This is a genomic window from Flavihumibacter petaseus NBRC 106054 (genome assembly GCF_000974785.1).
GTDB classification, from domain to species: domain Bacteria; phylum Bacteroidota; class Bacteroidia; order Chitinophagales; family Chitinophagaceae; genus Flavihumibacter; species Flavihumibacter petaseus.
In genome coordinates, this window is record NZ_BBWV01000002.1 from 1 (window position 1) to 230,686 (window position 230,686).

199 protein-coding genes, 1 tRNA gene and 2 pseudogenes are annotated in these 230,686 nt (G+C 50.5%); 119 read left to right on the forward strand and 83 right to left on the reverse strand.

The window, feature by feature from the left end:
* From FPE01S_RS09775 to FPE01S_RS09800, 6 genes are all read left to right on the forward strand, one after another.
* On the forward strand, positions 1-1,318 hold a 1,318-nt coding region (locus FPE01S_RS09775; RefSeq protein WP_046368869.1), incomplete at its 5' end, for a transketolase C-terminal domain-containing protein.
* A gap of 104 nt (positions 1,319-1,422) precedes the next feature.
* Positions 1,423-2,004: a helix-turn-helix domain-containing protein gene (locus FPE01S_RS09780; RefSeq protein WP_046368870.1), complete on the forward strand. Its 582-nt coding sequence runs from the start codon at positions 1,423-1,425 to the stop codon at positions 2,002-2,004.
* 321 nt (positions 2,005-2,325) lie between these two features.
* Positions 2,326-5,466: a SusC/RagA family TonB-linked outer membrane protein gene (locus tag FPE01S_RS09785; RefSeq protein WP_046368871.1), complete on the forward strand. Its 3,141-nt coding sequence runs from the start codon at positions 2,326-2,328 to the stop codon at positions 5,464-5,466.
* Positions 5,467-5,481: 15 nt separating this feature from the next.
* The gene (locus tag FPE01S_RS09790) at positions 5,482-6,972 is read left to right on the forward strand and encodes a SusD/RagB family nutrient-binding outer membrane lipoprotein (protein ID WP_046368872.1); all 1,491 of its coding nucleotides are present in this window, start codon (positions 5,482-5,484) and stop codon (positions 6,970-6,972) included.
* Between the two features lie 19 nt (positions 6,973-6,991).
* Positions 6,992-7,633 carry an immunoglobulin-like domain-containing protein gene (locus FPE01S_RS09795; protein WP_046368873.1) on the forward strand — a complete coding sequence of 214 codons (642 nt, stop codon included), beginning with the start codon at positions 6,992-6,994 and terminating at the stop codon, positions 7,631-7,633.
* A gap of 128 nt (positions 7,634-7,761) precedes the next feature.
* Positions 7,762-8,412 carry a hypothetical protein gene (locus FPE01S_RS09800; protein WP_046368874.1) on the forward strand — a complete coding sequence of 217 codons (651 nt, stop codon included), beginning with the start codon at positions 7,762-7,764 and terminating at the stop codon, positions 8,410-8,412.
* A gap of 41 nt (positions 8,413-8,453) precedes the next feature.
* Here FPE01S_RS09800 and dinB read toward each other — a convergent pair whose 3' ends face one another.
* The 9 genes from dinB to FPE01S_RS09845 all read right to left on the reverse strand — a co-directional run bounded on the left by dinB (position 8,454) and on the right by FPE01S_RS09845 (position 17,099).
* Positions 8,454-9,638 carry a DNA polymerase IV gene (dinB, locus tag FPE01S_RS09805; protein WP_046368875.1) on the reverse strand — a complete coding sequence of 395 codons (1,185 nt, stop codon included), beginning with the start codon at positions 9,636-9,638 and terminating at the stop codon, positions 8,454-8,456.
* A 3-nt stretch (positions 9,639-9,641) separates the two neighbouring features.
* The gene (locus FPE01S_RS09810) at positions 9,642-12,623 is read right to left on the reverse strand and encodes a DNA polymerase III subunit alpha (RefSeq protein WP_046368876.1); all 2,982 of its coding nucleotides are present in this window, start codon (positions 12,621-12,623) and stop codon (positions 9,642-9,644) included.
* Between the two features lie 47 nt (positions 12,624-12,670).
* Entirely contained in the window at positions 12,671-12,946 is a 276-nt protein-coding gene (locus FPE01S_RS09815) for a hypothetical protein (RefSeq protein WP_046368877.1), read from the reverse strand.
* Positions 12,947-12,962: 16 nt separating this feature from the next.
* Positions 12,963-13,568 carry a class I SAM-dependent methyltransferase gene (locus tag FPE01S_RS09820; protein ID WP_046368878.1) on the reverse strand — a complete coding sequence of 202 codons (606 nt, stop codon included), beginning with the start codon at positions 13,566-13,568 and terminating at the stop codon, positions 12,963-12,965.
* Between the two features lie 24 nt (positions 13,569-13,592).
* Complete coding sequence (gene zwf / locus FPE01S_RS09825; protein ID WP_046368879.1) at positions 13,593-15,086, reverse strand: glucose-6-phosphate dehydrogenase; 1,494 nt, start codon at positions 15,084-15,086, stop codon at positions 13,593-13,595.
* A gap of 30 nt (positions 15,087-15,116) precedes the next feature.
* Positions 15,117-15,890 (reverse strand): oxygenase MpaB family protein, encoded by a 774-nt coding sequence (locus FPE01S_RS09830; RefSeq protein ID WP_046368880.1) that lies wholly within the window; start codon positions 15,888-15,890, stop codon positions 15,117-15,119.
* Positions 15,883-16,392: a hypothetical protein gene (locus FPE01S_RS09835; RefSeq protein WP_046369765.1), complete on the reverse strand. Its 510-nt coding sequence runs from the start codon at positions 16,390-16,392 to the stop codon at positions 15,883-15,885. Before FPE01S_RS09835 ends, FPE01S_RS09830 begins: the two co-directional genes overlap by 8 nt.
* A gap of 219 nt (positions 16,393-16,611) precedes the next feature.
* On the reverse strand, positions 16,612-16,845 hold the full coding sequence (locus FPE01S_RS09840; protein WP_046368881.1) for a hypothetical protein: 234 nt from the start codon (positions 16,843-16,845) through the stop codon (positions 16,612-16,614).
* A gap of 177 nt (positions 16,846-17,022) precedes the next feature.
* Positions 17,023-17,099 (reverse strand) — tRNA-Met (locus tag FPE01S_RS09845).
* Between the two features lie 83 nt (positions 17,100-17,182).
* On the opposite strand from FPE01S_RS09845, the gene FPE01S_RS09850 reads away from it, so the two are divergent.
* The 3 genes from FPE01S_RS09850 to FPE01S_RS09860 all read left to right on the forward strand — a co-directional run bounded on the left by FPE01S_RS09850 (position 17,183) and on the right by FPE01S_RS09860 (position 19,995).
* Complete coding sequence (locus FPE01S_RS09850) at positions 17,183-18,202, forward strand: GntR family transcriptional regulator (protein ID WP_046368882.1); 1,020 nt, start codon at positions 17,183-17,185, stop codon at positions 18,200-18,202.
* Entirely contained in the window at positions 18,199-19,137 is a 939-nt protein-coding gene (locus FPE01S_RS09855; protein WP_046368883.1) for a helix-turn-helix domain-containing protein, read from the forward strand. The genes FPE01S_RS09850 and FPE01S_RS09855 overlap by 4 nt, the downstream gene beginning before the upstream one ends.
* Before the next feature lie 93 nt (positions 19,138-19,230).
* Positions 19,231-19,995: an SDR family NAD(P)-dependent oxidoreductase gene (locus FPE01S_RS09860; protein WP_046369766.1), complete on the forward strand. Its 765-nt coding sequence runs from the start codon at positions 19,231-19,233 to the stop codon at positions 19,993-19,995.
* A gap of 289 nt (positions 19,996-20,284) precedes the next feature.
* On the opposite strand, the gene FPE01S_RS09865 is transcribed toward FPE01S_RS09860, so the two are convergent.
* Positions 20,285-21,475 (reverse strand): pyridoxal phosphate-dependent aminotransferase, encoded by a 1,191-nt coding sequence (locus tag FPE01S_RS09865; RefSeq protein WP_046368884.1) that lies wholly within the window; start codon positions 21,473-21,475, stop codon positions 20,285-20,287.
* Between the two features lie 68 nt (positions 21,476-21,543).
* On the opposite strand from FPE01S_RS09865, the gene FPE01S_RS09870 reads away from it, so the two are divergent.
* Positions 21,544-22,884: an anaerobic C4-dicarboxylate transporter gene (locus tag FPE01S_RS09870; protein WP_046368885.1), complete on the forward strand. Its 1,341-nt coding sequence runs from the start codon at positions 21,544-21,546 to the stop codon at positions 22,882-22,884.
* Here the strand turns inward: FPE01S_RS09870 and FPE01S_RS09875 are convergent.
* The 3 genes from FPE01S_RS09875 to FPE01S_RS09885 are packed head-to-tail and all read right to left on the reverse strand — an operon-like array spanning position 22,861 to position 24,781.
* Positions 22,861-23,775, reverse strand: coding sequence for a polyphosphate kinase 2 family protein (locus FPE01S_RS09875; protein ID WP_083990225.1), 915 nt, complete (start codon positions 23,773-23,775; stop codon positions 22,861-22,863). The two genes, FPE01S_RS09870 and FPE01S_RS09875, sit on opposite strands and share 24 nt — an antisense overlap.
* A 58-nt stretch (positions 23,776-23,833) precedes the next feature.
* Positions 23,834-24,307, reverse strand: a complete 474-nt coding sequence (locus tag FPE01S_RS09880; RefSeq protein ID WP_052955688.1) for a DUF1573 domain-containing protein — start codon at positions 24,305-24,307, stop codon at positions 23,834-23,836.
* A gap of 18 nt (positions 24,308-24,325) precedes the next feature.
* Entirely contained in the window at positions 24,326-24,781 is a 456-nt protein-coding gene (locus FPE01S_RS09885) for a DUF1573 domain-containing protein (protein WP_157473981.1), read from the reverse strand.
* Between the two features lie 109 nt (positions 24,782-24,890).
* Between FPE01S_RS09885 and FPE01S_RS09890 the strand changes: the two genes are divergently transcribed.
* Positions 24,891-27,284 carry an alpha-ketoacid dehydrogenase subunit alpha/beta gene (locus tag FPE01S_RS09890; protein WP_046368886.1) on the forward strand — a complete coding sequence of 798 codons (2,394 nt, stop codon included), beginning with the start codon at positions 24,891-24,893 and terminating at the stop codon, positions 27,282-27,284.
* A 17-nt stretch (positions 27,285-27,301) separates the two neighbouring features.
* Here FPE01S_RS09890 and FPE01S_RS09895 read toward each other — a convergent pair whose 3' ends face one another.
* From FPE01S_RS09895 to FPE01S_RS09905, 3 genes are all read right to left on the reverse strand, one after another.
* Positions 27,302-28,129, reverse strand: a complete 828-nt coding sequence (locus FPE01S_RS09895) for a hypothetical protein (RefSeq protein ID WP_157473982.1) — start codon at positions 28,127-28,129, stop codon at positions 27,302-27,304.
* A 69-nt stretch (positions 28,130-28,198) separates the two neighbouring features.
* A complete protein-coding gene (locus tag FPE01S_RS09900) occupies positions 28,199-28,921 on the reverse strand; it encodes a YebC/PmpR family DNA-binding transcriptional regulator (protein WP_046368888.1) in 723 nt (240 codons plus the stop codon).
* A gap of 117 nt (positions 28,922-29,038) precedes the next feature.
* Positions 29,039-30,664, reverse strand: a complete 1,626-nt coding sequence (locus FPE01S_RS09905) for an amino acid permease (RefSeq protein WP_046368889.1) — start codon at positions 30,662-30,664, stop codon at positions 29,039-29,041.
* Positions 30,665-30,794: 130 nt separating this feature from the next.
* Here FPE01S_RS09905 and FPE01S_RS09910 point away from each other — a divergent pair, with 130 nt between their 5' ends.
* From FPE01S_RS09910 to FPE01S_RS09925, 4 genes are read left to right on the forward strand one after another with little or no spacing between them, the layout of a single operon-like run.
* On the forward strand, positions 30,795-32,030 hold the full coding sequence (locus tag FPE01S_RS09910; protein ID WP_046368890.1) for a dicarboxylate/amino acid:cation symporter: 1,236 nt from the start codon (positions 30,795-30,797) through the stop codon (positions 32,028-32,030).
* Between the two features lie 10 nt (positions 32,031-32,040).
* Complete coding sequence (locus FPE01S_RS09915; protein WP_245623983.1) at positions 32,041-33,021, forward strand: DedA family protein; 981 nt, start codon at positions 32,041-32,043, stop codon at positions 33,019-33,021.
* Positions 33,018-34,250 (forward strand): MFS transporter, encoded by a 1,233-nt coding sequence (locus FPE01S_RS09920; RefSeq protein ID WP_046368891.1) that lies wholly within the window; start codon positions 33,018-33,020, stop codon positions 34,248-34,250. Before FPE01S_RS09915 ends, FPE01S_RS09920 begins: the two co-directional genes overlap by 4 nt.
* The gene (locus FPE01S_RS09925; RefSeq protein ID WP_046368892.1) at positions 34,247-35,254 is read left to right on the forward strand and encodes a glycosyltransferase family 9 protein; all 1,008 of its coding nucleotides are present in this window, start codon (positions 34,247-34,249) and stop codon (positions 35,252-35,254) included. Before FPE01S_RS09920 ends, FPE01S_RS09925 begins: the two co-directional genes overlap by 4 nt.
* Here the strand turns inward: FPE01S_RS09925 and FPE01S_RS09930 are convergent, their stop codons facing one another.
* The 3 genes from FPE01S_RS09930 to FPE01S_RS09940 form a co-directional block, all read right to left on the reverse strand.
* On the reverse strand, positions 35,255-35,830 hold the full coding sequence (locus FPE01S_RS09930; protein WP_052955690.1) for a hypothetical protein: 576 nt from the start codon (positions 35,828-35,830) through the stop codon (positions 35,255-35,257).
* Between the two features lie 224 nt (positions 35,831-36,054).
* A complete protein-coding gene (locus FPE01S_RS09935) occupies positions 36,055-36,984 on the reverse strand; it encodes a malate dehydrogenase (RefSeq protein WP_046368893.1) in 930 nt (309 codons plus the stop codon).
* Between the two features lie 47 nt (positions 36,985-37,031).
* A complete protein-coding gene (locus FPE01S_RS09940; RefSeq protein WP_046368894.1) occupies positions 37,032-37,556 on the reverse strand; it encodes a TlpA family protein disulfide reductase in 525 nt (174 codons plus the stop codon).
* Between the two features lie 110 nt (positions 37,557-37,666).
* On the opposite strand from FPE01S_RS09940, the gene FPE01S_RS09945 reads away from it, so the two are divergent.
* The 6 genes from FPE01S_RS09945 (at position 37,667) to FPE01S_RS09970 (ending at position 42,961) form a co-directional block, all read left to right on the forward strand.
* A complete protein-coding gene (locus FPE01S_RS09945) occupies positions 37,667-38,035 on the forward strand; it encodes a BlaI/MecI/CopY family transcriptional regulator (RefSeq protein WP_046368895.1) in 369 nt (122 codons plus the stop codon).
* Between the two features lie 2 nt (positions 38,036-38,037).
* Positions 38,038-39,717 carry a M56 family metallopeptidase gene (locus FPE01S_RS24825; protein ID WP_052955691.1) on the forward strand — a complete coding sequence of 560 codons (1,680 nt, stop codon included), beginning with the start codon at positions 38,038-38,040 and terminating at the stop codon, positions 39,715-39,717.
* Positions 39,718-39,822: 105 nt separating this feature from the next.
* Positions 39,823-40,389: an elongation factor P gene (efp, locus tag FPE01S_RS09955; RefSeq protein WP_046368896.1), complete on the forward strand. Its 567-nt coding sequence runs from the start codon at positions 39,823-39,825 to the stop codon at positions 40,387-40,389.
* A 113-nt stretch (positions 40,390-40,502) separates the two neighbouring features.
* Positions 40,503-40,994, forward strand: a complete 492-nt coding sequence (accB, locus tag FPE01S_RS09960) for an acetyl-CoA carboxylase biotin carboxyl carrier protein (protein ID WP_046368897.1) — start codon at positions 40,503-40,505, stop codon at positions 40,992-40,994.
* A 25-nt stretch (positions 40,995-41,019) separates the two neighbouring features.
* Positions 41,020-42,357 carry an acetyl-CoA carboxylase biotin carboxylase subunit gene (gene accC, locus FPE01S_RS09965; protein ID WP_046368898.1) on the forward strand — a complete coding sequence of 446 codons (1,338 nt, stop codon included), beginning with the start codon at positions 41,020-41,022 and terminating at the stop codon, positions 42,355-42,357.
* Between the two features lie 91 nt (positions 42,358-42,448).
* On the forward strand, positions 42,449-42,961 hold the full coding sequence (locus tag FPE01S_RS09970; RefSeq protein WP_046368899.1) for an acyl-CoA thioesterase: 513 nt from the start codon (positions 42,449-42,451) through the stop codon (positions 42,959-42,961).
* A gap of 5 nt (positions 42,962-42,966) precedes the next feature.
* On the opposite strand, the gene FPE01S_RS09975 is transcribed toward FPE01S_RS09970, so the two are convergent.
* The gene (locus FPE01S_RS09975; protein ID WP_046369773.1) at positions 42,967-43,755 is read right to left on the reverse strand and encodes a lysophospholipid acyltransferase family protein; all 789 of its coding nucleotides are present in this window, start codon (positions 43,753-43,755) and stop codon (positions 42,967-42,969) included.
* 61 nt (positions 43,756-43,816) lie between these two features.
* Between FPE01S_RS09975 and hxpB the strand changes: the two genes are divergently transcribed.
* On the forward strand, positions 43,817-44,479 hold the full coding sequence (gene hxpB / locus FPE01S_RS09980) for a hexitol phosphatase HxpB (RefSeq protein ID WP_046368900.1): 663 nt from the start codon (positions 43,817-43,819) through the stop codon (positions 44,477-44,479).
* On the opposite strand, the gene FPE01S_RS09985 is transcribed toward hxpB, so the two are convergent.
* Entirely contained in the window at positions 44,480-45,589 is a 1,110-nt protein-coding gene (locus tag FPE01S_RS09985) for a mandelate racemase/muconate lactonizing enzyme family protein (RefSeq protein WP_046368901.1), read from the reverse strand. It lies immediately after the preceding gene.
* A 93-nt stretch (positions 45,590-45,682) separates the two neighbouring features.
* On the opposite strand from FPE01S_RS09985, the gene FPE01S_RS09990 reads away from it, so the two are divergent.
* Positions 45,683-46,909, forward strand: coding sequence for a proline dehydrogenase family protein (locus FPE01S_RS09990; protein WP_046368902.1), 1,227 nt, complete (start codon positions 45,683-45,685; stop codon positions 46,907-46,909).
* Between the two features lie 3 nt (positions 46,910-46,912).
* Here the strand turns inward: FPE01S_RS09990 and FPE01S_RS09995 are convergent, their stop codons facing one another.
* On the reverse strand, positions 46,913-47,389 hold the full coding sequence (locus tag FPE01S_RS09995) for a free L-methionine (R)-S-oxide reductase MsrC (protein ID WP_046369774.1): 477 nt from the start codon (positions 47,387-47,389) through the stop codon (positions 46,913-46,915).
* Positions 47,390-47,416: 27 nt separating this feature from the next.
* Here FPE01S_RS09995 and FPE01S_RS10000 point away from each other — a divergent pair, with 27 nt between their 5' ends.
* The 9 genes from FPE01S_RS10000 to FPE01S_RS10040 all read left to right on the forward strand — a co-directional run bounded on the left by FPE01S_RS10000 (position 47,417) and on the right by FPE01S_RS10040 (position 56,755).
* The gene (locus tag FPE01S_RS10000; protein ID WP_046368903.1) at positions 47,417-48,211 is read left to right on the forward strand and encodes a thymidylate synthase; all 795 of its coding nucleotides are present in this window, start codon (positions 47,417-47,419) and stop codon (positions 48,209-48,211) included.
* Complete coding sequence (locus FPE01S_RS10005; protein ID WP_046368904.1) at positions 48,208-48,711, forward strand: dihydrofolate reductase; 504 nt, start codon at positions 48,208-48,210, stop codon at positions 48,709-48,711. The genes FPE01S_RS10000 and FPE01S_RS10005 overlap by 4 nt, the downstream gene beginning before the upstream one ends.
* Complete coding sequence (locus tag FPE01S_RS10010) at positions 48,711-49,529, forward strand: O-methyltransferase (protein ID WP_046368905.1); 819 nt, start codon at positions 48,711-48,713, stop codon at positions 49,527-49,529. Before FPE01S_RS10005 ends, FPE01S_RS10010 begins: the two co-directional genes overlap by 1 nt.
* Positions 49,530-49,573: 44 nt before the next feature.
* The gene (locus tag FPE01S_RS10015; RefSeq protein WP_046368906.1) at positions 49,574-50,674 is read left to right on the forward strand and encodes an NAD(P) transhydrogenase subunit alpha; all 1,101 of its coding nucleotides are present in this window, start codon (positions 49,574-49,576) and stop codon (positions 50,672-50,674) included.
* Positions 50,675-50,678: 4 nt separating this feature from the next.
* On the forward strand, positions 50,679-50,993 hold the full coding sequence (locus FPE01S_RS10020; RefSeq protein WP_046368907.1) for an NAD(P) transhydrogenase subunit alpha part 2: 315 nt from the start codon (positions 50,679-50,681) through the stop codon (positions 50,991-50,993).
* 9 nt (positions 50,994-51,002) lie between these two features.
* Positions 51,003-52,448 carry an NAD(P)(+) transhydrogenase (Re/Si-specific) subunit beta gene (locus FPE01S_RS10025; protein WP_046368908.1) on the forward strand — a complete coding sequence of 482 codons (1,446 nt, stop codon included), beginning with the start codon at positions 51,003-51,005 and terminating at the stop codon, positions 52,446-52,448.
* Between the two features lie 28 nt (positions 52,449-52,476).
* Positions 52,477-53,841, forward strand: a complete 1,365-nt coding sequence (locus FPE01S_RS10030) for a methyltransferase RsmF C-terminal domain-like protein (protein ID WP_046368909.1) — start codon at positions 52,477-52,479, stop codon at positions 53,839-53,841.
* A gap of 62 nt (positions 53,842-53,903) precedes the next feature.
* Complete coding sequence (locus FPE01S_RS25875) at positions 53,904-54,890, forward strand: LysM peptidoglycan-binding domain-containing protein (protein WP_046368910.1); 987 nt, start codon at positions 53,904-53,906, stop codon at positions 54,888-54,890.
* Between the two features lie 11 nt (positions 54,891-54,901).
* Entirely contained in the window at positions 54,902-56,755 is a 1,854-nt protein-coding gene (locus tag FPE01S_RS10040; protein ID WP_046368911.1) for a gamma-glutamyltransferase family protein, read from the forward strand.
* Here the strand turns inward: FPE01S_RS10040 and FPE01S_RS10045 are convergent.
* The 5 genes from FPE01S_RS10045 to FPE01S_RS10070 all read right to left on the reverse strand — a co-directional run bounded on the left by FPE01S_RS10045 (position 56,737) and on the right by FPE01S_RS10070 (position 62,021).
* Positions 56,737-57,423 carry a response regulator transcription factor gene (locus tag FPE01S_RS10045; RefSeq protein ID WP_046368912.1) on the reverse strand — a complete coding sequence of 229 codons (687 nt, stop codon included), beginning with the start codon at positions 57,421-57,423 and terminating at the stop codon, positions 56,737-56,739. The genes FPE01S_RS10040 and FPE01S_RS10045 overlap by 19 nt on opposite strands.
* Positions 57,395-58,231: a sensor histidine kinase gene (locus FPE01S_RS10050; protein ID WP_052955692.1), complete on the reverse strand. Its 837-nt coding sequence runs from the start codon at positions 58,229-58,231 to the stop codon at positions 57,395-57,397. Before FPE01S_RS10050 ends, FPE01S_RS10045 begins: the two co-directional genes overlap by 29 nt.
* On the reverse strand, positions 58,228-58,875 hold the full coding sequence (locus FPE01S_RS10055) for a hypothetical protein (RefSeq protein ID WP_046368913.1): 648 nt from the start codon (positions 58,873-58,875) through the stop codon (positions 58,228-58,230). The genes FPE01S_RS10050 and FPE01S_RS10055 overlap by 4 nt, the downstream gene beginning before the upstream one ends.
* Positions 58,876-58,901: 26 nt before the next feature.
* Complete coding sequence (locus FPE01S_RS10060) at positions 58,902-59,303, reverse strand: hypothetical protein (protein WP_046368914.1); 402 nt, start codon at positions 59,301-59,303, stop codon at positions 58,902-58,904.
* Between the two features lie 450 nt (positions 59,304-59,753).
* Positions 59,754-62,021: an aconitate hydratase gene (locus FPE01S_RS10070; RefSeq protein ID WP_046368916.1), complete on the reverse strand. Its 2,268-nt coding sequence runs from the start codon at positions 62,019-62,021 to the stop codon at positions 59,754-59,756.
* Between the two features lie 79 nt (positions 62,022-62,100).
* Between FPE01S_RS10070 and FPE01S_RS10075 the strand changes: the two genes are divergently transcribed.
* Positions 62,101-62,322, forward strand: coding sequence for a PspC domain-containing protein (locus tag FPE01S_RS10075; RefSeq protein ID WP_046368917.1), 222 nt, complete (start codon positions 62,101-62,103; stop codon positions 62,320-62,322).
* Between the two features lie 33 nt (positions 62,323-62,355).
* Here FPE01S_RS10075 and FPE01S_RS10080 read toward each other — a convergent pair whose 3' ends face one another.
* Entirely contained in the window at positions 62,356-62,901 is a 546-nt protein-coding gene (locus tag FPE01S_RS10080; protein WP_046368918.1) for a DUF1572 family protein, read from the reverse strand.
* Positions 62,902-62,910: 9 nt separating this feature from the next.
* On the reverse strand, positions 62,911-64,605 hold the full coding sequence (ggt, locus tag FPE01S_RS10085) for a gamma-glutamyltransferase (RefSeq protein WP_046368919.1): 1,695 nt from the start codon (positions 64,603-64,605) through the stop codon (positions 62,911-62,913).
* A gap of 88 nt (positions 64,606-64,693) precedes the next feature.
* On the opposite strand from ggt, the gene FPE01S_RS10090 reads away from it, so the two are divergent.
* From FPE01S_RS10090 to FPE01S_RS10105, 6 genes are read left to right on the forward strand one after another with little or no spacing between them, the layout of a single operon-like run.
* A complete protein-coding gene (locus FPE01S_RS10090; RefSeq protein ID WP_046368920.1) occupies positions 64,694-67,216 on the forward strand; it encodes a M14 metallopeptidase family protein in 2,523 nt (840 codons plus the stop codon).
* Between the two features lie 12 nt (positions 67,217-67,228).
* Positions 67,229-69,748, forward strand: coding sequence for a PIG-L family deacetylase (locus FPE01S_RS10095; RefSeq protein WP_046368921.1), 2,520 nt, complete (start codon positions 67,229-67,231; stop codon positions 69,746-69,748).
* 1 nt (position 69,749) lies between these two features.
* Positions 69,750-69,908: a hypothetical protein gene (locus FPE01S_RS25995; RefSeq protein ID WP_169749153.1), complete on the forward strand. Its 159-nt coding sequence runs from the start codon at positions 69,750-69,752 to the stop codon at positions 69,906-69,908.
* Positions 69,909-69,918: 10 nt separating this feature from the next.
* On the forward strand, positions 69,919-70,041 hold the full coding sequence (locus FPE01S_RS26320; protein ID WP_281176198.1) for a hypothetical protein: 123 nt from the start codon (positions 69,919-69,921) through the stop codon (positions 70,039-70,041).
* Positions 70,038-71,735 carry a sodium:solute symporter family protein gene (locus tag FPE01S_RS10100; protein ID WP_046368922.1) on the forward strand — a complete coding sequence of 566 codons (1,698 nt, stop codon included), beginning with the start codon at positions 70,038-70,040 and terminating at the stop codon, positions 71,733-71,735. The genes FPE01S_RS26320 and FPE01S_RS10100 overlap by 4 nt, the downstream gene beginning before the upstream one ends.
* A 9-nt stretch (positions 71,736-71,744) precedes the next feature.
* The gene (locus FPE01S_RS10105) at positions 71,745-72,179 is read left to right on the forward strand and encodes a hypothetical protein (protein ID WP_157473985.1); all 435 of its coding nucleotides are present in this window, start codon (positions 71,745-71,747) and stop codon (positions 72,177-72,179) included.
* Between the two features lie 68 nt (positions 72,180-72,247).
* On the opposite strand, the gene FPE01S_RS10110 is transcribed toward FPE01S_RS10105, so the two are convergent.
* Genes FPE01S_RS10110 through FPE01S_RS10120 form a run of 3 tightly spaced genes read right to left on the reverse strand, consistent with a single transcriptional unit; the run spans position 72,248 to position 75,006 of the window.
* Positions 72,248-73,081, reverse strand: a complete 834-nt coding sequence (locus tag FPE01S_RS10110) for a DUF2911 domain-containing protein (protein ID WP_052955693.1) — start codon at positions 73,079-73,081, stop codon at positions 72,248-72,250.
* Positions 73,082-73,112: 31 nt separating this feature from the next.
* Entirely contained in the window at positions 73,113-74,438 is a 1,326-nt protein-coding gene (locus FPE01S_RS10115) for a carboxypeptidase regulatory-like domain-containing protein (RefSeq protein WP_046368924.1), read from the reverse strand.
* Positions 74,422-75,006, reverse strand: a complete 585-nt coding sequence (locus tag FPE01S_RS10120) for an RNA polymerase sigma factor (protein WP_245623984.1) — start codon at positions 75,004-75,006, stop codon at positions 74,422-74,424. The genes FPE01S_RS10115 and FPE01S_RS10120 overlap by 17 nt, the downstream gene beginning before the upstream one ends.
* 79 nt (positions 75,007-75,085) lie before the next feature.
* Here FPE01S_RS10120 and FPE01S_RS10125 point away from each other — a divergent pair, with 79 nt between their 5' ends.
* Complete coding sequence (locus FPE01S_RS10125; RefSeq protein ID WP_083990227.1) at positions 75,086-77,005, forward strand: vWA domain-containing protein; 1,920 nt, start codon at positions 75,086-75,088, stop codon at positions 77,003-77,005.
* A 17-nt stretch (positions 77,006-77,022) separates the two neighbouring features.
* Here the strand turns inward: FPE01S_RS10125 and xerD are convergent, their stop codons facing one another.
* Complete coding sequence (gene xerD, locus FPE01S_RS10130) at positions 77,023-77,925, reverse strand: site-specific tyrosine recombinase XerD (protein ID WP_046368925.1); 903 nt, start codon at positions 77,923-77,925, stop codon at positions 77,023-77,025.
* Between the two features lie 79 nt (positions 77,926-78,004).
* On the opposite strand from xerD, the gene FPE01S_RS10135 reads away from it, so the two are divergent.
* Positions 78,005-78,538 (forward strand): YkgJ family cysteine cluster protein, encoded by a 534-nt coding sequence (locus FPE01S_RS10135; RefSeq protein ID WP_052955694.1) that lies wholly within the window; start codon positions 78,005-78,007, stop codon positions 78,536-78,538.
* Here FPE01S_RS10135 and FPE01S_RS10140 read toward each other — a convergent pair.
* The gene (locus FPE01S_RS10140) at positions 78,535-78,882 is read right to left on the reverse strand and encodes a YraN family protein (RefSeq protein ID WP_046368926.1); all 348 of its coding nucleotides are present in this window, start codon (positions 78,880-78,882) and stop codon (positions 78,535-78,537) included. The two genes, FPE01S_RS10135 and FPE01S_RS10140, sit on opposite strands and share 4 nt — an antisense overlap.
* 31 nt (positions 78,883-78,913) lie before the next feature.
* Between FPE01S_RS10140 and manA the strand changes: the two genes are divergently transcribed.
* Together manA and FPE01S_RS10150 are read left to right on the forward strand one after the other, a co-directional pair.
* Positions 78,914-80,116: a mannose-6-phosphate isomerase, class I gene (manA, locus tag FPE01S_RS10145; protein ID WP_046368927.1), complete on the forward strand. Its 1,203-nt coding sequence runs from the start codon at positions 78,914-78,916 to the stop codon at positions 80,114-80,116.
* A 40-nt stretch (positions 80,117-80,156) separates the two neighbouring features.
* Positions 80,157-80,726, forward strand: coding sequence for a DUF6580 family putative transport protein (locus FPE01S_RS10150; RefSeq protein ID WP_046368928.1), 570 nt, complete (start codon positions 80,157-80,159; stop codon positions 80,724-80,726).
* A 7-nt stretch (positions 80,727-80,733) separates the two neighbouring features.
* On the opposite strand, the gene FPE01S_RS10155 is transcribed toward FPE01S_RS10150, so the two are convergent.
* From FPE01S_RS10155 to FPE01S_RS10185, 7 genes are all read right to left on the reverse strand, one after another.
* A complete protein-coding gene (locus FPE01S_RS10155) occupies positions 80,734-81,387 on the reverse strand; it encodes a phosphoribosylanthranilate isomerase (RefSeq protein ID WP_046369780.1) in 654 nt (217 codons plus the stop codon).
* A 317-nt stretch (positions 81,388-81,704) separates the two neighbouring features.
* Positions 81,705-82,151 carry an SRPBCC domain-containing protein gene (locus FPE01S_RS10160; RefSeq protein WP_046368929.1) on the reverse strand — a complete coding sequence of 149 codons (447 nt, stop codon included), beginning with the start codon at positions 82,149-82,151 and terminating at the stop codon, positions 81,705-81,707.
* A 4-nt stretch (positions 82,152-82,155) separates the two neighbouring features.
* Positions 82,156-83,289 (reverse strand): MFS transporter, encoded by a 1,134-nt coding sequence (locus FPE01S_RS10165; RefSeq protein ID WP_169749154.1) that lies wholly within the window; start codon positions 83,287-83,289, stop codon positions 82,156-82,158.
* Positions 83,290-83,357: 68 nt separating this feature from the next.
* Positions 83,358-83,837: a GNAT family N-acetyltransferase gene (locus FPE01S_RS10170; protein WP_046368931.1), complete on the reverse strand. Its 480-nt coding sequence runs from the start codon at positions 83,835-83,837 to the stop codon at positions 83,358-83,360.
* 3 nt (positions 83,838-83,840) lie between these two features.
* Entirely contained in the window at positions 83,841-84,314 is a 474-nt protein-coding gene (rnhA, locus tag FPE01S_RS10175; protein WP_046368932.1) for a ribonuclease HI, read from the reverse strand.
* The gene (locus FPE01S_RS10180) at positions 84,311-85,093 is read right to left on the reverse strand and encodes a PhzF family phenazine biosynthesis protein (protein ID WP_046368933.1); all 783 of its coding nucleotides are present in this window, start codon (positions 85,091-85,093) and stop codon (positions 84,311-84,313) included. Before FPE01S_RS10180 ends, rnhA begins: the two co-directional genes overlap by 4 nt.
* Positions 85,094-85,104: 11 nt before the next feature.
* Positions 85,105-86,727 (reverse strand): acyl-CoA carboxylase subunit beta, encoded by a 1,623-nt coding sequence (locus tag FPE01S_RS10185; protein WP_046368934.1) that lies wholly within the window; start codon positions 86,725-86,727, stop codon positions 85,105-85,107.
* Positions 86,728-86,817: 90 nt separating this feature from the next.
* Between FPE01S_RS10185 and FPE01S_RS10190 the strand changes: the two genes are divergently transcribed.
* Positions 86,818-87,930 carry a DUF3810 domain-containing protein gene (locus FPE01S_RS10190; protein WP_046368935.1) on the forward strand — a complete coding sequence of 371 codons (1,113 nt, stop codon included), beginning with the start codon at positions 86,818-86,820 and terminating at the stop codon, positions 87,928-87,930.
* 352 nt (positions 87,931-88,282) lie between these two features.
* On the opposite strand, the gene dcd is transcribed toward FPE01S_RS10190, so the two are convergent.
* A complete protein-coding gene (gene dcd, locus FPE01S_RS10195) occupies positions 88,283-88,819 on the reverse strand; it encodes a dCTP deaminase (protein WP_046369781.1) in 537 nt (178 codons plus the stop codon).
* A 77-nt stretch (positions 88,820-88,896) separates the two neighbouring features.
* Between dcd and FPE01S_RS10200 the strand changes: the two genes are divergently transcribed.
* The 3 genes from FPE01S_RS10200 to FPE01S_RS10210 all read left to right on the forward strand — a co-directional run bounded on the left by FPE01S_RS10200 (position 88,897) and on the right by FPE01S_RS10210 (position 91,986).
* A complete protein-coding gene (locus tag FPE01S_RS10200) occupies positions 88,897-89,535 on the forward strand; it encodes a 4'-phosphopantetheinyl transferase family protein (protein WP_046369782.1) in 639 nt (212 codons plus the stop codon).
* 84 nt (positions 89,536-89,619) lie between these two features.
* A complete protein-coding gene (locus tag FPE01S_RS10205; protein WP_046368936.1) occupies positions 89,620-91,272 on the forward strand; it encodes a hypothetical protein in 1,653 nt (550 codons plus the stop codon).
* Between the two features lie 111 nt (positions 91,273-91,383).
* Positions 91,384-91,986 (forward strand): hypothetical protein, encoded by a 603-nt coding sequence (locus FPE01S_RS10210; RefSeq protein ID WP_046368937.1) that lies wholly within the window; start codon positions 91,384-91,386, stop codon positions 91,984-91,986.
* Positions 91,987-92,537: 551 nt separating this feature from the next.
* On the opposite strand, the gene FPE01S_RS10215 is transcribed toward FPE01S_RS10210, so the two are convergent.
* Entirely contained in the window at positions 92,538-92,828 is a 291-nt protein-coding gene (locus FPE01S_RS10215) for a hypothetical protein (protein ID WP_046369783.1), read from the reverse strand.
* A 5-nt stretch (positions 92,829-92,833) separates the two neighbouring features.
* The gene (locus FPE01S_RS10220) at positions 92,834-94,075 is read right to left on the reverse strand and encodes a DUF2130 domain-containing protein (protein WP_046368938.1); all 1,242 of its coding nucleotides are present in this window, start codon (positions 94,073-94,075) and stop codon (positions 92,834-92,836) included.
* 189 nt (positions 94,076-94,264) lie between these two features.
* Here FPE01S_RS10220 and FPE01S_RS10225 point away from each other — a divergent pair, with 189 nt between their 5' ends.
* Both FPE01S_RS10225 and FPE01S_RS10230 read left to right on the forward strand, forming a co-directional pair.
* Positions 94,265-95,125 (forward strand): thiol-disulfide oxidoreductase DCC family protein, encoded by an 861-nt coding sequence (locus tag FPE01S_RS10225; RefSeq protein WP_046368939.1) that lies wholly within the window; start codon positions 94,265-94,267, stop codon positions 95,123-95,125.
* Positions 95,112-96,068, forward strand: coding sequence for a TIGR01777 family oxidoreductase (locus FPE01S_RS10230; protein ID WP_046368940.1), 957 nt, complete (start codon positions 95,112-95,114; stop codon positions 96,066-96,068). Before FPE01S_RS10225 ends, FPE01S_RS10230 begins: the two co-directional genes overlap by 14 nt.
* Positions 96,069-96,140: 72 nt before the next feature.
* On the opposite strand, the gene FPE01S_RS26325 is transcribed toward FPE01S_RS10230, so the two are convergent.
* Positions 96,141-96,272, reverse strand: a complete 132-nt coding sequence (locus tag FPE01S_RS26325; protein ID WP_281176199.1) for a hypothetical protein — start codon at positions 96,270-96,272, stop codon at positions 96,141-96,143.
* Positions 96,273-96,335: 63 nt separating this feature from the next.
* Here FPE01S_RS26325 and FPE01S_RS10235 point away from each other — a divergent pair, with 63 nt between their 5' ends.
* On the forward strand, positions 96,336-97,028 hold the full coding sequence (locus FPE01S_RS10235) for a molybdopterin-dependent oxidoreductase (protein ID WP_046368941.1): 693 nt from the start codon (positions 96,336-96,338) through the stop codon (positions 97,026-97,028).
* Between the two features lie 46 nt (positions 97,029-97,074).
* On the forward strand, positions 97,075-100,125 hold the full coding sequence (locus tag FPE01S_RS10240) for a PVC-type heme-binding CxxCH protein (RefSeq protein WP_046368942.1): 3,051 nt from the start codon (positions 97,075-97,077) through the stop codon (positions 100,123-100,125).
* Between the two features lie 340 nt (positions 100,126-100,465).
* On the opposite strand, the gene FPE01S_RS10245 is transcribed toward FPE01S_RS10240, so the two are convergent.
* From FPE01S_RS10245 to FPE01S_RS10295, 11 genes are all read right to left on the reverse strand, one after another.
* Positions 100,466-100,879, reverse strand: coding sequence for a VOC family protein (locus tag FPE01S_RS10245; protein ID WP_046368943.1), 414 nt, complete (start codon positions 100,877-100,879; stop codon positions 100,466-100,468).
* 29 nt (positions 100,880-100,908) lie between these two features.
* The gene (locus tag FPE01S_RS10250) at positions 100,909-102,018 is read right to left on the reverse strand and encodes a calcium:cation antiporter (protein ID WP_046368944.1); all 1,110 of its coding nucleotides are present in this window, start codon (positions 102,016-102,018) and stop codon (positions 100,909-100,911) included.
* Positions 102,019-102,041: 23 nt separating this feature from the next.
* The gene (locus FPE01S_RS10255) at positions 102,042-103,082 is read right to left on the reverse strand and encodes a DUF6340 family protein (RefSeq protein ID WP_046368945.1); all 1,041 of its coding nucleotides are present in this window, start codon (positions 103,080-103,082) and stop codon (positions 102,042-102,044) included.
* A gap of 47 nt (positions 103,083-103,129) precedes the next feature.
* Positions 103,130-104,830: a hypothetical protein gene (locus FPE01S_RS10260; RefSeq protein ID WP_046368946.1), complete on the reverse strand. Its 1,701-nt coding sequence runs from the start codon at positions 104,828-104,830 to the stop codon at positions 103,130-103,132.
* 2 nt (positions 104,831-104,832) lie between these two features.
* A complete protein-coding gene (locus FPE01S_RS10265) occupies positions 104,833-105,987 on the reverse strand; it encodes a DUF4249 domain-containing protein (RefSeq protein ID WP_046368947.1) in 1,155 nt (384 codons plus the stop codon).
* Complete coding sequence (locus tag FPE01S_RS10270) at positions 105,987-108,773, reverse strand: TonB-dependent receptor (protein ID WP_046368948.1); 2,787 nt, start codon at positions 108,771-108,773, stop codon at positions 105,987-105,989. Before FPE01S_RS10270 ends, FPE01S_RS10265 begins: the two co-directional genes overlap by 1 nt.
* Positions 108,770-109,489 carry a hypothetical protein gene (locus tag FPE01S_RS10275; protein WP_046368949.1) on the reverse strand — a complete coding sequence of 240 codons (720 nt, stop codon included), beginning with the start codon at positions 109,487-109,489 and terminating at the stop codon, positions 108,770-108,772. Before FPE01S_RS10275 ends, FPE01S_RS10270 begins: the two co-directional genes overlap by 4 nt.
* A 133-nt stretch (positions 109,490-109,622) precedes the next feature.
* Positions 109,623-110,132, reverse strand: coding sequence for a hypothetical protein (locus tag FPE01S_RS10280; RefSeq protein ID WP_046368950.1), 510 nt, complete (start codon positions 110,130-110,132; stop codon positions 109,623-109,625).
* A 24-nt stretch (positions 110,133-110,156) separates the two neighbouring features.
* Entirely contained in the window at positions 110,157-110,603 is a 447-nt protein-coding gene (locus FPE01S_RS10285; protein ID WP_046368951.1) for a DUF1569 domain-containing protein, read from the reverse strand.
* A gap of 110 nt (positions 110,604-110,713) precedes the next feature.
* Positions 110,714-111,109: a group III truncated hemoglobin gene (locus FPE01S_RS10290; RefSeq protein WP_046369784.1), complete on the reverse strand. Its 396-nt coding sequence runs from the start codon at positions 111,107-111,109 to the stop codon at positions 110,714-110,716.
* A 9-nt stretch (positions 111,110-111,118) separates the two neighbouring features.
* Positions 111,119-111,550, reverse strand: coding sequence for an RrF2 family transcriptional regulator (locus FPE01S_RS10295; RefSeq protein ID WP_046368952.1), 432 nt, complete (start codon positions 111,548-111,550; stop codon positions 111,119-111,121).
* A gap of 153 nt (positions 111,551-111,703) precedes the next feature.
* On the opposite strand from FPE01S_RS10295, the gene FPE01S_RS10300 reads away from it, so the two are divergent.
* Both FPE01S_RS10300 and FPE01S_RS10305 read left to right on the forward strand, forming a co-directional pair.
* Positions 111,704-113,965: a DUF5703 domain-containing protein gene (locus FPE01S_RS10300; protein ID WP_046368953.1), complete on the forward strand. Its 2,262-nt coding sequence runs from the start codon at positions 111,704-111,706 to the stop codon at positions 113,963-113,965.
* A 61-nt stretch (positions 113,966-114,026) separates the two neighbouring features.
* The gene (locus FPE01S_RS10305; protein WP_046368954.1) at positions 114,027-114,890 is read left to right on the forward strand and encodes a LamG domain-containing protein; all 864 of its coding nucleotides are present in this window, start codon (positions 114,027-114,029) and stop codon (positions 114,888-114,890) included.
* A gap of 12 nt (positions 114,891-114,902) precedes the next feature.
* On the opposite strand, the gene FPE01S_RS10310 is transcribed toward FPE01S_RS10305, so the two are convergent.
* The 3 genes from FPE01S_RS10310 to FPE01S_RS10320 all read right to left on the reverse strand — a co-directional run bounded on the left by FPE01S_RS10310 (position 114,903) and on the right by FPE01S_RS10320 (position 117,164).
* Positions 114,903-115,697 carry an alpha/beta hydrolase family protein gene (locus FPE01S_RS10310; RefSeq protein WP_052955695.1) on the reverse strand — a complete coding sequence of 265 codons (795 nt, stop codon included), beginning with the start codon at positions 115,695-115,697 and terminating at the stop codon, positions 114,903-114,905.
* Positions 115,698-115,881: 184 nt separating this feature from the next.
* The gene (locus FPE01S_RS10315) at positions 115,882-116,289 is read right to left on the reverse strand and encodes a VOC family protein (RefSeq protein WP_217998202.1); all 408 of its coding nucleotides are present in this window, start codon (positions 116,287-116,289) and stop codon (positions 115,882-115,884) included.
* A 5-nt stretch (positions 116,290-116,294) separates the two neighbouring features.
* The gene (locus tag FPE01S_RS10320) at positions 116,295-117,164 is read right to left on the reverse strand and encodes an SGNH/GDSL hydrolase family protein (protein WP_046368956.1); all 870 of its coding nucleotides are present in this window, start codon (positions 117,162-117,164) and stop codon (positions 116,295-116,297) included.
* A gap of 117 nt (positions 117,165-117,281) precedes the next feature.
* On the opposite strand from FPE01S_RS10320, the gene FPE01S_RS10325 reads away from it, so the two are divergent.
* The 3 genes from FPE01S_RS10325 (at position 117,282) to FPE01S_RS10340 (ending at position 119,773) form a co-directional block, all read left to right on the forward strand.
* Positions 117,282-117,659 carry a PKD domain-containing protein gene (locus FPE01S_RS10325; protein WP_046368957.1) on the forward strand — a complete coding sequence of 126 codons (378 nt, stop codon included), beginning with the start codon at positions 117,282-117,284 and terminating at the stop codon, positions 117,657-117,659.
* A 66-nt stretch (positions 117,660-117,725) separates the two neighbouring features.
* Positions 117,726-117,956: a hypothetical protein gene (locus FPE01S_RS10330; RefSeq protein WP_046368958.1), complete on the forward strand. Its 231-nt coding sequence runs from the start codon at positions 117,726-117,728 to the stop codon at positions 117,954-117,956.
* Between the two features lie 692 nt (positions 117,957-118,648).
* The gene (locus FPE01S_RS10340; RefSeq protein WP_046368960.1) at positions 118,649-119,773 is read left to right on the forward strand and encodes a TlpA disulfide reductase family protein; all 1,125 of its coding nucleotides are present in this window, start codon (positions 118,649-118,651) and stop codon (positions 119,771-119,773) included.
* 84 nt (positions 119,774-119,857) lie between these two features.
* On the opposite strand, the gene FPE01S_RS10345 is transcribed toward FPE01S_RS10340, so the two are convergent.
* Complete coding sequence (locus FPE01S_RS10345; protein ID WP_369403727.1) at positions 119,858-120,223, reverse strand: alpha/beta hydrolase; 366 nt, start codon at positions 120,221-120,223, stop codon at positions 119,858-119,860.
* Positions 120,224-120,247: 24 nt separating this feature from the next.
* Here FPE01S_RS10345 and FPE01S_RS26430 point away from each other — a divergent pair, with 24 nt between their 5' ends.
* The 15 genes from FPE01S_RS26430 (at position 120,248) to FPE01S_RS10425 (ending at position 139,966) form a co-directional block, all read left to right on the forward strand.
* Positions 120,248-120,472: a type II toxin-antitoxin system HigB family toxin gene (locus FPE01S_RS26430; RefSeq protein ID WP_217998203.1), complete on the forward strand. Its 225-nt coding sequence runs from the start codon at positions 120,248-120,250 to the stop codon at positions 120,470-120,472.
* A gap of 35 nt (positions 120,473-120,507) precedes the next feature.
* The gene (locus FPE01S_RS10355; RefSeq protein ID WP_052955696.1) at positions 120,508-120,981 is read left to right on the forward strand and encodes a hypothetical protein; all 474 of its coding nucleotides are present in this window, start codon (positions 120,508-120,510) and stop codon (positions 120,979-120,981) included.
* A 225-nt stretch (positions 120,982-121,206) separates the two neighbouring features.
* Positions 121,207-121,812: an RNA polymerase sigma factor gene (locus FPE01S_RS10360; protein ID WP_052955697.1), complete on the forward strand. Its 606-nt coding sequence runs from the start codon at positions 121,207-121,209 to the stop codon at positions 121,810-121,812.
* A gap of 94 nt (positions 121,813-121,906) precedes the next feature.
* Positions 121,907-123,094, forward strand: a complete 1,188-nt coding sequence (locus tag FPE01S_RS10365) for a FecR family protein (RefSeq protein WP_052955698.1) — start codon at positions 121,907-121,909, stop codon at positions 123,092-123,094.
* A 202-nt stretch (positions 123,095-123,296) separates the two neighbouring features.
* Positions 123,297-126,794 (forward strand): TonB-dependent receptor, encoded by a 3,498-nt coding sequence (locus FPE01S_RS10370; RefSeq protein WP_046369789.1) that lies wholly within the window; start codon positions 123,297-123,299, stop codon positions 126,792-126,794.
* An 18-nt stretch (positions 126,795-126,812) separates the two neighbouring features.
* Positions 126,813-128,243, forward strand: coding sequence for a RagB/SusD family nutrient uptake outer membrane protein (locus FPE01S_RS24830; protein ID WP_052955699.1), 1,431 nt, complete (start codon positions 126,813-126,815; stop codon positions 128,241-128,243).
* 114 nt (positions 128,244-128,357) lie between these two features.
* Positions 128,358-129,566 carry a TlpA disulfide reductase family protein gene (locus FPE01S_RS10385; protein ID WP_046368965.1) on the forward strand — a complete coding sequence of 403 codons (1,209 nt, stop codon included), beginning with the start codon at positions 128,358-128,360 and terminating at the stop codon, positions 129,564-129,566.
* A 23-nt stretch (positions 129,567-129,589) separates the two neighbouring features.
* Positions 129,590-130,786, forward strand: a complete 1,197-nt coding sequence (locus tag FPE01S_RS24835) for a TlpA disulfide reductase family protein (protein ID WP_052955700.1) — start codon at positions 129,590-129,592, stop codon at positions 130,784-130,786.
* 21 nt (positions 130,787-130,807) lie between these two features.
* On the forward strand, positions 130,808-132,316 hold the full coding sequence (locus FPE01S_RS10395) for a hypothetical protein (RefSeq protein ID WP_046368966.1): 1,509 nt from the start codon (positions 130,808-130,810) through the stop codon (positions 132,314-132,316).
* On the forward strand, positions 132,316-132,807 hold the full coding sequence (locus FPE01S_RS10400) for a protein-disulfide reductase DsbD domain-containing protein (RefSeq protein WP_046368967.1): 492 nt from the start codon (positions 132,316-132,318) through the stop codon (positions 132,805-132,807). The genes FPE01S_RS10395 and FPE01S_RS10400 overlap by 1 nt, the downstream gene beginning before the upstream one ends.
* A 46-nt stretch (positions 132,808-132,853) precedes the next feature.
* A complete protein-coding gene (locus tag FPE01S_RS10405; protein WP_046368968.1) occupies positions 132,854-133,978 on the forward strand; it encodes a TlpA disulfide reductase family protein in 1,125 nt (374 codons plus the stop codon).
* A gap of 97 nt (positions 133,979-134,075) precedes the next feature.
* Entirely contained in the window at positions 134,076-134,528 is a 453-nt protein-coding gene (locus tag FPE01S_RS10410; protein WP_046368969.1) for a protein-disulfide reductase DsbD domain-containing protein, read from the forward strand.
* Positions 134,529-134,539: 11 nt separating this feature from the next.
* Positions 134,540-134,857 (forward strand): hypothetical protein, encoded by a 318-nt coding sequence (locus FPE01S_RS10415; protein WP_046368970.1) that lies wholly within the window; start codon positions 134,540-134,542, stop codon positions 134,855-134,857.
* Positions 134,858-135,004: 147 nt separating this feature from the next.
* The gene (locus FPE01S_RS10420) at positions 135,005-137,026 is read left to right on the forward strand and encodes a protein-disulfide reductase DsbD family protein (protein WP_046368971.1); all 2,022 of its coding nucleotides are present in this window, start codon (positions 135,005-135,007) and stop codon (positions 137,024-137,026) included.
* Between the two features lie 6 nt (positions 137,027-137,032).
* Positions 137,033-139,966 carry an insulinase family protein gene (locus tag FPE01S_RS10425; RefSeq protein WP_052955701.1) on the forward strand — a complete coding sequence of 978 codons (2,934 nt, stop codon included), beginning with the start codon at positions 137,033-137,035 and terminating at the stop codon, positions 139,964-139,966.
* A gap of 323 nt (positions 139,967-140,289) precedes the next feature.
* Here FPE01S_RS10425 and FPE01S_RS10430 read toward each other — a convergent pair whose 3' ends face one another.
* From FPE01S_RS10430 to FPE01S_RS10465, 8 genes are all read right to left on the reverse strand, one after another.
* Complete coding sequence (locus FPE01S_RS10430; RefSeq protein ID WP_046368972.1) at positions 140,290-140,751, reverse strand: (2Fe-2S)-binding protein; 462 nt, start codon at positions 140,749-140,751, stop codon at positions 140,290-140,292.
* A gap of 29 nt (positions 140,752-140,780) precedes the next feature.
* Complete coding sequence (locus FPE01S_RS10435; RefSeq protein ID WP_046368973.1) at positions 140,781-143,063, reverse strand: xanthine dehydrogenase family protein molybdopterin-binding subunit; 2,283 nt, start codon at positions 143,061-143,063, stop codon at positions 140,781-140,783.
* Positions 143,064-143,107: 44 nt separating this feature from the next.
* On the reverse strand, positions 143,108-144,226 hold the full coding sequence (locus tag FPE01S_RS10440; protein WP_046368974.1) for a carboxymuconolactone decarboxylase family protein: 1,119 nt from the start codon (positions 144,224-144,226) through the stop codon (positions 143,108-143,110).
* An 11-nt stretch (positions 144,227-144,237) separates the two neighbouring features.
* Entirely contained in the window at positions 144,238-145,263 is a 1,026-nt protein-coding gene (locus FPE01S_RS10445) for an alpha/beta hydrolase (RefSeq protein ID WP_245623986.1), read from the reverse strand.
* Positions 145,264-145,327: 64 nt separating this feature from the next.
* On the reverse strand, positions 145,328-145,798 hold the full coding sequence (locus FPE01S_RS10450) for a nuclear transport factor 2 family protein (RefSeq protein ID WP_046368976.1): 471 nt from the start codon (positions 145,796-145,798) through the stop codon (positions 145,328-145,330).
* A 23-nt stretch (positions 145,799-145,821) separates the two neighbouring features.
* A complete protein-coding gene (locus FPE01S_RS10455) occupies positions 145,822-146,895 on the reverse strand; it encodes an alpha/beta hydrolase (RefSeq protein ID WP_052955702.1) in 1,074 nt (357 codons plus the stop codon).
* A 17-nt stretch (positions 146,896-146,912) separates the two neighbouring features.
* Positions 146,913-147,761, reverse strand: coding sequence for an aldo/keto reductase (locus FPE01S_RS10460; protein WP_046368977.1), 849 nt, complete (start codon positions 147,759-147,761; stop codon positions 146,913-146,915).
* A gap of 85 nt (positions 147,762-147,846) precedes the next feature.
* Positions 147,847-149,442 (reverse strand): carboxylesterase/lipase family protein, encoded by a 1,596-nt coding sequence (locus FPE01S_RS10465; RefSeq protein ID WP_046368978.1) that lies wholly within the window; start codon positions 149,440-149,442, stop codon positions 147,847-147,849.
* A 134-nt stretch (positions 149,443-149,576) separates the two neighbouring features.
* Between FPE01S_RS10465 and FPE01S_RS10470 the strand changes: the two genes are divergently transcribed.
* From FPE01S_RS10470 to ppsA, 4 genes are all read left to right on the forward strand, one after another.
* Complete coding sequence (locus tag FPE01S_RS10470; protein WP_046368979.1) at positions 149,577-150,473, forward strand: helix-turn-helix domain-containing protein; 897 nt, start codon at positions 149,577-149,579, stop codon at positions 150,471-150,473.
* 337 nt (positions 150,474-150,810) lie between these two features.
* A complete protein-coding gene (locus FPE01S_RS10475) occupies positions 150,811-151,236 on the forward strand; it encodes a hypothetical protein (protein ID WP_046368980.1) in 426 nt (141 codons plus the stop codon).
* A 243-nt stretch (positions 151,237-151,479) separates the two neighbouring features.
* Positions 151,480-152,520, forward strand: coding sequence for a hypothetical protein (locus tag FPE01S_RS10480; protein ID WP_052955703.1), 1,041 nt, complete (start codon positions 151,480-151,482; stop codon positions 152,518-152,520).
* A 1,535-nt stretch (positions 152,521-154,055) separates the two neighbouring features.
* Positions 154,056-156,500, forward strand: a complete 2,445-nt coding sequence (ppsA, locus tag FPE01S_RS10485) for a phosphoenolpyruvate synthase (protein WP_046368981.1) — start codon at positions 154,056-154,058, stop codon at positions 156,498-156,500.
* Positions 156,501-156,598: 98 nt separating this feature from the next.
* On the opposite strand, the gene FPE01S_RS10490 is transcribed toward ppsA, so the two are convergent.
* Both FPE01S_RS10490 and FPE01S_RS10495 read right to left on the reverse strand, forming a co-directional pair.
* Complete coding sequence (locus FPE01S_RS10490) at positions 156,599-157,720, reverse strand: serine hydrolase domain-containing protein (RefSeq protein ID WP_046368982.1); 1,122 nt, start codon at positions 157,718-157,720, stop codon at positions 156,599-156,601.
* The gene (locus FPE01S_RS10495) at positions 157,720-158,178 is read right to left on the reverse strand and encodes an Lrp/AsnC family transcriptional regulator (protein WP_046369793.1); all 459 of its coding nucleotides are present in this window, start codon (positions 158,176-158,178) and stop codon (positions 157,720-157,722) included. Before FPE01S_RS10495 ends, FPE01S_RS10490 begins: the two co-directional genes overlap by 1 nt.
* Positions 158,179-158,337: 159 nt before the next feature.
* On the opposite strand from FPE01S_RS10495, the gene FPE01S_RS10500 reads away from it, so the two are divergent.
* From FPE01S_RS10500 to FPE01S_RS10525, 5 genes are all read left to right on the forward strand, one after another.
* On the forward strand, positions 158,338-159,477 hold the full coding sequence (locus FPE01S_RS10500) for a cysteine desulfurase family protein (protein ID WP_046368983.1): 1,140 nt from the start codon (positions 158,338-158,340) through the stop codon (positions 159,475-159,477).
* Complete coding sequence (locus tag FPE01S_RS10505) at positions 159,477-160,274, forward strand: sulfite exporter TauE/SafE family protein (RefSeq protein WP_046368984.1); 798 nt, start codon at positions 159,477-159,479, stop codon at positions 160,272-160,274. Before FPE01S_RS10500 ends, FPE01S_RS10505 begins: the two co-directional genes overlap by 1 nt.
* 20 nt (positions 160,275-160,294) lie before the next feature.
* Positions 160,295-161,689 carry an MBL fold metallo-hydrolase gene (locus tag FPE01S_RS10510; RefSeq protein ID WP_046368985.1) on the forward strand — a complete coding sequence of 465 codons (1,395 nt, stop codon included), beginning with the start codon at positions 160,295-160,297 and terminating at the stop codon, positions 161,687-161,689.
* A gap of 27 nt (positions 161,690-161,716) precedes the next feature.
* On the forward strand, positions 161,717-162,697 hold the full coding sequence (trxB, locus tag FPE01S_RS10515) for a thioredoxin-disulfide reductase (protein ID WP_046368986.1): 981 nt from the start codon (positions 161,717-161,719) through the stop codon (positions 162,695-162,697).
* Positions 162,698-163,194: 497 nt separating this feature from the next.
* Positions 163,195-163,650: an HAD domain-containing protein gene (locus FPE01S_RS10525; RefSeq protein WP_046368988.1), complete on the forward strand. Its 456-nt coding sequence runs from the start codon at positions 163,195-163,197 to the stop codon at positions 163,648-163,650.
* Between the two features lie 5 nt (positions 163,651-163,655).
* On the opposite strand, the gene FPE01S_RS10530 is transcribed toward FPE01S_RS10525, so the two are convergent.
* Positions 163,656-167,795, reverse strand: a complete 4,140-nt coding sequence (locus tag FPE01S_RS10530; protein WP_046368989.1) for a hybrid sensor histidine kinase/response regulator transcription factor — start codon at positions 167,793-167,795, stop codon at positions 163,656-163,658.
* A gap of 201 nt (positions 167,796-167,996) precedes the next feature.
* Here FPE01S_RS10530 and FPE01S_RS10540 point away from each other — a divergent pair, with 201 nt between their 5' ends.
* The 4 genes from FPE01S_RS10540 to FPE01S_RS10555 all read left to right on the forward strand — a co-directional run bounded on the left by FPE01S_RS10540 (position 167,997) and on the right by FPE01S_RS10555 (position 176,162).
* Positions 167,997-168,740, forward strand: coding sequence for a hypothetical protein (locus FPE01S_RS10540; protein ID WP_046368991.1), 744 nt, complete (start codon positions 167,997-167,999; stop codon positions 168,738-168,740).
* A gap of 91 nt (positions 168,741-168,831) precedes the next feature.
* Positions 168,832-171,306: a YfhO family protein gene (locus FPE01S_RS10545; RefSeq protein WP_046368992.1), complete on the forward strand. Its 2,475-nt coding sequence runs from the start codon at positions 168,832-168,834 to the stop codon at positions 171,304-171,306.
* 107 nt (positions 171,307-171,413) lie between these two features.
* Entirely contained in the window at positions 171,414-175,109 is a 3,696-nt protein-coding gene (locus FPE01S_RS24840; protein ID WP_052955704.1) for an ATP-binding protein, read from the forward strand.
* Positions 175,110-175,130: 21 nt separating this feature from the next.
* Complete coding sequence (locus FPE01S_RS10555) at positions 175,131-176,162, forward strand: response regulator (RefSeq protein ID WP_046368993.1); 1,032 nt, start codon at positions 175,131-175,133, stop codon at positions 176,160-176,162.
* A 332-nt stretch (positions 176,163-176,494) separates the two neighbouring features.
* On the opposite strand, the gene FPE01S_RS10560 is transcribed toward FPE01S_RS10555, so the two are convergent.
* On the reverse strand, positions 176,495-177,793 hold the full coding sequence (locus FPE01S_RS10560) for an agmatine deiminase family protein (RefSeq protein ID WP_217998204.1): 1,299 nt from the start codon (positions 177,791-177,793) through the stop codon (positions 176,495-176,497).
* A gap of 77 nt (positions 177,794-177,870) precedes the next feature.
* Here FPE01S_RS10560 and FPE01S_RS10565 point away from each other — a divergent pair, with 77 nt between their 5' ends.
* The 14 genes from FPE01S_RS10565 (at position 177,871) to FPE01S_RS10635 (ending at position 188,079) form a co-directional block, all read left to right on the forward strand.
* Complete coding sequence (locus FPE01S_RS10565; RefSeq protein WP_046368994.1) at positions 177,871-179,610, forward strand: tetratricopeptide repeat protein; 1,740 nt, start codon at positions 177,871-177,873, stop codon at positions 179,608-179,610.
* Between the two features lie 25 nt (positions 179,611-179,635).
* On the forward strand, positions 179,636-180,217 hold the full coding sequence (locus tag FPE01S_RS10570) for a Crp/Fnr family transcriptional regulator (RefSeq protein ID WP_046368995.1): 582 nt from the start codon (positions 179,636-179,638) through the stop codon (positions 180,215-180,217).
* A 132-nt stretch (positions 180,218-180,349) separates the two neighbouring features.
* Positions 180,350-181,012, forward strand: coding sequence for an NADPH-dependent F420 reductase (locus tag FPE01S_RS10575; RefSeq protein ID WP_046368996.1), 663 nt, complete (start codon positions 180,350-180,352; stop codon positions 181,010-181,012).
* A gap of 19 nt (positions 181,013-181,031) precedes the next feature.
* On the forward strand, positions 181,032-181,619 hold the full coding sequence (locus tag FPE01S_RS10580) for an ester cyclase (RefSeq protein ID WP_046368997.1): 588 nt from the start codon (positions 181,032-181,034) through the stop codon (positions 181,617-181,619).
* A 63-nt stretch (positions 181,620-181,682) separates the two neighbouring features.
* Positions 181,683-182,516, forward strand: coding sequence for a 4,5-DOPA-extradiol-dioxygenase (gene ygiD / locus FPE01S_RS10585; protein WP_046369796.1), 834 nt, complete (start codon positions 181,683-181,685; stop codon positions 182,514-182,516).
* A gap of 116 nt (positions 182,517-182,632) precedes the next feature.
* Positions 182,633-183,469 (forward strand): ABC transporter ATP-binding protein, encoded by an 837-nt coding sequence (locus FPE01S_RS10590; protein ID WP_046368998.1) that lies wholly within the window; start codon positions 182,633-182,635, stop codon positions 183,467-183,469.
* Positions 183,470-183,475: 6 nt separating this feature from the next.
* On the forward strand, positions 183,476-184,270 hold the full coding sequence (locus FPE01S_RS10595) for a hypothetical protein (RefSeq protein ID WP_046368999.1): 795 nt from the start codon (positions 183,476-183,478) through the stop codon (positions 184,268-184,270).
* Positions 184,271-184,279: 9 nt separating this feature from the next.
* On the forward strand, positions 184,280-184,663 hold the full coding sequence (locus FPE01S_RS10600) for a GntR family transcriptional regulator (RefSeq protein WP_046369000.1): 384 nt from the start codon (positions 184,280-184,282) through the stop codon (positions 184,661-184,663).
* Complete coding sequence (locus FPE01S_RS10605) at positions 184,660-185,433, forward strand: hypothetical protein (protein WP_046369001.1); 774 nt, start codon at positions 184,660-184,662, stop codon at positions 185,431-185,433. Before FPE01S_RS10600 ends, FPE01S_RS10605 begins: the two co-directional genes overlap by 4 nt.
* A gap of 122 nt (positions 185,434-185,555) precedes the next feature.
* Entirely contained in the window at positions 185,556-186,092 is a 537-nt protein-coding gene (locus tag FPE01S_RS10610; RefSeq protein ID WP_046369002.1) for a pyridoxamine 5'-phosphate oxidase family protein, read from the forward strand.
* Positions 186,093-186,145: 53 nt separating this feature from the next.
* Complete coding sequence (locus FPE01S_RS10615; protein ID WP_046369003.1) at positions 186,146-186,355, forward strand: hypothetical protein; 210 nt, start codon at positions 186,146-186,148, stop codon at positions 186,353-186,355.
* Positions 186,355-186,654: a hypothetical protein gene (locus FPE01S_RS10620; RefSeq protein WP_046369004.1), complete on the forward strand. Its 300-nt coding sequence runs from the start codon at positions 186,355-186,357 to the stop codon at positions 186,652-186,654. Before FPE01S_RS10615 ends, FPE01S_RS10620 begins: the two co-directional genes overlap by 1 nt.
* A gap of 210 nt (positions 186,655-186,864) precedes the next feature.
* Positions 186,865-187,242 carry a VOC family protein gene (locus tag FPE01S_RS10625; protein WP_046369005.1) on the forward strand — a complete coding sequence of 126 codons (378 nt, stop codon included), beginning with the start codon at positions 186,865-186,867 and terminating at the stop codon, positions 187,240-187,242.
* A 573-nt stretch (positions 187,243-187,815) separates the two neighbouring features.
* Complete coding sequence (locus tag FPE01S_RS10635; RefSeq protein WP_046369007.1) at positions 187,816-188,079, forward strand: hypothetical protein; 264 nt, start codon at positions 187,816-187,818, stop codon at positions 188,077-188,079.
* 25 nt (positions 188,080-188,104) lie between these two features.
* Here FPE01S_RS10635 and FPE01S_RS10640 read toward each other — a convergent pair whose 3' ends face one another.
* Positions 188,105-189,292 carry a helix-turn-helix domain-containing protein gene (locus FPE01S_RS10640; RefSeq protein ID WP_046369008.1) on the reverse strand — a complete coding sequence of 396 codons (1,188 nt, stop codon included), beginning with the start codon at positions 189,290-189,292 and terminating at the stop codon, positions 188,105-188,107.
* Between the two features lie 173 nt (positions 189,293-189,465).
* On the opposite strand from FPE01S_RS10640, the gene FPE01S_RS10645 reads away from it, so the two are divergent.
* Together FPE01S_RS10645 and FPE01S_RS10650 are read left to right on the forward strand one after the other, a co-directional pair.
* Positions 189,466-190,944: a DUF1254 domain-containing protein gene (locus tag FPE01S_RS10645; RefSeq protein WP_052955705.1), complete on the forward strand. Its 1,479-nt coding sequence runs from the start codon at positions 189,466-189,468 to the stop codon at positions 190,942-190,944.
* Between the two features lie 6 nt (positions 190,945-190,950).
* Entirely contained in the window at positions 190,951-191,715 is a 765-nt protein-coding gene (locus FPE01S_RS10650) for an OmpA family protein (protein WP_083990229.1), read from the forward strand.
* 112 nt (positions 191,716-191,827) lie between these two features.
* Here FPE01S_RS10650 and FPE01S_RS10655 read toward each other — a convergent pair whose 3' ends face one another.
* Positions 191,828-192,091 (reverse strand): SemiSWEET family sugar transporter, encoded by a 264-nt coding sequence (locus FPE01S_RS10655; RefSeq protein ID WP_046369799.1) that lies wholly within the window; start codon positions 192,089-192,091, stop codon positions 191,828-191,830.
* 33 nt (positions 192,092-192,124) lie between these two features.
* Complete coding sequence (locus tag FPE01S_RS10660; RefSeq protein WP_046369009.1) at positions 192,125-192,820, reverse strand: VIT1/CCC1 transporter family protein; 696 nt, start codon at positions 192,818-192,820, stop codon at positions 192,125-192,127.
* A 58-nt stretch (positions 192,821-192,878) separates the two neighbouring features.
* On the opposite strand from FPE01S_RS10660, the gene FPE01S_RS10665 reads away from it, so the two are divergent.
* The 7 genes from FPE01S_RS10665 to FPE01S_RS10695 all read left to right on the forward strand — a co-directional run bounded on the left by FPE01S_RS10665 (position 192,879) and on the right by FPE01S_RS10695 (position 205,148).
* Positions 192,879-193,448, forward strand: a complete 570-nt coding sequence (locus FPE01S_RS10665; RefSeq protein WP_046369010.1) for an RNA polymerase sigma factor — start codon at positions 192,879-192,881, stop codon at positions 193,446-193,448.
* A 72-nt stretch (positions 193,449-193,520) separates the two neighbouring features.
* Positions 193,521-194,717 carry a FecR family protein gene (locus FPE01S_RS10670; protein ID WP_052955707.1) on the forward strand — a complete coding sequence of 399 codons (1,197 nt, stop codon included), beginning with the start codon at positions 193,521-193,523 and terminating at the stop codon, positions 194,715-194,717.
* 198 nt (positions 194,718-194,915) lie between these two features.
* Positions 194,916-198,278: a TonB-dependent receptor gene (locus FPE01S_RS10675; protein ID WP_245624007.1), complete on the forward strand. Its 3,363-nt coding sequence runs from the start codon at positions 194,916-194,918 to the stop codon at positions 198,276-198,278.
* Between the two features lie 21 nt (positions 198,279-198,299).
* The gene (locus FPE01S_RS10680) at positions 198,300-200,135 is read left to right on the forward strand and encodes a RagB/SusD family nutrient uptake outer membrane protein (RefSeq protein WP_046369011.1); all 1,836 of its coding nucleotides are present in this window, start codon (positions 198,300-198,302) and stop codon (positions 200,133-200,135) included.
* 26 nt (positions 200,136-200,161) lie between these two features.
* Entirely contained in the window at positions 200,162-201,475 is a 1,314-nt protein-coding gene (locus tag FPE01S_RS10685) for an IPT/TIG domain-containing protein (RefSeq protein WP_046369012.1), read from the forward strand.
* Positions 201,476-201,492: 17 nt separating this feature from the next.
* Positions 201,493-203,022, forward strand: coding sequence for a right-handed parallel beta-helix repeat-containing protein (locus tag FPE01S_RS10690; RefSeq protein WP_052955708.1), 1,530 nt, complete (start codon positions 201,493-201,495; stop codon positions 203,020-203,022).
* 32 nt (positions 203,023-203,054) lie between these two features.
* Positions 203,055-205,148, forward strand: coding sequence for an alpha-N-acetylglucosaminidase (locus FPE01S_RS10695; RefSeq protein WP_046369013.1), 2,094 nt, complete (start codon positions 203,055-203,057; stop codon positions 205,146-205,148).
* On the opposite strand, the gene FPE01S_RS10700 is transcribed toward FPE01S_RS10695, so the two are convergent.
* Positions 205,145-207,538 (reverse strand): ABC transporter permease, encoded by a 2,394-nt coding sequence (locus tag FPE01S_RS10700; protein WP_046369014.1) that lies wholly within the window; start codon positions 207,536-207,538, stop codon positions 205,145-205,147. The genes FPE01S_RS10695 and FPE01S_RS10700 overlap by 4 nt on opposite strands.
* Before the next feature lie 571 nt (positions 207,539-208,109).
* Between FPE01S_RS10700 and FPE01S_RS10705 the strand changes: the two genes are divergently transcribed.
* Both FPE01S_RS10705 and FPE01S_RS26435 read left to right on the forward strand, forming a co-directional pair.
* Positions 208,110-209,393 (forward strand): hypothetical protein, encoded by a 1,284-nt coding sequence (locus FPE01S_RS10705; protein ID WP_157473987.1) that lies wholly within the window; start codon positions 208,110-208,112, stop codon positions 209,391-209,393.
* Between the two features lie 256 nt (positions 209,394-209,649).
* Positions 209,650-209,811 (forward strand): annotated as a pseudogene (locus FPE01S_RS26435) (DUF6496 domain-containing protein); the annotation flags it as partial.
* 197 nt (positions 209,812-210,008) lie between these two features.
* Here FPE01S_RS26435 and FPE01S_RS26440 read toward each other — a convergent pair.
* Positions 210,009-210,071: pseudogene (locus tag FPE01S_RS26440) on the reverse strand (pentapeptide repeat-containing protein); the annotation flags it as partial.
* A 42-nt stretch (positions 210,072-210,113) separates the two neighbouring features.
* Here FPE01S_RS26440 and FPE01S_RS10715 point away from each other — a divergent pair.
* Together FPE01S_RS10715 and FPE01S_RS10720 are read left to right on the forward strand one after the other, a co-directional pair.
* Positions 210,114-210,767: a DUF6766 family protein gene (locus FPE01S_RS10715; RefSeq protein ID WP_046369016.1), complete on the forward strand. Its 654-nt coding sequence runs from the start codon at positions 210,114-210,116 to the stop codon at positions 210,765-210,767.
* A gap of 11 nt (positions 210,768-210,778) precedes the next feature.
* On the forward strand, positions 210,779-211,294 hold the full coding sequence (locus FPE01S_RS10720) for a CinA family protein (RefSeq protein WP_046369017.1): 516 nt from the start codon (positions 210,779-210,781) through the stop codon (positions 211,292-211,294).
* Here the strand turns inward: FPE01S_RS10720 and FPE01S_RS25450 are convergent.
* The 5 genes from FPE01S_RS25450 to FPE01S_RS10740 form a co-directional block, all read right to left on the reverse strand.
* A complete protein-coding gene (locus tag FPE01S_RS25450; protein ID WP_083990231.1) occupies positions 211,291-211,407 on the reverse strand; it encodes a low affinity iron permease family protein in 117 nt (38 codons plus the stop codon). The two genes, FPE01S_RS10720 and FPE01S_RS25450, sit on opposite strands and share 4 nt — an antisense overlap.
* Before the next feature lie 96 nt (positions 211,408-211,503).
* Positions 211,504-213,054 (reverse strand): FAD-dependent oxidoreductase, encoded by a 1,551-nt coding sequence (locus FPE01S_RS10725; protein ID WP_046369018.1) that lies wholly within the window; start codon positions 213,052-213,054, stop codon positions 211,504-211,506.
* Positions 213,051-213,602: a cupin domain-containing protein gene (locus FPE01S_RS10730; RefSeq protein WP_046369019.1), complete on the reverse strand. Its 552-nt coding sequence runs from the start codon at positions 213,600-213,602 to the stop codon at positions 213,051-213,053. The genes FPE01S_RS10725 and FPE01S_RS10730 overlap by 4 nt, the downstream gene beginning before the upstream one ends.
* Before the next feature lie 2 nt (positions 213,603-213,604).
* Entirely contained in the window at positions 213,605-214,774 is a 1,170-nt protein-coding gene (locus FPE01S_RS10735; protein WP_046369020.1) for a zinc-dependent alcohol dehydrogenase, read from the reverse strand.
* Complete coding sequence (locus tag FPE01S_RS10740; RefSeq protein ID WP_046369021.1) at positions 214,771-215,571, reverse strand: SDR family NAD(P)-dependent oxidoreductase; 801 nt, start codon at positions 215,569-215,571, stop codon at positions 214,771-214,773. Before FPE01S_RS10740 ends, FPE01S_RS10735 begins: the two co-directional genes overlap by 4 nt.
* 213 nt (positions 215,572-215,784) lie before the next feature.
* On the opposite strand from FPE01S_RS10740, the gene FPE01S_RS10745 reads away from it, so the two are divergent.
* The 8 genes from FPE01S_RS10745 (at position 215,785) to FPE01S_RS10780 (ending at position 229,490) form a co-directional block, all read left to right on the forward strand.
* Positions 215,785-217,272, forward strand: coding sequence for an alpha-amylase (locus tag FPE01S_RS10745; RefSeq protein ID WP_046369022.1), 1,488 nt, complete (start codon positions 215,785-215,787; stop codon positions 217,270-217,272).
* Between the two features lie 281 nt (positions 217,273-217,553).
* Positions 217,554-217,754: a hypothetical protein gene (locus FPE01S_RS10750; protein WP_157473988.1), complete on the forward strand. Its 201-nt coding sequence runs from the start codon at positions 217,554-217,556 to the stop codon at positions 217,752-217,754.
* Positions 217,755-217,902: 148 nt separating this feature from the next.
* Entirely contained in the window at positions 217,903-220,026 is a 2,124-nt protein-coding gene (locus FPE01S_RS10755; RefSeq protein WP_046369024.1) for a bifunctional rhamnulose-1-phosphate aldolase/short-chain dehydrogenase, read from the forward strand.
* Between the two features lie 277 nt (positions 220,027-220,303).
* Complete coding sequence (locus tag FPE01S_RS10760; protein WP_174446981.1) at positions 220,304-223,411, forward strand: SusC/RagA family TonB-linked outer membrane protein; 3,108 nt, start codon at positions 220,304-220,306, stop codon at positions 223,409-223,411.
* Between the two features lie 10 nt (positions 223,412-223,421).
* Positions 223,422-225,221: a RagB/SusD family nutrient uptake outer membrane protein gene (locus FPE01S_RS10765; RefSeq protein ID WP_083990232.1), complete on the forward strand. Its 1,800-nt coding sequence runs from the start codon at positions 223,422-223,424 to the stop codon at positions 225,219-225,221.
* Entirely contained in the window at positions 225,212-226,414 is a 1,203-nt protein-coding gene (locus tag FPE01S_RS10770; protein ID WP_046369025.1) for an SGNH/GDSL hydrolase family protein, read from the forward strand. Before FPE01S_RS10765 ends, FPE01S_RS10770 begins: the two co-directional genes overlap by 10 nt.
* 26 nt (positions 226,415-226,440) lie before the next feature.
* Positions 226,441-227,685 carry an alpha/beta hydrolase family protein gene (locus tag FPE01S_RS10775; protein ID WP_046369026.1) on the forward strand — a complete coding sequence of 415 codons (1,245 nt, stop codon included), beginning with the start codon at positions 226,441-226,443 and terminating at the stop codon, positions 227,683-227,685.
* Positions 227,686-227,702: 17 nt separating this feature from the next.
* Positions 227,703-229,490 (forward strand): glycoside hydrolase family 71/99 protein, encoded by a 1,788-nt coding sequence (locus tag FPE01S_RS10780; protein ID WP_217998206.1) that lies wholly within the window; start codon positions 227,703-227,705, stop codon positions 229,488-229,490.
* Positions 229,491-229,567: 77 nt separating this feature from the next.
* On the opposite strand, the gene FPE01S_RS10785 is transcribed toward FPE01S_RS10780, so the two are convergent.
* On the reverse strand, positions 229,568-230,599 hold the full coding sequence (locus FPE01S_RS10785; RefSeq protein ID WP_046369807.1) for a GntR family transcriptional regulator: 1,032 nt from the start codon (positions 230,597-230,599) through the stop codon (positions 229,568-229,570).
* Between the last annotated feature and the right edge of the window lie 87 nt (positions 230,600-230,686).

The following is a 230,686-nucleotide window of genomic DNA, read 5'->3' on the forward strand; positions in this document are numbered from 1 at the left end:
CGTTCCGTTGCTGGGCCATCATACCAGCGGGGTCAGAAAAGAATTTTACCGCTCCGCTTCCGACCTGGCTAACGATGCACTCCGCGACCCGCTTCCTTTGCTGGAACAAAAGCTTATTTCCGGGGGTATCGAACCCTGCACCCTTAAAAAGATCGATACCGAAGTGCAGGAGCAGGTAAAGGCCGCATTCCGGGAAGCCGTTGCAGCGCCGGAACCGGATCCCGCAACGGTAGCGGACCATGTCTTCCTTCCCACCCCCGTCATCCATGAATCCGGCAACCGTGCCGGCAAGGGAACAGAAAAGATCATGATGGTGGATGCGGCGTTGTTTGCCATCCGGGAAATCATGGAGACATGCCCGGAAGCAGTGTTGTACGGGCAGGATGTAGGCAGGACCCTCGGCGGCGTCTTTCGGGAGGCTGCTACACTTGCAGACCGCTTCGGAGACCACCGGGTATTTAATACAGCCATCCAGGAAGCTTATATCATAGGCTCAACAGTGGGCCTCGCAGCGGTGGGGCTGAAGCCGATCGTTGAAGTGCAGTTCGGAGACTATATCTATCCCGGGTTCAACCAGCTGGTCACCGAGATTTCCAAATCCTGCTACCTGAGTGCCGGGAAATTTCCGGTGCAGGTGCTCATCCGCATTCCTGTCGGCGCTTATGGAGGCGGTGGCCCTTACCACAGCGGAAGTATTGAATCTACTTTACTGTCCATCAAAGGCATCAAGGTCATTTTTCCTTCCAATGCCGCAGATATGAAAGGACTCATGAAAGCGGCTTTTCTGGATCCGAATCCTGTGGTGATGCTGGAACACAAAGGCCTTTACTGGAGTCGTGTTCCGGGAACCGATGGCGCCCGCATGCCGGAACCAGGTGCTGATTACATATTGCCGCTGGGAAAAGCGATCATTTTGCAGCACGCTGATGAACAGCTGATCAATAACGGCGAAAGTTGTGTGGTGATCACCTACGGCATGGGTGTTTACTGGACACAGGCTGCTGCCCTTCAATTCCCCGGACAAATAGAGATCATCGACCTGCGATCCCTGTATCCGTTGGATGAAACCTTGCTGGAGGAACGCGTGAAACTGCATGGTAAATGTCTTATCCTGACGGAAGAACAACAGACCAATTCTTTTGCGGAAGCACTTGCCGGAAGAATCGCCAACAGTTGTTTTGCGCAACTTGATGCACCTGTACAGGTGCTCGGCGCAAAAGATCTGCCTGCGGTTCCGATGAACAGAATCCTGGAAGCGGCCATGCTTCCGGATGCAAAAAAAGTGCAGCAGGCACTTGAAAAGTTGCTCCGTTATTAATCAATTTTGACAGGGTCATCATCTTCCTGGTCCATCCAAATAGTATGGCTTGCAGTTTAACATACAGTGATCTATTATTGATGAGATTACATGCACGTTGAGCGATGACCAACAGATTGCTTAAGGGAGCACATCTTTCAGAAAGAAAGTGCAGGGAGATCATTCACCTGTTTCGTGAGGATCTCAACGCGACACAGATCGCGCACGTCACGCATGTCAGCCGCATTACTGTAAACAGCTACCTGAAAAAGATCCGGATGGCGATTGCAGCACACAACCTGCCCGCACAGTTAATCAACTCCCAGGATACAGTCAACGGACAGGAATCTCCACTGTTATATGGCGTTTTCAGAAACTATAAACGGATCCAGATTATTCCACTGCAGGGATATGAAATAGGGGCACTGGAAGAGATTCATCGCCTGTATCCTGAAATGCATGCAGTAATTGACTTCGGCAACTGGCGGTTGCACCGGCTCGACAATAACCTGCACGCCAATGGCAGCCCTGCCATGGATGAAATCAGCGGTTTCTGGGGCTGGATAAAAAGCCGTTTGCAAAAGTTCAGGGGCCTTCACCGCAACACTATTTACCTGCATGTAAAAGAATCGGAGTTCCGCTATAATCATCGGGATGATTCGATGGAAGATCATTTGCAGCGCTTACTCTTCGCAAATGACTATTGAAATTGACCGTTCATCTTTTCTTGCTTCCACCCGTCACAGGATAATTTATCAATTCATGATAAAATGTTTTGCTGATGTGCCATGAAATGCAGTGCCGACAAGGGTTTCGTAAATGATAGAGAACGTCATCTGTATTGTTTTCAATTGCCGGCCATTCATCTTTTCCTGTTACCACTGATAAGCCATTTTCCTAAAGAGGGTTGAAAAGTTGAAAGCAATCACAATCCTCCAAATAATCTTGACCGGTCATCGTGCCCTGTAATAGCATGTTACCACCCTGTATGGTTCGGATAATTTTATCGTGTCAAAATTAACCACGCTATGAAGAAGACGATCAGCATGCTGGTGTTGACCCTTGTCACAACAATTGTTTTTTCGCAGGGAAGAACAGTTTCAGGCCGGGTCACCGATGCGAAGTCCGGCAGTCCGCTTGCAGGTGTTTCTGTTTCCGTAAAGGACGGCACCCAGGCAACGCAAACCAATAATGATGGTGTATATACGCTGACAGGTGTTCCTGAAAATGCAAGACTGATATTCACGTTTATCAGTTACAAAAGTTTTGAGACACGCAATGCCGTCGGCACAAAAATGGATGTGACCCTCGAAGAGGAAGCCAGCCAGATGAATGAGGTAGTGGTCACTGCAAATGCGATCAAACGAGAAGCCCGCAGCCTGGGGTACGCTACCAGCACCATCAAGAATGACGAGCTCACCCGTAGCAAAGACAGAAGTGTATTGAATTCCCTGCAGGGTAAAGTGGCGGGCGTTCAGATTACCGGAAGCAGCGGCGGGGTGGGCAGCAGCACAAGGATCGTGTTCCGTGGCGGTACTTCCATGACAGGCAACAACCAGGCGTTGATGGTTGTAGATGGTATCCCGATCGACAACTCGCAGATTGATGCCGGTGATAATCTGAATAACCAGGTAGATGCCGGTAACCGCGGAAATGACCTCAACCCGGATGATATTGAATCGGTGACAGTATTGAAGGGTCCTGCGGCTGCGGCATTATACGGTAGCCGTGCCTCAAACGGCGCTCTGATCATCACGACCAGGAGTGGTAAACTGAAAGGCGGAAAACGCTCTGAAGTATCAGTCAGCAGCGCCTATAACTTCGACAGTATTCTCCGCCTGCCGGAATTTCAGAATGAATATGGTCAGGGAGGAAAAAAAGAACCGGATTCAAGAGAGAACTTCAGCTGGGGGCCGAAGATGGATGGACAGATGCGGCCATGGGGACAACAGATCGGCGACTCCCAACTCGTGAAGCCCTATGGACCACTGCCAGATAATGTAAAGGAATTTTTCAATACCGGCCATACCTGGACCAATGCAGTAAGTTTCTCGCACAACAGTGATAATGCTGCGTATTTCATATCCTTCAACAACCTCGATCAGAAAGGCATCATGCCCGGAACGGAATACAAACGTACCTCCGTTCGCCTCGGGGTAAGTTCAGACCTCGGCCATAATTTTTACAGCAGCGCCAGCGTCAATTATGTCCGCTCAGTTGGCGATCTCTCTACGCAGGGGCAGGGAAATTCACCCTACGACCAGGTGTTGCAGACGCCGAGAGATATTCCGCTTTTGGAGTTGAAAGATTATCACAATAAATACAACGACCTCTACGGATACTATGGCGCTTACACCGTTAACCCCTATTACTTTCTCGGGGAAGACTCCTACCGCACCACGATGGACAGGCTGCTGGCTAATGTGCAGATCGGTTATAAACCCACAAAATGGCTTGATATCAACTACAGGATTGGTACGGATTTTTCAGCCGATAAGAGAAGGCAGATCGTTTCCAAACGTGTGATAACTGACCCCGACAACCAGAACTATCCCAGGAGGTTTTCAGGCAAGTATGAAGAGACGGCCATCAATATCCGGGAGCTTACTTCAGACCTGATGATCACCGGCAAGAGAAAACTGACCGATGATATTGGCCTGTCTGTATTACTGGGTCATAACGTGCGGCAACGCGATTTCAATTCACAGATCAGCACGGCAAACGGCCTGGTGGTGCCATTCGTATACAACCTGTCCAATTCGCTGAACCGCCCTACCACCAGTAACGAAATCATCAACCGCAGGCTCTGGGGTTTGTACGCCGACATCAACCTGACGTATAAGAATTACCTGTTCCTCGGCATCACTGCCCGCAACGACTGGTCCTCCACTTTGCCCGAAGGCGACAACAGTTTCTTCTACCCAAGTGCCAATGCCTCATTTGTATTCTCTGAACTGATGCCGGATCAGAAGGTACTGACTTATGGTAAACTCAGGGCCAGCATTGCGCAGGTGGGTAACGATGCTCCACCTTATGTGTTGCGCACGGTATTCAAAAGTGGAGAGGTAGAAGATGGTTATGAAAATTCAAAAGTGGTGTTTCCGCTGAATAGTGTTCCGGGATATACGCTCGATGATGTGATCGGAAATCCAAACATCAAACCGGAGATCACCACATCCTTTGAGGTAGGTGTGGATCTGGGGTTCTTCCGTGACCGGCTTGCACTGGAAGCCACTTATTACAGCAATGAAAGCCGCGACCAGATCCTGACGGTTCCGATCGCTGCAACTTCAGGATATACGAGCCAGACGATGAATGCAGGTTCTATCACCAACAAGGGTATTGAACTGTTGCTCCGTGGCACTCCTGTGCGTACCAGGGATTTCAGCTGGGAGATCACGGGCACATTTACCAAAAATACCAGCAAGGTGAAATCACTTTTCCCGGGTGTGGAACAGATTGAACTGGGTGGATTTGTTGGTGCTACGCTCGTGGCCAAAGTGGGTGAACCCTATGGCTCATTCTTTGGTGCAGGATTTCTGCGCGACCCGGATGGAAACATTGTAGTGGATCCGAATACAGGCTACCCGATCACTGACCCCGTGGCAAAAACCCATGGCAATATCCAGCCCGACTTCCTGGCCAGCGTCAATAACAGTTTCAGTTACAAAGGCATCACCCTCAGCTTTTTGTTTGATGCGAAAAAAGGCGGTGTTTTCTATTCCCGCACGAAATCATTGCAGGAGTTTTTGGGTACTGATCCGCGTACCCTGCTGAATGACCGGGAGCCCTTTGTGATTGCCAATAGTGTCGTTCAGACTTCAGACGGAAAATTTGAGCCCAATACCAAAGCGGTGCTTGATGCACAGGATTACTGGACCAACTATGCATCCGACAACGCAGTCGAATCGCTGCTTGATGCCAGCTTTATCAAACTGCGTGAAGTAGCCGTCAGCTACAGGATCCCCAAAGCGTGGATCAAAACATGGCCGGTCAATTATATCCAGGTAGGCCTTTCCGGAAGAAATCTTTTCCTGTGGACGCCTTCCGAGAATACCTATGCCGATCCCGAAACCAGTTCTTACGGTACGTCCAACATCCAGGGATTTGAATATGGTACCATACCCTCTATCAGGAGCTATGGTGCAAATCTTAAAGTTGTCTTTTAACTCAATACCTGAGCTATGAAATATACAATCAGCAAATGGCTAACTGCAGGCTTCCTGGTGGCAGGATTGAATGGTTGCACCAAAGATTATCTCGACATCAATGATGATCCCAATAATCCGACTGAGAGCAGCGTTGAGCTGGCACTCCCGACAGCACTGGGCTACAGCGCCTATAACCTTGGCAATGCTTACCAGATACTTGGCGGGCTTTGGGGCCAGTACTGGACACAGGGTCCGACCGCCAGCCAGTACCGGAGCCTGGATCAGTACTCTGTTACCAGCTCTGACTACGACCGTCAATGGGAAAGCGTTTATTCGGGACCGTTAGCGGACTTTCGTTATATCGTTGATGAAGGCACAAGAACCGGACAGGTGAACTATGTTGCTATCGGCAAGATCATGCAGGCTTACATGTTCCAGGTAATGACTGACCTGCAGGGCGATATACCGTTCAGTGAGTCGCTTAATGGTGCTGCCAATACCAAGCCGAAATTCGATACGCAGGAAGAGATCTACAATGGTCTTATCGTGTTGTTGGATGATGCGTTGGGAATGATCGACGAAGGCGCAGCATCGCCTGGTGATGACGACTATTTCTTTCATGGAGATATGCACCTGTGGACAAAGTTTGCAAACACCCTCAAGTTGAAGATCTATCTCCGGCAGGCCTATGTTCGACCATCCGTGGCAGAGGCTGGCATCCGGGCGATGTATACTGCAGGCAGCGAATTTCTTGATATTGGGGAAGATGCCTACGTGCCTTTCAACAATGAGGTGTTTAACCAGAATCCGTTGTATGCGACCTATGAGGCACTGACCAGCGACAACCTGATCGCGAGCCGTACTATTGTGACATACCTGCAGGCAACTGCTGATCCGCGGATCGGTGTTTATTATGCAAGGGCAACTGCAGCACCGAATACCGGAAACTTTGTGGGTATCATCCAGGGAGAAGGACCAAATCTTCCGGGTGCACAAAATGCGAACAGTTATTCCAAACCGGGGCCTGCTGTCGGCGGGCCGGGCAGCACGGGTAATACTGGTGCCGCTGCACCGGTGTTCTTTATCAGCGCAGCAGAAAGCTATTTCCTCCAGGCAGAAGCTGTGGCGAGAGGATGGGGCGATGGTGATGCACAATCGCTTTACGAGAACGGCATATTTGCTTCCTTTTATTTCTGGGGACTAAGTGAAGATGATTACAATGCATTTATCGGGGAACCGCTTGTAAAATTCCCGGTAAGTGGTGAGGAAGCACAGGTTCAGCAGATTATTACCCAGAAATGGGTAAGCCTTTCCGGCACTGAAAACCTTGAAGGCTGGACGGAATGGCGACGCACGGGTTATCCTTCGTTTTTTACCATCAGTACCACCAGCAGCATCGGCAATTTCTTTCCGGTACGCATACTGTATGCCGATTCGGAAGTGACCCGCAATCCCAATACACCCTCACAGAAGACCGTGAAAGATAAAGTATGGTGGGACGTCAACACGAGCGGTCAGAATTAACGATAAAAACATACCAATCATGATGAAGCCTAAACTTGTCCTGATCGCGCTCACGATCGCCAGCCTGTTTGTTACATCCTGCGAAAAGGACGATACAGCGCATGTTTCCAAAGAAGTGTTGGTGAGTTATCCCGGTATTGCACTCAACGGCGATGAGCTCATCATACTGCCGGTAGGGGGCACCTATACAGAAGAAGGTGCTGTGCTGACAGATGATATAACCGGTGAAACTTCAGCGCTGGCGCCAAGTTCCAGCGATGTCAATACTGCAGAACCCGGACTGTATATCGTGCTTTACACAGCCAGTAATGCCAATGGTTTCGAGACACAGGTATCCAGGAAAGTAGCCGTTACCGATGTGACGAATACAGTAAACCGTGCGGGTGATTACCTGCGACCGGCTACCGGTATCGATATGACTATTGAAAAGGAGGCGGAAGGTGTTTACAAGATCACCAATCCCGGCGGTGCGGGAATCGGCACCGAAACAGTCATCTATATGGTAGAGACTGCTCCCAATGTGTACGTGGCACCTGAACAGCCTACCGATGTTGGAACGATGGCTTTGAGCAACATCGAGTTTGGTGAAGCAGGTGGCGTTACCTGGATCGTACTGAACGTAAATTATGGGCCGGGACCTAGAGCATTTACCAAATTATGACCGCCTAGATTTTAACACGGTTTATCCTCTAATTCTTCCACTGGTGTAGTTTATGTTTTTACTGCACGGGGCTATGCTGATATTTAAGTCCGAATATTTTCGTAAACCATTGAACCAAACCAGTCCGGATGAAAAATAGAATGCTCAAGGGAGCGCATCTATCCGAACGCAAGTGCCGAGAGATTTTAAACCTGTTTTGTGAAGATCTGACTGCGACCCAGATAGCTGCCGTGACCCATGTAAGCCGTGTGACAGTAAACGCCTACCTGAAAATGATCAGGGTTCGGCTCGCCCAGTTTTGCGATGACGCCTTTCCGCTTCACCATTTACCCGGAAACCACCTGCTGCTGAAACATGCAACGGATGGCCTGCCCAAGACTTCATATTTTGGGTTTACGCGGTGGAATGGCCTGGTGTTTTCAACAGGGCTGGCCGACATGTCGAAAGACAGCCTGATTGAATGGCAGACACAAAAAAATCTTGGCATCGACAGCAATATGACAGCCATTCATGCCGTTGCTGATTTTACCAATTGGCGCCTCTATCGGAAAGACATGATGAATGGCAGTGCCGGAAAATATGTTTCCGATGATATTTCCGGGTTCTGGGGACTGACCCGCAGCCGATTGATGAAATTCCGTGGCCTAAACCGCAATACCCTTTACCTGCACATCAAGGAATGTGAGTTCCGGTACAATCACCGTAATGAAGACATGCAGGCTAAACTTTTGGTAATGATCAACCGGCAACCGCTGCATGGCATGTTGTCTACAGCATAAAGTCTTTTTTTTCTCATGTGTGTATACGCGGGTAGTGTCTACTACCTGCTTTTTTTTTCCTCCAACCGTTCAGCAAAACTTCCGCCCGCTCTTTGCAGCAGGTTTTCACCAAACCGGTTCTTGATGCTGTCTACTGCCTGGTAGAGCCTGACCTGAGCTGTGCTGTCATCAAACAGGCTGATCTGTTGATTGCCGGGTATCAGGTGGGTGAACCGGATACCGAGTAACCTTACCAGCAGCCTCCGGTCATACAGCTGTTCAAAAAGTTGTGTTGCCTGCTGCAGCAAGGTATGATCGAGCGCCGTGTAGGCGATCGTGCGTTGTTTTGTGACGGTATCGAAGTTGGCATAGCGCAGCTTGACGGTGATGCAGCCGGTGAGCCGGTTTTGCTTACGCAATTCGAAGCCGATACTTTCAGTCATGCGCACCAGGCGGCTGTGCAGAAACTTCAGGTCGATGGTGTCTGAGGAAAAGGTCTGTTCCGTGGAGATGGACTTCTGATCATGATACGGTATTACGGGACTTTCATCGATGCCGTTGGCTTTCCTCGACAATTCGATGCCTGTCTTTCCCAGGAGGTTGAACATCATCAGCATGGGGATTTCGCTGAGGGTACGCACGGTTTCGACGCCCATGCGCAACAGGAGTTGCCCGGTCTCCTTGCCGATGCCGGGCATTTTCTGAATGGTGAGGGGTGCGAGGAAGCGTTTTTCACCACCTGACGGCACTTCCAGCTGGCCGTTCGGTTTCACCTCGTTGGTGGCCACCTTGCTGATGAGTTTGTTGGTAGCCAGCGCCCAGGAGATGGGCAGACCTGTTTCACCGGTAATCGTCTGTTTCAGCTCGTCTGTGAAGCTGCGGCAACCGAAATGCCGGTCCATCCCGGTCAGGTCGAGATAAAATTCATCGATAGATGCTTTTTCGAAAACGGGCACGCGGTCGGAAATGATTTCGGTCACCAGGCGCGAGTAGTGCGAATAGCTTTCCATGTCGCCGCTGATTACCAGGGCCTCGGGGCAAAGCCGGCGCGCCAGCTTCATCGGCATGGCGCTGTGTACGCCGAACCGACGCGCTTCATAACTCGCGGCAGTCACCACACCGCGGCCCCCGGACCCGCCAACAATCAGCGGCTTTCCGTTCAGCGCAGCATTCTTCAGGCGCTCAACGGAAACAAAAAAAGCGTCCAGGTCAAAATGCGCGATCTGCCTGGTAGTACCGGCTGCCATGTTTTACTGTTTTCTGTCTTTCAATCCGATTTTCGCCATGTGGTGCACTTCAAGGTTGTGCACGCCGAACTCCGCTACAACCCTGCCCGTAAGGCGGTAAAAGCCGTTGGCAGATAAGGGGTGCCGTTTCAGGCTGTCAGGAAAATGTACGGTGTCGAGCCAGTCCAGTTGGGCGTCAAGGAAGGTGCCGAAACACATCGTTTCCCCTTTCACCGTCATCACAGACTTATAAGTGATCAGGTACCCGATCATCGTGACGGTATCACCCACATGGTGTTGCATTTTCGTTACGGGCAGGTATTGCGCCAGGTCATCGTCTGCCATCGGGAAGGGGTTGCGCAGCGGAAACCCGAGCAGCTCGATCTCGTCGTAATACACTTCCAGGGGATACTCCGGGAGGTCAGGTAAAGTGTAGTGCAGGGGCGGTTCCTCAAACAGTGCACCATCCCGGTGCCGGGCTTTGACAGCCGCTGGTCGTGTGAAAAGATTGGCTTCCCACAACAGCTGCTTTTTGGTCATCCCGGTAAAGCGCAGCGCATCGAGCCGGATCAGCATATTAAGCTGCTCCTTTCCGATGCCCGTGCGCTTTACAAAGTCTTCCAGGCTGGTGTAACGCCCGTTTTGTTCACGCTCCGACACGATGGTTTCGGCAATGGTCTGTTCCAGCGATTTTACATGAACAAAACCCGCGTACACCTCCTTGCCAATAATGCAGGTCATCCATTCACTGGTGTTCACGCAGGGCGGATGAATGCGGGCACCTGTTTTCGACAGCTCGTAGAAATACAGTTCCCTGCTGTAAAAGCCGCCGAAATTATTGATCACCGCCACCATGAATTCCATCGGATAATACGTTTTGAGATAGAGGCTCTGGTAGCTTTCTACTGCAAAGGAAGCCGAATGCGCTTTCGAAAAACTGTATCCCCCGAAACTTTCGATCTGCCGCCACACTTCTTTGATGATCGCTTCGTCATAGCCGCGCTCCCGGCAATTGCTGTAAAATTTCTCCCGTAGTCTTTCCATTTCCTGCGAGCCCCGGTATTTGCCGCTCATCGCACGCCGCAGGATATCGGCTTCGCCCATATCAAGGCCCGCAAAATGATGCGCAACCTTGATCACATCTTCCTGGTAAACCATAACGCCATAGGTTTCTTCCAGGAGCTCCTTCATCACCGGATGTATATAGTCGAAAGCATCCGGTGCATGGAACCTTTGGATATACGTTTTCATCATGCCGCTGCTGGCCACTCCGGGCCTGATGATGGAGCTTGCTGCCACCAGGGTGATATAATCGTCACATTCCAGTTTCTTCAGCAGCTGCCGCATCGCCGGACTCTCAATATAGAAGCAGCCGATGGTGTCTACGTCACGTATCTGTTTTTTGAGAAGCGGATCCTTTTTAAAGGCTTCGATGTCGTGGATATTGATGCGGATGCCGCGGTTGCGCCGCACGATTGCCAGTGTTTCCTTGATATGACCCAGACCGCGCTGGCTGAGTATATCAAGTTTGAACAGCCCGATCTTTTCCGCAACAAACATATCAAGCTGTGCCGTCGGAAATCCCTTCGGTGGAAGGAAGACAGGTGTGTACCGGTAGATCGGTTCCTCGCTGATGAGGATCCCACCGGGATGGATGCTCAGGAAGTTGGGGTAGTTGACCATCGCTTCGCCGTACCGGATCATTAATTGCTGGATCCGGTCTTCCGCTTTTTCCGGATGAAATCTCGAATTCCGGGAATAGTAGCCTTTCACGGCAAGGCGGTCAATTTCGTGTTTGGGCAGGCCGAACACTTTTCCGAGTTCACGCATCAGTGCATTGTACTGAAAGGTGGTAACCATGCCCAGCAGGGCGACATGGCTTTTGCCATAACGTTTGAAAATATAGTCGATCACATCGTCCCGGTCCGCCCAGGAAAAGTCAATATCGAAGTCAGGCGGCGACAGCCGGTGGGGGTTGAGAAAGCGCTCGAAGTACAGGTCGAGTTCGATCGGGTCAACATCTGTGATCTGCAGGCAGAAGGCCACTATGGAGTTGGCGCCGCTGCCTCTGCCGACATAGTAGTACCCACGGCTTTGCGCATACCGCACGATATCCCAGGCAATCAGGAAGTAGGCATTGAATCCCATGCGGTCGATGATTCCAAGCTCTTTCCGCACGCGGTCGGGTGCCAGCCTGTTTTTGGCGCCGTAGCGTTGTACGCAGCCGTCCAATGCCAGCTTCTTCAGCAGCACGCGGTCATCAGCGGCGGATGTCGTAAAACATTTCCTGTTCTTGTCGGTCTGCAGCTCCATTTCAATAGCACAGGCGTCGATTACATACTGCGTTTGCTGAAGGATCTGCGGGTATTGCGAGAATGCCTCACGGATCGCTGAAGGGGAGGGAAAGATTTCCGCTTCGCTGCCCTGTTGCCCGGCACCGAGCTTCGACAACAGGGTGTTGTGGTCCACGGCCCGCAGCAGCCGGTGCATGTTGAAATGAAAGCGGTTCAGGAAACTGACTGGTTGCAACACCACCAGGCGGTCGGCCCATGTACCAGGTGTAAAGCTAAATAATTTAGCAACCTGGTCCATGCAAATGCCGATCCTTTCGTTAGCGTGCAAAAAAGCAGGCGGCTTGCCGGTAAAGGGAAAGATCACAAAGCCATCGCCGGCGTCATGAAAGAAAGGCTTGCCGGTGGTTCGTTCAGGAAAGGGCAGGTTGTTTTCGGCGTGCCGGGAAAGCCATTCATTGATCCATTCAAGGCCCCTGGCGTTGGCCGCGAGGAGTACAAAGCAAAGTTGGTCGCCATTGCGGATTTCCGTGCCGAGAATGGGTTTGATGCCTTTCTGCCGGCAGTGGTCGTAAAAGGTCCAGCTGTCCGCCATGCCATTGATGTTGGTCAGGGCAAGCGCAGTAATCCCTGCGGCAACTGCCTCATCCACCAGTGTTTCGGTGGCGATAGTGCCATAGCGGAAGCTGAAATAGGTTTTGCAGTTCAGGTACATAACACGCCGGTAAGGGACAGTAAAGGTACCTGAAAAAACTAAAAATATTAGCTTTTTTGCAGTTGCAGGAGAAGGGCTGTGCAGTAGCGTTGGCCCGCCTGCACGTTTTCCCATTGCAGCGGATCGCCGTCATCCGGCTGATATCGCTGGAGTTCCTGTTCAACACGGTGGAGAAAGCGTAAGGTAATATGGCCATTTACGCGGTGGGTCTGCAGGCCTTTCAGGGCTGCATCCAGATAACGCTTAACCTGCTGCTGGGTATCGCTGTAGGCGATCTTCGAGATCAGTTTACAGCGGTAATCTTCTAAACAGATGGAAGACATAATGTGTGTTTTGCTACTAAACTTTGATCCAGTATTTAAGGTAACCATTGATTTCGGTTTGCACCAAATGAAAATCCGCGGGAATCTCTGTTTCGAGGCTGTGGTAGGTAACCAGTCTTGTTCCCGCAGGCCGGTTTGCCAGTTGTTTGTAGAGGTAGTAGCTGTATCGTTCAAACAATTCCAGTGAGCAAGGCATTTCCTGATCGATCTTTTCTGACTCTGCCAGGTTTTCGTAAAAGGAATTGTAGAAGTAAAAATGATCAAACTGCTTAAAGCAGACGTCTTTGATGTTGGCGGCGAGAAAACGCACATTTTTCAATCCCAGCTTCTGTTGCGCTATCCTGGCATGTTCTACCAGCCAGGGGCGCAGCTCGACGCCGGTGAACTGAACCGTTGGCTCCGCATGGGCTGCCGCCAGGCAGAACTTACCTACTCCGCTGCCGATATCCAGTACCCTGTCTTCTTTGCCAGTGCGCAGAAAGGCTGCGGCTTTTCTCGCAACCCGCAATGGTGTCCAGTGCCGCCTTGCCAGCTGACTGATAACGGCGGGGTAGAGTTCATGAAACGCTACATCATTCGAGAACCAGTTGTCCAGGCATTCCGCAGGGGTGGATAAATGCATGGCTGCAAATGTAACCAATTTTTGTCATTTGAGCGGTGCGGGGGCAGCCCTGGCCAGGGTCTCCGGCAGCAGGATCCAGTCTGACGAGTGGGGGTGCAGCAGGGTTTTTGCCGCCGCCGGGCCCCAGGAGCCGGGAACATAGGCATGGAGCCCGTTCCGCGCCTGCTTCTTCCAGGAATCCAGGATCGGCATCACGGCTTTCCACGCTGCTTCAACCTGGTCTGCGCGCATGAAAAGGGTCGCATCTCCCTTCAATACGTCGAGCAGCAGGGCTTCATAAGCTTCGGGGATCGGCCTGGTGGAATACGACTCATTATACGTGAAATCCATTTCTACAGGCTGCAGTTTCATCTGCAATCCCGGTACCTTGCTTTCAAACAACAGGCTGATCTCCAGCTCAGGCTGAATGCTGATGATCAGGCGGTTGGGTACGATATCGTCCCGGAAGATCTTGTGCGGGGAATCTTTGAACTGTACAATGATAACGGTCGACTGTTTTTCAAGCGACTTGCCGGTGCGCAGGAAAAAGGGAACGCCCTTCCACCGGGCATTGTCAATGAAGATCTTGGCCGCGATAAACGTTTCTGTGGTGGACGCGGAGGATACATGCGCTTCCTGCCTGTAACCTTTGTACTGGCCCCTTACCACCTGCCTGCTGACCTGGGCGGACTTCATCGGCCGGATATCGCGGATCACTTTTGTTTTGGCATTGCGGATCACTTCCGCCTCATAGGCACCTGGGCATTCCATGGCTACAATGCAGAGCAATTGCAGGAGGTGGTTCTGCACCATGTCACGCAACGCACCGGCGCCGTCATAATAGCCGCCGCGTGAACCAACGCTTACTTTTTCTGCCACGCTGATCTGGATGTGATCGATGTATTTTTTATTCCAGAGCGGTTCAAATACATAGTTGGCAAAACGAAAGGCCATGATGTTCTGAACGGTCTCTTTGCCAAGGTAGTGGTCGATCCGGTAGAGTTGTTTTTCAGTAAACCGGGCAAGGAGGTATTTGTTGAGGGTTTTTGCGGAAGCCAGGTCAGTGCCAAATGGTTTCTCGATCACAAGACGGTCGGCGTTATCGCGGTTGGCAAGCTGATCCGTATACAGGCCATGTGCAACGGTTTCGATAAAGCGCGGTGAGATGGCGAAGTAAAACAAACGCGTGCCTCTTTTGCGCACGGATTTCTCGAAACCCGAAATACCTTGCTTCAAAGCGAGGAAGGTGGTGCGTTGCAGGAAGTCGCCGGAGATATAGTCGATGCGTTCGCTGAAGTCGGTCCATTTGTCGGCAGACGGTGCACCGTTCCTGGAAAATTCGGTTATGCCTGTGCGTAATGATTCCCGGAACAGGTTCAGCTCCTGCTGAACATAATCTACACAGAAGATACGGAACAATGGGGGCAGATAACCTTCCACGTACAGGTTGAACAACGCGGGGATCAGCTTGCGGCGGGTGAGATCTCCTCCTGCACCAAAGATGACAATAGAGGCGGGAACTTTCGAATTTGGTACCATGCTAACGGGTTGTTCCGTTAAAGATAGCACCTATCGTTGTTCCATGGCAGCTGCCGGTTGCCGGTAGCGGGCAGGTATCACCAGGTATTGCAGCAGTTTTTCGAAAACAGTTCCCCTGGTGAGGCGGTATAGCGGCATTGCGGGCGTAAGCAGGCTGGTGCTTTTCCATTGCAGCAGGGAACGGACGGTTGCGGGTACAACCAGTTTTTGTGATTCCAGCAGGATGCGGTATCGCCACCATCCCAGGTGTTTGCGGTACTGTTGAAACAGGTCGTGGGTCAATGCACCGTTGGCAAGGTCCTGCAGGAGATGCTGCCGGTAAACTGTTTCCCATTGCCTGTAGCTGTCGGGCAGATCTTCAATCCGCATGCGTTCTCCCATTTTTCTGAACACGGTGTAAATCTCTTCTTTATCCTGTTCTCCCGGTTTTTCGCCAAGCACTGTTGCTGCTGCAATGGAATAGTGGATCAACATGAACAGCACATCGCGATAAGCCCATTGCGGTATCGATGCGCCGCGTTCCGTTTCAACCTTATGGTGAATGCGGGTGATCTGGTCAATGGCTGCATGTGCTGATGCTGTATCTGCGAAGATGATTCGTTGTGCATAGGTTACTGTTGAAAACAGGCGGCCGATCGGGTCGGCGGGAAGTTTGCCCGTAAAATAGAGCCAGTCCACCGCCTTGTTGAGGGCGAACTCTGCTGCGGCCCCGGCGAAGATCAGCAGTATGGCATCTGTGCGGCCCCAGATCCGGCGCAGCAGGTGATGTTGCGGCACATAGGGACTGGCCTGTAGTTCAGGCATGTTGAACAGGTTGAAGCGGAACAGTTGTGAGCGCGGTCCGCTTGCGTTGGCGAATCTTGTTGTACACGATCCATAAAGGTATGGCGCCGAACAGGCCGAACGAGCAGTCGATCAGCTGCCAGTATACAGGGATGTGCCGAACGGATCCCGAGAAAAGTACCTGTACGGGGATCGCAGCACAGGCGATCAGTCCGAACTGGATCACCCATTTGTTCCTGACCGGATCAATCAGCGGGCCGATAAACAGCATGGTGAACAGAACATGCGCAAAGGCAAGCCAGTCGGTTCCGTAGGCCAGGAAAGGATAGTTGCGGTTGGTAGCAGTTACGGCATCACAGGTGGTTTGCAGCCAGCCAGATAGCTTTGTGTTCAGCAGGATCGCGGGCTGGTGACTCACTGCCCGGGAGAGGAGGGTTTCGATGGGGTAGGCGGTCAAGCCGCTCAGCAGGAGGCAGCACATAAAGGCGAGAAGCCAGCAGCGTATGGAAAAGAGGGTAGGCATCTGAAAAAAAGTTTGTTGTAAAAGTGCTTTGAAATTCAAAGTAAAGGTAAGCACTATGCTGTTATCCTTAACAATCCTTTTAAATTTTTCCGGGTAAATGGCACAGAATTTTTAAAGTGGCTCATGGCGCTGCTTGTAACAGGCGGAGGCCATTATTAAGGGAATCCCGGCCGTTCTCGGCTGGGATTTGGTGCACGTGAAAGTGTAGCCCTGGCCGGATTAATTTCTTTCCTGGTGAAGGATAGCATGAAAGATCGCTTTGCGGACTTCGGCAGGAATATCAGCAGGAAAAATGCCGAATTCCCCGGGCTGATTGATGGTTACCCGGATCTCGAACCGGATAGGTTCGTCGAGAGAAAGAATGCCGGTATATCCGGAAACTTCCTTCTCGTCAAATCGCAGGTAAGACAAAAAATATTCCTTCCCCCTGATGATGCAAGTGGTGTGTACCATGTGTTTACATACACGGTTTTTTGCTGAACCCGGTCGATAATTATTAAGGGGGGAGGTTGACCAGGGTGCGTGACAGCCAACCTTCAGAGTCCGTAACCGAATATGGCCACAATTTGCAAAATTTTTCACAATTCGGGCTATAAAAAAACCCGCGGCAAACGCGGGCTTCTAAAGTATTGGTAGCGAGGAGCGGACTTGAACCGCCGACCTTCGGGTTATGAATCCGATGCTCTAACCAGCTGAGCTACCTCGCCAATTGGGTCGCAAAAATAGAGAAATGCGGCCAAATGATCAATATTTTTCTTCCAAGGGTATATTTACATTTCACATCGCCCATATGCAAACCTGGCTTCATATAGAAAATGACCTGAAAACACCGAAATATCTCCAGGTGGTAAAGGCGATTATGGCGGCGCTCCGGAAAGGCAAACTGAAAAAAGGTGACCCTTTGCTGTCCATCAACGAATTAAGTGATGAATTGCTGGTTTCGCGCGATACGATTCAGCGCGCTTATCAATGTCTGCGCGAAAAAGGAGTGATTATTTCTGTCAGGGGAAAGGGTTTTTTTATCCATCGCGCTGATGCCATTTCGCCATACCGTATCCTGCTGCTTTTCAATAAAATCAGCAATTACAAAAAACAGGTTTATACAGCTTTTCTGCAAACTATGGGAGATCGTGCACATGTCGACCTGCAGATCCATCATAGCGATGCCAGGGTTTTTGAACGCCAGGTAAACCATAACCTGAATGATTTCGATTACTATGTAGTCATGCCGCATTTTTATGAGGAACAGGAAATTGCCATCGATGCCCTGAAGCGGATTCCACCGGCAAAACTGGTTTTGCTCGACAAAGACATCTACGGCATCCGGGAACCATATGCTGCGGTCATCCAGGATTTCCGGAACAATATTTATGAGGCACTTGTTTCAGGTAGTGACCTGCTGCAGAAATACCAGCAGATGGTGCTTGTATTCCCCCGGCTGGTTCCCTATCCTGAAGAGATCCTGGCGGGTTTCCGCCTGTTCTGTGCACAACAGAACATGCCCTTTGAAGTGATCGGTGATACCGGCCCGGATATGGCACTTCCGGAGGGGACTGCTTTTGTGGTAATTGAGGAAAACGATCTGGTAAACCTGGTGAAAGCAAGCGGCGTGCAGCATAAAACAATCGGAAAGGATATTGGTATTCTTTCCTACAATGAAACCCCGCTCAAGGAGATCTTGCTGGATGGCATTACAGTGCTCTCTACGGATCATGCAGCAATGGGTGAACATGCTGCCCGGCTGATCCTGGAAAATCGCCGGGAAAAAATTAAAAACCCTTTTCAGTTGATCAGGCGGAAAAGTTTATGAAAAAGATCAGGCAGACATCACTGGATGAATTCTACCAGGAAGCCGCTGTATTCCTGGGAAAGGATATAGATCAGCTTTTGCCTCCCGGCATTACCAAAGAGATCGGGCATTTTAATGTTTTTGATATTGCGGCAACGATCAGAGAGGTGAAAGAAAAAGGGGTGATGCCATACAACCGGCGTGCTTATTACAAGATCAGCCTGATCCGGGGAAAGAACCGCGCGGAATACGCGGATAAAGTAATAGAAATTGACCGGAATGCCCTGTTGTTTGCCACACCAAAAGTGCCCTATCACTGGCTTCCGCAGAAAGGCCCGCAATCAGGATCTTTTTGTGTGTTCACGGAAGACTTCCTGGTGAAAAGCAAAAGTGGTGTTGAACCCGACGAATTGCCTATTTTTCAACCGGGCGGGCTGCCTGTGTTTCAGATCAGTGACAGCGAAGCCAAGGCAGTGAGTGCCATTTTCCGCAAAATGCAGGAAGAAATAAATTCAGCCTATACGTTCAAATATGATCTTATCCGCAATTATGTGATGGAGCTTATTCATTACGGTCAGAAATTGCAACCCATTGCAGCGTCTGCAGCTGCAGTAAATGCTTCTTCCAGGGTAACCGCTTTGTTCATTGAATTGCTGGAAAGGCAGTTTCCCATTGAATCACCGATACAATCACTGGAACTGCGAACCGCGAAAGACTATGCCGACCGGCTGGCGGTACATGTGAATCACCTCAATAAAGTGTTGAAGGAAACAACCGGCAAAACTACTACCAGCATCATCAGCAACAGGGTCCTGCAGGAGGCGAAAATCCTGCTCCGGCAGACCGACTGGAGTGTTTCGGAAATCGCTTACAGTCTCGGCTTTGAAGAAGTTGCACATTTCTCCAATTTCTTCAAGAAACAAACCACATTTGCCCCCGTTGCTTTCCGGTCCTGAACAATGGTTTGAATTTTGCAAACATTGGATTGAATGGCGTAACGGATCTCCTGCGCCGTGAACCGAGCTTTGCTGCATCAAAATGTATTCAAGATGACAGCACAGAACAAAACAGCCTTAATTACCGGCGGAAGTCGCGGCCTGGGTAAGGAAATGGCAATTGCCCTGGCGGAGAAGGGTGTCGACATCGTATTCACTTTTCATCAGAATAAAGCAGCAGCGGATGAAGTGGTAGCATCCATACAGGCCCTTGGCCAGAAAGCGGTTGCACTGCAACTGGACACAGCAAGGGTGAAAACTTTCGATACTTTTTTCGGCGGCTTATCCGACAGGATTGAGGCGGCAACCGGCAGGCGTAAATTTGATTTCCTGGTCAACAACGCGGGTTTCGCACTGTATGCCGGCTTCGCGGAAACCTCGGAAGAGCAGTTTGATGAAATTGTCAATGTTCATTTCAAGGGGGTATACTTTTTTACACAGAAGGCGTTACCATTTTTAAATGATGGAGGCAGGATTATCAACGTGTCATCCGGCCTCGCACGGTTTTCTTTTCCGGGGTCTTCTGCCTACGGTTCAGCGAAAGGTGCCATCGAGGTATTCACCCGGTACCTGGCGAAGGAACTGGGGAGCCGTAAAATTGCAGCCAATGTGGTGGCGCCGGGTGCGATCGCAACGGATTTTGGGGGTGGCCGGGTGCGCGACAATAAAACCATTAACGACCATATCGCAGAACTGACAGCGCTGGGTCGGGTAGGGGAAGCGGGGGATATCGGCGGGGTGGTAGCCTTCCTGTGTACTCCTGAGGCAGGTTGGATCAATGGACAGCGGATTGAAGTGTCTGGAGGAATGAATCTCTGACGCGGTACCAACTTCTAAACAACTAAACTTATAAACACGTAAACAAAAAATAGCCCTCCTGGGAACAGGAGGGCCTCAACGATTGCTTGCCATATAAAAATTCTTCACTAAAGCCTCAACAACCCATCAACAATCAATTAATAATTTTCTCAATGTGTGTCTACAACACAAATATTGGAAAAAAATGGCTGAACTTTAAAGAAACAAATACATATATTTTAAAGTAATTTGACTCTTTTGCTTTAATACTGCCAATTGTTGATGCAATACCGTCAAACTGTTTATATAGTTATTTATTGTTATAAGTTTTTAACGCCGCTTCGAGGCAATCCATCGCCGCATTAATATCAGTCGTGTTCAGTACATAAGCCAGCCTCACTTCCTGCTTTCCAAGTCCCGCCGTTCCATAGAACCCGGTTGCCGGTGCCAGCATCACGGTCTGGTTCCGGAAAGAGAAATCTTCCAGCAGCCACTGGCAGAATTTATCTGCATCATCGATGGGAAGGCGCGCGATGGCATAAAAAGCTCCGCCGGGATTGGGACAAAAAACGCCTTCCATGGCATTCAGCCGTGTTACCAGTGTTTCCCGCCGCTTCCGGTATTCTTCCTTGGTCGCATCAAAGTAATGGGCGGGCAGGTCAATTGCCGCCTCTGCAGCAACCTGGGCCAGTCCCGGCGGACTCAGCCTTGCCTGGGCAAACTTCATAACAGCGTCGAGCACCGCCTGGTTGCGGGTCACAAGGGCGCCGATCCTTGCCCCACAGGCACTGTACCGCTTGGAAATCGTATCCATCAGCACCACATGTTCGTCTACACCTTCCAGCTGCATAGCGCTGAAATGGGTGCCTTCATAACAGAACTCCCGGTAGGCTTCATCGGCAAACAGGTAAAGATTATGCTTCAGGCAGATCGCTTTCAGCGTCTCCATTTCCTCCCTGCTGTACAGGTAACCCGTCGGGTTATTGGGATTGCAGATCACGATCGCTTTGGTGCGCGGGGTGATGGATTGCTCAAAATCTGAAATGGCGGGCAGGGCAAATCCTGTTTCTATATAACTGGTAATGGGCACCACGTGAACCCCGGCCGCAACGGCAAAACCATTATAGTTGGCATAAAACGGCTCGGGAATGATCACTTCGTCACCCGGGTCGAGGCAGGCCATAAATCCAAAAAGGATCGCTTCCGAACCACCTGTGGTGACAATGATCTGCTGGTGGTTAATGGCAATTCCGCATTGCGCGTAATAGTCAACCAGTTTGCGGCGGTAAGATTCGTTTCCCGCACTGTGGCTGTATTCCAGCACTTTGAAATCGATATGCCGCACGGCATCCAGCATGGGTGCAGGTGTTTCGATATCAGGCTGACCGATATTGAGGTGATATACTTTTATGCCTTTTTTCTTGGCTGCTTCCGCAAAGGGAACCAGTTTTCTGATGGGAGACGGGGGCATTTCCTGCCCCCTCTTGCTGATCATTAACATGCGACAAAGATAGCAGCGGGATAATTTTAAATGTATTTTGAAGCGGAATCTGCTAAATAATAAGCATCATGATCTGGATTGAACTGGTGATCCTCCTGGCGGCCATACTTATAGGAGCGCGGTTGAAAGGTATTGGCCTGGGCGTTATGGGCATGCTGGGCATGTTGATTTTCGTATTCGGGTTTCACATGAAGCCGGCAGATCCGCCCGTTGACGTGATGCTGATCATTGTAGCTATTGTGACGACGGCTGCTACCCTTCAGGCAGCAGGGGGGCTGGAATACCTGGTGGGAGTGGCGGAAAAGGTGATCCGCAGCAATCCTTCCCGGATTACGTTTATCGCCCCTTTTACGGTTTACTTTCTTTGCCTTTTTGCCGGAACATCGCATGTGGTGTATTCGCTGTTGCCGATCATCGCTGATGTTGCTGCCAAAAAACGCATCCGGCCCGAGCGGCCGCTTAGTGTTTCGGTGGTAGCCTCCCATGTAGCCCTTACCGGTAGTCCCATGAGTGCCGCTACCGCTGCGCTGGCGGGGATCATGGCCTATAATGGAGCAGCGATCGATATTATGAAGATCTGCATCCCCAGTTGCCTGCTCGGGCTGCTTGCCGGGGCGATTGCTGTGGCCCGGAAAGGCAAGGAACTCAATGATGACCCGGTATTCAGAGAAAAGATGAAGGATCCGGCATTCCGTCACTGGATGGAAGCGCCGCTCGAACAGATCAGGGGAAAAGGAAGTGCCCGGGCCAAACTGGCCGTAGTAATTTTCAGCATTACTATCCTGCTGGTGGTGTGCTGCGGGGCCTTTCCGCAAATGCTGCCGCATTTTGAGCCGGGGAAGGCCAATTTCGGCGTCAATGCCGATGGCAGCCTGAAAATGAATGCCGTGATCGCCATGATCACCCTCGCGGCTTCGGGAATGATGATGTTGCTGACAAAAACAACGCCTGCTGCCGTTGCCGGGGCAGGCCTGTTCAATGCCATGGCAGTGGCTGTTGTCGCCGTATTCGGGGTAGTCTGGATGAGTGCGACTTTTATGCAGCATAACGAACTCGCGTTGACCCATGCTTTGGGGGATATTGTAAAAGCCCATCCCTGGACCTTTGCGCTGGCGGTATTCGTCATGGGAATGTTCATGTTCAGCCAGGCCGCCACCACCAGGGCAATGATGCCGTTGGGGGTAACCCTGGGACTGACCCATCCGGCATTGATTGCCGTTTTTCCTGCTGTTAATGCTGATTTTGTGCTGCCCGGATATCCGACCCTGCTGGCAGCCATCCAGTTTGACCGTACCGGCACCACCCGGATCGGCAAATTCGTGCTCAATCACAGTTTCATGCGCCCCGGACTCGTTGTGCTTACCGTCGCCATTGCACTGGGTTTTCTATTGGGAACCTTCTTTTTCTGACGTGAGTTTTTCCCGGATGGCAACCAGCGCTTCCTTTTCTTTGGCGCTCAGCTCGGGGTAGTTGGGTTCTATCCGCGAGCATTCGCGGTGGATGATCGCAGCGAGGCAAAGCCGGGTGAACCATTTGTCATCTGCGGGCAAAACATACCAGGGAGCATAGTCCTTGCTGGTACGCGAGAGGAGTTCCTCGTAGGCCCGCATGTAGTCGCTCCAGCGTTCTCTTTCAGCAATATCCGCTGAGGCAAATTTCCAGTTCTTGCTGGGGTCGTCAATTCTTTCAAGAAAGCGCTTCTTCTGTTCTTTCTTCGACACGTGCAGAAAGAATTTGATGATCAGCATACCGTTCTGTGAGAGGTTCTTTTCGAAACGGTTGATCTGCTTCATGCGTTTATCCCAGAACTTGTCATCAATATCGGATACACTTTCAATGCCCGGTATATTTTCAGCAAGTATGTATTCCGGATGTACGCGGGTAACCAATACATTCTCATAATGTGACCGGTTGAAAATGCCGATTTGTCCGCGGGGTGGCAGGGCCCGGTAATGCCGCCACAGGTAATCGTGTTCCAGTTCTTCCTTGGATGGTGTTTTGAAACTGGTGACAGTAACTCCCTGGGGATTGAGGCCCGTCATCACATGCTTGATAGCGCTGTCTTTACCGGCGGCGTCCATGGCTTGTAACACGATCAGTACACTGTGCCGGTTCTGCGCGTACAATTTATCCTGGAGGATGGAAAGGTTGGTTATGCCTTCGCGGAGAATACTTTCGCCTTCCTCCTTCGTCATCGTCTTATCATCGTAGTCGGTATGGAAATCCCGTTTCAATACAACCTGCGAATCCTGTTTAACGTGAAGCGTTTCCAGGTACTGGTCAAAGGATAGTTTGTCCATATGCTGAGGGATAAAAAAATCCCCGCTGCGGGCGGGGATTTTTGTCGTATGGGATAAATTATTTTCCGTCTTTCTTGGAGCCTTTTTCTGCTTCGAACTTAGCGTATTGTTCGGCAGTGAGCACTTCACCACTGATCTTCAGCTCAACAGGAAGGGCGATACCGGTTACCGTAACGAAAATGGTTTTTTCGAACGGGCCCACCGCACTGGCATTGAACCCTGCAGTGATCTTGTTGCCTTTTCCTTTTGCAGTAGGTTGTTGCGGCCAGGTAGGTGTTGTGCAGCCACAACTTGCACGGGCGCTTTCGATTACCAGCGGCTGTGCGGAAATATTCGTAAACTCAAACACATGTGTTACGGGAACACCCTGCTTGATCTTTCCGAAATTGTATTTCATTTCAGCAAACCTGATTACCTGGTCTGCCTTGATACCCTGGTCTGCATTAGCTGCATTGGCTCCATTAGTCTTAGTCTGCGCAAAAATCGCAGCACTGATAATTACGGCACAGAGTGTAAGCGCTATTCTTTTCATAATTGGTGATTTGGGGGATTATAATGTTTGTTTTAATAGTAGAACTGATTGATTGAGCGGGGCCGGCGGCTGGGCCTTGTCGACCTTTCCTTTTATAAAGATAGTTTTTGATTGTCCATCATTATACTGTAAGGTGACAGATTTTTCAAACGGACCCTCGTTTGCGGCATTATATCCGACTGTAATGGTGGTCTTGCCGCCCGCAGGTACCGGTTCCGGTGACCACTGGGGGGTGGTGCAGCCGCAGCTGGCGGTCACATTGTTAAGGGTGAGAGGCACTTTTCCGGTGTTAACTACCACAAAATCATAGGTTACCGGGCGACCATGGCGGATTACCCCAAAATCGTGGGAAGTTTCCATTTTGACCGGATCGGCCTGCTGAGGGTTCTGCGCCCGGATGCCCGAAGCGATCGCCAGGAGGGTCAGAAAACAAAACAATTTTTTCAGGTTCATCTGGTAAAAACGTTTCGACAAATGTAGGTATTGTGCCCGAATAGCCTGGTATGGAGGATGTTAAGATCAGGTGTAAACTTGGTCAGGCTAACATTTGTTCGCTTCCGGCCATTTTCCCTAGATTTGCCGCATGGAAAATCTCATGGAAAACGACCTGCTGACGTCCGAAAAGCTCAGTTTTGACCGATTCCGCGATGAAGTACTCCGCGACTACCAACTAGCCTGTGAAAGCCGGGAAGCCAGTTTGATGGGAAGAAAAGAGGTGCTGACCGGAAAAGCCAAATTCGGCATATTCGGAGATGGTAAGGAAGTCGCGCAGATCGCTGCAGCCAAGTTTTTCCGTCCGGGTGATTTCCGGGCCGGTTATTACCGGGACCAAACCTTTGCTTTCGCCACCAGGATAGCCACGATTGAGCAATTTTTTGCACAGTTGTATGCCAACCCGGATGTGCAGTATGACCCGTTCAGCGCCGGCCGGCAGATGAACTCACATTTTGCCACCCCAAATACAGATGCTGATGGCAACTGGCTGCCCCTGGCCCGTCAGAAGAACAGTTCCAGCGATATGGCGCCTACGGCGTCACAGATGCCGCGGGCTGTAGGCCTGGCCTATGCTTCCAAATTGTTCCGCCAGGTTCCCGCGCTCCGGGAACTGACGGACCTCTCGAATAATGGAAATGAAATCTGCTTTTGTACCATCGGGGATGCATCTACCTCAGAAGGACATTTCTGGGAAGCAGTCAATGCTGCCGGCGTGATGCAGATACCGCTGGCGATATTCGTTTGGGATGACGGATACGGCATTTCCGTTCCCAAAAAACTCCAGACCACCAAAGGATCCATCTCTGAACTGCTGAAAGGTTTTCAGCAACGGGAGGGTACGAACGGGCTGGATATTTACCGCCTCAAAGGATGGGATTATGCAGGCATGGTCGAGGTGCTTGAACCGGCAATTTCAAAAATCAGGGAAACGCATATTCCTGCCGTTTTTCATATCGAAGAAATCACGCAGCCGCAGGGGCATAGTACATCGGGCAGCCATGAACGTTATAAGAGCCCGGAGCGACTCGACTGGGAAAGGCAATATGACTGTAACCGGAAGTTCAAGGAATGGATCCTGGAAAATGAACTGGTGAGTGAAGAAGAACTTTCAGAGATCGAACTGGCAGCCAAGGATTCTGTACGCAGCAGCCGGAACAGTGCCTGGGAAACATACCTGGCACCTATCAAATACCAGGTGAGCAGGGTAGAGTCACTCAGCGGAAACATCCTGAATGCTAATCTTCCTGCGGGTGACAGGATCCGGGAAGTGCTGTCAAAATTAACAGCGGAGAAAGAGCCGCTGCGCAGGGATGTGATGAGCACACTTCACCAGATCATCCTGCTGTCGGGTTCACATGACAGCAATTTCTGGCTGAAAGAATATTACGGCGAACTGAAGCAGCAAAATGCTGCTTTGTACAATACGCACCTTTATAATGAGGGGCCCAGAAGCGCATTGAAGGTAGCCGCTGCGCCGGTGCATTATGCAGCTGACGCGCCGATGCTGAATGGTTATGAGATCCTCAACCGCTATTTTGACCAGTTGTTCAGCCACAACAATAAAGTCATTGCATTCGGAGAAGATGTAGGCTATATCGGCGATGTGAACCAGGGCTTTGCCGGCCTCCAGGCAAAATACGGTGATCAGCGGATTTCGGATACCGGTATCCGTGAGCTGACCATCATGGGGCAGGGTATCGGTGCCGCTTTGCGTGGCCTGCGCCCGATTGCCGAGATACAATACCTTGACTACCTGCTATACGGCCTTCAGACACTCAGTGATGACCTTGCCAGTACGCATTACCGCACTTTTGGCATCCAGAGTTGCCCGATGATTGTGCGCACCCGGGGCCATCGCCTGGAAGGCATCTGGCACAGCGGATCGCCGATGGGGCTGATCCTGCATTCCCTGAGGGGCGTGTACGTTTGTGTGCCAAGGAATATGGTGCAGGCTGCCGGTATGTACAACACGCTGCTGGAAAGCAATGATCCGGCGATCATGATCGAGTGCCTGAATGGTTACCGCCTGAAGGAGAGACTTCCTGAAAACCTGCTGGAGTTCAGGGTGCCACTGGGCATTCCCGAAATAGTAAAGCCGGGTAACGACATCACCCTGGTTTCCTACGGATCGACCCTTCGGGTCGTGCAGGATGCAGCCAACCGTTTGCAGGAGTTCGGCGTGGATGCAGAAGTGATCGACGTGCAGACTTTATTACCATTTGATATTCACCACAGTATTGTTGCTTCCCTGAAAAGGACCAGCCGGATCCTCTTTATTGATGAGGACGTTCCCGGGGGTGCAGCGGGCTACATGTACAACCAGGTAATGGAAGTTCAGGGAGGATACCGCTGGCTGGATGCCACACCGCGAACCCTTACAGGAAAAGCACATCGCCCTGCTTACGCCAGTGATGGTGATTATTTCAGCAAACCCAACCTGGAAGATATCATCGATGCAGTTCTTGAAATGATGGCGGAATAAAAATGTTGTCAGCGGAATTATTTCGTGTTGTTGGCATCAATAAAATCCACCAGTTTCCAGACATCACTTCTTACCAGTTTGCGGGTCTGATCGATCTGTGAGCTCAGCCGGATAAAGTCAACATTGTTCGGCATGTTGTTAAAGGCTTCTTCATATTTGGGGTCGATGATGGACCGTGGGTTGTTGAAGAAGTTCGCTGTAACAAAGTCGCTTTCCGCTGTTTCTGAATAGGGAAGGAGCCGTTGGTACAGCCCCCAGTCGGTGAGTGCGCCGAGTTTCATTCTTTCGAGGTGGATGGGGTAGTAGACATCCCGTTCCATCCTGACATATTCTTCGGCCTTGCCCGGAAAAGGTTTCATGTAATCGATCTCCACGTATCTGGAAACCGGTGTCTTTTCATTAATGCCTGCCCGGTGCAGGTAAATTTCCCTTTTCACAACGGAGCGGTAATCATTCAGCTGGTTGCTGTACTGTTGAAACTGCTGCGGAGATGAGCCGGCAAATGTTTTCGCATACATTTCCTTCATCGTAACGGGGTTGTCCACCAGGTCGCCAAAGTTGCGGGAAGTGATCACTGAAACGTAGTCATACGGAGCCTGGTCGCCGGCTGGCATGATCACTTCATAGAAATACCATCCGAGGATATTCTTCTCCCGGAACTGTCCTTCCACAATCTTATGGGCATTGGTTTTGACCAGGCTGGTATAGGCCTCGGCCTTGCCTGGCTTCACTTTGTAGAAAGTAACAGCAATATATACTGGCTGAGCAGGCGCTGACTGGGTATATCCCGATGGAATATACAGGAGCATTGACAGCAAAACGAGCATCCATATTCTGCGTGGCATAAACAAAGATTTTAAGTGAAGAAATCTTTGAAAGCAAGTGCGGAATAAGGGGCGGACTGGTCGGATTACTTATTGCAAGTTATGAAAAACTTTCTGCACGTCTTCGTCCTGCTCTATTTTGTCTACCAGCTTGAGTACGTCCTGTGCCTGTTCTTCTGACAATTCAACAGTATTCTGTGGAATCCATTCCACTTCGGCGCTGATGGGTGTGATACCTTTATCCTCAAGCGCTTTTTGCATGTTGCCGAAATCATTGAAAGCACAACGGATTACCAGCACCTCTTCGCCGTTTTCACCGGTGCCTTCACCCAATTCTTCCAGGCCGGCATCGATCAGTTCCAGCTCGAGATCGTCGGCGGACAAGCCTTCCGGTTTGAGTTTGAAAGTGCCCATTTTCTTGAACTGGAAACTAACGCTGCCACTGTTGCCCAGTGTACCGTTACCCTTGTTGAAAATGGCCTTTACATTGGCTACTGTACGTACATGGTTGTCCGTAGCTGTTTCTACCAGGATGGCAACGCCATGGGGTCCGTAACCTTCATACAGGATCTCTTCGTAGTTCTCCATGTCTTTGCCCTGCGCCCGCTTGATCGCAGCTTCAACACGGTCTTTCGGCATGTTGACAGCCTTGGCGTTCTGGAAACAGCGGCGAAGCGCCGGGTTGGTATTGGGATCAGGGCCGCCGGCTTTTACAGCAATAGCGATCTCTTTTCCGATACGGGTAAACTGTTTAGCCATCCGGTCCCACCGGGCGAACATGGTGGCTTTTCTTACTTCAAAAATACGACCCATAATTCCTGGATTTTCGGACGCAAAATTAACCAAAAAGAACTATCGACGGCAGTTCTGAATGAAAAATGCCACCCGGAAAGGTGGCATTTTTTGAAGATATGTCAATCCGTGGAAGGATTAGTTGAAATCACTTTTTTTTGGGAGGATTTCACCGGGACGGTGACCAGGCTCATTGAGTTTGCTGGTTTTCCGGCTATAGGCAAAATAGATCACCAGGCCAATGATCATCCAGATAAACGCAACTTTAAGTGTCTCTAAATCCAGCGCAATGATCATTCCCGCACAGATCACCACACCCAGGATCGGAACAAGGGGAACCCAGGGCGTGCGGAAAGGCCGCTCGATATTGGGATCGGTACGGCGCATGATCCAGACACCGGCGCTCACGAGCACAAAGGCGAACAGGGTGCCGAAGGAAGTCAGGTCACCGGCAACGCTGCCGGGAACAAAGGCTGCAAACAATCCCACAAATACGAAAAGGATCCAGTTGGCTTTATAGGGTGTTTTGAATTTCGGGTGGAGGTCGCCGAAAGCTTTCGGGATAAGGCCGTCGTTGCTCATGGTGTAGAAGATCCGGCTTTGACCCATCAGCATCACCAGGATCACGGAAGAGAAACCAGCCAGGATAGCCACGGTAACCGCAGTGGCCAGCCAGCCGTAGCCATGCATGTATGTCTGAATGGCGTAAGCAACAGAGGCTTCTTTACCGGAAGTTTTAAATTCCTGCCAGTTGGCTACACCTGTCAGCACGTGACCGAAAAGAATATAGAGGATCGTACAAACGACGAGGGAACCGAGAATGCCGATGGGCATGTCGCGCTTGGGATTTTTTGCTTCCTGGGCGGCCGTACTTACTGCATCAAACCCGATAAAGGCGAAGAATACAATTGCCGCACCGCCAAGAATACCGCCATAACCATGTTTGAAGAAACCTTCGTGGCCGGTTGTGCCTTCAGGGATCAGGTAGGGCGTGTGATTGGCCGGATTGATGAACTGCCAGCCCAAAGCAATAAATAGGAGAACGATCGCGACTTTGATGAATACGATGATGGCATTCACCATCGCTGATTCCTGGGTGCCCTTGATCAGGAGTAATGTAAGGGCCAGGAGGATAATAAGGGCTGGTGCATTGACAATACCGTGTGTTACGGCTACAAGGCTGCTGAGGTTGGCGGGAAGTGCCTCAAACTGCTTCTCCGTCAGAATGAGTGCGCCATCTTTTGCTGTCTTGATGAATTCCGCATTGAACGCTCCGATCTGTGCAATGGCATCCGAGCCTACCACTTTATGTAATGCTTCAAATGGCGAGTGACACCACTGGTATGGTATGGACCCTCCCAGAAGATTGTTCAGGTATTCACTCCAGGCGATGGACACGGTTGCGGCTCCCAACGCATATTCCATGATGAGTGCCCAGCCGATGATCCAGGCTACGAGCTCACCCATGGTGACATAAGAATAGGCATAAGCGCTTCCGGCGATAGGGATCATGGAAGCAAATTCAGCATAACAAAGACCGGCAAAGGCACAGCCGATGGCGGCTACTATAAAGGAAAGGGTTACGCCAGGACCCGAAGCCTCTGCAGCAGCAGCGGCAGTGCGCACAAAAAGTCCGGCGCCGATGATGGCGCCGATACCAAGTGCTACCAGGTTCGTGGCACCCAAAGTTCTCTTCAGTCCCTTCTCCGAATCTGCAGCAGTCTCCAGAAGAGTGGCAAGAGATTTCTTTCTGAATAAACTCATAACGAGATGTGTGTTTTTAGATAAAGCAGTTTAGAAGCCCGTAAAATAGCGGATTTCAGCCGATTATTTTGGCTGGGTCAGGATTTTTTTGAATTTTCGGCCTTCCGTTCCAACACGGTAACCGCATAAGATGGCTAAACAAAACAGGCTTACTGTATACATATTGATTGCAATGGTTCTTGGGGTAATTGTGGGTTATGTGGTACACCGAAATGCTGGCCCGGAATGGACAGACAGTTTTGCCAGGAATATCCGTTTGCTTACCAAGCTCTTCCTCAATCTGGTACAAATGATAATTGCTCCATTGGTGTTCTCCACGTTGGTAGTGGGCATCGCCAAACTGGGTGATCTGAAAACCGTTGGGCGGGTAGGAGGCAAGGCGTTACTGTGGTTCATCTCGGCATCGCTCGCCAGTCTCCTGATCGGAATGGTACTGGTCAATTTCTTTCAGCCCGGCACTGCCATCCAGCTCGGCAATGTGGATACCAGTGGCGCAGAAGACCTGATCGGCAAGACCAAAGCGTTCTCACTTGAAAACTTTGTGGACCATGTCTTCCCGAAAAGCATGATCGAAGCAATGGCGAAGAACGAAGTATTGCAGCTGGTAGTCTTCAGTATCTTTTTTGGTATAGCTGCAACAGCGATGGGAGATGCTGCAAAACCCGTGATCAAAGCACTGGACGCCGTAGCCCATATCATATTAAAAATGGTGAACTATGTAATGGCATTTGCACCACTCGGTGTATTTGGCGCCATTGCAGCGGTGATTGCTTTGAAAGGCCCCGAGGTTTTTAAATTCTACGGCCTTTATTTATTGTATTTCCTGGTGGGCATTGCTGCCCTGTGGGCACTGCTGCTGCTGGTCGGTTTCCTGATCCTCAGGAACCGCGTACCCGAATTGCTGCGCAGGATCGCTCAGCCTTTACTGATAGCTTTCAGCACCACTTCCAGTGAAGCCGTGTTTCCCAAATTAACCGAAGAGCTCGAACGTTTTGGCTGCCGCGATAAAGTCGTGTCTTTCATTCTACCCCTTGGTTACAGCTTTAACCTTGACGGCAGTATGATGTATATGACATTTGCCAGTCTGGCGATCGCACAGGCTTATGGCATTCACCTGCCATTGGGTACACAGCTCACTATGCTGCTGGTACTGATGCTCACCAGCAAAGGGATCGCGGGTGTACCCAGGGCATCACTGGTGGTGGTGACTGCAACCTGCGCAATGTTTAATATTCCGCCTGAAGGCGTTGCCTTAATTTTACCGATAGATCATTTTTGTGATATGTTCCGGAGCATGACCAATGTACTGGGCAATGCCCTGGCCACTACCGTGGTAAGCAAATGGGAAGGAGAACTGGAAGGATAAATTTGTTCAGATGCGCATGATTACAACGTTAAAAGGATTAATGCTGGCCGCGGGTGTTTTGATTTGCGGAATTGTAGCGGGTCAGGAAGAACACCGGATCCAACTGATCAATCAGTACGAATCGGCAGTGGGACAATTCCAGCTGCATGGTCCGGCAGGTATCCGGGATTTTACAACCGACCAGGATGGATTCGTTACTATTCCGATCGATACGGCAGTTGAGTATACTGTGACAGCAGCTGCACACGATACGCTTAAGTTCCGTTACAGTGAACTGGGGGAAGGCAGGAAAGTTAAAATGGTCAAACCATTTTCCTGGAAAGACCTGCTTAACCCGATGTTTTACATCAGTTATGGTGGCCTTTGGCTGTTGCTTATCATCGTATTTGCTGAAACCGGATTGTTTGTCGGCTTTTTTCTCCCGGGCGACAGTCTCCTGTTCGTTGCCGGTATTTACAGTACCAACCTGTCACACGAGTTTTTAAAAACATTCGGACTGGGAGAGTTGCGCAGTGAATGGGTAGACCTGTTGTTGCTGGTGGGGCTGATCTCGTTCGTTGGCATCATTGGCAATACTGTTGGCTTCTGGTTCGGACGGAAGATCGGTCCGACGATGTTCAAATGGAAAGACAACCTCCTCTTCAAACAACGGTACCTGGTGGAAGCGCATGACTTCTATGAGAAACACGGTGGTGGCGCCATCGTGTTCGCACGCTTCCTCCCCATCGTGCGCACCTTTGCACCGATTATCGCAGGTATCGTCGGAATGGATAAAAAGAAATTCGCGTTTTACAATATCGTCGGTTGTGTAGCCTGGGTATTCAGTATGTTGTTTGCAGGGCATTTTTTGCAGAAATGGGTGAAAACACAATTTGGCTTTGACCTGCGCGATCACCTCGAAGTCATTGTCATCGTTATAGTACTGGTCACCACTGCGCCGGTTATCTGGAAACTTGTTACCGGCCGGGACCGTGATAAATCCACTGCATGAACCCCAACGCTGCATCAGCCAAAACATCTGTTTTCAATATTGCCGTCCTGGTAGCCGCTCTCGGCTATTTTGTAGACATCTATGACCTCCTGATGTTCAGCATCATCAGGGTGGAAAGTCTCAAAGACCTTGGCCTTACTCCGGATGGCGTGAAAGACCAGGGGTTGTTTATTATTAATGTACAAATGCTCGGACTGCTGATCGGGGGTATCCTTTGGGGGGTACTCGCCGACAAGAAAGGCCGCCTCAGCGTGTTGTTTGCTTCGATTATCCTGTACTCCCTGGGTAACATTGCCAATGGTTTTGTACAGAACGTACCGCAATATGCCCTGGTCCGTTTTATCTCCGGAATTGGTCTGGCAGGAGAACTCGGTGCAGGCATCACCCTCGTGAGTGAATTATTGCCGAAAGACAGGAGGGGCGTGGGCACTGCCCTTGTTGCCGGCATCGGTTTGTCGGGTGCCGTGGTGGCGTTTTTTGTAAAAGAGACCTTTCACTGGCGCACCTGTTATTTTATTGGTGGCGGACTTGGTTTCTTATTGTTGTTCCTCCGTATTAAGGTCGCTGAATCGGGCATGTTCAACCAGGTGAAAGAAAGCGGCGTCAGCAAAGGGAATTTCCTGATGTTCTTCAATAATGGAAAACGATTCCGTAAATATATTCTTGCTATCCTCATCGGGTTGCCTACCTGGTTTGTGATCGGCATATTGGTGAGTTTCAGCCGGGAGTTCGCAGCGAAAATGAATGTGCAGGGGGAAGTTGATCCCGGTAAGGCGATCATGTATGCTTATGCGGCTATTTCGCTCGGAGATATTGCCGTCGGACTGGTAAGCCAGGTTCTGCGCAGCCGGAAAAAAGCCTTGTACATATTTTACGGGATCACAATAATAGCCATGATCTGGTTCTTCAACCTTCAGGGCGCCAGTACACAGGAACTCTATTGGGCATGTGCATTGCTGGGCTTCGGTACAGGTTTCTGGGCGATATTTGTAACGATGGCCGCTGAACAATTCGGTACAAATCTCCGCGGCACAGCGGCTACTACAGTTCCGAATATGGTAAGGGGATCACTCAACCTGATCAGCCTGCTTTTTACCGGCCTGCAGGTAAAACACGGTTATGTGGGCAGCGGTGTGATCACCGCCATTGTAATCATGGTCATTACACTGATAGCCGCTTTCTTCACGGAAGAAACTTTCGGTAAGGACCTCAATTATGTGGAGGTATGAAAAAGATTCTCGTCATCCGTTTCTCCTCCATCGGGGATATCGTGCTGACCACGCCGGTGCTCCGTTGCATCAAACAGCAGCTACCCGATGCGGAACTGCATTTCCTGGTGAAAAAGAGTTTCGCGCCGGTGCTGATAGCAAACCCTTACATCGACAAACTTCACCTGTTCGAAGATGACCTGACGGTAATTACAGACAGCCTGAAAAAGGAAAATTTTGATTTTATAGTTGACCTGCACCATAACCTGCGAACCCTGCGGGTAAAACGCGCACTCGCTGTAAAAAGTAAAAGCTTCAACAAGCTGAACGTGCAGAAGTGGCTGCTGACCGCGTTGAAGATTAATGTACTGCCCGATAAACATATCGTTGACCGTTATCTTGAGGCAGCTGCGCCGCTGGGTGTGGTCAATGACGGAAAGGGACTCGACTATTTTATTCCGGAGAACGAGAAGATTGCAGATTCAGATCTTCCGGCCGCACACCAGCTGGGGTATATTGGCCTGGTGATTGGTGCTGCACATGCCACGAAACGCATGCCGGTTGAAAAACTCGAGGAGCTGGTCGGCCTGCTGGATCATCCCATTATCCTGCTGGGAGGGCCCGAAGATAAGGCAACAGGAGCCAGGCTCGAGGCGACCGATCCTATCAAAGTGTATAATGCCTGTGGCAAGTTCAGCCTGAACGAATCAGCGGACCTCGTCCGCCGGGCAAAGCTGATCATATCAAATGATACCGGCCTCATGCATATCGCTGCGGCCTTCAGAAAACCCGTGATCTCCCTCTGGGGGAATACCGTTCCCGAATTCGGCATGTATCCTTATTACGGCAAAAGAAGTTTTAACCAGGTATTGCCGTTCGAGATTGTAGAAAGAAAAGGCCTGCGATGCAGGCCTTGTTCAAAGATCGGTTATGATGCATGTCCCAAAGGACATTTCAAATGCATGCGGGAAATACCTGTTCCGGCCATCCGGACACTCGTGCAGCAATGGCTGCTGAAAGCTTGATTATTTCGCATATTCGCCAGTCCACTCTCCGGCGCTGTCAAAGGAATTAAAACCTACCATGGAATCTTCACAGAAGAAAGTACGTGTCCACTCATCCTGCAGGTTGAAATAGTTGTAAGTATTGGAGCTGGTTTTTACCAGGTAACCTTTCCAGGTGCCTTTCTCATCAAAATCAAGGATCACGAACTGGTTGGCGATTACCAGGTAGCCAGACATCTTATTGTCTTTGTTGAACATGTAGTAACCTTTCCAGTTGTCGTTGCTCAGCGGATGCAGGCTGAAAGTGTACATCGGGTTAATACTGTGGTTGGACAACGGGCTGAAGTCTTTATTGAACTTCGGATTGATCATCTTGTTCTTCTCGGGATTGATACCATCATTCATTCCCGGATTAATGTTCCAGTTGTTCTTGGGATTAATCTTGAAATTCTTGGTGGGATTGATCCTGGGATTTGCGTAAGGACTGATCGTCTGATTTTTGAGGGGGTCTCTTTGCGTAGGGAGCTCTGGTTCCTGGGCAGCAATTTGTTGTAATACCAGTGCAGTCAATGCTACGGTAAGCAAGGGCTTGATCATACGTTCTTGTTTGAATAGGTTTCAGAATTAGTGGCCTTCTTCTGGTATTGGTGGGGGTTACCCTGCGGAGAGCTTTAAATAGGCGTTGGAGAGAGATAAGTGACACAAATCTAATAGACAAATGATGGAATCAAAAGCTTTTGCAATTTTTTTTTATACGTATCATGAAAAATGCCGGGAAACCCCGGCATTAGAAAAAATAAAAATATTTGGTTATCAGTGTTTTATGCTGATTTCAAGACCTCGTTCATACTGCGTACAGCATCGGCGCTCTTGCTGAAAAGTGCCTGTTCTGCTTCATTCAGTTCAAAGTCAACGATCCTTTCCCACCCGTCTTTCCCAATAATTACCGGTACGCCCAGGCATATATCCTGTTGTCCGTATTCACCATGAAGGGAAACGGAGCAGGTGATCAGTTTCTTCTCATCGCGGAGAATGCTTTCAACCAGCGCCGTTGTGGCTGCACCAGGTGCATACCAGGCTGATGTACCGATCAGTTTGGTAAGCGTAGCACCGCCCACCATCGTATCTGCAACGATCTGCTCCTGCTCATGAATGCTCAGGTACCTTGTTACAGGAGTTGAATTCCAGGTCGCATGGCGGATTAGCGGGATCATGGTGGTATCCCCGTGTCCACCCACTACCACCGCATTCAGGTCTGCGGGCGAGCAACCCAGTTTCTGGCTCAACTGGTATTTAAAACGGGCACTATCCAGTGCGCCGCCCATTCCGATGATCCTGTTCTTCGGCAACCTGGTTACCTGCATCGCCAGTTGGGTCATGGTATCCATGGGGTTGCTCACGATGATCAGGATGGCTTCCGGAGAGTGTTTGAGGATATTGTCACATACTGTTTTCACGATACCGGCATTGGTACCGATCAGTTCTTCCCTGGTCATTCCCGGCTTGCGTGGAATGCCGGATGTTATCACCACCACATTACTTCCAGCCGTTTTGCTGTAGTCATTGGTGGATCCGACAATCCTGGTATCGAATCCCAGCAATGCGGCAGTCTGCATCATATCCTGGGCTTTTCCTTCGGCCAGCCCTTCCTTGATATCCAATAAAACCAATTCCTGGCAGATCTCCTTACGGGCAATATTATCGGCGCAGGTAGCACCAACGGCACCGGCACCTACAACTGTAACTTTCATGAATAAACAGTTTATTTTATTTTATGATGGCGAACAAATATAGGGGATCAGTGCTTGAAACCGTCGAGCACTTTTTTGATTTCCGTCGTGCCTTCAAAACTGGTCAGCAGCTTTCCCTTGCGGTCGTATAACGCAAGAAAAGGAAGGTTTCCTATCCGGAAATATGGAGGCATAAAAAACTTCTCGTCCCTGCCTATATACAGGTTTTTCCAGGCAGACATCTGGTACTTGTCATAAAATGCCTGCAGTTCTTCAATCGGTTGATAGGTGGCCAGAACGAGATTGTATTTCTCAAATGCGGGCAATTGCTCTTTCAGCCAGTCAACCTGCTGCTGGCAATGGTGACAATCGGGACTGAAAAACATGATCAGCGTCCCGGATCGGTTAGCAAGATTGTCGCGGTTTATTTTTTTACCATCCAATCCAAGCAGTTCAAAAGGCGGAACAGTAGGGTAGCGCTTGAATGGCGGCGGAACGGAATCGGTTTGTGCGAACAGTTTAACAGTGCCTGCGAAAAGAAACAGAAAAAGTAGCGAGAGGGTAAAACGGAGATACGGGTGATTCACTTTCATCGTTTAAAATTACCAACAATGAGCGCATGAAAAGTCCAGCAAATTTTTTTAACGAAATAAATTTGGACTTATCTACGATTAATTCGTAGATTTACGAAAACATCGTAGACATGGATAAGCTAAGTCAGCCTGAGGAGCAGGCTATGCAGGTTTTCTGGGAAGTAGGAGAGGCTAATGTAAAGGCCGTGCTTGAACGCCTTGTAGCGCCGCAGCCGCCTTATACCACGCTGGCATCAACGGTAAAAAACCTTGAAAAGAAAGGATTTCTGAACAGCCGGCTATTGGGGAACATGTATGTATACCAGCCAGCGATATCCGAAGAAAGCTACAAGCGGAATTTCATGGGGGAATTCATTCGCAATTATTTCGATAACTCGTATAAGGAAGTGGTGAATTTCTTTGTCAACGAACAGCAGCTGAGTAAGGAAGAACTGCAGGAAATCATCCGCCTGATTGAAAAAAGCAATAAAGCCAGGTAGTCATGCATATACTACTCACTTACCTGTTAAAGCTCAGCATCAGTCTTGCTGCAGTTTACCTGTTTTACTGGCTGCTGTTGCGCCGGCTCACATTTTACCGCTGGAACCGGTATTACCTGCTGGGATATGCTGCGGCCTGTTTTTTCCTGCCGTTGCTGAACATCTATCAATGGCTGGATCAAAATGACAGCAACAACGCTGTGCTGTTGCAGTTACCGCGGGTGGACCAGATCACAGAAGGGGCAGTGCAGCTGGAAAGCTGGACGGCGGGAACCTGGCTGGTGACGGCATTCATTGCCGGTGTAATCGTGATGTTAGGGCGCATGGCCGTTCAGTATGTTTCCCTTTTCCGCCTGCGCAGCAGGGCTGTTTTGCTGGCAACCGATAACCTGCGTATCTACGAGGTGCAGCAACCGATTATCCCTTTTTCTTTCGGGTCATCGGTGTTTATCAATACCTCCCGCCACCAGGAAGCAGAACTGAAAGAGATCATCAAACACGAAATGGTCCACGTACGCGAACGCCATACCATTGATATGGTATTTGCTGAACTGCTGGTGGCGCTGAACTGGTACAATCCTTTCGCCTGGCTGTTGCGGCACGCTATCCGGCAGAACCTGGAATTTATTGCCGACGAAGGTGTGCTGGCGCATGGCATCGACCGCAGGCAATACCAGTATCTCCTGTTGAAAGTAGTTGGCCAGCAGCAATTCAGTATGGCCAATCACCTGAATATTTCCGCACTAAAAAATCGAATTAACATGATGAACACTATCCGTTCCGCCAGGGTTCACCTGGTGAAGTTTGCCTTCGTGCTGCCAGTGATCGCAGTGTTGTTGCTGGCCTTCCGCCGGGAACCGCAAAAGAACACTACCAAAGAAAACCAGGCACCTGCCATTGTAACCCTTACCGTGGCAGACACGCTGCCGCAACACCGGATGCCGCCTCCGAATGAAAAAGGGTATATCCTGACCATAGCGGATAATATTGGTGAGTGTGTGGTGATCATTAAAGACCGGCAGGGCAAACTTATCCGAGCCCTGACGCTGGAAGACTGGAACAAAGACAGCAATGCTTTTGAATCGCAGTACGGTAAAATTCCACCACCGCCGCCAGCACCCGTTCCGCCGACACCACCGGGAGCACCTGCGCCGGTTGTGGTGCTTGACGGGGTGAGAAATGATAAGTACGTGGTCGTACCGGATCAACCTGCTCAACCGGCACAACCGGCTGGTTTGGCAGCTCCTGTGCAGGAAGTGAGGATTGCACCGGTACCACCCAGGCCACCCCGGCCGGCCAAAGCGCCGAAACTTCCCGCCAATGTCAGCATGATCATCATCAAAGACAATTCCACGGCAACCGTTACCCTGAAAAATGGCAAAAAGGAAAACTATGATTTGTCCAAACCTGATCAGAGAGCGCAGTTCGAAAAGAAATACGGCCGGATTGAAGCGCCGGAACCGGTAGAACTGGCCGAGCCGGTTGTCTCCATCACGGCCAACGCTCCGACAACACCTCTGTATATTATTGACGGCAAAGAGGCAGATGCGGCTACCGTCCGTGCCCTGGATCCCCACTCGATCGATAGAATAGAAGTGTTCAAGGACGCAGAGGCTGCCAAAACCTATGGCGAAAAGGGTAAAAACGGCGTCATAAAACTGACCACCAAAACCATTAATTGATTCAATCTGAATATTTTATCCCGGCCTGACGAGAAATCCGGTTGTATGCCCGAATTGCACTAGCTTTGCCCCCTTACTAAAACTGCAATTAAATAGTATTTCGTTATGGCTAGTACGTCGGATATCAGCCGCGGGCTTATTATCAAACTGGATGGCAGCCTCTATAAAGTGGTTGAATTCGGAGAAAACAAAACTGCCCGTGCCGCAGCAAAGGTTTGGGCAAAACTGAAAGGAGTTGACAATTCCAGGACCATCGAACAAACCTGGAACAGTGGTGACACCATTTACCCGGTTCGTGTTGAACGCAAGAACTTTCAGTACCTGTATAAAGATGACACCGGTTACAATTTCATGGATAATGAAACTTTCGAGCAGGTAGCCGTTCAGGAAACCCTGATCGACGCCCCTCAGTTCCTGAAAGACGGCCAGGAGGTTTCAGTATTGATCAATACCGAAATCGAACAGCCCATGAGTGTGGAATTGCCCGATAAGATCGTATTGCTGGTGACCTACAGTGAGCCGGGAATGCGTGGTGACACGGCTACCCGTACCCTGAAACCGGCAACGGTTGAAACAGGCGCCACCGTTATGGTACCACTGTTTGTAAATGAAGGAGAACTGATCCGCGTCAACACCAAAAATGGTGAATACGTAGAGCGTGTAAAAGAATAAGAAAGGGAGCCCCTGAACAAGGGGCTTTTTTTATGAATGGCTGAGGGAAACCCAAACCGTTTTTCTTCCCTATCTTAGCCGCCTAAAATATCACCAACTGTAAATTCAGTACAATGGATTTCAAACAAATTCAGGAGTTGATCCGCTTGATCAACAAATCGAACATCGGTGAACTGACGATTGAGGAGAAAGGATTTAAGGTGACGATTAAGCAAAAACAAGAAAATATCCAGCAGGTAGTGGCTGCTGCGCCTGTCTATACGGCCCAGGCAGCACCGGCACCCGCAGCCGCACCGGCGGCTGTTCCGCAACCTGCGGCCGCAGCTGCTGCCGATAAGCCAAAAGCTGCAGAAACTGCTGCCAATCTCATTACAATTAAGAGTCCCATGATCGGCACTTTCTACCGCCGGTCATCACCCGATAAACCGGTGCTGGCAGAAATCGGCGACGAAATCACCCCCGGTAAAGTAGTTTGCATCATTGAAGCCATGAAGCTGTTCAATGAGATCGAAAGCGAAGTAAAAGGCAAAATAGTGAAAGTACTGGTGGACGATGCGTCGCCGGTGGAGTACGATCAACCGCTATTCCTGGTTGAACCTGCCTAATTCCTCGTCAAAATCCTCTTGGAAAATGTTTAAAAAAGTATTGATTGCGAACCGGGGTGAAATTGCATTGCGGGTCATTCGCACCTGCCGTGAAATGGGCATCAAAACCGTAGCAGTTTATTCAACTGCCGATAAAGACAGCCTTCACGTCAAATTTGCCGACGAAGCCGTTTGTATCGGTCGCCCCCAGAGCGCAGATTCCTACCTTAATATTCCGCACCTGATGGCTGCAGCGGAAATTACGAATGCAGATGCCATCCACCCGGGATATGGGTTCCTGGCTGAAAACGCCCGGTTTGCCGAGATCTGCGGAGAACACAATATCAAGTTTATTGGCCCCACACCTGACCAGATCAGGTCTATGGGCGACAAGATCACGGCCAAAGAAACCATGATCCGTGCAGGCGTTCCGGTTATCCCGGGAAGTGATGGCCTTCTCGCCAATATTGACCAGGCGTACAGCGTTGCCCGCGACATGGGTTATCCTGTGATCATCAAGGCTACCGCCGGCGGCGGCGGTAAAGGCATGCGGGTGGTCTGGAATGAGCAGGAAATGGAACGCGCCTATAATACCGCCAAGGCAGAAGCTGCTGCCTCATTCAAAAACGACGGTATCTATATGGAGAAGTTCGTGGAAGAACCGCGCCATATTGAAATACAGGTTGCCGGCGACCGTTATGGAAAAGTCTGCCACCTCAGTGAGCGGGATTGTTCCATCCAGCGCCGCCACCAGAAACTCGTGGAAGAATCTCCTTCACCGTTCATGATCCCTGAGCTCCGTTATGCCATGGGGGAGGCTGCTAAAAAAGCCGCTTCAGCCATTGGTTATGAAAGTGTGGGGACGATCGAATTCCTGGTAGACAAACACCGCAACTTCTATTTCATGGAAATGAACACGCGGATACAGGTAGAACACTGCGTTACGGAAGAGGTGATCAATTTCGACCTGATCAAGGAGCAATTGAAGATCGCCATGGGTGAACCCATCAGCGGACGGGATTATGAACCCCAGATGCATGCGATCGAATGCCGGATCAATGCCGAAGATCCTTATAACGATTTTCGCCCTAGTCCGGGCAAAATCACGACACTGCACACTCCGGGTGGACATGGGGTTCGGGTAGACAGTCATGTTTACGCAGGGTATACGATCCCTCCTTATTACGACAGTATGATCGGTAAACTGATCACCATCGCACGAACGCGTGACGAAGCGATCAATACCATGTACCGCGCATTAAGCGAATATGTGATCGAAGGCGTGAAAACAACCATTCCATTCCACCTGCAACTGATGCAGAACGAAGATTTCAGGAACGGTAACTTTACCACCAAGTTCCTCGAAACTTTCAAGTTGAAATAACAGGTTGGAATCGCCAGCAAAGGATAAAAATTTACCGGGCTTTCCAGATGGGAAGCCCGGAATTCTTTCTAACTGAAATTGAATAACAGTCATGGAACCCAGAAAGCCTTCTGAAAGTTTTGTAGTGATGACCGAACTCGTGTTGCCGAACGATACCAATGTATTCGGAAACCTGATGGGTGGCCGGTTGATGTACTGGATGGATATTGCCGCGGCACTGGCTGCAGGCAAACATTGCAATGCACCGGTAGTAACGGCCTCAGTAGACAATATCTCCTTCGAAGCGCCCATCAAACTGGGCAATGTGGTGAATATTCAGGCTAAAGTGACCAGGGCTTTTTCAACCAGCATGGAAGTGCACCTGAGCGTATACGGCGAAGACCTGACGCACCAGTACAAATACAAGAGCAATGAAGCGTATTACACTTTTGTTGCCCTTGATCCCAACCGCAAACCAAGACCTGTGCCACCGCTGGTACCTGAAACTGACACCGAAAAACTGTTGTTTGAGGGAGCGTTGCGCAGAAGACAATTGAGATTGATCCTCGGCGGCAAAATGAAACCGAATGATGCTACTGAACTGAAAGCTTTGTTCCAGCCCTGACCGGATCAGGTCTTTTCCTTTTCCGGCTTGCCGAGGATGGCTTCCGCCAGGTGTGGTACTTTCATCATGTAGGGCCGGCTTTGCTCGATCGCATCCATCACCTGGTCTAGGATGACCTCACCCGGTGCGTCGTAATCTATCGTAAGGGGCGCTTTGAATTCCACCTTAAGCAATGAACCTTTCTTTTTGAACGACAGTCCCTTCTTTCCGAAGGCGCGCCAGAAGCCATTGATCACAACCGGTACTACGATAGGCCTGTTCTTTTTAATGATGAGGGCTGTCCCTTTTCTTCCAGGGGCAAAAGGCCTTGTTGTTCCCTGTGGAAATGTGATCACCCAGCTCCCGGCAAGTGCCCTTTCGATTTTTCGCGTGTCTGAAGGGTCAAGTCCGCGACGCACTTCGGTTGCCCCCGTGCGCCACGTGCGCTTCACCGTCAGTGCGCCGGCAAGAATAAAAAACTTGCTGATCCAGCTGCCCTTCATCGTTTCTTCAGCGGCTACGTAGTAAATGTTGGTATAAGGATTCAGCAGATAGTAGGGGAGTCCGAGCCGGTTTTTTTTGCCCCATTTCACCGCACAGAAGATGTGCAGGAAAGTGATCACGTCTGCGAAATAAGTCTGGTGATTGCTGACAAACAAAACATTGTTGCGGGGCAGTTTTTCGAGATGTTCCGTGCCCTTGATCTTTATCCTGTTGAAGATCGTCAACCCAGGATAGGATACTATTCCCACCACAGCATACACCATTTTCCGTACCAGCCGGATCTGTTTAAGTCTAGAGATCAGTTCTTGCATGCCGAATTCATTAGGGGAAAAACAAGCAATGTCGCAATATACAGATTTATATTTGCGCATCATGAAAACCAAAGCCGTCATATTCGACATGGATGGCCTGCTGATCGACTCAGAACCGTTGTGGCAGGAAGCAGGTATAGAGGCACTCTTACCGCACAATATTCAATTGACTGTTGAACAGTATCATTCCAGTACCGGTTTGCGTACATTGGAATGGGTGGATCACTGGTTCACACATTTTGCAGTGGACAAATCAAATGCTGCAGCAACGGTAACGCGTATTGAAGCCAGCGCAATCGATAAGATCAACCGCCTGGGAAAACCCATGCCCGGTGTTGAACACATCATCAATTTTTTCCTGGAAAGAAATTTTGCAATCGGCATTGCATCATCATCACCGCTGGCATTGATTGATGTCGTAATAAAGAAACTTGGTATTACCCAACATCTCGACGCGATCAGTTCGGCCCAGGGACTTCCGTTTGGCAAACCTCACCCCCAGGTATACCTGAATTGTGCGGAGACTCTTGGCATACCGGCATACCGCTGCATTTGTTTTGAGGATTCTTTCAATGGGATGATTGCAGCCAAGGCGGCAAAAATGGCCTGCGTAGTGGTGCCTGAAGCAGCGCAATATCATTCCCCGCGATGGGGTGCGGCAGATCTCAAACTCGGCTCCCTGGCCAATTTCAACCAGTTGTTGCTGGACAGGTTCCTGCAGTGATCAGACAGTTACCCGATCACACTGCTGTAAGAATGCTTCACTGATATCGGCACCAATGCCTGGTGCGTCGGGGAGTACCACGTAAAAGCCGTCATATGTAACACCGCCTGTTACAGGATCTTCCAGGTGACCCAGCAGGCAGGTGTCCATGTCGTAATAAATGATATTGTCCAGCGCAGTGGCAAGGTGTGCAAATGCACTGAGTGCGAGCCTGCTCTCCAGCATCCCGCCCATCATGCAGGGAATTCCTGCAGCTGAGCAAACCTGGTTGATCAGCAGCGCTTCCTGTATGCCACCGCTTTTGGAAAGTTTTATGTTCACCGAATCACAGGCGTCAGCGCGGATCAGTCTTGCTGCATCCTGATGATGAAATACACTTTCATCCGCCATTACCGGGATCGGCGAAAGCTGCTTCAGACCGGGAAGAAAATGGTCATTGTAACTGCGCATGGGCTGCTCACAGAACTGGATATGATACGGCCCCATACCCATCAGTGCCTGCAGGGCTTCTTCAGGCGACCATCCCTGGTTGGCATCAATCCGGAGACGAATTTCCGGGCCAACAACTTCCCTGATATGCCGGACCCTTTCCATATCGGTCTCCGGATCCTTTCCCAGTTTTATTTTGATGATGGTCACGCCGCGGCGCACAAAGTCTCTCGCCTGTTCCGCCATGTCGCCCGGTGTACCGATGCCGATCGTGAGATCGGTCAGCAGGGGCTTCAGGGCTGTTCCCCCCAGGAACCGATAGAGCGGCTGACCGGCAGCTTTCGCAGCGATATCATACAATGCCATATCAAAGGCGCTTTTAATAGTATTGTTGCCTGCTGTAAAAGCATCCAGTTCCCGCAGCCGTGACGGAATATCGAGTGCGTCTTTTCCTTTCCAGAGCTTTGCGAAATCTGCCGCCATTACCTGGCAGGTATCCTGTGTTTCTCCAACGATCATGGGAAATGCCGAACACTCGCCAACACCATACCAGCCGGAATCAGTGTGTACCCGGATAAAAGTATTCTGCGCAAAATGCATTGTCCCCGTAGCAATCGTGAAGGGGCGCATGGGTATGCTTAACCGGAATATATCGATATGGGAGATTTTTAAGCTGGACATAGCCGAAACTACTGAATTGTGCGTTATGCAAACGATTCTCTGAACGGCTCGGGGTTATTCTTCTTATTTTTGCGCCCACAAAGCTGTTCACACATGGATCCAAGGCCCGAGATTTCATTTGACAATACAAAAAATGCTTTTGCGTATAAGTCTGATGCCGCGTTGAAAAAAGCGGATTTTTTGTTTTCCAGTATGGGACTGTCGCCCCTGGTAAAACTGGGTACCTGGTTTACACCGCTGGCGATCAGGTGGGGTCTGCCTGTAAAGGGTATGATCCGCAACACCATATTTACCCAGTTTGTCGGCGGCGAAACGCTTGAAGAAACGGCAAGGGTGGCGAAGGTACTCGGTGAGCACAAGGTCCAGGTGATCCTTGACTATGGGGTGGAAGGCGGTGATCATGGCGAAGCCGGTCTCGACCATGCCTGTGATGAATTCATCCGTGTGATCGATTATGCCGCCACACAACCGAATATTCCTTTCATGAGCATTAAAGTAACCGGGCTGGCAAGGTTCGGATTGCTGGAAAAGCTCGATGCTGTATCAACCGCCAAAAGCGGTTACCAGGGCAGGGTACATACGGAAGCGCTGACTGCCGACGAACTAAAAGAGTGGGACAGGGTCCTCCTGCGCATGCATCGCATCTGCAAGGATGCAGCAGAGAAAAAAGTGGGCGTGCTGATAGATGCGGAAGAAAGCTGGATCCAGGATCCCGTTGATGCCCTGGCGATGGAAATGATGGCGATCTACAACACCAGTGAAGCGGTGGTGTACAACACCATCCAGCTCTACCGCCATGATCGTTTGCAGTTCCTGAAAGACAGCTACCAGCAGGCGGAAGCCAAAGGCTTTATCCTCGGCGCCAAACTGGTCAGAGGCGCCTATATGGAAAAGGAAAGGAAAAGGGCAGAGGCCATGCAGTATCCCAGCCCCATTCAACCCAATAAAGAGGCAACCGATCGTGATTATAACCAGGGCCTGCGGTTCTGCATAGAGCATCTCGAACGTATCGCCGTAATCGTTGCCTCACACAATGAATACAGTAATCTTCTGGCAACCCAGCTATTGCAGGACAAAGGATTGCCGCTTTCGCACGAACATATTCATTTTTCGCAATTGTACGGGATGAGCGATAACATTACGTTCAACCTCGCGAAGGCCGGCTGCCCGGTAAGCAAGTACCTGCCTTTCGGTCCCATCGCTGAAGTAATTCCCTACCTGATGCGCCGGGCCCAGGAAAACAGCTCGGTAGCCGGACAAACAGGAAGAGAACTCGGCCTGATCAGAAGGGAACTGGCGCGGCGGAAAAAGGAAGTGTAAGAATCAGTCAAAAGAAAACAGCGCTACGATCTCTTCCAGGAATTGCTGATCCGTTTCATCAAACTGATCCAGCAATTCACTATCCACATCCAGCACGGCAACCACCTCACCGTCCTTCCACAAGGGCACTACGATTTCTGAACGGGAAAGACTGCTGCAGGCAATATGACCGGGGAATTTTTCCACATCGGGCACGATAAGCGTTTTACCCTGTGCCCAGCTGCTGCCGCATACGCCTTTGCCTTTCCTGATGCGCGTACACGCCACTGGTCCCTGGAACGGGCCAAGCACCAGTTCACCTGATTTTACCAGGTAAAAACCCACCCAGAACCAGCCAAATTGTTCTTTCAGGGCGGCTGCCACATTCCCGAGGTTGGCAACCAGGTCGTTTTCGCCTTCGAGCAGCCCCCGGAGCTGCGGAAGAAGGGATTGGTACTGTTCTTCTTTGGTACCCGTGAGGATCTTTAAGTCTTCTGCCATATTTGCAAAGATACCTATCTTGCGGGCATGCAACAGTACCTGAAGTTATTGCAATATATCCTCGACAATGGCGTAGAGAAATCTGACCGTACCGGCACCGGTACCATCAGTTGTTTCGGATACCAGATGCGCTTTAACCTGGAAGACGGATTTCCCCTTGTAACCACGAAGAAGCTGCACCTGAGAAGCATCATCCATGAACTGTTGTGGTTTCTGAAAGGCGACACCAATATCGCTTATCTTAAAGAGAACGGTGTAGGCATCTGGGACGAATGGGCAAACGAACAGGGTGATCTCGGACCAGTATACGGAAAGCAATGGCGCAGCTGGGAAGGGAAAGACGGCAAAGTGGTGGACCAGGTAACGGACCTGATCCAGCAGATCAAAAAGAACCCTGACAGCAGGCGCCTGATCGTCAGTGCATGGAATGTGGGCGAGCTGCCTGAAATGGCATTGATGCCCTGTCATACCCTCTTCCAGTTTTATGTTGCTGAAGGTAAACTGAGCTGCCAGCTCTACCAGCGCTCTGCAGATGTATTCCTCGGTGTGCCGTTCAACATTGCTTCCTATGCATTACTCACCATGATGGTGGCGCAGGTTTGCGGACTGAAACCGGGTGATTTCATTCACACCTTCGGTGATGTGCACATTTATTCCAATCACCTGGAGCAGGTAAAACTTCAACTTTCAAGAACACCTTTTCCGCTCCCGGTAATGAAGATCAATCCTGAAGTGAAAGATATCTTTGCCTTCCGGTTTGAGGATTTCGAATTGACGAACTACCAGTTTCATCCTGCCATCAAAGCTCCTGTTGCGGTATGAAAATAAATATGGTTCTCGCAGCCAGTGAAAACAATGTGATCGGCAAGGACAACAAACTGTTGTGGTGCCTGCCGAACGACATGAAGTTTTTCAAAAACACCACCTGGGCGATGCCGGTGATCATGGGACGTAAAACCTATGAAAGCCTGGGTAAGCCCTTGAAAGGACGGATCAATATTGTGATCACTTCCAACCAGGAATGGAAAGCTGATAATGTTATCGTAACCCACAGTCTTGACGCAGCAATAAAAGCCGGAGCTGCAACCGATGTGAAAGAATTGTACATCATCGGGGGCGGTGAGATCTACCGGCAGGCAATGCCCATCGCTGATCGCATTTACCTGACGCGCGTTCACGGAACTTTTGATGGGGACACTTATTTCCCGGAAATGAAAAAGGAAGACTGGTCATTGTTTTCCCGCCTGGATTTTCCGGTGGATAAGGACCATGACTATGCTTACAGCTTTGAAGTGTGGGATCGTGTAAAGCCAGGCATTTAATGGATAGCCGGCCTTATTCCCGATTTCAGCTGGCGAAGAAATATCTCCGGTACTGGCTCCATGCGGATAATGGAAAAGGGCATGGTATTCATTCTCCTTTTGTGTATGCATTTGTGCGCGAGGTACTGATGGAGATTGATTTCTCACAACCACTTGCATCCCGGGAGATAGAAAAGCTGCGCAAAAGGTTGCTGTCGGATAACAGTGTGTTGCAAGTGGAAGATTGGGGTGCAGGAAGCACCCAGCAGGGGCGACAGCGGGAACGCCGCGTGTCGGATATCGCGAAACACGCAGCCAAAAGTTCCCGGTGGGGAGCTTTGCTCCACCGCTCGGTAGCTTACTTTCAACCTAAAGGAATAGTAGAGCTGGGAACTTCCCTGGGATTGTCAGGAGCATATCTCGCAAGCGCGAGGTTTGGTGCACCTTTTTATACAATAGAAGGGTCACCGAAGGTAGCGGAAAGGGCAAGGCAGCATTTTAAGGAATTGGGCATGACTGATGTGGAAGTGGTTACGGGGCAGTTTGATAATTGTCTGCCGCAACTGTTGCCGCAGCTTCCGAAACCTTTTTTCGCGTACGTGGATGGCAATCACCAGGAGGAGCCTACCATTAATTATTTTCACCAGCTGAAGGCAAATGCAGATGCCGATACGGTACTGGTATTCGACGATATCCACTGGAGCGCCGGAATGGAGGCTGCGTGGGAAACGATCAAAAATGATCCGGCAGTTACCTGTACCATCGACCTGTTTTTTGTCGGCTTCGTTTTTTTCAGGCCGGGCATCCGGCCGGCAAGGCATTTTACAATCCGTTACTGATTCTCCGCAATAACTATTAAATTGGGGTAAGCAATCAGGTTAGTATGATTATCGGAGTATTGAAGGAACCTGCAGGGGAGACCCGGGTTTCGCTGCTACCCGAAGCAGTGGCTTCCCTGCAAAAGAAAGGACATGAAATTTGGGTAGAGTCCGGTGCCGGCATTTCCGCATATGCCGACGACGACAGCTATACCGCCGTTGGAGCTAAGATTGTTGAAGGCAGTGCATTCAAAGAGGCACACCTGATGCTGTCCATACATCCGCCCGGATTTCCCCTTGTAGCCGGACAAATCCTGATTGGCAGTTTCCAGCCTTTATCGTATCCCACCTTTGTGCAGAAAATGGTAACTGAAGGGGTGACCTGTTTCAGCCTGGATATGTTGCCCCGTACTACCCGGGCGCAGTCCATGGACGTTCTCAGTTCGCAGGCGAATATTGCAGGATACAAGGCCGTGCTGCTCGCTGCACATACCCATAGCCGTTATTTTCCGATGTTTATGACCGCGGCGGGAAGCATTGCACCCGCCAAGATCCTGATCCTGGGTGCCGGCGTTGCAGGGCTTCAGGCCATTGCCACAGCAAGACGCCTTGGTGCGGTGGTGGAAGTGTTTGATACCAGGCCGGCCGTGAAGGAAGAGGTGGTCAGCCTCGGGGCAAAATTTGTGGAAGTGGAAGGCGCTGCGGATGCGAGCAAAGCTGGCGGCTATGCGGTGGAGCAGGATGAAGCCTTCCGGCTCCGTCAGCAGGAAAAGATCGCTGCGTCCGTTAAAAAAGCAGACATCGTGATCACGACGGCACAGATCCCGGGCAAAAAAGCACCAGTGCTGGTGACATCAGAAATGATCCACTCCATGAAGCCGGGTTCCGTAATTGTTGACCTGGCCGCAGGTACAGGGGGCAATACCACGTTAACACTGGATAAGCAGATGGTGGTGGAAAACGGCGTGCGCATTTTCGGTGATTCCAATCTTGCCGCAGGCATGCCTTCAGATGCCAGCAAGCTATACGGTAAGAATGTCACCAATTTCATCGAATTGATTTCGGGTGCGAACGGACAGGTCAACCTCAACTGGGCAGACGACCTGGTGAAAGGATGCTGTATCACCCATGAACACGCTATTGTACATGACAGACTAAAATCATAAGGATATGTTACCAGTTCTGGATTGGATCGCGCTGCATGAGGACTATATCTATGTAGTCATCCTCATGATCTTCCTGGGTATAGAAGTGATTGGCCGCGTACCGAGCGTACTGCACACCCCGTTGATGAGCGGTGCCAATGCCATCCATGGTGTCGTGATCATCGGCGCCATAATCGTAATGGGCAGGGCGAGTACCGAAAATTACCTTGCCCTGATCCTGGGTTTCCTGGCAGTGATTTTAGGGACACTGAATGTGGTGGGCGGATTTGTGGTGACAGACAGAATGCTGGAGATGTTCCGGCATAAAAAAGAAAAATAAACCGGTACCATGTCGCTATTAACCCTGATATACCTGCTGGCCTCAGTAAGTTTTGTGATCGGCCTGAAACAGTTGTCGCATCCTGCTACGGCCAGGAGGGGGAACCTGCTTGCGGCTGCAGGTATGGCGATTGCCATCTTCGCCACCATATTTCTGTATCGTGATGAACAGGGTGCCGCATTGGGCAATTATGGCTGGATCTTCAGTGGCCTCGTGATCGGCGGTGTGATCGGCACGTATTCCGCAAGAAAGGTACAGATGACGGCCATGCCGGAAATGGTGAGCATCTTTAATGGTATGGGGGGCGCCTGTGCGGCATTGATCTCCATTATAGAATTCAATCGCCTCGCTGATGCGATCCATGGTAAACACGATTCCCTGTCGGCAGTTTTTCCTGCTTCTTCAGCTTACGGACATTGGGTGGGCGAAATGCTGGTGATCGCTGCCGGACTAATCATCGGTTCGGTATCCTTTGCGGGCAGTGTGATCGCCTGGGGAAAACTGAATGGCAGAATTAAGGACTTCTCTTTCCGCGGACAACATTTTGTAAACATTGGCTTGTTACTGGCTGCGGTCATCCTGGCTGCATGGCTGATCGCGGTTCATGAAAATGCGAACCAATCAGTCTTTTATCTTATTCTCCTGTTGTCTCTTTGTTATGGCGTTTTCTTTGTGCTCCCGATCGGCGGCGCAGACATGCCTGTTGTGATATCCCTGCTCAATTCTTTTACCGGCGTGGCTGCCGCCTGCGGTGGCTTCCTGTATCACAACAAAGCAATGCTCACTGGTGGTATCCTGGTGGGCGCAGCGGGTACTTTGCTGACCATCCTGATGTGTAAAGCCATGAACCGCTCGCTCAAGAATGTACTGATCGGTTCTTTTGGCGGAACAGTAACAGCTTCCGGGCACCATGTTACCCAGGGCGCCTATAAGGAGGTGAGTCTTTCCGATGCGGCAGTAGTGTTGTCCTTTGCCAACAAGGTGATGATCGTACCCGGATACGGACTGGCAGTAGCGCAGGCGCAGCATGCCTGCCACGAACTGGAAAAACTGCTTACAGGTAAAGGCGTCGATGTGAAGTATGCCATCCATCCCGTTGCCGGAAGGATGCCCGGCCATATGAATGTATTGCTGGCTGAGGCGGATGTAGCTTATGAACAGTTGCTGGAAATGGAAACCGCCAACGATGAATTTTCAACCGTAGATGTGGTGCTGGTACTGGGAGCGAACGATGTAGTGAACCCCGCTGCCAAAACTGATCCGGCTTCCCCGATATATGGTATGCCGATTCTCGATGTGGAAAGCGCAAAGACCTGTATCGTCAACAAACGCAGCATGAAACCAGGATATGCCGGCATCGAGAACGAACTTTTTTTTCGCCCCAAAACATCCATGCTTTTTGGCGATGCCAAAAAAGTACTACAGGATCTCATTGCCGAGATCAAGAATCTCTGATCGTTATTTTTGCTTTTTAAATTAGTACATGCTTACTGCAACGATGTTGGAGGATTGGCGTCACGCACCGGGATTTGACGAAGCTGCTTTCAGCGAAGTGCACGAAAGCGGTGCACAGGTAGTATCTATCCGGATGAATCCCGCCAAGTGGAAAGACAGTTCAGGATTGTCCTTTCCCCTGGGTGAAAAAGTTCCCTGGAACAGCTATGGATTCTACCTGGAGCAGCGACCGTTTTTCACGTTCGAGCCCTGGCTGCATGCGGGCGTATTTTACGTGCAGGAAGCCAGTAGCATGTTCCTGGAAACAGCCATCCGGCAGACAGTTGATCTTTCGGTGCCCGTTATGGCCCTGGATGGCTGCGCTGCGCCGGGAGGGAAGTCGACTCTGATCCAGTCGCTGCTGCCTCCCAAAAGCGTACTGGTGAGTAATGAAGTGATCCGCAACCGCGCCACTATCCTGGAAGAGAATCTTATCAAATGGGGATCACCCAACAGCATCGTGACGAGTAGTGATCCCCGTGAGTTCGCACCGCTGGGCCCCGTATTCGACCTGCTGGTAGTGGACGCGCCCTGCAGCGGCAGCGGCCTTTTTCGTCGTGACCCGGATGCCGCTGAAGGATGGAGCAGAGACCTGGTGAAACTATGCAGCCAGCGGCAGCAGCGCATCCTGGCCGACTATTGGCAGGCGTTGAAACCGGGCGGCATACTGATCTATTCCACCTGTTCTTATTCTGTGGAAGAAGATGAAGCTATTGCCGATTGGATCATGGAATCCTGGGATGCGGTTTCGCTGCCCCTCGACATTCCGGAACACTGGAATATCGTGACCAGTCAGAGTTCCCGCTTCCATGCCTGGGGCTACCGGTTTTACCCGGACCGGCTGATGGGAGAAGGGCTGTTTCTGGCGGCTTTCAGGAAGGAAGACGGCGAAGGGAAACCGCCCAGACCGGGCAAACCCAAGTGGGAACCCATACCAGCCAGAAAGCAGCAGGGGCTGAAGCGATGGATTGCAGATGACTGGCAAACGAATTTTGTTACGCTGAATCAGTCCGTGATCGCATGGCACAGCGAGCTGGAGGAAATGTTGATGCGGCTGGGTAATGTTTATGTTCGCCAGGCCGGCCTCCTGATGGGTAAGCTGGCAGGAGAGGAGCTAATTCCCGAGACTGCCCTGGCATTAAATCAGCAACGTGCCACAAGCCTGCCACAGCTGTCATTTGACTGGGAACAGGCGCTCCGCTATCTCCGGAAGGAAGAAATACCCTGGTCGGGCAGTGAAAAGGGATGGTACCTGGCAACATTTGCCGGTCAGTCGCTGGGCTGGCTCAAATTACTGGGTAACCGGACCAATAACTATTATCCCAAAGAATGGCGCATCCTGAAATCATCATGACCCCCATTGCCCGCATTTTACGATATTGCGGGATAATTGCACCGGATAAAATTCATTTCCTTATGTTGAAAAGACCTATTCTCAGCATTGTTTTTGTGATCCTGACCTGTGTGGTGCGGGCCCAGGGAACCTTGCAGGTTCAGGGCATAACCCCCGATCTGTATCTGCTTCATAAAGTTCAGCCGAAAGAAACCTGGTACAGCATCGGCAGAACCTATAATCTTCCTCCAAAGGAAATCGGGACCTATAATAAAACGGATATCAACAGCGGGCTGTCTGTTGGCCAGACGGTAAAAATCCCGTTGGTGGGCGGAAACTTTGTACAGACCACGGCCAAAGCAAACGATGAGGCCCTTGTTCCCGTGTATCATACGGTGAAAGAAGGGGAATGGATGTACCGGGTAAGTACCAATCACAACAAGGTGCCGGTTGACCAGCTGGAGAGCTGGAACAATATCAAAAGCAACCAGGTGAAATCAGGCATGAACCTCATCGTGGGTTACCTGAAGGTCAAAAAAGACCAGAGCGCCCTTGCTTCGGGCAATATTCCCGTTGCACCTGTTTCAGCACCTGCGGCAACCTCAGCCGTTCCTGCGGCTTCATCGGTCAGTACAGGAGCGGCAAGCACTGGTGCTTCCGGCGTTGTGACAACAGGCAATTCCAAACCAGCACAGCCATCGCCCGTGGCCACCAATCCGGCGCCTGCACCTGCAACCAGTAACCTGCCTGCTTCACTGGACTACCGGGGCGGATATTTCAAATCACAGTATGAAACCGGATCATCGAAATCTGCAAAGGGCACAGCTGCCACTTTTCGCAGCACCAGTGGCTGGAATGACGGTAAATATTATGCGCTGATGGATGAAGTGCCTGTAGGTACCATTGTGATGGTGACCAATACAGCTTCAGGCAAGGTGATTTATGCAAAAGTGCTGGGCAATCTTTCCGACATCAGGGAGAATGCCGGCCTGGCCATTCGCATCAGTAATGCCGCAGCAACGGAGCTGGGAGCAGGCGAAAATAAATTCAGCGCCGAAGTAAGGTTCTAACTGCTAATCATATGATCAGAAAGCTACTGCCTCTTGCGTTTGTAGCGCTGTCCGCTACGCTGCACGCCCAGCCAACAGAAAAACCCGTTCTTCATGGGAGCCACTGGATGGCGATCACCGGGAAACCCTTGGCTGCCACTGCCGGTGCCAGGATCTTTCAGCAGGGCGGCAATGCCGTTGACGCTGCCTGCGCCATGCTTGCGGCTACCTGCACTATGTGGGACGTGCTGAGCTGGGGAGGTGAAACACAGGCTTTGATCTATCATCCCAAACTGAAAAAAGTAATCGGCATCAATGCACTCGGTGTTGCGCCTACCGGTGCCACGGCAGCATATTTCAAATCAAAAGGAATGAACTTCCCGCCACAGTACGGACCACTGGCTGCGGTAACACCCGGCACACCGGGCGGACTATGCACCATGCTCGCAGAATATGGTACCATGAGTCTCAAACAGGTGCTGGCACCCGCCATGGAACTCAGTGAAGGCTATCCGATCGAAGCGCAAACGGCCAACAGCATGGAACGGGATAAGGAGCGTATCAAAGGCTGGCCATATTCCAAAGCAATATTCCTGACACATCCCGGTGAAAAACGAGAAGCCCCTGAAGCAGGCGAAATCTTCCGCCAGGCCGATCTGCTGCAAACGTTGCAACGTATGGTTGAAGCAGAACAGGCAGCGCTCAAAAAAGGAAAGAACCGGAAGGAAGCGATCTATGCAGCCTACGACCGATTCTACCGCGGCGATATCGCCAAAGAATTCGTACGGGGGTGCCAGGAACAGGGTGGTCTGATTACGATGGAAGACCTGGCCAACTGGAAGGTACTCACAGAAGAACCGCTACATACGAATTACAAAGGCATTGAAGTATATAAATTGTCGCAGTGGACCCAGGGTCCCATGTTGCTGCAAAGCCTGAACATGCTCGAGAAAATGGACCTGAAGGCCATGGGCTTCAATTCTGCCCGTTACATCCACACGCTGTACCAGGTGATGAGCAAGGCATTTGCAGACAGGGATTTTTATTACGGTGACCCTTATTTCCCGCCCGCAGAACCGATCCAGGGCCTTTTGTCGAAAGAATATGCAGCAAAAAGAGCAGCTGAAATCAACTGGGATAAAAATGATCCCCTCGTAAAACCGGGAGATCCTTATCCGTTCGAAGGAAAAGAAAATCCTTACCGCGAACTCCTGCAGCAGTGGCCGGGTAAACCATCCGGAAATAACAGCAACCAGGGAGAACTGGCCATTTCAGAAAAATACCTGGAGAATGTATGGCTCGGAACTACTTCCGTTGAAGCAGCCGATAAGGAAGGCTGGGTGGTTTCCATCACGCCTAGTGGTGGCTGGCTGCCAGCCTGTGTTGCCGGGAAAACCGGTGTGGGCATGAGCCAGCGCATGCAAAGTTTTGTGACGGATACCGCATTGAATCCCTTTAATGTGGTCGAGCCGGGCAAAAGGCCGAGGGTAACATTAACACCGACACTTGCCATGAAAGACGGCAAACCCTACCTGTCTTTTGCCGTACAGGGAGGCGATACACAGGATCAGAACCTGTTACAGTTTTTTCTGAATGTAGTGGAGTTTGGCATGAACGTGCAGGAAGCGGTGGAAGCACCCAATATCAATACCTATCAATACTGGTTGTCGCTGGGAGACGAAGACCGTAAACCGAGACCGGGACAAATCCTGTTGCATGCCTCAACGCCAGCGTATATCCGAAAGGAGCTTTCACGCATGGGTTATCAGCTGAGATTCGAAAACAAAACATCCGGACCAACCAACGCAATCTTTTTCGACTGGAAACACGGAAGCTTCTGGGGTGGTTCGAGCAATTACGGCGAAGATTACGGCATCGGTTGGTGAGGATCAGCTTTCACCCATCCCAGGCGGATCGCATACAGTACCAGGCCAACCCGGCTTTTTACCTGCAGCTTTTCAAACAGCGCTTCGCGGTATCCATCAATGGTCCTTTCACTTAATCCCATACTGATCGCGATCTCCTTATAGGTGAGTTCGGAAGCAGCGTGTTTGATGAATTCCATTTCCCTTTCGGATAATTTCACCGAAGGCAATGGCTGTTTCTCTTCTTTATGGATGGTGTGGATCAGCTTTCCGGTTACATAGTCGGAATAATAAAAACCGCGCTCCAGGATTTCCGTCAGTGCCCGGTGTAATTCACTCTGCGTACAATCTTTCAGCAGGTATCCCCGGCAACCCGAACGGATCATCTGGATCACAGAAGTTTCATCGTCATTCATGCTCAATGCCAGCAGCCGGATAAGGGGAAAGCGGGCACTCAGTTCTTTCGCTGCCTGTACGCCATTCATGACCGGCATATTGATGTCCAGGATAATGATATCAGGCGGATTGGTCTGCTTCGCCAGCCCATCCAGCAGCACCTGCCCATTGGCAGCCACCAGTGTAACCTCAAAACCAGGGATTTCGTTGATCAGGTGAGAAAGGGATTCGGCAACCAGCCGGTGGTCGTCTGCAATGGCTACTTCATATTTTTTTGGTGTCTTGGATGGCATCTTCGTTGTTTTTTGGCAGGTTAATGGTAATACTGGTTCCGGTTCCGGGCACGCTGTTAATGGTGATGCGGGCGCCGACCAGCGCTGCGCGTTTCTGGAGATTCTTCAGGCCGGATCCTGACTCTGATATGCTTCTTTTTTCCGCTTCCCGCGGATCGAATCCTTTTCCGTTATCCATGATCGTGATGCAAAAATTATCTGCCGTGTAGATCATCGACAAATCGATCTCACTGGCTGCTGCATGCTTGAGGATATTGTTGAGAATCTCCTGGATCATCCGGTAAATAACGATTTCTTTTTTTGCATCGATAACAAAATCTTCTCCTTCCGTAATAAACCGGCAGGTGATCATAGCCGATTGTTCAATACGCTGCAACTCGAAACGGATCGACTCCCGTAGTCCGTAGGAAGAAAGCATGTCGCTGTTCATACCTTTCGAAAGCATCCTGATATAGCGGATCACGTCTCCGACAAGATTGTTGGTGTCCTGGATCCGTTTTAGCTGGGAATGGTCCTTTAGTTCGTTTTCCAGGATGTTCAGGTTGATCCGTGCAACGCTCAGAATTTGTCCCATATTGTCGTGGATCTCCTGGCTTACATCCCGCAGGGTCTGATCGCGGCTCTCGATCTGGGTGGTCAGCACTTCCTTTTCATAGCTCTGTTTCAGCAGGTCCTGCTCGATCTTTTGCTTAAGCCTGCGGCGCTGCCCGGAAAGGATAAAATAAAGGATGAAGCCTGACAGGGCGAGCATCATGATCACCGCTGCGGACAGGGTGTAGATGATCTCGAATTCTGAAACACGCTTCATAAACGTTTAGTTGTTGTCGGGCTTTTATGTTGCAACCAGAAATTCAATACAAAGGAACCATAAAAGAGCCACTCGCTGATCACGAGGAAAGGAACAGTCATCCGGTGGCCATCCTGTTTCATCACATTATATATACCCAGGGTCAGAAAGGAAGAGATGCTATGGATGAGAATTCCCAGTGCAATCCATAAGGAGTATTGATAGGCGGTCTCCTGCCAGTTATGATGGTCGAAGAGCTGTGCGATATAAAAAAGGACCTGCAGGATCAGCAGCAGGCAGGTAAGTACGATGATAAGGGTATTGAATGTTTTGTCGGGTGGTTGCAGGTACATGGCATTCAGAAACGCCAGTATTGCCACCACCGGAATAGTGATAAGGAAAGGCTTCCTGAGCCGACCCATTTCATTGGCCAGCGCCAGCGTAAGGAAGGCATAGTACAAAGGCCTGAATACATGATGGTAAACATAGTTGTTGACAAAGATCCTGCCCATCATGAACTCAAGCACTTCGCCGGCAAATGCAACGAGCAGGAACAGCCAAAACATGCGGTTGGCATCCGTCAGGCTTTTGTTCCTGGCAGCGCCAACCGCTATACCGATTCCTATAATTCCAAGTTTGACACAGGTCGCGATAAAAAGATTCATGCAAATGTAGCTTTTGAAGCACAGGGTTAGCCTTTGCCACAGTTTGGCGGGCAGGGATAATAAACAAGGTAAACAGTCTGGGTGGCATTGTCCTGGGTTGCTCCTTTGTACTTCATGGTACCCTCAGCCCCGTAAATGATGAACACGGGTGTTTTGAATTCCGCCTTGCCGTAAAAAATATGCAATTCGGTAACGCCCTGTTGCGCCATGAGGTCTCTCAGCGGTTCCAGGGGGATCATCATCCCTTGTTTGAATTTCGCCCGGATCGATTTGTCATTCACGAAGTTGTCCCGGTAGATCTGAGCGGAGTCAGCCGAGATTTTCCTGAAAGCGAAAGGTTCAGGGGTGGTGTCGGTAAGAATTTTTTTTGAGGGTCCACACGCTGCCAGAAACACAATGACCGATAAGAAAAGCAGTAATTTCTTCATGGCTTTTGGTTTGAGGTGATTGATATTTTAAAGTTAACAATAATGTGTAGAGAAAGCCAGGGGTATACACCCCTGGTTGTTGGATAGGTAAGCGCAGGTTTAATGGTGATTCTTTTTATAATAAAGTATGATCATCATCGTGAGAAAGGCAAAAGCAGCCATTATGCCCACCAGCCAGTAAAAGTGGCGGGCTGCCAGGAGGTCGGGTTCGAACATACCTGAGGTTTTGGAGTGTGATTTATGGAGAGGCCGGTGTGGCTGTGGTGTCTTGCGACCCCCACAACCATGACCGACCGAACCTGATGCTGCTGTGAAATTAGCATAGTGCTCACCGTAGGAAAAGGGGAGAATCCTCTTTATTGACCGGGAAAAACCCCGGTTATGGAGAAATCTGGCCACAAAAAAGGCCGCCCTTGCAGGCGGCCCCATATGAGAATGCTGTAATACAGGTTATTTCGCAAACTGGCGGCGGATAATGTTCAGCGCGGCGCCCTCTTTGAACCACTCGATCTGCTGCTCATTATAGCTGTGATTCGCCAGGATGGTTTCTGACGTACCATCCTTATGATGCAGTACAAGTTCCAGCGGCTTGTTCGGCAGGAAGGTGGTCAGGCCGTCAATATCAATGGAATCGTCTTCACGGATCTTGTCGTAATCAGACTTATCTGCAAAGGTCAGCGCCAGCATACCCTGCTTTTTCAGGTTGGTTTCGTGGATCCTGGCGAAGCTCTTCACCAGGACTGCCCTTACACCAAGATGGCGGGGTTCCATGGCAGCGTGCTCCCGGCTGGAACCTTCACCGTAGTTTTCGTCACCTACCACAATGGTACCCACGCCTGCAGCTTTATAAGCCCGCTGGGTGGCCGGAACGGGACCGTATTCGCCAGTGAGCTGATTCTTTACATTGTCTGTTTTCTCATTGTAAAAATTCACCGCACCGATCAGCAGGTTGTTGGAAATATTGTCGAGGTGACCACGGAATTTCAACCAGGGACCAGCCATGGAAATATGGTCCGTGGTACACTTGCCTTTTGCCTTGATCAGCAATTTGAGGCCTTTGAGATCTGTTCCTTCCCAGGGAGCAAAGGGATCCAGTAACTGCAACCTTTTGCTGGTGGGATCTACGATCACCTTAACGCCACTGCCGTCTTCAGCAGGAGCCTGGTAACCCGGATCATCCACAGAAAATCCTTTCGGAGGCAATTCATCACCCGTCGGAGGATCGAGTTTTACTTTCTCTCCTTTATTGTTGATCAGCGTATCCGTAATCGGGTTGAAGTTGAGATCACCCGCGATCGCCAGGGCAGTCACCAGTTCCGGTGAACCCACAAATGCCAGCGTATTGGGATTGCCGTCAGCTCTTTTGGCAAAGTTCCGGTTGAAAGAATGGACGATAGTGTTCCTTTCCTGCTTTTCCGCACCTACACGTTCCCACATACCGATGCAGGGACCACATGCATTGGCAAAAACAGTCGCTCCGATCTCCTGGAATACATTCAGGAAACCGTCTCTCTCAATCGTATAGCGAACCTGCTCGGAGCCGGGTGTGATGGTAAACTCTGATTTCAGGGTCAATCCCTTGTTGGCCACCTGCTTCGCCAGGCTCACCGAGCGGCTGATGTCTTCGTAGGATGAGTTGGTACAGGAACCGATCAGTCCCACTTCAATCTTGGTAGGCCAGCCATTTTTGGCTGCTTCTTCCTTCATCTTGGAAAGGGGAGTAGCCAGGTCCGGTGTGAAAGGTCCGTTGAGGTGCGGTTCCAGTTCGCTCAGGTTGATCTCAATCACCTGGTCGAAATATTTTTCAGGATCAGCATATACTTCCGGATCGCCATTCAGGTGTTGACGAATGCCATCAGCCAGAGCGGCAACTTCATCACGACCTGTTGCTTTCAGGTAACGGCTCATGGAATCATCATATCCGAAGGTTGACGTGGTTGCGCCGATCTCTGCACCCATATTACAGATAGTGCCTTTACCGGTACAGCTCATTGCAACAGCGCCTTCACCAAAATATTCCACAACAGCCCCGGTTCCGCCTTTCACGGTCAGGATACCGGCAACTTTCAGGATCACATCTTTCGGAGCAGTCCAGCCACTGAGTTTGCCCGTCAGCTTGATACCGATCAGTTTCGGCATTTTCAGTTCCCAGGCAAGGCCGCTCATTACGTCACAGGCGTCAGCGCCACCAACGCCGATGGCAATCATACCCAATCCGCCGGCATTTACCGTATGGGAGTCAGTTCCGATCATCATACCACCGGGGAAAGCGTAGTTTTCCAACACTACCTGGTGAATAATACCGGCTCCGGGTTTCCAGAAGCCAATACCGTATTTATTGGAAACAGATGCAAGGAAGTCATATACCTCGCTGCTTTCATTTACAGCGCGTTGAAGGTCAGTTACACTGTTGTCTTTTGCGACGATCAGGTGGTCGCAATGCACGGTAGAAGGAACGGCTACCTTGTTGCGGCCTGCCTGCATGAATTGCAACAAAGCCATCTGCGCCGTCGCATCCTGCATGGCAACGCGGTCGGGCGCAAAATCAACATAGCTCTTACCCCGCTCAAAAGAGTGGGTTGCATCCCCCTGCCAGAGGTGGGCATATAGTATTTTTTCGGTAAGGGTCAAAGGTCGGCCAACAATTTTCCGGGCAGCTTCCACGCGTCCGGGAAATTGTGCATACACTTTCTTGATCATCTCGAGGTCGAAAACCATAGCGTAATTATTATAAGTTTAACCTGTAGGATTGCGTTCTGGAACCGCGAATTTACCGATAAATGCGTTAATTTGTGTCATGAAGAATATCAAGCACTTTATTGAGTGGCATGTGTTTGGTGTTTGCTCCTACCTTGGTGAAAGAATGGGCATAGCGCCGGCAACGATCCGCCGTTATTTTATGTACATCTCCCTGTTGACAATGGGCTCCCCCATTATCTTTTACATCTTCACTGCATTTTGGATGAATGTAAAACAGTATATGTATGATCGCAGGCGCAATCCGCTTCGTTATTTTTAAATAGTCCCCGCTGTTTTCGGTTGCTCCCGGTAGTTATTCCGGCTTCCTGAATTTTTCTTCCATGGTCTGGTTGAATGCTGCAGAAGCATCCGGTGGGATCGACAGGTATGACCATTGTTCTTTCCGGATAATTTTGGCGAGAAAGACGATCTGCCCCACATGATAGGCATAATGCGCCAGTTGCCGGTTGATGGCATCTATCGCTGTGTGGGGTTCATGCCTTATCGTAACTTTCTTTTCAAGATCGCCTGGTTTCAGTTTCTCCAGGTTGCTGAACAGCACCGACCAGGCGTCCTCCCACCGGATGCGCTCCGCAGCTTCTTCCCATACGGTAACGGTCAGAAACTCGCTGTCACGGTTCCGCCATTCCTTTTCGCCGTCACTGGTGCCGAAATCCGTAAACCGGCTCAGCATGTTTCCGACCATATGGTGTACGATCACAGCAACGCTGTTGGCCCCCGGGGCCGGCTCAACAATCATTTCCTCCGGGGTCAGCTGGGCTATGGCTTTATCCGCCAGGTCCTTGTATCCCCTGAATCGCGACAATACACTCTGAATATAAATTTCCTGTAAGGTCATGTACTGGTATTAATATCCTGCGGCGGTATCGTCTCCCCTGAAATCACCCACCGCTTCGATCTTGCCGTTATCGATCACAATCAACTCTGTTCGACCGATATGCCCGCGGCTGTTCACCTTGTAACCCATCCTTTCCATGGTGGCTTTCAGTGCCTCCGGAAACTCCTTTTCCACATAGAGCGTGTCGGGAAGCCACTGCATGTGGAACTTGGGTTGATTGACAGCATCCAGGGCACTTAGTTTGAAATCTATAAGATTCAGGAGGGTCTGATACAGCGAAGTGGTGATGGTGGTTCCCCCGGGAGTGCCGGTCACATATACCGGTTTTCCAGAACGCAACACGATCACCGGTGTCATTGAACTCAGCATGCGTTTGCCGGGGGCGATGGCATTCGCTTCACCGCCAACAGCACCATACATGTTCGGCACGCCGGGTTTTACACTGAAGTCATCCATCTCGTTGTTCAGCAGGAATCCTGCACCACCCACCACGGTATGCGAGCCATAGCCACCGTTAAGCGTTGTAGTAAGTGAAACAGCATTGCCTTCTTTGTCTGCCACACTCAGGTGGGTAGTTTCTTCAGATTCTTTGGTAACATCTCCGGACGCAATCCGGCGGCTGTCGCCCGCTGTATCTGGCTGGTATAACCGAAGCCGGCTGGTAATATAGTCGTCACTCAGCAGCGTTTTGACCGGAACCGCATAAAAATCAGGATCGCCCAGAAATTTTGCGCGATCTGCATAAGCCAGCCTTTCGATCTCCGTCATCAGTTGTACCGATTTCGGGGTGTGAAATCCGAAACTATCAATCGGGAAACGGGCGGTCATCTTCATCATCATCGGCAGCAGTACGCCACCGCTGCTGGGCAATGGCATGGTCACCACGCGATGCCCTTTATACTCAAATACGGAGGCATCCCGCCATACAGCATCATATTTTTTCAGGTCTTCCAGGCTGATCATTCCTTTTCCCCGGTCCATTTCCGCTACGATCAGCCTTGCGGTTTTCCCTTCATAAAACCCCTTTTTCCCCTGGTCGCGTATACGGATGAGCGTTTCCGCAAGTTCTTTCTGCACCAGGGTATCGCCGGCTTTCCAGGGAATGTCTTTCACAAAGGCAGTGGGACGGGTATTGTTCTTTACAAACAATTCACGGTCATCATTCAAATCAGCTGCTTCAGCACCGGTGATCACAAATCCTTTTGCTGCCAGGTCGATGGCTGGCTGGATCAGTTGTTTGAAAGGCAACCTGGCGTAGGGCATGGCTTTAAAGATCCCCGCTACCGCACCCGGAACGCCGGCCGCCAGGTGGCCGTGCTGGCTTTTGTTGAGGTCGGCGTTGCCATTGGCATCAAGGTACATATCGCGCGATCCTTTCAGGGGTGCTTTTTCCCGGAAATCAAGGGTGAGGTCTTTTCCGCCGGAAAGATGAATGACCATAAATCCGCCTCCGCCAATATTCCCCGCACCCGGATAAACCACTGCCAGCGCAAGTTGTGTGGCGATAGCGGCATCAACGGCATTTCCCCCTTTACGAAGGATCATCACACCCACCTGGCTCGCCAGCGGATGGGCAGCCACCACGGCACCATTAGCCCCGGTAAAATGCTTGCTGATGCTATATTGATAAGGATTGAACTTGTCTTGCGCCGTAACTGCCAGGACCAGGACAAGGAAAAAAGCCGGGGAGATCAGGTATTTCATGCTAACGGATGATTTGCCGATAAATATAGCAATTGTAGAATTCCTTAGCTTCACAGCTTCTTTTTCGAATCAAAGCGCTAATCAACCAATGAAAAGATTGATCTGGACGGCAGGTTTCATGCTTTCCGTACTGGCCATGACGGCCCAATTGAAATCTCCCGAACAATTCCTCGGCTATCTTCCCGGCACCCGTTATACGCCCCATTACAAGATCGTTCAGTATTTCCAGCACGTCGCCCAGCAGTTGCCTGCCCAGGTGAAAGTGGAACAGTATGGTGAAACCAATGAGGGACGCCCTTTATTGCTGGCCACCATTGCATCTGCAGAAAACCTCTCGCGCATTGATGCGATCCGTGCGAACAACCTGCGTCTCGCCAACGCCGCTAAAGACAAGGCAGCGGCGGATGAAAACGCACCGGTGATCGTGTGGCTCAGCTACAATGTTCACGGCAATGAAACGTCTTCTTCCGAAGCAGCGATGATGACGCTGTATGAGCTCGTCAACCCTTCAAGTAGAAATTCTGCCGAATGGTTGAAGAATACGGTCGTTTTGATCGACCCCTGCCTCAATCCCGATGGCCGCGACCGCTATGTTAACTGGTACACGACCATGATCGGTAAAAACATCAACCCGCAACCGCTTGCCCGGGAACATCGTGAACCCTGGCCCGGTGGCAGGAGCAACCACTATAATTTTGACCTGAACCGCGACTGGGCCTGGCAAAGCCAGGTGGAGAGCAAGGCCAGGGTGAAGAAATACAATGAATGGCTGCCGCAGGTTCATGTGGATTTTCACGAACAGGGATTCAATGAACCCTACTATTTCGCGCCTGCAGCAGAACCTTTCCATGAAGTGATCACCCAGTGGCAGCGCGATTTCCAGATCCAGATCGGAAAGAACCATGCAAAATATTTCGACCAGAACGGCTGGTTGTATTTTACCAAAGAACGCTTTGACCTTTTTTACCCTTCATACGGGGATACCTACCCGATCTACAGCGGCTCCATCGGCATGACCTATGAGCAGGGCGGTATCCGCGCTGGTCTCGGTATTGTGAATGAAGACGGCGACACAGTTACCCTGCGTGAACGCGCCCTCCATCATTTCACCACGGGCATCAGCACGGTGGAGCTGTCCGCAAAAAATGCTCAGAAACTGGTACATGAATTCCGGTCCTATTTCCAGAAAGTGATCAACACGCCTGCTGGTGATTACAAATCGTGGGTGATCAAAAGTGATGGCACCGACCGCGTAACACGTCTCACGCAGTTGCTCGACAATAACCAGGTGGATTGGGCCTGGGCCCAGGCTGGCGCTGGTGCCGGTTTCAACTATTTCAGCGGCAAACAGGAGAATTTTAGAATAGAAGCAGGAGATATCGTGATCAACCTCAACCAGCCCAAAGGAAATTTCGTCAAAGTGCTGTTTGAGCGTGATTCCAAACTGAGCGACTCCGCTACTTACGACATTACTGCCTGGTCGATTCCTTTTGTATATGGACTCAATGCCTACGGATTGAAAACCTTCAACACGGCCACCACCAAAACAGCACCGGCTGCATCTGCTGCACCTGCAGTAATTGCCAACGCCTATGCCTATGCGGTAAAGTGGGACGGACTGAACAGTGCTAAGTTCCTCTCTGCTGTGCTTCAAAAAGGCATCAAAGTGCGTTATGCCGAACAACCTTTCTCTATCGGAACGGAAAACTTCGAGAAAGGCACCCTGCTGCTGACCCGTGCAGCCAATGGTGGTAAGCCACTCGAGAATGCAGTGACAGAGGCGGGAAAACAAACCGGCACAGTGGTATACCCTGTTGCATCAGGATTTGTTGACAAAGGTTTTGACTTTGGTTCCGACCGCGTACGCATCATTAACGCACCAAAAGTCGCCCTACTGACCGGTGACAATATTTCTTCCCTCGGCGCCGGTGAGATCTGGCATTTCTTTGATCAGCAACTCGGTTACCCGGTTACGCTGTTGTCAGCAAAAGATTTCCTGGGAGAGGGGATGAACCAGTACGATGTATTGATACTGGCCGACGGTTATTATGATTTCTTTTCTAAAAAAGACAATAATGATGACCTGAAAAACTGGGTAAGACGAGGCGGAAAAATTATCGCGCTGGAATCAGCAGTATCCCAGATGGCAAGGGCCGACTGGGGGATCCGCCTGAAGGCTGATGATGATGACGACGACAAAAAAGAAGACAGCAAAAAGGTGGACTATACACTGCTGAAAAAATATGAGGACCGTGAAAGGGATTACCTGTCGAACAGTATGCCCGGTTCAATCTTCCGCGTGGAGCTCGACAATTCACACCCTCTCGGTTTCGGCTACCCGAAGTATTATTATACCCTGAAACAGGACGTTAACCTCTATGACTACATTAAGGAAAATGGTTGGAACGTGGGCATTGTGCGGAAAGACAATTATGTGAGTGGTTTTACCGGCAGCGGAATTAAGAATAAATTGAAGGACGGCTGGTTGCTTGGTGTACAGGATATCGGCCGTGGCCATGTGGTTTATTTCGCTGACGACCCGATCTTCAGGAGTTTTTGGGAAAACGGTAAACTTCTTTTTTCCAATGCTGTTTTCCTGGTAGGTCAATAATGCTCAAATTCAATGCGTAGTAGCAAGTTATTTTTCGCCCTGCTGGGTTCGCTATTAGTGGTTTCCCGTTCGTTCGGACAGGCACCCCCCGTTACTTCATCAGCCGATATCCTGTTGCAGCTGCAGAAACTTAAAGTACTGGGGTCAGTGCTGTATGTGGCTGCCCACCCGGATGACGAGAACACCAGGTTACTGGCCTACCTGGCGCGGGATAAAAAGTATCGTACCGGTTACCTCTCCCTCACGCGGGGTGACGGCGGCCAGAACCTGATCGGAGATGAACAGGGCGTGTCGCTCGGGCTGATCCGCACGCAGGAGCTGCTTGCTGCACGGAGAATAGACGGTGCAGAACAGTTTTTCTCCCGGGCCTACGATTTCGGTTTTTCCAAGTCTACAGAAGAGGCACTGCGCATCTGGAAAAAAGATAAGATCCTGTCCGATGTTGTCTGGATCATCCGGAAATTCCAGCCGGATGTGATCATCACCCGCTTTCCGCCGGATGCCCGTGCGGGCCATGGGCATCACTCGGCATCTGCGGCCCTGGCAATCGAAGCCTTCCGCGCGGCTGCCGATCCCAAAATGTTCCCGGAACAATTGCAGTTCGTGCAACCCTGGCAGGCAAAACGGATCTTCTGGAACACATTCAATTTTGGCAGCGTCAATACACAAAGCGAGAACCAGTTCAAGCTGGATGTCGGCGGCTTCAATCCACTGGTGGGAAAAAGTTACGGGGAGATCGCTGCGGAAAGCAGGAGCCAGCACAAGAGCCAGGGATTTGGTGTGCCCAGGCAAAGGGGCGTGTCGTTTGAATATTTCTCGCTTACCGGCGGCGATTCCGTTAAGACCGACCTCCTTGAGGGAGTTGCCACTGACTGGAGCCGCACGGGGAATGCCGACCTGAACCCGATGGTCGACAAGGTCATCGCAAACTATAATCCACTGCAGCCATCGGCAATTGTGCCGGACCTGTTGACCTTGCGGACTGCCATCAATGAACGCAGCAGCAACGCTGCAAAGTACTGGGTGCAACAAAAAACAAAAGAGATCGATGCACTGGTGAAAGCCTGTCTCGGCATGTATGCGGAAGCTGTTACCAACCAGCAGGTAGCTGTAACGGGCGACAGTCTGCAGATTACCATCAATGTGGTGAACCGCGGACCCCTCCCGGTAACCGGTGTGAAGATCCAATACCAGGATACCAGTTTTGTGGTCGCACCCACTGCGGTGAACAACCAGTTGTTTACGGTGGTGATCCGCAGGCCTGTGTTTGATGATTTTATGGCTGACCAGCCCTACTGGCTCCGCGAACAGATGGACACCGGCAGTTTTACCGTGCACACACCACTGCTGATTGGTTACCCGCAAAATCCTGTGCGGGGACTGCAGGTCGGTTATACCATTGACCGCACCTACTTTACGGAGGAGCTGCCGCTACAGTATAAGTTCACTGACCCTGTCAAGGGAGAAATTTACCAGCCGGTTTTTGCAGTGCCACCCATCGTGGTGGGATCGCTGCCACCGGTAATTTTGAACAACCTGGTGCCGAAACACAAACAGCAGATCGAGGTCTCCTACAAATCTTACATGCAGAAAGATGCTGCCAAAGGAACCATTCGTTTTGAAATGATCGGCAACAAGGGCGCAAAAGATAAAAATCTGCCGGTCGACATGGCATTCAACAAGAACCAGCTGCAGCGTTATAATATTTCCTTCGATAGCCTTTTCTCCAAAGAGAAACCACAACAGATCTATCCTTATATTGAAGTAAAGGATAGTTCAAAAGTGAAGCGCTACAACAATGCGATGAAGCTGATCCAGTACGATCATATTCCCACCGTTCACTATTTCTTTCCCAACAATATCCGCGTGATCAATGAAGAGATCCGGACAGTTGGAAAGCTGATCGGCTACATTCCCGGATCTGGTGATGGCATTCCCGAAGCCCTGAAGCAAATGGGTTTCACGGTTGAAAACCTGGATGAAGGAGCGCTGGCTTCGGTTGACCTGGGCCGTTATGATGCTATTATTACCGGCGTCAGGGCTTACAATGTGAAAGAGAGCCTCAATAATAATTACGACCGGTTGATGCGGTATGTGTCGGAAGGCGGCAACCTGATCGTGCAATACAATACCAGCAGCCAGATCGGACCCGTAAAAGCAAAGATCGGACCGTATCCGTTCAATATTTCCCGTACAAGGGTAACGGATGAAAAGGCTGCTGTGACCATCCTGGATGCCAATAGTCCCATCCTTAACTACCCAAACAAGATCGGGCCGGCTGATTTTGACGGCTGGATCCAGGAAAGAAGCATTTATCATGCAGCCGGCTGGGATTCACACTACCAGCCCCTGTTCAGCATGCATGATGCGGGGGAAGACGCCGACAGCGGCAGCCTGATCTATACCCGCTACGGGAAAGGTTTTTTTACGTATACTGGTATTGTGTTTTTCCGCGAATTGCCTGCCGGTGTGCCTGGCGCGTACCGCCTGCTGGCGAATCTGATTGCTCTGAACCAAAAAAAGGGATTCTGATATGGCAACGAATCAGGGGAGGAGGGATATCGGCATCGTATTTTGCCTGGTATTGGGGCTGCTGATCGGAGCCTTCATCAAAAGGGTCACCATTGGACTCATCATCGGGCTGGCATTGGGGCTGCTGACAGCTTCCCTGATCGCCAACCGTAAACGATAACGCGATGTCAATGCCATCTGAAAAAGAAAAAGTGCCGGTTTTCAAAAGCTGGACACAATGGTATGTTTTTGTGTTGCTTTTCCTGGTGGTCCTCATCATTGCTTTCCATTATTTCACCGAATTCTTTTCATGAGCGCACTGGACTGGATCATACTGATTGCTACCCTGACCGGCATCGTGGCGTATGGCCTGTTCAAGAGCCGCAGCTCACATAATATCGATGGTTACTTCCTGAGCAACCGGTCGCTGCCCTGGTATATGGTGCTCCTCAGCATCATGGGTACCCAGGCCAGTGCCATCACTTTCCTGTCGGCACCGGGACAGGCATATTCAGACGGCATGCGCTTCGTGCAGTACTATTTCGGCGTGCCGCTGGCGATGATCGTAATCTGTATTTTTTTTGTGCCCATATTTCACCGGCTCCGGGTGGTAACGGCCTATGAATACCTGGAACAGCGCTTTGATAAAAAGACGCGCACCTTCATAGCGTTGATCTTCCTTATCTCCCGTGGCGTTTCAACCGGTATATCCATTTATGCACCATCCATTATCCTGTCTTCCCTGCTGGGCTGGAACATTTACTGGACCAACCTTTTCATGGGGGGCTTACTGATCATCTATACCGTTACAGGCGGTGCAAAGGCAGTTGCGTATACACAGCAGCTTCAGCTGATCGTGATCTTCCTGGGCCTGTTCCTGGCAGCTTATATGACGGTACACCTGCTGCCTGACGGCATCGGCTTTCTGGATGCGCTGAAAGTAAGCGGTAAGATGGGCAGGCTCAATGTCATTACTACCGGCAAAACGGCCAATGGATTCGACTGGAATGACCGTTACAATATATGGAGCGGATTGCTGGGCGGAGGGTTCCTGGCTTTGTCCTATTTCGGCACTGACCAGAGCCAGGTGGGCCGCTACCTGACGGCAAGGTCCCTTTCGGAAAGCCGTATCGGGCTCCTGATGAACGGACTCGTGAAGGTGCCCATGCAGTTTGCGATTCTCCTCATCGGGGCGCTGGTCTTCACTTTTTACCAGCTGAATCCATCCCCGGTTTTTTTCAACCCGGCCGTACGTACCGAAATTCTTGACGACAAGGCAAAAGCCTCCCTGGACGCCATTGAGGGCCGCTACCAGGCTGGCTCAACCGAACAGGCAAAACTGGTTCGTGAATATGCGTTGTCCGGAGAAGATGAACAATTCGTTCAGACTATCCGCGACAATGAAAAAGCACTGGAAATTACCAGGGAAGAATACAAGGCAAAACTGAAAGAAGTTTCACCCGCTACCGATACTAATGATACCAACTATGTGTTTCTGCGATTTGTGATCGACCACCTGCCAACGGGACTGGTCGGATTGCTGATTGCAGTGATCTTCCTCGCTGCATGGGGAAGCATCGCGGCCGCCCTGAATTCGCTGGCGGCTTCCAGTGTCTGTGACCTGCACCAGCAGTACCAAAAGGCGCCGCCCGACCCCGAAACTTCGTTCAGGCTATCCCGTTGGTACACTTTTGCATGGGGCGTTTTCTGTATCATCGTCGCCCAGTTTGCCAACAATATGGGCAGCCTGATTGAAGCAGTCAATGTTCTGGGATCAATTTTTTACGGCACCATGCTGGGGATCTTCCTGGTAGCCTTCTTCCTTCCGAAAGTTGGGGCCAATGCCGGCTTTTATAGTGCGATGGTAACCCAGGCTTTCATCTTCTTACTTTTCTGGAAGACCAGTATCGGTTTCCTCTGGATGAATGTAATCGGTGCAGGTTTCCTGGTACTATTTTCTTTGCTGCTCCATGCAACGCTTCCCAAACGCAGCGTGTCAAGCCCGTAAAGAAATGCTATGGGACCATGGTACAGGTTTTTCTCACTCCTCGGAGTATTTGTGGGATGCCTGGTCTCCTGTAAGAAGGACAATCAGGACAGTGTCGCCTCCAGGCAACTGGTTGGGGTATGGGTAGACGTGGATCATGTTTCCGACACCCTCGTTTTTTACAAAGGCGATCATGGCGTGCTGATGTTTGACAATTCCATGTCTTTCCGGTCTCATCCTGATCCTGAAGCAGTACGGGTGGCCTACACCTGGCAGGTGAACCTGTCAGAAGACGGCATCCGCATTGCGCCTACAGATCCCGGCTTTGAAATAGAACTGAGCGGTAGTACAGCGCATCCGTTTACCTGGCTGGAGGAAGGAAAGAAATTTGAACTGCCGGGAATAGCATTCCGCTACTGGATGAGTTGCAACAATTGCCTGGTCCGGTATCAGAAAATTCGGTAACAGTGGACGGTTACATAAAAAAAGAGGCAGTCTTTGGACTGCCTCTTTTCATTTGGAATTTGTGCGAATTATTTCAGTTTTGCCATAAGCTTGCGGTTCAGCTCAACATAGTCGTCATTCTGAGCGGTCTTGGCCAGTTCGGTTGATTTGCTGGAAGCAGCAATAGCTTCCTGCTTCTTGCCGAGTTTAGCGAGGCAGTTGGCTTTCTGGTAATACATCCAGAAGGCATCAGGGTTCTTTTCAATGCCCTTGTCAAACCAGCTCAGGGCCTGGTTGAGGTCTTTGCCACTTTCCATATAGTACATCGCTGCACTAAAATACGGTGGGTTATCCGTCTTCATCAGCTCGTCAATCTGTTTGGTGACCTTGCTGTCAATCTCCGCTTTGATGGGAATGGATACACTGGTTTTGTCCCACAATATTTCAAGGTTCATGCTGGTAGGCATGATTTCATCAAACACGATGGCGAAGTTTTCTACTTTGAATGGCATTGCGGAAGGCTTTGCTTTCATACGCAGAAAATCCTGGTCCTGCTTGTAAGCAGCCGGGCTGGTTACATCAAGTTGTTTACTCAGAATGACAGTCCATTCTTTTTCGCCAGGAATGGTCAACAGGCCGTATTTGCCCGCAGGAACCGGCTTGCCGTCGATGATCACGTCATCACCGAAAGTGATCACGGTAGCACCATTGGCGCCAGTGCGCCATACTTTACCGTAAGGCACGAGATCTCCGAAGATCTTGCGTCCTTTAACAGCCGGACGGCTGTAGGAAACTTCAACAGAAGACAATGCAAAATCCTGTTTCACAGTTGAACCGGGACTCGGCGCAGGAGTCTTAAGGTTTTGTGCTTTCGTCATCAGCATAAATAATGACAGGCAGCAGCACAGCAGCATTTTTTTCATGTTTGGCTCATTTAGAAAACAAATGTAGTTCCTAAAACGGCACAATCACATACACGCTGGCACGTTTTCCGCGTAGCACCTTCCAGCCCGGACCAGTTTTAATCAGCCGGATGGCTTCTGCATCAAGGGTAGGGTGAAGACTTTGCTCTACATTAAAATTGTCCAGCCTTCCCTTACTGTCCACCCTGAAACGGACAACAACTTTCCCGGAAAGCGTATCGAGATCGGCAGGTACCTGGCGGGCACTGTCGAGGTAACGGTTATAGGCCTCCCAGCCATTAAGGGGATAAGCCTGCTGCACACTGACACTGAGATCAACATTGCCCGAAGCAGCGTCTTCCTTTGCCCTGCGTGTTTCCGTTTTGCGGCTTACTTTTTTAGATTGGGTGCCATAACCGGTAACCACCACCTCATTCAGGGCTGTAACGGAAGGCTGCAGTTTCAGGTCGAGCTGGTTGAAACTACCGGGCGGGGGTACCCGCTGCTGCAGGTTCTGATAGCCTACTGATGAAACCACCACGTTGGCCAGGGAATCGGCGGCAGGAATATGCATGCTGAACCGGCCTGCTGTATCCGAAGTGACCATTACGCCCGCAACGCGTCCCTGTAGTTGCAACTGTACGGCTGCACCGGAAACCGGCAGATTGTTTTCATTCCGGATAGTGCCTTCAATGATCCGTTGTGCAGGCGCGGAAACAGGTGCTGCAGCTTTCCGGGACAGGGCCGCTTCAATAGTAGGCGGTTCCGGAACAGCTTCATCGGCCTGGGCGTCATCCCTCTCCTTTTCTCTATCTTTAAGGACCGGCTGAGATTCAGCCTCAGGCTTGAAGTAGTTGGTTTTTAATTTTGATTTCCCGGGTACATCCAGTTTTGCAATATCGCGCGATACAGTGTCTGACTGAAACGACAGTTTTTGGCTATCCGGATCAGAAACTGATGGTGCAGCTCCAACTTCCGGAGCAGCCGGGGCCTGAACCGGTGTTTCTGCTTTATTAAATGCTACTTCACTTTGAGGTTGCTCCTTTACCTTATTTTCCAACCAGAACCAGTACACCGAGCCGGCAAAAATCAATACGATCGCTGCTGCCGCTGCGGGCCAGAAAATGGAACGTTTGTGCCGGTTTTCGGATGCGAGCCGTTTTTCCAGCTGCTGTTGTAAAGTATCGTGAATGGCGCCAGCAGATCCCTGTTCCTTTTCCAGCAATACGCGGTAGCCATCCAGGGCATCGGCCAGGAAGGGATCATCCAGGGCAGCCATTTCCAGCGCATGGCGTTCAGCCGGGCTGAGTTTCCCCTGCCAGTATCGTTCCAGCATCAGGGGATCAAAGGGTTGATTATGGTCAAAGCTGCTGCTCATGAATCTTTTTTTCCATACAGATTTTAAGGTTCCTGCGGCCGTTCTGGATCAGGCTGCGCACTTTATTCCAGTCCAGCCCGGTCTGGTCGGCAATTTCATGATACGAGCGCTGTTCAAGGTAAAACAGGGTCACGGCCCGCTGCTGCTCCGTGGTCAGCGCGGAAATGCATTTTTCCAATGCCTGCAGGTTCATTTCTTTCTGTTCACTGCCGTTCAGATGCACGGGCGCTTCAGATTGCATAATATTATCCGGCAGGGAAACCACCCTGGCCTTTTTACCACTGCGCAATTCCATGAGGCAATGGTTCTTCGCCAGGGTATACAACCAGCTTTTAAAATACTCCACCCGGTGTTGCCGGAGCTTTACCACCAGCTGTTCAAAAATCTGCATCACGGCATCACGTGCTGCTTCATTATCCTCCAGGTACTTCATACAAAGACCAAATACGAGGTCCATATATGGAGAGTAGAGCTTGCCCAACAAGGCAAGATCGCCCGTGTCGTGGTAGCGCTGCAGCAGTTCCTGTTCGCTGGCAGTGGGGTCTGGTATGGCCGGAATAAATTTCAAGCGTCATGGCAATATAAAAAAAATACAGTGGGTTTGTGTAATCGGTTCAATACAGCCATCCCAATAAAAACCCAACGTTATGCCTGTACATAAAAACTCCATGGGTATGGTCGGTATTCTGGTAGCCATATTCGGATTACTGGTTACCTCCGTCCTGCCACCCCGCACCATTCATGGCATTGTGTTAGATGCCACTACGCAAAAGCCGATCGCTGGTGCAACCATCACAGAACGAGGCACTAAAAATTCAACTTCATCCGGCCAGGATGGGAAATTTTCACTCACTATCAGTGGTGTCAATACCCACCTGGTGTGCCAGTCGGTTGGATTTAATGCTGCTACTACGGTAGTCGCAGCTACCGACACCAGTGTTACCATATTGTTGTCATCATCATCAGCACAGCTCGATGAAGTTGTCGTAACCGCATATGCTAACAGAAAGGCGAAAGAAGTGACCATTTCTTCAGTTCAGGTTTTGCAGGGAAAGGTAGCCGGCGTCGCCATACGGGGACAAAGTTCTATTTCCAACGGTTATTATAGCGCTGACCGCGAAGAGGAAGCTGACCGCGAAGGTTATAGTTCCATTGACGAAAACAAATTCAGGAAAGCAAAACAATTCCCGCTGTCGACTTTCTCTATCGATGTAGACGCTGCTTCCTACAGCAATATCCGCCGTTTCCTCAATGGTGGCAACCTTCCCCCTGCAGGTTCAGTCCGCACGGAAGAGCTGATCAACTACTTCGATTACACCTACGACGGACCGAAAGACGAACATCCTTTTGCCGTGCATACTGCATACTCCGAATGCCCCTGGAATGAAAAGCATCAGCTGGTATCGATCGGCCTGCAAGGGAGAAAGATCGAAACAGCAAACCTTCCCGCCAGCAACCTGGTATTCCTGATCGATGTCTCAGGCTCTATGGATGAGCCCAACAAACTGCCCCTGGTACAGCAATCCCTGATACTGCTCACCGACCAGTTAAGGGAGGAGGATAGGGTAGCGCTTGTAGTCTATGCAGGCGCCGCTGGCCTCGTTCTGCCACCTACTACCGGAGATCAGAAAACGAAAATCAAAGACGCCATCCGCCGGCTTGAAGCAGGCGGCTCAACAGCAGGAGGAGCGGGGCTTCGGCTTGCCTATAAAACTGCCAAAGAGAACTTCCTGGAAAATGGTAACAATCGTGTCATTCTCTGCACCGACGGCGATTTCAACGTCGGTGAAAGCAGTGATGCCTCCATGGAAAAACTGATCACGGAAGAAAGAAAAAGCAATGTGTTCCTCACTGTATTGGGATTTGGAACGGGTAATTACCAGGATGCCAAAATGCAACTGCTGGCCGATAAAGGCAATGGCAATCACGCTTATATCGACGGTCTGACAGAGGCAAAAAAAGTGTTGGTGAAAGAATTCGGTGGCACCCTGTTCACCATTGCCAAAGATGTAAAACTGCAAATCGAATTCAATCCTGCCCTGGTACAATCCTACCGCCTGATCGGTTATGAGAACCGCATGCTGCAGGATGAAGATTTTAACGATGATATCAAGGATGCAGGTGAAATGGGCAGCGGCCATACTGTTACCGCACTGTATGAAATCATTCCCGTTGGCGTGAAAGACAAATTCTCGCGTGAGGTCGACCCCCTGGAATACCAGGACGTACCAAAGGGGACCGAAAAACCTAACCGTGAGAATATTCTTACCCTGAAGATCCGGTACAAGGAACCGAAAGAGAACAAGAGCAAGCTCATGGTACAACGGTTGTCCAAAGAAAGCAGGACAGCGTTTGATGATGCACCGGAGAACCTTCGCTTCAGTGCTGCCGTAGCAGAGTGGGGGATGCTGCTCAATAAATCCGAATACCTGCAGCAATCCAGTTTTGACCAGGTGCTGAACATCGCTTCAGGTGCGATGGACCAGGACACGCAGGGTTACCGGAAAGAATTCCTTGAGCTGGTACAAAAATCAAAAGTGCTGGGCAAAGACAATGCCGCACGCTGACAGGTAAAATTGCTGGTTTATTTCCGGAACCCGGGGTGAAAGGAATAAAGGGTCTTCCGGAGAAACTCGCGGTCGAGGTGGGTGTAGATCTCCGTGGTGGTGATGCTTTCGTGCCCAAGCATTTCCTGCACCGCCCGGAGGTCTGCACCATTTTCCACCAGGTGTGTGGCAAATGAATGCCGGAAGGTGTGTGGACTGATCTGCTTGGAAATGCCGGCTTTTTGTGCAAGCGCTTTGATGATCAGGAAGATCATTACCCTGGTGAGTTGTGCCCCGCGACGGTTCAGAAACAGGATATCTTCCTTGCCCGGTTTGATCTGCTGGTGATTCCTGATCGTGTTCCGGTAGATCTCAATCTGCCGGATCGCATTCTCACCGATCGGTACCAGTCTTTCCTTGCTGCCTTTACCCAGCACCCTGATAAATCCGCTGTCGAGAAAGAGACACGAAATCTGCAACCCGACCAGTTCACTGACCCGCAGGCCACAACTGTACAGCGTTTCCAGGATCGCCTTATTGCGCTCACCTTCCGGTTTACTCAGGTCAATGGCTGCAATGATCAGCTCAATCTCTTCGTAACTCAGGGTATCTGGCAGCAACCTGCTGAGCTTCGGCGCTTCCAGCAATATCGTGGGGTCTTCCCGCACGATCTGTTCTTCCACACAATACTTGTAAAAACTCCGGAGACCGGAAAGAATCCTTGCCTGTGACCGCTGCGTCATGCCCAGCTCAGCCACCCACCGGATGAATTGTTCCAGGTCCTCCGGCTGCAGCTTATCGGGCGCAGCAAGGTTGCCCGCATGGGAAAGATACTGGGTAAGTTTCTCAATATCCTGCAGATACGCCTGCACAGAATTGTCCGCGAGCGATTTTTCCAGGCGTAGCCACGCTTTGTATCCCTTTTTGTAAGTCTCCCACATTTTTTCCAGAGAATCAATTCGGCAGCAATTTAAACATTGAAACCTTTATATTGCGGTCAAATCAACCACTGCAGCAAGCATGACCGTAGCGACCAATAGCCGTGCCGTAAACCTTCGCAGGTTTAAAAAGAAAGTGCTGGACACGAAGATGAAGATGAGGCGATTCCTTACCAAGGTCGAGAATACCAGGCCAAGAGGACTAGACAAAATAACGCCCGAACTCAACCGTGAAGTTTGGGAAGAAGTGGACTGCCTCACCTGTGCCAATTGCTGCAAATCGATGACGCCGACTTTCACCGGCAAGGATGTTACCCGCATCGCTGCACACCTTGGTATGTCGGAAAAGGCTTTCCGCGAAAAATGGCTGTATTACGATAAGAAGGATAAAGACTGGATGAACGTAAAACGCCCCTGCCAGTTCCTCGATACCAAAACCAATATGTGTTCCATCTACGAAGTACGTCCTTCTGATTGCGCCGGCTTTCCCCACCTGACCAAGAAAAAAATGGCGGACTATATTCATGTACACAAACAGAACCTTGAGTACTGTCCCGCTACCTACAAAATGGTGGAAAAAATGCGCGCAAGACTCGAAGGCGTAACCATTTCTTAACCGACATCTTCCAGGAAAGTTATCGTGTTGAAATTCCCATTCAGCAGAATGGCCAGTACGTCAAACTGGATCCGCCGCCATTGCGGATGTTGGGTAAGATATTCCTCCGCCGCGATCCGGAGATGATACAGTTTTTTTCCGTTCACCTGCTCTTCAGGATTGCCGAAACCCAGTCCCATCCTGGTCTTCACTTCAATGAAGTGGAGTACGTGATCTTTACAGGCGATCAGGTCGATTTCTTTTCTCCGTGCTTTCCAGTTTCTTTCCAGCAATACAAATTCATGTTGCTGTAACCACATCGCTGCAAGGTTTTCACCTTTCCTTCCCGTATTCTGCCTGTTCATAAAGTGCTTTGATGTATTTTCGGCCTTTAATATGCAGCATCAAAATAAAGTGTTTGCACTTGAGGGAAAAGTGCAGCATTATCAATGGGGTGGTTTCACCTATCTCCCGCAGTTGTTATCACGGTCAAATTCGCGCAAAGAACCTTTTGCAGAATACTGGCTGGGCGCTCATGCGCAAGCCCCGGCACAACTGATCGGCAGTACCGATCTTCACCAATTGCTGCAGGACAATCCTTCATTGCTGGGCGAGAAAGTAAAGAAGACCTTTGGCAGACTGCCCTACCTGTTGAAAATTCTCGATGTGAAAGATATGCTCAGCATCCAGGTGCACCCCACGCGCGAAAGTGCGATCGAAGGATTTGCTGCTGAGAATGCAAAGGGTATCGCGCTGACCGCTCCGAACAGGAATTATAAGGATGACAATCATAAGCCGGAAGTGATGGTAGCGCTGAGTGAGTTCTACCTGCTGCACGGATTCCGCGCTGTGGAGACGATGAAAGCGATCCTTACAAAAGTGCCGGAACTGAATTTTCTGTTGGAGGTATTCGGTGATGGTGATTACCGTGCCCTGTACAGCCGCGTAATGGAAATGCCTGCTGAAGAAGTCAAAGCTACCTTGCAGCCATTGCTGGATCGGATCGTACCGGCTTATGAAAGCGGATCAATAGAAAAATCAGACCCGGATTTCTGGGCAGCCCGCGCAGCGCTGACCTATAAGCAGGAAGGAACGATCGACCGCGGCATCTTTTCAGTTTACCTGCTCAACCTGGTGCAGGTGCAGGAAGGCCAGGGCGTGTTCCAGGATGCTGGCATCCTGCATGCCTACCTTGAGGGACAGAATGTGGAATTGATGGCGAACTCAGACAACGTACTCCGCGGGGGACTGACACCCAAATACATTGATGTGCCGGAACTGATGAAGCACGTACGGTTCGAGCCGGTTGTACCCCATGTGTTGGAAGCAACCCCGGTGAACACCGTTGAGGCCGTGTACAAAACACCGGCACCGGATTTTGAGCTGCACAGCATTAAACTCGGAGAAGGAGAGAAATACAGTGTTGCAGCTAACACAGTAGACATCCTTATTGTGCTGGAAGGCGATGTGGTGGCTACTGAAAATGACCAGCCGGGAATCGAAATGTCCTGGGGAGACAGCCTGCTGCTGCTTGATGGCGCTGAACTGACGCTGGAGGCCAGGAGCCCCGTCCTGATCTACCGCTCCACCACCCCATGAATGCCCTGATTTTCCTATTTTTGTACCATATACCCGAAGTATGAAAAATACGCGCTCCATCCTGTTTGCTTTCCTCCTGCTGGTAGTTGCCGCAGCGATCTATAGAATCATTCCCAACAGACCTCTGGGATTTGCCCCGCATATCGCCATGGCCCTCTTTGGTGGTGCCGTGATCAAAGACCGTAAATGGGCTTTCGCCTTACCGGTGTTCTCCATGTTCCTGAGCGACTGCATTTTCGAATTGCTGTTTCGCGCAGGATGGAGTGATCTTCCGGGTTTCTACGACGGTCAAACCACCAACTATATATTGTTTGCCCTGATCACCTTCGTGGGTTTCGCCATCAACAGGATTACGATCCCCAGGGTGCTGGCTGGTTCACTGGTTGCACCACTGGTATACTTCGTACTTTCTAATACTGCTGTTTGGATGGGCGGCGCCGGCTTCCAGCGGCCAAAGACTTTTGACGGCTGGCTGCTGGCACTTGGAGATGGTGTGCCTTTTCTTCGTGGCAGCATAGCGGCTACGGTGGTGTTCAGCGTATTGCTGTTCGGTGCCTATTATTGGTGGAAAGGCGACTTCAGGCCTTCACTTCAGCCTGCTGCAAAATAACGCCCACTTATCTCCCGTAAACTGATTCGAAAAAAGCTTCCAGCTTTTTCGCGTCCAGTTGTCCATTGGTCCGCACACCGCTGCAAAGATCCAGTCCATTGGGCTGCACCTGCTCAATGGCGGCCTTTACATTTCCGGCATGTAGTCCTCCGGCAAGAAAAACAGGCACGGGTGACTGTTCCACTATTTTCCTGCTAAGCGTCCAGTTGTGTACGCGGCCAGTTCCGCCGAGTTCTTTAACGGCCAGCCGCGGATTTCCACTGTCCAGCAGCAACGCATCCACTTCTGAAGCAAGGGAAAGCGCTTCGTCCACCGATGCTTCGTCGATGACATGTATTACCTGCACCAGCTGCACGCCGGGCAGTTGTTTCCTGATGGCTTTATATTGCCCTTCTGCCAGCGCATCCACCATCTGAATAGTACTGGTTTGCACCCTGGTGTGGTGCCGCACAATATCCGACGGCTTTGTTTCGCTGGTCAACAGAAACGTGGCAATATTGGCTGGAACTGTGCGTGCAATGGCAGCAATCAGTTCATCTGTTATAACACCCGGACCGCTGGGCATATTTCCTACCAGGCCGATGGCGGCTGCACCGGCTCCAATAGCCATCGCCGCTTCCGCTTCACTGCTGATACAGCAGACTTTTACAATTGGTTTCATAGTACTGTTTTTAGGGCCCGCTGACTTTGACTGCAGTGAAATGAGCCACCACACTACATCTCACAAACTTACATGGTTGTAAATTGTTATTGTAAAATACCTGGTTATGTGCCAACGGAGGCGCTGTTATGCCTTTCGTCCTGTATCCCGAAAAGATTAGCCAGTTGGGGGCAAGTAAATTTAACGTCTAACAGTTTTCACGTTCAAATGAATGCTTTTTGAAACGCTTATCACACATACGGTTATGAAACACAGTGTGGTGGCTCATTTCACTGGATTTAATAAATTGCTCTATTTTGAAAAATGATACCTCTCACTCAAAGCGGGGAAATCAAGGTTTCATAATACTTTTCTACCCGTTGCTTCAACGCTGTATTCATTGCTTCAAAACCGGGTTTTGTTTTTTTCAGCAGGCTGGCCCGAAAGAGCGGCACCAGCAGGCCATTAAAAGTTTCACTGTGAATAAATGTCGTGGTACCGTCCCTGTTGTCTTCCAGCAAAAACTGGTGCTCGCCATCAAACAGTCCGGGTACTCCGAGATACCCCAGCCACCGCAGTTCTTTGTCCGGAACCACCGCTTTGACCAGGGGGCGGAACGTCATGCCCGGCAAATGCACGGTTATTCTTTCACCGGCTGCTACCTTGCCGGTCAGTTGCTGCACAAAAGGATTCCAATCAGGGTAGGCTGCAAAGTCCGTCAGCACTTTCCACACCGCCGCCTGCGGGGCTGCGATCCGGATCCTGGTGAATATATGAAAGGGCATGCGCTCAGTAATGTTGATCGTTATAGTTGACCTCAGGCGCGCGGGAATGACGATTTATCAGGAAGTCATTCTTCCAGGCAAAGATGGCAGCTGCCAGGGAGAGGAAAAACAGGATAGACAAACCCCATGCAATGCTGTATTCTTCTGCAATCAGTCCGATCAGGGAAGGACCGGCCAGGAATCCGATCAATCCGCCGCTGGCCACTGCCGCTATACCATTCACCGGACTGACACCGGGTACCCTGGAGGCAGCACTGAACAGGATGGGTACCACACAACAAAAACCAAAGCCGATCAGGGTAAAGCCCGCTATGGCGGTGGGAACAGTGCCGAATCCAATAGCCAGCAAAAATCCCAGGCTTGCCACGAGGCATCCGGCGATCACAATATTCTTGCTGCCCACTTTCGGGATCAGGGCGTCTCCGTTCAACCTGCCAATAGCCATCGCCACACTGAAACCTGCAAAACCGAGCCCCGCAATAACCTTCGAGCCATGCAGGGATTCCCGCAGGTACAGGGCACTCCAGTCTGCCACGCACCCTTCGCCCATAAAGGATACAAAACAAATGAAGGCAAGACCAATTACACTGCCGGACGGCAGCCGGAAACTGGTGTCGGACTGGATTTTAATGGCATATTGCAGCAGGTGTTTCCGTTGCAGGAGGAGCAGGGTAATAAGCACCGCCGCCACGATGGTGATCTGCCAGATAGGAGTCAGATGTACGGCATAGAAAATAGCTGTAAGCCCGGCACTGATACCACCACCCAGGCTGTACATGCCATGACTGGTGCTCATGATCCGCCGGTTGTATTGTTTCTCAACAATATCCACAACCGAGTTGGTAGACACGCCGTTCAGAAAGCCGGTCAGGCCGTTGAAATACAGGGCAACCCAAAGCATCGCAGGGCTGACCGCCATTACCTGCGCAATGAAGATCAGGCAGTACAGGATGTGGCCGCGCACCATCCATTGACCAACGGGAATTTTTTTGAACACATAAGGTGCGACCATCACACCGGTGAGCGCGCCAACCGGTGCAAGGAGCAGCGAAAGTCCCAGGCTGGCATCTGTAAGGCCCAGCCGCAGTTTGATCCCCGGAATGGCAGCCACCCAGATGCCCAGCAGGAGGCTGCTCACAGAAAAGAGCAACCCAACCGTCCTGCTCGCAGGAAAGCGTAAATAGTTTATGGTATTACCCAGGATCATTACAGTAACCTGCTCAGCACCATTTGGTGCCGGCGGAGAATGCCGTCTTCCAGTATCGGTTCAGGGAAATGCTCCACGTAATAGTTCCACCGTACATCGGTAAGTTCAAATCCAAACTGCTGGTACACTTTCAGCTGCCGGATGCCGGCGTTCGATGTGCATACCTGCAGCACCTGGTAACCCAGCCTTGAAGCACGGCTGCAGGCTTCCTGCAACAACTGGCGGGCGATTCCTTTTTTCCTGAAAGCAGGCAACACTGCGATGTTGCGGATTTCCGTGCGCTCTTTGGTCTCCGGGCTCAATGCCAGTACGCCCACCACCTGTTCTCCTTTTTTCGCTACCAGCACAATGCAATAATTGATATACTCCGCTATGGCATTGACATCAGGCTCAGCCAATTCAAGCAGGTCCATTGGAAGTGCTGCTTCTTCAGGTAACTGCTCTATCAGTATCTGTTCAGCGGGTATGGTAGGATGCATGTTTCAAATATCCGATAAATTTTCATAGCCCACATCCACCAGCAGGTTCCCGCCATCTGCTGCAGCGGTAGCCAGCTCATCACAGCGGTTGTTGAAGGGATTATCGGCATGTCCTTTCACCCAGCGAAACCGGACCTGGTTAAGCCGCGAAAGGGCATGATACCTTCTCCAGAGATCACTGTTCTTCTTGCCACCACTGAAGCCGGTAGCCATCCATTTATCGAGCCATTTCTTTTCAACGGCATTCACCACATACTGGCTGTCGCTGTACACCGTGATCGAGAGTCCGTTCCGCGTCAGCGCTTCCAGCCCCGCAATCACTGCCATCAGTTCCATCCGGTTATTGGTGGTTTTCCGATAGCCCTGCGACAGCTCTTTTTCTTTCGCGCCCCATTTCAGGATGACCCCATACCCGCCCGGTCCCGGGTTGCCCCGGCTGGAACCATCGGTATAGATCACCAATCCACTATCTGTCATATTTCAATTGTTCCTTTTAAGTAGGTCACTGCTGTTCCTGTCATCAATACCCGGTCGCCCTGCAATTCGCAATGCAGTTTGCCACCACGCCTGGACAGCTGTTCTGCGAAGAGCATGGTTTTGCCCAGTTGTTCCGCCCAGAAGGGAACCAGGATCGTGTGTGCTGATCCTGTAACAGGATCCTCATTGATCCCGCTCTGCGGATAAAAGCAACGGGACACAAAATCTGCTTTGTCGCCCTTTGCCGTGCAGATCACCCCGCGGGCGGGCACTTTTGCCAGCCGGCCAAAGTCGGGCTTCAACGCTTCAACGGCGCCCTGGCTGTCTAACAGTACCATGTAGTCGAAACTCGATCTGAATACGAGTCCGCCGGTAATATTCAGTCCTTCGAACAGGTCATCCGGTGCATCGCCGGGTGTTGGCGAATTGGCCGGAAAATCGAGCGTGATGCCCTGTTCCGATTTGGTAATGGTGAGCAGGCCACTCTTGCTGTGAAAACGGATAGTGTCTGCTGCATAACCCAGTTCGGTATACAGGATATGCGAAGCCGCCAGCGTGGCATGTCCGCACAATTTGACTTCAACCGTGGGCGTGAACCACCTGATCTGGAAATCATTACCGTCCTTTACAAAAAAGACGGTTTCGGAAAGATTGTTTTCCATGGCGATTTCCTGCATACGGGTATCGGGAAGCCAGGTCTGCAACGGCACAACAGCAGCGGGGTTGCCGCCAAAAAGCGTATTGGTAAATGCGTCAGCGATATAGAGCGATAATTCCATGATTCAAAGATTTACACCTGGAACACCCCGGTCTGCAGGGGTGCCAGGAAAGGTTGATGATTGGCTGCCTCAAGGCTGAGGGAAATGCGGTTGCGCGTCTCGGCTGGATCAATGATCTCGTCCACCCAAAGCCTGGCAGCAGCATAATAGGGACTGGCCTGGGCTTCATAACGCCCCCTGATCTCCTGCAGCAGTTCCTGCTCTTCCTGTGCGCTGATAGTTTTGCCCTGTGCCTTGAGCCCTGCCACCTGGATCTGCAGCAATGTTTTTGCTGCCTGGTCGCCACCCATCACCGCAATTCTTGCCGTTGGCCATGCGTAGATGAACCGGGGATCATAGGCTTTCCCGCACATGGCATAATTGCCCGCGCCATAGGAATTGCCGGTGATGATGGTGATCTTGGGAACAACAGAATTCGCGACAGCATTTACCAGTTTCGCGCCGTCCTTGATAATGCCCGCATGCTCGCTGCGACTTCCCACCATAAATCCCGTAACGTCCTGCAGAAACACCAGCGGGATTTTTTTCTGGTTGCAGTTCAGGATGAACCGCGCCGCCTTATCGGCACTGTCGTTATAGATTACGCCGCCCAGTTGCATTTCTCCTTTCTGCGTTTTGACGATCAGGCGCTGGTTGGCGACAATTCCCACAGCCCAGCCATCAATTCTCGCATAACCGCAAACGATCGTTTTGCCATAGGAAGCCTTGAATTCTTCCAGCACCGAATAGTCAGTGATGCAGGCGATCAGTTCCCGTACATCGTAAGGCCGTGCATTGCCTTCCGGGAAAATCGAATAGGTGTCAGTGGCTGCCTTTTGGGGAGGTGCCGCAGCTATACGGTCAAAACCCGCTGTGGCAGGCCTGCCCAGTTTCCCGATGATCTGTTTGATACGGTCGAGGCATTCTTCCTCGGTTTTGAACTGGTAATCAGCGATCCCGCTGATCGCATTGTGGGTGTTTGCACCGCCAAGCGTTTCAACATCCACGTCTTCCCCGATCGCGGCTTTCACCAGGTAGGGACCGGCAAGAAATATAGAACCATTGCCTTCCACCATCAGCGTTTCATCGCTCATGATGGGCAGGTAGGCACCTCCTGCAACACAGGGGCCCATCACCGCCGAGATCTGGGTTATCCCCATCGCGCTCATGCGCGCATTATTGCGGAAGATGCGGCCGAAATGTTCTTTATCGGGAAAGATTTCATCCTGCATCGGCAGAAATACACCGGCACTATCCACCAGGTAGATCACCGGAAGATGATTCTCCATAGCAATCTCCTGCATACGCAGATTTTTTTTTCCGGTAATGGGAAACCAGGCTCCGGCTTTCACGGTCTGGTCATTCGCCAGGATCACACACAACCGGCCGCTTACTTTCCCGATGCCAGCCACCGTGCCGCCCGCCGGACAACCGCCATCTGCTGCATACATGCCGTCTCCGGCAAAAGCACCGATCTCCTGGAAAGCCTCCGGCTCATCCAGCAGGTAACGGATCCTTTCCCGGGCAGTCAGCTTATTGCGCTCGTGCTGTTTTGCGATCGCTTTGTGTCCGCCACCAACCGCAATCTTTTCCCATCGGGCCAGGCGTTCGGTCAATGCTTTCCGCATAGATTCCTCGTTCCGGTTGATTTCCATATATGTGCTGCACTTGTTCTGCAAAATAAAGCTATTGGGTGATTGCCACGAACATTCTATTATTGTTGATCGTTTTACCTCGTTTCACGCATGCGGAAACTGAAACCATATTACGGATGGATCTTCTTGTTGCTCACAGTGCTGGCAATCAGGATCTTTGCCCTGTTCCCCGCAGCGGTGGAAAGATATTATTCCACCGGCCTCTATCCGCTCATTTCCAGGGTGCTTCGCTGGCTGTTCGGATGGCTGCCCATCAGCATCGGTGACCTCTTGTACACGGCTGTAGCGATCTGGCTGCTGCACACGATCTACCGGGGGATTCGCGGCATCTGGCAGAAAAAAGTGAATAAGGCCTGGCTGATTCGGTCAGGCATGCGTGTGATGAAAGCATGGCTGTGGATCTACATTATTTTCAACCTCAACTGGGGACTGAACTATAACCGGCTCGGCATTGCCTACCAGATGGGGATTCGACCCGGACCCTATACCACGGAAGAACTCGAATCGCTGGTCAGCCGCCTGGTGATTCAACTGAACGCACTGCGCGACAGCTCTCTTGCCGATCGTGATCCCTTGCGGCATAAGAAGACGCTTTTTACCAATGCTTTCCGTGCCTACCGCAACCCCTCGGGTGAAGCAGTTTTTCTGCGTTATGGCGGTCAGTCTGTCAAACCTTCCCTCTACAGCTATCTTGGCAATTACCTGGGCTTTACAGGATACTATAATCCATTCACCGGCGAAGCGCAGGTCAATACTACAGTGCCGGTATTTGTGCAGCCTTTTACGACCTGTCATGAAATCGGGCACCAGCTGGGATATGCCAAGGAAAACGAGGCTAATCTTGCAGGGTACCTGACGGCATCTGCATCCGGCAGCCCCGCTTTCCGGTATTCGGCCAGCTTTGATCTCTACCTGTATGCCATCCGCGATTTATTCGGGAAGGACAGCGTTAAGGCGCGCGCGCAGATCAACCTGCTTTCGCCCGCAGTGAAGCAGGATATTCAGGAACTACGCGAATTCAACCTTCGCCACACCGGCCTTTTTGAGCCGGTGGTACGTATCCTCTATGCGGAATTTTTGCGCGCCAACCAGCAGCCTGGCGGCATGATGAGTTATAACCAGGTGGTGGGTATGGTCATAGCGCTCGACCGTCAGCGTGTTGCCCGCACAGCTGGCCAGTCTCACGCAGGTGTGTCGCGCTGATTTATGAACGATTTCCCGCTTTGTTTCTGTTATAATTATTGCTTACGGCGCTTGCCGCTTACGCAAATGCTTCAGCAGCCAAAGCGCACCTTTTCACTCAATTGCATGTTTTTTCACGCAATGGCGCTGCTCGCCACGCAAAGAAGCAGGGGCGCAAAGAAGAAAAGGGTTATTGATAAGTATGGCGTTCAGTTTTAATGGTTTGAATCAAAGCCCTGCCTTCGCTAAAGCTCCGGCAGGCAAAGCAAACTTCAAACCCAACTTCAAACCCCAGACCCCAAACTTCAAACTGCCATTCACTTCCATCCTCGGGTCGCCAACTACTAAACCTCTAAACAATTAAACAACTAAACTAAAACGAATTCTTCCACATCATACTTTCCACCGGCTTATCCGGCTGCCCGCTGTACTTCGCATTCTTCTTCTGGTTATAGGCTACTTCGATTTCACCTTCCACGGGGAAGTAAATCAGCTGGCCAACCGGCATGCCTTTGTACACTTTTACAGGTTGCTTTACCGAAATTTCGAGGGTCCAGTGGCCGCAGAATCCGACATCACCCTTGCCGGCTGTTGCGTGGATATCGATGCCCAGGCGGCCGGTAGAGGACTTGCCTTCCAGGAACGGAACATGGGCATGGGTTTCGGTGTATTCCAGGGTAACACCGAGATAGAAAATATGGGGATACAACACAAATCCTTCCTCCGGGATCTCGAAGTACTCGATCTGGTTGTGTTTTTTGGCATCGAGGATATGCTCTTTGTAGGTAGCCAGCCATTTGCCCAGCCGCACATCATAGGAATTGCTGCCCAGACTCTCCCGGTTGAAAGGTTCAATTTTGATGGTGCCTTTTCCCATTTCCTCAAGTATCCTTTTATCTGACAGTATCATGTGCTGGTCTTCAATTATATTTGGTGAACGGTTTACACGCAAGCATGCGCTGCAATGTTACCAGCAAATTCTCAACCTTGGCCTTATTTTATCAACATAATATCAACCAGCACAGCCGGCTGGCCATCTGGCGGATTGAAGAGCCGGAAGCATTCTTTCTCGAAAAAGTGCCGATCAAGCAGGACGTAACACATCCCTATAAACGACTGCAGCATCTGGCCGGACGCTACCTGCTCCGGCATCTTTTTGCAGATTTTCCGCTGGAAGAGATCCAGGTGGCCGACACCCGCAAACCTTTCCTGCCAGGGGAGAAATACCACTTTTCCATTTCCCATAGCGGTAACTACGCCGCAGCGATCGCCAGTGATACTTCCCGCGTAGGCATCGATATCGAACTGATCACCCCACGTATTGAACATATATCACATAAGTTTCTTGCTCAGCCGGAAAAGGACTTTCTGGATGCTTACAGCCAGTTCGACCTGATGCGCATGCAATTGACAACTGTTATCTGGAGTGCCAAGGAAGCCCTTTTTAAATGGTATGGCAACGGAAAAGTTGATTTCCGTCAGCACATGCAGCTGCGGGGCGCTGCCCGTGTGCACGCAAATGAGTGGATTCAGCTTCCTTATATTTTTCGGAAGGAGATTAACCAGGAAGTAGATCTGCACGCTAAAATATTCAATCCACTGGTTCTGGCCTATGTCATTACCTGAATGCCGCTGACGCTTACAGGTAACGGTCGCGCACACTTTTGAAGTTTGATTGTTGCGCGCTATCTTGCCCCTTAAACTCTTTCCATGAAAAAAATTGTTTTCGGATGTGTGTTTCTGTTAATGTGTCTCAATGTCTTATCCCAATTCACCCAGGTTGCTGAAAGTGCTGTTTTCGAAGAACCCGAGGAGGGTTTCTGCAAAGTGTTACAGATGAAAAACGGGAACACGATGTTCTTTCACCTGAAGAATAAGAAAGGGATGTCTGTCCGCGCTTATGATATTTCCCATAAACTCATAGCCGAGAAACAATTGGAAACTTCACTGGGGAAACTCAAGGCAGCCAATGTTGATGGATTTTTTGAAGTAAATGGCAATGCAGTTTTGCTGGTAAGCGAATTTGAATCAGCAACTCCTGTGTTGACAAGGATTATTGTCAATGGCACGACCGGCGCGCTGATAGAAGATAAGGAAATTGCCCGGATGGATAAGGTTAGCATGGGGATGGGATACGGTATGGCTTTAGGAGCCGTGGCTTTGCCGGATTTCAGTGTACGAAAAGACCCCTTCAGTGATAACTATGCTGTTGTCATGTTTAACACGGTTCAGTCAGATCGCAACAAGCGTATTGAACTGGTGTTATATGGAGCCGACAACAAGGAAATAAAACGGGTTAATTATAATTCGCCGGAAAACAAGTTCAAATACCTGCATTTTATCGACATGGCATTCTTTGGGCGAAACAATGTTGCACTGTTGGTGTCCGCCTACAATACGAAAGAAAGCGGCAGTGAACAAGCCGCATTTTTATTGGGAACCCTGGAAGAAGGCGATAAGGAAATTAAAGTTACCCGTCTTGACGTTGAGCGCAATTTGGGGGCGACGGGTGGTATCGCACGTTATAATCCCGTTACTAAAAAACTCATTTTGCTTACTACTACCAGGCTGGGGCGTAAAGAAGGCAGTAAAAACGGCAAGACTGCCATTGATGTGGTGCTGACATTTGTAGATCCCGTTACAAAAACAATGGAACATTCGGAACAACCGGTGCTTCAGGATGCTTTTCAGAAACATGCTGAGCTCTTTGGGAAAAAAGACGAGCTGACTGTGGGACCACAAAATATTTATATCAATAGTGATGGCAGCTTTGCCGTGCTGTTTGAGGAGCTGAAACTCTATTCCAGAATGGGTTCCATGGGTGGTTGGTCCGGAAGCAGCAATACTGCCAACAATCAATATCAGCTTTCTGATGCTGAACTCGGACATGCTGTAGTCGCGAATTACAGTATTCTGGGTACAGAAACCGGAAGCTACCTTTTCCCCAGGAGCCAACACCTTGAAAGAGCAGCGGTTGTTCCCTTTTACCAGTCTGAGCGCGAAGGTACCGCACAGAAAATGGACAGGGGGAATCAATACAAATCCTGCTATTATCTTCCTGCAAAAAACGGCAGTTACATGCTGATGAACGATGCTGAAAAAAATACGGAAAGTATACAGAAGGGAAAGATTACCAAAATCGTCGGGGTAAGTGACTGCGATGCATTTTATTACAGGATCTCCGGTTCAGACATTGTTCCCGGCCGGGTTATGTTGTATGGCGATCCGGGGAAGAAATCCCACAACCTTTCCATATTTACCATTTCTGATTATGATGCATCCAGCAACCAGTTCGTTACACTTAAGCTGGAGAATGAAAGGGGAGACAAAGGCGTAAAACTGGTCTGGCTGCAGCCCCAGTAACAGCAGCAGTTCCCCGATAAACAGTTCATACAGGAAATAGTACATTCCGCCGGGTTGTCATTCACGGAGGATCGCGCATTTTCTAGTTTTATTCAATAAAACTGAAATGCAATGAAAAAGCTGTACACCGGTATGCTGCTCGCTGCTACCACCCTGTTTGCGGTGGAAGCCGGAGCCCAGAAGATCAAACTGGAAGAAGGGGATCTGTCTGCACTGAAAGGAGTTAAGGAGATCAACATCGAGTTTGACTATTCCAACATGAAAGTGGGGAAGGTGAGTGAGGCGGATTATGTGAGCAAGAAAAAAGCAGATTACAATAAAAAAGAAGCGGGAAAGGGCGATACGTGGGAGAAAGCGTGGCTGGATGACCGCGAAACGCGGTATCAGCCGAATTTCATTCAGACATTCAATCAGTTCAGCGGTATGACCGGCGGACCGCTGGCATCAGCGAAGTACACCATCATTGTAAAGACAACCTTTACCGAACCAGGATATCAAATTGTAATGACGAGCAAGAGTGCGAATATCAACCTGGAGGCGATTGTGGTGGAGACTGCTGACAAATCCAAAGTAATCGGGAAAATCTCTGTGGAGAAGAGCCCGGGCGGCGGCGCTTTTCTCGACAACGATTTCGATACGGGTCAGCGGATCTCTGAGGCCTATAAAAACGCCGGCATGTCACTCGGCGGTTTTATCCGGTCAAAGACCATGTAATCCGCAAAATATTAGGGGCCATCCACGAAAGTGGATGGCTTTTTACATTGTTGGCAGACCAGTAAACGGCTTAAAAAACCCGAATATCGATAAAACAGCCTCGATTAACGAAGTGGATTTCAAACCAGCAGGCAGTTTCGCATTTTTGTTATGCAAAAGGGATTAAACATCCCGCAGCCTCCCATCCAATCCTCAGAAAAGTCATCGATAGCTTGTCATAGCTGATCCAATCCTTAGAAAAGTCAGAATAACCTGATCCTTCGTAATCCTATCCCCTGAAAAAGCAAAGCAGGTAGAAACAAATCCATGTCCGGGACCCATTAGAAGTAGTTTCATATCCTTTGAACAGCAGTATGAGATCGCCCCGGAAAATTTTTAAAGGTCATCCTGAAGGATGACCTTTATTTGTTTATTGGTTTAGAAGTTTATTTGTTTAGAAGATCCACAACGCTGTGCTTCAAAACAGTTGTATTTGCAATTTGCTTTGTAAGTCAGCCCAACTTCTAAACAACATAACTGCTAAACAACATAACTGCTAAACTGATAAACAATTAAACTTCTAAACAGCTTTTCACCAACTGCTCCCATTCATCCTCCACAGCCACCCCCGGAAACTTCACCCCGGCACTCGCGTACCAGTATCCTGCATTCCCGTCATCACCCTCCAGGCGGTGGAGATAAGCGTGGATATGCGCAGCTTTTTTATCCGGCAGGTCTTGCACAAGATCATGTGCCGCGTCCCATTGGTTATTGCCGGCAAACCACAACGCCTGCAGGTACGGGGAGAGGTGGGCCGGCGGTGTGGCGGCGGCCATGGATTCACGGAATGCTGAATAGGTCATGGTCATTAGGCTATTTCGTCTTCGGAATGATCGTTCTCAAGCAGTGATAGATTGATGGTATCGCTTCCGGCAATCCCTTCAATACTGCCCCGCACATGCGCAGCATTCAGCAATACCTTTTCGAGTTGTTTTTCCCGGGCTTTCCAGAGCTTCTCCATAGCGTCCCTTTCCCGCTGGATGGACAGCTTCATGTTCAGAAAACCTTCACGGATGGCTTTCCATTGTTCGCTGAACTCTGCACTCGTGAGGTAATCGTACAGCATGTGCATTTTATCGCCCTTGTTTTCCTGGCTTTTGCTGGCGTTGAATACCCGCAGGATACCATCCCGCAAAACCGTAACAAGGGCTTTTACTTCGTGAAAGGAACAGATCCACAAGCCTTCCTTTTCCCCGAACTGCTGCATATCATCCGGCAGGGTTTGCGTCACAAGAATGGCGATGTCTACCCCCTGGCTGCGCATATCAGCTTTCAGTTTTTCAATCCATTCGCGGGAAAAGTTTTTTGTCCGCTTGCTTTCAAAAATGATGCGGCCGCATTCCTGCCCGAACTGGTTGCGGACGGTAAGGATACAATCTGCCCCCCTTGCGCCTTTACCCACTTCTGCAACAAGATCGAAGGGAAAACTTGCCCGCAACAGTTCTTCGAGGATCAGTTCCTGCACTTCTCCCTGCAGTTGCATGCTGCCCTGCTCTGCCCGTCGTTTCATTTCTTCAGCCAGTCGCTTCTGGTCTTCCAGTTGCTTTTCGAGTTCCCGTAGCCGCAACTGGTATTCATTCTCGCGGGCTACCATCTTCTGCTCTTCCAGTTTGCGGAGTTCTTCAGATAATTTGCTGCGTTCGGCCTGCAGCTTTTTCTGCAACTCAATATCCAGTTCAGCTTCTCTTGTTTTCAGGTCCTGTTCCATACGCAGGTAGTCCAGTTCCTTCTGACGCGCCATCCGCAATTTTTCTTCATTGTCGCGGTTCGCCTGCTGAAGGAGCTGCAACCTGTTTTCAAAGTCAGCCTGGGTCGACTTCCGGATGCCTTCCTCCAGTAGCTGGCCCTGCCGCTTCAGTTCGGCATGCAGGTGCAACTGAAAACTTTCCTCCTTGCGGCGGATCTCATCTTCCTTTGATTTCTTATAATCGATCATCTGCTGCCGCAATTCCTGTTTCTCTTTTTCTATCGCATCCTTCAACTCATCGTTCAGGGCATCTTCCAGCGGAAACTCATGGCTGCAGTTGGGACATTTTATCGTTGTGGGCATGGGGCAAGATAAGAAAGTTTGAAGGCTTCGCCCACCGTAGCTTTAGCGAAGAAGAGTGCGTGTATGCACCTCCGGTCAGCCGGGCACGGGAGATTTAATATTCAGAAAAGATTGAAAATTGGATAACTATTGTATATTTGTCTAACGTTAAGGCGGACAGTATTTCCTCATTTTCATTGATTGTCAATTATGAAAACACTTCGCCACCATGTCATCCTCTACGACGCCGAATGCCCCCTTTGCCGCGTTTACACCAGCGCCTTTGTTCACTCCGGTATGCTCGACGCCGGTGGCCGGAAACCTTACCAGGACCAGCAGGCAATCGCCGCGTGCCCGCTGCTGGACAGGCAACGTGCAGTAAACGAGATCGCCCTCATCGATACCCGGACTGGCCAGGTGACTTACGGCATCGACAGCCTGCTGAAAGTGATCTGTACCGCCTTCCCGGCCCTGCGCATCCTGTTGTCGCCCCGCCCGATTGTCTGGTTCCTCAAAAAAGCATACGCCTTCGTGTCCTATAACCGCAGGGTGATCATTCCGGGTGCGGCTGCCACTGTTAACGGCAAAAAACCGGATCTGAGTGAAGTTGGTCTACAACCAGGCTTCCGCCTTCACTACCGGATCGCCTTCTTGCTATTTGCCTGGCTGCTTACTGCATTCATCCTTTCACGCTATGCCATTTTTATGAAGCCGCTCGTACCACCAGGACCCTGGTACAGGGAGTATCTCCTCTGCGGAGCACAAATGCTTTTCCAGGGAACCCTGTTGCTTAGCCTTGGAAACATCAACCGAACCCGGCACTGTTTCTGGAACTACCTGGGCAACCTGATGACCGTTTCCTTCGCCGGTGCCCTCGCTTTGCTGCTGCCGCTACTGATTGGCGTTGTCTTAAATGCAAAACCCGCATTTTTCCTGGTAAGCTTCCTGCTCGTTGCTGCTGCCTTGTTTGCCGAACACCTGCGCAGAACCAGGCTGCTTCATCTGCCGGCCCTACTGTCTTGCGGCTGGCTCCTCTACCGATTATTAATCTGTATTTATGTACTACAATAAGATCGTCATTGCCGGAGGCAATGGTTATATCGGACAACTGTGTTGCCGTTATTTCAGGGAGAAAACCAGTAGGCTCATTGTATTGACAAGATCCGACAAAACACCGGCCACATCGGTTGGCAATATTGAAACTGTTCAATGGGATGGCAGGTCCGCCACCGGACGATGGACGGCGGCACTGGAAGGCGCTGACCTGCTTATCAACCTTTGCGGAAAGAATGTGAACTGCCGGTATACGTCCGAAAACTGCGCAGTAATACTTTCTTCCCGCATTCAGTCCACCGCTGCATTGGGTGAGGCGATCCGAGCACTGGAATGCCCGCCTGCAGTCTGGATCAATGCCAGTTCTGCAACCATCTACCGCCATGCAGAAGATGGTCCACAAGACGAACATTCAGGCGCTGTCGGTTATGGATTTTCAGTGGATGTGGTGCGGGCCTGGGAAAAGACCTTCTTTGATTCCAATACACCCCGTACGCGCAAGATTGCGCTGCGCATGGGCATCGTACTCGGCCGTGCAGACGGCGCTTTCCGGAAATGGCTGCAGCTCGTTCGGTATGGACTAGGCGGGCGCCAGGGCACGGGACAACAAATGATCAGCTGGATCCACGAATGGGACGTGATGCGTGCTGTCGAATGGCTGCTGCATCAACCGGAAGCTTCTGGCATTTACAACTTCACGGCACCAGAAGCAGTTAGCAACTGTCAGTTCATGAAACTGCTCAGCGAAAGTTACGGTACGTTGTTCTCACTGCCCTGTCCCCAATGGCTGCTCGAAGCCGCCGCCTGCCTGGCTGATACAGAAGCGGAACTTATCCTCAAGAGCAGGTGGGTGCGACCGGCGAGGTTGCTCGAAGAAGGGTTTCAGTTTCATTACGGAACCGCCAAAGCCGCAATTGACGACCTGCTAGCCGTGCGGCCTTTGGCCGCGGCCTATGCCTGACTGTTTTCCTCAGTAAATCACAACAGCAGCTGCATCGGTCAGTTCCGGCAAGCGAAATTGTAACCTGCCGTTTTAGAAAGCCATGATGCCCCCGGCATTGATGGTTCCGGGCGTGGTGTCTCTTGCCAGGGGTGATGCAGATGTTGTTACAACCGTGAAGCAACCAGCCGCCACGAGCAGCATCATCAGTTGAATATTACGCATGCTTAAAATTAACGGTTACAACAAAATCATGGGTTGTCGGCTAAAATTGTTAAATTGACAATTATGGAGAATTCCGGAAAACTGGAAAAGGTAGTCGCGGCCAGGATGAAACTGAAAGCCCGGTTCGAGGAGAAGATGCGCCTCACACCTTCCCTGTCAGACGAGCGCCCCATGGGCACGGGGCCACTCAACCGGCACGGCATGCCCTCCCTTCCCGTTGGACAGATTGCCACCGAAAAATGGCCGGTGCTGGACCTTGGTATCCAGCCGGAAATCGCTCCGGAGGATTGGCAACTGAAATTGGATGGTGCTGTTGAGCATCCCGTCACCCTCAGCTGGAAAGAATTTATGGACCTGCCGCAAACGGAAGATACCAGCGATTTTCACTGCGTCACCAGCTGGTCGCGTTTCGGGCTTCAATGGAAAGGTGTGCGCTTCATCGACCTGGCCGCGCTGGTACAACCAACCCAACACGCGGCTTTCATCCTTTGCCACGGGTATGACGACTATACTACCAATCTTTCGCTCGAAGAGGCGTTGAAGCCCGACGTCCTGCTCGTGCACACCGTTGATGACAAACCTTTGCCGGAAGAGCATGGCGGCCCCGTGCGCATGATCACGCCCCAGCTTTATGCCTGGAAAGGTTCCAAATGGATCAACCGCATCGAATTCCTTGAAGTCAACCATCCCGGATTCTGGGAAGAACGCGGCTACTCCAATACAGCTTATCCCTGGCGCAATGACCGCTACAGCTGAACAACACCTATCATTCAAATTTCCTGACCTGCACTTTCAACGATCAATGCCAATTCAACTGCTCCGCAACCCGATCATCCTTTGCTTCACGTGCCTGCTGGCCATCACCGCCTGCCAGTCGCCCGAAAGCAACACTTCAACCACAACTAAAACAGACACCCTAACGGAAGAACAAAAACATCTTCCTGAAAATGCCTTGCGGGGCCTCACCGTGGCAGAGGGATTAGTGGTAACACCATTCGCCGAAGAACCCATGTTGCAGAATCCCACTAATATGGATGTGGATGACCGCGGACGCGTCTGGATTACCGAAGCGTACAATTACCGGCCCGCCATCAATGGCAATCCGACCAATGCACTGGGCGACAGGATCGTCATACTGGAAGATACTAACGGTGACGGACAAGCGGATACTTCAAAAGTGTTTTACCAGGGCCCCGAGCTCAATGCCCCACTCGGCATTGCTGTGCTGGGCAACCGCGTCATCATCTCTCAAAGCCCCTATATCTGGTCCTTCTACGACAGTGATGGCGACGACAAAGCTGACCGCAAGGAGATCCTTTTCCAGGGCATCGGTGGCGAACAGCATGACCACGGGGCGCACGCGGTTACCTTCGGCCCCGATGGAAAACTGTACTTCAACTTCGGAAACGAAGCCAGAACCCTGAAGGATGCCAAAGGAAAAGTGATCCTCGATGGAAAACAATACCGGCAGGGACTAACCCTTCGCTGCAATCCGGACGGCAGCCAGGTGGAAGTGCTGGCGGAAAATTTTCGCAACCCGTATGAAGTAGCGGTGGACAGCTACGGCGCATTATGGCAGAGCGATAATGACGATGATGGCAATAAAGGCACGAGGATCAATGCAATTTTCCCGCATGGAAAATATGGATATACGGATGAAATGACAGGCGCAGGATGGCAAAGCAACCGCACCAATATGGAAGATTCCATTCCCTTACGCCATTGGCACCTCAACGATCCGGGTGTTGTACCCAATTTGCTGCAGACAGGCGCCGGTTCGCCTACAGGTATGGTGGTTTATGAAGGCAATTTGTTCCCCGAAAGATTTCACGGCCAGCTGATCCACTGCGATGCGGGACCCAATGTGGTGCGCAGTTACCAGGTGCAAGCTGCGGGCGCCGGGTATACTGCCAATACAGAAAATATCCTGAAAGGCGACAAGGATCCCTGGTTTCGTCCGGCTGACATTTGCGTGGCACCAGATGGCTCCCTGATGGTAGCGGACTGGTATGATCCGGGTGTTGGCGGGCATGCTGCCGGCGACCAGGTGCGCGGACGTGTTTACCGCGTGGCCCCGAAAGGCCATCCCTATAAAACAGAACGTTATAACTACAAACAACTCAACAGTGCTATGCAGGCATTGGAGAGTCCCAACCTCGCCACCCGATATCTCGCATATACGGCACTGTTACAGATGGGAGATTCGGCCACTGCGGCACTCCAACAACACTGGAAACAAACCGGCGCTGGTCCGCGAATGCGTGCGCGCGCATTCTGGATACTTCTCGACAAGGATACCAAAAATGAGGTTAGCCTACTCCGTGAGGCAGCAACCGACGACAATAGCAACATCCGCAGCATGGCCATCCGTGCGGCCGTTACAAAAAAGAGTATTGGTCTTGATACGATCCTGCCTGCCCTTGTCAATGACCGCTCCGCCGAGGTACGCCGCGAAGCAGCACTCGCGCTTTACCATTACAAAGGCGCAGATGGTCCATCGTTGTGGACGACCCTCGCGAATGCACATGACGGCATCGACCGCTGGTACCTGGAAGCGTTGGGTATCGGTGCAGAAGGCCAGTGGGGCCCTTTCTTCAGCCAGTGGTTGACTACGAACCAGCAACCACTTGCCACTGCAGCAGGCCGGGATATCATCTGGCGTGCAAGAACAGACAAGGCCATCCCGCTGCTGGCACAACTTGCTGCCGACAACAATACACCATTGCAAAACAGGCTGCGGTATTTCAGGGCATTTGATTTTCTCGAAGGACGTGCGAAATATCCGGCCCTGCTGAAACTGCTTGAACAACAACAGGGCAATTCCCTGGAAGGGAACCGGCTCGTGCTGCAGGCACTCGATATACCGTCTGTAAGGAGTTCTCCCGTCGCCATGAAGGCACTTGATCAGGTGCTCGACAGTCTCCGCGGTACTGCTGCCTTTATTGAAATGACAGGCCGCTATAAAGTAAAACACAGGAACAGCGAGCTGCTGCAGATGGCGGTGCAGAAATCCAAAGAACCACTCGGACGTGATGCGGCATCCTGCCTCCTGCAACAGGACGGTACTCCTTCCATAAAAAGTGTTATCAATGGTAAAGACACTGCTGCCAGTCTTGCCCTCCTCCGGTCACTGGCTGGTGTGGGCAACACGGCTTCCCTCGATATCCTGCAAAACGTTGTGACCAGCAAACAATATGATTCCACACTGCGCAAAGCTGCTGCCGGAATGATCGGCTGGAGCTGGTCCGGTGAGGAGCGCGTGCTGACCTTACTGAAGGCAGGTAAGGTTCCGAAGCAATACATCCCCCTCGTGGTGCAAAGTGTTGGCGGCGCCTGGAGAGGTTCAGTAAAAGAAGAAGCAGCATCCTACCTTCCTGAAGGCAGTCAGAAAGATGGCACCACCGCACCACCTGCCTTTGCCGAACTGAAAGCGCTGAAGGGCGATATCGCCGCGGGACACACCGTATTTACCAGCAAGTGCGGACTCTGCCACAAAGCAGGAACAGAAGGATTTGATTTTGGTCCCGCGCTCTCCGAAATCGGCAGCAAACTTCCTAAAGAAGAATTGTACCGGGCGATCACGCAGCCTTCTGCCGGCATCAGCTTTGGATATGAAGGCTGGGAATTGAAACTGAAAGACGGCTCCAGCTTATCGGGTATCCTGAGCAGCAAAACTGAAACTGACCTGGAAATCAAATTCCCTGGTGGCAGCAAACAGCAACTGAAAACGAGCTCCGTCAAAACGATGACACAACTCAAAAAATCAATGATGACCGATAATCTCTATCAGCAGATGAGCCTGCAGGATATGGCAAACCTCCTCGACTACCTCGGTTCCCTGAAAAAACACTAATCTCATGCGCTTTTGCCCCTGCAGCTGCCACCACTTGCGCAAGCAAGAGCATTTCTCGCTGCGCTCGTTGCTGTTTCTCGCAAACGCCAAGAGGCAAAGCCGCCAGGAGGAATATTAATTGAAAGGAGGTAAGGAAAAAATTTATTCGTATTCATTTCTTCCTACTCTTCCACATAACTACAGCCAGCCAGTGATGTTTCAAATCTGCTGATATTTTCACCAGCTGAAGCAACTCCGCGATCATGGAGGCGAAATTCCTTTGCGCCTTTGCATCTTTGCGGGGCGCTCGCGCCCTTGCGTGAAAAACATTGCGTGCACCAAAAACCTTTGCGTGCTTTTCCTACTGAAAATGTCTTGCAGAAACCGCTCCCCAGTCCTCCGGCGCCATTTCGCGCATGGTCTGGCTGAAGGTCCATACATGGCCGCCGATATCCAGTACGGTATATTGTTTTTCCCCGTAAGGAAATTCCACGGGCTTCTGCAGGATGGTGAGTCCTGCTGCAACAGAACGCTCGTAGTGATGCTGTACATTGGAAATACGCACCATCAGTGACATGCTTTGCTGTTCTTTGCCGGCGCCATTGCCCTTGCTGATGGCGATTGCGCCGTTGCCGAAGGAAAGTTGTGCGCGATGATCGCCCACCCGCCATCTTTCGAGGAATTCAAAATGGGCAGATAACCAGGTTATGGCAAGATCAATATCAGGGTAGGAGAGTACCGGTATGATACTCGATTCGGGCATCGTAGCATTCATATAGTCCTTTTTACAAATTTACGGCGATGTCAGGGCACAAGCGTCGTAAAAAGATAGGTGGCGAGGATCACCAGCAATACAATACCCTGAAGAATATTGGTTTTACCTGCACTGAAAGAAAGGCCGATCGTAAAAAGCGATAAGATAAGCAACAGGGTGCTTTTGGCATCGATGCCGAGGGTAATGGGAAAGTCAAAAACGAGCGAAATAATCGAAACAGCCGGAATGGTCAGCCCGATACTCGCCAGTGCCGACCCCAGCGCCAGGTTCAGGCTTGTCTGCAACCTGTTCTTTCGTGCCGCTTTCAGTGCAGCAAGGCCTTCAGGCAACAGGATAATGGCCGCGATGATAATGCCGACAATGCTTTGCGGCGCGCCCCAGTTGAGCACGAGTTCCTCGATGGTGGGAGACAGCTTCTTGGAGAGCAGCACTACAAAAGTCAACGCCACCAGCAACAAAACCAGGCTGGCGATGGTAGTGGCACTGTTTGGCGTATGGTGATCATCGTGGTGGTCGTCTGCCACAGTATCATCAGCGAGAAAATAATTACGGTGCCGTACGGTCTGTACAGATATAAAACCACCATAAAGGATGAGGGTAGTGATGGAAACAAAAATGAGTTGCTTGGAAGAAAAGGACGGTCCGGGTTGCGTTACCAGGTAATTCGGCAGCACCATGGTCAGTACAGCAATTGCAGTGAGCGTAACCAGCGAGGTACTGACGCCCTGCTTGATGTACAGCTGTTCGCGGTGATGATAACTGCCCACGAGCAGGCAGATCCCGATGATGCCGGTAAGGATCAGCATGATCGCGGCAAAAACCGTGTCCCTGGCCAGTTCAGTAGCTTCAGCGCCCTCACTCAGCATCAGGGAAATGATCAGGGAAACTTCAATAATGGTTACTGCCAGGGCCAGGATCAGCGTGCCGAAGGGTTCACCCACTTTGTACGCAACCACTTCCGCATGATGTACGGCAGACAGTACCGTTGCGATCAGGAAAACTGCCATGAGCACCAGCAGTAGCGGACCTGGTTTGTCGGTAGACAAAAAATACAGGATGCCGCCCAGGAACGGCCCGATCACACTCCATCCCGGTAGTGCAATATTGAACTTTTTATGCAGTATTCCTTCATGCGCCATTACCTAAATATAGGCCATGCCGCTCAATTTACTCCCTGCTGCGCTGCCAAAACCTCGTTGCGTACTTTACGGTTCCGGAGCATATTTACATACCTCAGGGCGATTTTTACACGGTAATCTTCATACGCTTTCTGAGCCCAGCTGATGGCGCCATCGAGGTCGCCATTGATCTCACTGATAATGGCCATATTGTAACAGGCGCGGCCTGCAACCTTGTTGCTGCTGCTTTTTGTCTGTTCTTCCCAGATCTTGCCTGCCTGGTCCCAGTTGCCTGTCTGCGCCTTACGTTTGGCAACACCGAACTGGTCATTGCCCCGCACATAATAATCACGGGTCACCCTGATCCAGTAGGGATCGATGCGGGTCGCATAAATATGCCCCGCTTCATTGCCTGCCTGTTTCACCGCTTCTTTTTTCTGGAACAGCGCATCGGCGGCAACAGCAGGATTAATTCCCTTGCCGGAGAATTGCAGATTCTTGTTGGTATAGGCCTCATCCAGCACCAGCTTGGTGGCGGGGTAATACAAACGCCATCCGGTACGCACCGTCGTGTTCATGGTCACACTGCTGGTCACTGCGGGTATATTGCTGATCCCCGTCTTGATCACGCCAGGCAAAGCGGCATAATCAACCCTGGTATTGGCATCAAACAATTCGAGGGAAAACAGCGCATCGGTATTGGTCTCCCGGCAGATCTTTTCCACCTGCTCCCAGTTCAGCGCCGCAGGGAATACGCCGGCTCCAAAACTGCGGAGGTTCGTGGAGTCAAGCTTCACAATACGTTCAAAGCGGTTGTTCGCCACCATCTCTTCTTCAAGCCCGTTTACACAGGCTTTACCACCTTCGTCAATGAGGCTTTTACTTTCGAGATTGATCGTGCGGTGGATCTGGTCAAGCACTTTGTTTTCTTCTGCAGCCATACTGCGGTTAACAATGCTGACTGCCCGCACATCGCGGGGAATGGAAACCACGGCGGGTTCCTGAACACTGATATGAACCAGGTTGGTGGAGCTGCAGGCACCAAGGAACAGGGTCAGGCTCAGCAGGTATACGGGGTTTTTCATATTACCGGAACGCTGTCGGCGGGCAAATATTGCCGCAGCTGCCTCCGTTACTTCACCGAAAAGGTCATTTTACCCTGGATCAGTTCCCCTTTCGAACTGATACCTTCCACTACTACCTGGTAATTTCCGGGCACATCCCCGGTGTAAAATTCAAATCCTGCCTTCCCGCTCGCGGTTGCAGCTAACCGTGGATTCCAGTACAACACTTCCCGGAAATCCGGAAGCCGGCTTTGCTTCAGGCTGTCCGCCGCATATTGGGGTGAAAAGAAGTTGCGGGGACGGCTCATACCGTTGTAATTGCGTACAGTCAGGTAATCTTCCAGTGGAAAGCCATCCAGGTCGCCGCGGTAAGTTTGCAGGAACACCACGCCGTTCCAGCGGTGCTCGCCGTACAGGTAGGGACCGGCCAGTACTGCACCACGCTTCAGCTTCAGCGGATCATATGCAAAGAACCGGTTGTTGTTGAACAACGGCACGCCATCCAGCAGCAGAAATGGATCATCTTCGAAGAACAGCGCCCCCCGTTTGTCCAGTGCCAGCAGGTGCAGGCCATCGCGATGGCGGCGCACCATCACCGACAATACATACTCCCGGAACACTTCCTCCATGGTGGTGAACCGGGTATAGTCGTCGAGCAGGAAAGCTTCATCCGGTGGGCCGAAAAAAGGAAGGGTATCTTTCAAAAGGATTTTCTGATATTCCTGGAGCTCACGTGCGGCATAACCCTGCCACAGCTGGATCTCCTGGTGACGCTGGCGCATGTCGGCATGCTGACCAGCCGTCAGCGGCATTTTCGGCGATAATGTTTCGTTGCTGATTACGGTATGCGGATAAAAGGGACTTGTAATACTGATTTGCACCAGGGCACTGTCTTTAGGAAATGGCTGCAGAATCACCTCGCCATCGCCAAAGTACCGGGGTACTTCAAAAGTAAATTGTCCACGCGCGTTGCTGGTCACTACGCCGAACCAGGGCTTCGACCCGGGTATGGAAAGGATCACGTCCTTATCTGGCAGAGGCCGGCCTGTTTGCCTGCTGGTCAGCTTTCCGGTGAGTAGTGGACCGACCAGTTCCGGGGGATAAGGAAATGTATCCGGCATTACCGTTGCAGCCGGCACCTTTGCCGGAAGGAAAGACGAAGTTTCCCAGCTGTCGAGGCGATGAACCGATGCGCTCAGACCCGCAGCAGAGACCGTTACCCCGGGCGGCAAATTGAATTGAACAGCATTGTTTTCGCGGAGCCCCAAAGCGCTATGTGCCGAAGTAAGTTCCAGGTTGATCACATCAGCCTCATGTCCTGTTGCCGCCGCTGGCGGTGGAAACCTTATGCTATCGGGTTTTTGAAAACTATTGATCACCAGAACAGACTTCCGGAAGAAAACAACCGGGCCAAAATTCTCCATCCACCGTGTATAACCACACAGAGTATACACGCCGGTCGGAATATCTTCCGACAACAACCCCGCAGCTTCGCCCACGCCGTTCACCAGGGCGGCCTTGATCTGCCAGCGCGAACGGTTCTGCTCATCCAGCAACTCGATATAGGCCACTGTACTGTACGGTGAAAACCTGTCATATCCAGTTGTATAGCAGGCAGCTTTCAGCCAGATCATTTCCCCCGCGAGATAAACAGTCTTATCGGTTTGTAACACGATCCGTTCCTCAGGTAAGGTTGCCGGTTTTACCTGTGCGCTGGTTTGCGACAGCCCGGTTATGACCAGTAGTATAACGGCGAAATATTTTTTCATGATCAGGGCCAGAATGGTGGTTTGATATTTGAGCCGCCCCGCAGGTCACACTGAATGCACATGCGGCTGTACATTACGCCCGGGGTGTCGTAAGGATTGTTGTTGAAATAAACCGGCCATCCGCCCTTGGGTCCGAAAAGGGTGTACAGCTTTGGTTTAAGCATGGTATTCATATTGTTGGCGGAGTCGGGCAACCCACAGTTGAAAAAATATTGCCAGTCGGGTGGACGGTAAAAGAATTGCCTTTTTTCTTTTTCACTGGATGCTGATACAAACCCGATCACGGCTTCTTCGGGATTCGTCAGGCAATGCAGGTTGCCTTTTACTTCCGACGGAAGTGGACCAAAAATGCCGCCCAGTTCTTCCGTGATCTTGCGCAGGTTACTCCAGTAAGCGTAGGCTGTTTCGCTGATGGCATATTGTTTCAGTAGCATACTGTATCCCACGTCCATGCGGATATCACTGTAAGGAATTTCATGCAGGGGTGCCTGGTAAATTACATTATCGCTCAGGCCTGCGCTGCTCGCCACGGCAATGGTGGTCTGCGGATCGCTCTTCCAGCACCGGTAATACAGGTTGGCTTCTTCAGTGGAACGATTCACCATGGTACAGTCTGCGGTAATGAACTTCTTAAAGAGAAAGTATTGGGAGTTGTATTCGTAGGTGCTTTCAAACTTCCAGAAATAATACCGTGGTTCATTGGCTTCACCATGCGCGTTCACATAGAAGTGTACATCCTGGTTCTTGCGGAGATAATTGATTTCATCAATATTGGTGGCAGGCAGCATCTCCACTTCATCCGACGCATACTCCTTGCCGTCAGCAGTGGTGATGTGCAACTGGCAGATGGTGCCGATTGGAATGGTCAGGGTATCGGTCTGGTAAACACCCGGTGCGGCTTCCCGGAAGGGATAATTGCCGCCGTTTCCTGTCGTCAGTTGAATGGTTGCATTCCTTTCCAGCGGCCTGGGTGTAGAGTCCGAAAAATTCGCGAGGCGCGACAGGAAAATGGTCGTGGGTGCCGGTGCGCCACCCATCACGATCCCTTCAACCACCAGCAATCTTGCTGCTTCGCCTGACAATGGTGGATTGTATTTATCCTTGCACGCGAATACCAGGAACAAAATCGTACCGGCAATGGTCAATATCTTTTTCATCAGAATTTAACGTTGTAGGAGGCATAGGGTACCACTGTGCCGATGATCGATAATTTATAGCCCTGTACGCGGCCATTTTCTGAAACGAAATACACAGAATACGGGTTCCGCCGGGCGGTCACATTGTACAAACCAATCGTCCAGCTGCTGTGCGCCAGCTTCTTTACCTTGTGACTGCCTTCTATATTCATGCTGAAATCCGTACGGAAATAATCAGGAACGCGATAGGCATTCCGGTCGGAATAATACATCCGCACCGACCCGTTCATCCAGTAACGTCCGACGGGATACGTGATGGGCCGCCCTGTGCTGTAGGCTGTGGTAAGCGAAATGCTGAACCGGTGGGAGAAACGGTAATTGCCAATGAAGTTCACCACATGCGGCTTATCGTAATCTGCCGGGAAATAATTGCCCTTGTTAACAGGATCATCCACCAGGGGGTCATCCATTTTCAACAACGTGCGCGACCAGGTATAGCTGACCCATCCGGTAAGTCTTCCGGCTGTTTTCTTCACGAGCAGTTCCACGCCATACGCCTTCCCGGAGGCATTGGCTACATCAGTTTCCAGGTGATTGTTCAGCAGGAGTGTCGCACCATTCTTGTAGGTAACGGCATGCTGTATGCGCTTGTAATAACCCTCCACCGAAGCCTCGATCGTGTTCTCCCGGAAATTCTGGTAGAACCCGGCAGAAAACTGGTCACCCACCTCCGGACGGATATAACTGTCGCTGAGCTTCCACATATCCGTGGGACTCACGACAGTGGTATTACTCATCATGTGGATGTTCTGACGGGTACGGTTATACGATAACTTGAAACTGGTGCTGTTGTTAAGCATGTACCGCAAGGCAATCCTTGGTTCCAGTCCCTGCCAGGTCTGGATATTCCCGGTGGCATGTATCGTGTCGGTAATGCTGGAGATCTCCCTGGGTACACCCGGCTGGTACTCGTACACGTCCCTGGGACCGCGATAGCTGTACCAGGTGTACCGTACGCCGGCATGAAGCGACAGGTCCGGCGTGATCGTGAATTGGTCACTGAGATAACCAGCCAGCTCCAGGCCCTTTTCGGGCATCACGGTTTTGGGAATGGTCAGTCCCTTCCCGGCAGGCGCCAGGTTGCCCGGCTGGAGGTCATACATCAGGCCCGATAATCCTCCTTCAAACCGGTGTTTTGCATTCGGCATGAAGGTGAGGTCCAGTTTGCCATGATATTGTTTGATGGCATTTTCGAAAGTGAAATCATTGGGTGCACCGCGATCACTTTCCATCCGGAATTTATAGCTGTCGATACCGCCGGACAATAAGCTGGAGAAGCGGTTGTTGAAATTATGTTTCCATTTGACCACTCCGTTAATATTACCATACCGGTACAGGGTATCGCCATCCAGGCGGAAGCGGTCGCCGCTCATATAACCGGTAAAATAGAGAGTATTGCGCTCATTCATAGCATGCGTGATGCCAAGGTTGGCATCATAAAAACTTGCCGAACTGTTCGCATAGGCAGGATCGTTCAGGGCACGCAGCAGCCAGTTTGAATAGGTGGTGCGGGCGCCGGCGATAAACGTGGTCTTTTTCCCTAACGGCCCCTCCAGCGTCGCCCTGGCATTGAGCAGCCCCAGTCCGATGGACCCCGACAGTTTTTTCTGGTTGCCTTCGCGGCTGATCACATCCAGTACTGACGACAGGCGGCTGGCATATTTCACCGGGATACTGCTCTTATACAGTTCGGCGTCTTTCACGATATCGGGATTGAAGCCGGAAAAGAAACCAAAAAAATGCGCCGGGTTGAAGATGGTGGCGCCATCCAGCAGCACGAGGTTCTGATCCACGGAGCCGCCGCGCACATTCATGCCGGTAGATCCTTCACTGGCGGAAGTAACACCCGGCAGCATCTGCATCACCCGTACGATATCGGTTTCACCAAACAGCGAAGGCAACTGTTTGGCCACCTTGATATTGATCTTCTGCACCCCCATCAGGTTGCCTTTCACATTGGTGGACTTCGATCCGATCACGGTTACCTCCTTGAGGCTGGCCACGTAAGGTGTCATGCGGATCTCCAGTTTGCCATCGCCATACAGCACGATCTTCCGCCGCGCGTCGGTCATGCCGAGGCTGCTCACTTTCAGCGTATGTTCTCCTTTGGGAAGCGTGAAAGAATAGTAGCCATATTTATCGGTCATAATGCCGGTGCGCGTTCCTTCCAGTACGATTGAGGCATTGGCCACACCTTCGCCCGTGTTGTACTGGCGCACATAACCGGCAACGGTAGCCAGTCCGGCTCCAATGGTTTCTGTTTTCAGTCCCACTTCAAATACTTTGTTGTCATCCATCGCCAGTCGGGTGGGAGTGATGTATTGGTGCCCCACTTCGCTGATGCGGGAAGTGGCAAATACTTCCCTTCCCGAAACAGCAGATTTTTTGGGAACCGGCGGCGGCGCCTTTCCGGGCAGCAGGCTTACTGTGAAGCCAACCGTCAGGAATATGCGGTTCTGTTCATCCGCCACATAACTGATGCCCGTGCTGTCAAAAACTTTGTCCAGCACATATTGGAGCGACTGATCCCGGATGAGGACGGACACGAGGAAACTGTCCATCTGGCGGGCATCAAAATAAAAGCGGCAGGGCACCTGCTTCTCGATGGCTTCTGCAAAGGTCTGCAGGTTGACACTGTCGAGGCTGATGCTGATCCGCTGGTCCAGCACCGGCGGCCGGAACGTCGTGTCCTGTGCCGTGGCAATGCCTGCAACAAGCAGGGTCAGTATTACCAGTAATTTTTTCATCTGGGGGAAGATTGATCCATATAGCGGGCAGCAGCAATAACGGTTTCAGCCGGCTTTTTCCGGAAGGATAATCCTTCCCGCCTGAGATATGGTTTAAGGACTTTCGTTGCATCACCCAGTGCTTCATATAGTCCTTTCTGGTTTCTTACCCGGAACCACTGGCCCCGGTGCAGTACATAGTAGCGATTGATCTGGGGATTCAGGTAATACAACAGCCGCTGATCCACCAGTCTTTCACCGCCTATTTCTTTCCGGTAGGTAGCGAGCACGGTCGTGGTGCCATCATACAATACATCGTAATAGCCGGGCTGCAGTGTTGATGAATCACGGATACGCAGGAAGCGGTGGCCGCCGATCGTAAAGCGGTCCAGCGCACCATCCTGGAATTCCAGGCCCTCATCGGTTTCGGAATGCTGAAGCAGCACCGTTTGTTTCATCAGGTCAAATTTGAGCTGGAGGTTTTCGAAAAGTTTCCCGAAATACACCACACTGCCGGTTTGATAAGTATTGGTATCAAGGAAGGGATGATCATTGCCGTAAAGCAGGGGAAAGTCAACATGATAGGTGCGGCCGTTATAGAGATCGGATGGGTTGTTGACGGTCTGCAGGTAAACAGAGAGCAGGGGAGACGGTGCGCTGGTATCTTTAAATGGCGTTTGTGCCTTTCCGTTAGCGAAAGGAACAAGCAGCAACCAGGCCCATGGTAATTTTCTCATGACAGGATAGGCGCTTTGGGTTATCAGACAATTTACTATAAATTAATTCCAAATGTGTAAACTGCTGCAACTAACCGGCTGTACTGTACGAAATGCAGTTTGTTCTGTAGTTTTTACTTCTACCAAGATAATTTCAGTGCCGCGTGGTGATCATTACGCCGTGTTTTTTGTCCTGTATCCGGAATTGTGCGACAAGGGTAGTGCTGTCGATGATTTTAATACTATGGATACTATCCCGGTGCAGAGCGGAAAGATCCGTATAGGGTCTTCGGGTGAGCCAGGTATTGTTGAGTTGGTAAGCGACGGCAGTGTCGCAGGCTGGGGTCGGCACGGCGCGGGCATAGTCAAGGGAGATGAGGCTGAAAAGTGACCAGTACCGCGTCTGAATAAAGGTATTGGTTTCAATGTACACGGCGCCATAACGGCCCTCCTGCCCCAACAGCCTCACAGCGCTTGAGTCTTTGTACACATTGATGCGGGCGATATCTTCTGCATTCACCTTCTTCATGTTCTCCATGGAGGTCCTTACACTGTCCACAAAAATTACGGGATCACCGGCGTGGCTCTTCAGCGCGGGCGCTTTCTGCTGGCTAAAGCAGCAGAAAGCCGCCAGGAGTGCGATACACAACAGGAAACTTCTCATCAGCAGGTTTGTACCAAAGTTACGCTATTGGCCAAACTGCCGCAAGTGGTGGTCGGCATGTTTGTACACAAAGTAGCCGATCTGTTCATGGCTCATTGCGCCAAAAAATGGATGTACAAACGTTGGATTGTTGTACTGCGCGTAAGCGGCGATGCCTTTGATCCATTCCTGCTTGAGCGCTTCAAGGTCGCCGGTGGCCAGTTTAACTTTCAGGTCGCCGACCGTAGGGGAGTTGCGGCTAAGGGGCGATTCATCTTTCAGTACGGAACGCAGGGCGCGTTTACCGAAAACCTTTCCGATCAGCACCTGTTTGTAAACCTTCCTGCCCCACATCATGTCTTCCCAGGCAAGGTTGTGTTTCAGCATCTCATACACATTCATTTTGCCCCACTGCCGCTGGCTGTCACCGGTGAGGGCGCTGATGCGGGCTATGAGGTCCCCGCGCACGCCGGCATCGTGAATTGATTTCATAACAGGAATGATTTACAGGTTGGCTATACTGCAAAAATAATATATACCCGCGCGCTGAGTCCCTGTGAAATTAACTACCTCGGCAAATCAACTAATATAGTTGGAGGGCTTTATACCAGCGCCTGCCCGCTTCCGTTCCTGAAGTATTCAAGTTTATAAAGAAACAGTTCCGCCATCTTGTTGCCGCGCCATTTTGCTTCATCGGCCACCGGACCGGTAAAATTTTCGTCTACGGTAGCCGTCCAGATGCCCAGCCAGGTATCAAAATGAGTTTTATCAATCGGCAGTTTTGCATGCGGCGGAAAAGGTCGTCCCTCATAGGTGCGTTCTTCCAGCAATACTGTTTGCCAGAAAGTGTACATTTTTTCCAGGTGCCTTTGCCAGTTGTCTTTGATCACCCCGTTGAAAATGGGTCCAAGTACTGCATTCTCCCGAACCTTGCCATAAAAGCTGTTGACGAGAAGCTGTATATCGGTAAGCGTAGTGATATCTTTTTTAGATTCCATGATGGTCATTTAATGTTTCAGGAAGGTTAGTTCCTGTTCCAGGGCAGCGCTGCAATCGCCGATCCGCGACCGGTTCAGCGTATCGCTGATATCCTGCCGGATCTTTACAAATTCGTGGTGAAGGGGACAGGGCCGGGAGGCGGAACATTCAGACAGACCCAGCGCACAGCCGGTAAACAGCTTGTCGCCGTCCAGCGCCTGAACGATGCGTCCGATGGAGATCCTGAAATCCCTTCCTTCAAGGTAAAAGCCCCCATTGGGCCCCTTAAGTGACCTGATCAGGTCCATGCGGCTGAGTTCCTGCAGAATCTTGGCGGTAAAAGGCATCGGGGCATCTATCGCTGCCGCAATTTCCTTCACCCCAGCCCTGGCATCACCCTTGCTTTTCCGGGCAACATAAAGCATGGCTTTAATACCGTATTCCGCTGTTTTTGAAAACATGCATGCAAAATTACGATCCCGCGGGTTAATAAAGGATGAAAATATCCTCTATTATTTTTGATCATTTCGCTACGGTTAGGCATTAATTAAGCGGATTGTTAATTCCGCCGCACTACTTTCGTGAGCATCAATTGCTTACATATTTTTCGTTCCATGAAGAAAATTCTCCCCATCCTTGTATTAGCCCTCTTTGCGCTGCAGTTTGCAGCTGCACAGAAATCTGCCGCCCAGAAATCCGCCGGTGCTCTTCCTTCCGAAATCGCCCAACAACTTAGCCAGTACAATGTCAGCTGGACGACCATGAGCAGTACCGGTTCAATGGCAAGTATGCCATTAGGGAATGGAGACGTCACCGCAAATGTGTGGGTGGAGAAGGGTAAGGACCTTATGCTGTATATCGGGAAGTCCGATTCCTGGAGCGAAGCGATGCGCCTGCTGAAGATCGGCAGGGTCAGGGTAGCCATCTCTCCCAATCCCTTTACTGAAGAAACGGGTTTTTTACAGACGCTCGACCTGCACCAGGGTGGTATCAGGATCACAGCAGGTGAGAAAGGAAAGGAGGTGCAGCTGCATATCTGGATTGACGCCAACCAGCCGGTTGTGCGTGTCGCTGTCAATGCTGCCCATGCGGTGTCAGTCAGTTGCACCACCGAGATTATGCGGCCGGAGATTTACCGGCTGCCCGGCGGCAATGATCCGCTGGCCGAAAGTTTCCGCGGACTGATCGACAGCCCCGTGAAGCCATCTGAAAGCGCGGATGTACTGGTGAAAAAAAGCGACCGGGTGCAGTGGTACCACCGTAACGAGACTTCCTGGTTCGACACGATCCTGGCGAAACAGCAGGTAGCCCATTTCATCGGCAACTATCGCGATCCCTACCTGAACCGCACCTTTGGCGCCGCACTAACTGGTACGAATATGCGCCCGGTGAATGATAGTACGCTGGCCTCAGGAGTGCCTTCAAAACAATTCGAAATTTCTGTTACCGCCCTTACGGCACAAACACCTAATATAACGGCGTGGGACAAACAACTGTCTGACCTGCTGGATAACACCAAAACGAGTTCATCTCAGCAGTCCCTCGCGGCGCACCACACCTGGTGGGACCAGTTCTGGAACCGCAGCTGGATCTTTCTCTCCGGCGACGACAGCGCCATCAACACCACCAGGGCGTATATTCTTCAGCGTTACCTGATGGCCTGCCAGAGCCGGGGTGCTTACCCGGTGAAATACAACGGTGGTGCATTGACATTCGACTATGATGGCAGGAACGGTGATTTCCGCCGCTGGGGGCCAGGCTTCTGGTACCAGAACATGCGTTTGCTGTACTGGCCGATGACCGCAGCCGGGGATTTTGACCTGAAGGCTCCCTGGTTCAATATGTACAAGAACATGCTGCCGCTGCAGACTGATATCACCCAACAGTACTATGGTCACGGGGGCGCATTCTTCCCGGAGACCCTGTATTTCTTCGGCATGTACATCCAGGACGACTGGGGCTGGAACAATACCGGCAAAGCACCCCAGACCCGCTGGATCCGTTATCATTTTTCGGGTGCGCTGGAGATGCTCTCCGAAATGCTCGATTATTATGCACATACCCGCGACACGGTTTTTGTGAAGGAAACCATGATCCCCTTCGCCACCCAGGCGATCCGTTTTTTTGATCAGCACTGGCCACGCATCAACGGCACGATACGCTTTATTCCCGCCAATGCGACAGAACAGTTCTGGGATTGCCTGAATCCAACTGACTACATCTCGGGGTTGCGATATACGATTACGCAGCTGAATGCACTGCCATCAACACTGGTACCGGCAACGCTCACCAAAGAATGGAACCGCTGCCTGCAGGCGCTGCCTGCCATTGCTTTGTCCCCCGATAAAAAACGGATCCTTCCCGCTGAAGAATACGGACAAAACCGCAATTCAGAGAACCCGGAGTGTTATGTGATTTTTCCCTTCAAATTGTATGGATTGGGCCGCCCCGACATTGAACTCGCAAACAATACATTTGACGCGCGACAGTTCAAACAGACGAATTGCTGGACGCAGGATGTGATCCAGGCGGCATTGCTCGGTCGTGCGGATCTTGCCAAAACATATATAGCCAGGAATGTGAACTCCCTCGATACCGCCGTTCGTTTTCCAGCATTCTGGAAGCCGGGCAGTGACTATATTCCTGACTTCGATAACGGCGGGGTGCTGGCGATGGGCCTGCAGCAGATGTTATTGCAGAACGTAGACACCCGCATTTTCATACTGCCTGCCTTTCCTGCTTCCTGGAAAGTGGATTTCAAGCTGCATGCTTTTGATAATACCGTGGTTCGTGTGAAAAGTGACGGAAATAAGATCGCGCAGATGGATGTGTTCCCGGTGTCCCGCAAAAAGGATGTGGTAATACCTGGGAAGTGATCGCGTTTCGCGCGTTTCGCGGTTTTGTTAAGTTCAGTCATTGTATCTAATTTCACTGGCAATGCCTTATCGTAAAATCAATATCCTGCTGAACGCACTGATCGTATTGCAGCTCTGCTTTGCAGCCTGCAACGAAAGGCGTGCAAGCCCGGATGCCGGTACGGATACACTCACGTATTTAGAAAGCCCTGTCCTGAAAGACACTGTACATTTCCGGAATACAGTTGGTGTGATTGATTCCAGCCTGAAAGCCGGACTCATGGCCTATTATCCTTTTTCCGGCGACTTCAGAGATGCGTCCGGCAATGGGTTTGACCTCACTGGGATGAATGGTGCCGGCCTGGGAGCCGATACGGCTGGCAATGCCAACGCGGCTGCATCACTGGACGGCGTGAATGATTTCCTGTTTGTGAATGATCATGGCCGGTTGTACAGTGACCAGTTTTCTGTTTCGCTATTGTTTAAAATGAATAACGGTGGAAAGAGACTTTGTCTCGCCAGTCATGTGAATTATGAAAGAGCCACCGCATTCCATTTCAATTTGGGACTGTATGCTGATGCGACAACCGGATTTGCAGTAGGCCGCCCCTTAAAGTATGCCTGCTCGGCTATTCAGGAAAATGATCGGTCCATTGAAGTAAGTGGCCGCAATCATTTGACCCCGAATGAATGGCACAGTCTTGTTGCCATTTTTAACAATGGAAGACTTTTCCTGTATATCGACCGGCAATTGGTTGATGCCAATGAGGCCGGCTTCAACATATCCAATAATTGTGAACAGTCACAACTGACCATTGGTTCCTGGTGGAAGAAAGACGGTGTATACTTCGACGGACTGATCGATGAATTCCGCTTGTACAACCGCGCCTTAGGTTCCTCTGAAATCGACTACCTCGGCAAGCCCAATCTGAAACCAGGTAGGTAGGCATTTCCCGGTTTAGTGGATAGAATGCCGGAGTATGAAGTCTATAATGGGTTGTGGATCTTTCAGGCTATGCGGGTGGTGGCCGACCCCTTCTTTGGAGATGATTTCCATGTAGCCACCCATTGCCTTATATCGTTTTTGCAACAGCAGGGAATGTTCATCCATCGGTACAACTTCATCAGCAGTGCCGCACACACTGAGAATGGGAATGTGGAAGGCCGCAAGCGGTTTCAGGTTATCGACCGGGTTGAAGGTATAGGCGAGTGCTGCTGAATCGGATGTAAACCCATATGCCGATTTCAGGCGTTCCCAGTCTTCGGCAGAACCAGGTCCCTTTCCCTGATTGCCAGGCCATCCTTTGAAATCACAGACCGGCGCATCGAGATAAAGGCAGCCGGTTCGGTCGGGGTATGTAGCGGCCCAGTTCATGGCAAATAAACCGCCGCGGCTGAAACCCTCCAGTACTGGTTTGTGATGCAGGTGTTTTTCATTAACGAGATATTGATACAACGTATCCATCAATTGAATTGCTTTTGGTGCGCCATACATATTCTGCACATCAATATAGGCTACGTGATAGCCTTTGACCAGCAGCATGCTGTCGCCCTGTGGTTCATGCCCGAAGAATTCCGTCCGCCAGATCCACGGCCTTCCTTTGGCCGCCTTCTTTGGGGCAACCAGGATACACGCTCGTTCCTTCAGCAGAAAATCTGTCCTCTCAAAACCCATCCATGTTGTGGCAGATTCGTCTTGCACCGAAACATTTGACCAGATAGAAACGATAATAGCCAGCAATTGATAGTACATGTTATTTCAAAATTTAAACCGGACGTCTTATTAACTACAACACAACGTGCCTCAAAAACATATTCTTTTGTACCCGACGCAAACCAGAATATTATTCTGGGACCTGCAGGGCAATGAGGTAAAGCAACTGCCCATGCATACGACCTATACAACAGTTGTCGTTCAGGTGACGGTTACAATTCATTCAGCCCTGCTCCGGCACTTTCGTGGCGTCCATGAAAAAGATCTCCCAGGTATGCCCGTCGAAATCTTCAATAGTCCGTAACTGCATGAAGCCATAATCCATCAGGGGTTTTGGTTCGGTTCCACCGGCTTTCAATCCCTTCTCTACCACTTCATTTACTTTGTCGAAGCTCTCCACAGATAAGGCGAAAATTGCGGCAATATTGCCTTTGGTATCGGCAATCGGCTTCGCGGTAAATGTCTGGAATTTGGCGTGATTCATGAGCATCACATAAATCGCATCACTCCAGACCATACACTTTGACTGGTCGTCTGAATACTGCGGGTTGTTGGTAAAGCCCAGTTCGGTGTAGAAGGCCATGGACTGGTTTACGTCTTTCACCGCCACATTGATAAATACTTCTTTCATCATTTTTATTTTTTGTTCAATAAACTGTTGATCTGTTCAGTGAGTACTGCCGCTTGTTGATTTGCTTTCCCCATCGGTAATCCTGCCGGCATCGGACGCTTATGTCCTGCTGCTGTAAGCCAGGCATCTTTCAGGATAGCCTGCCGCCGGGCGACCAATTCAAGCAACGCAGTATCCGTGGTCAATTGCTTTTCCCCGATGGCCCGGAGCAATGCCTGTGCCATGATGCGATGCCCGGCATCACCGGGATGTACGCCGTCATCGGCGAGGTGCACACCACTGTCGAGCACTTTCTTCATCGGGTAATGCAGGTCTGCTACCCACCAGCCGCTATCCCGCATGTGCAGGAGCCAGTCGGAATACTGGTCAAGCACTGCCGCATATCCGCTGGCACCGCCTTTAGCTTCGTCGTAAACGGGTGGCGTCACGAGAATGACGGCGATGTGCAGCGAAGAGAGGGTATCATGCAGCCAGCGGATGCCCGATTGAAACAGCCGGAACCGGGTGCTGTCAAAAGGAAGGTAGATGCCATCATTCATCCCGTAACAGGCAAACACAAGATCCGGCTTTGCCAGCCTGATCACGCGGTACAGCCGCTCGTGCAGATCGGGGCGGGGAAACTGGCCGTCGGCATGATTGTCCTCAGACAGCCCACTGACGGTTTCACTTGGCAGTCCCATATTGATGATTTCCAATGGTTGTTCCGGATGCTGCCGGAGCCAAAAGGTTTCGAAGTAGTTGATATAGCCGCCGGCATAGGTAATGCTGTTGCCCAGGAAAAGTACCCGTTTTGCGTTTGCCGGTATGTGCTGGGCGGGCAGGTCAACAGGAAGCGCGAGGCAGATCAGGAGAAATACGGGCAACAAAGCTTTCATGGGTTAAAAATGACGAATTAATATAATTCAGGAGGAAATTTCGTAAATTCAGGTGCCTGTTTCCCGCGAAAACGCCGCACCATTCCGGATTCCAGCCAGCTTCTAAACTTTCTGCATATGGAAAGAATCAGTTTTGCATTCCTGCTGTTGCTGACCTGTTTCGCCTGCGGGAAAACCAATTGCATCGATCATCGCGAAGAGGCATCTAAAGTTGCCTTCGACTACAAAGTTGACCCTGGTGACGAAGCGCCCTACACAGTTCATTTTACCAACTTGTCTACCCGTATTTCTGGTTCCCTGTGGGACTTTGGAGACGGTTCAGTTTCCGAAGAAGCAAGTCCGGTGTATGTATATGGCAGTGCAGGGCAGTATGATGTCCGCCTGACAGTGAAGACCACAGAAGGCCGTAAAGCCGTGAAAATTCTGATCAAGCTTCCAGAGGAGGCGGGAGTCAAACACTCCGAAGGTTCACCCTGTGAAGCTAATCACCAATAATGGCGCAAGACAGTCAATGCAGCATTCCCGAATGTTTTTGTAATTTGATAGGCAAAACCTGTTGCTATGATCAATTTACTGCTGATCAGCAGACCTTTCGGCCTGGAATGGATTTTTGTACTGATTTACGTTGCCTGCTGGATTTTCCTGTTCCGCGAAGTAATTGGTTTGGTAAATATGCCAGACAAAGGATTTATCTATAAACTGGTTTGGTTGCTGATTTTATTTTCGTTTCCGGTGCTGGGATTGGCCGCTTATAACCTGGTGAACAGTACCCAATTGAAAAAGGACAACTGAAATACTTTATTCCGGTAATACTTTCCACCAACTTTGAGTGTTGTCTGCCGTCTTTGTCTGCCGACTTTGACTGCCTTCGCTATAACCTAGGCAGTAGCTTTAGCGAAAGTGGGCAATTTCCAGAACGAAGTGAAATGAGCCGCCAGACTACATTTCACAAAATTAAACGTTTATAAGCAGTTGTCGGAAGTGCGGTCAACGGACTCCCTACCATTAATTTCCTTAACTAACCGCAAAATCCTGATCTGGATTCCGCTGTTTATCCGCCACTTCTGCCACTGGAATACATGGTCTCCCATAGCCCGGCTGGATGTTTTAGCCAGCGCTTTAACCTGTCAGGGCATTAAACAAAACACCTTCTCTGCTTTCAGTACAAGCGTCTATTACGCATACGGTTATGAAACGCAGTCTGGTGGCTCGTTTCACTGAGATTTATGAATTACCCGAATTTGAAAAAGTGGATACCTTCCGCCCAATCGAAGCAAGCAACAGGTCGTTCCGTATTTCTACTGAACCGGGAGTCAAAAGGACTTTCTATTATTGTAGTCGCATCATTAAACGTTTTCAATACGGTCAGTCATTCGCAGTAATCGAAGGCCCCATGTTTCCGCATGGGGTTCTTTTATTTGAATGGTAGCCCAATCAAAACAATTTTGATGTATCCTTGTTCCTTCAGCTGTCACACCACCATTATGAAAAGAATCCTTCCGTTTTTCCTCCTGCCCGTTTTCGGCTATGCGGCACCGGGTAAGCCCGTAACCATCACCGGTAGCCTGAAGACAACCGATCCGGTAAAGATGATCTACCTGTCCTACCGCGTGGGCGACGAAAGACACACCGACAGTACGACAGTAAAAAACGGACAGTTTTCCTTTACGGCAAACCTGGAAGAACCCACCCTGGCGACGCTGTCGGCTAAATTCCAGAAACACATTAATTCTGATGAAACCAGGACCGAAAGAAAAATGCTGTTCCTGGAACCCGGTACGATCAAAGTAAAAGTGAAAGACTCCCTTCAACTGGCTACGGTGACTGGTTCAACCGCCCACGCGGAATATGAAAAACTGAACGAACTGGAGAAGCCATATGATGCAGCGATGAACGCCCTCAACGAGCCCTACCGGAAATGCAGTGAAGCAAAAGACGAGGCAGGGATGAAGCGGATCGTAGCCCAGGCAGACAGCATTACGAAGGAAAAAGACGAGAAAGTGAGTTTGCCTTACCTCCTGAACCACCAGAATTCTCCGATCGCGCTGTATGTTTTAAGGGAATATGCAGGTTATGACCTGGATCCCGCGAAAGTAGAACCCCTGTTTGAGACATTGCCCGCTGCCACCCGTCAACTGCCTTCGGGGATTGAGTTTAAGGGCCGGATCGAAACTGCTAAAAAAACAGCAGTGGGCGCCTACGCACTGGACTTTACGCAGAACGATACACTCGATCAACCTGTGTCACTATCCTCCTTCAAAGGCAAGTATGTATTGCTGGACTTCTGGGCCAGCTGGTGCGGCCCCTGCCGGCGGGAGAACCCGAACGTGGTGAAAGCCTACGAGAAATACAAGGATAAACAATTTACCGTACTCGGTGTGTCACTGGATCAGCCCGGAAAAAAGGACGCATGGTTAAAAGCCATTCACCAGGACGGGCTCACCTGGACCCACGTCAGTGACCTTAAGTTCTGGAACAACGAAGTGGCGAAACTGTACGGCATCCAGGCCATCCCGCAGAACCTGCTGCTCGATCCGCAGGGAAAAATCGTCGCCAAAAATATCAGGGGAGAGGAGCTGCAGCAGAAGCTTGCAGAACTGTTGCCTTAATCAGAAAATGAACTGACGCTACCCATAAAAAATCACGGCCCCGCTGAAAAGCAGGGCCGTGGTTTTTTCAAATATGCTGTAAACTTACTTGCCACTTACTTTTTTCGCAGCATCAATGATCACATTGGCCACCGCTTCCGGCTGTGATACATACACCAAGTGGCTGGCTTTTACTTCAGTGACGGTAGTATTGGACCGCTGGTACATTTTGCGCTGGATCTCCGGCAAAATACTCTTGTCCTCCGTGGCAATGATGCCGAAAGTGGGTTTTGACCTCCAGGCAGCATTGGTCACCGGGCTCACAAAACACTGTCCCGCAAATGCACCTTGCGACGCATACATAAAGGCCGGGGTTTTTACCTTTTTGTGAAAGTAGGGAAGAAAAAGGCCTCCCGTGAGAAAATAAAATTTAGAAAAACTAAAAATTAATTTAGATTTGCATTGCCTCATTAACTGCTAGCCGGAAATGCGTTGTTGAGGTGGTATATTATCTGTAAGGAGAACGACTGGCAAAGCTTTTCAGTTTTAAAACAACAGTTGCCGGGCACTGACTATGTCGGAAATGATCTGTATGTGTTCAATACTCTTGGAAATAAGTACAGGTTGATTGCAAGGATCTTTTTTAACCCGCGTACCATATTTGTAAAATTTATTGGAACGCACGCTGACTATGATCGGGTCAGGCTGTCGGATCTTTAGGGCCATGGGCATTTGACAAAAAAAGTAGAATAAATATGGAAGCGCTTAACATTAGAAAGGGAACAGGAAAAGTTACTGTTTCCGCTAGCCGGGGTGTGAAAAAGAAATCCGTTTCCGGAAAAATAACTAAAGCTGCACCTAAAAGGAAAATTATCATAAGCCAGGAGGCCTATGATCTCACCATGCAGGAGATCGATAATTTAATGAAACGCGGCGAAAGGAATCTCAATGCTTCCGAACGGAAAAGGCTGGCGTCTCTTGCGGAAGCGGCAGAGTCTTTCGAGGATCAGCACGATCCGCTGCCGCTGCCGTCTTCGCTTCCGGATATCATCCGCATGCGGTTGGTGCAGTTGCACATCAACCAGAATTTTGCCGCTAAACTGTTAGGGGTAAGTGATGCGAAGTTTTCCCTCATCATGAACGGCAAACAGAAGCCCGATGTGCAATTCATAAAAGCAGTGCACGAAAAACTTTCCGTTGACGCCAATGTCATCCTGAAAGCGATCTGACAGCTTTACGCTGATAGTCTGCTTCCATATTATAACTTGTTGCCATACCACAAAAAAATAAGTCTGGAATGCTCCGCTTTTGCCGGAAACAAAATATGTTCTATTTTAATCGTTGAAATCCGGCTGCCTACAAACCATATCCCTCGCCGGTTTTTCATTGATTCCCGCCTGTTACGAAGTGCAATTCTGCCAGGTGGCTTCTCTGACTAAAGAACAACTGCTTACGTGACCGAACAGGACCCAAAAATGCCGCCTGAGGCCGAACTCAGGCGATGGCTCCACGCTGCAAGCGAGGGTGACCAGAACGCATTTACCATTATTCTCCGGCATTACTGGGTTAAGGTGTACACCCAGGCAATCACCTATCTCAAATCTGCCGAACTCGCCCAGGAAGTAACCCAGGACGTATTCATGAAGATCTGGGCAGGCCGTGACCGGCTGCCCGGCATAGAAAATTTTTCCGGTTACCTGTTCATCGTGGCACGCAACGAACTGATCTCGGCACTCCGGAAAAAGAAAGATTCCACTACCGGCTTTACCGACAATCTTGAAGAAACGCTCCTGCGGCCGGACAAACAGTTACAATACAAAGAATTTCATCAGCGCATCCTGGGTCTTATCGACAAACTGCCACCTGTACGCAAGAAAGTATTCACGATGAGCCGGCTGGAAGGAAAATCCTATGAAGAAATCGCATTGGAACTGGATATTTCAAGGAACGGCGTAAAAGATCATATTGTCAGGGCGCTGAACTTCCTCCGGAGCAACCTGGTGCTGCATGAAGAAAAGCTCCTGGTGCTGATCGCCGCCACGCAAATACTTTTTCAATAAACAAATTTTAAAATATTGTTAAGGAGAACTACCCACCGGCTTACAGAACCCGTCTTTAATGGATAGGGAACGATTGCCGGGCTAATTGACGTATATGAATAAGGAAAATGATTTCCGCCACTTGCTTGAGAATTATGTTTCCGGGGTGCCACAACCGGAACATCAGAAACTGCTTGAACTTTTAGAAAAGGAAGAATACCGCAAACAGTTGGAAGAGATCCTGAAAGAGGAGTGGGAGAACCGTGCCCATGAGGGCGATTATCCACCCCAGGTGCTCGCCTCCATCGAACGAAACCTTCTGAACCGGATCAATGCCCAGGCCGGCGAAGCGAAGATCGTGGCGCTCACAGCCCGCAAAAGAAAGCTGTGGCTCAGGATCTCCGTGGCGGCTTCCGTTGCCATACTGCTGGCGATCGGAGCGGCTTTTCTGACCAAAAAAGAAACGCCGGCAGATAGCAATCCAATTGCCAGGAACGCCGGATCAGGCGATGTGCCGCCGGGCGGGGAAAAGGCCATACTGACACTGGCCAACGGGCAGCAGATCGTGCTGGATACGGCCGCCAACGGGGCACTGGCCAGCCAGGGCGGCATAAAAGTGATCAAGATCGGCGGACAACTGAGTTATGACGAAGTAGCCAAAACAGGAGAAGTTCTATACAATACGATCACCACGCCGCGGGGCGGGGAATACCAGGTGGAACTGGCAGACGGCAGCAAAGCCTGGCTGAATGCCGCTTCATCTTTGCGGTTTCCCGCTGCTTTTACCGGCAAGTCGAGAGTGGTTGAGCTGACGGGTGAAGGTTACTTTGAAGTGGCGCATAATCCTGATATGCCCTTCCAGGTGAAAGTGAATAACCTGTATGTGACGGTATTGGGTACGCATTTTAATATCAACAGTTATGCGGACGAACCCCAGGTGCGTACGACACTGCTGGAAGGCAGGCTGATGGTGAATAATGAGACGGGTCACGTGATCCTGAATCCCGGCCAGCAGGCCAATGCCAGTGGTGCGCAGCTCAGGATTGAATATGACGTTGATGTGAACAAAGTGATGGCCTGGAAGAATGGATATTTCTCTTTTGATAATGCACCCGTGGAGACGGTGATGCGGGAATTGTCCAGGTGGTACGATATCGATGTGATCTATGAAGGCGACAACAATGAAACCTTCTCGGGGAAAATTGACCGGAAACTCAGCCTGAAAGACCTGCTCGACGGGTTGGGCCAGGCCAAAGTGCATTACCGGATTGAAAACGGAAAAAAACTAGTGATACTGCCATAACCTTAAACGCAAATATTACTGTTACTACCCGGGTGAAAACCAGGTTGACACAAAAAAGCCAGACATGCTCGCGACATTCTGGCCCTGATTGAGTTAACCAATTAGATAGCCGTGACAGGCATATTGTTAACCACAACACTGCTAATGTATGAATTTTTTCACTAGCAGCAGGCCCCGGCTTGCTGAACAAACGGTGAAGACTATGAAACTGACCGTTTTACTGCTAACTGCCGCCTTCCTACAGGTTAGTGCCGTCGGAACTGCACAGAAAATCTCGTTTTCCGGCAAGAATGTTAACCTGAAATCAGTGTTTACATCGATCGAAAAACAAACAGGCTTTGTCTTCTTTTACAACAACAACGACCTGAGGAACACGCAACCTTTGTCCCTCGATGTGCGTGACCTCAGCCTGGAGGAGACGCTCGACATCTGCCTGCGCAACCAGCCGCTGCACTATGTCATTAAGGGCAAAACAATTTTCATCAGGGAGAAGGAATTGCAGCCACCTGCAGCCAACCAACCACCGCCTGTTGCCGATAATGCAGGGATTGATGTATCCGGAAGAGTGGTGGACGATCACGGGGATCCCATGCCCGGCGTAAGCGTGCTGGTAAAAGGCACCAAAAACGGAACCAAGACTGATGAACAGGGCCGCTTTACCCTTCCTGACGTCGACCCGAAAGCCATCCTCGAGTTCAGCTTCATCGGGTTCGGCACCGTGGAGCATAAAGTTGCCACTAAACAGGAAAATATCACCATCACGCTGACCCTGCAGGCCACTGCGCTGAGCGACCTCGTCATGGTCGGCTACGGCAGCAGCAAACGGAAAGACCTCACGGGTTCTGTCGCTTCCGTAAATGTGAACGAGATCAAAAACACCCCTTTCGTTTCAGTAGACCAGGCTCTGGCAGGTAAAGCTGCCGGCGTACAGGTAACACAGGCAGACGGCTCGCCGGGCGGTGTTGCACGGATCCGCATTCGCGGCGGCGCTTCCCTGATCGGCGGCAACGATCCGCTGTATGTGATCGACGGGGTACAGGTACCCATTACCAACAACTATGTGCAAAGTGCCGCAGATGTGGTGAACCCCATTGAAAGACTCGGGCAGGACGGGCAATATATGGACAATGCCATCGGCTCTTCCTTCGCACGGGGCCTGAACACACTCGCAGGTCTCAACATCAACGATATCGAAAGCATCGATATCCTCAAAGATGCCTCCGCCACGGCAATCTACGGATCAAGGGCTGCCAATGGGGTAGTGATCATCACCACCAAAAAGGGAAAGAAAAATGAGAAGCCCATCCTCGAGGCAAACTTCTATACCGGCTTCAGCAAACCGATCACGGAAAAACTGCTGAACACAGAACAATATAAATCGGTGATGCTGGAAGGCGCCAAAAACCTGAATGCATTGCTCGCAGACCAGGGCAAACCCGCGGATCCGCTGGCATCTGCCATCATCAACGACCCCACCACACTCGGCACCGCCAATACCGACTGGATGGACCTGGTTACGCGCACCGGCATCAGCAACAACCTCGATGTAAGTGTCCGGGGCGGTGGTACCGGCTCCCGGTACTATACCTCCCTTGCCTATGCGAAACAAACAGGAACACTGGAAGGAACAGATTTCAGCAGGATCTCCGGTAAGGTAAACCTTGACAATGAGATCACGCCGAAACTCCGCCTGATCACCAACCTCGATTACGGCTTTACCAAAAACAATATTACCGATGGGATCTATTCCTCAGCACAGTTTGTTCCGCCAACATATGCCCCTTTTGCTGCGGACGGTTCCCCCGCTGTTTTTGATCCGATCTCTTTTGGTTCGGCACCCTACGAAGGCATCCAGAACCCGATGACCCTGCTGCAGGGAAAGAATACTTCCAAAAACCTGCTCCTGCTGGGATCCATGTCAGTTGAATATGAAATTGTAAAATCGCTGAAGTTCAAAAGCACCGCTTCCGTCAACTACAACAATTACCACCAGCTGAACTATGTACCGTCTACCGTGATGGTTTCTGACGCCAGCGGGGCGATCCCTTCCAATGGCGGTATCGCTACGCAGGCCCAAACGCAGCGGACCGATGCCTTCTTTGAAAATACGTTAACCTGGGACAAACAATTCAACCGCGATAACCGGATCAACCTGCTGGCCGGTACCTCCTGGCAGCGGGCGAACGCACAGAGTTTTACCGCAGCTGGACAAGGCTTCCCGGATGATGAATTCCTGAATGGCCTGTCGTCTGCTGCACTAGCATTGCCACCCAAAAACAGCGAATCCCAGAGCTCTTTGCTGAGCTTCTACCTGCGCGCCAACTACGCCTGGAAAGAACGTTACCTGTTCACCGTTACTGCACGCTCTGATGAATCATCCAAGTTCCCCAAGAACAACCGGGTGGGTTACTTCCCTTCCTTCGGTGTAGCCTGGAGGGCCAGCGAAGAATCCTTCCTGCGCAATGTCACCTGGCTGGATGAACTGAAGTTCAGGGCAAGTGCTGGTTATACCGGTACACAAAACCTCGGAGACAACTTGTTTTATACCCTGTATACGCCGGCATCTTACGCCTCTACCAATGCGCTGATCCCGACACAACTGGGTAACGATAAAATCAAATGGGAAACTACGCTGCAGAAGGATGCGGGTATCGACTTTGCGATGTTTAAAAACCGCCTGCGCGGTGCGATCGGGTACTACAGCAAAAACAGTTCAGACCTGCTGATGGCCTACAACGTTGCTACCAGTTCAGGTTTTGCTTCTGCGCTCGTGAACCTCGCGGATATCAGCAACAAAGGATTGGAAATCGACCTCCGGGTAGATGCCATCCGCAACAAGAACATCACCTGGAACATCGCGCTGAACGTTTCCGGCAACCGCTCAAAAGTGACCAAGATCAATGATGATATCCAGGATCCTACCAAAACCGGTTACAGCGATCCTTTCTACCGGTCACAGTTTGACCTGGGCAATACCATTCTCCGCGAAGGACAGCCTGTGGGACAGATCTACGGCTATATATACCAGGGCGTGATCAAAACGCAGAAGGAGATGGAGGAATACAAGGCAAGAAGCCTGTATGCGCAATATGGCTTTTTCGACTACCTCGCGCTGGGCTACCCCATGTACCAGACGATTGATTCCGGCACCTATAAAGGCTACTTTGCCAGGGATATCATTGGCAGTGCTGAGCCGAAATTTTATGGTGGTGTTACCAATACCTTTTCCTACAAGCAGTTCAGTGTAATGGCGCTGCTGACTTTCTCCTATGGCGGTGACTTGCTTTACCTGCCCGACCTGAAAGCATTTGGGGTGGGCGACCTGACCAACCGGAATACCCGGATCCTGCAGGATCACTGGAGCAAGGATAATCCCGATGCGAATCGTCCCTCGCTGGTACTGAAAGAAACCAACTCGTACGGTACAGGTGCGTCCAGCGCCCAGGTGCATGATGCTTCCTATATCAAGTTGAAATCCATTACGGTGAACTATGAAATTCCGCAACGCTTGTTGTCGAAATGTCATATGCGGACCGCCATGGTATATGTTTCCGGAAGCAACCTGTTTACGATCACCGGCTACCCGGGTCCTGATCCCGAGATCAGCAACGATCCCTACAGCCTGATCAACGGTTATACCGACGCCGGTACTTATCCGACGATGCGGCAGTTCAATGCCGGTGTGAGACTTGGTTTTTAATCATTAATTACTTTGACAATGCGACGTATTAAATCCTATATAGCAATAATTCTCCTGGCGGCAGTGATCTCCTCGTGCGACAGGCAACTGGATGCTTTACCGAAGAATGCCAAGGTTGACGGCACAGCGATCATCGACGAGAAGTCGGCGCAGACCGCCCTCAATGGCGTGTATTACCGGCTCGCTAATGTGACCAGTGATAATATAACGCTCTGGACCAACCACCAGGTCTGGGGTGGCATGTTGTCGCCCTATATCGGGTACGGCTTTGGTCAGTTCCCCGATGAGCTGAACAGCAATGAAAGCAGTTCCTTCTCGCCCACAGAATGGATAAACGATTACCTGATCATCAATTCAGCCAACGGGGTGATCGGTGCGGTGAATGGCCTGGCGGATAACCTGTTTACAGAGAACAGGAAAAACGAGATCCTGGCCGAAGCGCGTTTCCTGCGTGCCTATGGCGACTATAAATTGCTTACATTTTTCGGGGAATGGAATAAACCGGGTAGTCCCTATGGCGTACTGTTGCGGGATGAATTGAGTACGCTGAGCAATATCCCCAAAGCGCGCAGTTCCGTTGACGACAGTTACAGCGCGATTTTGGGCGACCTCGACTTTGCGATTGAAAATGGTGTGGAGACTGCTCCGGCTTACTATGCGACAAAATGGACGGCGATGGCGTTGAAGATGCGGGTATTGATCGCGAGGGGACAGGACAATGATTACACCGAAGTGATCAGTCTCGGTAATGCGATCATCAACTCCGGCAACTATGAACTGGAAGCGAACCTGAAAGACCTGTTTTATGTGAAAGGCCTCACCAGTAAGGAAGTGCTCCTGGGCATCAAGCCGCAACCCAACCAGGAAGCATTTTATTATATCATGAGCCGGGCCTGGTACCCCGTGCAATCGTCCTTGTATGTAGCGCACCAGGAACTGAAAGATCTTTTTACCGGCGACCCGCGGGGCGAATGGATGATCGGCCCGGCTACACCCTACCAGGCCTACTCACCCGATACCTACTATTTCTTAAAGTATATTCCTTACGGCACATCGCCCACGCAAAACTCTGAAACTTCCTATGCTTTCCGGTTGTCTGAAGTGTACCTGCTGGTGGCTGAAGCGACCATCCGTTCGGGTGGTGATTTGGAAACTGCAAAAGATCTGATCAAAACGGTCATGAGCAAGGGTGGTGTCACTGATTTTTCTGCGGTGGATGATGCCACCACCAGTGATGAGCTGTTGCTGCAAAACTATTATGAAGTGGCCAGGTGCCTGACCGCTGAAGATGGTATCGAGTGGACCACGTTAATGCGATTGCCGTTTGAAACCGTAAAACAACTGAAGCCTACGATCACTGATCAACGACAGTTTTACTTCCCGATCCCGAGCGACGAGTTCCGGCAGAATCCCGCCATCGGCGATCAGAACCCCGGTTACAACAAATAACGGTCACCGGGTTACGATTACAACATTTTATTATCATTTAATTGTCAGGACGAACTACCTGACCAGGAAATGACTGCGTCTTTATCTGTGATACTCACCTCATCAATTCGCAACATGATCTGCAAAATAATAGCATCCGCATTTGTCGTGCTGTCCGGAATTCCGGCTATCGCCCAGCAAACATCCTTCCAGCTGGATGGCAACATCAAAGGAAAGCCTGACGGGTATATCTACCTGAGTTATGAAAATACCGCGACAGAAAAATATATCGTGGACAGTGCCAGGATCAGTGGCGGAAAGTTTGCGTTCAAGGGCGAACTGGATGGCCCGGTACAAGCGGTGGTCATGATGGACAAAAGAGGCGCTGATGGCAGGTACACCTATTTGTACCTGGTGCCTGCGAAAATGAAACTGACGTTGGACTACGCCAGTTTTAACCAGTCGGCTGTGCTGAAAGGATCGCCGATCCAGGACGAAGCCGATGTGCTGAAAAAGAGCCAGGCTGACATCAATGCACAACTGGATCCCCTGCGGAAAAAATACGACGAAGAAAATCAAAAGTACATAGCTGCCATCAAGGCAAAGAAGGATGAAGCAACGCTGGTGAAGCTGAAAGAAGAAGCGACCAAAGCAAAAGACGCGATGGATCCTTATTATGAACAACTGAACAAAAAGCAGGCGGCGTTCATGGATCAGCATCCTGCTTCTTTCGTGACGGCATCCCTGTTGCGGTACAGTATCTCTTCCATGCCGCTGGCAGAAGGTGAAAAAAGATATGGACTGCTTTCTGCTGATATTCAAAACAGCAGCCTGGGCAAGGCGATCAGGAAAGAACTCGACGGCTTGCGCATGGGATCACCCGGTGCGACCGCTTACGTGTTCGCTTCAAAGGAGCTGCGCGGACAGCTGCTGAGCCTGGCTGATTATAAAGGCAAATACGTACTGGTGGATTTCTGGGCGTCCTGGTGCGGTCCCTGCCGTAAGGGCAATCCCCACCTGCTGGGCTTGTATGCAAAATATAGAGACAAAGGACTGGAGATCATCGGCGTGTCGGATGATGATGGTAAACCCGAGGCGTGGGCGAAGGCCGTGGAGCAGGATAAGATCGGCGTGTGGAAGCATGTGCTGCGGGGTCTGGACATGGACAAGCGGATGAAAGGTGAGCCGAATGAAAGCGATATCTCCAACTACTATGGCATTCACAGCCTTCCGACTAAAGTGCTGATCGATCCGAATGGTGTGATCATCGGCCGGTACGGCGGCGGTGGAGAAAATGATGAGGCGATGGACAAAAAACTGTCGGAGATCTTTGGCGGCATCTGATTACTACTAAACAAGTCTATACGATGTACAAGTATTGCTTCCTGTTCGCAGCATCACTCTGTGGGCTGCTGGCCTGTCAGAGTCCCGGCAGCAAAAAAGTGGATGACGCCTACGTCCTGAAAGGCACCATCAAAGGCCTGAAGGACGGAACGGTTAAGCTCTCCGCTTACAATGACGATGACCGCACGTCAACCGTGCTGGACAGCACCGTGCTGAAAGACGGCGGGTTTGAATTTCGCGGAAAGACAGCAGCGCCACAGATGGTGACGGTTACGGCCGAGCCGGGCAACTGGTCTTTCAGGATCTTTCTCGAAAACCAACCGCTTGAAGTAACTGCCGACACCACCGGCGCCATGCATTACGACTACACGATGTATGGCGAATCGAAGGGCGCGAGCATCACGAAATTCACGGAGTCGGGGTCTTCGAACTATGACGCCTGGATGGCCTACCAGCAGGATACTGCGCAAAAGCAGTTTGACGGGCAACTGGAGGAACTGGGCAACAAGATCCAGGCAGAAAAAGATAAAGACCAGGAATACCGGTACCGCGACCAGGCGGACTCTTTACGAAAACTGGCAAACAACATCCGGCTCAGTACCGTGAGCAGATACATCAATGCAAACCCGGGTTCAGCGGCTGGTGCTTATATGTTACGGGACCTGTACAACTGGTATTCCGAAATGCCCCTGGCCGATATGCAAACGCTGGTGGCAAAATTCACGGGTGAAGCGAAACAGTCTCCCTACTATTCCAGCCTCGAAGGCATTGTGGCGAAGCGCAGGGCAGTATCACCCGGAAGCGTAGCGCCTGACTTTACTTTGTTGAAACGCGATAGTTCAACATTCACCCTGTCTTCCCTGAGGGGGAAATATGTGATGATCGATTTCTGGGCAAGCTGGTGTCATCCCTGCCGGCAGGCGATCCCGCACTGGAAACAGGTGTATGCGAAATACAAGGACAAAGGTTTTGACATCCTGAGTGTTTCGGATGATTCACAGTGGAAGGCATGGTTCAAGGCAATGGACCAGGAGAAGATGCCGTGGACCCAGGTGTGTGATGAATTCCCGGTAAAGAATATGCCCGCGAGAGTAGGGTCATTGTACCTCACCCATTTTATCCCTTTCTATGTGTTGCTGGACAAGGAAGGAAAGATCCTGGTGTCTAGCGGGGACGAGAAAAAGATCGACGAAAAACTGGCTGAAATATTTGGCAGCTGATACCCCAAAACCTTAACCGATATGCGATCACGAATCATTTTCCTGTTAGCCTGCCTGGCTGTACTGGCTGCGGGGCAGCTCGCTGCACAAAGCGGCTCAAAAACAAAACTGAAAGTGCTGTTTGTCGGCTATGACCCGTCAAAACCGGCACCTGAGACTAGCCGTTCTTATCCGGGTATGATGAGCAAAGAAGAATTTCTGAAAGAGTACCCGGTAAGGATGCCTGCTTTCAAAGCTTTGCTCAGCCAGTATTTTACGGAAGTGGCTACCGTTGACTGCCGTGACTGGAAGGCGGCGGATTCCGAGCCCTATGATGTGACCATTTTCGATTTCAGAACCAAAGAACTCGAGCCCACGAGATGGGATACAACCGCAGACGGGGAAAGGAGATATATTTCCCCTCGCTACCTCCCCGACAATTTTTCCAGACCAGTAGTATTCATTGCCAGTACTGCCAGCGAAATGGGCGACAGGATCGGTTTGAAACTCGACTGGCTCTGTTTGTGCCTGGATGCTGATGCACATCACATGAATGCATCCCATCCCATTTTTAAAGGCCCGGTGAACAAAGTAACGCCAACGATGGTGATCAAGAATACACCGGAAGGAATCTACCACTATGCATCAGGAGATACAGTTCCGAAACAGATCCCGATGTGGCGGGTGCAGAAGGACGGGTACATGGAAGGCAAGCCTGTTCGGATTGGCCTGGTTTCCCGGGGCAGCAGGTTTCTCGAAGGACCCGATGCAGAAGTGATCTCCAGCGGTGTGAACCAGAAAGATGTAACAGCAGTTGCATTGGCACGTCATGGCAATTTCTTCCTGTGGGGATTCGGTGCTTCGCCAGCGGATATGACGGAGGAGGCAAAGCAGGTTTTCGTAAATGCTGTAGCGTACATGAAACAGTTTAACGGGAGAGTGCCCATTACCTTGAAGTACAGCCAGACCATGGCCACTACAGACAGGGTGAAAGAGATTCAACACAATCTTTCCCGCAAAGTTTACGAAGACTACGTGCAACAGATCAAGGCATTCAATGAGCAAAGCGTAAAATCAAAAAAGGACCTGGACGAGAAGAAAGCAAAAGGTATCGCACTTACCTCATCCGAGGAAGAATCGCTGCAATACCTGGGCAATGAGCAGGCTATACCGACATGGGAGGAATTTTCTGCCATGATGATGGGCAGGTTCGCCCAACAGTTCAACGGTAACGTAGACGGGTTCAAAAAATACCTGAACGATAATATCGATTACGTGTATTGTGATCCTTATGGACACGACAGCTATACGATCGATACGCTGGTACAACAGATCGGTGTTTCCAACCACAGCATCAAACTGCTGGAAACCTGTATCAATATGCTGAAAGAAAACAAAAAACCGGACCTCGCACTGGCTGTGTTGAAAAAATATACGCCGGAGAAATTTAATTCGGCGGCAGAATGGCAGCAATGGCTGAATAAAAACCGGAAGAAGCTGTATTTCACGGAAACCAGTGGTTACCGGTTCCAGGTCAATACCTACAACTGATGAGAACTATCCTGATAGCACTACTGCTGGCGTCTTTGTCCGCCTCCGCGCAAAGTGAACTGGGCAAAAAGGTATCAGATGCCGTTCAGCAAATGAAAATGGACCCGCCCGCCGTGCAGGATCCGGTGGCACTGCGTGCCGGGACGGTGATCAGCGGTGATAGTATTGCCTATATCGTGAAAGTGGCGCTGGCGCCAGGCTGGCATATCTATTCCTATGTGCCGGACAACCAGCCCTATATTCCCATCGAGCATGTATTGCAATTGCCGGAGAATATCCGGGCAGTAGGCAAATGGGAGAAGACAAAGCCGACGGCCTCGGTAAATGACCCCGGTGTGCTGTTGTATGAGAAAGAAGCCGTGTTTGTGCAGAAGGCCGTGAAAGTGGCCGGCGCCAAGCCGGGCAAGACGGTGGTCGGATTGTATTACCAGGCCTGTGACCTGCGGCAATGCCTCCGGCCGGTGGAGAAGACAGTTGAACTGAACAATTGAAGATTCCCCTGCATCATCATAACCATAACACCTAATCGCGATCAACATGAAAAGCATATTTCCCTTACTGGTGTTCCCGGCACTCGTCCTGGCCGAACCCGGAAAACCGCTCACCATCAAAGGAACGATCAAAAGTGCCGACCCGGTGAAAATGATCTACCTGAATTACAGCGTGGGCGAGGACAGGAAAAGCGATAGCGTAGCAGCTACCAAAGGACAGTTCACCATCAAAACAGCCCTGGAAGAACCGACCCAGGCCATGCTCACCATCAAATACGATAAGCCGGATGGAAAGACCAATACGCGGGTAGAGCGGAAAATGATCTTCCTTGAACCCGGCCAGATGACCATCAGGATCAAAGACTCCCTGCAAGGGGCCACCATATCCGGATCAAAGGCCAATGCTGAATTTGAAAAACTGAATAAACTGGGTGAGTCGTATGATGAGGCCATGCAGGCTTTGAATGAACCCTACTCAAAGTGTTATGAGCAGAAGGATGAGGAAGGCATGAAACGCATCATGGCACAGTTTGACAGCCTGTCGAAAGAAAAGAGCAATAAGGTCACCCTGCCGTATATCGTGAATAACGGGAACTCACCGATCGCGCTGTACGTACTGAAGCAGTACGCCGGGTATGACCTGGATCCTGCGAAGGTGGAGCCCTTATTTGAAGCGCTTCCCGCCGGCACCAAACAGTTGCCTTCCGGCATTGCCTTTAAGAACCAGATCGAGACGGCAAAGAAGACTGCCGTTGGCGCGTATGCACTGGAGTTTACCCAGAATGATACGCTGGACAAACCCGTGTCATTGTCCTCCTTTAGAGGAAAATATGTACTGCTTGATTTCTGGGCCAGCTGGTGCGGTCCCTGCCGCGCGGAGAATCCGAACGTGGTGAAAGCCTACGAGCAGTATAAAGACAAACAGTTCACAGTGCTCAGTGTGTCACTGGATCAGCCGGGAAAAAAACAGGCATGGCTGGACGCTATTCACAAGGATGGACTGACCTGGACACATGTAAGTGACCTGAAATTCTGGAACAATGCGGTGGCAAAACTGTACGGTATCCAGGCGATCCCGCAGAACCTGCTGATCGACCAGCAGGGAAAGATCATTGCCAAAAACATTACCGGGGAAGATCTTCACAAGAAGCTGGCTGAACTGCTTCCTTAACCCGCTGCCGACATTGTTTAAATTTTTTTCGGGGCGTCACTAGTACCTCCGGCGAGATCCTGCGTCCTTACTAAAATAATCTTCTAAACAATTATACATGAAAAAAGTCCTTTTGCTGGCATTCGGACTGATGGCCCTGAATGTGCTGAATGCCCAGGTGAAGAATCCGATCCAGTGGGCCTTTGCTTCCAAAGCGATTGATGCGAACACCTATGAAGTATCCATGACTGCCAATATTGAAAACGGCTGGCATATCTATTCACAGACTACGCCAGAAGGCGGCCCGATTCCCACCGAAATCTCCTTTGCGAAGAACCCGCTGGTGAGCCTTGTGGGTGCGGCAAAGGAAGTGGGCAAAATGGAGCAGCGCCGCGAGGAACTGTTTGGCGTGGACGTAAAACAGTTTTCGGGGAAGGTGGTATTCGTGCAGTTGGTGAAGCTGAAGGGGAAAGCCAAGACAGCATTGACGGGCAGCGTCTACTTCATGACCTGTAATGACCATGAATGCCTGCCGCCCGTTACCAGGAAATTTGAGATCGCCCTGAATTAACTGCCCATCGCATGAGAATTGTAACTGCGCTGTTTTGTTTACTGGTGGTGGGTTTGTCCGCCTGCCGTTCCAGCCTGGCCGACAACGCAAAGGTAGGCGGCCGGCGAACCTTTTATGTGGAGGTGCAGAACGGGGAGCAGGTAGTCAATATGGTTGCTGATTGCTGTGCGCGGCTGGACGTGACCAGGATGGAAACGAAGACCATCCGGCAAACAGCGTGGACCAGCACGGTCTGGATAGAGGTGGAATTCCGCTCTACGCGGCAGGAGGATATCACCGCGGCCAAAGCCTGCATCTCACGACTACAAAATGTGAAAACCGTGAAGTGAAAAATATTCGGTATTTGACGTATACATACGGTCCTGCCGGAAATACACACCTGATAAAAGTCAGATTCCGGAAAATTTCCGGGATAAAATAAAACAGCTCATTTCGTAATAAACATTCCCGACTTTAACCTGATAATTGTGTCGATCATGAAGTTTGTTCGTGCGTGTGGTAGCGCGTTATTGATCCTTATTGCTTTTACAGTGCATGCAGCGGACTCCACCGCACTGCAATTGCAACTGAATAAGACGCGGATCAGTGATGCCGAAGTGCTGTTGTCCATCAAAACAGTTATCCCGAAGGGGATGAAAGTATATGCCTTGCAAACCAGCGAAAGCGATGCGCTGTATTCGGCCATCAGCTTTGACAGCGCGTTCCTTGGACGGTTAAATGGCAAAGTGGAGGAGAAGGGAAAGCTGGAGCAGGAGAAAGACGCTTCGCTGGATGCGGTGGTAAAGTTTTATTCCGATACCCTGCTGTGGCAACAGAGAATAAAAGCCGCACTGACCGAAAGCCTCGTGCTGAAGGGCAGTATCAACTATATGTACCGTTCCGGTGATCTGTATCTGCCGGAAGAGAAGGCTTTCAAATTTTCCATTAAGCCGGAAGAACAGCAGGTAACGACAGGCGCTGCAGCCAGTCAAAAGGGCGTGGAGCATCAGTCCCTGTTGTGGATCTTCTTCACCGCATTTGGCGGCGGACTGCTCGCCTTGCTGACGCCCTGCGTGTACTCCATGATTCCCGTTACGGTAAGCTTTTTTACGAAGAGAAGTAAAACGCGTGCAGAGGGCATCCGGAATGCCCTGTACTATTCTTCTTCGATCGTGATCATCTTTACGCTGCTGGGTTTTCTGACCACACTCATCTTTGGCCCGGCTGCATTGAATAACCTGGCCACCAACTGGATCGCCAACCTCCTCTTCTTTGTCTTATTCGTGGTGTTCGGGATTTCCTTCCTCGGCGCTTTTGATATAGCGCTGCCATCATCCTGGACGAATAAGGCTGACAGCAAGGCAGGCAGCGGAAACTTCCTGGGCATTTTCTTCATGGCGCTTACATTGGCGTTGGTGTCTTTCTCCTGTACGGGACCGATCATCGGCAACCTGCTCGTGCTGGCAGCCAAAGGCAGCTACTGGGGACCGCTTACCGGCATGTTCGGCTTCTCCCTCGCGCTCGCATTACCCTTTGCGCTGTTTGCCTTCTTTCCTTCCAAACTAAACGTATTGGGTAAAGCAGGCGGATGGCTCAATTCAGTGAAAGTGACGCTCGGGTTTTTAGAGCTGGCGCTCGCGCTGAAGTTTTTGTCCAACGCCGACCTGGCCAAAGGCTGGCGCCTCCTCGACCGCGAAGTATTCATCGCTGCCTGGGTAGTGATCTTCGGATTACTGGGCCTGTACCTGCTCGGCAAACTGAAATTTCATCACGATGACGAGCTTCCTAAAAATGATTTCGGTTTACCCTACCTGAAAGTATCGCGGCTCCTGTTTGCCATGTCGTCTTTCATCTTTATGGTGTACATGATACCGGGCCTCTGGGGTGCGCCGTTGAAGGGCATCTCCGCCTTTGTTCCGCCCATGGGCACGCAGGATTACAATGCGTCGGCAGCCACCGCCAGTATCGTTCAGCCATCAGCCACCACACCTAAGGAAACCGCCATGCATCCTTCCAAATATTATGAACGGATGCGCATGTACGAGCCCGAAGTAGTCACCAAATACGGCATGGTCACTTACTTCGATTACCAGGAAGCACTCGAAGCCTCCCGCAAACTGAAGAAGCCGTTGATGCTCGACTTTACCGGCATCAACTGCGTCAACTGCCGCAAGATGGAAGGGCAGGTGTGGAGTGATCCTGAGGTAATGAAAAGACTGAAGGAAGACTTTGTGATCGTCTCCCTCTATGTGGATGTGCACAATATCGATATCCCTGAAGGCGAACAATATTTCTCCAAAGTGCTGGACAAACAGGTGGAAACCCTGGGCGATCTCAATGCCGACCGCCAGGTGACCCACTTCGGTGCCAATACCCAACCCTACTATTTCTTCCTGGACGGCAACGAAAAGCGCCTGGCACCGGAAGGCTATGGCTATGATCCGGACATTCCCAAATTCATTCAGCTGCTGGACCAGGTAAAGGCAGCCTATCAACAGAACATTTCATCTGTCAAATAAGAACCCATGCGAATAGTAAGCACCTTCCTGCTGCTGATGGCAATGGCTGTCTCGCTCAAAGCCCAGAAGGGTATTGAGTGGAAGCAGGCAACAGCAGGCGGATACACCTACCGGTATGTCACCAACGACCCGATGGGCGCCCGGTTTTATACCCTGAAGAACGGCCTGACCGTCATCCTGTCCAAAAACACTAAAGAACCCCGTGTTGCGGTACGCGTTGCCGTACGGGCAGGCAGTAACAGTGATCCTGTTGATCACACCGGCCTCGCACACTACCTCGAACACCTGCTGTTCAAGGGAACCGACAAATACGGTTCGCTGGACTGGTCAAAGGAAAAACCCCTGCTCGACCAGGTGGAAAAACTCTACGAACAGTACAATAAGACAACAGATCCTGCCCAACGCAAAACCATCTATCAGCAGATTGACCAGGTTTCCGGCGAAGCCGCCAAATATGCCATTGCCGGTGAATACGACCGCATGATGAAAGTGCTGGGATCACAAGCCACCAATGCGCATACCTGGGTAGAAGAAACTGTCTACGAGGAAGACATTCCCGCCAATGCGATGGACAAGTTCCTGGCCATCCAGGCAGAACGTTTCCGTTACCCCGTCTTCCGCATTTTCCATACGGAGCTCGAAGCGGTGTATGAAGAAAAGAACCGCGGGCTGGACAATGACGGCAACAAGATGCAGGAAGCCATGTTCTCTTCTATATTTCCAACCCACCACTACGGGCAGCAGACGACCATCGGCACCATTGAGCACCTGAAGAACCCCTCCATCGTGGCCATCCGGCAATTCTACGACAAGTTCTATGTGCCCAACAATATGGCCATCATCATGGCCGGCGATTTCAATCCCGACGAACTAGTCGCTAAGATCGACAAGCAGTTTGCTTTTATGCAACCGAAGCCGGTGGAGGAATACAAAGGCCCGAAAGAAGCGCCGATCAACGGCCCCGAGGTCAAGGAAGTTTTCGGACCATCTGCAGAAAGTGTACGCCTCGTGTATCGTGCACCGGCGGCCGGAACCCGCGATGCCATGCTGGCCGACCTCGCCAGTTCGGTGTTGAGCAATGGCAACGCCGGACTGATCGATCTGAACCTGAACAAGCAGCAAAAAGTGCTGGGTGCGGGAGCAGGACTGTGGCAGTACCGGGACTATGGTATTTTCTTCCTGGTGGCTTCACCCAAGCAGGGGCAGACCCTGGAAGCTGCGAAAGACCTCCTGATGGGCCAGTTGAATGACCTGAAGAACGGCAACTTCGAGGAGTCGCTGATCCCGGCGATCGTGGCCAATTCCAAACTTAATGAATTGCAGGGCCTCGAAAACAACGGCAACCGCGTGAATCAATTGATGGATGACTACATCAAATCAAAAGGGGCGAGCTGGAACAAGAACGTCGCCATGATCGATGAAATGAAGAAGGTATCCAAAAAAGAGTTGTCCGATTTCGCGAAAGGCTTCTTCACTGATAACAACTATGTTATCCTTTACAAGCGGAAAGGAGAAGATAAAAATGTGACTAAGGTGGACAAGCCACCGATTACGCCGGTGGAAACCAACGAAGGAAAAACCTCGCCTTTTGTAGCGGCGGTCATCGAATCCAAACTACCCGCCGTGAAGCCGGTATGGATCGACTATGATAATGACCTGCAGAAACGCCAACTCAACAATGCTGAACTGTTGTATGTGCCCAATAAGGAGAATGGTTTATTCCGCCTGACTTACCAGTTCGATATGGGTGGCTGGAACAACAAGCTGTTGCCCATTGCTGCACAGTACCTGGAATACCTCGGTACAGACAAGTTGACCTCAGAAGCCATCAGCAAGCAGTTTTACAATCTCGCGTGCAGCTTCGACGTGCAGCCGGGAGATGATCAGACGGCCATCACCATCAGCGGCCTGGGTGAGAATTTTGAAAAAGCCGTACGGTTGTTCGAAGACCTGATCCGGAATTGTCAACCTGATGCCGAAGCGCTGGAGAACCTGAAGGCTACAATTCTTAAAGCAAGGGCCAATAATAAACTAAACAAGGGATCAATTGCCCGGGGATTACAATCCTATGCTTATTATGGTGCACAGAATCCCTTCAATTATGTATTGCCGGAAGCCGCACTGCAGGCCCTGAAACCGGAAGACCTGACGACCATCCTGCATTCGCTGTTCAACTACCAGCATAAGATCGGCTACTATGGACCGCTCTCTTTGACTGCCTCTTCGGGCAGCCTGAAGAACCTGCACCCGTTACCGGGCAGCTGGACTTCGGCACCGGCACCGGTAAAATTTGAGCGGATCACGCAGGGAAGCAACAAAGTATTGTTTGCCAATTACGATGCAGTGCAGAGCGAGATCTTCTGGGTAAGGTCACTGTCAAAATATGACCCGAAAAATGAAGCACTGGTGAATGTGTTCAACAATTATTTCGGTGGGGGTATGGGTACCATTGTGTTCTCGGTGATACGGGAATCAAAAGCCCTGGCCTATTCCACCTATGCTTTTGTGAACACGCCTTCCCGGAAAAGCGATCCGTTCTCCTTTGTGGCTTATGTGGGTAGCCAGGCCGATAAAATGAATGATGCGATCAAGGCAATGAACGAATTGCTGAATGACCTGCCGCAGGTGGAGCAGGGATTCACCAATGCACGCACAGGTTTGATGAAAGATATGGAGACCGACCGAATCCAACCCAATGCGATCATCGCCAGTTACCTCAATGCGCAGCGCAAAGGAATAACGGTTGACCAGCGGCAGGTAAACTACGAAGCCTATAAAAACATTACGCTGAACGATCTCGATGCCTTTCACCGGGAAAAATTATCACAGCAGCCATACACGTATTGTGTGGTGGCATCGGATAAGAAGGTCAGTCTGGATGACCTGAAAAAATACGGTGAGCTGAAAGTTTTAAGCCTGGAAGAGATTTTCGGCTACTGATTTCTTTTCTCATGTGTGTGTAACCCTAGAGTGATGTGTCTACATCGCTCACCGGTCAACACAGTTGCCATCCTTATTGGCAAAAGATCATGATAGGTTTTGGTTTGTTTTCAATTCTACCCTTTTGCCATCCTGATGCCACCCCAATGCGTAGCTGTTGGTAGCCCGGCCCATAGCCTGAATTTACCCGGATTTTACCTGGTTTTCATAGGAAAAACGGGTAAAATCCGGGTAAAACCCGGGCATCAATGGGGTACCACAGGCTTATCAACAGGGTTGCACCAGGGATAATGTTGAATAAGATAAAAGAGGATTTGCTGCGCTCAGCCTTTCCTCTGTATCTCAGCCGCCAGCTGGATGGCTTTGTGAATGCGCAGGTAGGTGCCGCAGCGGCAGATATTGCCTTCCATGGCATTGTCTATGTCTTTATCAGTGGGGTTCTTGTTTTCCTTCAGCAATACGGCTGCCGACATGATTTGTCCGGCCTGGCAGTACCCGCACTGGCTGACATCCAGTTCCAGCCATGCCTGCTGCAGGGGATGATCGCCATTCACTGAAAGCCCTTCAATAGTGACCACCTTTTGCCCGGCAGCCCTGCTGACCGTGGTGACACAAGAACGGACCGCTTCGCCGTTCAGGTGCACCGTGCAGGCGCCACATTGGGCAATGCCACATCCGTACTTGGTACCGACGAGTCCGACAATATCCCTGAGCACCCATAGGAGAGGCGTATTGGGATCAATATTGAGTTCGTAGTCTTTCTTATTGATGTTTAGCTTCAGCATAACGGGATGTTGTTGGTGAACAAGCGCACTTAAAATGGTCTCTTGTTTTCAGGCTTTGTCGCCGTTTTCGGTGGCGGGTTCAGGTAGGGCTGATCGTAATGCCGTTTGCCCGTCGCCTTGTACAGGGCATTGGCAACAGCCCCGAAAACAGGTGGAAACGGTGGTTCGCCCAGTCCGGTCGGATCAAGATCATTCTGCACGAAATGCACTTCGATTTTATCCGGTGCTTCGCTGTGCCGGATCATCCGGTACCGGTGGAAGTTGTTTTGTTCAGCCTTCCCTTCCTTATGACTGAGCCTGCCATAAAAGGCATTGCCGATGCCGTCGGTCACTGCACCTTCCACCATGTTGGTCGCAGCATCGGTATTGATCACGATACCGCAATCCATCGCACTATACACCCTTTCTACAAACGGACGACCATCCTTCATCACCATATCCACCACATGCGCCGCATAGGAATTGTGGCAGAAATAGGCTGCCACGCCGCGGTGGTATTTTTTGTTCTCCGGTTTTCCCCAACCGGACTTCTCCCTGACCAGTTGCAACACGCCCGCATAACGATCGGCGTCATAATCATTCTTTTCTCCGATGGGTTTCTCTTTCGCTCTTTTCAGCAGTTCCAGCCTTAAATCAATTGGGTCCTTACCCATGGCTTCAGCCACTTCATCCAGGAAGGATTGCTCTGCCGCTGCATTGAAATTGGACCTGGGCGCCCTGAAGGCACCGATGGTAATATTGGAGGGGATCTGCCAGCCTTCGGCCAGGTAGTTATCCACCGCACCCGCGGGGAAACGGTTCGCATGGATGGCATGCTCGGGAATGCCACCGCCTTTCACATGAAACGCTATAAGGTTTTTATTGGCATCCAACGCAGCACGGTAGGTAGCGGTATACATGGGCCGGTAGATGCCGTAGGTCATGTCATCTTCCCTGGTGTAGATCAGTTTGACTGGTGCCTTCACTTTCCTGGAAATAAGCGCCGCTTCGGAAAGGTAATGCCCATAGGCCCTGCGGCCGAACCCGCCACCCATCCGCGTCATCCGGATCTCGATCTTTTCAGGAGGCAGGTTTAGGATTTTGGACAGCGTGGGTTCCGTCCACCCCGGCGCCTGGAGGGGACCGGCCAGCAATGCTTTTTCATCCGTTACATCGGCAAAGAAATTCATGGGCTCCATGCAGTTGTGCGCCAGGAATGGCGCATTGTAGGTGCGCTCGATGATCTGCGCGGCATTCCTGAATGCCGATTCGGGGTCGCCGTCTTTCCGGAGTTGCTGCGCTGGCTGTTTGGAAAATGCTTCCATTTTCGCCAGCTGGCTATCCGTGCTTTCCAGTTCACCCGGCACGGTAACTTCCCTTTTCCCGTTGCGGCCGGCCATCGTGTCTTTGGTATCACCGGCAGGTTGCCATTGTGCGACCAGTTTTTTCCGCGCATTCATCACTTCCCAGGTGGTCTTGCCGACCACCACCAGGAGCTCATTAAAAGTGCGGGTGTCGAAACCGCCCTGTTCAAATCCTTCAGGATAGAGTTTCAGGGAAAAAACATCTTTGATACCGGGCATACCCAGGGCCTGTGACGCATCGAAAGATTGCAGTTTCATCCCAAAGGCGGGCGGATGCTGGATCATGGCGATCAGCATGCCTTCCTGGTGATAATCCAGGCCGAAAAGCGGTTTGCCGGTAACGATCTTTGATCCTTCCACATTCTTTTGCGCTTTCCGTAAGATCTTAAAATCCTTTACTGCTTTCGTATGTATTTCTTTGGGTACAGGTATTGCCGCCGCCTTCGTGGCAAAACTGCCGTAAGTGGCGGACCTGCCACTTTTTTCATGGAAGATGGTCGCCGCTTTCGTGGTCAGTTCTTCCACCGGAACCGACCAGGTGCCGGCCGCTGCCTGCAGCAGCATGGCGCGGGCTGCAGCACCTGCTTCCCGCATGGGTTTCCAGTACATCCTCACAGAATTGCTGCCACCGGTAAACTGGGGGCCCAGCTTAACATTGTCGTGCGGCCCCATTTCGACGACGATCTTTTCCCAGTCGGCATCGAGTTCCTCTGCAATGATCATCGGCAGGGAGGTCATTACATTCTGGCCGAATTCCGGGTTCGGGTTGAGGATCCTGATCACATTGTCCGGCGTGATCCTGATATAGCCAGTCAGTTCAGACCATTGTCCAGGCACCCCGGCATCTATGCCGTTAGCTGCTTTGACGGCTTCCGGCAGCCAGGAAAAACTGATCATCAGTCCGCCGCCTGCGAGTAAGGAAGACCTTAAAAAGGAACGGCGGCTGTGGGTGGTTTTAGATGGTTCCATAGATCAGGGAATTGTAATGAACTGAATTTACTGAATTTGACCGGTTATTGCTGGTACGCCTCTTCTGATACTGCCTCGAGCCAGACGGTAGCACCTTTTTCGTTGTTGGTGATGGCAACCTGCACAAATCTTTCGCCAGGTGCTGCGCCATGCCAATGCGGTAAATTGGGTGGACATTTTACTACATCGCCTTTGCGCAGCATTCGTTTGGCGCTTCCTTTCTCCTGGTAATAGCCGAGACCATCGAGTGCCAGCAGGATTTGTCCGGCCGGATGATAATGCCATTTGGTTCTGGCACCGGGTTCAAAGGTCACATTGCCCACCTGGGTTTTATTGCTGCTATCCATCTGCACCAGTTGCTGTAACCAGACATTTCCCACGAAGTTGTCGTTGTCGATTTTCTGACCGGTCGGGAAGATGGCGTTGCCGGGAATTGCCGATGCATCGTAGGGTATTTTATTGATCACTGATTGCAGTACCTGCCTGGCGATCGTGCCACGGTTTTTGCTGATGTCCGTTTCAATGATGGTAACCAGTTGCGACAATTGATCCGTGGTGAGTCCATTATAAATGCCGACATTGTAATGCGAACGCAATTGCGGTTCTACACCGTCCATTGCCGCCAATGCAGCAATGGTCACTATTTCCCGGGTGCGCCAGTCTAGGTTATTCCTGCCAAAAATATCACCAAACAAATGTTCCTTCAGAAAACGGTCAATTGTGGGAGCAAATTCGTAAACACCGCCGCCGATTTTCGCTCCTGTCAGTTTCGTTTGATTCTCTGTACCCAATTGCATGAGCGTTTTGTCAGCAGGGTAGGGGTCGGGCGACTTTCCCGCAGGGTCTGTGATGCCTTTTTGCTTTCTTTCTTCCAATGCCGCCATCAGAATATGCAGTGCATTCAGGCTGCGCGGGAAACCTGCATAGGCATATAACTGCACAATTACTTCTTTTGCTTCGCTGATGGTTAGGCCTGCATCCAGGCCATTATTCAGGATAGCTTTCAATCCGGGCATATTGCCTGTGGCAGTATGGGCTGAAATGGAAACGATGCTACGTTCCTTTGCATTCAGTGACATAATGCCATCTGTTTTTGTCTGGGCCGGCAGGTTATGGTGTAGCAGGAGCAGCAAGAAATTAAAGAGCAGAATATTTCTTATCATGTCGCTGATGTTTACTGATGCAGATTTTTTCCGAAAAAAACAGTGAGCCTATTGACCGCCTGGTCCACATATTCCGGAACATAGTAGGTCTGGATATGTGTGGCGCCTTCTATTTTGCAGAGTTCTTTTTCTTTTGTTCCGGTAGCTGCCTTGAAAGCGCTGTCTGTCATATAATACGAATCGGCTTTGCTGCCGGCGATCATTAATAATGGCTGATCCAGCAAACGCATATTCGTGGTCGCATCAAAGGCAACCAGGTCGATCAGGCTGCTCATGGTGTACCGGCCGGTGGAATTGGGGTGTGCATGCGTTTTACCGTAGTATTCATAGCCTTCCCGGTAGAGTTCGAAAGGCAGTTTAGCGGCCTGCTCATCCGTCATTTTGCCCCCGCCGATATACAGCACGTCACCTCCCGCGGCCTCCTGTGTACGGGCATCCGCTGCCTGTTTCAGCCGTTCATTTAGTGTAGCCACCTGTGAGTTCATATAGCCATCGCGCCGCACCACACCGGAATTGAACATGCTTACAGTGGCAATCGCTTTAAAGCGCTTGTCTGTTTGCGCCGCTGCCAAAGCATAACCGCCGCCACCACAGATCCCCAGCAGGCCAATATCGTCTTTGTCCGCACCTGCGAAATGATCGATAAAATCTGCCATGCCCCGGATGTCTTCGATCCGGTTGGCCGGCTTGTCCACATTCCGCGGCAGGCCGCCGCTCGCGCCCTGGTAAGCGGCGTCGGCAGCAATGGTAATGTAGCCTTGTTCCGCAAGCCGTTGTGCATACAGGCCCGCTACCTGTTCTTTTACGCCACCGTTCGGGTGGGCAACCACAATTACCGGGTATTTTTTAGTCGCGTCAAAGTTGGCTGGCGTATAGATATTGGCGGAAATGTCTATACCGTTCAGTTTGTAGCTGACGGGATGAATATTCACTTTGCCGGGGATATTTTTATTGAGCGCGCCGGCATATACCAAACCAAATGCATTAACCGGTTTGGTTTGTGCCGCTACCATCGTGCTTATTGTCATTAGTATCATACATAATATTTGAAGCCTTGAATTGCGAATCATGATCTCTTTTTTGATTTTGTTAATCGGGTACTTAATGTTTAATAACGTGCGTATCACGGACGCTGCTGAAGGTTAAGGCCAGCATTTTCCAATTCCCGCCTTCTTTTATGTATACCTCTGTCACCGTAAATTCAACTTTAGCGTCGCTTCCCCGTACTACGGACTCCAGCGTTAACCGATTCCAGACAATACCGGTTTTTTCCGTTATTTCAACCGCGGTATCATGAAGCGTTGCCTTTTTATACCAGATGGTTCCGGATTTAATGATTTCCAGCTCCTCGTCTTTTTTCCAGGTACCACTCATGTGCACAAATTTTGCCTTGTCGTGAAAGAGCAGGGCGAGTTTGTCAACATTCTTGTCTGCCATCCATTGCCATTTGTCTTTGGAAAGACTGACCAGTTCCTGTTCCTGCCTGGTGAAGGTTGAACTGTCGGATGCCTGAGCGTAAGTGCTTGTGACACTTACTATGAATAGAAAGGCAACGATGATGGATGTTTTCATTTTATTTGATTTACTTAAGATGATTAGTTGTCCAGTTTTTTTTCGTTTAACCAGGCTGACATCAGGTCGGCTACTGCGATATTGTTCAAATCGGAGAACGGAAAATGGGTGTTTCCTTTCAGGCCCACTTCCGGCAGGTGTATCACCTTAACGTCTCCACCATGTTTGTTGACGACATCTCTCCAGCGCCTTGCCATCTCGAGGCGGGCACGCCAGCCATCGGTACCTGGATTGTCCGATGGCTTATCCGGTATGTTATCGCCATAGTAAATGATGATGGGGATTTTCGTGAGTGCCATAAACTGCGCCATTGGTATGCCCACTGCAGCAAGCGAACCTCCTGTCATGGCTATGGGCTCCGGAACCTCGCCTTCCGGGAACAGGAATCCACTTCCCGGTTCATAGGACACGATCGCTTTTACGTTTTGATTTTTTACTGCAGTCAACCAACCCATGCCCCCGGCATGGGAATGGGTGACGAGTATAGCCGGGCCGATTTTAGTAAACAGTGCTGATGCTGCATCGGTGGTGACCGCTATATCAATAGGACCGATGTTGGGAATCATTTGCCGGAAATACTGGTTCAGGGTGTTGGTGTCACGGGCGAATTGTACGCCATCAAAATAGTTGGGCCAGATGCCCAGCCGGAACACCCCAAACCATTGCTGCTCATCCGGTGTGGGATTGATGGTGGCGGCCACCGTACTGCGACTCGCATCACCGCGTCTGGGTTGATCCAGGATATACACGCCAAAACGCCGGCGCAGAAAAATATTCTGATACCCTTCCCGGCCATCCGGTGTAGTTTCCCAGGTTTTGGAAAACTGGCCGATGCCGTGCCACATCACCAGCGGGTATTTCCGGGCATTGGCAGGCACCTGGTAAAAAACGTAAGCGTGGTCTCCGCTGAAGGTTTGTCCGTCGGGTGTCGGCTTACAGGGATCGAACGTGCCGGGATTTTTTATGACTGTGCCGCCAGCCGCAAAGCTGCCTTGTTCCTGGATAATGATCTGTCTATTGTTGCCAGCCTGCCTTCCCGGCGTACAGGCCATCGCCAGCAGGGAAAGGGATAGTGAAAGAAGGGCTGTTTTGTTCATGAATAATATTGTAATGGTTAATCGAATTTTCTGGTTCCCAGCCATTTTACCATTTCCGGATCACGGTGATCAAAGAACAAGCTGCTTTTCGTGTCGAGCGATTTGATCCTGTTCATCTCTTCTTCAGAAAGATCGAAATCGAAAATGTTGAAGTTCTCTTTCATTTTTTCCTTCCGAACGGATTTGGGAATCACAACTATTCCCCGTTGCGTCAGCCAGCGAAGGATGACCTGTGCAACTGACTTGTTGTATTTACTCCCGATGGAAAGCAGCAACTCATTTTGAAAGATATTATTCTTGCCTTCGGCAAAGGGGCCCCAGGATTCAATCTGAACATGATTGTCTTCCAGGAACTGGTGGGTTTCAATTTGCTGATGAAAGGGGTGTGTTTCGATTTGATTCACGACAGGAACAATATCGTTGTGAATCATCAGGTCAATCAGCCGGTCGGGGTGAAAGTTGCTTACACCGATGGCTTTTATTTTTCCTTCCTTGTGTAAGTCCTGCATCGCGCGCCACTCGCCGTATACATCGCCATATGGTTGATGGATGAGGTACAGGTCGAGGTAGTCCAGCTGCAATTTCTGTAAGGTGCTTTCAAAGGCCTTTTTCGTTCCTTCATAACCATTGGACTGGATCCACAGTTTACTGGTGATGAACAGGTCTGCTCTTGCTATACCACTTTTTTTCAGGGCATTGCCAACGGCTTCTTCATTCCCGTAGGATTGTGCCGTATCGATTAAACGGTAGCCTGTTGCGAGGGCATCAACCACGATTTTTTCACATACAGCTAAATCGGTAACCTGGAATACGCCAAACCCCAGGATGGGCATCTCTGTTCCGTTATTCAATTTCACTTTTTCCATCGTTTTTCTTTTGTAGTGCAAAGATCCTTCACATCACCTGGCTGGCTGGCAGACAGATTACGGTTTTATCTACCAATACTCCTGATCAGATCCCGCGCGCTTGTATGCGAGCTCTGTTCTTCATTGCTTTTTCTATCACATTCAGCCTTGATTTCCTTGGGTCAGGCTTGCTTACTGTTTTTCCCGCTGCATCGATGTCAAGTATTTCGGCTTTTTGTGCATCATAAGGCGTCCAGGCAGGCAGGCCGGCGCCGTTGGGATTGCCGGTTTTGGCGAAGTTTGCCCAATAGGTATTCATGATGATCGCTAACGCCTTTTCGTCCGCCGTTGCTTCGCCGGGAGATCCCCAACGGGCATCCAGGGTGTTAAAGACAAAAGAGACTTCTGACCCGTGACCCGCGCCGTATGGGGAGCGCTCCCGCATTTTGGCAGGCACATAGCCGAATACGTACATATAGGTGGGTATTTCTTTAGCTGCAAAAGCGTTTGCCGTCATCCGCGCCGGTTCACCCCATACCCAGTCGGTGTTGAATTTGGTAATTACTTCCGCGAAGGACTTGTTGCCATCCGGATCAAAGGCCGCTTTGGCTTCAGCTCCGAAGTCATCAAATTGCGCAAAGAGTGCATCCTTGGAATTGGTGTTACTGACAAATGGGCCCCCGATCTCGGCACTGCAGTTGCCGATAATCAATGGAACCGCTGCCTGCCTGCCGCTTCTATAAGCGCTTTCTGCTGTCTCCACTACCAGCTGGCCATCAAGGATCGGCCCCGAATAGATCCGGTAACCGGCGCTGTCGTTTTCCAGGCCGCCGTCTACAATCTCTTCAACGGTCAGCGCGCGGAGCTTTGCCAGTGCAGCGGCATCAGTACCGGCAATGTTATGCTTGCGGGCAAAGTTGATGCCGATGGTTTCTGCCGATACCGGGTAAAGTGGATCAGCTTTATCCTGCCACATCGGTCTTCCGGTAAGTACACCATCCCGGCCGCCACCGGATTCACTGATCGCCTTGTGAAACAGTCCCTTGGCAGCGGGAATGGTCAGCAGAGAATGAACGGATACACCACCGGCAGAAAAGCCGAAGATGGTTACGTTATCGGGGTCACCGCCGAATGCCGCTATATTTTGCTTCACCCATTGCAGTGCGGCGATCTGGTCCATGTACGCATAGCTGCCTTTGTACTCCTCGGGATGTTCTTTGGTTAATGCGGGAAAAGCAAAATGACCCAGGCGACCCAACCGGTAGTTGAACGTCATGAGGATCACATTTTGCCGGGCAAATGCATTACCTGCGCTACCGGGATCAGCACCGCTTCCTGCAACGAAACCACCGCCATGGATCCAGACCATGACCGGCAGTTTTGCTGTACGGGTGGCGCTGGCGGGTAACCACAGGTTGAGAAAAAGACAATCCTCTGAAGTGGTTGTGGTGGAGCCCGGGAAAGTCCGCTGTGGGGCACCGGCACCAAACTTTGTCGCATCCCTTTCGCCCGTCCATGGCTGTACCGGTTGCGGTGGCCGCCAGCGGAATTCCCCTGTCGGCGGCGCTGCATAGGGAATGCCTTTGAAACTGGTCACACCAGCTTCAGTGGCGCCGCGTAAAATTCCCGATGCCGTGCGAACGGTCTGGGCTTGCAGGGAGCATGTAGTCAAAAGCATTACTGCAATCAGAAATCTTTTCATCTTACAAAGTTGTTGGGTTTTGGAAACGAACTGCTTATACAGATTACGGAATGCCTACCAAATTCACTGTTTGGCTTTTCTTCCCGATGCATGCAAGGCTGAACAGCTTAAATTTGGATTAAAAGTGTGCGACCATGGAAGAAGTGTTGAAATTTAAGACGATCGGCCAGTACAATGCTTTCAATAAGCATGAAACGCTCCACCCGCTGGTCAGTGTGGTTGATCTCTCCAGGGCTGAGCCCAGGCGGTTGCGGCGGATGAGCTATGATTTTTATGTGGTGTTTCTGAAAGAAATCAAATGTGGCGACCTGCGCTATGGCTGCGGCAATTACGATTACGAAGCAGGTACGCTGATTTTCCTGGCACCCGGACAAGTCATCGGCTCGGACGGGGACGAGTACTACCAGCCACAGGGACTGGCATTGGTATTTCATCCGGACCTGATCCACGGTACAGTATTGGGCCGCCATATGAAGGATTATAGCTTTTTTACCTATGCGGTGAACGAAGCGCTGCACCTCTCAGAGCGGGAGCGCCAGATCATCCAGGACTGCTTTTCCAAAATCAGTTTTGAGCTGGAACATGCGATTGACAAACACAGCAAAAAGCTGATCGTCCGAAATATTGAATTATTCCTCGACTATTGTGTGCGTTTCTATGACCGCCAGTTCATCACCCGCGAAAATACCGTAAAGGGAGTTGTAGGAAGATTCGAGGCATTGCTCAATGATTATTTTGCATCGGACAAACCACCAACCGAAGGGTTGCCTTCTGTGGCCTATTGTGCCAATGCCCTGAACCTGTCTTCCAATTATTTTGGCGACCTGATCAAAAAGGAAACCGGGAAAACAGCACACGAATACATACAGCTTAAGCTCGTTGACGTTGCCAAGGAGAAGATCTTTGACCTGAACAAATCCGTCAGTGAAATTTCCTACGAACTGGGGTTCAAATACCCGCAGCATTTTACAAGAGTATTTAAGCAGTATGTGGGCGTCTCACCGCTGGAATATCGGAACGCGCAAAATTAAAACGACAATTTACGTATCCGGTGATAGGCCATTTGGCAAATTGCTCCAACTTCAGTTTAATACGTAGCGCTAGTCTAAACTTTTTAAAAATGCAACTGCGGCAGTCTAATACTGCCAAGCAATTTTGTTCTCTTCCTGGCTATCCAGCCAAATGTTACCAACCAGGTAGCAAGCGGGATCATCGCTGAGGTCTATTTCGACAAAAATCTTTCGGGACCCATGGTGATGTAAAAAGTTAAGGAACGTACCTCAATCTACGACATTTTCTAAGGCTGGCATAGGAATCGCAAGAAGGCTTTAGTGGCTGCTGATCGGAAGTGACAGGTAAATTAAGTGTATGGATATTCAGCAACTTAGAATTGGTAATTGGGTGAAGCGGTTCCCATATACAGCCGGAAAATCCCCTAACGGACAACCCCGGATGGTGGATGGTGCGGTTAAGATTGAAATCGGGATCCTGAATGATATCTCTAATTTTCCGGGTGAGTATGAGCCGATTGCAATAACACCTGAAATATTACAAAGGTGTGGGTTCGAAAGCATTACGTTATCCAATGGCGATAAAGTCTACCACATTCCCTGCACGCCTCCTGGTTGTACAGACGAATACTGGTTGCGGTATTCCCATACCAAAGGAACTGCCGGTATTGTATTTTCTTCAGAAAACAGCGCGACGATTCATTCATTTCCCTGCAAATACCTGCATCAGCTGCAAAACCTGTTTTACAGCATTACCGGCGAAGAGATGGCGGTAGCGCTTTGATGTTTACCTTTTACGAATGGTGCAATATTTATCCTGGATTTTGTAACCAAACTAGGAGCGGTTTACTCTAATTATATAAAGTAAACCTTTAAATATACCGATACCATGAGCACAAGACTGGCACTGCTGCGAGTGGCTACCCTTGTAGTCATTTCTTTGTCTCACTGTAAATAGACAGATAACGACCATCACCCGGATGCAGGAGAAGGCGACCTGAACCTGCCTCCATTAGACCCTGCCCTGGTGAATCAGGGCAAGGAAATATTTCGGTTTGAGACCTTTGGTGACGAAACTACCTGGACAGACGTTTTGAAAATGAACCAGGTCATTGAAACCGCCGTTGATCCCACAACGGCTTTGAGTGTTGGTTTAAAGGTGGATGCTGCTGCATTAACGGCTGCGGTGGTTGGCGGTATCCAGGATGGATCAATAAGTCTGACCGATCCGCAAACTACACTTGCTTTGATTCAACTGAATGCTGCAGTAGGGGTGAAAGACCAGGTGAGCACAAAACCCACCGGCAAGCTACAACTGGATCGTGTTGGTATTACCTGCGCGTTATGCCATTCAACAGTGGATAACGCATTTGCCCCGGGTATCGGGAATCGTTTGGATGGTTATCCCAACCGGGATCTGGACCCGGGTTTGATTATATCCTTATCACCAGCATTAACTGCTGATCAAAAGGCTGTTTATGCTTCCTGGGGCAAGGGCATGTACGATCCACGATATAACCAGGATGGGTTAAATAATCCGGTGGTGATACCGCCTGCTTTTGGGTTGTATGGCTTACCTAAAGCTACCTTCACCGGGGATGGTGATGTTGCCCATGAGCCTGTCGGTCCGGTTACCTATTGGAACCGATATGTGTCAGTGACCCAGATGGGTGGCCACGGTAAATTCAGCGATAGCCGGACGGGTGTCAATGTTGATAATACCGGCGGTGGCGCTGACCTGGTAACAGGTAAACTACCTGCCTTGCAGTCCTATCAGTTCTCGTTGGATGCCCCACCGGCACCAGTAGGTTTTGATGCTACGGCTGCAGCAAGAGGAAAGATTTTATTTAACGGCAAAGCCACGTGTGCAACCTGTCATTCAGGGCCAAAATTTACCGATGTTACGGATGGTGGGAGATTGCATCCCCAGGATGCGTCTATCGCTGCTGATGAGGATTATGTGAACCGGTCCGCTACAAAGCAATGGAGAGTTTCGCCGCTCAGGGGGATCTGGCAACACGCTCCCTACTTTCATGATGGCTCATCCGAAAATGTATCGCAGTTGTAGATAAGTACAATACGGCGAGAAACCTGGGCTTAACCAGCCAGGAGAAGAAAGATCTAACGGAATACCTGAAATCACTCTGATTGTGTAAAGTTCCTATTTATGAAAACTCGATCAACATCTTCCATTAACGAAACGTTTCTGGATATTTTGATAAAATGTAAGGAACGAAAAGTCAAAGCTTCTATGCTTTTAGATGCCAGGGGGATGATCGGGGCTGAAGGATTGATCAGGGCAATATACCTGGATGTTCCAAAACCTTACCTGGAACTGGAAAGCGGCATACCGTAAGTCCGGTTTTAGATGTAAAAGTGTGATTAATATTCAGCTTATTGCTTAGCTCCGACCGACAACATCTTTGTCCGAATATCTTTCCTTCGCTGGCGCGGAAAACCAGTTCTTTACCGATCATTCCGGAGATGATGCCTGATGTCATGCCTTTTGATTTTGGCATTGGGCATTGGATTAATATGACAGAATGGATATTGTTTGGATTCTTCCCACCGGAAGTGAACAGGGTCATGTTTCCATCTGTTTACATGAAACCAGCTGGTCAAATCCAATCTCAAAACTAGATTTCACGGTTAATTTTTTTTCAAGAATGTAGCGAATGGTATTGTTACGCCATTTACACCCCTTGTTATGCCGTTTACAGCAGCTTTCTTCGGGTTGCCTTCGGCTCTGGTTAGGCTTTTCAAAGGAATGCTTCGTTAAATTAACGAACGAAACCCGAAGGCAACCCTTAGAAATACAGAACGAAATATGTAATCAGGAAAGATGAAGTATATTTTTATCTGGCAGGTGAAAACCCTTCATCGCATTGATCCTGCGGAGATTACTTTTGTCAGTGCTGCAGGCAGTTGTTCAATTATTATATGTGAAATTATTTTTTCAAGGTAAAAACAACTTTCACCTCTGCAATCAAATTGAGAGCAGACGTAAACTTCAGATAGGGGGTGTAACGATTTCTGATAGTTAATAGGTTAATTGGCAGGCCTACCCGTGAGGCGCAGGGCAATTACCATGTCATGAAAATTTCGACACACTGGAAACGAGCTATGAAGAGGCCGTGAAGAGGCCGTGAAGGAGCTAAAAAGGTACTGACCCGAAACTGGGTTTAAGCAGTCTTGAAGCTGGATTTAAGCTGGATTGATGCTGAAATGAAACTGAAAACATGCTGAAAATATGCTGATGACATATCGAAATTATACCCTAAACAAGCTGAGGTCTGGACTCAGCGCAATGGTGCATTCTTTTCCCTTGCAGATACCTTCGCCAACTAACAGTATTTCCTTGTATTTGATGCCGCACCATCAAATTGTAAAATCTTCGGCTATTGCTGTGAAAAGCGGCTAAAGCAGAAAAAACTAGTCTACAATAAGCTGAATTCCGGAAAATTTCCGGCTAAATCCTGATTTGCACTTTTCATTCAGAACATTCTCCAATTTGCTGCCGCGCCGGTTGCATTCGCCCGGCGATTCAGCAAGCACTTACGGAAGATCGGAATCTATTTATTAACGATCTAAACAACGACTGCCATGGAGAACCTGGAAAGAGGGGAGTACATCCGTGACCTGAAAGATGTGGGGCTAACGGATATCGCCATCGCCGGGGGCAAGAATGCCTCGCTCGGCGAAATGCTGCAACACCTCAACGAACTGCAGATTAATGTGCCGGAAGGCTTTGTGATCACCGTCAATGCCTACACGCATTTTGTAATGGCCAACAACCTGGATGGCAAGATCCGGGAACTGATCGCCGCTATCGATGTCAACAACATCGAATCCCTGCGCCGCCAGGGCCTGGCCATCCGCCAGCTGATCCGCAACAGCCGTTTCCCTAAAGACCTCGCTATCGAGATCATCGAAGCGTATGAGCGGCTTTCCGACCGCTACAGCCAGCTGGTAACCGATGTCGCGGTAAGGTCTTCGGCTACAGCGGAAGACCTGCCCGATGCTTCCTTTGCGGGACAGCAGGAGACCTATCTCAATGTACGCGGACAAGCCGCGCTGATCGATGCCGTGCGCAACTGCTTTGCCTCGCTGTTCACGGACCGAGCCATCAGCTACCGCGAAAATTTCGGCTTTGATCATTTCCAGGTGGGTTTATCCGTATGCGTACAGAAAATGGTGCGTTCCGACCTGGCCAGCTCCGGCGTTGCTTTCTCTATTGATACTGAATCCGGCTTCCCGGACGCTGTGGTGATCAATGGTTCCTATGGCCTCGGTGAACTGATTGTACAGGGTTCCGTTTCGCCGGATGAATTCCTGGTATTTAAACCCACCCTCCAGCAGGGATTCGCCGCCATCATTGAAAAAAAACTGGGCAGCAAACAGGAAATGATGATCTATGGCGACGATCCCGACCAGCGCCTGCGCATCATTCCCACGGAAAAATCTTTACAGCATAAGTTTTGCCTGAACGACAAGATGATCCTGCAGCTGTCTGCCTGGGTAACGTCCATTGAAACCTATTATACGCAGAAGAAAGGGCACTGGTGCCCGATGGACGTGGAATGGGCCGTGGATGGCCTGAGTGGTGAACTGTTCATCGTGCAGGCGAGGCCGGAGACCATCCATTCCCGGAAACAGGGGCATTCCATCCGGGAGTATGCGTTTAAACGCGAGGCGGGCAATGAGATCCTGTTCAAGGGAATTGCGATCGGGGACGGCATTGCCAGCGGACAGGCTACCGTGATGCATTCGCTGGACCGCCGGGTGGGTGATGGCCATGATTTTAAGGCGGGCGATGTACTGGTGACGGACATGACCGATCCGGACTGGGAACCGATCATGAAAAAAGTATCTGCCATTATCACCAACAAGGGCGGCCGTACCTGCCATGCGGCCATTGTTGCGCGGGAACTGGGCGTACCGGCCATCATTGGCTGCGGCAATGCCACGGAACGCCTGGCACAGCAGCAACTGGTTACGGTTTCCTGCGTGGAAGGTGATGAAGGTTTCGTGTACAGCGGGGAACTGGATTTTGACGTAATCGAAACCGACCTGTCGGCACTCCCGGAAGTGAAGACAGACATTATGCTGAACATCGGTTCACCGGCCATGGCTTTTTCCTATGCTGCCTATCCGCACAAAGGGGTCGGCCTTGCCCGCGAAGAATTCATCATCAATAACTTTATCCGCGTGCACCCGCTGGCTTTGCTGCAACACCGTGAGCTGAACGATGCGGGTTTGTCCGCCGAAATCTCCAAAGCCATTGCCGGCTTTGCGTCGGAAGCCGATTATTTCGTGCAGAAGCTGGCTTTCGGCATTGCGCGCATTGCGGCGGCCTTCTATCCCGAAACTGTAATCGTACGTTTTTCCGATTTCAAGAGCAACGAATACTTTAACCTGCTCGGTGGAAAATATTTTGAACCGGCAGAAGAGAATCCCATGATCGGCTGGCGCGGGGCATCACGGTATTATTCCCCGGAGTATATGGCGGCATTTGAACTGGAATGCAGGGCCATCAAAAAAGTGCGCGAAGAAATGGGGCTGACGAACGTGGTGGTAATGATCCCTTTCTGCCGCACGGTAGGAGAATTAAAGAAGGTGCTGGACGTGATGCAGTTGTTCGGCCTCGAAAGAGGAAAGGATGGATTGCAGGTTTACCTGATGGCGGAACTGCCGTCGAACATTATCATGGCCGGCGAGTTTGCAAAACATATTGACGGGTTTTCCATCGGCTCCAATGACCTGACGCAGCTAACGCTGGGGCTGGATCGCGATTCTTCGCTGGTGGCGCACCTGTACGACGAGCGCGATCCGGCAGTGAAGGCCATGATCCGCATGCTGGTGAAAACGGCAAAAGAACACAATGTCAAAGTGGGCATCTGCGGACAGGGGCCATCAGATTTCCCGGACTTCGCGCAGTTCCTGGTGGAAGAGGGAATCGACAGTATATCCATCACGCCGGATGCATTGATCAAGACAGTAAAAGCCATTGCGGCGATAGAAAAAGAAAAAGTTTTTTCTCATGTGTAAACACAACGGGGATGTTTCCACATTCCTAACAGGTAAACACGGTTGTTTAAATAGAGGGAGCACGAAAGTGCTCCTTTTTTGTGGTAAAAAGGCTCAAATTATTGTAGCAATAGCGCTTGCAGTTTTTTATTGAACGCACTACCCTTATCGCAGTTGGTAAAAAATACGAATCCCCATTTTTTTGACTTGTCGATGACGAATCCTGATTGAAAGTCCCCGTTATTACCACCGTGCAGATGTAAAACACCGTAAGGGGAATTTTTCAGGGCAATGCCCAATCCCCAGGCAACATAACCTTCTTCTGTTACCATAGTGCTTGCCTTTGGTAACTCAATTTGTGGCTGTAACATCTCGCTTAACAGGGATTTGCTGATACCCTTTTCATTCATCAATGCGACCAGGAAATTGGCGTAGTCCGTAACGTTGGTATGAAGTCCTCCGGCTGCACCAAACCAACTGGAATCCTGGGTGGGAAATGCCACCGGCCATTTTTTTGCCGATACTTTACCCTGTTTATAACCAGTGGCTTTGTGCTGGCTGATGTAAGGGTTACCGGAAAAATAGAAATGCTGCAGGTGAAGCGGCCTGGCTATTTCGGATTGAAAGACGCTGTCGAGCCCCTGGAGGTTGGTGTGTTTCAACTGTGCAATCACTTTTGCAAGGTAAAAATAGCCTTCGCCGGAGTAGGCAAACTGCGTACCTGGTGTAAATTTCAGCCAAAGCTCGCCGTATTTGATGTGCAGGGTGGAGTCTGGCTTTTCAAAATAGCGCCAGTTGGGAAAGCCCGACTGGTGTGAAAGCACAATTCTTGCCGTGATCAGCGTATACCTTTCATCTTTATCGATGTCAGAGTAAGGCATATACCGGTATAAGGGCGTGTCCAGGTTTAATAGTCCTTCGTCCACCATTTTAAGCACGAAAAAGGTGAACACTGGTTTGGAAAGCGAGCCTGCTTCAAAAATTGTCGTTTCATCCGTTTTCGTTCCCTTGTCAATATTGGTGAATCCCATTGACCGGTTGTACACGATTTTTCCATCGTTGATAATGGTAACTGAAAGCCCGGGCATTTGCAAAGAATCCATCGCAGCCTTAATAAACCCATCTATTGCAGCGGCTGTAATTTTCTTTTCGCTGAGTGTTGTCACCTGGCCCAGGGATGGAAGGGGCCCTGTAACCAGTGCCAATAAAATGACGATCGGTAATAATCTGCTGTGTTTCATTAAATGGGATAGGCAGTATCACTTTTGGTTTCCGACAACACGAAAAAACTCTGCACCGTGGTGATGTTGGGCAGGGCAGCAAGGCGGCGATAGAAACTATGGTACGCGTCCATGTCCTTGGTGGCTACCCGCAGGATGAAGTCTACGGAACCGGTCATCTGGAAGCATTCCAGCACTTCGGGGAATTTCACCACTTCCTTTTCGAAGGCAGCCAGTGTTTGCACCGCATGATCGTGCAACAGCACATGACTGAAACAAATCAGGCTCTTGTTAATCTTGGTCTGATCGAGGATCGCCACGATGCGTTTGATATAACCAAGGTCCTTCAGTTTTTTCACGCGGTCATGCACCGTTGCCACACTCTTGCCGAGTTCGTAGGCAATCTCCTTATTGGTCAGTTCTGCATTCTGCTGGAGCAGCCGGAGAATCGCAATATCCGTTTGGTCTATTTCATTCATGAAGAAAATTTCAAATTCTGCAACCGAAAAATATTCAGCATCGGCATTGCAGCGCCGAAGGTGCTGAAAAAAGATGCATGATCGTCCTAAAATTCCGGAAAATTTCCGGGGAAAAATGAAACTGCACTTTTCATACAAATCTTTATCCAATTTGCTACCATGACGAGTTCTATTTACCTGGATAATGCCGCCACCACGCGCCTTGATGGCGAAGTGCTGGAAGCCATGCTGCCCTATATGGTGGAGCATTACGGCAACCCTTCCTCTACCCACAAAGGTGGTAGACATTCCAAGATCGCTATCGAAACCGCGCGCAAAACCGTGGCCCAATTGCTGGGTGCCAAACCCGATTCCATCTACTTTACCAGCGGAGGTACGGAAAGCAACAACACCGCCATCGGGGCGGCCATCCGTGACCTGGGCTGCAACTATATCATCACTTCTGCCATCGAGCACCATGCGGTGTTGCATACCGTGGAATACTTCAGCCGCACCTATAAACTTCCCCTGGTATATGTGCAACTGACCCCGGAAGGCGAAGTGGATTTCAAAGACCTGACCCTGCAGCTGTCGCTCGCGGAAGAACGCGGGTATAAGCCGCTGGTATCGCTCATGCACGCGAACAACGAGATTGGCAGCCTGCTGGATGTAAAGCGTGTGAGCGACCTGTGCAAAGACCATAAAGCGATCTTTCATTCCGATTGTGTGCAGACGGTTGGTCACTATCCTTTAAATCTATCGGAATTGGGGGTTGATTTTGTTTCCGGCGCCGGGCACAAGTTTCATGGCCCGAAAGGGGTCGGCATTTTGTACGTGGCGCCATCTATCCGGATCAAACCATTGATCCATGGTGGCGGGCAGGAACGTGCACTCCGCGCAGGGACGGAGAATGTTTACGGCATTGTCGGATTTGGCAAGGCACTGGAACGCGCCATGGCATGCTACGAAAAGGAAAGTGCCTATATCAGGGGTTTGAAGACCTGCATGAGGGAGAAGCTGGTGAACACAATACCCGGCATCGTGTTCAACGGACCGGAAAATGCTTTGTATACCGTGTTGAGTGTGGGGATCCCGAAAACGGAAGACAGTGACATGCTGCTGCTGAACCTCGACCTGAAAGGCATCTGTGTTTCCGGGGGAAGCGCCTGCAGCAGCGGCAAGGGTGGCTCCCATGTGATGGACGCCCTGAACAGGTCTGCTGATTACACCACGCTGCGGTTCTCCTTCAGCAAATACAATACACACGAAGAGGTTGACCAGGTGATTGATGCCCTGAAAACCGCCCTGAATAATCATTGATGGAATTACTCGGGTATATCGTTTGCCTGCTCGTGGGGCTATCGCTGGGACTGATCGGCGCGGGCGGAGGCATATTGACGGTGCCGGTGATGGTCTACCTGTTTCATATGCCCGTATTGCTTGCAACATCCTATTCGCTGTTTGTGGTAGGCGGCGTGAGCCTTACCGGAGCCTGGTACCAGTTCCGGCAGCAACAAGTGAACCTGCGGGTGGCATTGCTTTTCTGTGCCGTGTCGATGAGTATTGTTTTTGTGGTCCGGCACTTTGTATTGCCCCGGATCCCCGATGAATTGTTTGTGCTGTTTGGTGTACCGGTTACGACATCCTTCTGTTGCATGGTGTTGTTTGCGATATTGATGATCACTGCCGCGCTGGCAATGATCATGAAAGAACCCGCCCGTGATGCCGCGGGAGGCCAGCAAAATACTGTTCATGTGCTGTGGTGCGGATTGGTGGTGGGGTTGCTGACGGGCTTTCTAGGCGCGGGCGGCGGCTTCATCCTGATACCGGCACTCGTCTTGTTCTTAGGGCTGCCCATGAAAGAAGCAGTCGGCACATCGCTCTTTATCATCGCCTTGAATTCACTCGCAGGATTTGCCCTGGACCTGGATCATGTGACGATAGAATGGCCACTGCTGGCAGGCATTACTGTAGTGGCTGCAACCGGCATGTTTGCCGGAGCTGCATTGGGCAGGCGAGTTTCCACGGAACGCCTGAAACACGCATTTGGTTGGTTTGTGCTGGTGGTAGGGGTAGCAATACTCATCAGGGAACTGACCGGTTTCATCGGCCAATAATTATTTATACGACTCATCTTATGATACTCGAACAGATCTATACCGGCTGCCTCGCGCAGGGAGCCTATTATATTGAAAGTGACGGTGAGGCGGTGATCATTGATCCGCTTCGCGAATCAGCTCCCTACCTGCAGCGGGCGCGGCGGAACAAAGCCCGGATCAACTATATTTTTGAAACCCATTTTCATGCGGACTTTGTGAGCGGGCATGTGGAATTGTCCGCGGCAACCGGGGCTACTATCGTTTTTGGTCCCCATGCTGAAACTACTTACCCGGCGCATACCGGTTATGATGGTGAATTGTTCCGGGTGGGGCAAGTGACGTTTGAACTCATTCACACACCAGGGCATACCCTGGAGAGTGTTTGCTATTTGTTGCGGGATGAAGGAGGGAACCCGGTTGCCCTGTTTACCGGCGACACCTTGTTTATCGGGGATGTTGGCCGCCCGGACCTGGCGCAGCAGCCCGATAACGCGATAACCAAAGAAAGCCTCGCGGGGATGTTGTACGATTCATTACGGAACAGGATCATGCCGCTGCCGGATGACATCGTGGTGTATCCTGCGCATGGTGCGGGCAGTGCCTGCGGCAAGAACATGAGCAGCGAAACCAGTGCTACGCTGGGGCATCAGAAAGCCAACAATTATGCGTTGCGCCAGGATATGACGAAGGAGGAATTCGTACGCGAAGTGACGGAAGGATTGTTGCCGCCACCGGCATATTTCCCGATGAATGTGTGGCTGAATCGCAAAGGCAGCGATGCCGTACAGCAGGTAGTGGCGCGGGGCGCAAAAGCATTGACCCTTGAAGCGTTTGAAGCAGCGATGGAGATCGGGCAGGCCATCATCCTGGATACGCGGCATGCCGTGCAGTTTGCCAAAGGATTTATTCCCGGTTCTATCAATATTGGCCTCGATGGCAGTTTTGCGCCATGGGTAGGCGCCTTGATCCCGTTTAATAAGCAGCCTATCCTCGTCATTGCCGATGAGGGCCGGGAAGAAGAAGTGGTGACGCGGCTGGCGCGGATCGGCTATGACAATACGATCGGGACACTGAAAGGCGGTATTGATACCTGGCGGATCGCTGCAAAACCCGTTGACCATCTGCAGACCGTAACAGCAGCATATTTTGCGGATACCATCAGTCCCGACCATGCTGTACAGGTCATTGATGTGCGGAAAGAAAGCGAGTACCGGCGCGGGCATATCCGCGGCGCGATCAATATTCCGCTGGACAATATCAACGAAGCGCACCAGCTGCTCGACAAACAGAAAACCTATTTCGTGCATTGCGCTGCGGGCTACCGGTCGATGGTATTCAATTCTATTATGAAAGGTCGTGGTTTCCATCACCTGGTCGATATCCAGGGCGGATACAATGCCCTGCAGCGCCTGGTTGCATCCGAAACGGAATAAAGCTATTTCCTTAAACTTTTTCAGCATATGGATTTTATCAAATGCCTGATCATCGGCAGCGGGCCGGCAGGTTATACAGCGGCCATTTATGCAGCCCGTGCGGGACTGCAACCGGTATTGTACCAGGGCATTCAGCCCGGCGGACAACTCACGATCACTACCGAAGTGGAAAACTATCCCGGTTATCAGGAAGGCATTGCAGGTCCGGAGATGATGGTGAATTTTGAAAAGCAGGCATCGCGCATGGGTGCTGACATCCGGTATGGTTTGGTAACGAAAGTGGACTTCAGCGGCTGGCCCTTACGGGTACAGGTAGATGAAGAGAAATGGCTGCAGGCGGAGTCCGTCATTATTTGTACCGGTGCATCGGCCAAATGGCTGGGGCTCGAAAGTGAGCAGCGGCTCAATGGTTATGGCGTGAGTGCCTGTGCCGTGTGTGACGGCTTTTTCTTTCGTGGAAGGGAAGTGGCCATTGTCGGTGCAGGGGATACAGCCTGTGAGGAGGCGATCTACCTGAGCAAGATCTGCAGCAAGGTGCACATGATCGTGCGGAAATCTGCTTCAGGAATGAAAGCATCGCGGGTAATGCGTGATCGCGTACTGGCCACGCCGAATATAGAAGTGCATTTTAATTCGGAAACGGAAGAGGTGGTAGGGGAGCACAAAGTGGAGGGCGTCCGGATCAGGAATACCCTGACAGGTGCAGTGGGAACCCTTGCCGTCAGCGCGTTTTTCGTGGCCATCGGGCATCAGCCGAACAGTGAAGTGTTCAAAGGTTGGCTGGAGATGGATGCGCAGGGGTATATCAAAACTTTACCTGGTACTACCCGAACGAATATCGATGGAGTTTTTGCTGCGGGAGATGTTCAGGATCATATTTACCGGCAGGCCGTGACGGCAGCAGGTACAGGTTGCATGGCAGCCCTGGATGCCGAACGTTATTTAAGCCGGATCGAAAGTGAGGTGCTGTCTCATCAGTACACCGAGGAGTTGAATAGTGTTGAATAGATTTGTTTTAGTCTGCTTGTTTTAGTTTGGTACAGGTGCGCCTTCGGGCGCACCTTTTTTGATGCGTTCAAAGGCAGGCAAGGTGTCTTAGCCGTATAATCTCCGGGTAACGAGAAAACTATTGGTACTTTTTCCGGATTATATGATTACCAGGAAGATCATAGAAGATTTTATTGCCACTGATCAATTAATGTTGAATTCTACGCAAAAGAAAATGTGTGTTCCTATAATCAACAGGATGTTTCTCTTGATGAAGACGGGCGTTCATTTTCCTGCTATCAGAATCTATGATAACTTAATTATTGATGGACATCACAGGTATCTGGCCTCCCGGTTATGTGGGTACGAAATTTCAATGGTTCCGTCAGAGAAGAGTTCTGCAACTGTTGCAACAGACTGGCAGTCAGTCGTTTTTGAAGAAGTTGATTGGGAAGCCGAAACTTAATCATCGCCAGGGTTTGACGTCTTTGTAATAGTTATTATTTTTAAGGTATAGAATGCTGATTTTTCTAGATATAGATGGCGTTATGGTTCCAGCAAAAGGTTGGAAAGTTCCTGAATTGATGGACGATGGATTTCCAGCTTTCAGCAATAGAGCTGTAGTGGCACTTGCTCAAATCATTGCGCGTAAGAATACGATCATTTTAACTAGCTCTCATAAAGCTAATTTTTCAATTCAGGAATGGAAGTCAATATTTAAGAGAAGAGGTATCGATATTGAAAAACTTCAGCGCCTTCCGGCAAGCCCTTTGAATGTTAGTCGTAAAGAGGAATTAATGAAATGGTTTAGCAGTCACCCCATGACAGGAGATTTCGTGATTATTGATGATGACAGCTCTCTGAATGAACTCCCTGTGGAGTATAAAAGGGCGTTGGTGCAAACCAGCCCAACGGTAGGACTGACAGAAGAACATGTCAATGCAATTATTGACCTAACCAGAAATCCGGAGTAAAACTATTATAGTTTGATTTTGCCCATCCGCCATTCCTGAGGGGTAACGCCATATTCCTGTTTGAAGACCCTGGCGAAATAACCGGGATCGTTGTAGCCGCAATCCAGGGAAATGGATGCAATGCTTAATTCGGGCTGTGTGAGAAGGGCCCTGGCCCGGTTCAGACGGATGATGCGGATGAACCGGTTCGGTGAAAAGCCGGTCAGGGCTTCCAGCTTGCGATGCAGCTGCGAATGGCTCATGAAGATCAGCCGGCACAACTGCTCTACACTGAAGTCGTAATTGGCAAAATTGGCTTCCACCAGTTGCCGCACTTTTTTCACAAATTCATGCTCGGCAGGTTCTGAAACAACAGGGGTAATGAGATCCGCGCCTGTTGCATTAGTCGGTTGCGGTGAGATTCCGATCTGCCTGCTGTAATATTGCTGCAGGTGCTTCCGGAGCTCCAGCAGTTTTTTGATCCGCAACAACAGCTCTTCCTGGTGGAAGGGTTTCTCCAGGTACACATCAGCGCCCCTTTCCAGTCCCTCCAGGCGGCTGGGCATATCCGCTTTCGCTGTGAGCATGATGATGGGAATATGACTCGTGCGTTCGTCCTGCCGCAGCTTGCGGCACATTTCGAAACCATCGATAAAGGGCATCATCACGTCGGTGATGACCAGGTCGGGCACCATTTCCACGGCAATGTCAAATCCTTCTTTTCCATCCCTGCCCACGGCCAGCCGGTATTGCGGCAGGCAACTGGCCGTGTACGCTACTACGTCCACATTGTCTTCTACCAGTAAGATCAGCGGCGTGCCTGCGGGAGCATGGTTATTATTGATGATGACAGGTGCAGGTTTTTGGGGTACAGGTGGAAGGACAGCCTGCAGGGTTGGGGGCGGAACTGAAACGGGAACTTCATCGGTACTGACAAGCAGCAGCGGAAGGGTGATGGTGAACTCCGTGCCTTTGGTTGCCCCGACGGCGGGACTTTTTACGGTAATGTTCCCGTTCATGAGTTTTACCAGTTCTTTAGTCAGCGCAAGGCCAATGCCCGTGCCTTCTGCCTTGCGGGTATGGCTGTTGTCCAATTGATAGAAGCGGTCGAAGATATGGGGTACCTGGTTTCCAGGTATGCCGATGCCGGTATCTTTCACTTTTAAGATCAGGTTGACATGGTCGCTGGCTGCGGCCGGTTCACGGGAAATGCTCACATATACATTGCCGTGAGCAGGGGTGAATTTTAACGCGTTGGATAAAAGGTTGGTAATGATCTGCCGCAGTTTTTCGGCATCATAAGCCACCGTCAGTTCATCGGTGTCTGATAAAAAATGACATTGTTTTTGCTGGCTGGTGGCGAGCGATTGAAACGATTCCACGATGTACCGCAGGAAATTGATCACTTCGCCATTTACCAGGTGCAGCGTCATCTTGCCGTCTTCCAGCTTCGACAGGTCCAGCATCTCGTTCACGAGATTGAGCAGGTGTTGCCCGTTGCGCTCGATCATGGCCATGCCGGTTTCCAGGTGTTCCTGCGGCGCTGACTTCACCTGCTGCGCCATGCCCATGATCACAGTGAGTGGTGTGCGGAATTCATGGGTGATATTGGCATACAGTTGCGTTTTGAGGGTATCCAGTTCCTTCACGCGTTTCGCTTCTTCCTGTTCGTAATGCAATTGGGTTTGCAGTTTGGTTTTATTGACCCGGAACAGGAAATAGGCTCTTGCCGCAAAGCCGGTCAGCAGCGCATAGGCCAGCCAGGCCCACCAGGTGCGCCACCAGGGCGGCGTGACGATGATGCTCAGTTCAGCAGTCCTGCTGCTCCAGGTGCCCTGGCTGTTGCTGCCCTGTACTTTGAAGGTGTAATGGCCCGGCGGCAGGTGCATATAAGTAGCGGTGCGCCGGGTGCCGCTCTCTATCCAGCCTTTATCCATTCCCAGCAGCTGGTAGCGGTATTTGTTCTGAAGGGGTGCGGTAAAATCGAGCGCAGCAAATTCCAGGGTCAGGATATCCTGCAAATGATTCAGCGTAATGCTCCGGCACTGTTCAATGGTTTGCCGGAGGATGCCTGTTTTGTCGTTGGGGGAAACGGCTTCGTTGCCCACCAGCAGGGAAGTGATAAAGACATTGGGGGAAAAGCTGCTTTGCAAAATGGTGGCGGGTGTAAACCTGTTGACACCGTTCACCCCGCCAAAAGCCAGGTCTCCGTTGGACAATTTCGTATAGGCACCGGTGTTGAACTCATCGTCCTGCAGGCCGGAAGCTTTGGTAAAATGCCGGAAGCGCCAGCTGCCGTGTTCGTCCTTTCTTTGCCGCAACAGGCAAAAGATGCCGTTGTTGGTACTGCCCCAGATATTGCCGGCTTCGTCGGCCAGTATGCCGTATACCACGTTGTTGCAAAGTCCCTCCTGCGTGGTGATGTGGGTGAATTTTCCGGTTGCCGTATTGAACAGGTTCAGTCCGCCGCCCTTGGTACTGATCCAAAGGACCTTGTCATCCAGGGGATCTTCCAGGAAACCGGAAACATAGTTGAAGTTGAGGGAGTTCTTATCGTTGCTGTTGCTCCTGTACCAGGTAAGCGTTGGCGGCGTTGTAACGTTGTGGTGGTATTGCAGGCGGGCAAAACCTTCTTCTGTGCCGATCCAGAAAATTCCTTTGTCATCCTGGTACAGTGCTGTAATGAAGGCATCTGGCAACATGGCGTGGGCGGCATCGGTATTGATGCTGATGGGATTCACTATTCCCGTGGCGGGATCGATCACGACCAGCTGTCCATTCAAGCCGCAGGCCCAGATCCTGCCTTCCCGGTCTTCCGTGATGGGTTCCAGCATATCATAAAATACTGGTAGCGATACCGGGAAAATTTTTCGTGTCCGGGTAACGGGATTGTATTGTTCAATGGCGGATATGACTGTTTTTTTCTCCGGGTCGAGGCGCAGGATCCAGCAATCGCCGGACCTTGAAAAATAGTAATCGTGTACATCGTGTTGCAGGTAACCCGGCAGTCCGGGTATGGTTTCTCCATTGGCCAATATTCTTTTACTACCATTCCAGCCGGTAAGGAAGAGTTCCTGGCTGGCGGGGGTGATTTTTCGCACACTCATTCCCTTTGCGAGGTGGTTGAATTGCTCTGATTCAAAAGTATATTTCCTGATGCCGTATCCATTTGTTCCCAGCCACAGGGTGCCGGCATTGTCCGTCAGCATTTTCATGGGGGCTACGGCGGTGTCGGTAAACAGCAGGGCGGCGTTGGGCTGGAGCGGATTTCCTTTCTGCCATTTCCGGGTATCGTATACCATGAGGCGCTGCGTATTGGAGATGCCCAGCCAGAGCCTGTCTTGCTGGTCTGTACAGAAGACGAATACCTCGCCTTTGGTGACAGATTTGGGTAACATCGGGTAGCTCCTGAAGCCATCGTCAAAGTCAATCAGGCTGATCTGGTCACCGTTGGTCCAGATACTCCCGTTGGCATTGCTGGAATAAAAATTGCCCAGGGTAATACTGTCTTTCCGCCACTCAAAAGAAAGTTTATCAGGATTAAACTGGTAGAGTTTGTTGTTGCCGGAGGTCCAGATCCGTCCCTTGGCGTCTTTGCAAAGGGGTACGAAAGCATCGGCCTGTATCGCCGGGATCCGGGTGATGACGGGAGACGCCGTGCTTTCAAAGTAATTGGTGGGAAGGGTAATGAGGTTGAAGCTTTTCTGGGAAGCGTATACGAGGAATCTTCCGTCGGGCAGTTCGATTATGTCGCCGGTGATCCTGTTGCCCGAAAGGCTACCGGGGATATTGGGGTCGTGCCGGATGCGGTGAAAAATCCCGGTGGTTTTATCGTAGATGTTCAGGCCATTGTCTTCGGTGCCGATCCACAGCCGGCCCTTGCTGTCTTCATACAGGCGGTTGATCACATTGCTGCTGATGGTATTGGGTTTGTAGGCATCATGCGTAAAGACCTTGAAACTGTAGCCGTCATATCGGTTGAGTCCGGCCTTGGTGGAAAACCACAGGAAGCCGTCCTTGTCCTGCAGGATATCGTACACATAACCTTGCGACAGGCCATTGGAGGTGGTGAGCCATTCGTATTTCATTTGTCCCCACGCAGGAACACTGAGCCAGGTCAGTATGATGGCAGCCAGCAGTTTAGGGGAAATGCTTTTGGGGGGCATTTGCAGATAAAGTTAGCGGAAGCGGTTTTTTTATCTCATCGCTTTACCGTGAAACGAAGGCCGTTTGGGCAGAATGGTGAATTTGTCCGGGTGCCTGAACAGTTTGTCCGCTTCAATGACGGATTTCTGGAGGTTTAAAGCGGGTTTGTCCTCACAAAAAAATGCTTCCCGAAGGAATTTTGTACTTGCAAAACATTTACGATGAAACACAATATTAACCTGAAACAGACACTGCTGTATATATTGCTGGCATTGCTGCCGGCGCTGGGTACGGCACAAACCAAAAACCTGCTCTCTTATCACCGGATCTTTCCGAAGGTGGACAAGGTGGCGGAATTTGAGAAAGCCCTTGCGGCGCATGCGCAGAAATACCATACCGGGGATGTCGCCTGGAGGGTATTTGCCATTGAGTCCGGCCCGGATGTTGGCGGTTATCATATTACCGAAGGCCCTACCACCTGGGATGCTATGGATGGCAGGGGGGATATCAGTCCGGAGCACCAGGCGGACTGGAATAAAAATGTAGCGGCTTTCCTGACCGACAGACAGTCTGCCGGTTATTCGGTGTATATCGATTCGCTGAGTACGACGGCGTTGGGCGATTTTACCGATAAGATCAATATTACACATGTCTATCCCAAAATGGGTAAGGGGGATGATGTGGTAAAGATCATCGGGAAGCTGAAAAAGACCTGGGAGTCTGTCGGGCTTACGGTTGCAGTTTATGCTGCCAGTTCTTCCGGTAAACCGCAGTATACACTGGTTACCCGGTACAAGCAGGGGTTGAAGGAAAGAACACCCGGATTCCGGAAGCCTTTTAAGGAAGCTTATGAAGCCGTGTATGGGGCTGGCGCCTATGCGCAATACCAGCGGGACCTCTCGGAGTATGTAGACGATAGCTGGAGCGAGTTGCTGTTTCTGCAGAAAAATCTTGGTTCCAAGTAGCCGCAATATTGAGTTTTTCCAGGTCAGAGTCAGCTCATCAGGGTGCGTCGAAAGGCGTGCCTTGATTTATTTTGTTATTTTGTTTTCGCTTATGCGAAATACCTTCCTGCAGCGGGTTTTGCCCCATGTGGCAGCTGTCCTGTTCCTGGCATTGCTGGCAATGTTTTTTTGTCAGCCGGCACTGCAGGGAAAGTTGCTCACCCAAACCGATAACCTGCACTGGAAGGGGATGGCGCAATCCTCCTTCGAATACCGGGAGCTTCATGGCAATTTTCCTTTGTGGACCAATAGCCAATTTTGCGGCATGCCAGCATTCCAGGTGGCGATGGAAGGTGCGGGGTGGTTGTCGGTTCATCCGTTGCATGAGATCCTGATGCTGGGCCTGCCCAAGCCGGCGAATTTTTTCTTCCTGTTGTCGATCGGTTTTTATTTCCTGGCAATTGTCTACGGCCTGCGACCGGTGACGGGCGTGCTGGGGGCTACGGGTTACGCATATGCGAGTTATACTGCCGTGATCATTTTTGCCGGTCACGATACCAAAGTGCTGGCCATGGGCTACCTGCCGGTGTTGCTGGCTGCGTTGGTGCTGGTTGGCCGCAGGCAATACCTGTGGGGCGCTATGGTGGGTGTGCTGGCATGCGGACTGCTCATCAGCATGAACCATATCCAGGTGACCTATTATGGTGTGCTGATGGCGGGGACCTGGTGGCTGGTATATGCCATCACCTGGATCAGGGCGGGTCGCTGGAAACATTTGTTCATCAGTACGGCAATTCTTGGTGGAACTTTCGTGGTGGGTGCAGCCACCAATGCGCTGCAATTGTTTACCACCTGGGACTATTCCCGTTCCACCCGCAAAGGGGTGTTGCAAATGGGAAATGCAACGGCGAAGGAAACGAAACGTTCTGAGGGGCTTGATCCCGAAAAAACATTTTACTGGAGTTATGGCTTCCTGGAAACCTATACTTTCCTGGTACCCGATTTTTATGGACGGACCAGCAGCGGAACGCTGGAACGCGATGCGCCGATTGTAAAGTTTGCGTTGAAGCACCGGCTGGCGAAGGAAAGTGAGATTCCGGCATTGCAGGCTGACTGGCCGTTGTATTGGGGAAAGCAGCCAGGTACGCAGGGGACGGTTTATTTCGGGGCCATCTGTTGTTTCCTGTTTCTGCTGGGTTTGTTCCAGGTGAGGGGACCCGATCGCACCTGGATCCTGCTGACTATTTTTCTATCGCTGGTACTTGCCTGGGGTAGTCATCTTCCCGGCATCAATTATTTCATCTTCGATCACCTGCCGGGATATAACAAATTCAGGGCGATCACCATGGTACTGATTTTGCCGCAGCTGCTGATCCCGTTGCTGGGCTGCATCGGGTTAGAGCAATGGCTGCAGCAGGAGGCGGGTTCAGGGCGCAAGCGTTCGCCTGCATTAACGGGAGCATCTCTCGTAAGCGTGTTGTTGCTGGCGGTGGCCTGCTACCTGTATGCAATATTCACCTACAACGCACCTGGTGATCCCGAATTACTGACCGGGTTAACAGCGGGCTTCACTTTCGATCCTGTGCTGAGCCGGGAGTTGGTGGAACTGCTGCGGCAGCAAAGGCAAAGCATGCTGGGTGCTGACTTGGTACGTTCGGGGTTATTGGTGTTGTTTGCCATGACGGTTTGCTGGGCTTACCAGCGCCGTGCGCTGCGGCTAAATTGGGTACTGGTCCTGCTCACGGCCGTGAGTGTGGCTGATCTCGTTGGGGTAGCGGTGCGTGCCTTACCCTGGCGGCTATACCTGGATCCCAAAACCTATGCGGAGAACAATTTCGCGTTGACGGCTGCTGACCGGGAGATTAAAAAAGACACCGGTTCCTACCGGGTATACAGCCGGGTCAGCTGGTATGACTCGAGGGTGTCTTATTATCATCACAATGCTGCGGGGTATTCACCAGCCCGGCTGAGCCTGATGGAAGATTTGCTTCAGTATCAACAGCCCAATTACCGGATGGATAGTGCGGTGATGGATATGCTGAACGTTCGCTACCTGGTAGTAGCTGATAGCAACGGCGCACAGCAGGCGGAACACCGGAACACAGCATTGGGAGATTGCTGGCTGGTGCGCGGAATTTATCATGCGGGTGGACCCGCAGCGGCGATGCGTGCGCTCAACGACGTGGTATTGAAAGACAGTGCAATCGTGGAAGATCCGGCAGTGTTGCAGCCGCGGTTCGACAGCAATGCGAGTATTAAACTGTTGCGCAATGATAACGACAGCCTGTTGTATGCATTTTCTGCGGACTCGCCGCAATTTGCGGTATGCAGTGAAATCTTTTATGATAAGGGCTGGCATGCGTATATAGATAACCGGGAGATTCCTGTTTTTAAAACAAATTACCTGCTTCGCGGGCTGGAGCTGCCATCGGGACGGTATACGATCCGGTTCCTGTTTCATCCGGCTAGTTTTTATGCAGGCAGAACGGTGGAGCGCATTGCGAACCTGGTGGCGGTCGCCCTTTTGCTGGGCGGCCTGGGGTATGTCCTGTGGCAGGGAAGAATGGGAAAAACACCCCTTCGATAGTACCGGAAAATTATTATATTTCGGAAGCCTTCGCCCCTTTATTACTACTGATAAAAATATAGTCCTGTCCCTGTCAAGCGCTTTCTACCCATAATCACATAAGCACTATGATAGAGAAAAGATCCTGTTTGCCCTTTCGGCTGACCCTTGCCGTAAGTATACTGGTAATGATGGCCTGCCGGCAGGGGCCCGTTACTGCTGAAGCCAGCATGCCCGACGATTATGCTATTCCTGTCACCAGGCCATTTGTACTGCCGGCAGCAAAACCGATTCCCTGGAGGGAATATGGGAAGGACAGTGTACCCACGCCTACCGTCATTCGGTTTGATATCAACAAACTGCCGTCAAAGCCCTTTTCCGTCAACGATTTCCGGCCGCTGAAACAACCGCTGCGCGTGACCGCATTCGATTGGCACAAACTGCAGGTAACACCGCTGAAGGCCGATACGATGCATTACCAGCCGGTTCCCTATAAGAAATTCCTGTTGCCCGAGCCGGAAGTTACGCTGGCCGCAACCCCCGCTATTCTCGGAAAGGGCACCGCCGGACTGACCCGCCTGGGACCATCAGAAGGACTGCCCGGAGCAAAAGTGTATGCAGCTGTGCAGGACAATGACGGCAATACCTGGATCAGTACCGACCGGGGGATCTGCAAGTATACCGGCACTGAATTCCTCGCCTACAATTTCCTTGTTCGGGATGAAAGCGGTGCCGTGGAAGTGGTGAGTGAAATGATGACCGATTCCAACGGGAAATTGCTGGTGAGTGCGTTGAAGTCAGGGATCTACCGGATTGACACGAAAACCAATATGGTCGAACAGTATGCTGTTCCCACGGGGTTCGTGCGTTTCGATTTCGACAAACAGGGCAGGCTCTGGGGCACCCGGTTCGACAACGGTGTGTCTCACCTGGACCTGGATAAAAAACAACTGGGCCAGCTGGCCCTCGGGAACGATAGTAACGAAGTCAGGAAGGTGTATGCAGTCAGGTTTGATAAAGCAGGCAATATGTGGGTGGGTGCTAACGACAGGGTGTTGATCGTTGACCCTGCCCTGAAAAGTATGCGGACCATTGGTGCGGCAGAAGACCTGAAAGTGAACGTTGTATATGATTTTACGACAGACAGTACCGGCCGCGTGTGGCTCTCCAGCTTCTCGAACGGCGGCGGCTATGCGATTTCCCTTGCAGCGCAACAGGTGACGCATATGGGAGCGGAACAGGGGGTTCCGGGTATTGTGTATGATGTCGTAAACGACAACCGGAACCGGTTATGGATAGTTACCAACGATACGGTTTACCTGTATGATATCGCCCGGGCACGGATGAAAAAAATGTACACCAACTGTGCGCTCCGCACCAACAATTTCCCTTCCTCAGGTACCCGGACCCGGGACGGCATGCTTTGGCTGGGAACGAATGCCGAAGGGGTGGTGCTCATCAATCCCGATGGCATGCTGGCGGATCATTTTACCGATCGTGACGGACTGGAAAGCAATGATGTGTGGGGCGTGGAAGAAGACAATAAAGGAAGGATCTGGATGGCTACGTATAAAGGCGTGAATATCTATGATCCGGAAAAAGAAAGATTGTCGCTGCTCAAATTGCCTGAGGGTGTCGGCAACAATGCCAACCGCCATATCAACTTCGTGGGTCCCGATAAACTTTTTCTGAGTGCTGTCGGCGGCTTTTCGCTGATCGATATTGCTGCAGGAACCATCAGGCATTACAATACCGCTGAAAAAGAACTCAGCAATACAAATTTCAGGGGGGTCCCTGATGGTTCAGGAGGTTACTGGTATTGCAGCGCGAATGGGATCTTCCGGTTTGATCCTGAAAAACGTACGCTGAAAGGGTTCAACCAGGCCGCAGGCCTGGTGTCTAATCTCGTGCTGATCCTGCGGAAAGACAACCAGGGCCGGATCTGGCTCTGCACAGAGAGAGGCGCCGTCATCATCTTTCCCGAAAAGGATACCTATGTAAACCTGACCGATGCCGACGGGCTGGCCAGCAGCTATTCCTCCATGTTATTCCAGGGCAGTGATGAACAGATTTATGTCGGCAATGACAGGGGGCTTTCCATGTTTGATCCTGAACTGAAGACGATTACCCAGATAGGGGCTGACAATGGTATGGTACCTTCTGCCATGTATGATATGACCGAGTGGCATGGCAGGCTCAATATCGGTACGGAAAACGGTATCACGATCGTGGAGCGGCCCACAAAACCCGGAGAGCGCTGGCGTTTTCATAACTACGATAAATCCGCTGGTTTTCCTTACAACGATTACAACCAGAGTACGGCCATACCCGACTCCCGTGGCAACGTATGGTGGGGAGCGTCACCGATTCTCACTGTAGTGCACCAGTATCCCGTGATTGATTCCACGGAACCGGCGGTCAGGATCCGGGGAATGAATATCATGGACCAGCCCTCTTCGTTTGTGAATACTGCCACACTGCAGCCACAGCTTTCTCCGGGTGATTCGCTGTGGGTAGGTACAAAAAGTTTTGCAGGCGATAAACTACCGGCGGACTCCGGTTACCTGGCGAAAAACAATATCCACTGGGATAGTATCCGCTCGGGCTTCCAGGTACCGGAGGGACTGGAACTGCCTTATAACCAGAACTCTTTTGCCTTCAGTTTTACCAACCAGGATACCCGTTCCCGTGATAAGATCGTATACCGGTTCATGCTGGAAGGAGAGGATGAATCGTGGTCGGATATCACCAAAAAACCGGCATCGCGCATCTATTACAATGTGAAGCCAGGTGACTATCAATTCAAGGTGATTACGCGGGGACAAAATGGTGTGTGGAGCAAGCCTGATACGATCAGTTTCACCATCCTGCCGCCCTGGTGGCAGACCTGGTGGGCCTATTTACTCTATGCTGTAACTGCTGCCGCGATCGTATACACCATTGTGCGGGTGCGTTCCGAGATGCTGAAAAAAGAAAACAGGATCCTGGAACGGAAAGTGGCGGAACGGACACTGGCGCTCTATGAGAAAATGGAAGAATTGAAAGCAACACAGGGACAGCTGGTGCATTCAGAAAAAATGGCTTCGCTGGGTGAGCTCACAGCAGGCATTGCGCATGAGATCCAGAACCCGCTCAATTTCATCAACAATTTTGCGGAGGTGAATAAGGAACTGCTGGTGGATATGCAGGATGAACTGAACAAAGGTGATGTAGACGCTGCGAAAGAAATTGCCGCAAACATTGATGCCAATGAAAGCAAGATCTACCACCATGGCCGTCGTGCTGATGCCATTGTGAAGAGTATGCTGCAGCACAGCCGGGGCAATGCCAATGCGGTGAAGGAAGCTACGGAAATCAATAAGCTGGCGGATGAATATTTGCGGCTGGCCTATCACGGATTGCGTGCGAAAGACAGTTCGTTTAATGCGACCATGAAAACAGAGTTTGATGAGAAAAATCCGCAGGCCAAAATGGTACCACAGGATATCGGTCGCGTCGTACTGAATTTACTTACCAATGCCTTTTACGCCGTGACGGAAAAGAAAAAAGAGAAACTGCCGGGTTATGAACCTACGGTTACGGTAAGCACGAAGAGCAACAAGGATCGTGTAGAGATCACCGTAGCCGATAACGGGAATGGCATACCAGCAAAAGTGATGGAAAAGATCTTTCAGCCTTTCTTTACCACCAAACCAACAGGTCAGGGTACAGGGCTGGGACTCAGCATGAGTTATGATATCGTGACGAAGGGACACGGTGGGGAACTGAAAGTGAACAGCAGGGAAGGAGAGGGTACACAATTCAGTGTCATTCTGCCCATATAAAAAACACATTAAAGTACAGACATGATCAAGATCCTGGTAGCCGATGACGAAGCCGACCTTGAAGCGTTGATCCGCCAGAAATTCCGCAAGCAGATCCGGGAACACCGGTACGATTTTGTATTTGCTGCAAACGGCAATGAAGCCCTGCAACGCCTGAAGGAAAATCCGGACACGGCCATCGTGTTGAGCGACATCAATATGCCGGAGATGGATGGCCTCACCTTATTGAGCAAACTGAATGAAAGTAATCCCCTTACCAAAACCGTGATGGTGTCGGCCTATGGCGATATGGAGAATATCCGCGTGGCCATGAACCGCGGTGCATTTGATTTTGTGACCAAGCCGGTCAATTTCGATGACCTGGAAGTGACCATGGAAAAGACCATCAAATATGTGGCGCAGTTGAAAGAAACGCTGCAGGCCATCAAGGAAAACAATATCCTTAAAATGTATGTGGATGCCAACGTGCTGAATTTCATGGGTACGCGCGAATATGAGAAGTCCCTCACCGCCAATGAGAATGTGGAAGCCACGGTGGCATTTATTGATATCTGCAGTTTTACATCAATCAGTGAAACGGAATCGCCGGATACGGTGGTGCAGCTGCTGAACCGTTATTTTGACCTGATCACTAAAGAGATCATTGCCCAGCAGGGTATCATCGACAAGTTTATCGGCGATTGTGTGATGGCAGTGTTCCGGGGTGAATTTCACCTGGACCGGGCCGTTGATGCCTGCCTGGCGATCCGCGATACGATCAATGGTTTGCCGGAGGAGTCAGGATTTCTGCCGAAGGTTTCGATAGGGATTAATAGCGGCGAGATGATCTCCGGCAATATTGGGTCGGCTACGCTGAAGCGGCTGGATTTTACCGTTATCGGTGATACAGTGAATACCGCGCAAAGATTGCAGAGTGCAGCGGGCAGAGGACAGATCGTAATCAATGAAGCGTGTTATGAGAAGATCCGGCAGTCGTTTCGTTGCGAGCCGATTGGGTTGAGTGTGCTGAAGAATAAGGCTGAGCCGATGATGTTGTACGAGGTGCGGGATTAAGGAAAAGCCCGCAAAGGTTTTGGGTGCTCGCAAAGATTTTCTCGCAATGGCGCCTTTGGCGCCACGCAAAGGTGCAAAGGCGCAAAGTTGATTTTTTGTGTTGGTGTTTGCTGCTTGTTGTCCATAGCTGTCGCAGCGAAAATACTTTAATTGGCGCCTACCACTTTAACCGGTTTCAACTCCAACGATATTAACAAAAGCAACTTAATTTTTCCATTACACCATTCTTTGCGTCTTTGCTCCTTGGCGTCTTGGCGTGAAAGAGCGCGCAGCGCTCAACCGCATTGCATGAAACCCCGATGGCGGGAAACCAATAGGAGTAAGATGGGTGTCTAGTTTGTTTTGGGTTGCGGCTGCGTGGCGCAATGCATGCCACCGCCCATCCAGTTGAGTGGTAAAGCGTCGATCAGTTTGATTTCTCTTCCGGGAAAATATTGTTGAAAGTGTTTTATGATGTCGGCTTCCCTGTTTGCCGGGGTTCCATGTTTTACATAAGTGGGGAGCAATACAGCGCCATTAGTGATGAGAAAATTCAGGTAGCTGGAAGCGGGTACACGGTACAACAGTTCTCCGACGGGCGGCATTTCCGAAGGCGGGAAGCGCAACCGGGAGATGGTGGTGCCGGTATCTGATCTTGGCCGGTTGGCAACGGCAAGCCCTTCCCGCACAATCAGACTAGGCATGGGGATCTTAACGATCGTGAACGGTTTGCCGTCCTGGTCAACTTCTTTTTTCAGCATGTCAAAATTTTCCTGCATGCGATCATAGTTCATCCGGTTGATGGGGTTGGCATCTTTCTCTGCTTCGTCTACCCACGACAGGAAAATGGTATGAGGGTCAGCGAAGCGCACAAATTCGTCGGTATGTCCGCCAGTGCCACCACCCACATAGTTGCCGGTTATGCGTCGGAAGAAACCCCAGGGGTCATCTGCCGGTCCCTGTTTTACCCAAACGATATGCGTTACGCCGAGTGCTTTTTTGAAGGCGCTTTCCAATGCTGTGCGCGTGATGCCGGGGTTCCGGTTGAAGGTCACTGCTTCGCACAGGATGAGGGTTCCCCTGCCATTTACTTCAATAGAACCGCCTTCGATCACCACGTCAGCAGGGAAGTTGATTGCACCGGTTGTTGCACCCATCAGGCTGTCTACCTTGCCGCGGAGGGCAGCACCTGTTTCATACAATTGCATGTATTTGCGAAGGCTGTCGGCATTGTTGCCGTATTTGAGCTGGATTAAACCAGGTGCGTTATAACCGCTCCAGCCAAAATCCGCTACCCCCAGTTTGCCTTTGCCGTTGACCAGGAAAGTGGCGCCATGATCGCGCATATTGTAATTATCGTTGTGGTCATGCACATAGAAGCTGAGCATGTTGGTATCAATGTCACGGTCGGCCAGGTAGTTTTTGGCAACGCTGACCAGGCTGTCTGAGTACGTAGATAACCGGATGGCAACATGACCATGGAGCGCCCTGATCATCTCCACGGTGACCGGCAGCGTACTGGTAAACAGGTCTTCCCAGCCGATCCAGACAGCTTCCTGGGGCTCCCATTCTGCAGGCATCCTGAATCCTTGTTGTGCTTTGGCATTGCTGCAGGCAAGCAAAAACAGGATCACGATGGCCATCAGACGCATGGAGCTGGTGTTTCCTGTAAGTTAATGCATTATTGAGGTTCAGAGAATGTGGAAAACACGTAACTTATTTGCCTGTCATGCGGCGGCGAAGTGTCATATCGTGGCTCCTCCTGTTAATTGCGGTCAGTGTAACTGCGCAGGAAGGGCATGAATTTGACGCTTACCTGGTGAAACAGGACAGCCTGCTCCGGGCTGCTTACCAACGACGCGATCCGGATACTTTCCTGCGCCTGCTCAGCGGCGTCAGGAGAACCTATAACAGGCTGAGCAGAGCCGGCCAGCAAAACTACCGGAGAGTATATAATGGTTTCTATGCGGCAACTCTGTATAACCTTTGCTGCACCTATGCATTGCTGAATGAGAAAAGCAGGGCGCTGGAATGGCTGGAAAAGGCTATTCGTTATGGCTATCTGTCCGACAGCATACGAATGGATCCGGATCTGGATAATATCAGGGATATGCCGCAGTATCACCAGGTTACAGATGTGCTGTTCCGGATCAATGATTGCATGACCAGGGCGGAAAAAGCCAAACAAGCGGCTGAATTGGATTCGATGCTCCATTATGCAAGAAAAGCCGTGCTGCTGATCGCCTCAACCCCCAACCGGTTTCCAGAAGACGAGGTAGCGGCCAGCCAGGGGATGATGGGATATTACCAATGGTGGGCAGGTGATTACCCGGGGGCACTTGAATCCTACTACAGGGCGCTTGCACTGGCGGAACCTTTTAATGATCCCTGCCTGAGTGGAGATATGTATAACGGCCTGGCCATGGTGTTCCGGAACCAGGGGCAATACCGCCAGGCAATTATCTATTTTACCAGAACAGAAGAAGCAACGCGGAATACACCCTGCAGCAGCATTTATTACGCAGCGATTCTTGACAAGGGGAAGGCCTATGAGCAACTGAACATCCTTGATTCGGCCTATTTGTATACGCAGCAGTGGTTAGTGGAAAAGCAGCGGTATACTGATGAATTCAGAAAACTGAATTCCTGGGTCGGGGGTGGGGGAGGTGAGGCGACATTGGCAATTATTTATTCCAAAAAAGGACAGGAGAAGCTTGCCCGGGATTTTTTTCAGCTGGCGTTTTACCTCAATATCCGGGATGATAATCCCCGGCTGCTGGCCAGAAGTTATTGCGAATATGCGGAACATTTTGAACGGAATAACCAGCTCGATTCAGCTGTTTATTATGCCAGCAAAGCATTTCAGCTGGACCTTGACAACAAGTTGCTGGTCTACCAGTTGGCTTCCAGTACGCTACTGGCAAAATTATATACGGAAAGGCAGCAAATTGACAGTGCGTTTAAATATCAGCAGGTCAGTATACATCTCCAGGATAGTCTGTTTAATTCTGATAGAATCAGCCGGATGAATGCCCTGGCATTTAATGAACAACTGCGGCAAATACAAAGGGAAACTGAGCGGGCAGCCATTGCCCTCGAACGCAAACGCAATATACAGTATCTCCTGATTGCCGTAGGCCTGGTGACCTTCACTATCCTGGTTTTGTTGCTCACCCGCAGTATGGTGATGAGTGCCGGGTTAATTAAATTCCTGGGAATCGTCGCGCTGCTACTCATCTTTGAATTCTTCAACCTGTTGTTGCATCCCTTTCTCGAACAGCTGACGCACCATTCTCCGGTTCTGATGCTGCTGTGCCTGGCGGCGATTGCTGCAATCCTGGTACCAGTTCACCACCGGCTGGAAAAGTGGGCAACCAATGTGCTGATTGAAAGGAACAGGAAAATCCGGTTGATGGCGGCAAGAAAGACACTGAAGGATTTACCGGCCCGGCCTGAAGAGCTGACCTGATCAGCAATGAGTATATTTACAGGGTATGTACGAAGTATTCTTCAGAAAGTTTAATGAAAAAATTGCTCTTACACGGGAGGAGGAAGAACTTATTAAGCAGTACCTGACGCCGAAGAAGCTTCGCAGAAAGCAATACCTGCTGCAGGAAGGAGATGTCTGCAAGTATATCTGTATCGTGGAGAAGGGGGCCATGAAGGCCTATGTGCTGAATGAAAGTGGCGATGAACGCATTGTCGGGTTTGCATTGGAAGGCTGGACGATCGGTGACCTGTCCAGTTTCATCAAACAGGAGCCGGCAACGCTGAATATTGATGCGCTGGAGGATTGCGAACTGGTACTGATCAGCAAGGCAGCGCATGACGAGCTGATCCGCCTGGTACCTAAGTATGAAACCTATATCCGTATCCTGATGACGGATGCCTATATGGCGCTTCAGAAACGTACCGCTATCATGATCAGTATGTCACTGGAAGAACAGTACAAGGCGCTGCTGGAAATGTACCCGGCGGTAGTGCAGCGGGTACCCCAGCACATGATCGCCTCCTTTATGGGATTAACTCCCGAAACACTGAGTCGGGTCCGGGGGCGGATCACCAGCCGCAAATAACCGGCGCCCGCCGGAATGCATTGACAAAAGTCAATGCTTTTTCCTGCCTGAAAGCATCATTATTTCATGCCTGTAAGCATTGGAGATGGGCCATTTGTGCTGGTAGTTTTGTGTAATCAAACGAGCAAAATCATGAGCGCAAAACAAACTATCGCTATCATCGGGGCTACGGGGAGTATAGGTTCCGGCATCGCCAGAAGTCTGGCAGGGGGAAGTAACCGGCTGCTGCTGTTTGCGAAGCAGCTGGATAAAGCAGAAACATTGGTAGGGGAGATAAAAAGCCGTAATGCTTCAGCAGATGTTGAGGCATTGGAATGTCCGGCCAATGCCGCCTGGGAAGCCGATATCATCATCCTGGCGGTTCCATATGGGGCGGAACGCGAACTTGCGGAAAAGATTAAGGCCGTTGCCAACCAGAAGGTGGTGATCAGCATTGCCAACCCGCTCAATGCCACTTACAATGGATTAGTCACTCCTCCGGATACCAGTGCGGCGGAGACACTTCAGCAATTGCTGCCACACTCCAAAGTGGTCAAGGCATTCAATACCACCTTCGCTGCTGATTTTGCCAATACGGTTATTGCAGGCAAGCAGGTGGACACCTTCCTTGCCGGTGATGACGAAAACGCTGTTGCCACAGTTTCCGGACTGGTAAAGACAGCAGGATTCAACCCGGTGATGGCAGGGGGACTGGCAGTCAGCAGGACGCTGGAAAGCATGGCCTTGCTGCTGATCAGCCTCAATATAAAATACAACTACAACTGGCTCGCGGGCTGGAAAGTATTGCACCAATAACCATTTAAATCAAATTGATATGAAACAGTTCTCATTCAAATCACTGATCACCGCCCTTGGCGTGATCTTCCTGGCAGGTGCTGTTGAAAGTTGTCAGCAACCCCAGCCGAAAACAGAAGCTTCCTCCCTGGATATTGACAGCCTGAAAACCATCGCCATGCAGTTGGCGGCTTCCAATGACAGTATTGAAAGGTACCTTAAAATTTTTGATGAACTGGATTTTGATGTGTTCAGCAACCAGCAATGGGACCGCTTGAAAGAGAGTCATGCGCAGGACATTAAAGTATACTGGCCCGATGGTCATATGAGCCAGGGGATAGAGGTTCATATTGATGACCTGAAGAAACTTTTTGTGCATGCACCGGACACCCGGATCAAAGAGCATCCGATCAAATTTGGTTCAGGCAACTATACCCTGGTGACAGGTGTGTTTGAGGGAACATTTACGAAACCAATGCCGATCGGAAACGGAAAATTTATTCCGCCTACAGGCAAGGCTTTTAAAATGCCGATGGCTACCGTGGGCATTTGGGAAAATGGCGTGATGAAAGAAGAACATCTTTTCTGGGACAACCAGACCTATGCGAAACAAATTGGTTTGCAATAGCTAAAAGGCAGCCCGATGAACCGGAAAAAATTTATACAGGCAGTAACTTCAGGCGTAATTGGTATGACAACATTATCAGCATTCAGAAAGTTTGCGGGAGACCTCCATGAACAGGAACAGGTTATGCCTGTCCTGTTCATTGGCCATGGTTCGCCTATGAATGGAATTGAAGACACGGCATTCAGCCGGAGATGGCATCAGCTGGCAAAAGAGATCCCGGTTCCCCAGGCAGTACTGGTGGTGTCGGCGCACTGGTTTACACAGGGTACCAGGATTACTGCAATGGATTTTCCGAAGACGATCCATGATTTCGGGGGCTTCCCGCAGGCGCTTTTTGACGTGCAGTATCCAGCACCGGGTAACCCGGTGCTGGCCAGTGAAACCTCAGCATTGCTAAAGGCTGCCGACGTGGTGCTGGACCATGACTGGGGACTGGACCACGGTACCTGGACGGTGGTGCGGCACATGTATCCGGATGCCAATATTCCTGTGTTGCAACTGAGCATCGATTATACGAAGGGTCCGCAGTATCACTATGACCTGGCCAGGGAACTGTATGCGCTGAGAAAGAAGGGGGTATTGATCATCGGCAGCGGCAATATGGTGCACAACCTCCGGATGGTGGCATGGGATAAACTCAATGATGCGGATTATGGCTATGACTGGGCGAAAAATATCAACGGGAAATTTAAATCGCTGATACTGGATGGCGACCACCAGCCGCTGATTCATTATACCACATTGGGAAAAGATGCTTCACTGGCGATACCTACGCCGGAGCACTACCTGCCATTGTTGTACACATTGGGCGTTAAGGGAAGGCAGGACACGATAACATTTTTTAACGATAAGGCAGTTGGTGGCTCGCTTACCATGACTTCCGTAAAAATTGGCTGATTATTTCCTATGCTGTTAACCAGGGACCCCGTGCAACCGCATGGGGTCTTTTTTACAAAATATTTGTCCGGAATGAGAAACATTCTATCTTTGGTGTACAACCTATCTAATACACTATGATACGTGTAGAAAAGTTTACTTTTGGATATAAGAAAGGAAAGCCGCTGTACCGCGAACTTGATTTCACCCTTGGCAGCGGAAAGATCTATGGCCTGCTGGGGAAGAATGGTGCCGGCAAGAGTACGCTGCTCAAAAACCTGATCGGTTTATTGTATCCGACCTCCGGCAGTATTACCGTGAATGGTTTCCGGCCGCGGGACCGAAAGCCCTCTTTCCTGCGAACGGTTTATTTTATTCCTGAGGAAGTTTATGTGCCTTCGCTGACCATTGAGGGGTATGTGCGCCTGTTTGCTCCTTTTTACCCATCGTTCAACAGGGAAATGCTGAACAGTTACCTGCACAAACTTGATGTGCAGACGGAGGAGAAGCTGACGAAGTTATCATTTGGCCAGCAGAAGAAATTCATCATTGCCTTTGCCCTGGCTTGTAATACTGGTGTGCTGATCATGGATGAACCTACCAACGGCCTGGATATTCCTTCCAAAAAGAAATTCCGTAAGCTGATCGCGTCCATTATGAATGACAGCAGAACCATACTGATCTCTACCCACCAGACCCGTGACCTGGAGAACCTGATTGACCAGGTGATCATTGTGGATGATGGCGAATTGCTGGTGAATACGCCGGTGGGTGCCATTGGCGAAAAGCTGTCGTTGCAGCTGGTGGAAACAGATGAACCGGAGCTGGCGGTGCTGTATGAGGAAGAAGCGGTGCGGGGCCGGCTGGTGATGGTGAAGAATGAGAACGGGAAAGAAGGAAAGATCAGCCTCGAACAGCTGTTCAATGCTACGGTGGAAAACCCTTCTGCGCTTAAATCAATATTTGCAAACTAACAGCACATGAATGATATTTTCAGCGCGCAGCGCTTTTGGTGGCTGATGCGGAAAGTGATGGTGGAACGTACTTCCCAGATCCTTGGCTCGATGGTACTTTGCCTCGTGGTGACTTTTATTGTCTATGCGCTGACGCAGTTGTTGCAGGGCGTTGAAGTGGGGCAGAATGCAGGCTTTGAAGTGGGGCTGGTGTTGGGCGGACCGCTGGTCGCGTCTATTGTATTTGGTTATTTCAATACCAGTGCCAGCGGCGCCTCCTTCCTGATGCTGCCGGCATCGGCCTTTGAAAAATGGTTATCCGGGATACTGATCGTTGGGGTTTTGTATTTCGGAATTTTCCTGGCTTTTTTCCGGCTGATTGATATGGCCTTTGTTGCCAACTACTACCGTGGATTTGACAAGGCTTTGCCACATGTAAAGGAACGCATGGAGGCGGTGCGGGAGTTGGCATACAATGGTGTGGTTGGACGGGGAACATTTTTGATGTACTTCAACTTCACGGGTATGCTGATGCTCGGTGCCTTGTACTTCAACAAGGCGGCCTTTGTGAAGACCGCCCTGATCATCTGCAGCCTGATTGTCTGTTCCTTTGTGCTCAATTATGTGGTGGTCAGTGCCCTGATCAAAGACACCCAGGTGGCATTTCCTTTCAACATTGTCTGGGTTTGGGTGGGAAACCAGCGGGCACCTGTCGTATTGCCGGAGAATATTAGTGAGAAGATCACCTTTATATTCAGGTATGTATTGCCCGTAATGTTGTGGAGCCTGACACTGTTGCGGTTAAAGGAAAAAGAATTCTAAACAGTACGAATGGAGTTTAAAGATAGTCCGGCGATATACCTGCAGATCGCGCACTATGTATGCGAACAGATCCTGCTGAAGAAATGGAAGGCGGAAGAAAAGATCATGAGTATCCGTGACCTGGGCGAACTGATTGAGATCAGTCCCAATACCGTGCAGCGTGCTTATGATTTCCTTCAGCAAAGGGAGATTATCCAGAACGTGCGGGGCGTGGGGTTGTTTGTGGCGGCAGATGCGGAGGACAATATACTGGCTTTCCGGCGGGAGCAGTTTTTTGAGAATGAGTTGCCGGACACATTCAGGAATATCTACCTCCTTAAGATCGATATGAAACAGGTGGTGGAGCGATATGAAAAATTTGTCAACAAGAACTTTCCAAATAAGAAGAAATGAAACTCACCAAGCGCATTCTGCTGGGAATGGTATTCCTGTTATTCCTGGGCATTGTTTTGTCAGCTTTCCAGTTTAAGAAGGTATATGACAAATCCGGTAAGGGGAATCCCTGGTTCCTGTATGGCACCATCCTGGATCAACCCTTCAGTCATCTCGTGATCCGCGGCGGCAATATTCCGCGGGTCATTTATGAACCTGCGGACACCTGTTCGGTTAGGGTGATGAAATGGTGGAGTGGTTTTAACGAGAAAAGAGTGAAGGCAGTGGTGCAGCAGGATACGCTTTATATTGATTTCCCAACGGTGTATAATGATGTTTACGACAAGGCGGCCTTAAATAACTCGGATATATTGCGGGTTTTTTCGCCTCAGCTGAAATCTGTAACGGCTTTCAATACCAACCTGGCCATGCTGAATGTGAAGCAGCAAAACCTCCAGCTTGACATCTCCGGCAAGTCCAGCTTCCGGGTGGAGAGCCTGGTGAAAGAATTTGATCACGTGAGTATTCTTGCGTCGGATAGCAGTGATATTGGTGTGTACATCTCGCCGGTGCTGAAATATCGCCGGGAAGTCGCCGACGATAAAACAACAGTAGCCGAAGAGGCAATCAAGGGATGGGATGTTTATCATGTATCGGTGCTTGGCCTGAACGTCACCGGTAAGTCTACCGTTGATGTAAGGACTGCCCTGATTGATTCGCTGGATGCCCGGGTGTCGGATACATCGTCGGTATTTCTGGCCGGCGAAGTAATGAAACGTCACTGGAGATAATATTACCGGATCAGCATTTTGTTGCCGGATCGCCACTATTGTCGAACCCCGTTGAACTTTTTTGAATTATTATTCAACAATCTACATGGCATGGTAAATGATCATTTCCGGGAAAAGTAGTTATGGACAGTATCAACCAGCAACAACCGGAAAGAAATCACGAAGATCTTCAGGGCAACGCAGCGGGTGAAAAGATCAAAGAACTGGTGGAAAAAGCGGACTCCTGTTTTTTCTGCACCCAGGTCCGCAACAGCCAGGCATTTTCTACAAGGCCCATGGCGGTGCAACAGGTGGATGACAATGGGGACTGCTGGTTTCTCAGTGCAGCAGACAGCCATAAGAATGCGCAGATCGCACAGGATCCCCAGGTACAGTTGCTTTTCCAGGCCAGCAAACATTCAGGATTTGTGACGCTTTACGGAACAGCTGAGATCAGCCGGGATAAACAGAAAATTGGCGAACTGTGGCATGGGATCTTTAAAACCTGGTTCACAGAAGGAGAGAATGACCCTCGCATCACGGTGATCAGGTTCCGGCCAACTGAAGGATATTATTGGGATACGAAGCACGGGATGGTAGTGGCATTCGCCAAGCAGGTCGCCGGCGCCCTCACAGGGCAGACACTCGACGATTCCGTCGAAGGAAAATTATTGCCGTAGAATACGACCGCGGAATGCTATTTTAGCCATAAGTTTTCATCAATTGAAATTTTATGGCTGAGATCGGCATTCTTGTTTACATCGTTTCCTGTATTATGATACTGGTGGCCGCTGTTTTCCTCGCCAGGTGGATTCTCCGGGTTGATAAGATCGTTAAAGGCAACGATGCGATTATTGAGCTTTTGGCCGAGCTGGCGAAAAAGGATGGGGTAGAAAGTGAGCAGATTGAACGGATCAGGAACAGGTATCAACAGCCAATGTAATGCGTGGTCTATTGGTTGGATTAATCTTATTAGCCACCTCCTGCCAACATGAGAGGCCAGGCGATGCATTTCTGAAGGCATCGCAGCGATTGGATAATGGCGACATTGCTTTTCTGAAAAAGCTCCAGCTGGAAGATAGTTTTATTATCCTATCCGATTCGGCTGAGTGTTTTTTTGATAGGGAAAAGAGACTGATATTTTCCAGGTTATTAATTTCACAAGCCTCACTGGATGCCGCAGGATACCGCGATTTTGATTTCACTTATGTCGGGGATCTTTCGGAGGCAAGAATTTCCTAACCTATTATATAGGACAGGCAGCATTTGGCTACGGATCTGTAACTGGTTTTGATACCAGTAGCTATACACATACCGCCAGGCGTTGTGGCTCATGGGGCTGTATCCTGGAAGTGTACAATGATGGGAACAAAGTTATGGACAAAGAGGAAAGCAGGAGGTAGACTAACGTGTGAATAAAAGTGTAACTTTCAACGTACAAATACCTGGACAATGAAAAAAGTAACGGGCATCGGCGGTGTCTTTTTCAAATGCAAAGATCCCAAGGCAATGAATGAATGGTACCAGAAGAACCTTGGCATAGATGCGGGTCAGTATGGTGCTTCATTTGAATGGTATGAAGATGCGGAGGGCACGAAAAAGGGATTAACCCAATGGGCAACATTCCCCGATACGTCCAAATACTTTGATCCTTCGGATAAGGGTTTCATGATCAACTACAGGGTGGAGAACCTAGAAGTACTGGTCGGTGAACTGAAAGCCGGCGGTGTTACAATACTGGACGCTATCGAAACTTACGATTACGGCAAGTTTGTACATATTCTGGATGCTGAAGGGAACAAGATCCAGTTGTGGGAGCCGATTGATTAAGCAGTGTATAAATTGACCATGTTGTTCACCATGCCTTCAATAGTGGCTTAGTTCGGATTTATTCCGGGTCGATTGTTCTGGAAAGTGTGTCACAGCAGTTTAAAATGCCATTTGATAAGGTGCCCAGGGGCTGGAAAACGATCTGTACATTTTCGTATGATGATAGTGGGAATGAGAAGCCTGGGAGGATACTGATAATTTCATTGTAGTTTCTGATTGATGATTTTATAAAGCTGTTCATGCTCACTTGCGCTTGAGAAAATATTCTTAAAACAATTTAACCAGAATATTCTGATTCCCTGGTCAAAGGAAAAGTGGCATTACCGGTTGGTCACCATATTTCTGGCAGTATAAATTATCTTCTTCTGAATAGATTTCTGACAACACAAAAAATCACTTGCGCCTCTGCACCTTGGCGAACTTTGCGTGAAAAAAACAAAACCGCGTGAACCATGAGCTTAGTGACCGAACTTGGAGGAAAAAACACCCCAAGTGCAATTTGCATGCCCGGAGATTTAAACATTAAAGGCACTTTTAATGCCCGGGAAAACTTCGAATGGCTAATATTAGCCCATGATTTCCTACGAAGTACCCAAACTGCTTACGGTAGATCAGCTGAATAAATACTTCGGCAAACTGCTTCATATAACCTGCGGGGGAGAAGAGCTGTCGGTCAGGATAATTGGTGTCCGTAAAGACAATAATAATTCACAGTACATTACTGAACTGAAATTCTGGCAATTTGAAAACGGCGGACATAAACTGAAGATCCTTCGCGTGGAAGATCATTTTTCCATAGAAGGGGAGCCTGTGTTTGTCAAGACAGTATTTAATTAGGTAGGGTGTTTATCCGTTTATAGGTTTAGAAGTTGCCTTTCTGCAGATTTCTGGCATAGGCTGAGGGTGTGGCTCCGGTTACTTTCTTGAAAGCCTGCGTGAACGTGTTGCGGTTGTTGAATCCGCTCTGGCGCGCCAGTGTTTCGAGGGTATATTTTCCGGCATCTTCACCATTCATGAGGGTCAGACAGTACCGGATCCGGTAAGTATTGACAAAATCGTTGAAATTCATTTTTTCTTCTTCATTCATGTAAAGGGAAATATACTGTGCGGGAATGCCTGTTTCCAGGGATAATTTCGGCAGGGTGTACTGTTGTTGGAGAAAGGGTTGCCGGAGGGAGAAATGTTCCCGGATGGCAGCTGCAATTTCCTGTTGTTTTTCCTGGGTGAGGCCGGGCGGTTTGGTACGGCCGGGATAGATATGGGCGGCTGCGAACGTCGAAGTGTTTTCGGTTATGCCTTCGGGATGTTTGAGCTGGTACAGGAATTCCGGGAAGAAAAAAAGTGCTGCCGCAGCCAGGGCGCAAATGCCGCCAATCATGAACAGGTAGATCATGTATTCATAAGCCGCGTATTCCTCACCCAGGAGACTCAGGGGCGGGATGATGAACGTGGTGACCTGGCAGGTGAGGAATACCATCAGCCAGGTGATGAGTTTTTTGTTCTTTTCCCGGAACCCGCCGTCATTGGGCTGATAGAAGCTCCGGAGCAGGCGCAGCTGGAGAAACCAGTAAAATGCAGCGAGCCCGTATTTCAGGGTCAGGTAGAAGCCGGCGGGAAAGACGGCACTTTCGCGAAACAGGATGATCGAATAGCCGAGCCCGCCAGACTGGAGGGCTTTCATTTTTTCTGCACCACTCCATAAAAAGAACGGGGTAAAATCCAGGATATAGATCAGCGGCGGAAGAAAATGCCAGGCATCCCGCCAGGAAGGATTTCCGTTACCGGTAACCGAGCGCATATACATCCAGCCAACAGGAATATAGCAGAAGATGGCAATGATGCCTGTCCGGTACAGGTGGGGCACCTCGTAGATCAGTCCGCTTGCCACCAGGTAGGTCAAGAAAACCGGGTAGGCCAGCAGCGCAAAGTAGCGGCTCAACAGGCGGGCTGGCGTCGCCTCCTTTGGAGCATATGCCCGGAGGAGCAGGGCTACCAGCAGGCTGAAGACTCCTGTCAGCAGGAGACTGGCTTTATAATATAATGGTATCACCAGATAAATATATAAAAATGATAATGTCTCTGGGAATTTGCTCAAAATGGCGCATTCTTGGCAGGCCGCCTGTCTCTTAAACAGGGCGGATTTGCCATCACCACCTAATATTGTTCCGTTCCTCTGATCAGTAGTGCAAACAGTTATTTCATTTTTTCATTAAATCAACTTTAATGTTTTCACTGATCAATTCACTGAACCGAATGGGAAAGTTTCCAACCTTCCTGGTGGCCCTTGCCATGTTGTTAATGAGCCTATCCTGCGGCTCCTCTCCGGAAAAGAAAGCGGATGAAGCCGGAACGACGGACGGCGTAACATCCGGCACCCTGGATGCCGCGTCCGTTGAACTTCTGAAAAAAGCTTATCTCTTCGGATTTCCGCTGGTGGTAATGGATGCCAGCCGCCAGGTTATGACGAATGTAACTGCCCCGGTGACCGCGGGCAGATTGCTGGCCCCGGTGAACCAGTTCGCCAATGCCCAGACTTTCCCTGACGACAAATTCAGAGATGTGGTAAGGCCCAACTGTGACACTTATTATTCCATGGGATGGCTGGACCTGGGATCCGATGCCATAGTTGTGGAGCTCCCGGCAACCAATGACCGCTATTATTTATTTCCCATGCTCGACGCCTGGACCAATGTCTTTTTTTCACCCGGTACCCGTACTACCGGGAACAAGGCACAGCGTTACCTGGTCACCGGGCCTGGCTGGTCGGGCACCGTTCCCGCGGGATTGGAGCAGGTGAAAGCGCCTACGGATATAGTTTGGGTCATCGGGCGTGTGCAGGTCAACAGCGCAAAAGACGGCGCGACTACCGTAAAAAAGATCCAGCAGGGCTTTAAACTGGTACCGCTGGCTGCTTATGGCAAGCCCTATACACCGGTGCCGGGAAAGGTTGATCCCGCCGTTCCGAAAATGGCGCCCAATGATATCGTAACGGGTATGTCGGCCACCGATTATTTCAACAGGCTGAATGCCCTGATGGTCAAAAATCCCCCTGCAGCAGCAGATGCAGCTTTACTGAAAGAACTGGAAACCCTGGGTATCGGGCCGGGTAAGCAGTTTGATGCGGGCAAATTGTCTGCGGCGCTCCAGGATTCATTGAAAGCCCTGCCGGGCTGGGGGAAAAATGAGTTGTCCAGCCACGGTATGTCACACGGAAAATCGGAAAACGGCTGGGTGGTGAACAGGGGCCTGGGGGATTATGGTACCAATTACCCGTTTCGTGCCGGTGTTTCCTATGGCGGACTGGGTGCAAACCTGGATGCAGATGCCATCTATCCTGCCTCACAGGTGGACGGGGACGGTGAGCCCTATGACGGATCAAAGCACGATTATGTGCTTCATTTCGGAAAAGGACAAACGCCGCCGTCAAAAGCATTCTGGAGCCTGACCCTGTACGACCCCGAAGGTTTTCTGAGTACTAACGTTCTGAACCGGTTTGCTATCGGTGACCGTGATCCGATAAAGAAAAATGTCGATGGTTCTACCGATATTTATATCAGCAAAAACAAACCGTCGCCCGACAAAACCGCCAACTGGCTTCCGGCACCCAATGGACCTTTCAACCTCCTGCTTCGCGTATACTGGCCCAAAGAAGACATGATCTCCGGCTCCTGGAAAACACCACCAGTACAAAAAGTAAAATAATCAAACATGTCACTCATGAAAAAATCAACGTCATGGCTGGTTGCGGGAATGCTATGTACCGCACCATTCTTATTCTCCTGTGGTACCAGTAAGAAACTGAAAGCTGCCCAGGAGGAAAATGCGCAACTACAATCCACCATCTCTTCGCTGAACGCCGACAAGGAAAAACTTACGGCTGACCTGGCGAAGGCCAACAGTGCTACAGAACAGGCCAACAGTACACTGGCGTCCTACCGTTCCGAATGCGAAGCAACGAAAGCCAAGCTGGCAGCGGGACAGGCAATTATCGACGACTACCGGCAACGGCAGGAAGCGGTCAACAAAAAACTCGAAGAAGCGCTTACTGATTTCAACGACAAAGGCGTGGATGTTTACCTCAAAGACAACCAGGTTTATATCAGCATGGGCACCAGCCTGCTGTACAAAACCGGTAGTGCACAGCTGAGCCCGGCAGGAAAAGAAGCGCTGAAAACTGTAGCGGCTGCGGTAAATGATTATCCTGATCTTAAAATGATTGTTGTAGGACATACAGATACCATGCACGTGAAAGGGGTTGCAGACAACTGGGGCCTCAGCACGGAAAGAGCCAATGTGGTGGTGCGCGAGCTGGTAAAAGATGGCGTTACACCGGCGAGGCTGACTGCTGCCGGCCAGGGCAAATTCAATCCGATTGCTGCAAATGATACTAAAGAAGGCATGGCCTCCAACCGGCGCACGGAGATCATCCTGTTGCCGAACCTGGAGAAGCTGTGGGATAGTTCCAAACAGTGAGGCGCAAAGGTTCAAAGGCGCAAAGTTTTTTAGGATGAGTTTCAGAGAGGAAATGAAGTTGTCTGTCAGTGATGACGGACGGCTTCATTTTTTGTTCCTGCCTGCAAACAAATCACCGCTTTTTATACTGTAAAGAGAACGCAATAATAAGCATGTTGACAATTGCCGAGAAAGCATTCGTTATAATGATCGGCCAGTCGCTTTTGAGCACGCCGTACCAGATCCAGCCACCGAGCCCGGCGAGCAACAGTACCAGCATGCCGCAGGAAAGATCATCTGCTTTTTTTTCCCTGATCAGTTTGATCAGTTGGGGAAGCAGGGAAATGCCGGTGCAAATGCCCGATCCGATCCCGACATATAAAGGAAGATTAGCCATCCGCTGCATGATGCAAGCCAGGTGCCACAAGGATTATGTTGCGCTGGTTCCGAAGATCCAGCCCGCCAGTGCAGTAATGCACATGGCGATTGTTCCCCAGAAGCAGATCCGGAGAATAGATTTTGCCACGGGCGATCCACCGCTGACAGCAGCAAAATAACCGGAACACCCCAGAAAGAATATGGCAGTGGCGTATTGCATTACCACCATATGACGAACCGGAACTGTCAATGCGATGATCAGCGGAAAAATACCGCCGCACAAAAATGCTGCCGCAGAAGCGATGGCTGCCTGCAGGGGGCGGGCAGCAGTAAAGTCATTAATGCCAAGTTCATCCCTGGCATGAGCTTTCAATGCATCATGTTCCATCATGGTACGGGCTACCTGACGCGCGAGTTCAGGTGGCAATCCGCGTGCCTCGTAGATTTTGGCCAGCTCTTCCAGCTCGGCATCAGGAATGGTGGCCAGTTCTTCCTTTTCCCGGCCGAGATCGGCTTTTTCCAGGTCCGCCTGCGAACTGACGGAAACATATTCACCCGCGGCCATGGAAAGTGCGCCGGCTATCAATGCTGAAATGGCAGCCAGCACAATCGGTTGTCTTTCCGTTCCGGCAGCCGCCACGCCGATAGCAACGCTGGCAGTAGACAGTATTCCGTCGTTGGATCCGAGCACCGCAGCACGTAGCCAGCTGATGCGTGTCATATAATGTTTCTCAGTAAATACAGGCATGGGTTGTAATTATGGAGATTAATGGTTCGATAATTTACCTATTTTTATCCGGCCCCGAATGTTGGAAACTGCTGCTGAACATATCGAACCAGAACTGCTCCGTCAATTGAAAGCCGGCAGCGAGGCTGCATTTACAAGGATCTATCACCTTTATTGGGAACGCCTGTTCTTTATGGCCCACAAACGGCTGGGCATGCGTGAAGATGCCCGGGAAGTGGTTCAGAATATTTTCCTGACGCTGTGGCAGAAAAAGGAATCGCTCGATATTCAATCGCTTCCGCTTTACCTGGGCGCAATGACCCGGTACGCGGTCTACCGCCACCTGGCCAACGAAAAGCGGCGGGAAAGCCACCTGAAACACCTGCAAAACAAGCAGGCCCGGTTCGTTGCCGAAACGATCGACCTGGAAAACAAGCAACTGATCGAAATTCTGACCCGTCTCAGTAATGATCTCCCGGAAAAATACCGGGTCGTGTTTATTCATCATAAGCTGTTGGACCAACCACTGGAAGACGTGGCTGCCCGGCTGGGTGTATCTCCCCGTACTGCGGAGGCCTATGTCGCCCGCGTAATGGCCATCATGCGGCAGCAAATGCAGAAACTGGCTTACGCTATTTTCATCTTTTAAACTTTTTTTCGAAAAATCCTGAATTTCCTGCGTACAAAAAATGTGTTCATGTCTCTTATCTGAAAAAGGGATATGGATCCGGATCAAAAGACGATACAGGAACTGGCTGCAAAATACCTGAACGGTACTGCTACTGAAGCGGAAAAAGCACAGCTCCATGCCTGGTATGACGCTGTTCCGGAAGGAGATGCCGAGGTGGTATTAACAGAAGAGGAAGTGTCAGTTGCTGCTTATGGTGAATTGATGCTGGCAGAGATCCGGGATCATATTTCAGCGAGCCAGGTTTCGGAAGGGCAGGCTGCGGAGCACCAGGAGGCGGTAGTGCGCCGGATCTCCTGGCGCCGGTGGGCGGCCGCGGCAATACTGATCCTTGCCATGGGTTCAGGCGCCTGGTGGTTCTCGAACGGGAAGCGGGCTGCGGATATGCCTCAGGCAGCCAGGAGCCGATTTGGCGATGATGTTACAGCACCGCAGGTGCAGAAAGCGATCCTTACACTGGCAGATGGCTCTGTTATTCAGCTGGACAGCACCGGCAGGGGTACCCTGGCGCAACAGGGCAGCATGCAGATCTCCCGGCAGGACGATGGTGCTATCGGTTATACCTCAACGGGCGGCCAGCAGGAAACGGCAACGGGTATCAATACCTTATATGTTCCCTACGGCAGCAAGCCATTGACCCTGGCCCTCTCAGACGGCTCAAGGGTTTGGATCGATGCCGGTTCCACGCTTACTTATCCCGCAGCTTTTACCGCTGCTGAGCGCAGGGTGAAGATCAACGGGCAAGCCTATTTCGAAGTGGCGCACAATCCCGCTTCCCCGTTTATCGTAGAGAAAGTTGATCTGGCGATCCGTGTACTGGGCACCCATTTCAATGTAAATGCTTTTGACGATGAGACAGACAGCCGTATCACACTGCTCGAGGGTGCCGTCAACGTTTCCCGCGGTGAACAGGCCATCCGGCTGAAGCCGGGACAACAGGCAAGCGTTGCGGCAAAAATAACCATGCAGGAAGACGTTGATCTCGATGCTGTGATGGCCTGGAAGAACGGCCGGTTTGAACTTAATGGCAGTACTATTGGCCCGATCATGCGGCAGGTCGCAAGATGGTATGATGTGAACGTGGAATTCCAGGGCGCATTGCCGGCAGACAATTTTGTCGGCAGCATCTCAAGGCAGGAAAATGTATCTGAAGTGTTAAAGATCCTGGAACACACCCAGGTAGTGCAATTCAAAATAGAAGGCAAAAAAATTACGGTGATGAAGAAATAAATCTTTTGGTCGCCCATGAAAAAGCCACTCTGGTTGCAGCCGGAGTGGCGGAAGCCTGGGTTACCCAATTTGAAAAGTCAGGTAGACTGCTCATTGTTAAAACCCAAACGCTACAAAGTTATGCATTTAATGGCTCTTTGTGGTCCTCCGCTTCGTTCAAAACGAAGCCGGAAGACATTAACCAAAACGCTGCTGGTGATGAAATTCACGGCCATCTTATTACTCACTGCCTGCCTGCAGGTTTCCGCCAGGGGATACGCGCAACGCATTACCCTTTCGGAGAAGAATGCCAACCTGGAAAAGGTTTTCCGGGAGATCAGGAGGCAATCCGGTTACAACTTCGTTTACACCAGGCAGTTGGTGGAGAATGCGAGGAAAGTAACCATCCATGTGGAGAATGCCACACTGGAAAGTGCGCTGGACGCCTGTTTCAGGGGGCAGCCCATTACCTACACGCTGTTTGACAGCACCATTGTGATCAAGCCCCGCTCGGCAGAACCTGCACCGGTACCGGCTGCATTGCCACCGGTCGCCGTTAAAGGCACGGTGATGGACGAAGACGGCAAACCGCTGGTGGGTGTCAGCATTTCCCGCAAGGGCCAGCCTGCCCTCGGCGTAACCGATGAATTCGGCAACTTCTCCCTGATGGCGGAAGAAGGGGATGTACTGGTATTCAGTATGGTGGGTATGGCAGACCAGGAGGTCAAAGTGGTGAACAGTAAACCACTCAAACTGACCCTGCAGCAGAAGAACAACAAGCTCAATGATATCGTGGTGGTGGGTTATGCCAAACAGAAGAAGATCAGTGTTACCGGTGCTGTTTCCACGGTGAACATGACGGATATGCGCACGCCGGTGGCTTCCCTCAGCAATGCGCTGGCGGGTAAAGTGGCTGGTGTGATCTCCATGCAGAGTGCCGGTGGCGAACCCGGTTATGATAACCCGACCTTCACTATCCGCGGTGTCGGTACTTTTGCGGGAAGTGTATCTCCGCTGATTATTGTGGATGGCGTTCAGCGCGATGATGTGAACAGTACCTATGGCGGTGCTTTCAATAATATTGATCCGGAAGATATTGCCAGTATTTCTCTTCTCAAAGATGCGTCAGCAACTGCGGTTTACGGCGCCCGCGGCGCCAATGGCGTACTGATCATCACTACCAAAAGAGGGATCGCCGGCAAGCCGAGAATTTCTGCAAAAGCAGAAACCGGTGTGACCGGCCTGACGAAGCTTCCGAAAATGCTCGATGGCGTTACCTATATGCAGCTGTATAATGAAGCACAGCGCAATGATCCATCCTATACCGGCGAAGGTGCCTATAGCGATGAAGTGATCGCCAAAACGAAAAGCGGCCTTGATCCTTATCTCTACCCTGATGTGGACTGGATCAATACGGTGTATAAGGATTGGGCATCGATGACCAACGCGAATGTGAATGTAAGTGGCGGCGGGGAAGCCATGCGGTACTATCTCTCCATGTCTTTTTATAACCAGGATGGTCAGTATAAGGTGAAGAACCTCGATGGCTATAACCCCAACCTGAATTTCAAACGGTACGATTTCAGGAGCAATATTGATGTTAACCTGACGAAGAGTACCGTGCTGTCATTGAATATCGGTGCCATGCTGGTGAATAGCCGTTATCCCGGCAACCCGGCATCCAGCATCTGGTACAGCGCTTTCGCGACCAACCCCATCTCTTTCCCAGTTAAATATGAGGATGATAAATGGGCTGGTCCCCGCAACAACGGTGGTTCCAACCCTTTCAATCTTGTTCAGAATGCTGGCTACAGCACAGAATTCAATCCTTCTGTACAATCGGTTTTATCCCTCAACCAGAAACTGAACGCTATCACGAAAGGACTCAGTGCAACAGCCAGGTTTTCCTTTGATTCCTATGGCACATTCAGTACCGGCCGTAAAGGCCTGAATGACTTGTGGTATGCAGGATCACGGAATCCGGATGGCAGCCTGGTGTATGAAAAGGTTCGCACCGGGTCTACCTACCTGGATTATTCGACTTCGTCCACTGGTGAAAGAGTGATGTACCTGGAAGGTAATATTGCCTATGACCGGACCTTTGGTGATCATAGTTTCGGTGGATTGCTGGTGGCCAATATGCGCAACCGGGTGATCGGAACAGCACCCAACCTGAAATCGGCTATCCCTTTCCGTAACCAGAATTATGCAGGAAGGATTACCTATGGTTTCCGCGACAAATACCTCCTGGAAGTGAATGCCGGTGCTACGGGTTCAGAGAACTTTGCACCGGGACATCGCTGGGGATTTTTCCCGGCTGTTTCTGCAGGTTGGGTGATCTCCCGCGAAAAATTCTTTGAGCCTTTGACGGACAAGATCAACCTGCTGAAGGTCAGGGCTTCCAGGGGTGTTACCGGTAATGATCAGATTGGCGGCGACCGCTTTGGTTACCTCACCTATATCGATGGGTCTACCGGTGTATCGCTGGGTCTTGGTCCGACCTACTACCCGGGCATTTCTGAATCTGTATTGGGAACAGAAGATCTCCGCTGGGAAAAATCGACCAAGGACAACCTTGGCCTGGAAGTCGGCCTGTTCAATAAGCTCAATATCGTGGTGGATGTGTTCAGGGACAACCGGACAGACATCCTGATTCCCCGTAGTTCCATTTCTCCGGTGGCAGGGTACAGCAACCTTACCATATATGCGAATATGGGGGAGATGGTCAACAAAGGTATTGACGGTAGCATTGAGTACAATGATCATTGGGGAAAGGACTTCGGAATTCGCTTATTCGGTAACGTTACCTATGCTAAAAATACCATCCTCTTTGCTGACGAGCCGAAGCGCACTTATGCCTATCAGCAACGCGAAGGACATAGCTTTGGTGAGTTCACCGGGTACAACAGCCTGGGACTCTTTATCGATCAGCACGATGTCAATGGCAGTCCGGCGCAATTTCGTCCTGTTTATCCCGGCGATATCAAGTATGCTGACCTGAGTGGCGATAACGTCGTTAACGGCAATGACTGGACTTATCTCGGTAAATCATCCTTTCCGAAATGGTCCTATGGTTTTGGTGGTTCATTTTCCTATAAGGGATTTGAGTTGTCGTTACTCTTCACCGGAGTTGCGGATGTGGGCATCATGGCCAATGGCTCTGCGATCACTACAAATTCAGGGGCAGCCAACGGTGTAGGAGTGGTTCCCTTTGCTGGAATCGGTCAATATCCCGGAAATGTGCTGACCAATGCCACCAGCAGGTGGACGGCTGACAATCCCAGTCAGGATGTCGATTATCCACGGCTGACCATCGCCAACACCAGCGATAACAATTACCTGAACAGCACCTGGTGGCTGAAGGATGGCAGTTTCTGCCGGCTGAAACAGGCAAGTGTTGCCTACAATTTTAACAGCGCTGCACTCAGGAGGATCGGCATGACCGGTCTCCAGGTATATGCTTCAGGAATTAACCTGTTCACGGCATCGCCGTTTAAACTCTGGGATCCAGAGCTCGGTTCCAATGGTGCAAAATATCCCTATTCAAAAACTGTGACCGTGGGCTTCCGCGTACAGTTTTAGTGACACTCAAATGAACAATCAATGAACAAGCATAAATTTTTTCAGGTCGCAGGTTGTTGCATCGCTGCCTTGCTGCTATTGTCCTGCAGTAAGTACCTCGACAAAAAGCCTGACAACCTGCTGACGGAAGAACAGGTTTGGGAGACCCGGGCAAATGCCGAAGCCTACCTGTATGGGATCTACGCTACAGTACATCAGTCTGACGGTGGAGACTGGGCCAGCATGGGTGCCAGCGATGAATCATCTGTTGCCGTTCCGACAACAGAAGTGCGGCAGATGGTCAGCGGCAACTGGAGTGCCTCGAGTTGGTACGGTTACCGTTGGGGTGGTTATTATAACGGCATCCGCAAGTCCTTTGTTTTTGAGGAGAACATTGACAAAGTTCCTTCAGGAGAAATGAGCGATGAATTAAAAGCACAACACAAAGGGGAAAATACTTTCCTGCGCGGTTGGTTTTTCTGGCAGATTCTCAAACAATATGGTCCATACGTCAAACTCATGGGAGAGCTCGCCCAGGATGATGATTTCAACCAGTATGCCCGTGCTCCTTTTGACACCTGCATCCTGCATATCAATCAACTGATGGACCAGGCGATGGTCAATCTGCCGGAGACCTGGGCATCCAGCAGCAACTATGGCCGTCCCACGAAGGGAGCCTGCCTTGCGGTAAAAGCACAGGCGGCGTTACTGGCTGCCAGTCCGCTGTGGAATGGGAACCCGCGGTTCAGCAATTTCAAAAACCTGGATGGAACGGCACTGGCACCGGCTGGTTATGATGCGAACAGGTGGAAGACTGCAGCTGCGGCTGCAAAAGCAGTGATCGATGCAGGCGCCTATAAGTTGTTCACCAATCTCGACAACGGTGGCGGTTCTTTTGACCCTTATCTCTCTGTACGCGATCTCTTCCTGACTACCTGGAACAATGAGATCATCTTCTCTGACAACAGCTGGAGCCATTGGGGCTTTACGAAATGCGCGTCTCCGGGGTCCGGCGGATACAATATGTACAATGCCACACAGAACCTGGTGGATGCCTTTGCCATGAACAATGGCAGGCTGATCAGCGATCCGGCATCAGGCTATGTTGAATCAGGATTTGCCTCCACCGACAGTGACAAAAGCTGGGGGCATAAGAAGGGACAATGGAATATGTATGCGAACCGTGAACCCAGGTTTTATGCCTATATCCAGTACAATGCCCGGCCGGTATTGCCGGCTCCGAATACGGACGACAAGAACTACTATTCTTCAGATAAAAATGTAGACGGTACTGGACGGGTGGAAATGTATTATAGCGGCAAATCCGGGCAGAAAGGCGTGGGCACCAGCAACCTCACCGGGTATGATGTGCTGAAAAGGATCAGCCCCAATGACAATATCCGTTACGACAATACCAACTACCGGCCTTATATCCTGATCCGTTATGCAGAGATCCTGCTCAACTATGTAGAAGCCCTGAATGAATACGATCCCGGTAACCCTGACATCGTAAAGTACCTCAATATGGTACGCGAAAGGGCCGGACTTCCCGGTATTGAAACCGTTTACCCGGATGCTGTCGGCAATACAGAAGCGATGCGCGACATCATCCTTCATGAACGGCAGGTAGAACTCTGTTTTGAGAGCGACCGGTATTATACCCTGACCAGACGGTTGCTGATGGGTAAAGCGGAAAACCAGGCGATCTATGGCATGAATGTGAATGCCGATGACGGGGGACAGGGATTTTCGTTTACGGGATTTTATGACCGGACCCTGTTTCAGCAACGGTTCTGGGATGATAAGATGTACCTGTTTCCCATTCAGCAGACAGATATCGAAAGAGACAATTCACTGGTCCAGAATCCTGGCTGGTAATGCAGTAACCTTTAATCAAAACGATTATGTATTCTTCATATATCCGGAGCCTGCTCATCATGATGACAGCGGGCGCCTGTTTGATCTCTGCGTGCAAAAAAGACAGCGCGGCTACTCATGCCGACGGGGCAGGAATGACCGTCACCGGTTTTACCGGCAATGAAGGCGGCGGCGGCACCACCATACTGATCAATGGCAGTAACTTTTCTACCGATACATCGGCCATTGAAGTGACCATAAACGGAAACCGGCTTGCCCTGGTTGGTGCGAGCATGGACCAGATCATGGCGGTTATTCCCAGCAAGTGCGGGTCAGGTACGGTAAAGGTGAAGGTCGGAAGCGACCAGGCGGAAAGTACCGAAGTGTTCCATTATATTTTTACCCGTACTGTTTCTACGCTTGCCGGTAGTGGGCAGGCCGGTTTCGCCAATGGAAAAGGCGAGGATGCGATGTTCAGTTTCAATGGGCAATCCTGGTACCGGAGCATGGGAATTGCGGTTAATGATGAGGGTTATGTGTTTGTGGCAGATCCCGGTAATCACTGCATTCGCAAGATTGATCCGGACGGCAATGTGTCTGTGCTGGCGGGAGATCCGAATACAGCGGGTTTCGCGGAAGGCCAGGGCAGTGCGGCAAAATTCAATGCGCCGTATTCGCTTGCGATTGACCCTGAAGGCAACCTTTATGCCGCTGATCCGATCAACTGGGACGTGAGGAAGATCACACCGGAAGGATATGCTTCTGTTGTGATATGGGGAGCCGAAGCACCATGGAGCACGGCCTTCGACAGTAAGAACAACAAGTTGTATTATACCGGTGCCAATTCTCCTGCCAGCATTTATGCAGTAGACGGAGACGGAAGCGGGCATGCTGTTATTTCGGGACTGAACTATCCGGCAGGAATTGCTTTCGATCAGCAGGGCAATTTGTTTGTTTCGGGCCATGGAGACAATGTGGTGAAAAGATTTGCTGCTGAAACGTGGACGGAAACTGTCATTGCCGGTGCTGCAGGGCAGGCTGGCTATGTGAATGGTGCGGGAACGACGGCGCGTTTTTCACTGCCCTGGGGCATTGCAACAGATGCGTCGGGGAATGTATATATAGCAGGAAACGGTACCTGGGATGGGGGCGCTTACAATCCCGACCAGAGTATCCGCTTTATTGAAGCCAATACCTGGACGGTAAGCACCTTTGCGGGCAGCGGAAATTCCGGCTTTGCCGATGCTATCGGAGAAGCAGCAGCATTTGCTGGTCCCGGTGGTGTGGCTGTTGACAAGAACGGCGTGGTATATGTGCTGGATAAAAACAATAACCGCGTACGTAAAATCGTCTCCGAATAATCCATACCTGATCAGTCATGACAGTATTCTGTAAACTGCCGGGAATACTCCTGGCCGTGATGGTGGCCGCTTGTTCAAAATCTACCACGCCCACCACACCACCACTGCCTGCGGCATCCAATGTATATTATGTGTCAAATGAAGGCAGTGACATCGCCCCGGGGAGTGCCGGTGCACCGTTGCGCAGCATTAATACAGCCCTGGGCAAGGCATTGCCCGGCGATACCGTGCTGGTGCGTGGTGGCGTATATCATGAGAAAGTCTCTTTCCCCAAATCTGGAAAAACAGATAAGCTGATAACGCTGAAGGCTTTTCCGGGAGAAACTGTTCGCATTGATGGCACGGGATTGTCCATCATCGGGAAGGAAGCGCTCGTTACCCTGCGGAATGTACGGTTTGTGGTGCTGGAGGGATTTGATGTGTTCAATTACACAAGCAGTGCACCTTGGGTGAATATCAACGGCATTGTGGCATCTGATGGCAGCAGTGATATCGTGATCCGCAAAAACAGGATCTATAATATCGAGCACAATGTTGCACCGGCCGATGGCCGCAGTGGTCATGCCATCGAGATCATTGGCAACACTGCCGTTCCGATGACGAATATCCTGGTGGAGGAAAATGAGATCCATGACTGCAATACCGGTTATAGTGAGAACCTGACCATCAATGGTTATGTGGACGGGTTTGTGATCCGGAAGAATAAAATATACAATGCAGAAAATATCGGTATTGATGCGGCGGGTGGCTATGCGGCTAATCCCGTACCGGCGTTTAACTATGCCCGCAACGGGTTGATTGCGGAGAATGAACTTTTCCGGATTGATATGACCACCGGCCCGATCGGGGGTGTTCATGGCCATGGTGCGATCGGGATCTATGTGGATGGCGCCAGGAATATTACGGTTGAACGAAACCGGGTTTATGATACTGACCGTGGTATCGGCATTGTGAGTGAGAATGATGCTTTTCCCACCAGCAACTGTATCGTGCGCAACAATTTTGTATACAATTGCTGGCGGGCGGGTATCTACCTGGGCGGTTATCTTAATTACACCACCGGAGGCACGCGTAACTGCACAGTGGCAAACAATACGCTGTTTCAGAACAACCGGGAAAAGGGGGCGTTTGGAGAGATAGAAGGAGAGATCCGGCTGACGGAAAACTGTTTTGATAACACGATCGTCAACAATATCATCTATGCCAGGCCGGAAGATGTTTTTGTGCACAAGTACACTGCCACAGGAAGCAACAATACCATCGATCACAACCTTTATTTTACAACAGGTACGGCCACCTGGATCTGGAACGGAAAACCTTTAAGCAGTTTTGACGAATGGAAAAAGGCTTGCGGTGGCGATGCCGCTTCTTCGGCTGCTGAGGATCCTTTGCTCATCAGTATTCAGCTACCCGATCTGCACCTGCAGCCGGCATCACCGGCAAAGAACAGCGGAATATTACTCAGCGGCGACTTGCTGGGACAGTCAGATATCGATGGCAATTCCCGCGTGGTGAACAACAAGGTCAGCAAAGGGGCACAGCAATAGTTTCAGGCATCCAACTTAATAATTACAACTACGTGAAGAAGATATTACTGCAATTACTGTTTGTTATTCCGGTTCTAATAGCGCCATGCATACTGCGGGCGGATGAATGGGAGGGTGTCAGGGGGATCATCAGCAGGAGGGTGCCCTGGCTGAAAGACTATATACTTTTTGAAAAGCTTCCAGCAGGTGAAGAAGGATTTTCACTGGAGCCCGCGGGGAAAAAGGTCAGGATACGGGCAACCGATCCGAATGCGGCAGCAGTAGGGTTGAACTGGTACCTGAAACAGTATTGTCATCGCTCTATGAGCCATATGGGGGATAACCTTTCGCCGGTGTCGCCGGTTCCAATGGTCACCCGCAATGTTGGTGTAAAGAGTATTGCAACATACCGGCATGCGCTGAACTACTGCACGTACAATTATACCATGAGCTTTTACACCTGGGCGGATTGGGAACATGAGCTCGACTGGATGGCATTGAATGGTGTGAATACGATGCTGGTAGCCAATGGAGCAGAGGCGGTGTGGCAGCTCACCCTGCAGCAGCTAGGGTATTCGGAAAAAGAGATCAGTGATTTTATTACGGGCCCGGCTTATAATGCCTGGTGGCTGATGGGGAATATTGAAAACTGGGGCGGACCGATGCCGCTCACGCAGATCAATAGCCGAAAAGTAATGGTGCAGCAAATGCTGAAGCGCATGAACGCATTGGGCATTGAACCCGTGATGCCCGGTTTTTTCGGTATGGTGCCGGTGAGTCTTAAACAGAAAATGAAAGCGCATTTTATCGTGCAGGGATCCTGGGGCGCTTTTGTCCGTCCCGATATTCTTGATCCCACAGATCCGGCTTTCGCCCGGGTTGCAGCATTATACTATGACGCTGTGAAAAAGCTCTATGGCGCTGAGATCCGCTTCTTTTCCGGTGACCCTTTTCATGAAGGTGGTATTACCGAGGGCATTAACCTGTCACAGGCCGGCGCCGGTATACAGCAGGCGATGTTGCAGCATTTTCCGGAGTCTGTGTGGGTATTGCAGGGATGGCAGGACAATCCCAAAAAAGCCTTACTGGAAGGCTTGAACAAGCAATATGTGCTCGTACAGGAATTGTTTGGTGAGAATACGAACAATTGGGAGACAAGGCAGGGGTATGAAGGAACGCCGTTTATCTGGTGCATCGTCAACAACTTCGGAGAAAGGCCGGGTTTGCAGGGAAAGCTGGAGCGGTTTGCTTCGGAAGTGCCCCGTGTGCTCAATAGCCCGTACCGCACGTGGATGAAAGGCGTAGGCATCATGCCCGAAGGCATCAATAACAATCCGCTGACCTATGAATTGTTGCTGGAGACGGCCTGGCATATTGATCCCATTGATACGCGTTCCTGGTTAAAGCAATATGCCCTCGCGCGTTACGGAGCCGCCAATACTGTAGTGGATTCCGCCTGGCAGCTGTTCCTGCAGACTGCTTACAGTAATCCGGGTTACCAGGAAGGTCCGCCGGAGAATATCCTTTGTGCACGGCCTGCACTGTCCATCAAATCTGTTTCCACCTGGGGTAACCTGAAAAAGGGATATGATACCGCGGTATTTGCAGCGGGTGTCCGCCTTTTCGAGAAGGCTGCACCAGCATTTGCATCGAGCCGCACCTTCCGGATCGACCTGATTAATTTCAAAAGGCAGGTGCTTTCCAATCGGGCGGACGCGGTGTTCGCTGAAATGGTAAGCGCCTTTGAAAACCGGCAGGAGCAGTCATTTGAAGCTGCTGCAGCCAGGTTTCTGCAATTGCATGATGAAACAGAAGCATTATTAAAACAGGATGCGTTTTTCCGGCTGGAAACCTGGCACCGGCAGGCACTGCGTGCAGGCAATACGAAATCGGAAAAACAGAATAACCTGCGCAATGCCATGATGCTGATCACTTATTGGGGAGAAAATAATCCCAGAGAGGATAACCTGCATGAGTATGCGTACCGGGAGTGGTCCGGGTTGATGACCAGTTTTTACAGGAAGCGATGGGCGATATATTTTGATTACCTGCGGAAACAGCTGCATGGAGAGCCGGCACAGGCTATTGACTGGTTTCACTGGGAGCGAAACTGGGTAGAGCAATATCTGGGCCGGAAACGTCTTTAGTCTGCCTTCAACTTCCCTGCGGGATTCGCGACTGCCGCACGCCAGGTCTGCGATATGATGGTAAACAATCCTATGCTGAAAAGGAAAAGAAAACAAGCCAGCAATTTTCCAAAGGAGAAATTGATCCTAAGCGGGAAGTTCTGCAGAAAGAGCTGTGCGAGTATCCAACCCAGCGGCATAGCAATCAGTCCGGAGAGGAGTAGCAATTTTACAAACCCGGTTGAAAGGATTTTGACCAGCTGCCTTTCGCTCGCGCCTACCACTTTCCGGATACTGATTTCCTTACTTTTCACTTCTACGGTATAGATCACCAGCCCCAGGAGTCCGAGGCTCGCCACCAACATCGTGATGGCACCAAGATAGCCAAGCAGCGAGATCGTAGCTGTCTGTGAATTGCTTTTCTCCAGTGATTCATCGAGCCAGTCGTAACTAAAAACCTGGTTGGGGTAAAGGGCGGATAAGTGATCGCCGATGCGTTGCTGAATTTCCGGTTTGGTGGTGGTTGCCGTTTGTACGTAGAGGAATTGATAGGCATGTGCACGTGTTCGAAGCGCAAGGGGAGAGACCGGCCTGCCGGTGCGTTCGTATGAAAAGTCTTTCAGCACGCCAGCTATGTTCAGTTGGGTAGAATCATTGACATGGAGCTTCTGTCCGATCGCTTGTTCGGGGCTGGCAAAACCCAGCGCACGAACGGCTGTTTCGTTAAGCAGCACAGATTCATTGATGGGGTTATCGGTTAGAGGAAACTGATTTCCCGCAACAAGAACAAGATTCATCTGCGGGATAAAATTCCGGTCGGCAAAATAATAATTGAGATTCTGACGCTTTGTGTCATCGGTTGTCCATACCGGTAAGGTCTGCCCGTTAAACCTGCCATTAAATTGTCCGGAGAAAGCGGCGGCGGATTGCACTCCACTGACCTGTTTTACCTGGTTGATTACGAGGGATTCATCCAGTCCGGTAATGGGAATGATCATCGTGTGGTCCCTTCTGAATCCCGGATCAGCGCTGGACAAAAAAGCGAATTGCTGGTAAAAGACACTCAGAAAAATAATGATGATAAGGGAAAGGCTGTACTGAAATACAATCAAACTTTTCTGGAGGCTTATTTTCCCGAAGATTTTAGCGGTCTGCAGGTTCTTTAGCACGCGCAGGGGTGCAAATGAGGATAAGATCCTGGCGGGCGCTGCCCCTGCTATGATCCCGGTTAAGAGTGCATAGCCGATGGCTCCTCCGATAAAGGCTGTATTGAGGTTGAAACTGGAAGGAATGAACTCGTAGCCATCATTAAATGGCGCATAGGTGACGATCAGATCGATGATGATGCTGGCAAACAGGAGTGCAATGAAGGCGACGACAACGGATTCGAAAAGATATTGCAGGTAAATCTGGTATCGTTTCGCGCCGGAAATCTTACGCATGCCAACTTCTTTCGCCCTGGTCAAAGCGCGGGCGATGGTCAGGTTGGTATAATTGAAACAGGCAGCCAAAAGGATAAGGATGGCAACCGTAGCTTCGGTATAGATCTTTGACCATGAATTACCCCGGGCATTGTCATTGTCATAGTAGTCTCCGCCGGGTGAAATCTTATGCAGGGATTGCAGGCCAAATGCAGCAGTACCATCCCTGTTGATGTGGTTGAGTTTGCTGGCGATGCGGTTAAGATCGCCGGAAAGTGATTTTATTTCGGCGTTTTCCTTCAGTAATACATAAGTATAGCCGGCATTAAATGCGAACCAGTCGTCCTGGCGGGGTTCCATCAGTTTGCTTTTTTCGAGAAGCGGAACTGAACCCAGGGAGACATAAGCGTCGAAAGAAAGATGTGATTTACCGGCAGGTTCATCCATCACACCGGTAACTATGTAATTGACGCCGTTGTTCATGGTGAGCATCTTTCCCACAACCTGACAATTACCGAAAAACCGGATTGCTGCTGCTTTATTTAATACAATACTGTTGGGTTTGTCCAGCACCGTTTTGAAATCGCCATAAAGTAAGGGGAAGTCAAAAATTGAAAAGAAAGCGGATGTGGTGAAGACGCCATCCAGGTTAAGCTCTTTCCCCCCGGCCGTAGCTTTCCCCCCGAAGGCAGGATAAACGGTGACGATTGATTCGATGCTGTTGCCGGATCTGGCCAGTTCGTTGCCCAGCGGTAGTGGTGTACTGGCCATATGCCATAACCTGTCTTGTTTTTTCTGGTAATCTGATGTTATCCTGAGTATCCTTTTTCCCTTTTCGTGGAACTTGTCATAACTAAGTGCATCCTGGAAGCGGATCAGGATCATGAGTCCGACAGACATACTTAATGCCAGGCCGAAAATATTGATGAAGGCTATCAGTTTGTTTTTGGCAAGGTTGCGTAAGGCAACATTCAGGTAGGTGCGTAGCATGGAGGAAAATTACCATATAAAATGCCAAAAGAAGAGCACGCTAATAATCAATTACTTGATGACTGCGCCTGCAGATGGGAGTGTCCGTTATTGATACATGGCGTCGTGCGGAACCGGACGGTGTCTCGCGATATTGATTTAGGTTTAGCGATAAGTTTCCGGCAGTGTTGCAGTTTTTCACGCAAAGCACGCGAAGAAGCAAAGGCGCAAGGGTTTTCAGGTACTGGTGCTTATTGCTAAACGATGGCCTCGTAAATGTTACATGGATTTACGATGACTAATAAAGATTCAAATACCTCTCAGGCACTATCATTCCACTTTGGAATGACGGTAAATTTTTCTTTGCGCCCTTGCTCCTTCGCGCTTTGCGTGAAACAAAATAGCGCGCAGCGCCGATTCTATTGCTGGAAAACACCGGGTTCTATTTACTGAAAGCTTTCAACCATCCTTGCGCGAAACGAAAGCAGCATTCGGGTGCTTTCCACAATTCATTCATGAAATCCGACATTTCGGACACGAAATCTCCCGGTAGCGGGCAACCGATTTGTCAGGTGGGGAAAATTATCAGATGATGAAAAGATTTACCCGCATGAGCACGTACCTGGTGGGAATTGCTTTGTTGGCCGCTATTGCTCCCGGTTGTCAGAAGGATCATGATAAGATCCCGGTGGATGATGAAGTTGAGATAACGCCGCTGGTCCGCCCGCAGGGCCAGTCGCTGGGGCCGGTTGTGTCGAAGCAGATCGGTGCTGCCGGAGGAACTGTGGAAACGCCGGGTGGCGCGATCAAATTGCAGATCCCGCCAGGAGCGCTTAATGCAGAAACTACGATCGGTATCGAGCCTATCACCAATACCAATATCGCCGGCGTGGGACCGTCTTTCCGGCTTACGCCACATGGACAACAATTTGCCCAGCCGGTTACCATCACTTATGCCTATGGTAATTATACCGACAGTATTCCACTGACACAGACACTGGGGTTGTCTTACCAGGACGAAAATGGTGTCTGGCGTTTTGTTGGTGCAGATCAGACCGATATTGAGATGAAACGGGTGAGCTATCGTACGAAGCATTTCAGCAATTGGTCGATGATGAACAGGATTTCCCTTGCACCCCTCCAGGCAGACCTGGATCCCGGTGCCACCCAAACCGTGCGTGCCCTGGTTTTTACTCCTGTAGATTCAGACGACCTGCTGGCGCCACTGAGCAATGATCCTAATGGTGCCTATTATGACCGTGGATATCCGGTAGGTGAGGCAGCGCCTATGCCTTCCCGCTTTATTAAATCCTGGGAACTTCATGGTCCCGGTAACCTTACACGGGCATCATCCAGTACAGTAACCTACAAAGCGCCGGCATCTGTGGAAGGAATGGTGACTGCGACGGTGACACTTGAATTGAATTCACCGACACCTGGAACTTACCTGTTGTTGTCGAAGCTGAATGTTCTTGGGAATGGATGGATCGAGCTGAGCATTGCAGGCGGAGCGCCGGTAAAATTTCCAGCATCAGGAATTGGAAAGATGGGAGACCGGTATCTTTTGTCGAATCCTGAAAATGAGGGGGGCGGTTATTTTCTGCTGGCCTGGAACGGGGGTGTGGGTGTCTACAATTATGACCTTTCCAATACCGGTAACCATTTTCATTTTCAAACGAGCACAACCACTTACATGAGCAGGTTTGCGGATCCCGAGGTCGGACTATTTCCCAGTGGCGGACAGATTAATATTACAAAACTCAGTAATGGTCGTGCCGAAGGAACCTTCACCGTTACTGATGCCGGCTATGGACCTACATTAACTTCGAAAACGACGGCAAGCGGTAAGTTCAGTGCAAAGCTGAATGAGCAATAAACGATTTTGAAATCAGCACTATTTTACACAACAATGGGAAATAACCCGCGGCCCCGGCCGCGGGTTATCTTTGCGCGCTTCCGGCCGCAGGCCGGTAACTTTCCGTCTACCTGCTAATCAAACGCTAAACTAGTCAACACTTCACCTTTTCTAAATTCTTCGCGCCTTTGCCCCTTGGCGTGCTTTGCGTGAAAATCAAAAACATCCGTGAAACCCAGCTGGCAGACCATTTGCATCTGGTTCAAAAAAAACTACTATGGCAAAGTATTCACCAAGAGCTGGCGCTAAAGTAGAAAGGGCCATGCACGAAATGAAACACGGACAATTAAGGAGTGGCGGAAGCGGCAAAAAAGTGACCAGCAGAAAGCAGGCGATCGCTATCGGATTGTCTGAAGCAAGGGAAGAAGGAGCGAAAGTGCCCACAAAGAAAAGCGCATCTCCACGTAAGTCCGCGGCAAAAAAGAGCACGTCCGGATCTGCAGCACCGCGTAAAAAGGCAGCGACTAAGAAAAGTGCACCTGCACGGAAAGCAGCTTCAAAGAAGAGCGCTCCGCGGAAGGCCGCTGCAAAAAAAACTGCGCCGCGTAAATCAGCAACCAGGAAATCTGCACCACGAAAGGCAGCACCGCGGAAAGTCGCTTCTCGCAAATCAGCACCCCGCAAATCAGCCGGCCGCAAAAGCAGTTGAGTAATGGTGTAGAAATTGCTATACAGTGAAGTATGAAATGGTTACGTAACAACGGACTTTCTATAGCTTTTTTCCTGATGTTCCTGGGCGCCATCAGCAGCCAGTACTTCACGGGCTATGCAGTTTACAATAAGAACAGGCAGGAGGAAGGACAATCACCCGTAGGTTATGGTGCTTATTTTTCCTCCGGCCATTTTATTGAAGCCACGTTTGAGAATTGGGAAAGTGAGTTTCTGCAGATGGCATTTTTTGTATTGTTTACAATCTGGTTGCGGCAAAAGGGATCTTCTGAATCCAAAAAGTGTGACGAACCGGAGGAGGTTGACCGCGAACCTTCGCCTCTGCGAAAAGACGCGCCGTGGCCTGTCCGCAAAGGCGGTTTTGTACTGAAACTGTATAAACATTCACTCACCATTGCCTTACTGCTATTATTCGTTCTGTCTTTTGCGCTGCATTTTTATGGCAGTCTGAAAGACGAAAATGAGGAGTTGGCGCGGAAGGGGTTGCCCCTGGAACCGGCCCGTCAGTATCTCGGCGATTCGCGGTTCTGGTTTGAATCCTTTCAGAACTGGCAAAGTGAATTTCTCAGTGTGTTTGCCATTATTGTATTGTCGATCTTCCTGCGCCAGCAGGGGTCGTCACAATCCAAACCCGTGGATGCCCCCCATTACGAAACAGGTGAATAAAGTACAACAGCATGGAAATTTTCAATAAAACAGTACTGGAGAAAATTGGCAGGCAATTGAAAGAAAGGAAGGAGACTATTGCAGTAGCGGAAAGCGTTACATCGGGACTGTTGCAGTATGCTTTCTCGCAGATTCCCGAAGCGGCTACTTTTTTTCAGGGTGGAATAACGGCCTATAACCTGGCACAAAAGTACAAATGCCTGGCGGTGGAACCGATACACGCTGAAGCGGTCAACAGCGTATCAAAGGAAGTTGCTGAAGAAATGGCTGTGGGGGTAATGCAGCTTTTTCATAGCCATTGGGGAATAGGCATTACTGGCTATGCTTCTCCGGTGCCAGAGGCAGGAGGAAAACTGTTTGCCTGGTTCGCGATTGCATATATGGGAAAGGTACGGATGGTGAGGAAACTGGTACTGCGCAAAGGAGATCCGCCTGTAGTGCAGGAAAAATACGCTTTTGCAGTTACTGAAGCGCTGGTTGAGCAGTTGGTCAAAGGCAGAAGCGGTCGCCGGGGCGGTCGCCGTTAACAAAGATTGACTGGCAGTGAATGCGAGTTTTCGTTACACGCGATCAGTTCATTAAGTTTGATCTGGAGCGCAACGGTATCTTTATTTTGTGACTGTTGGATGATGAATACCATCAGGAAGGTGATGATGGTAGTGCCGGTATATTGGCCCCGTTACTGCCCAGATGACAATGACCATAAAGATCGAATGCGGATCTAAGTCCTTTTGTTTTATGTTGTTTCATTTGGTGATGTTGATTTCCCGGGAGCGACAGGGATGGCTTCAAGATCTTTGTCAGCGGGACCGTTCAACACCCTGCCATCCACGCTGTAGCGTGCGCCGTGGCAGGGGCAGTCCCACGACAGTTCTGTTGCATTCCACTGCACGCCGCATTTGAGGTGCGTGCACACATGACTTACGGCATGCACTTCCCCGGATTCATCTTTATACATGGCGACGGCATCTCCTTCAAAGTTTACGATCCCGGCTTCCCCGGGGGCAAGTGCCACCAGTTCAGGGATCTTATCGGCAGGCAAGAGTCGTTTGACCAATTCCTTTACCACCCCGACATTCTGTTGCAGGAAGTTTTTGAAACCGGCTATTGGCTTCACCCTGAACGGATCGAATACCTTCCGGTAGGGATGGTCATTGACAAGGATCAGATCAGTGAGCACGAGGGCTGCAACGCTGCTGTAGGTCATGCCATTTCCGCCAAACCCGGTGGCAACATAGATATGCTGCCCATGACCCGGTAGCAAACCGATATAGGGGAGACCATCCGCAGGCTCATAGTATTGTGATGACCATTTTGCAACGACCTGGTCTACCGGAAACAGGTGGCGGGCATGCGCTTCAAGCTCCCGCACAGGGTTATTGGTGTTGAGCTCAACGCCGGTGGGATGATCATAGCCGCCTGCAATAAGGTAAGTCTGACCATCCACTTCCTGGCTGCGGTAATAATGATAGGGGTCCTGCATATCGTAGAAGAGATCTGCTGGGTAATTATTGTCGGCGAGCGTGAACGCCATGGCGTAGGAGCGCCAGGGACTGGACCGCAGGTGCAGCCAGTTGACGCCGGGTGGAATATGCGTGGCGTAGATGAGGTCAGTAGTGCTGTATTCGTTGCGATTGGTGATCACGGAAAGCGGGCTCTTCTCTTTTACTTCCAGCACTCTTTCCTCCAGCTGGATGACACCGCCCAGGTTTTCGAATGCAGCGGCCAGCCCGAAAGTGTACTTCAGGGGGTGAAATTTTGCCTGGCCGCTAATCCGGGCGGCTTCAATATGTGGTACGTTGAAGGGCGCGGTCAAACCGGTCTCCATCATCAACCCCGCTTTTCTTGTTGCTACGGCGATTTCCTGCAACTCTTCCTGCTGCTTTTTATCCTGCGCCATCAGCCAGGCATCTGCAGGCTCAAATCCGCAATCTATATGATAGCTCGTCATATTCTGCTGGATAAAAGCAATCGCTTCACTGGCAGCACTGGCAACGTGCCGGGCGGTGTCTTCATTGAAATTTTTGATAATCGTGGAATAAGGCGTGTCCAAAAGGGTGTTCAGGTGGGCCGTTGTGCCGCCGGTGGTTCCATAGCCAAGTTGCGCCGCCTCCAGTACCAGGCATTTTTTTCCGGCCCGTTGCAGTGAAAGTGCCGTGGAGATCCCGGTAATGCCTCCGCCAACAATGATCACTTCATAAGCGCGGTCTGAAGATGATTTATTTGCCGGTTCAAATGCCGGTTGCTGTTGCCAGAGGCTCCTGTTCGCACCATCTCTCGTACTCATAAAATTATTTCTGTCTCGTTGAGAATCGTGATTTGTCTCCTGGTTTTGCCCCAGACCTGCAGCAATGGATCATTTTCGCCGTAGATGGGTCCCATGGACGGCAGCGATAGTGCATAGATCTTTTTGTCTGTCCATGGCCGCTCCTGCGGCTTGCCATAGTTGATGTCAAAATCCTTTCCCCCGGGGTATCCTCCAACACAGATCACGTCCTTTTCTTTCCCCAGGTTCAGGTGTGCCACACCTGCGGGAATGACCAGCACATCTCCTTTGATCAGGTCAACTGTAACCCCTTCCTCACCACCGAGCCAGATCACCGTGCTACCTTTGATCACTGCCATTACTTCATGGGTATTGCTGTGGTAATGGGCATAGGTATAAATGCCGTTCGTCCAGTTGTTGGACCAGCCGTGCTGCCGGAAAAGTTGTTTGACTCTCGTCGCCGGAAACCACCACGGGATATTCAGTACATCACGGTAATGCAATACCGGCAGCGGGTTGCCGGGGAATTGTTCGTCTCCTTCGATATAATACAGTTCAGGTTCTATCATGGTTATAAGGTTGGGTCCAATACTACTTTGACACAATTGTCTTCTTTCTTTTTAAACATCGCATAGCCATCGGCGATTTGTGAAAGCGGCAGGCGATGCGTGATGATATCATTTAGCTTCACTTTTCCCTGCTGTACCACGTTCATCAGCATGTCGATGTATTTGTGCGCCGGTGCCTGTCCGCCGCGCATCGTGATGCCTTTATCAAAAAATTGTCCGACTGGGAAATTGTCGTAGGTAGTCGGATAAACGCCCAGCACAGAAACGAATCCGCCGCGTCTTACACTGCTCATGCACGCTTCCAGGACCTTGGGTGAACCCTTCTCCAGGTTGATCACAGCTTTGGCACGATCGAGAAAATTACGGTCAGGTTCAAAGCCCACGGCTTCTATACAGACATCAGCACCGCGACCATCAGTAAGGGTACGGATCATTTCTGTCACGTTTTTACCATCACCCTCCCATAGAATAATTTCCGCATTGGTAGTTTGCCTGGCCTTGTCGAGCCGGTACTGCAGCGTGTCAACGATGATCACGCGACCGGCACTGCGCAGCCAGGCGCTTTTTGCCGCCATTAGTCCGACTGGCCCGGAACCATAAATTACAATGGTTTCGCCTCCCTTGACATTGGCCCAGTCGACCCCGGTATAGCCGGTAGGGAAGATGTCTGTAAGAAATAGTACCTGCTCATCGGTTAGTCCATCCGGTACTTTCCGCGGACCGAAATCTGCGTAGGGCACGCGCACATATTCTGCCTGTCCGCCGTCATAGCCACCATACAGGTCGGTGTATCCGAAAAGCGCTCCGCCCTTTTGGGTGAACAGGCCACCTTCGGGCCCATAGTGCTCAGGATTACTGTTTTCACAATGGCCGGGCAGATCGTGCTGGCAAAAAAAACAGGCCCCGCAAGCAATCGGAAAAGGTACGACCACACGATCGCCCGGCTGTAGATTTTTCACCGCTTTGCCGGTCTCTTCCACGATGCCCATGAACTCATGCCCAAGCGTCATCGGCCTGGGCTGGGGAATGCCACCAGAATAGATATGGAGATCGGAACCGCAGATCGCGGTAGCGGTTACTTTCAAAATGATATCGGTATCTTCTTTCATTTTAGGGTCTTCAACATTGTCACACTTGACAATACCTGGACCATGAATTCTTGCTGCTTTCATTGTTTATCTTTTGAGACGGGTTCCTGTTGTTTTTTCATCATGTCGGCCACATTGCTTTCGGGCATCACATTGGCGGCGGCCATCATCATCTTGTTCTTGAATCCGGAGATCACTTTGTCCTTATCGGCCAGGAGGGCGTCATAACCATCTTTGGCTACTTTTGCCGGGTCAGACAATTTGTCTTTGTCCTGCACCGCTTTGGAGTCTTCCATATTGGCCTTATTGAAGAAATCGGTATCGGTAGCGCCTGGCAGTAAAGCGGTAACCACGATGCCTTCCTCTTTCAGTTCGCTGCGTAATGCTTCAGTGAAGGATTGTACGAAAGCCTTGGTGCCATGGTAAACCGACTGCCAGGGACCCGGTGTTTTACCCGCAATACTGGAAACATTCAGGATGCTGCCTTCGCCCCTTTCCAGCATATTCGGCAGGAAAAGCTTGGTCAGCGTCACCAGGCTGCAGATGTTCAGCTGAATGATGTCGAGTTCCCGATCAATATCGGTGTCCTTAAACAAGCCGTATTCTCCCTGGCCGGCATCGTTGACCAGTATTTCCACTATATACTGATCGTTTACTTCCTGGTAAAGTTCAAACGGCGCGTCGGGATCAAAAAGGTCTTTGGCGATGGTCACCACATCAACGCCCTGCGCTGTCAATTCATTTTTCGCTGCGTCGAGGTCGCTTTGTGTACGGGCTACCAGTATGAGGTTGTGTCCATCCCTCGCGAACAGCCTGGCCAGTTCCAGCCCGATTCCCGCGGAGCCGCCGGTGATCAGGGTGTAAGTTTTTCCTGCTTCCATATTGTCATCTTTTATTGTTTGCGCATTGTGTCGGCCGCTCTACAGGTTTCAGCAATTGCGTAAGTGACACCCCGTTGGTGATAACGTGATTCCTTCCTTTACTACTGAATATTTGTCTGGTGCCATGCCGTTCTCTCATCTGTAAGAAGGAAAATTCAAAGCATATGCCATCGGTGTGGTATGTGATTGGCGTGCAGGAACCAAACAATCAGCATGAGGAGAAATGGTACGATGATTCAATTTTTCGACTGGTATATTCCTGCCGACAGTACTCACTGGCAGCGCTTTAAAGACCTGATCCCGACCCTGACTGATACAGGCATTACCGCCGCCTGGTTACCGCCGGCCTATAAAGGGACAACGGGAGTGGAGTCTAGAGGTTATGATGTATATGATATTTACGACCTGGGGGAGTTTGATCAGAAAGGGACGGTAGCAACGCGGTTTGGCACAAAGGAACAATACATCGTGGCGGTAAAGGCTGCGCGTGAGGCCGGACTTGATGTGTATGTGGACATAGTATTGAACCATATGGGGGGCGCGGAGGAAACAGAGCCTGTCCGTGTTCGTAAAATGGATCCGGAGGACCGGACAAAAGCCATTGAAGAGGAGAGAACCATCCAGGCTTACACCCGTTTTACCTTTCCGGGAAGGAATGGAAAGTATTCTGATTTTACGTGGGACAAAAGCTGTTTTACCGGTGTGGACCTCGCAGCGGATACCCGGGAGTACGGCATTTTCAATATCATTTCGGAATATGAAGACTGGGAACCAATGGCAAGTGAAGAAAAAGGAAATTTTGATTTTCTGATGCTGAATGATATCGAAACGCGCAAGCCGCAGGTAAGGGAAGAATTAAAACGATTGATTGCATGGTATGGTCAGACGGTGCCGTTCAATGGTGTGCGGCTGGATGCGGTGAAACATATCAATCCTGGCTTTTATGCCGAATGGCTGGATCATGCGCGGGCCGTAATCAGCAAGGATCTGTTTGCAGTAGGAGAGTACTGGAAGACAGACGATGTCAATGCACTGATCCATTACCTTGAACTGGTAGGTGACCGGATGATGCTGATGGATGCTCCCCTGCACGAATCGCTCGCGAAGGCTTCAAGAGAGGGTAGGGATTTCGATATGCGGACCATCTTTGACGGCAGCCTGGTACAGCGCAGACCTGAGAAGGCAGTGACCTTTGTAGACAACCATGATACCCAGCCGTTGCAGTCCCTCGAGGATACCACGCAGGATTGGTTCCGGCTGCACGGGTATGCATTGATCCTGTTGCGGAAGGATGGTTATCCTGTGGTATTCTATCCGCATGCATTTGGCAGCCACTACAAAGACGATAAGGGTGATGGCGAAAAAGAAGTGGTGCTTCACCCGGTCGTCGGACTGGACCGCATGGTGGGGCTGCGAAGCACGCATGCCTATGGCGATCAGAATGATGTTTTTGAATCTCAGCATTGCATTGGCTGGGTGAGGGAGGGGGTGGCGGAAATGCCTGGATCCGGAATGGTCGTTGTCTTGAATACCGATCCTGAAAATGGCAGGGAGTTGGAAATTAACCTGCCGGGTTCACTGAAAGATAAAGTCATGTATGACGGGATAGAACAGTGCGACAATGAAGTACATACCGGTGATGGTGCGGGTGTCAGATTTCCGGTGAAGCCAAATGGAGTTTCTGTCTGGATTTGCAGGTAGCGAAAATCGTAGTTTCATAGGCCAATATGGGGAACTACGCTGAAATACAAGTCGGTAGCACAGGACCCGACATAGCGATGGATACTGCAGCGCTGCCTGCTTACGCTAAAGCTTCTGTAGGCAATACGCACCTTTTTTTGTTTCGCGCAATGATTGCAAGGAGAGCCGGCCAATGGTATAGTTTTTTATAACCATAGTTATTAAATGGCTTCAAACCTTTTCATGTGGAACTTATTTATGTACAGCTATTTATTGAGGGCGTGGAATACAGATTGGGATTCATGAAGTCTGGAAATCAGTTTGAACTTTTGGAACCAGATGATATAGTCAAAAGAATTGGCTATCCTTTTATTATTACACGAGACGATCAGGGAAGGTTGTCATGGGATAAAATGCCAAGGGACCTGGCGATTTCTCCCTATGAAATCGCCATTGCGTTGAAATCTGTATTTGACAGTGAGGAGACATATGGCGTGATCTAGTCGTTCTTCTCACTTCACGACTGGGAGCTGCCCCACCCAATCCTTCACATATAATCAGCTCATTTTCGCGATGGAAGTGTAGCGTCATGACAGGGCATGACAGAAAACCAAAAGTGGGCTTCTACTTTTATTTTCTAATTCACCTATCATGAATGATACAATTACACCTGCTTTCCAACATGTGAGCTACCTGTGGGATGCGGACAAAGCAGCGCAACTGGAAGGCGATGAAGTCGCTCTCCTGATTTACCGCTCCAACCTGTTGGGCGCGGACCTTCGGTTAACCAATTATGGTGGTGGCAACACCTCCTGCAAAACAACAGGGATCGACCCTGTGAGCGGAAAATCAACTGAAGTGATGTGGGTAAAGGGGTCCGGCGGGGATATCGGCACGCTGAAAAAATCAGGACTCGCTGCGCTTTATGTAGATCGGCTCCGGAGCCTCCGGCAACGGTACCGCGGATTGCAACATGAGGACGAAATGGTTGAACTGTTCAATCATTGCATTTATGATCTGAACAGCAAGGCACCTTCAATCGACACTCCCCTGCACGCTTTTCTTCCATACAAACATATAGACCATCTGCATCCGGATGCCGCCATCGCTATCGCTGCCGCCAAAGACGGCAAAGCCATTACAGAATCGCTTTTCGGGGGGCGTATCGGTTGGGTAGACTGGCAACGGCCTGGTTTTGATCTTGGCCTCCGGTTGAAAAAATGCGTGGACGAGAATCCCGGCATCGTCGGGATCATGCTTGGTTCCCACGGATTGTTTACCTGGGGTGACACGGCGTATTCCTGCTACCTGAATACGCTCGAAGTGGTGGAGCAGTGTGCAAGCTATATTGCAGGAAAATCAGCAGAACAGAAACTTGTTTTCGGTGGACAAAAACTGCCGGCTGCTGAAAAGGAGCACCGCCTTCGCCAGGCAGCCGCACTCGCACCTTACCTGAGGGGCTATTGCAGCAGTCAGCAGCCGATGGTCGGACACTTCACTGACGCCCCTGAAGTACTCGGGTTCATCAACTCGCAGGATCTCAACCGTCTTGCACCAATGGGTACAAGTTGCCCGGATCATTTCCTGCGTACCAAGATCAGTCCACTTGTGCTGGAATTTCCACCTGATCAGGATATGCATGATGCCGCCGCCATTCATGCTTTGCTGCAACCTGCTTTCGAAAGCTACCGCCTCCAGTACGCAGACTACTACAATACGCACAGGCATCCTGACAGTCCCGCGATCCGGGATACTAACCCGGTGGTGATCCTGTATCCGGGTATCGGGATGTTTACTTTCTCTAAAGACAAACAGACTGCCCGTGTGGCGGCTGAATTTTACATCAATGCCATCAACGTGATGCGTGGTGCAGAGGCGATCAGTTCCTATACTTCGCTGCCCCGGCAGGAAGCATTTGATATCGAATACTGGTTGCTGGAGGAAGCGAAACTGCAGCGGATGCCCAAACCTAAGCCCTTGTCTGGCCGCATAGCACTCATTACCGGAAGCGGTGGCGGTATTGGAAAGGCCATTGCGAGGAAGATGGCGGAACAGGGTGCCTGTGTGGTGCTCACGGACGTGAATGAAGCGCGGTTAAATGAAGCGGGAGAGGAGTTTGCACTTCAGTTTGGAAGAGATGCTGTACACACTGCACTGCTTAATGTAACGGATGATCAGTCTGCCGCTGCAGCGCTGGATGCAACTGCCCGCGCCTTCGGCGGCGTAGATATAGTGGTCAACAATGCCGGTATAAGCATCAGCAAATCCATCGCTGAACATAGTTTGCAGGATTGGGATAAATTGTTTGATATCCTGGTAAAAGGACAGTTCATCGTATCCAAAGCCGGTGTGGAGGTGCTGCGCAAACAGGCGATGGGAGGAGATATCATCAATATCGTTTCGAAGAATGCGCTGGTAGCAGGTCCCAACAACGCTGGTTATGGATCTGCCAAAGCAGCACAGGCACACCTCACGCGCCTGCTTGCGGCAGAACTGGGGGGCGACAGGATCCGCGTGAATACTGTCAACCCGGATGCTGTGATCTCCGACAGCAATATATGGGCAGGCGGATGGGCTGAAGGCCGCGCTAAGGCTTATGGTATTACAGTTGATGAACTTCCGCAATACTATGCTAAGCGGACGCTGCTCAATGCCATTATTCTTCCCGAAGATATCGCCAATGCCTGCTTTGTGCTGGCCGGTGGAATGCTGAACAAATCTACCGGCAATACCATCAATGTGGATGGTGGTGTTGCGGCTGCCTTCCTGCGTTAATCTTATTTTAATACCTGGCGGTATGATGAAAAAATTGCATTCATCATACCGCTTTTTAGTTCGGGAGAAATTAAACTATCCCGGGTAATTGAATTAAAAATACACGAGCTGCAATGATGTGTGAAGCACTGTTGGTTAACTTGTAGAAGTCAGTACAGATCAGGACAGCAACGAAAAAAATATTTTCTGTTATCGGTACAGATCAGGTCAAGAATCAACACGAGGCTTTCTAATTTGGATTTAATTAATTGCCTTTTTGTTTGCCAAAGCTAAGTTTATGAACAAGGATTGCATTGCCAGGAACAACTTCCTGCACCGGGCCCTGATGCTGCTATTGGTGGCCTGTTTTTCAACCAGTCTTTTCGGACAGACAACAACAGTGTCCGGAAAAGTTTTTGATTCTTCCGGTACAGCGCCCCTGGAAGGCGTGAGTGTTACCGTGAAAGGAACAAAAACCACAACAGCTACATCCGCAGACGGCAAGTTTACCATTGCCGCCACACCTGGACAAACGCTGTTGTTCTCGTACGTTCAGTACGACAATGTTTCCCACGTGATCTCCGGCCAGGAAGATATCCTGATCCGTATGCCGCTGAAGTCAAAGGAAATGGCGGATGTAGTGGTGGTGGGTTATGGTCAGCAGAAGAAGGTCAGCGTGGTAGCCGCCATCTCCTCCATGAAAGCAACCGGCCTTCTTCAGACACCGGCTTCCAATATCGGCGTAGCACTGGCCGGCCGCCTGCCGGGTCTTACCGTGCTGCAACGTTCGGGTATTCCGGGATCTGAGACGATCGACTTTTACATTCGTGGGCGCAGTACCATCAATGAACAACGCCCATTGCTGATGGTGGACGGTGTAGAACGCGATTTCAGTGCACTCGACCCGCATGAAATTGCCACCATATCGATCCTGAAAGATGCCTCAGCTACGGCAGTGTACGGCGTACGCGGAGCGAATGGGGTGATCATGGTGACCACCAGGAGAGGTGTTGCCGGCAAGCCGGTGATTGATGTGACTATGGAAACTTCAAGGCAGTCCCCCACGCGGATGCCGGATATGGTTTCCGCTTACGATTACGCCGTGCTGCGTAACCAGGTTGCCGCGCAAAGTGGTAATGCACCTGAATATTCCGACTACGAGCTGGAACGCTACCGCCTGGGTGATAAGCCTGATCTCTACCCGGTACGTGACTATGTGGGTGAGTTCACCCAGACGGCTCCTATGCATCGCATCAACATCAATGTAAGCGGCGGGTCAGAAAAGATGCGCTACTTTACCACCGTGGGTTATCTCTACCAGGAAGGTCTTTTTAAAACGGAGAAATTCGACGAATACAATTACGACCCGAAATCAAAAGCATCACGGGTTAACTTCCGGTCCAATTTTGATATCGACCTGAACCCATCGCTGAAAATGTTCCTGAACATCAGCGGCTACATGCAGAAGAAGAACGATCCCATCATCGTTCCCAACAATCCATCCTATTATGATGATGCGAATGCCTATTCTGTGATGCTTGCCTCACTGGTGCAGCGTCCCAACCTGGCGAGCAATGATCTCACGCCTGATGATGAAGTGCTGAGTTCATCCAAGTTTGCCCTGGGAGGTACTGATAATGTGCCTTATGGCATGCTGAACCGCACGGGCTTCCGCAATACGATGACTTCCCAGATCACCACCACCCTGGGTGCAGAGCAACGCCTGGATTTTATCACGAAGGGGCTTTATGCAAGGGCTATCGTTTCCTATGATGCCAACTCGGTAAATACACAACGCCGTGAACGGACATTTGCTGTATATGATGCTGTTCGTGACCCGGACTCCCCTGATTCATTACGCTATGAACGCCTGGGGTCTTCCGTGAACTCTCCGCTGGTCGATGCCCAGATCCAAAGCTTCACCAACCTGTTCAACCTGGAAGCGTCACTGAATTACAGCCGTACTTTCCGCAAGCATGATGTGGGCGCCATGCTGTTGTACAACCAGTACCAGCGGGTGATCAATATCCAGTTGCCTTACAACTATATTGGCTTTGTGGGGCGCGCCACCTACCGCTACAACAGCCGTTACATGGCTGAAGTGAACTTCGGTTATAATGGCTCTGAACAGTTCGCTCCTTCGCAGCGTTTTGGTTTCTTCCCTTCTTTCTCTGCGGGATGGATCCTGTCGGAAGAAAATTTCATGAAAGATTATGCGCCCTGGATGGACTTCATGAAGCTCCGCGCATCCTACGGCAAGGTGGGTAATGACCGTATGGGCGCATCCCGCTTCCTGTATATCGAAAACTGGGGAACCGGCGGCTCGGGCTGGTCCGGATTGCCGGATGGTACTGTACAGCGTAGCATTGCCAACCCGAATATCAGCTGGGAAGTGAACAATAAATACAATGTGGGCATCGAGACCCGGTTCCTGAGAAACTTCTCTCTCGATATTGACCTGTTTTATGAAATCAGGAACAATATCCTGACCCGTTCCGGCACAACACCTACTGGTATATTTGGTACAGGGGCTGTTGCAGGAAATGGCCAGGTGTCACTGCCACCCTTGAATGAAGGACGTGTGGAGAATCGTGGTTTTGAAGTGGTAGCCGGCTATACGGCAACTATCGGTAATGACCTGCGCATCATCATCAACGCTAATGGCGCTTACAACCGCAACAAAGTGCTGTACATGGGAGAAGTACTGTTGCCGGAAGATTATGCTGTTCGCCAGCGCAGTACGGGATACCGCCTGGGACAGATGTTCGGCTATGAAACTGCCGGCTTCTTTAACACACAACGTGACCTGGATACCTGGTATGACCAGACGCCACTCGGTGCAGCACCCAAGCTAGGTGACCTGAAATATGTGGACAAAAACGGTGACAACAAGGTCGATGAACGTGATATGGTACCCATTGGTAATCCCAATGTTCCGGAATGGAACTACGGCGCAGCAGTAAGTCTTGCCTACAAAGGGTTTGACCTGAGTGTCATGTTCCAGGGTACGGCAGTGCGGGGTTATTATCTCAGCGGAACCGGCATCTGGGAAACAGCCAACTTCAATGAATGGCATAAGGAAGCCTGGACGCAGGATAAATATGATAACGGGGAGAAGATCACTTACCCCCGCCTGGACCCCGGAAGTACGGCCAGCAAACAAACCAGCGATTTCTGGCTGGCTGACGGAACTTATATCCGCCTCAAGAACGTGGAGCTCGGTTATACTTTCCCGCGAAAACTATCCCAGAAGATAGGCGCTTCAAAGATCAGGTTGTATGCAAATTCACTGAACCCGCTCACGTGGGACAGGTACCCGGTGAAGTACTATGATCCCGAATTGAGCAGTAACCTGACCTACCCGATTTTTAAGGCTTACAACTTTGGTTTGAACATCTCCTTCTAAAATTCTTGTCATGAAAACAACATCTAAATTATACGGAAGCTGCCTCGCGTTATTCCTGGCTATCGGGGTGCTGAGTGGTTGTACCAAGGCACTGGACAAAACACCGGATGGTACGCTCACCCTTGATAAAGTGCTGGCAGATTATAACCGCACCAAGGGGCTGCTCTCTGTCGCCTATGGAAAGATTTATCAGAACCGTGATCAGATCGTGTTTGTGATGCAGCCGGTAGAAGCATTGACGGATAATGCATTCTGGGCTGCCACCTATAATTCCTACGACTGGTATAACGGACAGCTGTCGCTTTCCAACCCGGTGATCAACTGGCCCTGGGAATCGCCTTCTGAGCAACTCTGGCCGGATTTCTGGCAGGGTATCCGATATGCCAACATTGCCATTGAGAATATTCCGAAGTCGACCAAACCTACTGAGCAGGAGCGGCAACGTTGGGTGGCTGAGGCCCGGGTACTGCGCTGCTGGTATTACATGAACCTGCTGGAGTTTTATGGCCCAATGCCGTGGATCGATTATGCCTTCGCAGCAGATTTTTCCGATTGGAACGGGCTGGCAAGACCCAGCTATGACGAGATCGCCACGATCATTGATAATGAGCTGATGGACGTGATCAACTCCGGCATCCTGCCCAACAAGCGGCCGCTGGATGAAGCTGAATTTGTGTCGAATGCTGTAGCCTATGCTATCCGTGCAAGAGTTTTGCTGAACAATGCAAGTCCGCTCAACAATTCCAATAATGACCGGGACAAATGGCAGCGGGCAGCCGATGCCGCACAAGACGTACTGGATCTCTCCGAATTCAGCCTCGTGAGCATGAATGATTACAAGCGCCTGTTCATCGGATCATTCCGCAGTGATGTGTCTGAAATCATCTGGCGCTCCCCGGCCAGTAACAAGCACATCAATAATACCAATGGCCTGAACATTTCACCCTATCCCTACGCGAGCATACCCTCTCTCTGGAACTGCGGTGAGTCGCCCACGCAGGAACTGGTGGATTGTTTTGAAATGAAGAATGGTGCCCTGCCGGTAACCTATACCAACAACGACCACACCCAGGTGTCTGTGAATCCGGATGCTGCAGCTGCAGGTTACAGTGAGGCCAAAGGTGCGGATCCTTACAAGAACAGGGATGCCCGTTTCTATGTTGATGTCCTCTACAATGGTGCGAACTACGGTGCGCCCACCAACTGTACACAGCCGGTGATCGTGGAAAGTTATGTAGGCGGTGCACATGGATTTAACCCGGTGATCTCGCAGGAAACGAAAACATCCTGTACCGGGTATTACAGCCGTAAAGACAAGGATGTTAAATTCTGGGGCCCGAATTCCAGTGGTGGCGGAGAAGATATTCACTGGGTGTATTTCCGGCTCGCTGAGTTTTACCTGAACAAAGCAGAAGCGTTATGTGAACTGGATGACCTGGCCGGAGCAGCGCAGGCACTCAACATGATCCGCCTGCGGGCCCAGCAGCCGGCTATAGAAAGTGTTCCCGGATTTGTGAGTTCAAAAGAATACCTGCGCGAGCGCATCCGTAACGAACGCAGGGTAGAGTTTTGTCTTGAGGGCTGGCGTTTTCATGATCAGCGTCGCTGGAAGATCCTGAACAACTACAAATCCGTTTCCGGTATGAAGATCACTTCTTCCGATGGCAGCGGCGATCCGGCTACTCTTTCCTACGAGCGGGTGAAACTACGCGATATGCAATGTTATACTGACAAATACCTGGTAATGCCCATTCCGATTGATGATGCGAAAAAGATGACGGGCCTTACACAACCGGCGGCATGGCAGTAAGAAAAAATAAATGGCGCAGCGGCTTCCTGCTCCTGGTTTTGCAGGGGCTGCTGCTGCCGGCGGTTGCGCAGCAACAAGGAACAACGTTACTGTATCGGGCGGTGTTTACGGAGAAAACCAATTTTCCAGATCTGCAGCTGAATAATGTGGCTTGCAGGTTGACGGACAAAGGTCTGGTTGTTACCGGAAAGGATTCGGTCATACAATTGAACAAATACTACTCCCTGGGAGAAAGACTGGTGCGGTATGAAGTGGTTTTTACTCCCGATGCCGTTGCGGTCTTTCGCAGCAATACCGGCGACTACCGGCTGGTTATCAATGCTAAGGAACAATGGGCGTCCGTAACAGGAGAAAGTGAGTTCCGGAGATCGGTGCGGATACATCCCGGAAATCCATACATTATTGAGATACGGAAGCATTACCAGGAGTCGCGTGCTGCCATTACCGACCTTGTTACAGGCGAACAGCAGGTGCTGGTAATTCAGTCCGACGGTTCAGGCGGGGTAGGTGTGGGGGCAGTGCAGGCCCAGAATACAATGGCGCATCAGTGGGACTACTACTGTTTTGGCCTGCAGCAGGGAACGTCGCTCACGGTCAGACAAATGACTGTGCAGGCATTGGAATGCAACCTGACATTGCTGCTCTATGGTGATTCGCAGTCAGAAACGGAAGGGTATTTTCCGGCAAAGGATTTTCCGGATTCCTGGACGCAACTGGTCATGCGGAATATAAAAGGAAAAGCAATATCCAGCGGGCGTGGCGGGTGTACCATTAAAGAAGTGATGGAACGTATCAGGAATGAATTGCCCTATGTGAAAGCGAAATATGTAATGGTGACCATCGGTACCAACGGGGGCAATACAGAGCAGCTTCTCAGTGAGCTGGTGGAGTATATCCGTTCCCAGGGTTCCATTCCCATTCTGAACAACGTGCCTGCCAATGAACATGGCTCACAACAGGAGATCAATGCGCTGATCGGTAAGGTCAGAAAAAAATACAATGTAAAAGGGTGTCAGTTTGATCTGGCTACTTCCCTGCAGCGGGATGGTAAAGAAGTGGACAAAACGACGATGTGGCATGAGGATTACACCGCGATCAACAATTGGGGACATTATTATCATCATCCCAATGTAAAAGGGTCGCGCCTGATGTACCTGCAGACCCTGCTGGATATCCCCGAAATCTACGAATAGTGAAAACTTGTTTGATTTGGTTGCAGATGGTTATTCCCTGCTGGCTGTTCAGCCAGCAGGTTTTTCCGGTTGTGCTGACTACCGGAAAAGTATACCAGGTTACACAGCAGAAAACATCCTATACATTTGATTCAGGCCGGTATACGGTGTTCATACCCGATGGTGTGCAGGAGTTGCGTGGCGTGCTGGTTCATCAGCACGGTTGTACGATGGAAGGGCGGGGCGCAGCTACTGCATTCGATGTGCAGTACCAGGCTTTAGCAAAGAAATGGGGATTGGCCATTGTTGGTCCCGACCTCTATTCTGCCAAAGGCAATTGCCACGATTGGCGGAACCCTGAATCAGGTTCCGGTGAGGCGCTGATCGATGCCCTTACAGCGGTGGGCAGGTTGTCAGGTCATCCTGAACTCGCCGGTTCGCCCTGGTTGCTTTGGGGACATTCCGGCGGTGGGTACTGGGCTTTATCTATGCTGCGGATCTATCCCGAAAGGATCATCGGTGTTTTTGGTTACTCGCCCGCATTCGAGCCTGGTGCCTATCCGGCCAAAGCGCTGAAAGTACCGGTGATGATGCGTCACGCAGGGCCGTCAGGTGATGCCTGCTGCTGGCGCACCTCCATTACGGAGTTTGGAAAATTGCGAAATGCGGGCGGATACGTTAGCATAGCCTATACGCCCTACCAGAATCACAACTACAGCTGGGTGCGGTACATGGCTATTCCTTTCTTTGAATCTGTATTACAACAAAGGTTGCCTGTTGGTACTGGTAAAGATTATCATGCCCTTCGCGATATGGATCCTGCGCAGGCCTGGTTAGGTGATACCACGTCATACAATATTAGTCCCGTTGCAGCCTATAACGGCCAACGAAAAAATGCCTGCTGGTTTTCGGATTCACTTACTGCTGCGCGCTGGCGGGAATATGTGATCACCGGAACATTGATCGACCGCACACCGCCACCGGCACCGTATGCGACGAAAATACAGCGAAGGCATAATGTAACCGTAGCGTTGTACTGGAAAGCAGATGCCGATGTGGAATCCGGCATCAGCCATTTCAATATTTACAAAGATGGTCAATGGGTACAGCGGTACCCGGCAACTGGTGTGTTCCAGCATTTTGATACCAATGGCGATGATGCGATCCCGCTGACAGTACCGCTGCTGCAAACTGATCTGACCTATCTCTGGAATGAGTCCGGAAAAATATCCATCAGCACGGTGAATGCCGCCGGCCTTGAATCAGCACGCACACCATTCCCTTCACGGTAATTTAAAACTGAAACGATATGAAATTATTTAGGGTGACCCTGTGGTTGCTTCTTCCGGTAATGGGAAGAGCACAGCACCGGGAAGAGGTTCCTGCACGCGCCAGCGGCGCTGACCTGGTCGGTATTGATCAGTTTGGCAGAAGTTTTGGCACGATCAGCGGCTATAAGGAAAAAAAACAGGTCGGGATATTTTACTGGCCCTGGATCGGTCAGCCCTATGCCAGTGGGGTGTATGATGCCACGAAGATCACGGCATTGCCCAATGGGCAGAAAATATTGTATGATTTCAAGTTTCTCAATGATTCCATCAGTCCCACCGGGCAGGCACATTTCTGGGGAGAACCATTGTGGGGATACTATAACTCAGAAGATGAGTGGGTGATCCGCCGCCAGATGACGATGCTCACCATGGCGGGAGTAGATTTTATTGTTTTCGATCTCACCAACCGCGTTACCTACCGTAAAGTGTATGAGCGGGTATTGGCCACTATCGAAAGCCTGCAACGCCAGGGACAAACCCCGCCCCGTGCCGTGTTCTATACGCACTCCCAGTCTTTTGGTACTACCTGGCAGGTATATGAAGAATTGTATCAACCCAATCTTTACCCCGATGCATGGTACCGCGTGAATGGCAAACCGATGATCATTGCCTATACGAATGAGGAAGACGACATTGCTGAAGCCAAAAGCCGCAATGATACAGCGTACCGCCCCAGGCCTTATTCTGAAGAGATCAAAAATTTCTTTTACTTCAAAAAACCGCAGTGGCCATTTGATCCGACGTATCCGGATGGTTTCCCCTGGGTGGAATGGAAATTTCCGCAGCCGCTGCATGGCAACATTATGAGTGTTACTGTTGCCAGTCACCCGAAAGTGCCCATGTCACGTTCGATCACCTCCGGCTGGATCAACTGGGGCCGCGGCTGGGATCCCGATCAGCAAAAGAATATTGCTGCTGATGTCGACAAGGGTACTTTCTTTCAACGGCAATGGGACCATGCGTTGTCCGTAGACCCGGATACGATTTTTGTGGGTGGCTGGAATGAATGGATCGCCTACAAACAGCCCTATGGTGATGAGTATATGCTTTGTGATGCTGCCAACCGGGAATATTCGCGGGATATCGAACCCATGCGTGATGGATATGGTGATGCATTTTATGTCCAGCTGATCAAAAATGTGCGGCAGTACAAGGGCTTGCAGAACAAGATCGTTCCCTATCCGGTTCACCCCATCAATATTGATGGCGGCAGGCAACAGTGGGAAGAGGGAGGCGCTTTGTTCCGGAATACGGATACACTGGCCATTGCGCGCGACAATTATGGTGTAACGCAGAAGATTCACTACCGGCAGGAGGCGCCGCGGAACAATATCCAGGAAATGCGGGTGAGTCATGACCGCGACAATTTTTATTTCCTCATCCAGACAGAAAAAGCTTTTCAACCCGCGGCCAAAGGGCAGGAAGGGTTGCAGTTGCTGGTAGGAAATGGTGTACCCCGGTTAACCGGCTGGCACGGATATCGTTACAGGATCAGGCTCAACGAAGGTAACAAGGTTGCCGGCGTATATCAGCTTGACAATACCGGCAAAGCAAAAACTGTGGGAAAAGCTGCGGTACGCATTAATGGGAATACCGTTCAACTTCGTGTGCCCCGCGCGGCATTGGGAACCGGCAGCGGAAGCGGAAGTATTTATGTGAAAGCAGCTGATGGGATCCGCTTACCCGGAGATATACTGGATTATTATGTAACCGGTAGTGCCCTGCCATTAGGCAGCCTGAGCTATTCCTACGCCTATGGCGAGTAGTTCCTGTTTTTGAAATTGACTGTCATAACGAGCGCCCGTGCAGAAGAACCTGCATGGGCGCTTGCTTAATGGAAGGTCTATAACGAAGGCCTGAGCCGCAGGCGGAAAGGCACTTTGTGTTTTTCCGTTGAGCCATTGAGGATGGCCTGCGCCGCCATTACACCCATTTCCTCAAAGTCTGACGACATGGTGGTAATGCCCTGCAGTACTACTTTTTTTATGGGTGTTTCATTGTAGGAGATAATACCTACATCCTGACCGATCACCAGTGATGTTGTCTGGATTTTTTCAATGAGCGTCACGAGGTCATCTTCCATCAGGTTGATGTATACTTCGCCCTGTTTGGGATCCACCTGCGTTACATCGCCAATAACCTCATAGGCAAAGGCATTGTCCTGGCAGAAATGGGTGAAGCCCTGCAGGATCTCTTTGGGGTAGTAGCTATGCCGCGGAAAAATGATTTTGATCGTATGGTATTTGGCGAGGCGGTCAAGTGCTTCCGTGAGCGCCTGGTAAATGTCATTTTTGAAATCGATCAGGATAGAGCCGAATTCTCCTTTGACCCCCGGCACGATATTGTCCAGCACGATCAGCTTCTCTTTGGGAATGCTGTTGATCAGCTCTGCAGCATTTTCACCGCCATCAACAAAATGGGGAATGATCACCAGGTGGGTATAGTGTTCCTTATTGCTGGCCAGCAGCCGCTTGAACAGGTGATAGTCGTTGTTGTAGATATAGAGATCAATACCCGCCTGTTCACCCAGTACTTTCACCATGGAGTCGTAGATCGCTTTTTTCGGGGTGCTGAGTTTGTTGAACAGCAGGAAAAGATTCAAAGGCCGCCGGAATGACGTATTTTCAATGAAGTAGCCCCGGCGGGGAACGGCATTTAAAACGCCGAGTTTTCTGAGTTGCCTGTAGCCTCTTTCGGCTGTATCCCTGGCAACATCGAGTTCAATACTAAGTTCGTTGATGGACGGCATATTATCTCCTGCACGGATATTGCCTTTTTCAATCTCTTTCAGCACAGCATTCACGATCTGGAGGTATTTCGCTGTGCTGGAGTACGGGTCGACCTTAATCAGGTCAATAATGGCAAGTTTCTTCATAACAATCTGCTTTGTAATGTACGTTTTCCTGCCTTTTCTCATCTGATTTTAATGTGCCTGAAAAAACCTTTTCTGGTCAGGTCAAAA

Bases quoted from the DNA above. Each gene is read 5' to 3' on its own strand.
- FPE01S_RS10460 (WP_046368977.1), bottom strand. From the start codon at position 147,761: ATGGAAAAAGTGAAATTGAATAACGGAACAGAGATGCCCATCCTGGGG.
- FPE01S_RS10400 (WP_046368967.1), top strand. From the start codon at position 132,316: ATGAGAACTATCCTGATAGCACTACTGCTGGCGTCTTTGTCCGCCTCC.
- FPE01S_RS10700 (WP_046369014.1), bottom strand. From the start codon at position 207,538: ATGCTACGCACCTACCTGAATGTTGCCTTACGCAACCTTGCCAAAAAC.
- FPE01S_RS09915 (WP_245623983.1), top strand. From the start codon at position 32,041: ATGCGCATGATTACAACGTTAAAAGGATTAATGCTGGCCGCGGGTGTT.
- FPE01S_RS09780 (WP_046368870.1), top strand. From the start codon at position 1,423: ATGACCAACAGATTGCTTAAGGGAGCACATCTTTCAGAAAGAAAGTGC.
- manA (WP_046368927.1), top strand. From the start codon at position 78,914: ATGCAGCATCAAAATAAAGTGTTTGCACTTGAGGGAAAAGTGCAGCAT.
- FPE01S_RS10310 (WP_052955695.1), bottom strand. From the start codon at position 115,697: ATGTACTATCAATTGCTGGCTATTATCGTTTCTATCTGGTCAAATGTT.
- FPE01S_RS10560 (WP_217998204.1), bottom strand. From the start codon at position 177,793: ATGCGTCTGATGGCCATCGTGATCCTGTTTTTGCTTGCCTGCAGCAAT.
- FPE01S_RS09910 (WP_046368890.1), top strand. From the start codon at position 30,795: ATGGCTAAACAAAACAGGCTTACTGTATACATATTGATTGCAATGGTT.
- zwf (WP_046368879.1), bottom strand. From the start codon at position 15,086: ATGGTACCAAATTCGAAAGTTCCCGCCTCTATTGTCATCTTTGGTGCA.
- FPE01S_RS10755 (WP_046369024.1), top strand. From the start codon at position 217,903: ATGAATGATACAATTACACCTGCTTTCCAACATGTGAGCTACCTGTGG.
- FPE01S_RS09985 (WP_046368901.1), bottom strand. From the start codon at position 45,589: ATGTCCAGCTTAAAAATCTCCCATATCGATATATTCCGGTTAAGCATA.
- FPE01S_RS10220 (WP_046368938.1), bottom strand. From the start codon at position 94,075: ATGCCCACAACGATAAAATGTCCCAACTGCAGCCATGAGTTTCCGCTG.
- ygiD (WP_046369796.1), top strand. From the start codon at position 181,683: ATGACAACATTATCAGCATTCAGAAAGTTTGCGGGAGACCTCCATGAA.
- FPE01S_RS10265 (WP_046368947.1), bottom strand. From the start codon at position 105,987: ATGAAAAAGATATTGACCATTGCCGGTACGATTTTGTTCCTGGTATTC.
- FPE01S_RS10655 (WP_046369799.1), bottom strand. From the start codon at position 192,091: ATGGCTAATCTTCCTTTATATGTCGGGATCGGATCGGGCATTTGCACC.
- FPE01S_RS10540 (WP_046368991.1), top strand. From the start codon at position 167,997: ATGAAACACAATATTAACCTGAAACAGACACTGCTGTATATATTGCTG.
- FPE01S_RS10690 (WP_052955708.1), top strand. From the start codon at position 201,493: ATGACAGTATTCTGTAAACTGCCGGGAATACTCCTGGCCGTGATGGTG.
- FPE01S_RS10720 (WP_046369017.1), top strand. From the start codon at position 210,779: ATGGAAATTTTCAATAAAACAGTACTGGAGAAAATTGGCAGGCAATTG.
- FPE01S_RS10730 (WP_046369019.1), bottom strand. From the start codon at position 213,602: ATGATAGAACCTGAACTGTATTATATCGAAGGAGACGAACAATTCCCC.
- FPE01S_RS10180 (WP_046368933.1), bottom strand. From the start codon at position 85,093: ATGGAATTATCGCTCTATATCGCTGACGCATTTACCAATACGCTTTTT.
- FPE01S_RS25875 (WP_046368910.1), top strand. From the start codon at position 53,904: ATGTTGAAAAGACCTATTCTCAGCATTGTTTTTGTGATCCTGACCTGT.
- FPE01S_RS10080 (WP_046368918.1), bottom strand. From the start codon at position 62,901: ATGACCTTACAGGAAATTTATATTCAGAGTGTATTGTCGCGATTCAGG.
- FPE01S_RS10625 (WP_046369005.1), top strand. From the start codon at position 186,865: ATGAAAAAAGTAACGGGCATCGGCGGTGTCTTTTTCAAATGCAAAGAT.
- FPE01S_RS10565 (WP_046368994.1), top strand. From the start codon at position 177,871: ATGCGGCGGCGAAGTGTCATATCGTGGCTCCTCCTGTTAATTGCGGTC.
- FPE01S_RS10675 (WP_245624007.1), top strand. From the start codon at position 194,916: ATGAAATTCACGGCCATCTTATTACTCACTGCCTGCCTGCAGGTTTCC.
- FPE01S_RS24830 (WP_052955699.1), top strand. From the start codon at position 126,813: ATGCGACGTATTAAATCCTATATAGCAATAATTCTCCTGGCGGCAGTG.
- FPE01S_RS10020 (WP_046368907.1), top strand. From the start codon at position 50,679: ATGTTACCAGTTCTGGATTGGATCGCGCTGCATGAGGACTATATCTAT.
- FPE01S_RS09995 (WP_046369774.1), bottom strand. From the start codon at position 47,389: ATGGCAGAAGACTTAAAGATCCTCACGGGTACCAAAGAAGAACAGTAC.
- FPE01S_RS10735 (WP_046369020.1), bottom strand. From the start codon at position 214,774: ATGAAAGCAGCAAGAATTCATGGTCCAGGTATTGTCAAGTGTGACAAT.
- FPE01S_RS10450 (WP_046368976.1), bottom strand. From the start codon at position 145,798: ATGAAAACATCCATCATCGTTGCCTTTCTATTCATAGTAAGTGTCACA.
- FPE01S_RS10280 (WP_046368950.1), bottom strand. From the start codon at position 110,132: ATGAGAAGTTTCCTGTTGTGTATCGCACTCCTGGCGGCTTTCTGCTGC.
- FPE01S_RS10575 (WP_046368996.1), top strand. From the start codon at position 180,350: ATGAGCGCAAAACAAACTATCGCTATCATCGGGGCTACGGGGAGTATA.
- FPE01S_RS09860 (WP_046369766.1), top strand. From the start codon at position 19,231: ATGACAGCACAGAACAAAACAGCCTTAATTACCGGCGGAAGTCGCGGC.
- rnhA (WP_046368932.1), bottom strand. From the start codon at position 84,314: ATGACAGATAGTGGATTGGTGATCTATACCGATGGTTCCAGCCGGGGC.
- FPE01S_RS09935 (WP_046368893.1), bottom strand. From the start codon at position 36,984: ATGAAAGTTACAGTTGTAGGTGCCGGTGCCGTTGGTGCTACCTGCGCC.
- FPE01S_RS10170 (WP_046368931.1), bottom strand. From the start codon at position 83,837: ATGCATCCTACCATACCCGCTGAACAGATACTGATAGAGCAGTTACCT.
- FPE01S_RS10455 (WP_052955702.1), bottom strand. From the start codon at position 146,895: ATGAACAAAACAGCCCTTCTTTCACTATCCCTTTCCCTGCTGGCGATG.
- FPE01S_RS10590 (WP_046368998.1), top strand. From the start codon at position 182,633: ATGATACGTGTAGAAAAGTTTACTTTTGGATATAAGAAAGGAAAGCCG.
- FPE01S_RS10015 (WP_046368906.1), top strand. From the start codon at position 49,574: ATGATTATCGGAGTATTGAAGGAACCTGCAGGGGAGACCCGGGTTTCG.
- FPE01S_RS10370 (WP_046369789.1), top strand. From the start codon at position 123,297: ATGAAACTGACCGTTTTACTGCTAACTGCCGCCTTCCTACAGGTTAGT.
- FPE01S_RS10005 (WP_046368904.1), top strand. From the start codon at position 48,208: ATGAAAATAAATATGGTTCTCGCAGCCAGTGAAAACAATGTGATCGGC.
- FPE01S_RS26320 (WP_281176198.1), top strand. From the start codon at position 69,919: ATGCCATCTGAAAAAGAAAAAGTGCCGGTTTTCAAAAGCTGGACACAA.
- FPE01S_RS09875 (WP_083990225.1), bottom strand. From the start codon at position 23,775: ATGGACAAACTATCCTTTGACCAGTACCTGGAAACGCTTCACGTTAAA.
- FPE01S_RS10025 (WP_046368908.1), top strand. From the start codon at position 51,003: ATGTCGCTATTAACCCTGATATACCTGCTGGCCTCAGTAAGTTTTGTG.
- FPE01S_RS09925 (WP_046368892.1), top strand. From the start codon at position 34,247: ATGAAAAAGATTCTCGTCATCCGTTTCTCCTCCATCGGGGATATCGTG.
- FPE01S_RS10295 (WP_046368952.1), bottom strand. From the start codon at position 111,550: ATGTTTTCAAAAACAGCGGAATACGGTATTAAAGCCATGCTTTATGTT.
- FPE01S_RS10115 (WP_046368924.1), bottom strand. From the start codon at position 74,438: ATGAGCAGCAGCTTTGACCATAATCAACCCTTTGATCCCCTGATGCTG.
- FPE01S_RS10275 (WP_046368949.1), bottom strand. From the start codon at position 109,489: ATGAGAAAATTACCATGGGCCTGGTTGCTGCTTGTTCCTTTCGCTAAC.
- xerD (WP_046368925.1), bottom strand. From the start codon at position 77,925: ATGTGGGAGACTTACAAAAAGGGATACAAAGCGTGGCTACGCCTGGAA.
- FPE01S_RS09820 (WP_046368878.1), bottom strand. From the start codon at position 13,568: ATGCATTTATCCACCCCTGCGGAATGCCTGGACAACTGGTTCTCGAAT.
- ggt (WP_046368919.1), bottom strand. From the start codon at position 64,605: ATGAAATACCTGATCTCCCCGGCTTTTTTCCTTGTCCTGGTCCTGGCA.
- FPE01S_RS10050 (WP_052955692.1), bottom strand. From the start codon at position 58,231: ATGAAGCGTGTTTCAGAATTCGAGATCATCTACACCCTGTCCGCAGCG.
- FPE01S_RS10670 (WP_052955707.1), top strand. From the start codon at position 193,521: ATGGATCCGGATCAAAAGACGATACAGGAACTGGCTGCAAAATACCTG.
- FPE01S_RS10740 (WP_046369021.1), bottom strand. From the start codon at position 215,571: ATGGAAGCAGGAAAAACTTACACCCTGATCACCGGCGGCTCCGCGGGA.
- FPE01S_RS10610 (WP_046369002.1), top strand. From the start codon at position 185,556: ATGGACAGTATCAACCAGCAACAACCGGAAAGAAATCACGAAGATCTT.
- FPE01S_RS10155 (WP_046369780.1), bottom strand. From the start codon at position 81,387: ATGAAACCAATTGTAAAAGTCTGCTGTATCAGCAGTGAAGCGGAAGCG.
- FPE01S_RS24825 (WP_052955691.1), top strand. From the start codon at position 38,038: ATGCATATACTACTCACTTACCTGTTAAAGCTCAGCATCAGTCTTGCT.
- FPE01S_RS10260 (WP_046368946.1), bottom strand. From the start codon at position 104,830: ATGAAAAAATATTTCGCCGTTATACTACTGGTCATAACCGGGCTGTCG.
- FPE01S_RS10395 (WP_046368966.1), top strand. From the start codon at position 130,808: ATGCGATCACGAATCATTTTCCTGTTAGCCTGCCTGGCTGTACTGGCT.
- FPE01S_RS10100 (WP_046368922.1), top strand. From the start codon at position 70,038: ATGAGCGCACTGGACTGGATCATACTGATTGCTACCCTGACCGGCATC.
- FPE01S_RS10495 (WP_046369793.1), bottom strand. From the start codon at position 158,178: ATGAATGAAATAGACCAAACGGATATTGCGATTCTCCGGCTGCTCCAG.
- FPE01S_RS10095 (WP_046368921.1), top strand. From the start codon at position 67,229: ATGCGTAGTAGCAAGTTATTTTTCGCCCTGCTGGGTTCGCTATTAGTG.
- FPE01S_RS10445 (WP_245623986.1), bottom strand. From the start codon at position 145,263: ATGATACTAATGACAATAAGCACGATGGTAGCGGCACAAACCAAACCG.
- FPE01S_RS10430 (WP_046368972.1), bottom strand. From the start codon at position 140,751: ATGCTGAAGCTAAACATCAATAAGAAAGACTACGAACTCAATATTGAT.
- FPE01S_RS10185 (WP_046368934.1), bottom strand. From the start codon at position 86,727: ATGGAAATCAACCGGAACGAGGAATCTATGCGGAAAGCATTGACCGAA.
- FPE01S_RS10045 (WP_046368912.1), bottom strand. From the start codon at position 57,423: ATGCCATCCAAGACACCAAAAAAATATGAAGTAGCCATTGCAGACGAC.
- FPE01S_RS10665 (WP_046369010.1), top strand. From the start codon at position 192,879: ATGTTGGAAACTGCTGCTGAACATATCGAACCAGAACTGCTCCGTCAA.
- FPE01S_RS10300 (WP_046368953.1), top strand. From the start codon at position 111,704: ATGAAGAAAATTCTCCCCATCCTTGTATTAGCCCTCTTTGCGCTGCAG.
- trxB (WP_046368986.1), top strand. From the start codon at position 161,717: ATGGATTTTATCAAATGCCTGATCATCGGCAGCGGGCCGGCAGGTTAT.
- FPE01S_RS10365 (WP_052955698.1), top strand. From the start codon at position 121,907: ATGAATAAGGAAAATGATTTCCGCCACTTGCTTGAGAATTATGTTTCC.
- FPE01S_RS10760 (WP_174446981.1), top strand. From the start codon at position 220,304: ATGAACAAGGATTGCATTGCCAGGAACAACTTCCTGCACCGGGCCCTG.
- FPE01S_RS09790 (WP_046368872.1), top strand. From the start codon at position 5,482: ATGAAATATACAATCAGCAAATGGCTAACTGCAGGCTTCCTGGTGGCA.
- FPE01S_RS09785 (WP_046368871.1), top strand. From the start codon at position 2,326: ATGAAGAAGACGATCAGCATGCTGGTGTTGACCCTTGTCACAACAATT.
- FPE01S_RS10215 (WP_046369783.1), bottom strand. From the start codon at position 92,828: ATGACCTATTCAGCATTCCGTGAATCCATGGCCGCCGCCACACCGCCG.
- FPE01S_RS09840 (WP_046368881.1), bottom strand. From the start codon at position 16,845: ATGGTACACACCACTTGCATCATCAGGGGGAAGGAATATTTTTTGTCT.
- FPE01S_RS10715 (WP_046369016.1), top strand. From the start codon at position 210,114: ATGAAATGGTTACGTAACAACGGACTTTCTATAGCTTTTTTCCTGATG.
- FPE01S_RS10140 (WP_046368926.1), bottom strand. From the start codon at position 78,882: ATGAACAGGCAGAATACGGGAAGGAAAGGTGAAAACCTTGCAGCGATG.
- FPE01S_RS10470 (WP_046368979.1), top strand. From the start codon at position 149,577: ATGGAAGAAGTGTTGAAATTTAAGACGATCGGCCAGTACAATGCTTTC.
- FPE01S_RS10680 (WP_046369011.1), top strand. From the start codon at position 198,300: ATGAACAAGCATAAATTTTTTCAGGTCGCAGGTTGTTGCATCGCTGCC.
- FPE01S_RS24840 (WP_052955704.1), top strand. From the start codon at position 171,414: ATGATAGAGAAAAGATCCTGTTTGCCCTTTCGGCTGACCCTTGCCGTA.
- FPE01S_RS10245 (WP_046368943.1), bottom strand. From the start codon at position 100,879: ATGAATGCTACGATGCCCGAATCGAGTATCATACCGGTACTCTCCTAC.
- FPE01S_RS10645 (WP_052955705.1), top strand. From the start codon at position 189,466: ATGTTTTCACTGATCAATTCACTGAACCGAATGGGAAAGTTTCCAACC.
- FPE01S_RS10305 (WP_046368954.1), top strand. From the start codon at position 114,027: ATGCCTTATCGTAAAATCAATATCCTGCTGAACGCACTGATCGTATTG.
- FPE01S_RS10685 (WP_046369012.1), top strand. From the start codon at position 200,162: ATGTATTCTTCATATATCCGGAGCCTGCTCATCATGATGACAGCGGGC.
- FPE01S_RS10345 (WP_369403727.1), bottom strand. From the start codon at position 120,223: ATGAGGCAATGCAAATCTAAATTAATTTTTAGTTTTTCTAAATTTTAT.
- FPE01S_RS10105 (WP_157473985.1), top strand. From the start codon at position 71,745: ATGGGACCATGGTACAGGTTTTTCTCACTCCTCGGAGTATTTGTGGGA.
- FPE01S_RS10075 (WP_046368917.1), top strand. From the start codon at position 62,101: ATGAAGAATATCAAGCACTTTATTGAGTGGCATGTGTTTGGTGTTTGC.
- FPE01S_RS10780 (WP_217998206.1), top strand. From the start codon at position 227,703: ATGAAATTATTTAGGGTGACCCTGTGGTTGCTTCTTCCGGTAATGGGA.
- FPE01S_RS09990 (WP_046368902.1), top strand. From the start codon at position 45,683: ATGGATCCAAGGCCCGAGATTTCATTTGACAATACAAAAAATGCTTTT.
- FPE01S_RS26325 (WP_281176199.1), bottom strand. From the start codon at position 96,272: ATGCGTAATATTCAACTGATGATGCTGCTCGTGGCGGCTGGTTGCTTC.
- FPE01S_RS10530 (WP_046368989.1), bottom strand. From the start codon at position 167,795: ATGCCCCCCAAAAGCATTTCCCCTAAACTGCTGGCTGCCATCATACTG.
- FPE01S_RS10325 (WP_046368957.1), top strand. From the start codon at position 117,282: ATGGAAAGAATCAGTTTTGCATTCCTGCTGTTGCTGACCTGTTTCGCC.
- FPE01S_RS10030 (WP_046368909.1), top strand. From the start codon at position 52,477: ATGCTTACTGCAACGATGTTGGAGGATTGGCGTCACGCACCGGGATTT.
- FPE01S_RS10490 (WP_046368982.1), bottom strand. From the start codon at position 157,720: ATGAAACACAGCAGATTATTACCGATCGTCATTTTATTGGCACTGGTT.
- FPE01S_RS10205 (WP_046368936.1), top strand. From the start codon at position 89,620: ATGAAAAAAATTGTTTTCGGATGTGTGTTTCTGTTAATGTGTCTCAAT.
- FPE01S_RS10250 (WP_046368944.1), bottom strand. From the start codon at position 102,018: ATGGCGCATGAAGGAATACTGCATAAAAAGTTCAATATTGCACTACCG.
- FPE01S_RS09890 (WP_046368886.1), top strand. From the start codon at position 24,891: ATGGAAAATCTCATGGAAAACGACCTGCTGACGTCCGAAAAGCTCAGT.
- FPE01S_RS10090 (WP_046368920.1), top strand. From the start codon at position 64,694: ATGAAAAGATTGATCTGGACGGCAGGTTTCATGCTTTCCGTACTGGCC.
- FPE01S_RS10785 (WP_046369807.1), bottom strand. From the start codon at position 230,599: ATGAAGAAACTTGCCATTATTGACCTGATTAAGGTCGACCCGTACTCC.
- FPE01S_RS10510 (WP_046368985.1), top strand. From the start codon at position 160,295: ATGATACTCGAACAGATCTATACCGGCTGCCTCGCGCAGGGAGCCTAT.
- FPE01S_RS09905 (WP_046368889.1), bottom strand. From the start codon at position 30,664: ATGAGTTTATTCAGAAAGAAATCTCTTGCCACTCTTCTGGAGACTGCT.
- FPE01S_RS10770 (WP_046369025.1), top strand. From the start codon at position 225,212: ATGGCAGTAAGAAAAAATAAATGGCGCAGCGGCTTCCTGCTCCTGGTT.
- FPE01S_RS10415 (WP_046368970.1), top strand. From the start codon at position 134,540: ATGAGAATTGTAACTGCGCTGTTTTGTTTACTGGTGGTGGGTTTGTCC.
- FPE01S_RS09850 (WP_046368882.1), top strand. From the start codon at position 17,183: ATGCAAACCTGGCTTCATATAGAAAATGACCTGAAAACACCGAAATAT.
- FPE01S_RS10135 (WP_052955694.1), top strand. From the start codon at position 78,005: ATGACCGTAGCGACCAATAGCCGTGCCGTAAACCTTCGCAGGTTTAAA.
- FPE01S_RS10425 (WP_052955701.1), top strand. From the start codon at position 137,033: ATGCGAATAGTAAGCACCTTCCTGCTGCTGATGGCAATGGCTGTCTCG.
- FPE01S_RS10060 (WP_046368914.1), bottom strand. From the start codon at position 59,303: ATGAAGAAATTACTGCTTTTCTTATCGGTCATTGTGTTTCTGGCAGCG.
- FPE01S_RS09970 (WP_046368899.1), top strand. From the start codon at position 42,449: ATGGAACCCAGAAAGCCTTCTGAAAGTTTTGTAGTGATGACCGAACTC.
- FPE01S_RS25450 (WP_083990231.1), bottom strand. From the start codon at position 211,407: ATGGTATTCATCATCCAACAGTCACAAAATAAAGATACCGTTGCGCTC.
- FPE01S_RS24835 (WP_052955700.1), top strand. From the start codon at position 129,590: ATGTACAAGTATTGCTTCCTGTTCGCAGCATCACTCTGTGGGCTGCTG.
- FPE01S_RS09870 (WP_046368885.1), top strand. From the start codon at position 21,544: ATGATCTGGATTGAACTGGTGATCCTCCTGGCGGCCATACTTATAGGA.
- FPE01S_RS09855 (WP_046368883.1), top strand. From the start codon at position 18,199: ATGAAAAAGATCAGGCAGACATCACTGGATGAATTCTACCAGGAAGCC.
- FPE01S_RS09880 (WP_052955688.1), bottom strand. From the start codon at position 24,307: ATGAAAAGAATAGCGCTTACACTCTGTGCCGTAATTATCAGTGCTGCG.
- FPE01S_RS10405 (WP_046368968.1), top strand. From the start codon at position 132,854: ATGAAAAGCATATTTCCCTTACTGGTGTTCCCGGCACTCGTCCTGGCC.
- FPE01S_RS09900 (WP_046368888.1), bottom strand. From the start codon at position 28,921: ATGGGTCGTATTTTTGAAGTAAGAAAAGCCACCATGTTCGCCCGGTGG.
- FPE01S_RS10500 (WP_046368983.1), top strand. From the start codon at position 158,338: ATGACGAGTTCTATTTACCTGGATAATGCCGCCACCACGCGCCTTGAT.
- accC (WP_046368898.1), top strand. From the start codon at position 41,020: ATGTTTAAAAAAGTATTGATTGCGAACCGGGGTGAAATTGCATTGCGG.
- FPE01S_RS10160 (WP_046368929.1), bottom strand. From the start codon at position 82,151: ATGCCCTTTCATATATTCACCAGGATCCGGATCGCAGCCCCGCAGGCG.
- FPE01S_RS10650 (WP_083990229.1), top strand. From the start codon at position 190,951: ATGTCACTCATGAAAAAATCAACGTCATGGCTGGTTGCGGGAATGCTA.
- FPE01S_RS10620 (WP_046369004.1), top strand. From the start codon at position 186,355: ATGCGTGGTCTATTGGTTGGATTAATCTTATTAGCCACCTCCTGCCAA.
- dcd (WP_046369781.1), bottom strand. From the start codon at position 88,819: ATGATACTGTCAGATAAAAGGATACTTGAGGAAATGGGAAAAGGCACC.
- hxpB (WP_046368900.1), top strand. From the start codon at position 43,817: ATGAAAACCAAAGCCGTCATATTCGACATGGATGGCCTGCTGATCGAC.
- FPE01S_RS09810 (WP_046368876.1), bottom strand. From the start codon at position 12,623: ATGTACCTGAACTGCAAAACCTATTTCAGCTTCCGCTATGGCACTATC.
- FPE01S_RS10255 (WP_046368945.1), bottom strand. From the start codon at position 103,082: ATGAAAAACCCCGTATACCTGCTGAGCCTGACCCTGTTCCTTGGTGCC.
- FPE01S_RS10570 (WP_046368995.1), top strand. From the start codon at position 179,636: ATGTACGAAGTATTCTTCAGAAAGTTTAATGAAAAAATTGCTCTTACA.
- FPE01S_RS09830 (WP_046368880.1), bottom strand. From the start codon at position 15,890: ATGCCTGAACTACAGGCCAGTCCCTATGTGCCGCAACATCACCTGCTG.
- FPE01S_RS10290 (WP_046369784.1), bottom strand. From the start codon at position 111,109: ATGGAATCTAAAAAAGATATCACTACGCTTACCGATATACAGCTTCTC.
- FPE01S_RS10125 (WP_083990227.1), top strand. From the start codon at position 75,086: ATGCCTGTACATAAAAACTCCATGGGTATGGTCGGTATTCTGGTAGCC.
- accB (WP_046368897.1), top strand. From the start codon at position 40,503: ATGGATTTCAAACAAATTCAGGAGTTGATCCGCTTGATCAACAAATCG.
- FPE01S_RS10190 (WP_046368935.1), top strand. From the start codon at position 86,818: ATGCGGAAACTGAAACCATATTACGGATGGATCTTCTTGTTGCTCACA.
- FPE01S_RS10330 (WP_046368958.1), top strand. From the start codon at position 117,726: ATGATCAATTTACTGCTGATCAGCAGACCTTTCGGCCTGGAATGGATT.
- FPE01S_RS10410 (WP_046368969.1), top strand. From the start codon at position 134,076: ATGAAAAAAGTCCTTTTGCTGGCATTCGGACTGATGGCCCTGAATGTG.
- FPE01S_RS09835 (WP_046369765.1), bottom strand. From the start codon at position 16,392: ATGCCTACCCTCTTTTCCATACGCTGCTGGCTTCTCGCCTTTATGTGC.
- FPE01S_RS10150 (WP_046368928.1), top strand. From the start codon at position 80,157: ATGAAAAATACGCGCTCCATCCTGTTTGCTTTCCTCCTGCTGGTAGTT.
- FPE01S_RS10230 (WP_046368940.1), top strand. From the start codon at position 95,112: ATGTACTACAATAAGATCGTCATTGCCGGAGGCAATGGTTATATCGGA.
- FPE01S_RS10355 (WP_052955696.1), top strand. From the start codon at position 120,508: ATGGAAGCGCTTAACATTAGAAAGGGAACAGGAAAAGTTACTGTTTCC.
- FPE01S_RS09940 (WP_046368894.1), bottom strand. From the start codon at position 37,556: ATGAAAGTGAATCACCCGTATCTCCGTTTTACCCTCTCGCTACTTTTT.
- FPE01S_RS09795 (WP_046368873.1), top strand. From the start codon at position 6,992: ATGATGAAGCCTAAACTTGTCCTGATCGCGCTCACGATCGCCAGCCTG.
- FPE01S_RS09815 (WP_046368877.1), bottom strand. From the start codon at position 12,946: ATGTCTTCCATCTGTTTAGAAGATTACCGCTGTAAACTGATCTCGAAG.
- FPE01S_RS10385 (WP_046368965.1), top strand. From the start codon at position 128,358: ATGATCTGCAAAATAATAGCATCCGCATTTGTCGTGCTGTCCGGAATT.
- FPE01S_RS10435 (WP_046368973.1), bottom strand. From the start codon at position 143,063: ATGGAACCATCTAAAACCACCCACAGCCGCCGTTCCTTTTTAAGGTCT.
- FPE01S_RS09975 (WP_046369773.1), bottom strand. From the start codon at position 43,755: ATGCAAGAACTGATCTCTAGACTTAAACAGATCCGGCTGGTACGGAAA.
- FPE01S_RS10235 (WP_046368941.1), top strand. From the start codon at position 96,336: ATGGAGAATTCCGGAAAACTGGAAAAGGTAGTCGCGGCCAGGATGAAA.
- FPE01S_RS09865 (WP_046368884.1), bottom strand. From the start codon at position 21,475: ATGTTAATGATCAGCAAGAGGGGGCAGGAAATGCCCCCGTCTCCCATC.
- FPE01S_RS10225 (WP_046368939.1), top strand. From the start codon at position 94,265: ATGAAAACACTTCGCCACCATGTCATCCTCTACGACGCCGAATGCCCC.
- FPE01S_RS10465 (WP_046368978.1), bottom strand. From the start codon at position 149,442: ATGAAAAGATTTCTGATTGCAGTAATGCTTTTGACTACATGCTCCCTG.
- FPE01S_RS10705 (WP_157473987.1), top strand. From the start codon at position 208,110: ATGAAAAGATTTACCCGCATGAGCACGTACCTGGTGGGAATTGCTTTG.
- FPE01S_RS25995 (WP_169749153.1), top strand. From the start codon at position 69,750: ATGGCAACGAATCAGGGGAGGAGGGATATCGGCATCGTATTTTGCCTG.
- FPE01S_RS10010 (WP_046368905.1), top strand. From the start codon at position 48,711: ATGGATAGCCGGCCTTATTCCCGATTTCAGCTGGCGAAGAAATATCTC.
- FPE01S_RS10070 (WP_046368916.1), bottom strand. From the start codon at position 62,021: ATGGTTTTCGACCTCGAGATGATCAAGAAAGTGTATGCACAATTTCCC.
- FPE01S_RS09930 (WP_052955690.1), bottom strand. From the start codon at position 35,830: ATGATCAAGCCCTTGCTTACCGTAGCATTGACTGCACTGGTATTACAA.
- FPE01S_RS10765 (WP_083990232.1), top strand. From the start codon at position 223,422: ATGAAAACAACATCTAAATTATACGGAAGCTGCCTCGCGTTATTCCTG.
- FPE01S_RS10210 (WP_046368937.1), top strand. From the start codon at position 91,384: ATGAAAAAGCTGTACACCGGTATGCTGCTCGCTGCTACCACCCTGTTT.
- FPE01S_RS10475 (WP_046368980.1), top strand. From the start codon at position 150,811: ATGGATATTCAGCAACTTAGAATTGGTAATTGGGTGAAGCGGTTCCCA.
- FPE01S_RS10110 (WP_052955693.1), bottom strand. From the start codon at position 73,081: ATGAAAAAAATGCTGCTGTGCTGCTGCCTGTCATTATTTATGCTGATG.
- dinB (WP_046368875.1), bottom strand. From the start codon at position 9,638: ATGGCAGCCGGTACTACCAGGCAGATCGCGCATTTTGACCTGGACGCT.
- FPE01S_RS10315 (WP_217998202.1), bottom strand. From the start codon at position 116,289: ATGAAAGAAGTATTTATCAATGTGGCGGTGAAAGACGTAAACCAGTCC.
- FPE01S_RS10240 (WP_046368942.1), top strand. From the start codon at position 97,075: ATGCCAATTCAACTGCTCCGCAACCCGATCATCCTTTGCTTCACGTGC.
- FPE01S_RS10000 (WP_046368903.1), top strand. From the start codon at position 47,417: ATGCAACAGTACCTGAAGTTATTGCAATATATCCTCGACAATGGCGTA.
- efp (WP_046368896.1), top strand. From the start codon at position 39,823: ATGGCTAGTACGTCGGATATCAGCCGCGGGCTTATTATCAAACTGGAT.
- FPE01S_RS10595 (WP_046368999.1), top strand. From the start codon at position 183,476: ATGAATGATATTTTCAGCGCGCAGCGCTTTTGGTGGCTGATGCGGAAA.
- FPE01S_RS10725 (WP_046369018.1), bottom strand. From the start codon at position 213,054: ATGAGTACGAGAGATGGTGCGAACAGGAGCCTCTGGCAACAGCAACCG.
- FPE01S_RS10605 (WP_046369001.1), top strand. From the start codon at position 184,660: ATGAAACTCACCAAGCGCATTCTGCTGGGAATGGTATTCCTGTTATTC.
- FPE01S_RS10440 (WP_046368974.1), bottom strand. From the start codon at position 144,226: ATGATAAGAAATATTCTGCTCTTTAATTTCTTGCTGCTCCTGCTACAC.
- FPE01S_RS10775 (WP_046369026.1), top strand. From the start codon at position 226,441: ATGGTTATTCCCTGCTGGCTGTTCAGCCAGCAGGTTTTTCCGGTTGTG.
- FPE01S_RS10055 (WP_046368913.1), bottom strand. From the start codon at position 58,875: ATGAATCTTTTTATCGCGACCTGTGTCAAACTTGGAATTATAGGAATC.
- FPE01S_RS10615 (WP_046369003.1), top strand. From the start codon at position 186,146: ATGGCTGAGATCGGCATTCTTGTTTACATCGTTTCCTGTATTATGATA.
- FPE01S_RS10600 (WP_046369000.1), top strand. From the start codon at position 184,280: ATGGAGTTTAAAGATAGTCCGGCGATATACCTGCAGATCGCGCACTAT.
- FPE01S_RS10555 (WP_046368993.1), top strand. From the start codon at position 175,131: ATGATCAAGATCCTGGTAGCCGATGACGAAGCCGACCTTGAAGCGTTG.
- FPE01S_RS10750 (WP_157473988.1), top strand. From the start codon at position 217,554: ATGAAGTCTGGAAATCAGTTTGAACTTTTGGAACCAGATGATATAGTC.
- FPE01S_RS10660 (WP_046369009.1), bottom strand. From the start codon at position 192,820: ATGCCTGTATTTACTGAGAAACATTATATGACACGCATCAGCTGGCTA.
- FPE01S_RS10320 (WP_046368956.1), bottom strand. From the start codon at position 117,164: ATGAAAGCTTTGTTGCCCGTATTTCTCCTGATCTGCCTCGCGCTTCCT.
- FPE01S_RS09920 (WP_046368891.1), top strand. From the start codon at position 33,018: ATGAACCCCAACGCTGCATCAGCCAAAACATCTGTTTTCAATATTGCC.
- FPE01S_RS10745 (WP_046369022.1), top strand. From the start codon at position 215,785: ATGAGGAGAAATGGTACGATGATTCAATTTTTCGACTGGTATATTCCT.
- FPE01S_RS10340 (WP_046368960.1), top strand. From the start codon at position 118,649: ATGAAAAGAATCCTTCCGTTTTTCCTCCTGCCCGTTTTCGGCTATGCG.
- FPE01S_RS09945 (WP_046368895.1), top strand. From the start codon at position 37,667: ATGGATAAGCTAAGTCAGCCTGAGGAGCAGGCTATGCAGGTTTTCTGG.
- FPE01S_RS10580 (WP_046368997.1), top strand. From the start codon at position 181,032: ATGAAACAGTTCTCATTCAAATCACTGATCACCGCCCTTGGCGTGATC.
- FPE01S_RS10545 (WP_046368992.1), top strand. From the start codon at position 168,832: ATGCGAAATACCTTCCTGCAGCGGGTTTTGCCCCATGTGGCAGCTGTC.
- FPE01S_RS10635 (WP_046369007.1), top strand. From the start codon at position 187,816: ATGATTTCCTACGAAGTACCCAAACTGCTTACGGTAGATCAGCTGAAT.
- FPE01S_RS10285 (WP_046368951.1), bottom strand. From the start codon at position 110,603: ATGAAATCAATTCACGATGCCGGCGTGCGCGGGGACCTCATAGCCCGC.
- ppsA (WP_046368981.1), top strand. From the start codon at position 154,056: ATGGAGAACCTGGAAAGAGGGGAGTACATCCGTGACCTGAAAGATGTG.
- FPE01S_RS10270 (WP_046368948.1), bottom strand. From the start codon at position 108,773: ATGAAAAAATTACTGGTAATACTGACCCTGCTTGTTGCAGGCATTGCC.
- FPE01S_RS10505 (WP_046368984.1), top strand. From the start codon at position 159,477: ATGGAATTACTCGGGTATATCGTTTGCCTGCTCGTGGGGCTATCGCTG.
- FPE01S_RS10420 (WP_046368971.1), top strand. From the start codon at position 135,005: ATGAAGTTTGTTCGTGCGTGTGGTAGCGCGTTATTGATCCTTATTGCT.
- FPE01S_RS09800 (WP_046368874.1), top strand. From the start codon at position 7,762: ATGAAAAATAGAATGCTCAAGGGAGCGCATCTATCCGAACGCAAGTGC.
- FPE01S_RS10040 (WP_046368911.1), top strand. From the start codon at position 54,902: ATGATCAGAAAGCTACTGCCTCTTGCGTTTGTAGCGCTGTCCGCTACG.
- FPE01S_RS10525 (WP_046368988.1), top strand. From the start codon at position 163,195: ATGCTGATTTTTCTAGATATAGATGGCGTTATGGTTCCAGCAAAAGGT.
- FPE01S_RS09895 (WP_157473982.1), bottom strand. From the start codon at position 28,129: ATGCCACGCAGAATATGGATGCTCGTTTTGCTGTCAATGCTCCTGTAT.